The organism is Streptosporangium sp. NPDC020145 (assembly GCF_040631275.1).
Classification (GTDB): Bacteria; Actinomycetota; Actinomycetes; order Streptosporangiales; family Streptosporangiaceae; genus Streptosporangium.
In genome coordinates, this window is the sequence record NZ_JBEXZT010000008.1 from 114,825 (window position 1) to 338,770 (window position 223,946).

The following is a 223,946-nucleotide window of genomic DNA, read 5'->3' on the forward strand; positions in this document are numbered from 1 at the left end:
CCCTGCCCTCGGGCAGCTTCCTCGCCTTCAACGACAGCGTCGACACCAACGCGGAGAACTTCGCGGCCACGCAGCAGTACAACGACAGCGGCGCGGCCCCCTACCACCTGCGCAGCCCGGAGGAACTCGCCGGCTTCTTCGACGGCCTCGACCTCCTGGAACCCGGTGTCGTCCCGATCACACACTGGCGGCCCGAGGTGCCTCTCCTCGACCCGGTCGCCGACGTGGACGCGCTGGGCGGCGTCGCCCGTAAGAGGTAGGTCTCCACCACACCTCGCGCGGACCGCGCCGTGACGGTCCGCGGTGGCCTCTCCCGGACACACGGTGACCACCCCCGCCCCCGTACGGGATCTCCCGCGCGGGACGGTGGACGGTCGCCGTGCTCCGGTTTTCCCGAGACCGGCGCGCCGCGGTCCGACGTCGGCGACCGTCGCCAGAAAGTGACTGAACATGAACATCGAGACCGTGAAGGACCGGCCCGACGGCCGGACCACGGACGACTCCCCCGCAGGGAGCGGACCCACCGTCCTGCGGATGCTGCTGGGCGTCCGGCTCCGCAGGCTGCGGGAGGTCAGCAACATCAGCCTTGAGGAGGCGGGCGAGACGATCCGGGCCTCGCGCTCCAAGATCAGCCGCCTGGAGCTGGGACGCACCGGCTTCAAGCAGCGCGACGTGGCGGACCTTCTCACCCTCTACGGCCTCACCGACGAGGCGGAACGAGCCACGCTGCTGGCGATGGCCAAACAGGCCAGCCGGCGCGGTTGGTGGCACCCCTACAGCGATCTGGTGCCGAGCTGGTTCGACGCCTATCTCGGTCTGGAACAGGCCGCCGACGTCATCCGCGGTTACGAGGTCCAGCTCATCCCCGAGCTGCTGCAGACCGAGGACTACGCCCGCGCCGCCATCCGGCTCGCCCACCAGGACGCCACGAGCGCCGAGTGCGAACGCCGGGTCGAGCTGCGCATGAGGCGGCAGCGGATCCTGCACCGGCCCAACGCCCCGAGGCTGTGGACCGTCATCGACGAGGCGGCGCTACGCCGTCCGGTCGGCGGCACGGCGGTGATGCGCGCCCAGCTGGAACACCTGGTCGCCGTCACCGGGCTCAACCACGTCACCGTCCAGGTCCTGCCGTTCAGCGCGGGCGGCCACGCCGCGTGCGGCGGGCCCGTCACCATCCTGCGCATGCCCGAGCAGCAGCTTCCCGACGTCGTCTATCTCAGGCAGCTCATCGGGGCCGCCTGCCCCGACAGGCCGAGTGACGTGCAACGCTTCTGGCACGTCATGAACCAGCTGGTCGTCCAGGCGGAACCGGCGCTCATGACGCGGGACATTCTTCACCGCTTCATCGAGGAGCTCCCCGGACGCTGACCCCGGACCCGATCCGGTACGGCTCCCCGAGGCCGTACCGGATCGTAGGGGTTCAGGCCGCCATCGCCATCTTCCGCAGCCTGGCCAGGGCGTCGCGCTCGATGCGGCGGGCGCGGTCACGGCCGATGCCGTAGCGCTCACCGACCTCGGTCAGCGTGTGCTCACGGCCGTCGATCAGGCCGTAGCGCCAGCGGAGCATCTCACGGGTCTGTCCCTCAAGGCCGGTCAGCCACTCCTCAAGGCGCTCGCGCTCCAGGATGTCCATGGCCTGCTGCTCGGGGTCGGCCCACGTCTCGTCGGCGATCATGTCGCCGAGTTCGGTCTCGTCCTCGTCGCCCACGCCGAGCTGCAGGGAGACCGGGTCGGAGGCCCAGCGGCGCAGCTCGCGCACCCTCTCGATCGGCAGTTCGAGCACCTCGGCCAGGTCGGCGTCCGTCGGCTCCTGGTCGAACTCGGCCAGCATGTCGCGCCTGACACGCATCAGCCTGGTCATCTGCTCGCCCGCGTGGGTCGGCAGCCGTACCGGCCTGGCCTGCTCGTGGATCGCCCTGCCGACGGACTGGCGGATCCACCACGTCGCGTACGTCGAGAACTTGTAACCGCGCCGGTAGTCGAACTTCTCAACCGCCCTGACCAGACCCAGGTTCCCCTCCTGGACCAGATCGATCAACGGCATTCCACGCCCTGAGTACTTGCGCGCCACCGCCACCACAAGACGTAGGTTGGCCTGAATGAACTCATCCTTGGCCCGCTGCCCGGAAACAGCCAGTCTTTCGAGCTCCTCGTCGGCGGCGTCCGCGATACGCGGTTCCCGCAACCCGCCGTCGAGCAGTTGCTCGGCGAAGAGACCGGCCTCGATCCGCTTGGCGAGCTCGACCTCCTCCTCCGCCGTGAGCAGGGGGACCCTTCCGATCTCAGCCAGGTATGTCCCAAGCAGGTCTCGATCAGAGACGTGCTGATCCTGCGTCCGATTCCCCGTCGGCCTTGCCATCAGATGGCACCTCGTTCCGCCTGCTTATGGCAGGCCCGCGCGCTCAATCGAGACCCCGGGCGCGCGAACATGCCGCTTGCCTCAACAACGCCCGGACCAGGGCAAAGATTCCCCAAAAAAGTACGCCGAGAGAACGGTTTTGGATTTCCTCCTCAAGGAGGATGTCTCAGGACACAGCGCCATGAGGTCCCCCGGTTCCCCGCCCGGAAGGGCTCAAACCACGCCGCGCACCTCGGCGATCACCGCGGCGAGCGCGGCGCCCACGTCTCCCAGGACGTGCCTGCCCTCCTCGACCACCCGGCGGCCCCCTGAGACCACGGAGTGGACGTCCGCGGCCGTCGCGGCGAAGACCGTGATCTCCACGGCGTCCTCCTGGCAGGCCCCCGCGGTGCGGACCGAGTCCAGGCGCACCGAGACCAGGTCCGCCCAGGCCCCCGGCACGAGCATGCCCGCCTCGGGGAATCCCAGCGAGGCGTGCCCCGCGGCGGTCGCGGTCTGGAGCAGCTCGGCGGCCGTCCAGTGGCCGCGCCGTTCGGTGACGAGCCGCTCGCTCAGCTCGACGCCGCGCGCCTCCTCGAACAGGTCGATCACCGCCTGGCTGTCCGAGCCGAGCGTGACGGGCGACCCCGCGTCGAACAGCGCCCTGACGGGGCCGAGACCGTCGGCCAGGTCCCGTTCGGTCGTCGGGCACGCGCAGACGTGGGCGCGTGACTGCCCGAGCAGCGCGACGTCCACCTCGGACAGATGTACGGCGTGCACGGCCGTGGTGCGGGGTCCCAGGACGTCGTGCTCGGCCAGGAGCTGGACGGGGCTGGCGGTGTAGGCCTCGACGCACGCGGCGTTCTCCTCGCGCCGCTCGGACACGTGGACGTGCAGCGGGACCGCGTGGTGGTGGGAGAAGGCGCCGACCACGGGCATCTGCTCGGCGGGCACCGCGCGCACCGAGTGGAGCGCTGCCCCGACCTCGACGTCGTGTTCCCCTCGGTAGGCCCCCAGCAGTTCCTCCGCCCGGACCGCCCACCGCTCCGAGTCGCCGTCCCCGAAGCGGAGCTGGGCGCCCGTCAGCGGAACGCCGATGCCACCGGCCAGGTAACAGGTGTCCAGCAGCGCGATGCGCAGTCCCGCCCGTCGCGCCGCCTCGACGAGCGCGTGCCCCATCGCGTTCGGATCGCCGTACGGCCCGCCGCCCGGTGAGTGGTGGAGGTAGTGGAACTCCCCCACACAGGTGATCCCGGCCAGCGCCATCTCCGCGAAGACGGCCGTGGCGAGCCTGTGGTGGGAGTCGGGGTCCAGGGTCGCGGCGACGCCGTACATCCGCTCACGCCAGGTCCAGAAGTTGCCCTTCTCCCGCTGTGTCAGCCCGCGCAGCGCCCGGTGGAAGGCGTGGGAGTGCGCGTTGGCCAGCCCCGGCAGGGTCAGCCCGGCCAGCCGTACGGCCCCGGCGGGAGGGACGGCGACGCCGGAGGCAACCTCGGAGATCCGTGAGCCCGTGACCGTGACGAGCACCCCCGAGGCGACCTCGCCCGGCGGCAGCCAGGCCAGCTCACACCAGTAGGCCGTCTCCGGCACGGACGCTCCCCGCCCGGGCGTCTGGGGCGCTCCTGGCGAGGACGGGAAGGAGTCTCCCCGCGCTGCGGCGAACACCCTCCATTATGTGAACAGGGTCGTTCACGGGCGCCCCGCACGGCTCACATGAAGGGCAAAAGGGTCGTCCAAGACACCGCTCAGTTGACCGGGCCCGCGCTGGGACGGACGGTGATCTCGGTGACGTGGGCGTCCGGGGTGGCGCTCACCGCGGTGAGCACGACCCGCGCGACCGACTCGGGCGTCAGATATCTGTCCGGCTCGTAGGCCGCGCCCTCCTGCTCGCGAACCCCGCGCTGCATGTCGGTGTCGATCCGCCCGGGATAGACGGAGGTGACCCGCAGGGCGGGCTCCTCAAGGCGGAGCGCGTCGGCGAAGGCCCGCAGCGCGAACTTGCTGGCGGCGTAGGGGCCCCAGTCCGGGTTGGCCCGCAGGCCCGCCCCGGAGTTGATCAGCACGACCCGCCCCTGGGCCGCGCGCAGAGCGGGCAGCAGCAGCCGGGTCAGTTCGGCGACCGCGACCACGTTGAGGTCCAGGGTGCGCCGCCAGACCTCGGCGGGCGTCGTGGCGATCCGTCCCAGGATCGCCACCCCGGCGCTGTGCACCAGCACGTCGAGCCGGTCGATCCCGGCGACGTCGGCCTCGGTGACCGAGGTCAGCTCGACCGGCCAGGGGCGCGAGCCCGGCAGTTCCGCGGACAGCGCGGCGAGCGCCGCGGTGTCCCGGCCGCCGAGCAGCAGGTCGTGGGTGGGGGCCAGGGCGCGCGCGACCGCGGCGCCGACCCCCCGCGAGGCTCCGGTCACCAGTGCCAGGGGACGTTCGGACATGTGGATCACCCTACTCGGGGCGGAAGGTGTCCGGCCCGGGACGCTCCAGGGTGAGCGCGTAGACGTCGTGCGGGTAGTCGTGGCCCGTCGGCCGGACCCTGACCTCCTGCTCGTCGGCCTCCAGGATGACGCACCGGTGCCATCTGCCCTCCTGCAGGAACAGCCACGGCTCGCCCAGCACGGAAAGGCCCGAGCGGTGGACCTCCTCGGCCGCCTCCTCGTCCGGGCGGGGCTCCCCCAGCGGATAGCCGAACACGGTCAGCGGCTGCCAGGCGTCCCCCACCGGCCGCAGGTAACCCAGAAGGGCGCCGTCGTCGTCACGTCTGATCTCTCTCACGCCCGGCACCGTAGCCCACGATTGACATCGTATTCAAACTTGAATAAAAAATTGCACATGTCCTCCACTCGTGTTCTACTGCTCGGCGTACTGCTCGACGGCCCTCTCCACGGTTACGAGGTGCGGCGCCGCCTCGAACTCATGGGCACCCAGCACTGGGCCAACGTGGCCTACGGCTCGATCTACCACGGACTCGCCAAGATGGCCGACGAAGGCCTCCTTGAGCGGGTCGAGGAGGGAAAGGGAGGCAAGACCGTCTATGGGATCACCGAGATCGGCCGTGCGGAGTTCGCCCGGCACCTGATGAGCCACTGGTGGGAGATCAAGCCGATCGTGGACCCGTTCCAGGTCGCTCTCACCTTCATGGACCGGCTCTCACCCGCCGACCTGACCTCGGCGATGGAGGCCAGGGCCGCGCAGCTGCGCTTCTCGATCTCCATGACCGAGCGCGCGATCGGCGGCAAGCAGGCCTTCGGCGCCCCCCGGCACATCGACGAGTGCCTGCGGCTCAACATCCTGCAGCTCCAGGCCCAGCTCACCTGGCTCGAAGAGGCCATGGAGAAGGTTCGCGACGGGAAGCTGCCGTGAAAAGGGGTTGAGCCTCACACCGCGAGAGGGTCCAGCCTTTCCCGGGAGGTCGCGCGAGCGCCTCCCCACCCCCAGTCACCCCCGGACATCCGGCGGAACGGAGTGTAATGATCATCGAAGCGCGCGGACTGCGCAAGACCTTCACCAGGCGCGGGCGAGGCGGGAGCGAGCAGGTCGAGGCCGTCAGAGGCATCGACCTGTCGGTCTCCGAAGGCGAGATCTTCGCCGCCCTCGGCCCCAACGGAGCGGGCAAGACCACCACGGTCAGGATGCTCGCCACCTTCACCGCCCCGACCGCGGGAACGGCCACCGTGGCCGGATACGACGTGGTACGGCAGGCGGCCAAGGTCAGGGAGCGGATCGGGTACGTGGGCCAGACGGGCGGGATGGACGACAACGCCCCCGGCCTCGACAGCCTCCTGCTGGCCGCGCGCCTGGCGGGCCACTCCCGCAGGCAGGCGGCCGTCCGGGCCGACGAGCTGCTCGCGGCCTTCAGCCTGACCGAGATCGCCCGGCGCCCCCTCAAGACGCTGTCCGGCGGCCAGAAGCGGCGCTTCGCGCTGGCGGTCGGCCTGGTGAACCGGCCGCCGCTGGTCTTCCTCGACGAGCCGACGACCGGCCTCGACCCGCAGAACCGCGCCAACCTGTGGCAGGAGGTGCGCGCCCTGCGCGACCAGGGCACCAGCGTGCTGCTGACCACCCACTACCTGGACGAGGCCGACGCGCTGTGCGACCGGCTCGTCATCATCGACAACGGCCAGATCGTGGCCGAGGGCACCCCGCAGGGACTCAAGCGGGAGATCTCCGGGGACGTCGTCACCCTCAGGGTCGACGACCGGGCCGCGGCGCTGCCGCTGCTGGCCGCGCAGCCGTACATCAAGGAGACCCAGGAGCGGGACGACGCGCTGCTGGCCTACCTCGACGACGGCGAGCGCAACCTGACGTCACTGCTGCGCGCCCTTGAGGCCGGTGGGCTGGCCATCCGGTCCATCTCCCTCGACCGGGCCACGCTGGACGACGTCTTCCTGCGGCACACGGGGCGTTCCCTGCGTGACGCCGCCTGACGACCACCCCCACCGTCGAAACGTTAGGACCCCCCATGTTCCGGCACACCGCACTGTTCTTCGGCCACGAGCTGCGCGCCATCCTGCGCAATCCGGCCTGGGTGCTGATCGGCATCATGCAGCCCGTGCTCTACCTGCTGTTGTTCGCCCCGCTGCTGACCAAGACCACCCGGGGCGGAACGATGGGTGAGGCGCTGCGGATGTTCACCCCCGGCGCGATGATGATGATCGCGCTGTTCGGCTCGCTCTTCACCGGCTTCGCCATGATCAACGAGACCCGCAACGGCGTGCTCGAACGGCTGGCGGTCAGCCAGGCCTGGCGGCCCGCGATCATCCTCGGCCGGGTCGTCAAGGACATGCTCGTGCTCGCCTGCCAGGCGCTGCTGGTGATGGGCGTCGCCGTGCTCATGGGCCTGCGGCTGAGCCCGGCGGCGGCCCTGCTGATGCTGCTGCTCATGGCCACCACCGGCCTGTTCGCCGCCAGTCTCTCCTACGGCCTGGCGCTGGCCATCCGCGACGAGAACGGCCTGTCGCAGATCGTGCAGTTCTTCGCCCTTCCGCTGACCCTGCTGGCCGGGATGCTGCTGCCGGTCTCCCTCGGCCCGCAGTGGATGCAGACCGTCGCGAGGTTCAACCCGCTCTACTACGCGGTCGAGGCCGGGCGCTCGCTGTTCGCCGAGCGCCTGACCGACACCACGATCCCGGTGGCCTTCGCCGTCTTCCTCGTGCTCGGCGCCCTGACCCTCACCTGGTCCGTGCGTTCCCTGCGGAAGCTGGCGGGCTAGCCGTACCCGGCCGGTTCCCGGTGAAGACCCCGGCCCTGTCGATCATCCGCTCGTACTCCTCAAGCCGGGCCTGCGTCCGCAGCGGCGCCGCGTCCGCCATGGCCTCGACCAGCACCATGGCCAGGGCGAGCGGCGCCGTGTGCGCGTCGAACACCAGGCGTTCACCGACCGGGGCGTCCAGGATCACGTCCGCCTCGAACGGCACGTCGCGCCTGTCGGTGATCACCGCGGTCCGCAGGCCCAGCTCCCTGGCCCCGCGCAGGGCCCGTACGGCCTCGGCCGGATAGCGGGGAAGCACCACGGCGACCAGCCAGGCGGCCCCCGCCCTGCGCGCGGCGTCCAGGCCGTCGGCCAGCTCGGAGCCGCCGTGGGTCAGCAGGCGGACGTCGGGGTGGATCCTGCGGGCGAAGTAGGCGAACGTGGTGGCCAGCCCGCTCGAAACCCGCAGCCCGAGAACGGGCAGCGGCTCGCACCCGGCCAGCGCGGCGCCCAGTTCGGCGATGACCGAGGGGTCGGCCAGCCGGTCGCGCACACTCCGCAGGTTCTCGATCTCCGCGTCGATCGCGGTCTGCAGGTCGTTGGCCCGCGACAGGGGCCGCTCGCTCACCACGAACGGCCGCAGCGCCTGCCTCAGCTCGGGATAGCCGGCGAAGCCGAGCGACGTGGCGAACCTGGTCACCGAGGGCTGGCTCACCCCGGCCCGTTCCGCCAGCTCCACGCTGGACAGGAAGACGGCCTCGGCCAGGTGGTCGTTGAGATAGCGCGCGATCCGCCGCTGCACGGGCGAGAGCCTCCGGCCCTCAAGAAGTCGATCGAGTCCTTCCCCCACGTCCCCTCCAACCGCTCGCCCCTCCACCGGCATTCCATCTCCCTCCCGTCCCGGTGTCGTTCATACACCTCACGGAAAGGTGGACATGACGGCGGAGGCGCCATGGCAGGGGTGAACCCATAAAAAAGGGGGCGTCCCAGGCCGCACGCCGGGACGCCCCATCCTTTCCACCACCGCCACATCGGCCTGTGCCCCGCCCTGTCCCGCACGAACCGGACCGGAGGCCGAACCCGGTGAGCGTCCCGAGGGGCGCTCCTGAGCGAAGAAGAGGCTTCGCACAGGGCGGATGCCCGGTTTCCTCCGGCGCCAACCGACGGAGGAGACCGGCGCCCGAACCATCGCCCTCTCCACCACGTAAATTTGCGGGAGCCGTACGAAACCCGGGAGATCAGTTCGACTCCGGCGGCCGTCTCCCTCAGGTCGGCAGCAGGAACTGGGTCGCGGCCAGCTCGCGGTAGAGGTCGTCGTCGTCGAGCAGCTCCCCGTGGGTGCCGACCGCCCGTACGACCCCGCCCTCCATGACCACGATCCGGTCGGCGCTGGTCACCGTGGACAGGCGGTGGGCGATCACCAGCACGGTCGTCTCCTTCGCCACCTCGGCGATCACCTCGCGCAGCCGCATCTCGTTGACCGCGTCGAGCTGGGAGGTCGCCTCGTCGAGCAGGAGCACCCTGGGCCTGCGCAGCAGGGCCCTGGCGATGGCGACCCGCTGACGCTCCCCACCGGAGAGCATGATCCCGCGATGGCCGACCTGGGTCTCCAGGCCCTCGGGGAGCCGGGCGACCAGGTCGTCGAGCCTGGTCAGCGCGAGCACCCGCCGGACGTCGGTCTCGTCGACCCCGGGGGCGGCGAAGACGAGGTTCTCCCGCAGCGTGCCGTCCAGCACGGGCGCGTCCTGCTCGACGTAGCCGAGGACGGCCCGCAGCTCGGGCAGCGGCCAGTCCCGCACGTCACGGCCGTCGACGGTGATCGTCCCCGACTGCTGCTCGTAGAAGCGCTCCAGCAGGGCGAAGACCGTGGACTTGCCCGCCCCCGACGGGCCGACCAGGGCGGTCAGGCCGCGCGCCGGGATCTCGAAGGAGACGCCGCCGTGCACGACCGGCCGGTCCTCGCCGTAGCGGAAGACCACGTCCCGGAAGCCCACCCCGGCGGGAGTCGTGCCGGAGACGCCCGCCGGGGTCCCGATCTCCTCCGCGGGGAGTTCCTCGATCTCCCTGATCCGCCTGACCGCGGCCAGGCCGTTCTGCATCTGGGTGAAACCGTGCACGAGCTGGCCGATCGGGGAGACCAGGTAGAAGAGGTAGAGCAGGAAGGCGACCAGCGAGGAGACCGCGAGCGCACCCGAGGCGACCCGCGCGCCGCCGACGCCGAGCACCGCGACGAAGGCGAGCTGGGCGGCCACCCAGGTGGAGATGCCCGCGATCGAGGTCCACCAGGCGACGGCGACCCCCCTGTCACGCGCCTCGCGGGCCGCGGCATCCACGGTGGCGATCTCGCGTTCCTCCGCGCCGCTGGCCTTGACCGTGCGGAAGGCCTGCAGCACCCGGTCCAGCACCGCGCCCATCTCGCCGACCGCGACCTGCGCCTGGGTGGAGGCGCGCCGGATGCGCGGCATGACCAGGCCGACCAGCGAGCCGACCACGGCCAGGACCACCAGGGTGACCACCAGCAGCAGCCCGTCCATGACCGCCATCATCACGATGGCGCCGACCAGCATGAACAGCGCGCTGACCATCTCGACGACGCCCTCGGTGAACACCGCGCGCAGCAGTGTGGTGTCCGAGGTCACCCGGGACAGCAGGTCGCCCGGTTTGAGACGGTCGACCTCGGAGACCCGCAACCTGAGGATGCGTCCGACCAGGCCCCGCCTGGCGGCGAAGACCACTCCCTCCCCCATGCGTTCGAGCACGTATCTGCCCAGCGCGCCGACGACCGCGCCCACGACGACCGCGACCGTCAGGCCGAGCACCGGCCCGGCCAGGGACCGGTTCGCGCCGAAGGCGTCGATGACCGTCTTGGCGAGCAGGGGCATGGCCAGGCCGGCGAGCGAGCCGACCAGGCTGAGCGCGCCGCCGAGCAGCAGGGCGGAACGGTGTGGCCTGATGTAGGCGAACAGCGGGCGCCACGACGCGGTCTCTGACAATTCCCGTCTCCTTTGAGATGACATGACCGGCCCCCGACCGACGTGCTTCATATCTACTGCGCACACGCCCCTTTCGAGCGGCACGGCCGGTTTCGTAGACGAAAGTCGATTCCGTCAACATAGGTTGACGCGATCGGCATGTCAACCATGGTTGACGCAAGAGAAGCGGGACACCCGGGGAGGGATGCCCTCTTCGGTCTCCCCAAGGGAAAAATCCATGAATTTTCTGCTCTTTCCGCCGTGCCACCGCGCGAAAAAGCCATCCGGAGCCGGAAGCATTCCAGCGGCGACCAGGCGGCCACCGGTGCCCCGGGGCACTCCCCGGGGCACCGCAGGCCGCCGACGCCGAGATCGAACGTTCGCCGGCACGACGGAGCCCCGTCCGCGTCCGTGAGCCTCGGGAGGTTGCATGACATCGGCACAGGTCCCACCGCCCGCGGGCCGGTACGGCGCGCGGGAACGGCGTCGTGGAGGGCTCCTGTTCGTCCTCTCCTGCCTGGCGGTCGCGATGTTCCCCGCCTTCGCCCCGCCCGCCGCCGCGCATCCGCTGGGGGACCTCACCGTCAACCACTACGACGGCCTGCGGATCACCCCGGACCGGATCGAGAACACGGCGGTCGTCGACAGCGCCGAGCTGCCCACCCTCCAGGCCGTGACCGAGATGGACACCGACGGCTCGGGCAGGGTCTCCGCCGCCGAACTGGCGGCCTACGGCGCCGCCCGCTGCGCCGCGCTCGCCGGGGCACAGCGGCTGACCGTCAACGGCTCCCCCGTCGCCTGGCGTGTCGCCGGGAGCGGCCTGCGGTACGCCCGGGGGCAGGGCGGCCTGCGGACCAGCCGCCTGACGTGCGACCTGACCGCCGACGTCCGCGCCCGGGGGACGGTCGACTTCAGCGACGACTACCTGCCCGACCGGACCGGCTGGCGGGAGATCACCGCGGTCGCCTCCGGCGGTCTGCGCCTGAGCCGGTCCTCCGTTCCCGGGACGAGTGTCAGCGGACGGCTGCGGTCCTACCCGGACGACCTGCTGGCCGCCCCGCTCGACCAGCGGACCGCGCGGCTGAGCGTCACCCCGGAGACAGGTCCCTCGGCGGCCGTGCCGTCCCCGACGCCCGAGCCGTCCGACCTGTCCGGGCTGTCCGGCGGTCCGCTCGGCGGTGTGACGGCCTGGCTCGACCACACCTTCACCGGCCTGGTCGGCACCGACTCGCCGACCGCGCCGCTCGTGCTGCTCTCGGTGCTCATGGCCGTCGCGCTGGGCGCCGGGCACGCCCTCATCCCGGGGCACGGCAAGACCATCATGGCCGCCTACCTGGCGGGCAGACGGGGACGCCCGCGTGACGCGCTGATCGTCGGCGCGACCGTCACCGTGACCCACACAGTCGGCGTCCTGGTGGCCGGTCTGCTGCTGACCTTCCTGTCCGCGCTCACCGGCGAGGCGGTGCTCGCCTGGCTCGGCCTGGTCAGCGGTCTGCTGATCACCCTGGTCGGGGCCGGGCTGCTGCGCTCCGCCTGGCATGCCCACCGCACCGGCGAGGCCCCCGCCCACGGTCACGGCCACACCCACGGCCGTACTCCCCTCGTTCCCCGGCGTTCCCCCGTCCGGGAGGTCCCCGGCGGCGCGGCCCACGGGTACGCGCCGGTCGCCGTCCTCGAACGGCGGGCCGAGGAGGACCTCCCCCGCGAGCCGACGCCCCGCTCCCGGCGCGGGCTGGTCGGCCTGGGCGTGGCCGGAGGGCTGGTGCCCAGCCCCTCGGCGCTCGTCGTCCTGCTGGGCGCGATCGGCCTCGGCCGCACATGGTTCGGGATCGCGCTGATCCTGGCGTACGGCCTCGGCATGGCGGGCACGCTCACCCTCACCGGGCTGCTGCTGGTCAAACTCGCCGGGCGTCTCGGCCGCCTGGCGGCCGGGGGAAACGGCGTGGCGAGCCGCCTGTCCTCGCTCCTGCCGATCGGCACCGCCGTGGCCGTCATGCTGCTCGGTCTCGGCCTGACCGTGCGGAGCCTCATCGGCGCCGCGTGAACGACCCCGGACCGCCTACTGGGTCTCCTCCTGCAGGCGCGCCCACAGCCCGGCGAGCGCGTCCACGTCACCGGAGCTCCTGAGGGAGTTGCCGCCCGCCCCGCGCCGGTTCCACAGGTGGAGCAGGAGGTCCTCCGGCTCGCCGTCGATCCGCGCGTCCGGCGTCGCCCCCTCCTTCGCCCACACCGCGCGGTCCGCGCGCAGCGTCAGCGCCCACTCCCGGTCCCCGCAGCCCAGCACGACCGTACGGCCGACGCCCTGCTCCCGTTCGGGCCTGCCGCCGAAGTCGTGGGTGATGAAACCGAGCAGCTCGTCGACGCCGTCGGCCGCCGGCTCGGGGTCGACCGGGGTCGGCCCCCCGTCGATCAACTCGGCGTCGATCCGGTGGACGACCGTCTCGTGGGCCATCCTGCGGTACCAGAAGCCGACCGTCCGGTCCGGCGGGAACCAGGTGTGGGAGGGCGCGCCCGGCCCGCGCATGACGAGCTGGTCGAGCAGCGTCTCACGCTGGGAGAGGAACCAGTCCCTGAGCGCGGCGTCGCCGGGCAGCGGCGCCCGCTCGGCCTTCTGCGGGTCACGCCCGAGCCGCATGCACAGGACCTTGTGGTCGTAGACCCCTCCGACGTGGTGGAGCAGGTCACGGCCGGTCCAGCCGGGGCACGACGGCACCCGGGCGTCCAGCCCCCGCTCCGCGGCCGCGAGCAGGAGATCACCGTCGGCGCGGATCAGGTCGAGATAGCGAGTGTGATCCATGGGCGGCATCATGCCGTACGGCCCCGACGGTCCTCTCCCTGTTTTCCGCTCGGCCGGTGGACGCCGCGCCCCGGTGTCACCGGGCGTCGAGCACCTCGCGAAGCAGCTTCCCGAACTCGGCGGGGTGGGTGCTGAGCCCCGTGTGCCCGCCGGGGAAGTGGACCAGCTCCGTGCCGAACCGCTCTGCCAGGAGGGCCGCGGGACGGTAGGGCAGTTCGCCGTGGGAGTCCGCCCCGGCCGCGAGCACGAGCCGGTCCGACAGGGCCCGCAGCCGGTCCACGTCCGGGACGTGGGCCATGAAGCTCGGGATGACACGCCCGATGAAGTAGGGGGCGTCGGCCATCGACCGTTCGACGCGCGCGGCCGCCCTGGGGGACAGCTCGGCGGCGGGCCGCGCGCCGGCGCTCTCCCCCGGGCGCCTGAGACCGGCCGCGAGCACGGTCGCCGCGGCCATCGGCCCCTCCCGGTCGAAGGCCTCCCGGACACGGGCGAGCATCGCGCGGTGCTCGGCGGCGTCCGGCAGCACCTCGGCCAGCGGCGGCTCGTGCGCCACGACACGTGCGATCCGCCCGGGGTGGGCGGTGAGCAGGTGCATCGCGACGATCGCCCCCGAGCTGCAGCCCGCCACGCTGACGGGCTCCCCGGGGGAGAGCAGGTCGATCAGCCCGAGGGCGTCCTCGGCGTGCTGTTCCACCCGCTGGGGCGCCGCCGGGTCGTCCAGCGGGCTGTTGGACAGGCCGCGCGGGTCGTAGGTGACGACCGTGCGGTCGGCGGCCAGGTCGTCGACGATCTCCTCGAAGGAGGCGGCGCCGCCGGTGCCGCCGGGGATCAGCAGCAGGAGCGGCCCGCGCCCCCGCACCTCGTAGTACAGCTCGGCGCCGTCCACACGCAGGCGTCCGGTGGTCGTCTCGGTCATGTCCTGTCTCCTTCACCGTGTGGTTCGTGCTCGGCGGGCCAGCGCTCCAGGAGGGTGTGCAGGGCGTCGAGGCAGCGTGACCACGACTCCTCGGCCGGGCGCGAGTGCGCGAACCCGCCCGCCGCCTCAAGGCTGATGAAGCCGTGCAGCATGCTGCGCAGCAGCCGTACCGCGTCGGTCAGGTCGGGCTCCCCGAGGGCGTAGGCGCGCAACATGCCGTAGGTCAGCTCGATCGCGCGCCGCGGCCCGCGCGCCGCGGCCAGGAGCTCGGGGTCGATCTCCGTGGGGATCTGCGTCGCCATGTAGCGGCCCGGATGTTCGCGGGCGTAGTCCCGGTAGGCGGTCGCGTACGCGACCAGCGCGTCCCTGCCCGCCAGCCCCGCGGTGGCCTCCGCGATGCGGACGCTCTTCTCGTCGGCCGCCAGCAGGGCGATCCGGCCGCGCAGGTCCTCAAGGCCGCGAACGTGCGCGTAGAGGCTGGCGTCCTTCACCCCGAGCCGTCGTGCCACCGCCGACATGGTCAGCCGGTCGAACCCGACCTCGTCGGCCAGTTCGGCACCGGCGAGCGTCACCCGATCCGTCGTCAACCCGGCCCGCGCCATACGCGCCCCCCTCTCCTAGAGTCCCTAGAATGTAACTAATCCCATTAGCTTCTGTCTAATGAGATTAGTTTCACCGGGCGCGCGACAGTACGGCACGGCGGTTCACCGAGGTCAGCGGCGTGGCCGCAGGCGGGAGGAGGGCAGGTCGTGACGGCCGGAGACGAACTCCTGGAAGGCGATCTTGACCTTGATGGCCGGGCGACGCCAGCGCTCCTCACGGCGCTGCGCCCTGGCCAGTTTCCAGGGCCTCGGCCTTCGGGAGCCCGGGGCGAAGAACCAGTGGGCCCAGGGGGAGCCGGGCCGGGCCAGCCGCAGCGCCCCGACGATCAGCAGCAGCGGGACGAACAGACCGACCATGCCCGTCCAGATCTTCCCCTTCAGCAGGGTGACCACGGCGAGCATGAGATTGAGCACGAGGAAGCCGACCGCCAGCCACGTCCCCTGCGGCGTGCCGTCCGGCCGCTCCCAGCCCAGCGGGCGCAGGCCGAGCAGGAGCAGACCGGTGACGGCGATCGCGATGAACACCGCGTCGACCGACGTGCGGCCCTCCTCCTCCCAGTAGACGTCGTGCAGGTGCAGGATCAGCGCGAACTCGTCCAGGATGAGGGCGGCGCCCACCCCGAAGACGGCCGCGGTCAGGGCATACCACCCCTGGGATACGCCGGAGACGAGCAGGCCGGAGACCCCGCCGAGCATCGTCAGCACCACGCCGAACACCACATGGTGGATGTGCATGTCGCCGACGCTGACGTTGCCGAACCAGCCGATCTTGGCGCGGATGAGCCGGACGTTGATGCGGGTGAAGACGAAGGCGACGATCAGCGCGACGAAGAAACAGAAGAGCGGTAGCCGTCCTGTTTCCACGATTCGATGTTGGAACAAATCCCCCACTGCACCTTCAGGTTATGCGAGAGCCGTCATGATCACGCCTAACCGGACACTCTGTCCCGACCCGGGGATTTCGCTCGGCCCTCGCCTACGGTTAGGCTGGCCGGGACACCGACGAGCCCGCGCGGGAGAGCGTCCTGACATCCAGGCCAGGACCCCTGAAGGAGCAAGCCCTCCCCGCAAACCTCTCAAGGCAAAGGACCGCGTGGGTAGGTGCCTCTGGAAAGCAGGCCGTACGGCCTCGCCGAAGGTGAAAGTCCGGCAAAAATCGGGCGAAGCTCTCAGGCATCCATGACAGAGGGGGAGGATGCTTCTCATCCGACCCCTGTCTGAGGTGCGAACATGTCCCGACCCACGCCGCTGCGCGGTGTTCACGAGGCCCTCGGCGCGACGCTGACCGACTTCGCGGGCTGGCTGATGCCGCTGCGCTACGGAAGCGAGTCCGCCGAGCACAACGCGGTCCGCCAGGCGGCCGGCCTGTTCGACCTCTCCCACATGGGAGAGATCTTCGTGACGGGCCCGCAGGCAGGCGAGGCCCTCGACTACGCGCTCGTCGGTCACATCTCCGCCCTTGAGCCGGGACGCGCCCGCTACACGATGATCGTCGATCCCCAGGGCGGCGTGCTCGACGACCTGATCGTCTACCGCCTGGCCGACCAGGAGTTCATGGTCGTCGCCAACGCCTCCAACTACCCCCGGGTCGCCGCCGAGCTGACCGAGCGCGCCGGGGCCTTCGAGGCCGCGGTCGAGGACCGCTCCGAGCAGTACGCGCTGGTCGCGGTACAGGGGCCGCGCTCCCGCGAGATCCTGGGCGGGCTCACCGACGCCGACCTCGACGGCCTGAAGTACTACGCGGGCCTTCCCGCGACCGTCGCCGGGCTCTCCGCCCTCGTCGCCCGCACCGGCTACACCGGCGAGGACGGCTTCGAGCTGTTCGTCGCCGCCGACGACGCCGAGCCGCTGTGGGCCGCGCTCACCAAGGCGGGCGAGCCGTACGGCCTGCTGCCCGCCGGGCTTTCGGCGCGTGACACCCTCCGTCTTGAGGCGGGGATGCCGCTGTACGGCAACGAGCTCTCCGCTGATCTCACCCCGTTCGACGCGGGGCTCGGCCGTGTGGTGAGGTTTGACAAACCAGGCGACTTCGTCGGCAGGGCCGCCCTTGAGCCGCTCAAGGACGTCCCCCCGGCCCGCCGCCTGGTGGGACTGATCGCGACCGGCCGCAGGGTGCCCCGCCACGGGTATCCGGTGGTCTCCGGCGACGGCGTCGTCGTCGGAGAGGTGACCAGCGGAGCGCCTTCCCAGACCCTGGGCAGGCCGATCGCCATGGCCTACGTGGACAACGGAACGTCCGCTGGACTGGCCGTGGACATCCGGGGCAGTCACGAGCCGGTCGAGGTCGTTGAGCTGCCTTTCTACAGGAGGAAAAAGTGAGTGACATTCCCGAGGAGCTGCACTACACCAAGGAGCACGAGTGGATCTCGGGCATAGACGACGGCCTGACCCTGACCGTCGGCATCACCGCCTACGCCGCCAACGCCCTCGGTGACGTGGTCTTCGTCCAGTTGCCCGAGGCCGGTTCCTCGCTCACCGCGGGTGAGGCGGTCGGCGAGGTCGAGTCGACCAAGTCGGTGAGCGACATCTTCGCGCCGGTCGGCGGTGAGGTCGTCGAGGTCAACGAGGCCGTCGTCGACGACCCCTCGCTGGTCAACAGTGACCCCTATGGCGACGGCTGGCTGTTCCGCGTCCGGCTTGAGGGTGACCCGGAGGACCTGCTGTCCCCCGAGGAGTACACGGCACTCACTTCGGGCGAATCCTGAAATATCTAATCTTGCGTCGTGATCACGCGCGTCCACCGGCGCGCGTGATCACGACCGCGGGACAGCGCAAAGGCAGGGCAGATCAATGGCGATCAGCGTCTTCGACCTCTTCAAGATCGGTATCGGCCCGTCCAGCTCGCACACCGGCGGCCCGATGGCCGCCGCCCACAGGTTCGCCAGAGGGCTCGACCACGACGGCCTGCTCGACAAGACCACCCGGGTCGAGGTCATCCTCTACGGCTCACTCGGCCTGACCGGCAAGGGCCACGGCAGCGACAAGGCCGTCCTTCTCGGCCTGACCGGCGACAAACCCGAACTCGTCGACGTCGACACCGTCGACGAACGGCTGGCCGCCATGCGCGCCTCGGGAACGATCCGGTTGTACGGCTCCCGCGAGATCCCGTTCGTGGTCGGTGAGCATCTCGTCTTCGAACGCAAGATCTCCCTGCCGCACCACCCGAACGGCATGCGGTTCACCGCCTTCGGGGAGACCGGCGACGTCCTGCGGGAGAAGGTCTACTACTCGGTCGGCGGCGGCTTCGTGGTCGACGAGAACGCCACCGGCGCCGACCGCATCAAACCGGACGACACCGTCCTGCCGTACCCCTTCACCACGGCGGCCGAACTGCTCGGCCACTGCACGGAGACGGGTCTTTCCGTCTCGGGGCTGATGCTGGAGAACGAGAAGGCCTTCGGCCTGTCCGAGCGGGAGATCCGCGACCGGCTGCTGAACCTGTGGCGCGTCATGAGCGAGTGCGTCGGGCGCGGCATCGCCAAGGAGGGCGTGCTGCCCGGCGGCCTGAAGGTCAGGCGCAGAGCCCACCAGCTCCACCGGAGGCTGCAGAGCGAGGCCGCGGAGAAGGACCCGCTGCACGCGATGGACTGGGTCTCGCTGTTCGCCCTCGCGGTGAACGAGGAGAACGCCGCGGGCGGGCGGGTCGTCACGGCACCGACGAACGGCGCGGCGGGCATCGTCCCGGCCGTGCTCACCTACTACGACCGGTTCGTCCCGAACTCCGACGACGACGGGGTGGTGCGCTTCCTGCTCACCGCGGGGGCGATCGGCGTGCTGTTCAAGGAGAACGCCTCCATCTCCGGCGCCGAGGTCGGCTGCCAGGGCGAGGTCGGCTCCGCCTGCTCGATGGCGGCGGCCGGGCTGACCGAGGCGCTCGGCGGCACCCCCGAGCAGGTGGAGAACGCCGCCGAGATCGGCATCGAGCACAACCTGGGGCTGACCTGCGACCCGATCGGCGGCCTGGTGCAGATCCCGTGCATCGAGCGCAACGCGGTGGCCTCGATCAAGGCCATCACCGCGGCCAGGATCGCGCTGCGCGGCGACGGCCGCCACTTCGTCTCCCTGGACAAGGCGATCAAGACGATGCGTGACACCGGCCGCGACATGCTCGACAAGTACAAGGAGACGAGCAGGGGCGGCCTGGCGGTGAACGTCATCGAATGCTGACCCGACCTCCCGGCAAACACGCCAAACTCCACGAACTTTGACATCTCACCCGGCCACTCGCCGTAGCGCCCCTATGCTGGGTGCCGCTGTCACCGAGAGTCGGGAGGACGTCGTGCCGACGAAGGTCTCACAGCCGGAGAAGACACGTCCGGGAGGCCGGGCCCGCCACCGCGCGTCCGCCCTCCCCGGCGACCACCGTGACCACAGCGGCTCCCCGGGCTCCCGTGGTTCCCGTGGCTCTCACTGGTTCTTCGCGCTGGCCCTGCTCGCCGGGATCGGGGTGCGCGCGCTGGCCGTGCTCGGTTACCGGCCCACGCTGTGGTTCTGGGCCGACTCCTTCGTCTACCTCGGCGCCGGACTCGACCCCCGGCCGATGGAGTCCCGCCCCTCCGGCTACTCCCTGCTGTTGTGGGCGCTGCGCCCGCTGTCCAGCGTCCAGGCGGTCGTGGTGATCCAGCACCTGCTCGGGCTCGCCACGGCGTTGTGCGTCTACCTTCTGCTGCGCCGCCGGGGAGGGCTGCCGGGGTGGGGGGCGACGCTGATCACGCTCCCCGTGCTGCTCGACGTCCACCAGGTCCAGCTCGAACACCTCGTCATGGCGGACCTGCCGATGGAGTTCCTCGTGGTCGCGGCGGTCACGCTGGTGATGTGGCGGCGGCGCCCACCTGCGTGGGCGGCGCTGCTCGCCGGGCTCCTGCTCGCGGCGGCGACCGTGACCAGGACGATCGGGCTGCCGCTGGCCCTCGTGGTACTGGTGTGCATGGTGATCGGACGGTCCGGATGGCGGGCGGTCACGGCCACCGCGCTGGCCTGCGCGATCGGCCTGGGCGGCTACGCGGCCTGGTTCGCCTCCGAGTACGGCAACTACGGCCTGACCAGGGGAAACGCCTTCCTCTGGGCGCGCACCATGACCTTCGCCGACTGCGCCAGGATCAAACCCGCCGGTCCCGAGGCCGCGCTGTGCCCGACCGTCCCCGTCGCCGAGCGCAAGGCCCCGCCCGTCTACATCTGGGACGCCTCCTCGCCCCTGAACAAGGTCAAGGGAACCTGGGCCGAGCGTGACAGGCTCGCGGGCGCCTTCGCGGCCCAGGCCATCAGGGCGCAGCCGCTCGACTTCCTCACCGCGGGCCTCACCGACGTGGCCCATGTCTTCGACTGGGAACGCAGGGTCTACCCGACCCCCGGCCCGCAGAGCGCCTACGTCTTCCCCGCCGTCGCCAGGCCCTTCCCCACCGGCGCCGCCTCCCAGGGCAGGACCGCCGAGGAGCTGACCGTCGCCTACCAGGGCGCCTCCGGCGAGACCCGTCTCGTCGAGCCGTACGCGGGCTGGCTGCGCCTCTACCAGGAGAACGGCTTCCTGCGCGGCCCGGTCCTCGCCGTGATCGTGCTGGTCGGGCTGGCCGGGGTGCTGCGCAACTGGCGGCGGCTCGGCGGGGTCGTGCTGCTGCCGTGGGCGGCGGGGGCCGTACTGCTGGCCCTGCCGCCCTTCATCGCGGCCTTCGACCACCGCTACGTGGTCCCGGCCGTCCCGTTCGCCTGCCTGGCCGCTGGACTCGCCTTCGCCGTACGGGACCGTGCCCCCGCCGCCCCCGCCGCCCCCGCCGCCCCGGAACCGGCGGCACCGGGACCGGCGGGGTCAGCGGCCCCGGACGTGCAGCCTGACCCAGGCGCCGAGGTTCTCGTCCCCTATCGTCCTGCGGACCTTGGAGACCGCGTCCTTGTTCAGCCGCGCGACGAGCCTGCCGACGTCGGTGGCCGGCCCGCAGGTGATCGCGACGCGCAGACGATCGTCCTTCGCGTGCCTGACGCCAACTCGGACGAGCCCTTCGATTTCTTTAACCGCGACCCCCAGCATGGCCGTACCGGTGGCGCTGCGGCGCCCCACCCGTCCCCAGCCCAGGGCGCGCAGCAGCCACCTGATCGACAGCAGCGCCAGCACCACCAGTAGCAACGCCACCAGCCATCCCAGCCACGCGTGCTGCTCCAGGTAGGAGGGCAGCCCCCGGCTCATGATCCGGTCGTCGCGTGGCTGGGAGGAGAGCTTTCCCTGCCCCCGCAGGCAGGCGTACATCCCCGCCCCGGTCAGCGTCACCCCCGTGAGGGCCAAGCCGATCCTGTTGTCCAGGTAGGCCCGCATCAGGCTCCCCTCCTGCACAGCCGTACGACGATCTCTCGCGCGCACATCGCGCCCAGGGCCGTCAGCCGGTCACCCACGACGATGCCCACCTGACGCAGCAGGTGGCCCGTCCGGTCGGCGTCGGTGAACACGGTGACCTCGATGTCACGCGAGCCGAGCCGTACCCGGGCCCGCCCGACCCCGTCGACCGACTCCGCCGCCGCCCGCAGCGTACGGCGAAGCCCCGCCCTGGTCAGGCCGATCACCATCCGGGAGTCCGCGGACTCCAGCGGCACCAACCGGGTCTTGCCCGGCAGCACGGCCAGGGCGAACAGCACGATCCCGGCCGCCGTCACCGCCAGCGCCACGGCGAAGACCGCGGGGTCGGACCACCTGGCCGCCCCGATCCCCTCGGCGACCCTGCGGTACGGCACCCGCCCCATCGGGGAGCCCATCGTCAGCCCCGCCGTCACACAGGCCGCGGCCGAGAGCGCCGCCGAGACCAGTACGGCGGCCACCAGGCCCGCCGGATTGCGCTCGGGCCGCAGCAGCCGTACCGATCTGCGCCGGACGGCGTGCAGGTGCTCCCCCGCCGTGGTTCCGCCCGTCCCCGCCATGATGTCCTGGAGAGTGCTCATCACCTGGACAGGTCTACGCGTCCCGGAGTCGTCACGCGGGGGTGAAGCGGCGACTTTCACGATCCCGGAGTCACCCTGGCCGGAGAATTTACCGCCGGCATCTCAACATGAACACTGCTCATATTAGTCGTTTTACGGCTATTCTGCGGGCATGGACGACCGTCAGCGCTACGACCGGGCGACAGCGCACCTGGATCCTCCGTTCGCCGTGCTGGACCTGGAAGCCCTGCGCTCGAACGCCTCCGCCATGGCCCGGCGGGCGGGCGGCAAACCGATCAGGGTCGCCAGCAAGTCCATCCGCTCCAGGCCCCTGCTCGAACGGATCCTCGCCATGGACGGCTTCGCCGGAATCATGGCCTTCACCCTGCCGGAGGCCCTCTGGCTGGTCTCGACCGGCCTGCGGGACGTGCTCGTCGCCTACCCCACCGCCGACAGGACCGCGCTGGCCGAGTTGGCCGCCGACCCCGTGGCGGCGCGGGAGATCACGCTGATGGTTGACAGCGCCGATCACCTGAACCTCGTGGACGCCGCGATCGGCGGCCTCCCCCATCGCCACGAGATCCGCATATGTCTCGACATCGATGCGGGGTTCGTGGCCTTCCGCGGCAGATTCAGGGCCGGAGCGCACCGCTCCCCGGTACGCAGGCCCGACCAGGCGGCCGACCTGGCGGCCACCATCGCCAAACGCCCCGGCTTCCGCCTGGTCGGCGTGATGGCCTACGAGGCCCAGATCGCCGGAGTCGGCGACGACCAGCCGGGCAACCCCGCCCTCACCCGGGCCGTCCGCCTCATGCAGGCCCGCTCCCGCCGCGAACTCCTCGTCCGCAGAGGCCGCGTCGTCCAGGCCGTCGCCCAGGTGGCCGACCTGGAGTTCGTCAACGGCGGAGGCACGGGCAGCATCGACCTGACCGCCAGGGAGAAGGCCGTCACCGAGGTCGCCGCGGGATCCGGCTTCTTCCACCCTCGCCTGTTCGACTTCTACCGCGGCTTCACCGGGCGCCCCGCCGCCATGTTCGCCCTGCCCGTCGTCCGCCGCCCCGCCCCCGGCGTCGTCACCGTCCTGGGCGGCGGCTACCACGCCTCAGGCCCCCCGGGACGGGACCGCCTCCCCCACCCCTACCTGCCCCACGGCCTGCGCTACGCCCCCGGTGAGGGCGCCGGCGAGGTCCAGACCCCGCTCCTCGGCCCCGCCACACACGACCTGAGAACCGGTGACCGCGTCTGGTTCCGGCACGCCAAGGCCGGCGAACTGTGCGAACGCTTCACCGCCCTGCACCTGATCGAGGGCGAGGAGGTCGTCGAGACCGTCCCCACCTACCGCGGCGAGGGCCGCACCTTCCTCTGACCCGGCCCGCCCGCCTCAACGGCGACGGCGCCGCCACAGCATGACCACCGCGGTGACCGCCAGCACGGCGCCCACGCCGATCAGCACCGGCGCCAGGCTCGGCTCCTCCTCGGCCCACAGGCCCTGCGGCTCGTCCCCCGGCTTGACCGGACGCGGCGTGACCCCGACCACGTCCCCCATCCTGTCTCCGACCGAGACCAGGAACTGCCTCGCGCTCGTCTCGGCCTTGGCGACGGTCCTGCGCGCGACGTTCTTCGGGCTCACCCGGTCGGCGATGGCGTCAACCGTCTTGGCCAACTCCGCACGGGTCCGCTCGATTCTCCGCTCAAGCTCCGCGGGATCGGTGTCCGCCATCGGATCTCCTCTCGTCACCCTTGACATTGATCAGTCTGTCAGGTCCGGTCCGCCCGCGGCACTTCGGGCAGGCCGGTAAGTTGACCCGGGAACGAGTCCACGGAGGAAACCCATGAAACTAGAGCCCGGCGACGCCGCCCCGGACTTCGCGCTCCCCGCCGCCGACGGCGGCACCGTCTCCCTCGACGCCTACCGCGGCAAACGTGTGATCCTCTACTTCTACCCCGCCGCGATGACCCCCGGGTGCACCAAGCAGGCCTGCGACTTCCGCGACAGCCTCGAATCCCTGGCCGCCGCGGGCTTCGCCGTACTCGGTGTGTCCAAGGACACCCCGGCCAAGCTCGCCAAGTTCGTCGAGCACGACGCCCTGACCTTCCCTCTACTGTCCGACCCCGGCCTGGAGGTCCACCAGGCCTACGGCGCCTACGGCGAGAAGACGATGTACGGCAGGACCACCGTGGGCGTGCTGCGCTCGACCTTCGTCATCGACGCGGACGGGAAGATCGAGAAGGCCCTCTACAACGTGAAGGCGACCGGTCACGTGGCCCGCCTCCGCCGCGAACTCGGCGTGGACTGATCCCCTTTTTTCGCCATTTAATGTGATTGGCGCATGCCCCAGGAATTGTCGGTCTCCTTCCGTAACCTCGGGGCATGCCGGCGAAGTACAAATACACCCCCGAAATGCTGGCCGAGGCCGCGGCCGCCTCTCTCAGCGTCACCGACGTCCTGCGCCGCCTCGGCATCACGATCGCGGGCGGAAACCACGCGCACATCAGCCGCCAACTGAAACGCCTCGGCATCGATACCTCACACTTCCGCGGCCGAGCGCATCACCGCGGACGGCGTTCCCCCAGACGCCTGCCTCCCGAGGAGGTCCTCCTGGTCCGTCCGCCCGGCTCCCTCAGGACCAAGCCCCCGATGCTCCGCCGCGCGCTCCAGGAAGCCGGGGTGCCCTACCGGTGCGGTGCCTGTAAGATCGGGGGCACCTGGGAGGGCGAGCCCCTCACGTTGCACGTCGACCATCTCAACGGCGACTGGCTCGACAACAGAATAAACAACTTGCGATTCCTCTGCCCGAACTGCCACTCTCAGACAGAGAACTTCGCGGGAAAAAACAAAGGGGCCGTAGCCCAACGGCAGGAGGCAGCGTCTTTAGGTGGCGCGCAGTATGGGTTCGAATCCCATCGGCCCCACAATAAAACGGAAAACGAAACGCAGGCGTTCATCCCGGTGACCGTCAGCGTCATCCTGGCCCCTCAGGACGCCGCCTTCGTCGAAGCCTACGTCACCCAGGGCAGGGCCCCCTCCCGATCCGCCGCCCTCCGCGAGGCCCTCCGCCTGCTCCGCGTCTCCGCCGACGGCCTCCCCTCACCAGTCGTTCCCTCCCAGAACGGCCGTGTGGAGATCGCCGATGTCGAGTCCTCCCCGGTGGAGGATCTTCCCTCCGGCCCCCAGGACACGGTAGCCGCACGCGCGCAGCCGTTCCCTGGACAGGCCGGGGGGTGAGAAGAGGGCCAGTCCTGTGGCGTCGGCGGAGACGGTGGCGATCGTCCTGTTCCCTTCTCTGAGTTCGACGCGGACCCCTGCCCCGTTGGGGACGCGGACGGCGGCGGCCGGGGAGCCGCCGAGGTCCGTGGTCCAGCCGACCGGCTGGGAGAGGTCTCCCGCCGGGCGGCCGAGGCGGTCTGTCGTCGTGCTTCCGTCAGGGGCGGTGTAGGTCGTCTGGACGGCGAGGAAGGTGGGGGTCTCGGGGCCGGAGACGGTGGCGATGAGGGCGTCCCGGCCGGCGCCGAGGGGGCCGCCCCACAGATAGCGGTAGGTCAGCCGCCAGGGCGGGGTGGCCAGGGCGCCGAGTCCCCACAGCAGTCCCTGAGCCTGTTCCCGGTCGACGTGGCCTTCGGCGGCCGCGGCTGCCCTGGTCAGGTTTGGGCGGAAGGCGGGGTCCTCGTGCTGGGATGTGGGCCAGCCGAGTGACACGGGTTCTCCGAAGCGTTCTCCCAGCCGGATCTTGATGGCGACGTGGCCGGGAGCGGCGTCGGGGACGGGGGTCAGGATCAGGCCGTCGTCCGTCCGGAGGGTGCGGGTGCGGGTGCGGCGTGTCGGGGTGCCGTCGGAGCGGTAGGTGACGGAGGGGGAGATCTTCACCGCGGTCGTCCGCGGGGGTCCGAGCACGATGAGGGTGTGGTCGGGGTCTGCGGAGATCCAGGCGATGCCGTCCCTGCCTGTCATGTTCGGGGGTTGCGGGTCGGCTCTCAGAGCCTCCACGGGGGTTCCCGCCGTGCCGTACAGGATGACCGTGCCGCCCATGGCGGGGTTCCTCGGGGAGACCGCCACGATGACGCGGTGTCCTGCCCTGTCCCCGGCGTAGAGGACGCGGGCGCCGGGGTCGCCGAGGCGGGTTCTGAGGGCTGTCAGAAGGGTGGGGTCGCCGGCGAGTTCTCCTCTGGCGGGCCAGTCCGGTCCTGTTCGCCGTGTCGTCAGGGCGGTGGTCACCCGGTCTCCGGGGTCGTGTGGTGTGGCGGGCCGTACGAGGACGAGGGTGAGCACGGTGGTCAGCGCGGTGGTCAGCGCGAGCGCGCCCGCGGCGGTGTTCCTGCGGCGGCGCCGGGCGCGGTGGATGCGCCGCAGGGTCGCGCCGTAGGGGTCGGGGTGTTCGGCGACGGTCCCTGCCTGGCGGGTGAGGCTGCTGCGCAGCGCCTGTTCCAGCGCTCGTTGTCCCGGTGGTGTGTTCATGGGGTCGTTGTCTCCCTCGGGGGCGTGGCCGTCTGCGGTTCGGGATCGCCGGTGATCCCGGGGTGGCCTCTGAGCCGTTCCAGGCCGCGTGAGGCCTGGCTTTTGACCGTGCCGAGGGAGCAGCCGAGTGTTCTGGCGACCTCGGCCTCCGGCAGGTCCTCGAAATAACGCAGGACGAGTACGGCGCGCATTCTGGGGGGAAGGGTCAGCATCGCCGTCCAGAGCGCGTCGCGGGTTTCGTAGCCGGTGTGCGGGTCCTGGACGGCTGTCTCCGGGACGGTGCCGGTGAGGTGTTCGGTGATCCGTCTTCGCCGCCACCAGGAGATGTTGAGGTTGGCGAGCACCCGGCGGGTGTAGAGCTCGGGGTCGTCGATCCTGTTCCAGCGTCTGTGGGTCCTGACCAGCGCGGTCTGGAGCAGGTCCTCGGCTCTGCCGTGGTCTCCGGTCAGCAGGTAGGCGGTGCGGAGCATGGCCTGCCAGCGTGAGGTGACGAAGTCGCGGAAGTGTTCCTCCGCGCTTTCCGCGCCTGTTTCCACGTTTCCCCTCCCGGCCCGCCCTCTTCTTTCTCAGATACCGGGCCGGTGGGAAAAGGTTGAGAGGGTTCCGTCAGTGAGGGGCCGGGAATGACGACGGGCCGCGCGATGCGTCCTCTTCATCGCGCGGCCCGGCATTGTTGTGATCCGCCATCACAAACAATCTCTCCCTTTACTCACCCCGGAGGGTGCTCCCGAAAACCATGGTGCCCGAAGGGGCGTAAGAGGGGTGTAAGGGCTTTGGAGGTGCGACCTGGGTCGTAGGCGCGGTTCCGCCCTGAGGGGGAAGGGCATTGATCTGCGTATACGTATCGTGGTGACGTGTTCGGCAGATTACTCGACTGGAGCCGTCGGCATCCCGGTGCCGTGGATGCTCTCTGGCTGGTGCCTTTCGCCGCGATCTCGGTGGCGAACGGGTGGTTCGTCGCGAGCCTGACGGGTTCGGGGGCGAGGAGTGTGCCGTGGCCGGGGGTCGTGACGGGGCCGTGGGCGATCCTGGTCTTCGGGCTGATGGTCTCGGTTCCGCTGTTGTGGCTGCGGCGGCATCCTCTCGGGGTCTTCGCGACCGTCTCGCTGGGGAGTTTCCTGCAGTGGCTCGCCGGGGTCGATCCGCTGGCGTTCAACGTGTCCGTGCTGATCGCCATGTACGCCGTGGCCGCGCGGCGCCTGTTGCGCTGGGCGGTCGCCGCGGGCCTGGTGGCGGAGCTGGGGCTGGCCCTTTCCTTCGGGCGGCTCGTGACATATCCGGATTTCGTGAGCTGGGCCAGCCTCTCCGTGTTCGTGGTGGCGATCTGGATCGCGGGCATCTACGCCAACACCCGCCGCCGTTATCTGCTGAGCCTTGAGGAGCGGGCCGTACGGGCCGAACATGAGCGTGACCAGCAGGTACGGCTGGCCGCCGCGGCCGAGCGGACCAGGATCGCCCGTGAGCTGCACGACGTGGTCGCGCACAACGTGAGTGTGATCATCGTTCAGGCGGACGGCGCGGGGTACGCGATCGACAACGATCCCGAGCAGGCCAGGGAGGCCATGCGGGCCATCTCGTACACGGGCAGGCAGGCGCTGGCCGAGATGCGCAGGATGGTCGGCGTGCTGCGCACCGACGGCGTGTCCGGGGCGGGTTCCGCCGAGAAGGGTTCCGCCGGGCAGGGCAGGGCCGAGGAGTACGCTCCGCAGCCGAGCCTGTCGCAGCTGGACGACCTGGTGGCCCAGGTGTGCGCCTCGGGGGTGCCTGTCGAGTTGCGGGTCACCGGCCCGGCCCAGGGTCTGCCCGAGGGGGAGCAGCTGACGGTCTACCGGATCGTCCAGGAGGCCCTGACCAACACGCTCAAGCACGGCGGCCCCGGCAGCAGCGCGGTGGTCGAGATGGAGTACGGTCCGCGTGAGCTGCTGGTCCGGGTGACCGACGACGGGCGGGGCGCGGCGGCGCCGCGAAGTGTGGACGGGCACGGCCTGGTCGGCATGCGGGAGCGGGCGGCGATGTTCGGCGGGAGCGTCGAGGCGGGTCCGCGCCCCGGTGGCGGGTTCCGGGTGACGGCGCGGTTGCCGATCGGCGAGATGGGCAGGAGCAGGGCCGCGTGAGGGGGGCCGGACGGAAGGGTGCCGGGGAGCGGTTTCCCGGTGGGAAGGTGGGTGGCCGGTGATTCGCGTGATGCTGGTGGACGACCAGGCGCTTCTGAGGGCCGGGTTCCGCATGGTGCTGAACGCCCAGCCGGACATCGAGGTCGTCGCCGAGGTGGGTGACGGGGCGGCGGCGGTCGAGGTGGCCGGAGGCGGCGGTGTCGACGTGGTGCTGATGGACGTGCGGATGCCGGTGATGGACGGCGTCGAGGCGACCCGTCTGATCCGCGCCGCCGAGGACGGGCCGCGGGTGCTGATCCTGACGACGTTCGATCTGGACGACTACGCGTTCGCGGCGTTGAAGGCGGGGGCCTCCGGGTTCCTGCTGAAGGACGTGCCGCCTTCCGACCTGGTCAGCGCCATCCATTCGGTGCACAGCGGGGACGCGGTCGTCGCGCCGAGCACGACCAGGCGGCTGCTGGAGCGCTTCGCCGTGCATCTCCCCTCTCCGGGTACGGCGGAGCCGACGGTGTTCGGCGGTCTGACGGCGCGGGAGCGGGAGGTGCTGGTGCTGGTCGCCCGTGGCCTGTCCAACGGGGAGATCGCCGAGCGGCTCGACCTGGCGGAGGCCACGGTCAAGACGCATCTGGGCAGGGTGCTGGCGAAACTGGGGTTGCGGGACCGGGCCCAGGTGGTGGTCTACGCCTACGAGTCCGGGCTTGTGACGCCGCATTCGACGGATTCGTGAGCCCTTCCCGGCAAGGTCTTTCACGGGCCGGCCCCGCGAGCCAGGCCCCCGGCTCGTCCGAATGGCCGATACGGGGACTACGTCACGGGTCGTAGCCGCCCGGGAACAAGCCTCCTTCGGCGGAGACCGACTCTGTCCCGCAGGCCGATGAACGGCCCTGTCCTGCGCCAATAGCGTTCTTCCAGTTCGCAAGACACGCTTTTGGCAAGGAGACAGAGACGTGACCATCACCGGAGAGGTCGGCGCGGGGCACGCGCGCAGGGACACGGCGGCGGCCGTGGTGGCCAGGGGCCTGACCAAGGTCTACGGCCAGGGAGACGCGGCCGTGGAGGCCCTCCGGGGAGTGGACGTCTCCTTCGCGACGGGCGCCTTCACCGCGATCATGGGGCCCTCCGGGTCCGGCAAGTCGACGCTGATGCACTGCCTGGCCGGTCTGGACACCGTCACCCACGGGCAGGTGCACATCGGCGAGGTCGAGCTGACGGGTCTCGACGACAAACGGCTGACGCTGCTGCGCCGCGAGCGGATCGGGTTCATCTTCCAGGCGTTCAACCTGCTGCCGACGCTGACCGCCGAGCAGAACATCAGGCTTCCGCTGGAGATCGCCGGAAGGCAGGCGGACCAGGTCCTGTTCGACCGGGTCGTGGAGACTGTCGGCCTGCGGGAGCGGCTCGGGCACAGGCCCAGCGAGCTGTCCGGCGGCCAGCAGCAGCGGGTGGCGGTCGCCCGCGCCCTGATCAGCAAGCCACAGGTCATCTTCGCCGACGAGCCGACCGGCAACCTGGACTCGCGCAGCGGCGCCGAGGTGCTGTCGTTCCTGCGCACGTCGGTGCGTGAGCTGAACCAGACGATCGTGATGGTCACCCACGACCCGGTCGCGGCGTCCTACGCCGACCGGGTGATCTTCCTGCGGGACGGCCTGCTGGTCAGTGAGCTGTTCCAGCCGACCCCGCAGAGCGTGCTGGACACGCTGATGAAGCTGGAGGCCTGAAGGTGCTCAGGACGACCTTCGCCGGGCTCAGGGCACGCAAGCTGCGGCTGCTGCTCACCTCGCTGGCCATCGCGCTCGGGGTCGGCTTCATCGCGGGCACGTTCGTGCTCACCGACACCATGCAGGCCGGTTTCACCCAGAAGTTCGGCGCGGCGGCCGACAAGATCGACGTCGCCGTGCTTCCCGCCCCCGACAAGGCGGACCTTTCCCAGGCCGTGCTGGAGAAGGTCCGCGCCGTCGGCGGTGTCGCCGAGGCCCAGGGTCTCGTACGGGGCACCTCCGCGCTGATCGGCAAGGACGGCAAGGCCGCCGGTGACTACCCGACCTCGGGGGTCTCCATCGTCCAGGGGCCGCTGAGCCGTACCTCCATCGTCAGCGGTTCGGCGCCGAGCACCGCGACGCAGGCCGTGCTCGACAAGAACACCGCCAAGACGCGGGGGTTCAAGGTCGGCGAAACCGTCGCGGTGCTCGACTCCAAGAACGTCAGTCACGAGTTCACGCTGGTCGGGCTGTTCGACGTCGGCCTCGACCAGGAGCTGGCCTACACCGGCGCGGTCGGCTTCGTCACCGAGACGGCCAGGGCGATGACCGGTGAGAAGGGCTACCGGGAGATCGACGTCGCGGCGGCCGAGGGGGTCTCCCAGGAGGACGCGCGCGCCGCGGTCGTCAAGGTCCTCGGGGCCGGCTACGAGGTGAAGACCGGCAAGCGGTACGCCGACGACATGGTCAAGGCCAACGGCGCCGACAGCCAGTTCCTCACGATGGGTCTGTTGCTGTTCGGCCTGGTGGCGATGTTCGTCGCGGCGCTGGTCATCTACAACACCTTCAACATCCTCGTCGCCCAGCGGACCCGGGAGATGGCGTTGCTGCGCTGCATCGGCGCGACGCGCGGGCAGGTGTTCGGCTCCGTCCTGCTGGAGTCGGCGGTGGTCGGCCTGATGTCGTCGCTGCTCGGCCTGCTGCTCGGGTACGGCATGGGCGCGGGGGCGATGGTGGTGCTGCGTACCTCCGGTGCCCCGCTGCCCGAGGCGACCGCGACCCTGACGCCGTTCACCGTGGCGCTGGCCGTGGCGGTCGGCATGGTCGTCACGGTCGGGGCGGCCCTGCTGCCCGCGCGTTCGGCGACGCGGGTCGCGCCGATCGCCGCGCTGCGCGCCCAGGTGGAGGAGCACACCTTCAGGGCGGGGGTCGTGCGGGTGATCGTGGCGGCGTTGTTCCTGGTCGCCGGGGTCGCGGTCACCGTGGTCGGGGTGACGATGGATCCCGGCCAGGCGGCGCTGTTCACCGTGATGGCGGGCGGCGCGCTGGTGTTCTTCGCGGTGCTGGTCCTCGGACCGGTGATCGTCAGGCCGCTGGGCGCCTTCGTGGGCTGGCTGCCGGGCAGGCTCTTCGGGGTGCCGGGCAGGCTCGCGCTGGACAACTCGGGGCGCAACCCGCGACGTTCCGCGACCACGACGGTGGCGCTGACCGTCGGCGTGACGCTGATGACGCTCATCTCGGTGCTCACCGGCACGCTGCGGCTGACCTACTCCCAGAAGCTCGACGAGCAGTTCCCCGTCGACTACATGGTCCAGGCCCAGGACCGCGAGTCGCGTCTGCCGCGTGACCTGGCGGAGAACCTGCGGACCAGGCCGGAGCTGACCTCGGTCGTCGCGATCCGCCAGACCGACGCCAAGGCCGGCGCCGAGGACTCCACCTACCGGGCGGGAACGTTCGCCGCCACCCGGGACTTCGCCCCGGCCTTCACCTCGGGGTCGGTCGGCGCGCTCAAGCCGGGGACCGTGGCGGTGGCGGGCTACGTGGCCAAGAACCTCAAGGTCGCGGTCGGCGACCGGCTTCCGCTGCGCACGAAGAAGGCGGGCCGGGTCGAGCTCACGGTCGTCGGGGTCTTCGACGCCGATCAGACGGGCCTGGCGGAGCTGACGGTTCCCTCGGCCGACTTCGACCGTTACTTCGGCGTGGTCGACGACAGCCGGATCCTGGTCAACGCCAAGGAGGGGGTCGCCCCCGACGTGACGCGCAAGGTGGTCGAGGCGGCGGCGCAGCCGTACCCGACGGCGAAGGTGGCCAGCTCCACGGAGGTCAGGAGCGGGTTCGACGAGGCGCTCGACATGAGCGTGATGATCATCACGGGGCTGCTCGGGCTGGCGGTGCTGATCTCGCTGCTGGGGATCGCCAACACGCTGTCCCTTTCGGTCCACGAGCGGACCAGGGAGTCGGCGCTGCTGCGGGCGCTGGGCCTGACCCGGTCCCAGCTGCGGGCGATGCTCTCGGTCGAGGCCCTGATCCTGGGGCTCATCGGGGCGCTGGTCGGGGTGGTGCTCGGTGTCGTGTTCGGCTGGGCCGCCGCACGGACCGCGACGACCGGCGTCGTGTTCACCGTTCCCGTGCCGCAGGTCCTGGCGTTCGTGGTGCTGTCCGGTCTGGCGGGCGTGCTCGCCGCCGTGCTGCCCGCCCGTAAGGCCGCCCGGGCCTCGGTCGTGGACGCCCTGGCCGCGGGCTGACCGGTGCCGGGGCGCCCCACGGGGTGCCCCGGCCCTTTCGCCCGGCTCATCCGGGGTACTGGTCGGCGATGGTCTCCGGGTTGAGGAGGGGCCTGATCGTGATCTCCCCGGTGGCCTTGTCGATCACGAGGCATCCGCCACCGACGGTGTCGGGCAGCACGCCGGGGTCCTCGGGTTCGGGCTCCTTGGCCCAGGCGACGTATCCCTCGGCGAAGTCGTAGATCCGGATCTCCACGGCGGCGTCGAGGCCTCTGACGCCGTTGAAGTACTCCTCCGCGACCGCCCTGGCCTGTTCGAGGTTCACAGCCCGCGTCCCTCCGCGTCGAGGATCACGCAGAACACCCCGGTCACGAACTTGTAGAGCGGCTCGTCCGCGAGCCTCCCGAGCTGTGCGTCGAGCCAGAGCACCTCTCCGGAGGCGTTCACCACGTTCCAGGCGTGGCTGCCGCCCCCGGGCCAGCGGTTGACGATGATCGCGGCGGATCCGTGGCCACCGGCCAGCAGCGCCGGCCCGATCGGGCCGTAGGCCTGTCTTCCCTGTCCGAGGTACTGGAAGCGCTGTCCGAGCCACCGTTCCGCGCGGGCCGCCCCGCCTTCCTCCCCGGTCAGCAGGGGTCTGCCGGCCCGGTCGTACTCCGGCCGTCTCGGCGCGGCGACGACCGGCGTCCCGTACCAGGTGGACAGCACCGACAGGGCGCAGTCCAGGGAGTTGGTCGCCCGGAACGGGTCGTCCGCCGCACCGGCCCCGTTGATCGCCTTGATCCACTCTCCCCGGGGGTCGGGGAAGCGCGTGGGCGTCCCCTCTTCGGTCACCGGCACCGAGCACAGCAGGTCCTCCTGGATCTGCGGGTCCGGCATCACCAGCCCGCCCACCGCGCCGTACGGCCTGCACCGGTCCAGCCTGATCGGCCGCCACGCGACCCGCTCCGGCTCCCTGGGCGGCGCCACGACGACCGAGGAACGCGGGTCGAGCTCGAAGTCCCGCCACCGCTGCCCGTCCGCGGTCACCACGGGGTTGTACGTCCTCGTTTGTAATACCGCGGTTGAAAACGCCTGTTCCACCGGTCCCCCTCGGCCTCGTTTCGGGCCGATGTTAGGGCGCTCGGCCGTACGGCACCGGCGAGTTGACCAGATCTGGAAGGAGCGTCCCCGGCTCAGGTGACCCGGACGTCCACGGTGTGCCAGCCGGTGGCGCCGTCGGGGCCCACGGGGGCGCGTTCTGCGGTCTGGGTGTAGCCGGTGGCGTCGGTCGCCCGTACCTCGATGGTGTGCTCGCCCGGGGTGGCGTCCCAGTCGTCGACCACCCACTGGCGCCAGGTGTCGGCGGTCGGCGCCTGGGCGAGTCTCGCCTGGCGCCACGGCCCCCGGTCGATCCTGACCTCGACCGCGTCGATCCCCTTGTGCTGCGCCCAGGCGACCCCCGCGATCACCGTACGGCCCGCGGGCAGGTCGGCCCCGTCCCTGGGCAGGTCGATGCGCGACTCGGTCTTGACGGGTCCCTTCGGCGCCCATCCCCTGGGGGTCCAGTAGGCCTCGTCCCGGTCGAAACGGGTGACCTTGATGTCGGTCACCCACTTGGTCGCCGAGACGTATCCGTACAGGCCGGGCACGACCTGGCGGACCGGGAAGCCGTGCGCGAAGGGCAGCGCCTCACCGTTCATCGCGAAGGCCAGCAGGGCGTCACGGCCGTCGAGGACGACGTCGACCGGGGTGCCGCAGGTCCAGCCGTCGGCCGAGGTGCTCAGCAGCATGTCCGCGTCCCGGTGCACGCCCGCGTCGCGCAGCAGCCCCGCCAGGTCGGCCCCCAGCCACCTGGCGTTGCCGACATAGGGGCCGCCGACGTCGTTGGAGACGCAGCACAACGTGACGTCCGCCTCGACCACGGGCCGTTTCAGCAGGTCGGCGAAGGTCAGTTCGACGGGCCTGTCCACCATGCCGTGGATCCTGAGGGTCCAGGAACGGGGGTCGACCTGCGGCAGCACGAGGGCGGTGTCCACCCGGTAGAAGTCCGCGTTCGGGGTGACGAACGGCGACAGTCCCTTGATCCTCAGGTCGGCCCCGGCCGGGATCGGGGGAAGCGGGGTCGCGGGCCCGGGCAGCCTCAGGGAGGCCCTGGCCGCGCTCACCGCGGAGCGTCCCGACGTCAGCGCCTGGCCGATCACGCCGCTCACTCCGGCGAGCGCGAGACCACCCGCCGCCCCGATGAGCAGTCCGCGCCGGTCGATCGCGGCGCCCTCCCCCGAGGTCGTGGGGGCCGGGCCCCGCAGGGCGCGTCCGGTCAGCAGGCGCAGGGTGACGATGCCCGCGACCACGCCCGCGAGCGTGGGCACGGCGTCCAGGACGCCCGCGTCCGGACGGGTCAGGGCGGCCGAGACGCCGACCACGCCGAAGGCCGCCAGCCCGGCGGTGCCGTACCTGAGGTCGCGCAGGGCCAGCGTCCCGATGGCCGCGGCGATCGCGGCGAGGACCACGAGGATGCCCGCGACCAGGACGTTCTTGTCGTTCTCCCCGAAGACGCGGATCGCGAACTCCTTCGCCCCCGCGGGGGCGAGGTCGACGGCGGCGTCGCCGACCGCGACGACGGGGAAGGCGGACGCCCTGACCAGCCCCGCGGCCGCCAGGGAGACCCCCAGCGCCGCCGCGCAGGAAACCAGGCCGATCAGCGGGCCCGCCCACCCGGGCGCACGTCTGTTGCTCTCCATGCCTGCGACGTTACGCCTGTCCGCGCGCCGGTCGCGGCGCGCGTCCTCAGCCGAGGAGCTCCGCGATGACGGGGGCCAGGGCGCGGAAGGCACGGCCCCGGTGGCTGATGGCGTTCTTCTCCTGGGCCGAGAGCTCGGCCGCCGTACGGCTCTCGCCCTCGGGCACGAAGATCGGGTCGTAGCCGAAGCCGTTGGCGCCGCGCGGGGCGTCGATGATCACCCCGTTCAGGGTGCCCTCGATGATGCGCTGCTCACCGGAGGGCAGCGCCAGAGCCGCCGCGCACGCGAAGTGGGCGCCCCGGTGCTCCTCCGGCACGTCGGACACCTGGGCGAGCAGCAGTTCCAGGTTCGCCCGGTCGTCGCCGTGCCTGCCCGCCCAGCGGGCGGAGAAGATGCCCGGCATGCCGTTCAGCGCGTCGACGCACAGGCCGGAGTCGTCGGCGATGGCGGGCAGGCCCGACTGCTCGGCGACGGCGCCCGCCTTCAGCAGGGCGTTCTCGGCGAAGGTCAGGCCGGTCTCCGCGACGTCACCGATCTCGGGGAACTCCTCAAGCCCGAGGATCTCGGCCGTGATCGAGGCGTCGGCCAGGATCCGGCGCAGCTCGGCGATCTTCCCGGCGTTCCTGGTCGCCAGGACCAGTTTGATCGAGGAGTTCACGCCAGCGCCTCGCGCTGCAGGCGGGTCAGCTCCACGCATCCGGCGGCGCCGAGGTCGAGCAGTTCGTCGAGGGCGGCCCTGTCGAACGGCTTGCCCTCGGCGGTGCCCTGGACCTCGACGAACTGGCCGCTTCCGGTCATCACCACGTTCATGTCGGTCTCGGCGGCGACGTCCTCGGTGTAGCAGAGGTCGAGCAGCGGCGTGGAGCCGACGACGCCGACCGAGACTGCGGCGACGGAGTCGATGAGGGGGTCGCCCGCGCACATCTTCCGCTCGCGCATCCACCGCACCGCGTCGGCGAGGGCCACGTAGGCGCCGGTGATCGCGGCCGTGCGGGTGCCGCCGTCGGCCTGGAGCACGTCGCAGTCGATCACGACGGAGTTCTCGCCGAGCACCTTGTAGTCGACGCAGGCCCGCAGGGAACGGCCGATGAGGCGGGAGATCTCGTGCGTCCTGCCGCCGATCCTGCCGCGCACCGACTCACGGTCGTTGCGGGTGTTGGTCGCCCTGGGCAGCATGGCGTACTCGGCGGTCACCCAACCCTGGCCGCTGCCCCTGCGCCAGCGGGGCACGTTGTCCTGCACGGAGGCGGCACACAGCACCCTGGTGCCGCCGAACTCGACGAGCACCGACCCCTCTGCGTGGGCGAGCCAGCCACGGGTGATGGTGACGGGGCGAAGCTGATCGGGAGAACGTCCATCTGCGCGAGCCATGGACCTCACCCTAGGGCCTTTCACGCCTCCAGGTCGTAGTGGGCACCGCTGCGGGCCAGTTCGATCCGGCCGGCGAACCCGCCCCGCGACGCCTCGTCGAGAACCCGTTCGGTGGCGTTCCAGGGGACCAGGTGGGTCAGCACCAGGGTGCCCGCGCCCGCCGCCGCCGCGTGTTCGGCGGCCTGGCGCCCGGTCAGGTGCAGGTCGGCGGGCAGGTCAGGGCCCTCGACGAAGGAGGCCTCGCACAGGAACACGTCCACCCCCGAGGCGAGTTTGACCAGTTCGGCCGACTCCCCGGTGTCCGCGGAGTAGGCCACGGAACGGCCGCCGTGGGAGACGCGGAAGCCGTAGGTCTCGACCGGGTGGTTCACCCTGGCGGCCGTCACCTCGAAGGGACCGACCCGGAAGACGCCGGGCGACAGCCGTACGAAGTCGAAGGCCGTCTCCAGGCCCGGCTCGGCGGGCATGCCGTAGGCGGCGGCCAGGCGGCGGGGCGCGTCCGCGGGGGCGTGGACCGGCACGCGGGGCAGCGGGCCGTGCGGGGAGTAGGTGCGCACCACGTGGTAGGAGCAGATGTCGAGGCAGTGGTCGGCGTGCAGGTGGGACAGGCAGATCGCGTCCACGTCGTAGAGGCCGATGTGCCGCTGGAGCGCGCCGAGTGAGCCGTTGCCGAAGTCCAGCAGCATGCGGAACCCCTCGGCCTCCAGCAGGTAGCAGGAGGCGGGGCTGTCAGGGCCCGGGAAACTCCCGGAGCATCCGATGATCGTCAGTTTCACGGCGGCCTCCTACTCGCTGTCTGTCACGTTACGTCGCGTGCCACCGGGGGCTCCCACCTCAGCGGGTCATCCGGTGGACCCGCTGGCCGTTTCCCCTGACGGGCCCGCCGTCCCCGGCGCCGTCACCGACCGTCGCGAGTTCGACCGCCTGGATCTCGGGGCCGAGGAAACGCTGGCCGAGCCTGGCGAACAGGTCGGTGTCCCCGGTGGTGGTGAACCTGTGCGCGGCGGGGCCGCCGGTCGCGGCCATGCCACGGTCGTGCAGGACGCGGTAGACGTCCTTGGCCGTCTCGTCCGCGCTGGAGACCAGCGTGACGCCGTTGCCCGCGACGTAGGAGATGGGGCCGGTGAGCAGCGGATAGTGGGTGCAGCCCAGGATCAAGGTGTCGCAGCCGTCGTGCAGCACGGGTTCGAGATACTCCCGGATGGCCTCGATGACCTCCTCGCTCGTCGTCTCCCCCCGTTCGACGAACTCCACCAGGCGGGGCGCGGCCACCCCGGTCAGCCTGACGTCCGGGGCGGCGGCGAAGGCGTCCTGGTAGGCCATCGACTCGATCGTGGCCCTGGTCCCGATCACCCCGACCCTGCCGTTCCTGGTCGCCTGTACGGCCCGGCGCGTCGCGGGCTGGATGACCTCGACGACCGGCACGTCGTAACGCTCGCGGGCGTCCCGCAGCACCGCCGCGCTCGCGCTGTTGCACGCGATCACCAGCATCTTGACGTCGTGCTCGACGAGGTGGTCCATCACCTCAAGGGCGTAGGCCCGCACCTGCGCGATGCTCTTCGGCCCGTACGGCTGGCGTGCGGTGTCCGCCACGTAGAGGAGTGACTCGCTCGGCAGCTGGTCGATGATCGCCCTGGCCACCGTCAGGCCGCCGACCCCGCTGTCGAAGATTCCAATGCTTGCTTGCGACACGGTTCCCAAGGTTAGGCGACCTGGGACGACCGCTCACGGTAAGAATCCTCACAACACGATCAATCATCGCGAAAAGATCAGCCGCGCCCCACCCTGGCGAGCTGCCGCGACTGGGCGACGAGACGTCCGGCCGAGTCCCAGACCTCGACCTCCTCGTCGAACCAGCCGTCACCGATCAGCCGTCCGCTGCCGAGCAGGGTGAGCCAGCCGGGGGCGGGCAGGGCGCGCAGGTGCCAGGTGAGGTCCACGGTCGGCGCCCAGCCGCGAGCGCCCGCGGAGAAGACCACCGGCGGCAGGCAGTCGACGGCCATCGCCAGCACGTAGGGATCGGGTTCCCTCCCCTCGGCCAGCCGGAAGTAGGCACGGGCCTCGGGACGCCCGGTGGGCCTGCCGTCGAGCCAGCCTGCGGTCGGCGGGTCGAAGGCCAGTTCCATCCGCTCGTTGAGCGTCATGCCCGAGCCGGGATCGGGGACGGGCGGCCTGAAGCACTCCTCGATGGGGGGCATGGTCGCCGAGGGACCGTCGCTCCAGTCGGGGGCGACGTCGTTCAGGGTGGCGGTCGTGACGAGGGTCTCGATCAGCGGGACGTCGTCCTGCAGGAGGGTCGCCCTGGTCATCGTGACGGTCCTGCCCGACTTGAGCGGTTCGAGCCGCACCCTGGCGGGGCCGGGCGGGGCGACGCGCAGGAACTGCGCGCTGGTGGTCACGGGGTGCTCGTGCGGGGAGGCGTCCACGACGGCGCGCAGCAGTACGGCCAGCAGGTAGCCCCCGTTGAGCGGTCCTCCGACGGCGTATCCGGGGTCCAGGTGCACGTCGTAGGTGGTCTCGTCCACCCGGACCGCCCGCGTCGCCTCATCGAACTTCGTCATCCACGCTCCCCGAACTATATTCTGGAAGGGTCACTCTATCGGGTTTGACCGGTATTCCTGGCTCCCCTTGGCATATGTCACCTTTTGGAAGAAGACGGGGTGTTTCCCGGGAAGATCAGCGATCTCCGGCGTGCGGGCGCGTTGGATGGAGCAATCGCGTGGTTAGTTCAATGCAAGCGGGTTGCTACCGATGTGCACTAACTTCTCGGTATCCGAGAGAAGTCCACATTGTGAGTGAGCATGTCTGCCAACAACCCCCCCGGCCAGCCGCCCTACCCGGGCCAGGAACCTGACAGGACGATCGCCTACCGGCCACAATCTCAGGGCTACCCCCAGGACGGCGGTTACCAGCAGCCCGGCTACGGCCAGCAGCACCAGGACCAGCAGGTCTACGGCCAGCAACAGGCGTACGGCCAGCAGCCCGGTTATGGCCAGCAGCCCGGCCACGGTCAGCAACCTGGCTACGGCCAGCAACCCGGCCACGGTCAGCAGGCGTACGGCCAGCAGGCGGGGTACGGCCAGCAGGCCCAGCCGGGTTATCCGCAGAACTACGGCCAGCAGCCCGGCTACGGCCAGCAGCCCACCTGGCAGCAGAACCCGGACTTCCTCGGCCCCGGGCAGCCGACCGCCCGGCCCGCCAAGAAGGGCAGGGGCTGGCTGATCGGGTTGATCGCCGCGCTGGTCGTCGCCCTCGTCGGCGGTGGCGGCGCCTTCGCGGTCAGCCTGCTGAGCGGCGGCGGCACCCAGCCCCACGACGTGCTGCCCGGTGACGCGATCGGCTACGTGCGCCTGGACCTCGACCCGGCCGCCAACCAGAAACTGGCGCTGTTCAGCATCGCCAGGAAGTTCGACGTCACCCGCTCCTCCTTCACCGGGGACGACCCGCGCAAGGCGCTGTTCGACCTGATCAAGGAGGACGGCGGCCTGGACAAGATCAACTACTCCACCGACGTCGAGCCCTGGCTCGGCAGCCGCATCGGCGTCGCCGTGCTCTCCCCGACCAAGGCGGGCGCGGAGCCGGGCGTGGTCGTGGCCGTGCAGGTCTCCGACCAGGACAAGGCGAAGGCCGGGCTCTCCAAGCTGATGGGCGGCGCGAAGTACGGCGTCGCCTTCCGCGAGGACTACGCGCTGCTCGCCCAGACCCAGGACCAGGCCGACCAGGCCGTCAGGGTCGCGCCGCTGTCCGACAACACCGCCTTCTCCGACGACCTGAACGCCCTGGGCGAGACCGGTGTCCTGTCCTTCTGGCTCCACGCCGGGAAGATCGCCGACTTCGCACCCGAGGTGGCCACCCGCAACCCCGAGGCGCTCGCGCAGGTCAAGAACCTCAGGGTCGCCGGCGCGCTGCGCTTCGACGGCGACTACGTCGAACTGGCCGGCGTCACCCGTGGCGCGCAGAACCTGGACATGGGCCAGCCCGAGACCTCCAGGATCAGCACGCTTCCCGCCTCGACCGCCGCCGCCCTGTCCATCTCCGGTCTCGGTGACGTCGTCGGCAAGCAGTGGGCCCAGATCCTGAAGTCCGCCGACCAGACGGGCGCCGGTCTTCAGCGGTTCGCCGACCAGGCCCAGCAGCAGTACGGCCTCGCCCTGCCCGCCGACCTGTCCACGCTGCTCGGCAAGAACCTGACCCTGGCCCTGGACTCCAGGGGCCTGGACGCCAACCAGCCGAAGTTCGGCGCCCGCGTCATCACCGACCCGGCCAAGGCCCAGGAGATCGTCGCCAAGATCGAGAAGGCCCTCGCCGACTCCGGCACCACGACCCCGCAACTGGCCAAGGCCCCCGGCGACGGCAGCTTCGTGCTGGCCAGCTCCCCCGAGTACGCCGCCGAACTGGCCAAGGACGGCGCCCTCGGCGACGACGAGGGCTTCAGGCTGGCGGTCCCCGACGCCGAGAAGGCGACCTTCGCCGCCTATGTCGACCTCGACAAGCTGGAGCACCTCTACCTGCAGAACCTCCAGGGCGAGGAGCGGGCCAGCCTTCAGGTCCTGAAGGCCGTGGGCATCAGCGGAACCCAGTCGGGCAGCGACTCGACCTTCTCCATGCGGCTGGTGTTCAACTGACCCTTCCCGAACCCACCGTCTGAGGGCGGGCGTCCCACCCGGGACGCCCGCCCTTTCGCGTTTCTCCCCGCCGTGGACCACGGCCCCGCACCCCTCGACGCGAACCCGCGAAGCCGGTGAACCGATCCCCCGTCTCCGACGTGTCATCGTCGTGAAGTCCCTGCCCGTGATCGTGATCGTCCTGGCCGTCGCCGGGTGCGCAACCGCCGTACTGGCCTCGCGGTCGGCCGCCGGGCCTCCTGCGGCCCCGCCGCCGTGCCCGCAGCGGTGGGGCGGCGAGGCCCCCGGCGGCTGGGTGCCCGGACCCTCCGGCGTCGCCGGGGCCGACGGGTCCCTCGTGCCCGGCGATCCGGTCTCGGCGCTGATCTGCGCCTACCCCGGGGACAACACCCACCCCGGCGGCACGCGGCTGGCCGGGTCCAGGTCCCTGACGGAAGGAGCCGTGGCGATGGCCCGCGACCTGGACTACCTTCCCGCCGCCGGGAAAACGCCCTTGGGGCCCTGCACGCTGATGGGCGGCCCGATGACCAACTACCTCGTCCGTTTCGTCTACGACGACGGGAAGGTCCTGTGGCTGGGCAGCGCCGAGGAGGTCAACTCCTGTGTGACGACCACCAACGGCGCCGTCGGCAGCCCCTCCTACATCGGGCCGGAGATCACCGCCGCCTACGAGAGCGGCACCTGGCGCCCCGTACGGCCCGCCGACCCCTGCCAGGGCCGGCCGACCGGCCGCAGGGGACAGAACGAACAGATGGTGCCCGAGGGAGCCGTCTCGGTCCTGGCCTGCGGACGGCCCCACAGGCCGGACGCTCCCCCCGTACGGCGGGAGCACGACGCCGAGACCGCCGAGGCCCTGGCCAGGGCCCTGAACTCCCTTGGGACCCGGCCCGGCGACAACACCTGCCACCGGATCCCGGGCCTGCGCGGGCGGCCCTTCCAGCTGCGCTTCCGCTATCCGGACGGCCCCGCCGCGATCGTCGACGTCATGCCGGACTGCGCCCCCATGGTGAACAACGGCCTGCTCCAGGCGGACGCCGACGACACCGTCCGCGAGCTCACAAAGGCGGCCTCGCCCTACGCCCGCTAGGGACCCCCATCCCGGAAGGCCTTCTCACGGCCTCCCGGGGGCCACGGGGAGAAATCAGGCCCAGAGCTGGCCTTCGAGGCGTTCCTCGGCCTCGTCCAGGGTGCCCTCGTAGGCGCCGGTCGACAGGTACTTCCAGCCGCCGTCGGCCACCACGAACACGATGTCGGCGCGCTCGCCCTCCTTGAGGGCCTTGGCCGCCATGCCGAGCGCCCCGTGCAGGGCGGCACCGGTCGAGACACCCGCGAAGATGCCCTCGGTGGACAGCAGCTCCCTGGTCCGCCGCAGCGCGTCTCCCGAGGAGACGGAGAAACGGGTGGTCAGGACGTCGGGGTCGTAGAGCTCGGGGATGAAGCCCTCGTCCACGTTGCGCAGGCCGTACACCAGCTCGCCGTAGCGCGGCTCGGCGGCCACGATCCGCACGCCGGGGACGCGCTCACGCAGGAAGCGGCCGACGCCCATCAGGGTGCCGGTCGTGCCCAGGCCCGCGACGAAGTGGGTGACGGACGGCAGGTCCTCCATGATCTCCGGCCCCGTCGTCTCGTAGTGCGAACGCCAGTTGGCCGGGTTTCCGTACTGGTAGAGCATCACCCAGTCGGGGTTCTCCGCCGCCATGCCCTTGGCGACCCGTACGGCCTCGTTCGAGCCACCGGCCGCCGGGGAGGAGACGATCTCCGCTCCCCACATCCGCAGCAGCTGACGGCGCTCCTCCGAGGTGTTCTCCGGCATCACGCAGATCAGCCGGTAGCCCTTGAGCCGGGCGGACATCGCCAGTGAGATGCCCGTGTTGCCGCTGGTGGGTTCGAGGATCGTGCAGCCGGGCCGCAGCAGCCCGTCCTTCTCGGCCTGCTCGATCATCCACAGCGCCGGGCGGTCCTTGATCGAGCCCGTCGGGTTGCGGTCTTCGAGCTTGGCCCAGATCCGCACGTCCTGTGAGGGGGAGAGTCGGGGCAGGCCGACCAGGGGGGTACGACCTACCGAGTCGATCAGTGAGTCAAAGCGCATGGTGTAGGGCTTCCGCCTCGTGTTAACAAACCAGAAACATCGGCGTGGGCCACCACCGAACCGGTGGTGGCCCATATGTCTCGCTAGCGGGAGCCGCCGGCCACGGCCGGAAGGACGGTGACCGTGTCGCCGTCGGCGACGGGGGTCTCCAGGCCGCCCAGGAAGCGGACGTCCTCGTCGTTGAGGTAGACGTTCACGAAACGGCGCAGCGCGCCCTTGTCGACCAGACGGTCCTTCAGCCCGGGGTGCCGGGAGTCCAGGTCGCCGATCAGCTCCTCCAGCGTCGCGCCCTTGGCGTCGACAGCCTTGGCACCCTCGGTGAAGGTGCGCAGGATGGTGGGAATGCGAACCTCGATGGCCATCGCGGGTCAGTCTCCTTGTGTCGTCGTGCTGTCGTCGGGGAGGCGTCCACCGGTTCGGAACACCGGTGGGCACGGGGGGATTCCGGAGTGAGGTCCGGAGCTGTCATCAGCGACAGTCGTAGACGACGACGGAGGGGGTGTGCGCGAACAGGAAGTTCTGCACGGGCGCGAGGCCCGCGTTCCCGGCCCACGCATCGGGACGTGAGAGCACGACGTCCTCCTGGCTCGGGTCGGCGGTCATCATGACCGCCAGTCTACCCAACGGGTTTTCCTCCCCCATTGCCGTGTCACCCCCGAGACGGCCGTCACGCTGGGACGATCTTGACCTCTTCCTCGGTCACCACGCCGTCGAGGATGCGGTAGGACCGGAACTCGACCTCCTCGCCCAGTTCCTCGCGGGTGGAGACCAGCACGTAGTGGGCGTTGGGCTCCGAGGCGTAGCTGATGTCGGTGCGTGAGGGGTAGGCCTCCGTCGAGGTGTGGGAGTGGTAGATGACCACCGGCTCCTCGTCGAGGTCGTCCATCTCGCGCCAGACGCGCAGCTGCTCCAGCGAGTCGAAGCGGTAGAAGGTCGGCGACCGTTCGGCGTTGACCATCGCGACGAACCGCTGCGGGGAGTCGGAGCCGATCGGTCCGGCGATCACGCCGCAGGCCTCGTCCGGGTGGTCGGCCCGTGCGTGCGCGATGATCCTGTCAACCAGTTCCCGGGAGATGGTGAGCATGCCTGGAAGTTACCAAAGGGCGTGAACCAGGGTCTCCTGGAGGTAGGTCAGCCAGTCGTACAGGACGAGGACCGGATAGCGGGGGTCGTCCTCGCTCATCCCGGCCAGCTCGTTGTGGGCCTCCTCGGTCACCTCAAGCCGGGTGCCGAGGACCAGCCGGACGTCGTTCAGGGCGCGCATCCAGGCCCGCGCCTGCTCCAGGGTGAGCTCGGCGTGACCGGTCTCCAGGCCGTCGAGCATGGTCTGCGCGTCGGCCCGCTTGCCCTCGCGCAGGGTGGTCTCGGTGTAGCGGCGGAAGTCGGCCGACTGTTCGGCGTCCTCGTAGGCGGAGGGGAAGAGCCTGGCGAGCACCGGGTCGTCGGGCTTCTCCGCGGGCCCGATGCCCAGCGCGCGCTCCAGCGGGTCGTCCCCCGTCTCACCCGGTTCGACCAGGTCCAGCGTGTGGGAGGCCAGCGATCTCAGGATGGAGACCTCGGCGTCGTCGAAGTTCGTGACGACGCCGCCCTCACGGCCACGGCTGAATCCCGAACTCACCGTTCGCTCACCACTTTCGTTCGTCCGCACGCCTCACACGCCGCGGCGCCCTCTGATGTCACCCTGATGTCACCGCCGCGTCGGGCGGGCCGCACTCACGAGTCCTGCTGCAGCGTGGCCCACAGCCCGTAGGAGTGCATGATCTGCACGTCGCGCTCCATCTCCTCGCGCGTGCCGCTCGACACCACGGCCCTGCCCTTGTGATGCACGTCCAGCATCAGTTTCTCCGCCTTCTCCTTCGAGTATCCGAAGACGGATTGGAAGACATAGGTGACATAGGACATCAGGTTGACCGGGTCGTTCCAGACGATCGTCAACCACGGCCGATCGGGCCGCACGTCGATCGACGGACGCTCGACCTCCATTGGAGCAGTGCTACCCACGTACCCCAGTCTGCCCTACCTCGGGCTTAGTCTTCGACTCGTGAGTACGAGCATGAGCAGCGCGCTGCTGACCGACCACTACGAGCTGACGATGCTGCAGGCGGCGTTGCGCGACGGGGTCGCCTTCCGGCGGGCGACGTTCGAGGTGTTCGCCAGGCATCTGCCCGAGGGACGGCGCTACGGGGTGGTGGCGGGCACCGGGCGCCTGGTCGACGCGCTGCGCGACTTCCGGTTCGGCGAGCGTGAACTGGCCTTCCTGCGGGAGAACCGGGTGGTCGACGAGCCCACGCTGGAGTTCCTGTCCGGCTACCGCTTCTCCGGCGACGTGTACGGCTACCGCGAGGGAGACTGCTACTTCCCCGGCTCCCCCATCCTGACCGTCGAGGGCACCTTCGCCGAGGCCGTGCTGCTGGAGACCGTGGTCCTGTCCATCCTCAACCACGACTGCGCCATCGCGGCCGCGGCCTCCCGCATGGTCCACGCCGCCGGGCCGAGGCCGATCATCGAGATGGGTTCGCGGCGCACCCACGAGATGGCCGCCGTGGCCGCCGCGCGGACCGCCTACCTGTGCGGGTTCGCCTCCTCCTCCAACCTGATGGCGGGCCACCTGTACGGTGTGCCGACCGCCGGGACGGCCGCCCACGCCTTCACGTTGCTCCACGACTCGGAGAAGGCGGCCTTCCGGGCCCAGATCGACTCCCTCGGCGCCGGGACCACGCTGCTGGTCGACACCTACGACGTGGCGGAGGCCGTACGGACCGGCGTCGAGCTCGCGGGACCCGACCTGGGGGCGGTCAGGCTCGACTCCGGTGACCTGGCCGAGGTCGCCTACGCGGTCCGCGCCCAGCTCGACGAGCTGGGCGCCCACAAGACCCGGATCATCGTCACCAGTGACCTGGACGAGTACACCATCGCCGCGCTCGCCGCCGCCCCCGTCGACGGCTACGGCGTCGGCACCTCGCTGGTCACCGGTTCCGGGGCGCCGACCGCGGCGCTGGTCTACAAGCTCGTCGCCAGGCAGGACGAGGAGGGGGTGATGCGCCCGGTGGCCAAGCGGTCGGTGGGCAAGCCGAGCCGGGGCGGTCGCAAGCACGCCTTCAGAAGGCTGGACGAGTCGGGTACGGCCGACGCCGAGCTGGTCACCGTCTCCGGCGAGCGGCCCGCCGGCAGCCGCCCGCTCCAGGTGGAGCTGGTGCGCGGCGGGGAGATCGTGGGCGCCGAGCCGCTGGAGGCCGCCCGTGAGCGGCACCGGCTGGCCGTCGCCGAACTGCCCGCCACGGCCCGTCAGCTGGCCAGGGGCTACGAGGCCGTCCCCACCGTCTTCGACGAGTGAGGACGGGTGAACCCGGCTGCCGGACACGGCCTCGGACGTGTTTGACTGACCCCATGGCAACAGCGCTGATCGTCGTCGACGTCCAGAACGACTTCTGCGAGGGGGGCAGTCTCGCGGTCGGCGGTGGCGCCGAGGTCGCCGCCGCCATCTCCAGGCACGCCGCCTCGCACGGCTACGACCACGTCGTGGCCACCCGTGACTTCCACGTCGATCCCGGCGACCACTTCTCCGCCTCCCCCGACTACGTGGACTCCTGGCCCGCCCACTGCGTGGCCGGGAGCCACGGCGCGCTGTTCCACCCCGCCTTCGACACCGCCGGGGTCGAGGAGGTCTTCAGCAAGGGCGCCGACGCCGCCGCCTACAGCGGTTTCGAGGGCAGCGCCCCGGACGGCACGAGCCTGGCCGAGTGGCTGGCGGCCCGCCGGGTGGACACGGTCGACGTCGTGGGCATCGCCACCGACCACTGTGTGCGCGCCACCGCCCTGGACGCGGTCCGCGAGGGGCTGGCCGTACGGGTGCTGCTCGACCTGACGGCGGGGGTCGCCAGGGGGACGACCGAGGCGGCCCTCGACCAGCTCAGGGCCGCGGGGGCCGTTCTCACCGGCGAGCCGGTGCTCCGTTCCTGACCGGCCTCCCGTATGCGGCCACAGGCGGGTCATCAAAGGTCAAAGGCCGCCGCCGCCCGGCACGGCAGGAGCTAGTTACGGAGAGTCGTATCCCATGACCTCCGGTGGTGATCCCACATGCTCCTGCTCGGCATCTCGTGGCTGGTCCTGGCTCCGCTCGGCCTGTGGCTGGTGATGCGGGGCCGCGGCTCGGCCCGGGTCGGAGGCGCTTTCGCGCTGGTCGGCCTTGAGGCGACCACGTTCTGGATCAGCGGTCCCACGCTGACCAGGCCGACGATCCCGCTCGAACAGCCCGCTGCCGTCTCCTCGGCCACACCCCGCCCCTCGGCGTCCCCGACGCCCACGGAGGCGTCCCCTGAGCCTGCGCGGCCCGCACGGAAAACGGCACGGGAGACATCAAAGGAGACGTCACGGAAAGTGCCGCGGAGGGCGTCCGGGCCCTGCCGGGCGCCGGTCAGCGCGAGCGCTGGACGGCCCACTGGCGGATCTTGTCGATCCGTTCTTGGACCTGTTCGGCGGTCGCCTGGGCGATAGCCGGGCCGCCGCAGGCCCGGCGCAGCTCGGCGTGGATGACGCCGTGGGGCTGGCCGGTGCGGTGGTTCCAGGCCCCGACCAGGGTGTTGAGCTCGCGGCGCAGGTTGGCGATGAGCTCGTGCGGGGCGACCTGCGTCTCCTTGGGCTCGGGGGCGGCGCGCTTGGCCTTCAGCTGGTCGGACTGCCGTTTGCTCAGCAGCGTGCGCACCTGGTCGGGCTCCAGCAGGCCGGGCAGTCCGATGAAGTCCTCCTCCTCGGGGGAGCCCGGCTCCGCGCCGGTGCCGAACTCGCCTCCGTCGAACAGGACCCGGTCGAAGGTGGCGACCGCCTCAAGCGTCTCGAAGGGCAGCTCGTCACCGACGACGTCGGGGTTGTCCTTCTTGCGCTGGGCGTCGTCGAGCAGGAAGTCGTCCAGGCCGTCCTCCGGCGGCTTGCGGTCGAGCACGTGGTCGCGCTCGGCCTCCATCTCCCCGGCCAGGCCCATCAGGGTCGGCACCGAGGGCAGGAAGACCGAGGCCGTCTCCCCGCGCTTGCGCGCCCGCACGAAACGGCCGACGGCCTGGGCGAAGAACAGCGGGGTCGAGGTGCTCGTGGCGTAGACCCCGACCGCCAGGCGCGGGATGTCGACGCCTTCGGAGACCATCCGGACCGCGACCAGCCAGCGGTCCTGTGAGGCCGAGAACTGCTTGATCTTCTTGGACGCGTCGGGGTCGTCGGAGAGCACGACCGTGGCGCCCTCCCCGGTGATCGTGCGGATGTGCCTGGCGTAGGCGCGGGCCGTCTCGTGGTCGGTGGCGATGACCAGGCCTCCGGCGTCGGGGACGCCTCTGCGCACCTCGGTCAGCCGCCGGTCGGCGGCGTGCAGCACCTGCCGGATCCAGTCGCCCTTGGGGTCGAGGGCGGCCTTCCAGGCCTGGCCGAGCTGGTCCTTGGTGAGCGGCGTGCCCAGCGTCGCGGCGATCTCGTCGCCCGCGCGGGTCCGCCAGCGCATCTCCCCCGCGTAGGCAAGGAAGATCACCGGCCGGACGACGCCGTCGGCCAGGGCCGGCCCGTAGCCGTATGAGTAGTCGGAGACGCTGCGCCGTACGCCCTCGCCGTCCTCGGCGTAGGTGACGAACGGGATCGGGTTGACGTCGGACCTGAACGGCGTGCCCGTCAGGGCCAGGCGCCGGGTCGCGGGCTCGAACGCCTCGCGCACCCCGTCGCCCCAGGACTTCGCGTCACCCGCGTGGTGGATCTCGTCGAAGATGACCAGGGTCTTGCGCGCCTCGGTCCTGGCGCGGTGCAGCGCCGGGTGCATCGAGATCTGGGCGTAGGTGACGGCGACCCCGACGTAGTCGCGTGAGGTCGCGCCCTGGCTGTTCTTGAACTCCGGGTCGATGGCGATGCCGACCCTGGAGGCGGCGTCGGCCCACTGTTGCTTGAGATGCTCGGTGGGTGTGACGATCGTCACAGCCCGGATGAGCCCGCGCGACAGCAGCTCACTGGCGATGCGCAGCGCGAAGGTCGTCTTGCCCGCGCCGGGCGTGGCGACCGCGAGGAAGTCGCGCGGCTCACGCCTGAGGTACAGGTCAAGCGCCTCCTGCTGCCACGCGCGCAGCTTCGGCGCGGTGCCCCAGGCGGCACGGTCCGGAAACGAGGGGGACAGGTGGGAGGCGGCGAAGGTGCTCACAGTGTCATCAGAGTAATCGCCGCAACCGTCAGGCGTGCCGATCGGGCGAGATCCTCGCCGATAACGCCCCCGCGTGCTAGGGCCCCTCCCATCCGGGTACGGCCCGCCCCACGGCCGCCGCCCGCCGCCCGCCACCAGGCCCTCACCGGCGCCGACGCCCGCTCCCCCACCCGCCGTCACGCCCTGACGCCTCCCCTGGGACCCCCGGGGGAACACCCGAGGCCCGTGGGGGGCCCTTGCGGGCCGGAGTAGGGGCTAACGGAGCCCGGAGATCACCTTGTCGATCGCACCGCGCAGGGCGGGATCGTCGGGCTGGGCGACACCGACCACGACGACCGGTTCGCCGCCCTTCCCGGTGAGCAGGACCAGCCTGAGGTAGGCGGGCCGGTTGACGACGTCGTGGTACTCCGCGCGCAGGGAACGGCTCCGTCCGGTCCGCCCGTTCACGGTGACCGCCCGGTCGTCGACGACCTTGACCTCGTCGCCGTGGAGCAGCAGCCTGCCGTACAGGTCGGCCAGACCGGCCGCGGTCTTGGCGGGGTCGTCTCCCGGCTCGGCGGGCCCGGTCATGACCGTCACCGCGCCGTCGCCGCCCGCGATGGAGGTGAACCCGGTGACCGGCGGCACCGCGCCGACCCGCCAGCCCGCGGGCAACGGGTACGTCACACCCGTGACGGGGTCGCTCACCACGGCGGGCCTGGTGGCGGCCTGGGCGTCCGAGGGGGCCTGCCACAGCAGCAGCGGGGGGAGCAGCACGGCGACGGCGAAGCCGACCGCGAGACCGGCCGCCGCCGCCACCGTCCCGAGGAGCAGGCGCCGCAGCCGCCCCGCCCTGCTGGGGGGAGGCGCCACGGGTGAGCCGTACCAGCGGGCCGAGGGCGGCAGCTCGTCCTGGGGGGAGTCGTCGTCGTTGAGCGGCCAGGGCCGGTGGGTCTCCCACACCGACTCCTCCGGCCAGATCCCCTCCCCCTCCCGCCGTGCCCTGCCCAGGCGCCGGGCACGTCCACGCCTCCAGAACGCCCAGGGCCCGGCGGTCCGCCCCCGGAACTCCTCCGAGGTCCATCCCCGCAGGTCTCCGTCGTCGGTCTCCTCGGACACCCAGCCGCCACGTCCGCCGTCGACCGGCACGAGCACCGGCGTGGGCACCGTCTCGCTGTCCGCCGTCTCCGGGGTCTCGGCCGGTCTCGGCGCCTCTGGGGGCTCCGCCTCGTCCCGGTCCCAGAGCGAGGCCCGGTGCTGGGCGGGACGCGGACGCCTGTCCGGTGGCCATGTCCCCGGCGTCCCCGGCGTCCTCGGCGCCCCCGGCGCCCCGGACTCCCCCGGCGTTCCGCCCGTCTCCGCCACCGGTGACCACACCAGGTGGCCCTCGTCCCGGCCGTCGCGTGCCTCCTGTGAGACGTCGGGCTCGTGCGGCTCGGCGGGGGGCTCAAAGGTGGGGGCGGCGTGAGCCCGGGTCTCCTGGGCCGCGTAGGGAGCGCTTCCACGACGCGTGCGACGCGGCGTGTCCTGTGGCACGCGGGACGCGCCGGAGGCGTCCTTCCCCTCGGGGCGCTCCGGCGGCCACGCCTGGCGAGGTCGTTCGTCCACGACGTCTGCCTTCCCGGTGGTCACGGTTCTACCGTCCTACCATGCCCGTCCTTACCCGGTCCGGCTATAGATGATCGTCGTCAGCGGGAAAACGACCGGCTCAGGCGGCTTCCCGCATGCGGCCCGCGACGGCCACCCCCAGCAGCCCGACCGCCGCCATCAGGACGGCGATCGTGGTGTAGCCGGTGGCGATGTCGTCGTGGCCGATCACGTTGATCAGCACTCCGCCGAAGCCGATCGTCAGGGCGCTGCCGAGGGTGTCGACGACCTGGAGGGCGGCGGAGTTCGCGCCCTGCTCGGCGTCGGGAGACTGGCGCATGGCGGTGACGTTGACGCTGGTCATGGCGATGCCCATGCCGAACCCGGCGAGCACCCAGGCGGGCACGGTGATCCAGCCGGTCACCCCGGGCACCAGCGCGAGCAGGGTGAGCAGGACGCCGGAGGTGACCGAGGCCGCGCCGAGCCGTACCAGGCGGGGGCGGTCGAACTCGCGCCTGGACTGCAGGTAGGAGCCGGTCGTCCAGCCGAGCGCGCCGATGGTGAGCGCCACCCCGCCCTCGATCACCGAGAAGCCGCGCACCTGGGTGAGCAGCAGCGGGATGAAGGAGTTGATCCCGAAGAAGGAGGCGGAGAGCACACCGCGCATCATCACCGTGGTCGACAGGCCCCGGCCGAACATGAGCGCCCGGCGCGGCAGCAGCCTGGGCAGGCCCGCGGCCAGCAGCGCCAGACCGGCCAGGGTGGCGGACCAGCCGACCCCCGGGTTCAGGTGCAGGAGGTCGACGCCGTACAGGAGCGCTCCGGCGCCCGCGGCGGTCGCCGAGGCCGCCAGGGTCATCGCCAGCGGCCTCGACCGCTCCCCGGAGGGCGCCGGAGCGACCCCCGCTTCCGTGTCCGGCCCGGCACCTGGTTCGGTTTCGGCCCCACGCGGGCGCAGCGCGGGCAGGAGCATCAGCAGGGCGGGGATCACCAGCGGCACGATGCCGTAGAAGACCCAGCGCCAGCCGAGCGTCGCGGCGACGAGCCCGCCGAGGCCGGGGCCGACCAGCGCGGGCAGCACCCAGGCGGCCGACAGGGCGGCGAAGACCTTGGGTCTGGCCTCGGGCACGTACACCCGCGCGATCATCACGTAGACCGCCACGATGACCGCCCCGCCGCCGAGGCCCTGCACGGCCCGTGCCGCGATGAACAACTCCTTCGACCCGGCGGCGCCCGCCATCGCCATGCCGGTCACGAACAGGCCGACCCCGAGCAGGAAGGGCCAGGCGTGCCCTCTGCGGTCGGACCAGAGCCCGGCGACGACGTTGGCGAAAAGGCCCGCGATGAGGAAGGCCGAGAAGCTCATGCCGTACAGGTCGAGCGCGTCGAGGTCCTCGGACACCGCGGGCATCACGGCACCGACGGACATGCCTTCGAAGGCGATCAGGGTGACGACGAGCAGGATCCCGAGGGAGGCCGTGCGGTATTCCGGACCGAAGATCCGGGGGGACTGGTATGGAGCGTAGAGGGTCTTCGGTACTGTCACCCGTTAAGGGTAGTGGCCGCCTCCCGACTGCGGTAAAGGGCCCATATTTCATGCATTCTGCCCGCTTGTCCGGTGGTGAACTCGGACATACAGCGATCCTGGGCGTAGTCCATGAAGTTGTGGATCGGGTCGGAACCGCCACCCTTGCAGGTGTCCTTGGCCGCCGGGCAGCCCTCGGTCGGCTGAGCCTCCGGCGGGGTGTCGTCGACCGCGTCTCCGGGCGACTCGCAGCCGTTCTCGAAGGTGTGCAGCAGGCCCAGCCAGTGGCCGATCTCGTGGACGGCGGTGAACCCCCGGTCGAAGTTCCGCAGCGACCCGCCGGGCAGCGTCCGCCAGTCGACGACCACACCGTCGAGTTGGGGCTCGTTGCGGTACCAGTGGGGGTAGGTCGAGTAGCCGAGCACGAGCTGGCCGAGCTGGGCGATGTAGAGGTTGAGGGTCTCCGGGCCACCCCGGCGCATCTGCTTGAGCGGCCGTTCGTAGGTGAGCGGACCGCGGAACCAGGCCGTGTTCTCTGTCCTGGTGATCCCGTCGAGCCGAAAGCGGACCCCGGTGTCCACGCCGCCGTAGCGGCCTCCGTAGGCGGAGTTGAGGGCGGCGATCTGCGCGCGCACCGCGTCGTCCTGCGCCCCGAGGACACCCTCGGTGACGACGTGCGCCCAGGTGGGGACGGTGATGGTGGCCGTCGGGACGCGTCGCGCCCTCGACCGGCGCAGCGCGAGGTCGGCGAGCATCTCGGCGACCTGCGCGGGCCGTGGGGCGTACGGTTCTGAGCCCCTGCCGGGGAGCGCTCCCCGCGCGCCCGCCGTACAGCCTCGTCCGCTCACGGCGGCCGCCGTGGCGGGGAGTCCGGGCAGGGCGCCCACGGTGAACAGGCACGCCGAGACGACGGCGATCGCACGCCGAGCCATGCACTCCCCCGAGATGTCACGTTCGCTGGCCGTCAACCGCCAGGCGGTGACATCCCGACCGTAGCCTCATCGGCGGCGATCACCCGTCAGCAACACTCATTCCTTGCCGCTGTCGTCCTCACCCTTCGGGAGTCCTTCGTAGATCTCCTTGCACTCGGGGCAGACCGGGAACTTCTGCGGGTCCCGGTTCGGCACCCAGACCTTGCCACAGATCGCGCGCACCGGGGTGCCGGTGAACGCGCTCTCCATGATCTTGTCTTTCTCGACGTAGTGGGCGAACCGCTCGTGGTCGCCGTCACCGAACGAGAGGTCGGGACGGATGTCGCTCTCAGGGAGAATTTTCGTGCTCACCCTGACGATTTTATGCCCGCGGGGCCGCGATCCCGGATCCGGCGCACGCCGTTTCTCCACCGACCCCGCCAGGGACGGGTACGGCTCCCGCCGGCAAGGGCGGGAGCCGTCGCAGGGGTCACCCCATGTGGATGGGGGCGTCCTCGCTCTTGCGGCCCGCCTTGACGAACAGCGCGAGCACGGCGGCCAGCACCGCGACGCCCGTGCTGACGGTGAAACCCAGGTGCATGCCGTCCAGGAAGGACAGGTGGGAGACCTTGCCGATGGCCTGCACGAGCGGCTCGGGCACGCCCGGCATCATCTGGGCGGTCGGCGCCCCGCCGAAGGTGGCGAGTTCCTGCAGCCCGTCCACCTGCTGCGGAGGCAGTGCGGGGAGCTTGGCCTGCGCCCAGTGGTCCTGGTAGACGCCGGCGACCCTGGCCGAGACGATCGCACCGAGGATGGCGGTGCCGAGCGCTCCGCCCACCTGCATGGCCGACTGCTGGACTCCGCCCGCGACGCCGCTGAGGTCCTCCGGGGCGTTGCCGACGATGATCTCGGTCGCGCCGACGAAGACCGGCGAGAGGCCGAAGGCGAGCAGGGCGAACGGGATGCCGCTGTCGATGAACGCCGCGTCGAGGCTGAGCCGGGACAGCAGGAACATCGCCAGCCCGGTGATCAGCATGCCGCCCGTGATCGTGATCTTGGTGCCGAACCTGCCGATGAGCACGGCGGCCAGCGGTGAGGCGACGATCATGCCCGCGCTCATCGGCAGCATCCGCAGACCCGACTCCAGGGGCGAGAGGCCGTGCACGCCCTGGAAGAAGAACGTGAGGAAGAACATCGCGCCGAACATGGAGAACGCGACCAGCATCATCAGGCCGGTGCCGATGGAGACCGAGGCGTTGGCGAAGAGGCTGAGCGGCAGGAGCGGCTCCGACGAGCGGGTCTGCCACCACAGGAACACCCCGCCGACCACCACGGCCGCGGCCAGGAAGCCGATCGTGCGCGCGTCGCCCCAGCCCCAGGTGGGAGCCTGGATGATCGCCCAGACCAGGGAGAACATCGCGACCGACAACAGCAGGACGCCCAGCCAGTCGACCCTGGACAGGGTCCGCGCCCGGCTCTCGGTCAGCACCCACAGGCCCATGGCCAGGGCGGCGATGCCCACGGGGACGTTGATGAAGAAGACCGACTGCCAGCTGACGTTCTCGACCAGCAGGCCGCCGACGATCGGGCCCGCGGCGCTGGACAGGCCGATGATGCCGCCCCAGGCACCCATCGCCGTCTTCAGCCGCTCGCCGGGGAAGGCGACCCGCAGCAGCGCGAGGGCGGCGGGCTGCAGCAGCGCGCCGAACAGGCCCTGGAGCACGCGCAGCCCGATCAGCATGCCGACCGAGGAGCTGAGGCCGATCGCGAGCGAGCTGAGCGCGAAGCCCGCGACGCCGATCAGGAAGATTCGCTTGTGTCCGAACAGGTCACCGAGCTTCCCCGCGGTGATCAGGAACACGGCGAGCGCGAGCAGGTAACCGCTGGTCACCCACTGCAGGTCGGACAGAGATGCCTTGAGGTCCTGGGCGATCACCGGGTTGGCGATGGAGACGACGGTGCCGTCCAGCATCACCATGATCACGCCGAGCGACACGGACAGAAGTGTGAGCCATGGGTGGCCCTGTCGCGCCGTGCCCAGGTCCGACGGTGGTGGTGCGGCCACCGTCTTGGCTTGTGCCATGGGAAGGGGTCCCCTCGTGAGTTCGCTTCGCCCCGCTTATGTCGATTGAGGCGTCAACACCCGGTAATTTATGACAGTCGCTGACAAGTGACAAATCCTTTGAAGAGGCAGCCCATGACTTATGGCAGACTGTGAACGATACGTTTCGGAGAGGTGACACGCATGGGTCAGCACGGCCTGCGCGAGCGCAAGAAGCACAGGACCAGGCTCGCGTTGATCGACGCCGCCCTTGACCTGTTCGCCGAGCAGGGCTACGAGGCAACGACCGTCGACCAGATCGCGGCCGCGGCGGACGTCTCGCCTCGCACGTTCTTCCGCTACTTCGCGACCAAGGAGGACGTCGCCCTCTCGCTGCCCCTCGACGGCCAGGAGGTCATGCTCGCCGAACTGGCCGCCCGCCCGTCCGAGGAGCCGCCGTTCACCGCCCTCGGTCACGCCATGCGCGCGGTCGTCGCCATGCTAGAGGAGTCAGATCCGACCGAGACGGCCAGGTTCCTCAAGGCGCGTGAGCTGATCGAGAGCACCCCCGCCCTCCTCGCCGGGAGCATGCACCGCCTGATGGGCAACGAGCGGCGGCTGATCGAGGAGGTCGCCAGGCGCGAGGGCGTCGGCGACGACGACCTGCTGACGCACTTCGCCGTCGCGCTGTTCGTCTCGGTGGCCAGGACGGGCTTCGAGCACTGCCGGGTGAACGACGTCTCCATCACCGGCTCCATCAGCGCGCGCCTCGACGCGGTGCTCGCGATGGCCGAGGAATCACTGCGTCCCGGCTGGGACCGACCGCCGACCCGCCCCGTTCCGCCCGGTCAGTTCATCGAGGGGTCGTCGGGGCAGGTCGCCACGTAGGCCAGTTCGTCGCGCTGACGACGGAGCACCGCCCGCCACAGCGATCCGGGGTCGTGGTGGAAGGTGTCGCCGGGTTCTGAGTCCACGACGTACCACGCCCCCTGGCCGATCTCGGCTTCGAGCTGCCCGGCCGACCACCCCGCGTAACCCGCGAAGATCCGCATCTGTGCGATCTCCCCGGCGAGGATCTCCGGAGGGGCGTCCAGGTCGACGGTCCCGATCCTGGAGACCGCGTCGGTTCCCGAGTGCAACCGCCGCCACCCCAGGGGCTCCTGCCCGCTCGGGACCGCGGCCAGGGCCAGGGCACTGTCGGTCTGCACCGGCCCTCCCTGGAAGAGCACCGACGGGCCGGTCACCATGGGGTCCCAGGTGGGCAGCACCTGCGTCACCGAGATGTCACTCGGCCGGTTGAGCACCACGCCGAGCGTGCCGCCGTCGAGGTCGTGCTCCAGGACGAGGACCACGCTCCGCCGGAAGTTGGGGTCGTCGAGCCGCGGCGTCGCCACCAGCAGGCCACCGACGTAGATCGCCTCCGCCATGTCTCCATCATGAAGGGTCAAAGGCGGATCTCGCTGCGCTACCCCCACTCCAGATCTTCCAGATATCACCCTGCGTTACGCAAAGCAGCTAAACGGGAACCCTCAGTACATACACCAATAAATGGGGGAGAAATGCGACAGGATGGCGAGGCGACGATCACCCCCGTGGCGTTCTTCGCGCTGGTCTTCCTCTTCGTCGCGGGCACCCTCCCCACACAAGGCACCGGCGAGCCGCACCGGACGGGGGCGCCTCTCACGGGGCACGGCGTCAGGGCGCCGAGCGCCGGACACCAGAGGGCACGACCGGGGCGCAGGACCCCGCGGTCCCTGTCCGTTCTCGGTGCGCCGCGTCCCTGGGAGACGGGCCCGCTCGCCGGAGTCGAACCCGCCGCCGGGCTGCCCTCCTGGGCCGCGACCGCCGCAGGCGTGACGCTCACCGGCGGTGCGCTGTGGTGGTACGGCGTGCTGTGGCCACGCCGTACCCCGTCACAGCCGATCGGCCCCGGACACCCGCCGGACGGCCGCCGCCGTCCCGGGCGCAGGCTCTGAGTGCTACGCCTCGGTCATGCCGGTGCGCGCCCTGCCACCCGCCGACTCGCGCACGGCGGCGGCGACGGCGCCCGCGACGTCGGCGTGGAACACGCTGGGAATGATGTAGTTGGGGCCGAGCTCCTCGGCGGTGACCACGGCCGCCAGCGCCCGAGCCGCCGCCAGCAGCATCTCCTGGCTCACCACGCTGGCCTGCGCGTCGAGCAGACCGCGGAAGACACCGGGGAAGGCCAGCACGTTGTTGATCTGGTTCGGGTAGTCCGAACGACCGGTGGCGACCACGGCCGCGTGCTCGCGGGCGTCGTCGGGCGAGACCTCGGGCTCGGGGTTGGCCAGCGCGAAGACCACCGCTCCGTCGGCCATCGTCGCGATGTCGTCGCCGGTGAGGATGCCGGGGGCGGAGACGCCGACGAACACGTCGGCCCCCTTGATCGCGCCCCGCAGGTCACCGGCGTAGCCCTCGGCGTTGGTGTGCTCGGCGATCCAGCGCAGCGAGTCGTCGAGGTCCTCCCTGCCGCTGTGCACCGCGCCCAGGTAGTCGCAGACGACCACGTTGCGGGCACCGGCCGCCAGCAGCAGGCGCAGCACCGCCGTACCGGCCGCCCCGGCGCCGGCCAGCGTGATGCGGACCTCGCCGAGCTCCTTGCCGACCACGCGCAGCGCGTTGGTGAGCGCGGCCAGCACGCAGATCGCGGTGCCGTGCTGGTCGTCGTGGAAGACCGGGATGTCCAGCAGCTCCCGCAGCCGCCGCTCGACCTCGAAGCAGCGCGGCGCGGAGATGTCCTCCAGGTTGATGCCGCCGAAGCCGGGGGCGATGACCTGGACGGTGCGGACGATCTCGTCGACGTCCTGGGTGTCGAGACAGATCGGCCAGGCGTCGATGTCGGCGAAGCGCTTGAAGAGAGCGGCCTTGCCCTCCATGACGGGCAGCGCGGCGGCGGGGCCGATGTTGCCCAGACCGAGCACCGCGGAGCCGTCGGTGACCACGGCGACGGTGTTCCGCTTGATGGTCAGCCGCCTGGCGTCCTCCGGGTTGCGCGCGATGGCCATGGAGACCCGGGCGACGCCGGGCGTGTAGGCCATGGACAGCTCGTCACGGTTGCGCAGCGGCACCTTGGAGCGCATCTCGATCTTGCCGCCGAGGTGCATGAGGAAGGTCCGGTCGGAGACCTTGTGGAGGACGACTCCCTCCACGGCGTCCAGCTTGTCGACGATGGCCTGGGCGTGGTCGGTGTCACGTGCGGCGCAGGTGACGTCGATGCGCAGGGTCTCGTGCCCGGCGGTGGTGACGTCGAGTGCGGTGACCACCCCTCCGGCTGACTCTACGGCGTGGGTGAGCTGGCTGACGGCCTTGCCCCCTGCGGGCACCTCAAGGCGCACGGTGATGGAGTAGGACACGCTCGGCACGGTCGCCACAGTCATTCGCTCCTTCGCGACAGGACTGGTTGGAGTCCCTCCATCGTGCCACCAACGGACCGGTGTCCGTACCGGGTCGCTCAGCTCAGAGCTGTCGATGCGGTCACAATCAGCTCCACGCACGTGTCGACCGGGATGCTCGTGCTGTCCAGCACGAGGTGGTAGAGGGTCGGGCAGGCCGCGTCCGCGCGGTAGAAGTGACGGACGTAGGCGGCCCGCGCCCGGTCGTTGTCCTCGATGATCCGGCGCGCCTGACGCTCGGTCACCCCGCTCAGGGTCGCCGTCTGGACGACCCTGCGGGTCAGCGGCGCGTCCAGCCGTACGTGCAGGGCGCCGGGGTGGTCGGCCAGCACGAGCGCGCCCGCCCTGCCGAGGAACACCCCGCCCTGCTCCCCGGCGATCTGTCTGATCACCCGTTCGGTGTGGGCGACGAAGTCCTCGGCGGGCAGCGGCATGACGCCGGGGATGTACATGTCGATGCCGCCGAAGCTCGCCGCGGGCAGCCGCATCGCCCCGGCCAGCAGCCGGGCCAGCCCGTGCTCGGCCCGGTCGTCGTGCGCCAGGACGTCCTCCAGGCTGCAGCCGAGCTCGACGGCGACCGTGCCGGGGATCGCCCGGTCGAGGAAGGGGACTCCGAGACGCCCGGCGACCGCCGGCCCGATAACGCTTCCGGCGGTGCCGTACGTCGCGGAGATGGTGACGACCCGCATGACCTGTTCATGCCCGGAAACCGGGGGCGTCCATACCCGTGGGCCGGCGCTTTTACGGGCGGACCCTTATCCGGGGCGTCCCGGCCCTCCCGGCGCGGGTGGCGGACACACACGCGGCGCCCGGGAGGCCTCGGACGGGTCAGAACAGGGCGCTGGCCAGGTTCCTGCGGGCCTTGCCCACGGAGGGGTCGTCCGCGGGAAGGGTCTCGAACAGGCTGAGCAGGCGGGTCCTGACCCGGTCTCGGTCGTCGCCCGAGGTGCGCCGCACGACCGCGACGAGCCGTTCGAAGGCCTGGTCCACGTCGCCGGAGAGCATCTCGAAGTCGGCGGCCAGGAGCTGGGCGTCGAGGTCGGCGGGGTCGGACAGGCGGCCCTGCACCTCGGCGGGGTCGACGTCCTGGGTACGCCGGATCAGGCCGAGACCCGCCAGGCCGATCTTGGCGTCCTCGTTGTTCGGGGAGCGCGCCAGCAGCCGCTCGTAGGCGGCGACCGCGGCGTCGAGGTCACCGGCGTCGATGGCCTGCTCGGCGGCGAGAACGTCCGGGTCGGTGGGAGGTTCGGCGGGCTGCTCCTGCGCCTGCCCGCCCTCGGGGACCGGGGGGAGATACTGCGCGAGGGCCTCAAGGAGCTGCGAGAGCCAGTCGCGCAGCTGCGCCTCCGTCGCGATGCCCGGGACGACGGCGACCGGCTGGCCCTGGAAGAGGGCGTAGAGCGCCGGCACGTTCTGCACCCGCAGTGCCTGGGCGATCTGCGGGCTGACCTCGACGTCCACTCTGGCCAGGGTCCACCGGCCCGCGTTCTCCGCGGCCAGTTTCTCCAGCAGCAGGCTGTACTCCCTGGCCTGTTCCGCCCTGGTCACCGTGAGCTCCAGCAGCACGAGGCTGTTCATGGAGCGTTCGACGACCTCCTGCGTGAAGTTGGTGTCGTCCACGTCGACGACCGGAGCCGGTACTCCGCCGGTCTCCTGGGCGGTGGCCTCCCGGCGCGCCTGCGCGTCGAGCGCCTGCTTGCGCGCGCCGAGATCGACGGCACCGTAGAGCGATCCTGCTCGTTTGAAGTCCGCTGGGCTCATACTCCAATCCTGCCGCATCCGGGCGGCTGCGCCGACTCGGCACCACGCCGGGACGCCTTCCGGAGGACAGGCCGGGGCCGGGCGGACGCGCCCACCGGACCCCCCGCGCCGTAGGGAGGCAGGTGGGCCGTCTCGCCCGGCCCTCGGGTCTTCGGGATCCTGCTAGAAGCGCGCGGGCTCGGTGTAGACGCCCCACACCTCGCGCAGCGCGTCGCAGATCTCGCCGAGGGTGGCCTCGGCGCGGACCGCGTCGAGCATGGACGGGATCAGGTTGCCCTCTCCCCTGGCCACCTCGACCATCGTGGCGAGCGCCCGCTCGACGGCCTGCCCGTCGCGGGCCGTCCTGCGCTCGGCGAGGACGCGGTTCTGCTCGCGCTCGACCTCGTGGCTGATCCTGAGGATCTCCAGCGGCTCGTCGATGGAGGCGGTGTGGCAGTTGACGCCGACGATCCGCTTCTCGCCCTTCTCCAGCTTGCGCTGGTAGTCGAAGGCCGCCTCGGCGATCTCGGACATGAACCAGCCGTCCTCGATGCCGCGCAGGATGCCGGACGTCATCGACCCGTCGGAGCCCATGTCCCGGACCTTGGCGAAGATCGCCTCCGCCTCGGCCTCGATCCTGTCGGTCAGCGCCTCCACGTACCAGGAGCCGCCGAGCGGGTCGGCCACGTTGACGACCTCGGTCTCCTCCATGATCACCTGCTGGGTGCGCAGCGCGATCTCGGCGGCCTTCTGCGAGGGCAGCGCCAGGACCTCGTCGAGGGCGTTGGTGTGCAGCGAGTTGGTGCCGCCGAGCACCGCGGCGAGCGCCTCGATCGCGGTGCGCACCACGTTGTTGTACGGCTGCTGCGCCGTCAGGGAGACACCGGCCGTCTGGGTGTGGAAGCGCAGCCACTGGGCCTTGTCGGTCTTGGCCCCGTAGACGTCGCGCAGCCACCGCGCCCAGATCCGCCTGGCGGCCCTGAACTTGGCGATCTCCTCGAAGAAGTCGATGTGCGCGTCGAAGAAGAACGACAGGCCCGGCGCGAAGACGTCCACGTCCAGCCCCCTGGACAGGCCGAGTTCGACGTAGCCGAACCCGTCGGCCAGGGTGAAGGCCAGCTCCTGCGCCGCCGTCGCCCCGGCCTCGCGGATGTGGTAACCGGACACGCTGAGCGGCTTGTAGGCCGGGATGTTCGTGGCGCAGAACTCCATCAGGTCGCCGATCAGCCGCAGGTGCGGCTCGGGGGCGAACAGCCACTCCTTCTGGGCGATGTACTCCTTGAAGATGTCGGTCTGCAGCGTCCCGTTGAGCCTGCCGACCGGCACCCCCTGGCGTTCCGCCGCGACGACGTACATGCAGAAGATCGGCACGGCGGGACCGCTGATCGTCATCGAGGTGGTGATGTCGCCGAGCGGGATGCCGTCGAAGAGCAGGTCCATGTCCAGCGCGGAGTCGATGGCGACGCCGCAGTGGCCGACCTCCCCGAGCGAGCGGGGGTCGTCGGAGTCGCGGCCCATCAGCGTCGGCATGTCGAAGGCGACGCTCAGCCCGCCGCCGCCCGCGCCGAGGATCATCTTGTAGCGCTCGTTGGTCTGCTTGGCGTTGCCGAACCCGGCGAACTGCCGGATGGTCCACGCCTTGCCCCGGTAGCCGGTGGGGTGCAGGCCTCGGGTGAAGGGGTACTCCCCCGGCCATCCGATCCGTTCGAAGCGCGGATCGTCCTCCTTGGGCCCGTATACGGGCGCGACGTCGAGGCCGGAGAGCGTCCGGAACTCGGAATCACGCTTGGCTGCCTTGTCGAAACGCGCCTGCCAGCGCGCCCTGCCAGCCTCGATCTCCTCGGCGTCCATGGCCAACTCCCTCTAACGCCCTTGTACGGCTCGGCTTCTCGTGACGGCTTGTGGCCTCGAAAAGATACTAGGACGTCCTACTAATTTTTGGCCAGCATACGAGAAAGCGACCGGCCCCGCGATCAGCCTTCGAAGTCCCCCGCGGCCACCCTGATGGTCCTGAGCAGGCCGAACATCTGGCCGAGCTCCGCCTCGCCGTACATGGTCATGCCGAAACCGGCCGCCATCAGGTCGTCCGTCGCCTCGCTCACGACCTCCCGGCCCCGGGTGGTGATCTCGGCCAGCACCCCGCGGCCGTCGCGGGGGTTGCGCATGCGGCGGACCAGCCCGGCGCGTTCGAGGCGGTCGACGGTGTTCGTGACACTCGTCGGGTGGACCATCAGCCGCTCGCCGATGCGCGACAGCGGCAGCGCGCCGGACTTGCTGAAGGTCAGCAGCACCAACGCCTCGTATCGAGCGAAGGTCAAGTCATACGGTTTGAGCAGCGTGTCCAGTTGCGCCAGCAGGATCTGGTGCGCTCTCATGATCGACGTGACGGCGGCCATGGCCGAGGACTGTCCGAAATGAACGCGCCACGTCTCCGCGGCACGCTCGATGGGGTCGAACGGCAGATTCAGCTGACCTGTAGCCACAGGGTTACGTTAGCGCGGCCTCGTCCCCGTCCGCCCGTGCCCACAGGGCGCTGAACCGATGGCTTCGCCAAGAACCCGGACGTCAAACGTCACGCTCGGTTATGGTTCCCACATCGAATGGTGAGGGCGCGGCCAAATGGTCGCGCACGCTCAGTCCGGATCTGCGGGGGACGCCGACCGGACCGGTGGCCGAGGGGAACGGTCATCGAACATTCACAGCACGGGGGGTGCTTGATGAACGACGACTCGACGGCGCTTGTACGCCGTATGACCTATGGCACGTGTCCGAGCACGGACGGCACGGCGTGGACCGCTTCCACGCACGGCGGTGCGTGAGCACAGGGGCGTTTCACGCGAGGAACTCCAGCAGAGCGCGTTGGTGGCTGTCGCCGTCCTGCTCGTGCTCGGCGTGGTCGCGGCGTGGAGCGTCCTCATACCCGGCGTCAGCGCGTGGGAGAACGTCATCGCCGCGGTGATCGGCTCGCTGCGGCTCACCGGGCCCGTGGCCGCCGCCTTCGCCGCCTGGGTCGCGGTGCGCAGGCGGCGCGGGGCCAGGCGGCGCCCGCAGAGCGCGTGGCAGGCCGTGCGCGCGCCACTGGCCATCGCGGTGGTGGTGGCCGCGCCCTTCACCGCGACCGCGTTGATCATGGCGGTCAGGACCGTGCTCACCGAGCAGGCGGGGCTGCTGCTGCCCAGCGGGCTGGTGATGGGGGTCGCGGGCCTGACGCTGTACGTCGCGCTCGGATGGGTGACCGGGTGGCTGCTGCCCTGGACGATCACCCCGGTGTTCGCCGGGCTCGGCTGCTACGGCCTGTTCACCTGGCTGGCCAGGGGGCAGACCTGGACCGACCGCCTCACCCCCGCCACGCGGGAGCCGTACGACGTGTTCCGCGGGCTGAGCTCGACGGCCTTCACCGACCAGTCGCTGTGGCTGCTCGGCGTCAGTACGGCGTTGCTGCTCGGCTGGGCGGCACTGGTGACACGTCAGGCGCTGGCGCTGGCCGGGGCGCTGCTCGCGGTGCTCGCCGCGGGCACGGGGATGGCCAGGCTGCTCAGCCAGCCCGCGACCGTCTCGGCCCAGCGGGTGGTCTACAGCTGCCAGGAGTGGCCGATCACGGTCTGCGTGCACCCGGGGATGCGCACGGGGCTGCCCGAACTCGGCTCCGCGTTCGTCAAGATCGCCTCACGTCTCGCGGGAACGCCCGGGGAGTTCTCCCGGCTTGAGCAGCGGCCCCGCAGCGACGCCGCGGCCCCCGCCTCCGGCGCCATCCCGATCCACGTGGACGACCTGTCGACCGGGTTCGCCGACGCGGCGGCCGACGAGTTCGTCGAGGGCCTGGCCCGGCAGTGCGACGGCAGCCCGGCGGCCGGATACCGCGACATCGTGATCGCCTGGCTGCGCGGAAAGCCGCTGCCCGGCGGGCCGCTGCCCGAGCACCAGTACGCCGCCGCCTGGTTCTCCGGGCTCACCGAGGCCCAGCGGCGCGAGTGGCTGCGGCTGAACTACGCCGACTTCGCGGCCTGCAGGCTGCGCGGCGACCTCTTCGGCGGGCAGGCCGTACAGGCGGCGCAGCCGTTCCAGACCGCCCGGCCCGCCCAGCCGTTCCGCCCCTTCCAGCCGGCCCAGCCGGTCCAGGACGGCGAGGCCTCGCCGCTCGTCCCACGGGAGCAACTCGCCGCCCCTGAGCAGCCGGGCCGGGTACGGCGCGCCGGACACTCGGGACGGATGACGGCTCCCCGGCGGCAGGTCGGGCAGGAGAACGGCATGAGCCGTCACGAGGAGTGTGCCGCCCGGGGCGCGGACGGGGGAACGAGACAGGCGCGTCCGGCCCACCACGAATGACATGATCGGCATAGGCTTCGGCACGGGAGCGTGGCCCGTCCGGGACCGCCCGATATGAGAGCGCCGATCCGGATGAGTCGTTCCACGCGGGAAGACGGCCCCTCCTCCGGCCGCCCGCGTGAGAACGCGGCCACCGAGGGAAGGAGACCGCCGTGAACGCCCCCTTGGAAGCGCCGCCGCAACCGGCGTCCGCGCCGCCCCCGCGCAGGGGCGCGCGCCTGCTCGCCGGGCTGCTCGTCACCGTCGTCCTGCTCGTCGTGGGCGCCCGTCTGGCCTGGTCGTGGCTGAACCCGTTCGGCGAGAACACCGTCGACCGCAGTCAGCCCGCGCTGCTCGAATCCATCCACAACCTCAGCCGTTTCGAGGCGGCCACCGGCAACTTCCAGGTCGTCGTGGACCTGGAGAAGGACGCCCCCTTCCTGCCCGACGCCATCAAGGGCAGCCGTACCCTCTTCGTCGGCGCGGGCGGGGTGGACGCCTACGTCGACTTCGGCGGCCTGGCCTCGGGCGCGCTGACCGTCTCCCCCGACCGCAGGCAGGTCACGGTACGGCTGCCGCACGCCCAGCTGGAGAAGCCCAACCTCGACAACAGGCGCTCCTACGTCTACGCCCAGGAGCGCGGTCTCTTCGACCGGGTCGAGGACTTCCTGTCCTCCTCCCCCGGCGACCAGCAGGAGCTCTACGTGCTGGCCGAGAAGAAGATCGCGGATGCGGCGCAGGCCAGTGACCTGCGCACCCGCGCCGACCAGAACACCAAGATCATGCTTCAGGGCATGCTCGGCGGGCTCGGCTTCGAGAAGGTCACCGTCGACTTCGCCGCCCAGCCCTGACGCCCGGCTCTGAGCCTCCCAGCCTTGAGCCGCCCGGCTCCGAACGGCCCGGCCCTGATCGGTGTTCCGGTCAGGGCCTTCGACCGGCCGGTGCCGGTCGGTCGATGCCGCTCAGTCGATGGCGCTCAGTCGATGGCGCTCAGTCGATGGCGGCCAGCAGTTCGTCGGCCGCGCGGTAGGGGTCGAGTCCCTCGTCGAGCACCCGGCGGGCCAGCGCGTCCAGACGCCGGTCTCCGTGCAGGTGCGCGAAGCGTGAGCGGAGGGTGGCCAGCGCGATCGCCTCGATCTCGTCCCTGGCCCTGGCCTGACGTCTGCGCCCGAGCTCGCCCGACTCCTCAAGGTGGGCCCAGTGCGCGTCGAGGGCGTCGACCACGTCCTGCGCCCCTTCGCCCCGGTAGGCGACGGTCGGCACGATCGGCGGCTTCCAGTCCCGTGCGACCAGGGCGATCATGTTGCGCAGTTCCCTGATGGCCGCCTGAGCGCCGTCACGGTCGGCCTTGTTGACCACGAACACGTCGGCGATCTCCAGGATGCCCGCCTTGGCCGCCTGCACGCCGTCCCCCATGCCCGGGGCGAGCAGCACGATGGTGGTGTCGGCCAGCGAGGCGATGTCCACCTCCGCCTGGCCGACCCCGACGGTCTCGACCAGGATGACCTCGCACCCGGCGGCCTCCAGGACGCGCAGCGCCTGGGGGGTCGCCCATGACAGACCGCCCAGATGCCCCCGGCTCGCCATCGAGCGGATGAACACCTCGGGGTCGGTCGCGTGGTCCTGCATCCGCACCCGGTCGCCGAGCAGGGCGCCGCCGGTGAACGGCGAGGACGGGTCGACGGCGAGCACGCCGACCCTTCTGCCCTGCTCGCGGAAGGCCCGCACCAGCATCCCGGTCGAGGTCGACTTGCCCACGCCGGGAGAACCGGTCAGCCCGATGATCCTGGCCCTGACCGGACGCTCCGCGCAGAGCCTGGCCATGATCTCTCTGAGCAGGGGCGAGCCGTTCTCCACCAGGGAGATCAACCTGGCGACCGCGCGAGGCTGCCCGGCCCGTGCCCGCGCGACCAGATCGGAGACGTCGGCCTGCGGGAGGTGCCCGTTCCCCGTGGTCGCGGGCCGCTCGCGGGTCACCGGTCCCGGGTCTCGCACCGTCACGCCGAGGGGACCCGGATGATCAGGGCGTCACCCTGGCCACCGCCGCCGCACAGTCCCGCCGCGCCGAGGCCACCGCCACGGCGCCTGAGCTCGTGGGCGAGGGCCAGCACGATGCGGGCTCCCGACGCCCCGATCGGGTGACCGACGGCGATGCCGCCGCCGTTGACGTTGATCTTGTCGAGCGGGACGCCGAGCTCCTTGGCCGACTGCAGGACGACCTGGGCGAAGGCCTCGTTGATCTCCAGCAGGTCGAGATCGTCGACGGAGAGCCCCTGCTTGTCCAGGGCGTGCCTGATGGCGTTGGCCGGCTGGGACTGCAGGGAGTTGTCCGGACCGGCGACGTTGCCGTGCGCGCCGATCTCGGCCAGCCATTCGAGCCCGAGCTCCTCGGCCTTGGCCTTGGACATCACGACGACCGCGCAGGCGCCGTCGGAGATCTGCGAGGCGGAGCCCGCAGTGATCGTGCCGTTCCTGCCGAAGGCGGGGCGCAACCGGGCCAGGGCCTCGACGGTGGTGTCGGCGCGCACGCCCTCGTCTGCGGCGAAGACCACCGGCTCGCCCTTGCGCTGCGGGATCGTCACCGGGACGATCTCGTCGTCGAGCACACCGTTCTTGATCGCCGCGGCGGCCAGCTCGTGCGAACGGGCGGAGAAGGCGTCCTGCTCCTCACGGGTCAGGCCGAGGCGCTCGTTGTGCCGCTCGGTCGACTCGCCCATGGACACCTGGTCGTAGGCGTCGGTGAGGCCGTCGTGCGCCATCGAGTCCACGATGCCCGCCTCGCCGTACTTCACCCCTCTGCGCAGGCCGGGCAGCAGGTGGGGGGCGTTCGACATGGACTCCATGCCGCCTGCGACCACGACGTCGAACTCGCCCGCCCTGATGAGCTGGTCGGCGAGGGCGATGGCGTCGAGGCCGGACAGGCAGACCTTGTTGATCGTCAGCGACGGCACGGTCATCGGGATTCCGGCCTTGACGGCGGCCTGGCGGGCGGGGATCTGCCCCGCTCCGGCCTGCAGGACCTGGCCCATGATCACGTACTGCACGGCCTCGGGAGCGACGCCTGAACGCTCCAACGCGGCCTTGATGGCGATGCCGCCGAGCTCGACGGCCGAAAGACCGGACAGCGAGCCGAGCAGCCGCCCGATGGGGGTACGAGCTCCGGCGACGATGACGGAACCAGACATAGCAGGGCCTCCCTGGCGGGGCTTGGGACGACTTTGCCACCATACCCATGGGTACCCGAGTAGCCGCCATGGAGGTTGGACATATGTTCATGCGGATCGATCATGTGGGAATCGCCTGCCACGACCTTGAGGAGAAGATCGCATTCTTCGAGCGGACCTTCGAGCTGACCGTGGTCGCCCGCGAGGTCAACGAGGAGCAGGGCGTCAAGGAGGCGATGCTGCACATCGCCGACGGCAACGGGGGCGGGTCGTACATCCAGCTCCTCGAACCGCTCGGCCCCGACACACCCGTCGGGAAGTTCCTCGCCAAGCGGGGTGAGGGGGTCCATCACGTGGCCTTCGGGGTCCCGGACGTCGCCGAGGCGATGCGGGAGATCGGCGACCGGGGCGTCAGGCTTCTCGACGAGGCTCCCCGGCACGGCACGATGGGTTCCTCCATCGCTTTCCTGCATCCCAAGGATGTCGGCGGAATGCTCACCGAACTCGTTCAGGCGCCAAAGCACTAAAGGCGCACCATGTCAAATGTAAGAAACGTTCGTACGTAACAAGTCGCGCAGAAAGCCAGAGGAGACCGACAACTCGGCGACTCCAGAGTACGCTGGCCTACCACCGGACGTGTGGATCCCCGCCACGGCTCCGCCTCGGATGTCCGACCAATCCCCCGTCCGGCCCGTGTAGCCGCCTCGACAACCCAGGATCGAGCCTCCATGCAGTCCGACATCGACGCCCAGCTCAACAATTTCTTCGAAGACGCCCCCGCTCGGGAATTCGACGTGGTGCTCCGAGGCTATGACCGGCACCAGGTCCACGACCATCTGAAGCAAGTCGACAACGAACTGCGCCAGACCAGGGAACAGCTCCAGGGCCTGCAACGAGAACTCGCCGACTCCCAGCGTCAGCTTCAGGAGCAGGAGCGTCCGACCTACTCGGGGCTGGGCGCCCGTATCGAACAGCTGCTGCGTCTGGCCGAGGAGCAGGCCACCGAGCTGGTCCAGGCCGCTCGTTCAGAGGCGAACGAGATCAAGGCCGCGTCCAAGGTCGAGGCCGCGGACCTGCGTGCCGCCGCGGAGAACGAGGCGGCGGAGAAGCGCGCCCTCGCCACCCGCGAGGCCGACGACATGCGCACCACCGCCGAGCGGGACGCCGACGAGATCCGTTCGACCGCTCGCCGTGAGGCCGACGAGCTGACCGCCACCACCGAGCGCGAGGTCGCCAAGCTCAGGGCGACCGCCGACCACGAGGTCGCGGAGAAGCGCGCGGACGCCGAGCGTGAGATCGCCAAGCTGCGCACCACCACCGAGCGCGAGGTCGCCCAGCTGCGCGCCTCGACCAAGCGCGAGCGCGACGAGATCCTGACCACCGCCAAGCGCCAGGCCGACGAGATGCGCGCCCAGGCCCAGCGGGTCCTTGAGGAGTCCGAGGCCAAGCGCGCCCAGGACGAGGCCGAGTTCGAGATCCAGCTCGCCTCCCGCCGCGAGGAGGCCGAGCGCCAGGAGGCCGAGCGCCACGCCACCGCGCAGGCCAACACCCAGAAGCTGGTCTCCGAGGCCGAGCAGCGCGCGGCGACCGCCGAGCAGCGCGCGACCAAGGCGACCCAGCAGGCCGAGCAGACCCGCCGCGAGGCCGACACCCACGCCAAGCAGCTGCTCGCCAACGCCCGCAAGAACGCCGACCAGCTCGTGGCGGACGCCAAGTCCAGCGCCGAGTCGATCGTCTCCGAGGCCAAGTCCGAGGCCGAGCGCAGCCGTACGGTCGCCCAGCGCCAGGTCGACGAGCTGACCCGCCAGCGCGACAGCATCACCAGCCACCTCGCGCAGCTGCGCCAGCTGCTCGGCGGCGCGCCGCTGCCCGCGGCCGACCCCGAGCCCGCGATCGCCGCGGCGCCGCCCAAGCCGGCCATCCCGGCCTCCAACGGCAGCGAGAAGCCGCTCGCGCCCGCCGCGAAGTCGCCCGCCAAGGACGACGACGCGGAGTGGTGGCAGGAGTAGCCCCCCGCCTGGCGAGGCGTCACGACGGCTACGCATGACGGCTACGAGAGAGCCTGGCGACCCTGAGGGTCGCTAGGCTCTCTTGTCACGTTCCCCGCCGTTCCCCCACCGCCAGGAGCACCAGTGTCCGAAGCGTCCCAGCCGCCCCAGGCGTCTCCGGCGCCTCAACCGCCCCAGGCGGCCGACGCCGCCCGGCCCGCCGTGCCGAAGGCCAGGCCCGAGTTCGCCGAGCCGTACGGCAAGCCGGGCAAACCGCTGACGAGGAACCCGTTCCTGATCGGGCTGACCGGGGGCCTGGGGATACTGACGGCCTGGGCGCTGGCCCAGGCGCTGATCACGGCGCGTAGCGTGATCGTACTGGTCGTCGTGGCGATGTTCCTCGCCGTCGGGCTCAACCCGGCGGTCGAGGCGTTGCAGCGGCGCAGAATGCCCCGCCGGGGGGCGATCTCGATCGTCTTCGGCGGGGTGATCCTGTTCTTCGTGCTGTTCGGTCTGGCGATCGTCCCGCCGGTGAGCCGGGAGGCGGCCTCCTTCGTCAGCGCGGTGCCCGGCTACGTCAGGGAGCTGCTGGCCAACCCCACGCTGAGGGCACTGGACAGCGACTACCAGATCCTCACCAGGATCGGCGACTACGTCACCAACGGCGGCCTGGCCCAGGCCGTGGCCGGCGGCCTGGTCGGTGCCGGCGCCGTGGTGTTCGACACGTTCTTCTCCGGCTTCACGCTGCTGGTGCTGACGCTGTACTTCCTCGGCTCGCTGCCCTCGATCAAGGACTACCTCTTCCGGCTCGTGCCGAGCAGCCGCAGGGAGCGGACCAGGGCGCTGGGCGACGAGATCCTCGACGGCATCGGCGGTTACGTGGCCGGGAACCTGCTGATCTCGGTGATCGCCGGGGTGACCACCTGGGTGTTCCTCGCGGTGCTGAACATGCCCTACGCGCTGGCCCTCGCCCTGGTCGTGGCGGTCGCGGACCTGATCCCGCTGGTCGGGGCGACGATCGGCGCCGTGCTGGTGACGCTGGTCGCGCTGCTGCAGTCCTGGACGCTCGGCGTGGCCTGCGGGGTCTTCTTCCTGATCTACCAGCAGATCGAGAACTATCTGATCTATCCGCGCGTCATGAAGCGCTCGGTCGACGTGGCCCCCGCGGTCACCGTGATCGCCGCGTTGTTCGGCGGCGCGCTGATGGGCATCGTCGGGGCGCTGCTGGCCATCCCGGTGGCCGCGGCGATCGCGTTGATCATTCGTGAGGTCGTGCTTCCCCGGCAAGCCCGGCTGTGAAGGCGGCCACGACGCCGTTGAACGCCTCTGGCTGTTCGAGCGCGCTCAGGTGCCCGGCCCGCTCGATCACGGCCAGCCGCCCGTCGGGTACGGCCTCGACCATCGCCCGCGCTTCGGCGACCGGGGTGGTCTCGTCCTCCTCCCCCACGATCACCAGGGCGGGGACCGTGAGCCCGCGCAGGGTGTCGAAGGAGTCGGGACGGCCCGCCATGGCCCGTTGCGCCCAGGCGACCGCCCCCGGCGGGGCCGACTCGATCAGGGCGCGCACCCGGCCGAAGACCATCGCCCTGCTGCGCGCGGTCGTCCTGCCGACCATCGCGGGCATGATCTCCCCGGCCAGGAAGGAGGAGCCCTCCGCGAGCACGGTCGTGGCGACGCGTTCGCGGTACGCCCTGGCCTCCTCGGTGTCGGCGCTCGCCTTGGTGTCGGCGAGCACCACTCCGAGCAGCCGGTCGGGGTGGCGCCTGCACATGGCCATCGTCACGTAGCCGCCCATGGACTGGCCGACGACGACGGCCCTGTCGATCTTCCGGTGGTCGAGCAGGCGCGCCACGTCGTCGGCCATCACGTCGACGGAGGGCTCCTGGTCACCGAGTGGGGAGCCGCCGAAGCCACGCAGGTCGGGGGTGATGACCTCGCAGGAGGAGGACAGTCCCTCCCGCTGGGTCAGCCACATGGCCGAGGAGAGCGGGAAGGCGTGCAGCAGGATGACCGGGAGTCCCTGCCCGGCTGATCGCGTGTACATGAGCACGCTGTCCACCGTAGCCCCGCCGTCCGTAATTCGCGGACCCTATCCCTCGCCGGGCACCTCGCCGAGCATCTCGTGGGGTACCTCGTGGGGCAGCGGATGGGCCGCCGAATTGACGCGCCGTACGATCTCGTTCAGGACGATCCGCACGTACGGCTCGCCGACCCACAGGTGTTTCGCGCCCTCGACCCCGACGACCTCGGCCTGCGGCACCCGCGCGAAGCGGGCCTTGGCCTCCTGCGGCCTCAGGTAGTCGTCGAACTCGGGGACCAGCGCCGTCAGCGGACGGCCGAAGGCCGCCCAGGCGTCGAGGTCGGCGTCGGTCGCCCGGCGCAGCGGCGGAGAGAGCAGGACGGCCCCCGTCACCAGCGGGTCGCGGCCCCATTTGAGCGTCAGCTCGGTGCCGAAGGACCAGCCGACCAGCCAGACGTTCGGCAGGTCGTGGAACTCGGCGTACTCCAGCGCCGCGGCGACGTCGAAGCGCTCCTCCTCGCCGTCGCCGAAGACCCCCTCCGAGGCACCGCGCTCGGAGGAGGTGCCGCGCGTGTTGAACCGCAGCACCGCCAGGTCCGCCAGCGCGGGCAGCCGGTTGGCGGCCTTGCGGTACAGGTGGCTGTCCATCATGCCGCCGTGCGTGGGCAGCGGGTGCAGGCAGACCAGCGTCGCGACCGGCGGCCTTCCCGGGGGAAGGGCCAGCTCTCCGACGAGCCTCAGCCCGTCGCCGGTGTGCAGCTCGATCGGCTCCCTGCGCGCGGGCAGCACCGTCGAGGACCTGATCTCCATGTCTGTTCCGTGTCTCCTCACCGGCGGCCGGAGTGCCGCCGTTTTTCCGTACCCGGCCCGGTGTTCGGCGCCGGGTCTCAGTATCGGCTCCGGCCTGGACCGCGCCGTATCCGGTTGCGCCAGCACGCGGTGTGCCAGTGCCTGCGTTCCTGCTCTCCGCCCCGCCAGGCGGGCCAGCTCACCAGGTGCGGAACGCCCGGCCTGAGTTCCTGGTCACAGCCGGGGCACCGGTAGACCTTGTCCGCGCCCGCGCCGGTGACCCGGCGCACGAACCAGTCGCCGTCCGGCCACTCCTCGACCTGGTCGACGCCGGGCACCGAGGAGCCGACGGGGCGTGCGGGGCTTCCCCGTCCGTCGCCCCGGTCGAAGGGGTCGATCCGGCGGGCTCTGCGGGGGCTCATGACAGGCCGCGAATGCTTCGCACGCCGGCCGTGACGAGCTGGTCGAGCAGCGGCGCGGGGGCGAAGGCCGGGTCGCGGTACTCGGCGTAGAGGGCGCGCAGTCCGTCGCGGACGGTTTCCAGGCCCAGCGCGTCGATCATCTCGAACGGCCCCGCCGGGTATCCGCAGCCGAGCCGCATGGCCGCGTCGATGTCCTCGATCCCTGCGTAGCCCGAGTCGTACATCCGCACGGCGTCGTTGAGGTACGGGTACAGCAGGGCGTCCACGACGAACTCGGCCCGGTCCTTGCAGTGCACCGGGACCCGGCCGACGATCTTGGTCAGGCCCTCGACGGCGCATGTCGCCTCCGGCGAGGTGAGCACGGTCGAGGCGACCTCGGCGAGTCTGTCCCCGACCAGGTGCAGGCCGACCAGGCGCCTGGGGTGCGGCAGCCGCGCGGCCAGTTCGATCACGGGGGTGTGCGACAGTGCGATGACCACGTCGGCGGTTTCCACCGCGCCCTCAAGCGTGTCCTCCGCCTCGCCCGCCGTCACCGTCTCCAGGGCGGTCGTCCTGAACCCGGCGTCGCCGAGCCTGGCCGCGAACTCGCGCGCGCCCTCACCGAGCACCGCGACGGAGCTGACCGTGGGCTTGCCCGACGCCGGAGGGGTGGCAACGGCCTGCCCGTCGTAGAAGCCCGCTCCCGTCTTACGGCCGAGCAGGCCCGCGGTGACCAGCTCCCGCAGGATCGGCGCGGGGGCGTGGCGGCGGTCGCGTGTCTCCTGGAACAGCACGCACATCACCTCGTAGGAGGTGTCCAGGCCGATCAGGTCGAGCAGCGCGAAGGGGCCCATCGGCACGCCGACGCCGAGTTTCATCGCGGCGTCGATGCCGTCGCGGGTGGCCAGGCCGTTCTCCAGCAGGACGGCGGCGTGGTTGAGGTAGGTCAGCAACAGCCGGTTGACCACGAATCCGGCGCGGTCGCCGACGCTCACCGGCGTCTTGCCGAGCCGCCGCGCCAGGGCGGCGATCTCCTCGGCCAGGCCATCCTCGGTGACCACCGTGTGGACCACCTCGACCAGCCTCATGACCGGCGCGGGGTTGAAGAAGTGCATGCCGACGACGCGCCCCGGCCTGCCGGTCGTGGCCGCGATCTCGGTGACGGAGAGGGAGGAGGTGTTGGTCGCGAGCACCGCGGACGGCTTGCAGATCCGGTCCAGGTCGGTGAACAGGGCCCGCTTGAAGTCCATGACCTCGGGGATGGCCTCGATGACGAGGTCGGCGTCCGCGAGGTCCTCCCGCGAGGTCGTCAGGGTGATCCGGCCGAGGATCTCGGCCCGCTCCGCCTCGCTCAGCCTGCCCTTGGCCAGGGCCCGTCCGGTCGAGTTCTCCAGGTTGTCCCGGCCTCGCCCGAGCGCGTCGGGATCGGCCTCGACGCCGATCACCCTGAGCCCCGCGCGGGCGAAGACCTCCGCGATCCCCGCCCCCATCGTGCCGAGCCCGACGACTCCGACCTTCTCAAAGCTCCGCGTCATGCCGCCAGTCTCCCAGAGCCCATCACCTCCCCCCAAAACCAACCCAGGTAATCAACCGGTATCAACCCCGACGCCTCTTCCCGGTACCGTCCGGCGAAATCAAAGCAGTCGGTGAACGGATGAAGCCCTGTCGTCCTCGACGACGGACCACGCTCTCGCCGGACGGCGAGGGCGGTTACCCACGGCCGCGGCTTGACGCCTCGGAATCCCGCGCCACCGGCCTCCCCGCCCGATAGACCGCGCGGACCCGCCGTACGTCGTCGATGTGGTGGACGGGATCGCCGTCGACGACGAGAAGGTCGGCGTCATAACCGGGAGCGACACGGCCTTTGCGGTGCCCGAGGCCGCAGGACTCGGCGGCGAGGGAGGTGACGGAGGCGAGCGCTTCGACATTGGTGGCGACCTGTGCGGCGAAGTAAACGAGATCGCCGGGAAGTACGTCATGAGGTTTGTGAGGGTTGATGCCCGCGTCGGTGCAGCAGACGACGCGCACGCCATGGCGTTGCATGTAGGCCTGGTTCTCCCAGTAGGGTTCGATGGTCTCCAGGACCTCGGGAGGCATCCCCTCACGGGGTTTGACGACCGTGCAGCCGACGAAGGTGCCGGCCGCGGCCATGGCGTCAACGGTCCGAGGGTCGAGCCGTACCCCTGACCGCGTCATGAACGTGCAGTGTTCGATGCCGTCGACTCCGGCTGCCACGGCGTCGGTGATTCCCGCCGCAGCGTGCGCGTGCGCGGTGACAGGCAGTCCCAGCCCGTGAGCGGTCCGGGTGACCGCCCGCAGATCCGCCAGACCGTACTGCGATCCCCCGGGGTTGGTCCCCTTGGTGGACATGCCCCCTGTTGCCATGATCTTGACGAGGTCGGTCCCGTGTTCGGCGCGGGAGGTGACGGCGGCGACCAGTTCCTCCGCCCCTTCGGCCTCTCCGCCGAGGTACCAGCAGTGTCCACGGTTACCGGTGATGGGAGGGCCGGCCGCGAGGATCTGAGGGCCCGGTTCCCCCGTGGCGTACTCCTCGCGCAACCGTAGCGAGAGATATCCACGGTCGCCGAGGTCGCGAAGGGTGGTGATGCCGGCGTGCAACGCCTGGGCGGCGTGTTCCCGCATTCGCGTCATGACGGTGGCGTCATCGTCGTGAAGCATCTGATGTTCGGTGTTGCCGTTCGGGTCGAACGCCAGGTGGGTGTGCGCGTCCACCAGCCCCGGCATGAGGGTCACGGCCCCCAGGTCCGCCAGCGCCACCCCTTCCGGCGGGGGAGCGCCGGTGAGGTCGACGTCAACGATCCGGCCGTCTTCGATCAGGACCATGACCGGACGCGGATGCGCGGTCTCTCCGTCGAACAGGCGCGCACCGCGGACAGCCAGTCGAGAATCTCTCACGAACGCACTCCCATTATGGTCATGAATAATTCTCCGTTTCGGAACTCCTTACCACCGGTGAAAAGACTGCGTTCGGTGGCGCAAGCACCGGTGGCACGATCCGTCCCAGGTGAATTCATCTCCCGGGGGCATCGGAAATCGTAGGTCACCGTGGCCCGAAGTCGATAACGACCGATCAGCCCGGCGGGTGAGAAACGGCGGCGAAAAGACCGTCGGCGCAGGTGAGGCGTATGATTCCGTCGCCTGAACGGTGTGGCGGGCAGGGGTTGTTCCGGGTCACCGAAACAATCAGCCTCGGGCCTTTCTTGTTTCTCCTCCTCGCGGGCACCGCCCGACCGATGCGGATGCGGCGTCCGTCCCCGTTGTTTCACCCCGGCCATGAGCGGATCGTGTTTCCTCAACCGTGGATCCCGACAGCTCAGAGGGCATACCGGAGCGCTCGACAAGGCGGCGGAACACATCCCGGAGGACGCCGAGCATCCGGAGTTCGACTCCTGAAGGAAAATCGCCGGGCGTGGGCTCCGGCGCCCCGCTCCGTGATCAGCCACCGAGCAGAGGGAACGGGAAGCGGCATCGACCGTGTCCGCACCGGAAGCCCGGTCCCGACACGGCTTGGCGAAAGACGGCGGCAGCGGGCACAACGCAACCTGATCGATTCCGATCACCGCCAAAACGACGGGGACAGGCGCCGGAGACGGTGCCAAAGCCCTTCGGCCAGGAAGGGATACACCGCCGATCACCTCACCTGCTCCGAGCCGCCCGCCGTTCCTCGGTCGCGGGCGGAACGGCAGGATCGGAAACGGGTCACGGAGCGAACCGGGCGAAGAACCTCCTCGTCCTGTCGTGGAACCGGCCTTCGTCGGCGGTGAAGCCCTATGGACCGCCTCATATCCGCGACGACGCGGGATATGAGGCGATCCGGAACCGGCGACGAGCGGCTGGGTCTAGGCTTGGGTGCCATGCGTCTGGTCATCGCGCGGTGCAGCGTGGATTACGTGGGAAAGCTCACCGCTCATCTTCCGATGGCGCCCAGGCTCATCCTGATCAAAGCCGACAGTTCGGTCTCCATCCATGCGGACGACCGGGCGTTCAAGCCGCTGAACTGGATGAACCCGCCCTGCAAGCTCCGTGAGGAGGAGGGCACCTGGACGGTCACGCACGGCAAGACCGGGGAGAAGCTCGTCCTGACGATGGAGGAGATCCTGCACGACTCCAGCCATGAGCTGGGGGTCGACCCCGGCCTGGTCAAGGACGGGGTCGAGGCCCACCTGCAGGAGCTGCTGGCCGAGCACATCACCACGCTGGGCGCGGGCTGGACACTGGTCCGCCGCGAGTACATGACGGCGATCGGCCCGGTGGACATCCTCTGCCGTGACCACACCGGCGCCTCGGTCGCCGTCGAGCTCAAGCGCCGGGCGAACATCGACGCCGTGGAACAGCTGACCCGCTATCTGGAGCTGATGAACCGCGACCCGCTGCTCGCGCCCGTCAGCGGGATCCTGGCCGCCCAGGCCATCGTGCCGCAGGCCAGGACCCTGGCCGAGGACCGCGGCATCCGCTGCGTGACCCTCGACTACGACGAGCTGCGCGGCATCGAGCGCACCGACACCCTGTTCTGAGACCACTGTCACGACGCCGCTGTCCTCCGTTCGGAGGACAGCGGCGTTCCACCGTTCGTGGGTGCCGCCGAAGCCGTACGAGGCGGACGCTTGAGGCATGGATACGGCGGTGAAGGTACGTGGCCTGACCAAACGGTACGGCGACGTGCAGGCGGTCGGGGGCATAGACCTCGACATCCACGCGGGCGAGGTGTTCGCGATCCTCGGCCCGAACGGCGCGGGCAAGTCGACCACGGTTGAGATCCTCGAAGGGCACCGGACCAGGGACGCGGGCGAGGTCAGCGTCCTGGGTGCCGACCCCGGCAGGCCGACCCGGGACTGGCGTTCCCGGATCGGGATCGTGTTGCAGACGGCCAACGACATGACAGAGGCGACGGTCGGGGAGACCGTACGGCACTTCGCCGGGTACTACCCGGCTCCGCGCGACCCGGACCAGGTCATCGAGCGGGTGGGCCTGACGGACAGCGCGGGCAAGCGCGTCCGGCAGCTCTCCGGAGGGCAGCGGCGACGGCTGGACGTGGCGCTCGGGGTGATCGGCGATCCTGAGCTGCTCTTCCTCGACGAGCCGACCACCGGGTTCGACCCGGAGGCCAGGCGGCGGTTCTGGGAGCTGATCCGGGACCTGGCGGGCCAGGGGACCACGATCGTGCTGACCACCCACTACCTGGACGAGGCCGAGGCGCTGGCCGGCCGGGTCGCCGTGGTCTCCGGCGGCCGGGTCGTCGCCGAGGGCGAGCCCGCGACGCTGGGCGGGCGGGCCAACGCCAAGGCCAGGGTGAGCTGGTCGGACGGGGGCGAGCGGCGCACGCTGGAGACGGACACCCCGACCGGGACCGTGCTCGAACTGACCCGGCGCTTCGACGGGGAGGTTCCCGAGCTCACCGTGACCAGGCCGACCCTGGAGGAGATCTACCTCGGGCTCGTCACCCCCTCCGAGGTGACCTCATGAGCCGGACGACCACCCATGTCCCCCTTTGGAGACCGTCCGCGGCACGACTGGGGCTGTCGCGGGCGGCCATCGAGACCCGGATGTTCCTCCGCGAACGGGACGCGGTCATCTTCGTCTTCTCCCTCCCGATCATCCTGCTGGCGATCTTCGGGGCGATCTTCAGCGGCACCCTTGAGGGAAGCGGCGTCAGCGTCGCCCAGCTGTACGTGTCGGGGCTGATCGGCTCGGCGGCGATGACGGGCTTCCAGAACCTCGGTATCGGCATCGCGATCGACCGTGACGACGGCACGCTCAAGCGGCTCGCGGGCACACCGCTGCCGCGTTCCTCCTACTTCGTCGGCAGGGCGTTGCAGACGCTGTTCCTGTCGCTGTGCCAGGTGGTGCTGCTGCTGGCCGTCGGGGTGCTGGCCTTCGGACTCGACCTGCCCATCCGGGTCTCGGCCTGGGTGACCTTCTCCTGGGTCTTCGTGCTCGGCGTGCTGTCCTCGGCGCTGCTGGGCGTGGCGGCCAGCAGCCTGCCCCGCTCGGGCCGGAGCGCGAGCGCGGTGATCTCAATGCCGTTCGTGGTGCTGCAGTTCGTCTCCGGGGTGTTCATCCCGGTCAGCCAGCTGCCCTCATGGCTGGTGAACATCGCCTCGGTGTTCCCGCTGAAGTGGATGTGCCAGGGCTTCCGCTCGGTCTTCATCGGTGACGCCGGGGCCACACTTGAGGTCGCCGGGTCCTACGAACTGGACCGGGTCGCCATGGTGCTGGGAGCCTGGGTCGTCGGAGGACTGGTGCTGTGCCTGCTGACGTTCCGGTGGAAGAGCCGCCGCGACGGATGACCCCTGAGGAACGGCCCCGTCCGGGCGGTGACCCGGCGGGGCCGAACACGTGGGAGTCGTCACCGGCCGTCTGGGAGATCCTGCTGGTCCCGGCGATTCTGCTGCCGGTCGTGCTCGTCGTCACCGGCGACATGACCGTGCCGGGGAAGGCGGTCGCGGCGGGCTGCCTGCTCACCGCCGAGGTGCCGGGATGACGCCCGCCCCCGGGGAACGGCACGCCTACCACCGCATGGACGGCTGGGAGCGGCTCTATCTTCTCGACCTCATCGTCTCCGTCGCCTTCGTCCTCCTCGACGACGCGCTCACCGTCGCCTGGAAGGCGGTCGTGCTGTGCCTGCTGGGCGGTTGCACGGCGGCCTACGTGTTCCTGGGCAGGCGCATCCCCGGGGGACCGTACGGCACGAACGGGCGCGCCTACGTGGTGCTGTCGATCGTGCTCTTCACCCCGGTCTCGGTGCTCTGCCCGCCGACCCGTTTCCTGCTGTTCGCCTTCGGGCCGCAGTACTACATCCTGCTGCCGAAGCGGCAGGCGATGCTCGCGACCGTGGCGCTGAACGTGGCCCCCGTGCTGTGCCTGCCCCTGTTGCCCTCCAGTGGGGAGGACCTGCTCGCGTTGTCCGTCATCGGGCTGCTCTCGCTGGCCTCGAACCTGGTCTTCGGGCCCTGGATCCAGGATGTCGTCGAGCAGAGCAAGGGACGCGCCCTCCTCATCGAGGAGCTGGAGAACAGCCGTGCCGAGGTGGCCAGGCTCTCGGCGGCGCAGGGGGCGGCGGCCGAGCGGGAACGGCTGGCCGGGGAGATCCACGACACCCTGGCCCAGGGCTTCACCAGCATCATCATGTTGCTGCAGCAGCCGGACGAGCGGCGGATCGGGCTGGCCGTGCGGACGGCGAGGGAGAACCTGGCCGAGGCCCGCGCGCTGATCGCCGCGCTCGGCCCGGCGCCGCTCGACGGCTCGACGCTGGAGGAGGCGCTGGGGCGGATGGTCTCCCGGTTCGGCGAGGAACTGGCCGTCACCGCCTCGTTCGGGGTGAGCGGCGAGTCGCAGCCGATGTGGACCGGGGCCGAGGTCGTCCTGCTGCGCGCGGCGCAGGAGGCGCTGGCGAACGTCCGCAGGCACGCCCGCGCCTCGGCCGTCACGGTGACGCTGGACCATCTTCCCTCCGCGGCCCGGCTGACCGTCCGCGACGACGGCGTGGGGCTCGGGCCCTCGGCCGCCGACGGGTACGGCCTGCGCGGCATGCGCGCGCGGGCCGAGCAGGTGGGAGGGTGTCTGTCGCTGACGGCCGCCGCCGGCGAAGGCACCGTCCTGGAGATCACCGTCCCCGTTTCCCCGGCGACGGTCAGACGAGGAGTTTGACGAGTGCTACGACTGATGATCGTCGATGACCACCCCGTGGTTCGTGAAGGCCTGCGGGGCATGCTTGAGGCGGCGCCGGAGATCACCGTGGTCGGGGAGGCCGCCTCCGGGGACGAGGCGGTGGCGCGGGCCGTGCAACTGCGACCCGAGGTGATCCTGATGGACCTGCGGATGCCGAACGGCGACGGGGTCAGCGCGACCTCGCGCATCCTGGCCGCCCTGCCGCGGAGCCGGGTGATCGTGCTGACCACCTACGAGACGGACCAGGACATTCTGCGGGCGGTCGAGGCCGGGGCGGCCGGTTACCTGCTGAAGGACACCTCGCGGGCCGACCTGCTGGCCGCGATCGCCTCCGCCGCGCGTGGGGAGACGGTGCTGTCGCCGTCCGTGGCGACCCGGCTGGTGACCAGGATGCGCGCCCCGGCGGCCGAGACCCTGTCGCCGCGCGAGGCCGAGGTGCTGGCGCTGGTGGCCGAGGGGCTCACCAACGCCGAGATCGGCCGGGCGCTGTTCATCAGCGAGACCACGGTGAAGACCCACCTGCTGCGGGTCTTCGGCAAGCTGGGGGTCTCCGACCGTACGGCCGCCGTCACCACCGCTTTGGACCGTGGGTTCCTCGTCCGCTGAGGCCCTTCACGGACGTGGGTGACTTGACTGCCCAGTCAGGCTCGTGACCTTCTTGCATGAAGTGTGCAAGCAACAGGACACTTACTCTTCCACAAAAAGGATCTTGCACCCATAATGGGGGATTCCGGGGGCCAGGATCATGAGGTGGAAGTGATAAAACGAGCATTTGTCAACCCCACGTCAAGGCGGGGTGCTTGACATGAACGGCCGGCCTTACCGGGGAATGTCAGCGGAGGAACGTCTCGCCGAACGACGGGAACGTTTGATCTGCGCGGCGTACACCCTCTATTCCGACCCCGGATTCCCAGAGACGACGATCGAGAGGCTGTGCGCCACGGCGCGCATCTCCAACCGCGCGTTCTACGAATGTTTCTCCGGGCGCACCGAACTCATGCGGGCACTGCACGAGAGGTGCGTCCAGGAGGCCGTCTCGGCGGTGGCGAAGGCCGTCGAGGAGGCTCCCGACACCCTGCTCGGCAGGGTCGAGGCGGGCATCACGGAGTACATCAACTTCGTCACCGAGGACAGAAGACGCGCCCGGATCATGCACCTGGAGGTGCGCAGGGCGGGCGACTGCCTCACCACCTCACGGCAGCAGGCCGTACGGGCCTTCGCGAGGATCGTCGCAGCCGGTGCCCTCGGTCCTCCGGACACGGTCGGGGTCAACCGGCACCTGCTCACGCTGGGCATGATCGGCGCCGTCCACGAACTGCTCATCGAGTGGGTGCTGGCCGAGGACCCGCCCCCGGTCTCCGACCTGGTCGGTACGGCCGTGCACATCTTCCACCGGTCGTTCGCGACATGACCGCCAGGTGAGCCCACCCGTCCCCCTCGCCCCGGTCGTCCCCGGGGCGTGGGGGGTCAGGCGACCGCGGCCATGGCCACCTCGACGATGAGCACCCGGTTGAGGCGGGTCACCGCCAGCACCCGCATGACCCGGACGGGCACCCCTCTCAGCACCAGGCGGCGCCCGGTCTCAAGCGCCCGGCGGTGCGTGCCGACCAGCACGCCCAGGCCGGTGGCGTCGATCATCTCAAGTCCGGAGAGATCGACGATCAGATCACCGTCACCGGAGTCGACCGCGCCGTGCAGTCGCGGGCGCACCACGGCGACGGTTCCCACGTCGAGGCGGTTGCCCACCACGACCACCTGCGCCCCGGGCTTTCCAACGGCGCGCATACCCCCTCCTCAGACCGATCTCGGCGCCACCTCGGTCGGCCGACCACGTGCACATCGGACCGTGTGAAAGCCCTGTCCCAGGACTGGGCTTTCTGCCGTCATGAGGAGCCCTTGCCCCCTTCTGGGAGAAAGATGCTGTTCATAACCAACCTTTTTCCTGCGCGACACGGATCGCGGTGATCCGGTTGGTCGCGCCGAGCTTGGTGATGGAGCTGGACAGGTAGTTGCGCACCGTCCCCTCGGTGAGGTGCAGTGAGGCCGCGATTTGGGCGACCGTCGCCCCCTGGGAGGCCAGGGACAGGGCGTCGCGCTCGCGTTCGGTGAGCGGGTTCTCCCCCGCCATCATCGCCGAGGCGGCCATCTCGGGGTCGAGATATCGGCCGCCCGCGTGGATCTTGCGGATCGCCGCCGCCAGTTCCTCGGCCGAGGCGTCCTTGGGGACGAACCCGCGCACCCCCGCGGCCAGCGCCCTCCTCAGGTAGCCCGGCCGCCCGAAGCTGGTCAGGATCAGCACGGCGTGACCGGGCAGTGTCTCGGCCACGCTCAGCCCGTCCATCCCCGGCATCTCGATGTCCAGCACCACCACGTCCGGGCTGTGATCCTGTACGGCCTGCGCCACCAGGTCGCCCCTGGACACCTCGGCGACCACCTCGATGTCCGGCTCCAGGCCGAGCAGCGTGGCGATCGCCCTGCGGATCAGGTGCGCGTCGTCTGCCAGCAGAACCCGGATCATCGTGCCCCCTCCAGCGGGATCGTGGCCCGCAACCTGAACTCCCCCGCGCCCTCGCCCGCGCCCGCGGTGAGGACCCCGCCCATCGCCGTCACCCGCTCCGACATGCCCGTCAGCCCGGTGCCGCCGCGCCCGCCCGGCCCGGTGGCGCCGTCGTTGGTCATCTCCAGCACCGCCGTACCCTCCCGCAGGGTGATCGCGATCCGGCAGCGGGTCGCCGAGCTGTGCCTGAGCACGTTGGTCGTGCCCTCCCTGATCACCCAGGCCAGCAGCGTGGCCGCCTCGTCGGGGACCCCCTCCTTCGGGAGTTCGAGGGAACAGCCGATGCCGCCCGCCTCAAGCACGGCCGTCATGCTGCGCAACTCGGCGTCGAAATCGACCGTGCGGTAGCCGCGCACCGCCGTACGGATCTCCTTGAGCGCCTCGCGTGCCAGCACGCGCACCTCGCCCATCTCCGCGGCGGCCCGCTCGGCGTCCACGGCCGACAACTTGGCGGCGACCTCGCTCTTGAGCGCGATCGCGGACAGGCTGTGCCCGACCAGGTCGTGCAGGTCACGGGAGAAGCGCAGCCGTTCCTCGGTCACCGCCAGCCTGGCCATGGCCTCCTTGCCCTCCTCGGCCGCTCTGACCACCTTCCAGAACCAGAGCTGGAAGCGGTTGGCCCACGGCATGAACATGGCCATCGCGAGGAAGGTCGCTATCGCGAGGGCGGAGGTGTTGTCGAGCCCGAGACGTCCGCTGGGCACGACGAGCACCGCGACGGCCGCCGCGCCGACGGACACGGCGATCGCCCCTCTCCTGTCCAGCAGCAGGGCCGCGCCCGAGGACCAGGCGACGGCCAGGAGCCCGAGGGACCACAGCTCACCGTGCAGGGACACCAACATGACCAGGACGAGCGCACCGGAGGCGATCATCTCGCGGGTCGCCCTGACCCCGGCGATCGAGGCTCTGACCATCTGCACGTACAGGATGCTGAAGGCGGCCGTCCCCGCCATATCGAAGATCGTCAGAGGGGCCAGGAGGTGCCGGCCCTGCGCGGTGAGCCTCACGAAGGTGCCGAGCCAGGCGAAGGCCACGCCGATCAGCAGCGTGCCGACGGTCGACCTGCGCAGCCGCTCGACACTCGTACGCCCGGGATGGCACCACAGCGACATCCGCAGCTTGCCGAGGACGGTCTTCCAGGACGGACGTCCGGGCTCTCCGGAGGACGCCGGCGAGGCGGGAGGCATGTCGCCTCCCGCCTCCCCTGTGTCACTTTTTGTCTGCATCTCGCGGTAGACGTTATCCGTGCCGGGGTTCCCACCGGAACAGCCATCCGGCCAACAGGGCCGTCACCGCGATCCAGACGACCAGGATTCCGAAGGAGGGCAGCGCCCCCGTCCACTGCTCCAGCACGCTCAGCGCCCTGCCGCTGCCGGAGTAGTGGTCGGAGCCGAGGAAGGCGCTGCGCATGATCTTCACGATCGGGGTGATCGGGAGCAGGCCGGAGATCGTCCCCAGCAGGCCGGGCAGCGCGTTCGTCGGGAAGGCGACCGGCGAGCCGATCATCAGGAGCAGGAGGATCGGGAGCACCGTGATCTGGGCCATCTCGGCGTTGGGGGTCAGGCCGGAGCAGGCGGCGGCCAGCAGCCCGAACACCGTCACCCCCAGGACCGCGGCCAGGAGCATCAACGGCACGTTGACCGGGGTCGCCCCCTCGGTGCGCTGGATCCAGATCCCCAGCAGGACGACCTGACCGAAGAAGAGAGCGAGCGCACCGAGGGCGCTTCCCGCCAGAACCGCCGCCGCAGAAGGCTGGCCCCCGCGCAGCCGCTTGAGCACCAGTTCCTCACGACGGGCCGTCAATGAGTTGACCAGGTTGACGAAGACCGCGAACCCCATCATCAGGCCCGGCATTCCGGTCAGCACGAAGAGCTTGGCGGACACCCCCTCGATGGTCGCGCCCCCCTGGGTCTGGGTGAACAGCCAGGCCATCAACAGCGGCATCAGCAGCACGGTGAACAGGACGGTGGTGTTCCTGAAGATCAGGGTCAGGTCGATCTTGGCCAGCCGTACGGCGTGCAGGGCGTCGGTTCTCATGGTCTGTCGTTGCCTTCCGGCCGTCGTGCGGCCTGTCGTCTCCCCGCGGATCGCTCCGCCGTCCACCCGGATGGTCTCCGGTCCTACGCCGTCTCCCCGAGGACCCGCATGAAGGCGTCCTCCAGGGTCCCCCGGCGTACGGTCAGCCGCTCCAGGACCTCGCCCCGGCTGTCGGCCCAGGCCAGCAGCGGTGAGAGGGCGGCGTGCGCGCGGGCCTGGACCTGGTCGCCGGTCAGCGTGTAGGCGACCTCGGTGCCGTCGCCCGTGTAGGTGAGCGCCGGGGCCGCGCCGTCCAGGAAGGGCAGCTCGTCGTAGGAGCGGGAGGCCCCGCCGAGCCGGAAGGAGATGGTGTCGCCGGAGCCCGCGACGACCTCCTCGACCGTCCCGTAGGTGTGGATCCGCCCCTCGTGCATGATCGCCAGGCGGCCCGCGAGGCGCTCGGCCTCCTCCAGGTAGTGCGTGGTGAGCAGCACACTCGTGCCGCATTCCCGCAGGTCCTCGATCACCCGCCACGTGGTACGGCGCGCCTCGGGGTCCATACCGGTGGTCGGCTCGTCGAGGAAGAGCAGCTCCGGGGCGGACAGTACGGCCAGCGCGAGGTCGAGCCTGCGCTTCTGACCACCGGAGAGCTGCTTGACCCTGGTCCTGGCCTTGTTCTCCAGGCCGACCAGCTCAAGCGCGCCCATGGTCTGCCGGTCGACGCCCTTCGTCCAGCCCGTGATGGACAGGCGTCCCGGCGTCCCGGTGCCGGACAGGGTCACGGGGCGTCCCGCGTCCTCGCTCAGCCCCTTCCACAGCCCGACGGTCTCGGCGACCGTGAGGTCCCCCAGGAAGCCACCCTCCTGCAGCATGATCCCGATACGGGGACGCAGGCTGCGGCGCTGCCTGATCGGGTCGAGGCCGAGGACCCTGACGCTCCCCTCGGTGGCGGGCGTGAAGCCCCCCAGGACCTCCATGGTGGTCGTCTTGCCCGCGCCGTTCGTGCCGAGCAGGGCGAAGATCTCGCCCCTGGCGACGGTGAAGGAGACGCCGCGCACCGCCTCGAAGTCACCGTACTTCTGCCGGAGCCCGCCGACCTCGATCACGTTTTCGAGGCCGACGGTTCCGATCTCCGCCGTGTCCGCGAGCTGTGGTGTTCTCATGGCGACAATCCTGCTGTTTCCGCCTTTCACCAGGTAGTCGCCGATATCACCACACCAGCAGAGAGATGTCAGCCGACGGAGCTGACAAATGTCATCCGGACCGGGGCGGCAGCGCCGGACGACGCCGGGACGGACGCCGCGAGAGGTCGGGAGCCTTCGCCGCAGGCCGCTCCTCAAGAGCGGCCAGCGCCAGCCGTACCGCCTCCTCGATCTGCGGGTCCCGGCCCCGCGCCCAGTCACCGGGGGTGATCTCCACCTCGACGTCGGGATCGACGCCGTAGTTCTCGACCCCCCAGCCGAGCTCGTCGAACCAGAAGGCGTACCTCGCCACGGTGATGTAGGTGCCGTCCACCAGGCGGTGGTCGCCCTCCGTGCCGATGACGCCGCCCCAGGTCCGGGTGCCGACCACGGGACCGAGCTTGTGGATCTTGAAGGCCGCCGTGACGATGTCGCCGTCCGACCCCGCGTTGTAGTCGGTGACCGCGACCAGCGGGCCACGCGGGGCGTCCTCGGGATAGGTGACCGGGTTCAGGCCCCTGGGCAGGTCCCAGGCGATGATCCGGCGGATCAGCTTCTCGATGATCAGCTCGGAGGTGTGGCCACCCCGGTTGCCACGCAGGTCGACCACCAGTGCCTCCCTGGTCATCTCCCTGCGCAGATCACGGTGGAACTGCGCCCAGCCCTCCGCGACCATGTCCGGGATGTGCAGATAACCGACCCTGCCTGCCCCCAGCTCACGGACGTGCGTCCTGCGCTCGGTGACCCAGTCCTGGTAACGCAGGCGCCGGTCGTCGCGCAACGGGGTGACGACGACCCTCCGCCCACCGCCCAGGGTCAGCTCGACCGGTTTGTCCGCCGCACCGATCAGCAGCGGCGCCGGGCCCTGCGGGGGCACCGGACGGCCGTCCACGGCCAGCAGCCTCTCCCCCGGCGTGATCCCCGCCCCCGGTACGGCCAGCGGCGAGCGGGCGTGCACGTCCGAGGACTCGCCGGGCAGTACCCGGTCTATCCGCCAGTGGCCCTCCTCGTCCCGGGACAGGTCGGCGCCGAGCAGACCCACCGGCTCGGAGACCCGGTGCCCCCACGGAGCCGCGTAGACGTAGCAGTGCGAGGTTCCCAGCTCCCCCATGACCTCCCACAGCAGGTCCGCGAAGTCGTCCTGGGTCGCCAGACGCTCGACCAGCGGCCGGTACTCGTCGAGCACGGCCTCCCACTCCACCTCCGCCAGGTCCTCGACCCAGAAGTCGGCCCTGACCCTGCGGCCCATCTCGGTGTAGGCGTGCCGCCACAGGGCGACCGGGTCGGCGGTGACGCGGATACGCGACAGGTCGACGGTCGTGTCCTCACCGTTCTTGCCCGTGACCGGCCTGACCGTGAGGGTCCCCTTGTCCGAGACGACGAGCTGGGTGCCGTCCCCGCTCACCGCGTACCAGTCGAGCTTGTCCACCACCTCCTCGCACTTGCGCTTGACCAGGTCGAAACGGTCGAGCGCGGCCCTGGGGGCATCACCGCCGACCTTGTCCCGGTCCTCACCCAGCTCACCCGCCAGCGGCTCACGCAGCCAGACGATGCCGTCCTTGACCGCGCTGAGCGCCGAGTAACGTCCCTCCGGCACCGGCACCTGCACCACCCTGGAGGCGATGCCGTCGAGATCGACGGTGAACGGGAGATCTCCGTCCTTGTCGTCCTCGGGATCCGTCAGGGGCCGCCCCTCCCCGCTCGGCGCGAACGGCGAAGGCGTCGCCGCGGCCAGCGGCACCAGGTACGGCCGGTAGCCGAACGGGAAGGACATGTCGAAGGAGTGCGCGTCGTAGACGGGGTCGAAGCCCCTGCGCGACAGGAACGCCAGATACCTCCCGGCGAAGGCGGGCGAGACGTCGACGAACCGCCCGTCGGTGACGTCGGTGACGACCCGGTCGGCCATCCTCGCCAGCCTGATCCGGCGCAGCGGGGTCGCGTCCGGGTGCGACCACGCCAGCCATGCGGAGTCCGGAGACCAGGTCAGCCCGCTGATCTCGCCGTTCGCCCTGGACAGCTCGACGACCTCCCCCGAGGCCACGTCGACCAGGAGCAGCCCGCCGTCCCTGGCCGCGACCGCGATCGTGTTCGCGTCGGGCGCCACGGCCAGGTCACCGACCTCGCCCAGCCGCCCGGCGGCGATCCTGCGGGTCTCCCCACCGCCGGCCGGGCCGATCTCCAGCCCCTGACGCTCCCCGTCGTCGAAGACCCACACCACCCGGTCCGCGCCCAGAAGCCGAGGCGTGCCGGCGGCCAGGCCCGTGCTGAGCTGCCGCGCGGGCCCGTCCCGGTGGGTGAGCCAGTGCACCGTCCCCTGGACCTCGACCGCGCTCGCCTGCCCCGTCGCGTCCACCGCCAGATCGTGCAACCGCCACCCCGGATTGACCTGGTACGGCTGCCGCCCCCTCGGCGGCGAACCGAGCGTCACGTCGAGTTTGCGCGAGGAGCCGTCGAGATCGTCGAGCAGGTAGACGTCCCCGGCGTTCTGGTAGACGATCCTGGTCCCGTCAGTGGTCGCGTGACGGGCGTAGAAGACGTCATGGTCGGTGTGGCGGCGCAGTCCGCTGCCGTCGAGCTCACAGGAGTAGAGGTTGCCGACGCCCTCGTGGTCGGAGAGGAAGACCAGCCGTCCCCCGACCAGCATCGGGTTGGCGAAGGTGCCTCTCACCTCCGGCAGGACCTGTTCGAACTCATCCGACAGGCCGCGCCGTACCCACAGGCGGCCCGCCGTACCGCCTCGGTAACGCTTCCAGACGGCGGGGTCGCGGGAGAGTGAGGCGGTGAGCAACGCGACCGTCGCCCCCGCCTCCCCCGATCCCCCGCCGTCCCCCGTGGCCGACAGATCGAAGACCGGCCCGTACGGCAGCCGCTCGACGTGGCCGTCGCCGAGCGCGTAGGCCCAGTTCCGCCAGACGAACGGCTCGCCGGTCGCGCTGATCGCGAGAATCCTGCCGTCCGGAGTCCAGCCGCGGGTGCGGGTCCTGGGGTCGTTCCAGTAGGTCAGCCTCTCCGCCGACCCGGACTCAAGGTCGGCGAGGTGCACCTCGGGGTGGCCGTCGCGGACACTCGTCCACGCGACCCTGGTCGCATCGGGAGAGAGCCGGGGATGCGAGGCCGGCGCCCTGTCCGAGGTCAGGCGCCAGGCCCTGCCGCCTTCGGCGGGAGCGGTCCAGACGTCGTCGTCGGCGACGAAGGTCAGAGTCTCCCGGGAGATGTGCGGGAAACGCAGGTAAAAACCGGAAACCATCGGTAAATCATATTGTCAGCTATCTAACTAATCAGGAGTAATTCTGCGCAAGATACGCTGAGTCTCATGACCCGAGCTGACAGAGACAACCCGGTGGTGCTCTCCAAGATCTACACGCGCACCGGCGACGACGGCACGACGGCACTCGGCGACATGAGCCGCACCCGCAAGACCGACTCCCGGCTCGCCGCCTACGCCGACGTAGAGGAGGCCAACGCCGCGATCGGTGTCGCCCTGGCCGTGGGCACCCTCGACGAGGACGTCACCACGGTCCTGACCCGGGTGCAGAACGAACTGTTCGACCTCGGCGCCGACCTGTCCACGCCGATCACCGAGAACCCCGAGTTCCCCCCGCTGCGCGTCGAAGCCTCCTACGTCGAGTGGCTCGAAGCCAGGTGCGACGAGTTCAACGAACGGCTCAGGCCACTGCGCAGCTTCATCCTGCCCGGCGGCACCCTCGCCGTGGCCCAGCTCCACGTCGCACGGACCGTGGCCCGGCGCGCGGAACGGACCGTCTGGGCGGCCCTTGAGGAGCACGACGACGTCAACCCGCTGACCGCGAAGTACCTCAACCGCCTCAGCGACCTGCTGTTCATCCTGTGCCGCGTCGCCGCCGGGGGCGATGAGATCCTGTGGAAGCCGGGGGGTACGCGCTAGCGCTTGCTCCGCCTGGCTGTGTCTCCTTGCTCCGCCTTCGGCGTCGCGGGCTGTGTCTCCTTGCTCCGCCTGACGGCGTCGCGGGCTTGGGCGCTCCGCGTCGGCGCTTTCCCTCGTCGCTGTGTCTCTTTGCGCCGCCTTCGGCGCCGCGGGGCTTGGGCGCCCCGAGTCGGCGCTTTCCCTCGTCACTCCGTCGCTGCGCTCCTGCGTTCCTCAGTCCAAGCACCGACGCGCCCAAGCCGACACTCCTCACACTTGGGGCCGGGAAAGCCAAGATCAAACCCTTCGGAAGCGGCGTCCCGGTGTCCGGGTGGAACTCTTCACGCTTGGGGTCGGGGCGTCCGGGAAGGCGGAATGAGAGAGAGTCGCCTCGCGCCTCCTGCTCCCGTGTGGGGGTGGTCGCCTGTGTCGTCGGCTGGGTGGGATCGGGGGCTCCCCGCGTAGGCGCGATGGGTGCCAAAAGTTCATTTTTCGTGTGTTGGTTGGTTGCCGTCATGGGATGGGGCGCTTCGCCGGAGGGCTTAAAGATCTTGGGTGAGACGGGTCATCGTGCCCGGGAATGAGCCTCCTGGAGGTTCACCGAAAGGCCAACGGCGGCCGAATCCGGAGCGGTTAAATCTGTTTGGAGCCGAAAGAGAAGGAGAAGGCGGACGGCTTTCTCACAATTGAGAAACAGGAGACCGGAGCCTACGGCAATGGCCTTCACCTGGCGGTTCCCCGAGAGGCCGCCCCACGGGCACGACCGCCGCGGACGGGCCGGCGGACACGTCTCCGGGTTTCCATGAACGGCACGAGCAGCCGACAAGTCGGGCTTTGACCTCGCCGTCGACCACCATCCCCGCGATGGCAAAATGTCATGGCTTGTCCCTTATAGGCGGGTGACACTTATCGCCGAATGGGCGGGGTCCGCCGACGCGAATCCCCATAGAACGCCCCGCCGTCCACGGACCGGCCGGAACGTTCCCACCACCCGGCTACCGGCCGGAACCGGCGACGGCCCGGCCGGACGGGTTCGAACCCACAGGCCGGTGCGACGCGCGACAGCGGAGATCCACCCGGTTCGAACGCCGGGCCCATCCCGACCGGGATCACCTCAATCCCCCACCGGCCAGGCCGGGCCCGGAGCGCGAATCCCGCACACGCGCCGTGACCCCGCCCCTTCCCCGTCCGGGCCGAGATCTCCGTTCCGGAGCCGGGTTCCATTCTCCGAGCGTTATGGCCGCCGCGCCGCCGTCCGCGCACGGACCGGGCGCAGCGCGCCAAGCCGGGGAGGCGATATGGGCCCCGACCTCCCGCCCCTTGGACGCGCCCCGTCGCACATGCGCAGCGTGGACGGGTGGCGACGGAGGGTTCCGAGGGTCGTTACTTACCGTTTGCCTTGACATACGAAAATGCTATGCCTTTACGAGGCTTGTCAATCTATCTGTTGCATGTCACCTTTAGTGCAGCCCTGGCCGGCCACGGGCTCCTGCTAGTCCCTTCCCCCCTTTGTGGGACTTGTGAGAGGAGTCATCCGTAGTGAGGTCCAAGACAAGGTTGGGGGGCGTCGCCGTACTGGCGGCAGCCGCCCTGGCCACATCCGCGCTCACGAGCGCGACCGGCGCGTACGCCCAGCCGAACGGCACCGGCCCTTCGGCCACCGCGAACTCCGATGGCGCCTACGCCCCGCCGGACGCCCAGAGCAGTGAGCGTGCGATCGCCACCGCGGACAGGGCGCTGGTGGCGCAGTCCCAGGCACTGCACAAGGCTCCGGAAGACAGCTTCGTCCGCGAGAAGACCGTCGTGGGCACCTTCGGCCTCCAGTACGTGCACTACAAGCGCAGCTACCGGGGCCTTCCCGTCTACGGCGGTGACGTGATCGTCGCCACCGACCGGACGGGCGAGCAGGCACGGGACGTCGTCTCCGGGCAGCAGGCCACGCTCAACCTGGACACCACCCCCGTCGTCAGCGCGGACGCGGCTGCGGCCACCGCCCGCGGCCAGCTCACCACCGTCGCGACCGCCTCCGCGCCGGTGCTCGTCGTCCACGCGGCGATCGAGACCCCGGCGCTGGCCTGGGAGGTCGGGGTAACCGGACGCTCGGACAACGCCGAGAGTGTTCTCCACGTGTACGTCGACGCGCGCACCGGCGCCGTCATCGACAAGGTGGACGAGGTCAAGGAGGGAACCGGCAACAGCTACTACAACGGCAACCCGGTCACCATCCAGACCTCGGGCTCGGGTGGCTCCTACTCCATGACCGACGGCACCAGGCCCGGCCTGAAGTGTGGCGGTCAGAGCGGCTCCGCCTACACCAAGAGCTCCGACTCCTGGGGCAACGGCTCCGGCACCAACCTTGAGACCGCCTGCGTCGACGCCCTCTACGCGGCCCAGAAGGAATGGGACCTGCTGAGGAACTGGCTCGGCCGCAACGGCTTCAACGGCAGCGGCGGCGCCTTCCCGGCTCGCGTCGGCCTCAACCAGGTCAACGCCTTCTGGAACGGCTCCTACACCAACTTCGGCCACAACCAGTCGAACAGCAGGCAGGCCACTCCGATCGACGTGGTCGCCCACGAGTACGGCCACGCCATCTTCCAGTTCTCCGGTTCCGGCGGCTCCGGCAGCGGTAACGAGACCGGCGGCCTGAACGAGTCCACCGGTGACATCTTCGGAGCCCTCACCGAGGCCTACGCCAACAACGCCTACGACCCGCCGGACTACACCGTCGGTGAGGAGGTCGACCTGGTCGGCAGCGGCCCGATCCGCTACATGTACAAGCCGAGCACCAACGGTGACCCCAACTGCTACAGCTCCTCCATCCCCAGCACCGAGGTGCACAAGGCCGCAGGCCCGCAGAACCACTGGTTCTACCTGCTCGCCGAGGGCACCAACCCCGGTGGCGGCAAGCCCGCGAGCCCGGTCTGCTCCGGCCCGTCGAGCCTGACCGGCATCGGCGTCCAGAAGGCCGGACGGATCTTCCAGGGCGGCCTCAACCTCAAGACCATCCCCTGGACGCACGGCAAGGCGCGCGTGGCGACCCTGAAGGCCGCCAAGTCCCTCTACACCTGCGCCGAGTTCAACGCGGTCAAGGCCGCCTGGAGCGCGATCAACGTCGGCGCGCAGAGTGGTGAGCCCACCTGCCCGTGACAGGCACCGGATGTGTGCGGTGGTGATCCCGCCGGCACGCGCGAGGCCCGTCGGCTCCCGTCATCGGGCAAACCCCCGGCACCCTCATCGGCGAATCGCCTCAGGGCGAAAGCCGCCGCCGGCTCGGTGACGGCGTGTGGACCCGGTTGGACGGCACCGTATGGGTGACAACCCGCACCGTCACTCATAGGACGTCGTCCCCGGGGCCGCGTTCTCCCCTGAGAACGCCGGATGGCCCGGACCACACCAGGTCCGGGCCATCTTCCATGCCGGGGTGGACCGCCCTCACCCAGGAGGGTCAGGCCACGTCGAGATGGGCGCTGGGCGGGGCGGACTCCAGCCAGGCGACGAAGCCGGTCAAGGCCCGGTACCCCATCGCGAGCTCGAACGCCACACGCTCGTTGCGGCACTCCAGCGCCGTCACACCTTCGATGAAGCCGTAGAACTCGTCCGACCCGATCCTGCGTCGTCCAGAAATGACAAGGCCGCGCCTCACGATCACGTGGCGCGGCCTTGGAAGCAGACCTATGAGCGGAATCCAGTTGAGGTGACCGTCGGCGTAGCGGGCCACACCGACCCGCCAGCCTCGTTCTCCCGACATCGGACGCAGGCAACACAGCACCGAACCCCGAGATCGGGTCAGGATCAGCACGCGGGAGGCGAGGAGGGCGGCCAGCAGCGCCACGACGATGAGTACGTCCAGCACCACCATGTCCCCGCCCCCAACAACCGATACCGCGCTCAGAAGCAGAATTTATCCGACTTCTTCGCCCGCCGCGCGCAACCTTGCCCTGGCGCGCTTGACCTCGATCGCGGCGTCGGCGTCCTCCTGGTTGGCATCGATGGATGCCTGGGCCCGCTGGAGGGCGTCCTTGGCGGCGGCGACGTCCACCTCGGAGCCGAGTTCGGCCAGCTCGGCCAGGATCGACACCTCGTTGTCCGCCACCGAGAGGAAGCCTCCGTGGACCGCGGCGACGAGGTCGGGCTCGCCACCGCCGCGCTTGACCGTCAGCACGCCGCCCTCAACGAGGACGCCGAGCACGGGCGCGTGCTTAGGCATGATACCGATCTCGCCGTCAATGGTCTTGGCAATCACCATGTCGGCCTCGCCCGACCAGATCTCACGCTCCGGCGAGACAACGCCTACTCGCAGCTTCGCCACTTTCCTGAGTTCCTTTCGAACCAGGCACCGGTACGGCCGGGCCGTACCGGTGCCGATGGCGACTAGCGGGCGAGTTCCTTGGCCTTGGCGATGGCCTGCTCGATGCCACCGACCATGAAGAACGCCTGCTCGGGCAGGTGGTCGTACTCACCGGCGCACAGACCCTTGAACGAGGCGATCGTCTCGTCCAGCGGCACGAACTCACCCGGCTGACCGGTGAACGCCTCGGCGGCGTACATCGGGTGCGACAGGAAGCGCTCGATACGGCGGGCCCGGTTGACGGTGACCTTGTCCTCTTCGGAGAGCTCGTCGATACCCAGGATCGCGATGATGTCCTGCAGTTCCTTGTACTTCTGCAGAATCCGCTTGGTCTCCTGGGCCACGCGGTAGTGCTCCTCGCCGAGGATCAGCGGGTCGAGGATCCGCGAGGTGGAGTCGAGCGGGTCCACCGCGGGGTAGATGCCCTTCTCCGAGATCGGCCGGGACAGAACGGTCTGCGCGTCGAGGTGCGCGAACGCGTTGTGCGGGGCCGGGTCGGTGATGTCGTCCGCGGGGACGTAGATCGCCTGCATCGAGGTGATCGAGTGACCGCGGGTCGAGGTGATGCGCTCCTGGAGAACACCCATCTCGTCGGCCAGGGTCGGCTGGTAACCCACCGCGGACGGCATACGGCCGAGCAGGGTGGAGACCTCGGAACCGGCCTGGGTGAACCGGAAGATGTTGTCGATGAACAGAAGCACGTCCTGCTTCTGCACGTCACGGAAGTACTCCGCCATGGTGAGGGCGGAGAGCGCGACGCGCAGACGGGTGCCCGGGGGCTCGTCCATCTGGCCGAAGACGAGGGCGGTGTCCTTGAGGACGTTCGCCTCCTCCATCTCCAGCCAGAGGTCGTTGCCCTCACGGGTGCGCTCGCCGACGCCCGCGAACACCGAGGTGCCCGAGAACTTCAGCGCGACTCGGCGGATCATCTCCTGGATCAGAACGGTCTTGCCGACACCGGCGCCACCGAACAGGCCGATCTTTCCACCCTTGACGTACGGGGTGAGCAGGTCGATGACCTTGATGCCGGTGGGCAGCATCTCGGTGCGCGACTCAAGGGAGTCGAAGGAGGGCGAGGGGCGGTGGATGCCCCAGCGCTCCTCGATCTTCAGCGACGCGGTCGGCACGTCCAGGGACTCGCCCAGGGTGCTCCACACGTGGCCCTTGACGACGTCGCCGACCGGCACGGAGATCGCGGCACCGGTGTCGGTCACCGGAGCGCCACGGGTCACACCGTCGGTGGGCTGCATGGAGATGGCGCGGACCAGGTTGTCACCCAGGTGCTGGGCGACCTCCAGGGTCAGGGTCTTGGTCTCCCCCGCGAGGAGGACGTCGACCTTCAGCGCGTTGTAGATATCGGGCATCGCCTCGACGGGGAACTCCACGTCGACGACGGGACCGGTGACCCGCGCGACGCGGCCCACGCCGGTCTCAACAGTCTGTGCAGTCATTTCACTCTTTCCCCGCTGCGGCGTCAGCCAGCGCGTTGGCGCCACCGACGATCTCGCTGATTTCCTGGGTGATCTCGGCCTGGCGAGCCTGGTTCATCTGCATGGTGAACACACGGATCAGCTCGTTGGCGTTGTCGGTCGCCGACTTCATGGCCCGGCGACGCGAGGCGTGCTCGGAGGCGGCCGACTGGAGCAGCGCGCTGAAGATACGCGATTCCACGTAACGCGGCAGCAGCGTGTCGAGCACGGCGCCCGCGGTGGGCTCGAACTCGAAGTACGGCAGCGGCGTCTCCGGCTTCGCGGTGGTCTCCTCGATCTCAAGCGGGAGAATCCGCCTGACCGCGACCTCCTGCGTGAGCATCGAGACGAACCCGGTCGAGACGATGTGGATCTCGTCCACCCCGTCCTGCGCCGAGAACGCCTCGATCAGCGTGTCCGCGATCTGCTTGGCGTGGGTGTAGGACGGGTTGTCGGAGAAGCCGTCCCACTTCCCGCCCATCTCGCGGCCGCGGAAGGTGTGCCAGGCGATGCCCTTACGACCGACCACGAAGGGAACCGGCGTGATGCCCTTGCCCTTCAGCAGCGTGCCGAGGGCCTCGGCCTCACGCAGGATGTTGGCGTTGAAGCCACCGCAGAACCCGCGGTCACTGGTGACGATGAGCACGGCCGCCTTGGCGGGCCGCTCCTTCGACACCGTCAGCGGGTGGTCGACGCTGCTGGTGTTGCTGACGACGCCCGTGACGGCGCGGGTGATCTCACGCTCGTACGGCACGGCCGCCTGCATACGCTGCTGCGCCTTGACGATGCGCGACGAGGCGATGAGCTCCTGGGCGCGGGTGATCTTCGCCGTGGACCTGACCGACTTGATCCGCCGCCGCAGCAGTCTTAGCTGGGCACCCATCGGCTACTTCTTCTCGGCAGAGCGGACGTGCTTGGTGATCTTCTCCTGGCCGACCTCGTCCGCGGACAGCGCGGCGACCGGCTCCTCGTTGACCAGCAGCTCGCCCGACGAGGTCTCGAAGGTCTTCTTGAACTCGGTGATGCCGTCCTTGAGGGCGGTCACCGTGTCGTCGGAGAGGTCCTTCGTCTCGCGGATGCTGTCGAAGACGCCCTTCTTCTCCCTGGCGACGTAGTCCAGGAACTCCGCCTCGAAGCGGCGGATGTCCTCGACGGGGACGTCGTCCAGCTCGCCCGTGGTGCCGGCCCAGACCGAGACGACCTGCTTCTCGATGGGGAAGGGGGCGTACTGCGGCTGCTTGAGCAGCTCGACCAGGCGCTGGCCGCGCTCCAGCTGGGCGCGGGAGGCCGCGTCCAGGTCAGAGGCGAAGGAGGCGAAGGCCTCCAGGTCACGGAACTGCGACAGCGAAAGACGCAGCGTGCCCGCGACCTTGCGCATCGCCTTGATCTGCGCGGAGCCACCGACTCGGGAGACGGAGACACCGACGTTGATGGCCGGACGCACACCCGAGTTGAACAGGTCGGTCTCAAGGAAGCACTGACCGTCGGTGATGGAGATGACGTTGGTCGGGATGAACGCCGAGACGTCGTTGCCCTTGGTCTCGATGATCGGCAGACCGGTCATCGAGCCCGCGCCCATCTCCTTCGACAGCTTCGCGCAGCGCTCCAGCAGACGGGAGTGCAAGTAGAAGACGTCGCCGGGGAAGGCCTCACGGCCCGGCGGGCGGCGCAGCAGCAGGGAGACGGCGCGGTAGGCGTCGGCCTGCTTGGTCAGGTCGTCGAAGACGATGAGGACGTGCTTGCCCTGGTACATCCAGTGCTGGCCGATGGCCGAGCCGGTGTAGGGGGCGAGGTACTTGTAACCGGCGGGGTCGGAGGCCGGGGCGGCGACGATGGTGGTGTACTCCATCGCGCCCGCCTCCTCAAGGCGGCCCTTGACCTGCGCGATCGTGGAGCCCTTCTGACCGACGGCGACGTAGACGCAGCGAACCTGCTTCTCGGGGTCGCCGGAGAGCCAGTTCTCCCGCTGGTTGAGGATGGTGTCCACGGCGATGGCGGTCTTGCCGGTGCCACGGTCACCGATGATCAGCTGACGCTGGCCGCGGCCGATCGGCGTCATGGCGTCAACCGCCTTGAGGCCGGTCTGCAGCGGCTCCTTGACCGGCTGGCGCTGAACGACCGACGGGGCCTGGAGCTCAAGGGCGCGCAGGCCCTCGGACTCGATGGCACCCTTGCCGTCCAGCGGAACACCCAGCGGGTCGACCACTCGGCCGAGGAAGGAGTCGCCGACCGGCACGGACAGGACCTCGCCCGTCCTGCGGACCGACTGGCCCTCCTCGATCTTGCTGAAGTCGCCCAGAACAACGACACCGATCTCCCGGACGTCCAGGTTCAGTGCCAGGCCGCGCGTACCGTCCTCGAACTCAAGCAGCTCGTTCGCCATCGCCGAGGGAAGGCCGGAGACATGGGCGATACCGTCGCCGCAGTCGACGACGGTCCCGATCTCCTCGCGCGCGGCGCCTTCCGGCTCGTACGCCTGGACGAAGCGCTCAAGCGCGTCCCGGATCTCGTCCGGCCGGATCGTAAGCTCCGCCATCTCTCTTCAGTCTCCCTATTCGCCTAGCCGGCCAACCGGCGGCGGACTTCTTCGATTCGTCCCGCGATCGTGGTGTCGATGAGGTCGTCCCCGATCCGCACCGAGAACCCTCCGAGCACTCGCGGGTCCACCTCGACGTTCAGGTGAACGTCGCGGCCGTACGAGGTGCGGAGCCACGTGGCGAGACGCCGCTTCTGCTCCTCGGAAAGCTCGACCGCGCTGCGCACCACCGCGACGAGGCGCTGCCTCTGGGCGGCGACCAGGCTGCCGAACTCGTCCAGCCCTCTGTCCAGGCTACGTCCTCGCGGATGCAGCACAAGCTGCGTGACCAGACGGAGCGTGGTGGGGGCGACCTTGCCGTCGAGCAGGGAGCCGAGCAGCTCCTGCTTGGCCTGTCCGGTGACGGCGGGGTCGGCCAGGACGCGCTGCAGGTCCAGGTTCGAGGCGACGATGCGCCCGAACCTGAACAGTTCGTCCTCGACGTCGTCGAGCTTGCTCTGTGCCTCGGCCTCGGCCGAGGCGGCGACGACGCCGAGCCGCTCAAGGGCGTCGGCCAGGTCTCCGGAGCCGGACCACCTGACGGAGACGGCCTGGATGACCGTCTCCAGGGCGGCACCGCTGACCTTGCCCTCCAGCAGAACCCGTACGGCCTGGGCCTTCTGGGACGCCGGGCGGGCCGGGTCGGACATATAGCGCCGGAGCCCGTGCTCACGGTCGAACAGGTCGGCGACCGCGAAAAGCTCGTCGGCCAGCGAGCCGAGGTCGGCGCTTCCCGCGACGGCGTTGAAGCGCTCTTCGACCTCGGCCAGCGAAGCCCTGCTCAGACCTCGCATCAGCGAACCGCCGCGCTGCTGCCGGCCTCAAGCTCCTCAAGGAACCGGTCGACGGTACGGCGCTGGCGCGCCTCGTCCTGGAGGGACTCACCGACGATACGACCGGCGAGGTCGACCGACAGGCGGCCGATCTCCGTGCGAAGCTGGGCGAACGCCTGCTGGCGGTCGGCCTCGATCTGGGCGTGCGCGGCCTCGATGAGACGACGGGCCTCGGCCTGTGCCTCCTCGCGGAGCTCGGCCTTGATCTGCGCGCCCTGCTCCCGGGCCTCTTCACGCAGGCGGGACGCCTCGTGACGAGCCTCGGCCAGCTGGTCGCGGTACTGCTTGAGGGCCCGCTGCGCCTCTTCCTGAGCGTCAGCGGCTCGCTTCAGGCCGCCCTCGATCGCGTCGACGCGCTCGGCCAGGGTCTTCTGGATACGGGGAACCAGGAGACGCCCGACGATGAAGAGGACGACCAGGAACGCGAACCCGCCGACGACCATCTCGGCCACGTTGGGCACAAGCGGATTGCTTGCTTCCTCTGCCGCTAGGAGATACATGGGTGCTGCCTTCCGTCAGAGCGGGGTGGTGTTTCTCAGGTCCGGAAGACGAACGCGAGCGCGATACCGATCAGCGCGAGCGCCTCGGCGAACACGAAGCCCAGGATCATGTTCTGGCGGATCAGGCCGTAGGCCTCGGGCTGGCGGGCGATGGCCTGCACACCCTGACCGAAGATGATGCCGATGCCGACACCGGGGCCGATCGCTGCGAGGCCGTAGCCGATGGAACCGAGGTTGCCGGTCACTTCGGCGAGCAGACCACTCATTGGTTGGTTTCCTTTTCTATCGACCAGTGGAGTGTCCACCGGGGTTCTCTGGCGGTGAGAGGGAAAAGTCTTAGTGCGCGGCGTGCAGGGCGTCGTTGATGAACATGGCGGTCAGCAACGCGAACACGTAGGCCTGCAGCGCCTGGATGAACAACTCGAAGGCCGTCAGCAGGAGCGTCATGACGACGCCGAGCACGCCGACCGGAGCCCCAAGCGGGGTCAGCTGGACGAACAGGAAGTGCCAGCCGACCTCGGAGAACAGGCCGATGATCAGGTGACCGGCCATCATGGTGGCGAACAACCGGATCGCGTGCGTGATGTGGCGCAGGAAGAACGTGGAGACGAGCTCGATCGGCGCGACCAGGAAGTAGATCCAGGTCGGCAGGCCGGGAGGGAACATCACGTTCGTGAAGAACTTGATGGGGCCCTGGTTCTTGATGCCCAGGTACATCACCAGCACCCACACCCCGATCGCGAGGACCGCGGGGTAACCGATGCGTGACATCACCGGGAACTGGATGAAGATGATGGAGCCGAACAGGTTCATGATCCACACGAAGAGGAACATGGTGAACAGCAGCGGCATCCACCGGTCGCTGTCCCTGCCGAGGTTCGGCCTGGCGATCTGCTCGCGGACGAACTCGTAGGCGAGTTCGCCGACGTTCTGCACGCCCCTGGGCACCAGCTTGGGCCGGGAGAAGGCGGCGAAGGCGAAGGCTATGACCAGCAATCCGCCGATGAAGGCGAGGAGAGCGGGCTTGTTGAACCAGGCCTGACCTTCGACGAGCGGCGGCCAGTCGAATATGCCGAGCCCCGGAGCATGGAACTCCTCGGAGGCGAGAGGCGTCAGCGCGGCGCTCACTCGGCGTTCCCTTCGTCGTGATGATTGGTCAAGAGGGTGTCATCCGGCTGCCGCGCCGTATGCAGGCCGGCCGGACGAGGAGGGTGAAGATGGTGAGGAGACCAGGGCTCGATGGCTCCGAAGGACGTTCCTCTACCTTCGTCTATCGCGATGTTTATCGCGCACGCGACAATAGCAGGCGGGGCTCTGACTAGTCATACCGGGCCAGCCTCCAGGGTTCTCTCTCCCGGGAGGGCCGACCGTGACCGGTCCCGCCTCGTCTGCCATGACGAGCTTAGGGGACGGGCTGTGAAGATCGCGACTTGTCATCGCTTGCTCCCGAACTGGCCGGGCACCGTCGCGTCGGGGTCGACGTAGAGGATCCGGAGTTTCAGGAAGCCGCGTGCCTCACCGGCCGTCCAGCAGATCGTGCACGCGATGACCGTCAGGGCGAAGGCCATCGGGCTCCACACGGTGGTGTCCTCGAAGGCGGTCAGCAGCACCACCAGCGCGAGGATCTTGGTGAAGAAGACGCCCATCGCGGCGGCCATCATCATCGTGGGCGAGATCCGGGCCGCGTAGACGACGGCCAGCAGGCCGATCGTGAAGAAGGCGCCGACCACGAGGACGCCTATGCCCGCTCCCAGTGCCCCCTTGCCGCCCGAGAGGACCGCGGAGACGACAACGGCGACCAGCCCCAGTAGCGCCGTGGGGATCGCGGCGGCTTTGAGAACTTGGAGATCGTTGGCCTGCATCGGTGCTCCAGGTACGGTTATCAAGCGAGCAATTGCTACGGCGCAGGATGCGTTCATGACGCCTGCCTGCTAGTGAAAGCTATCACAAGCTCTCGAAGGCCGCCTTTACCTGCCGTTTCAAGTAAACGATCAAGAAGTGTCCGGCGGCCGGACCCGGCACGACCCGGCGCCCTCCGGAACGACCGGCGCGCCTTCCACAGGAAAGCGGCATTCGGCCGCACCGGGCCGCCGGCACCCCTGACGGCTCACCCGACCCCTGCGGACCGGTGGATACAGGCCACCGACCCCGGCGAACGAGCATACCCTTTTCCGCTCCCGCGGTTCGCAATCGATTTCGCCGCACCATTCACCAGGGAAAAAGAACTGTTTTCCCTCAATGCCTCTCATGCGCCAAATCAAACGAATACGAACTCTGCCTGACCGGGATCGAACACGGCCTTCCGAGCCCGGAGTAAAGCGGCACCCGAATCAGGGATTCGTTATACGGAGTCATGACCTTACCCCGGATTTCACCGTGGACGTCGGCGGCGGCCCCTCAACGCCCCCGCGACGTACGGCACCGCCCACCTCTGATCAGCGATCTCTCCACGGAGCCCCCCACCCCCGTCATGAGGAGCGACTCACGCTCCCGGAGGGGGCCGTCCCGCCCGGACCGGACGACGGCACCGAAGAACGCATCCGAATTGCGGCTTTCATACCTCTCATCGACCCCACGCGGAGATCACTCCAGCAACAATTCAGACTTCGCATCGCATAGGACGACAATCCCATGCATCACCCTGCGGGGCGATCTCCCACCGAAGCACGATGAACTGACCGGCATTCATGAAGAAAGAGATCACTTCTCGGGGTTCGCTCTGTTTTTCCCCTACCGGGAATCCGTGTCCGATATCCCGCCACCGGACGTGTGCGGGAGGTCACCGCCGTTCCCGTCGCCGGGACGGCCGAGGCCCACGCCCGGCGTCCTCACAGGGGCATCACACGCCCGGGAAGGGGCACGGGGAGACACCGGCCCCAGCCGTACAGTGACGGATCACACACCGAACGACCTCAGGGCAGCGTCTCCGGGTTGGAGAAACCGGGTCCGGGGAGCGCCGACAGCACAGCCGTGTCCTCTCCCACACCGGGCACCTGAGGGGCGGGCGGATAGGCCACCGGTGCTCCCAGAGCGGCCATGGGGGCGCCGGGAGGGCCGGGGGGATACGGAGGTTGAGCGGGGAACGGCGGTGCCGGCTGGACGGAGGACGGCTCCGCGTCCGAACGCACGTGGCGGCCGCTCCCCGCGTTCCTGCGCGCGCGCCAGCTGGGCAGCGCCATCACCACCAGCACCACGACCGCCAGCAGGAAGGTCAGCAGGAACAGCACAAGCGGGAGGCCCTCAACGGCCATCGCCACGACGGTGAAGGCGAACAGGATCGTCCAGGCGTACATGATCAGCACCGTGCGCCGGTGCGAGTGGCCGATGTCCAGCAGCCGGTGGTGCAGGTGGCCCCGGTCGGGCGCGAAAGGCGACAGACCGTTCGAGGTGCGCCGGATCACCGCCATGATCAGGTCGAGCAGCGGAAGCACCAGGATGGCGACGGGCACGAGCAGCGGCAGGATGACCGGGAAGCGGTTGATGGTGGTCGAGTCGAGCGGCGTGATGGTGATCATCGTGGAGGACAGGACCAGCCCGAGCAGCATCGCCCCGGTGTCACCCATGAAGATCTTCGCCGGATGGAAGTTGTGCGGCAGGAAGCCCAGGCAGACACCGATCAGCACCGAGGCGATGACCGCCGTGACGTTGATGCTGGTGTTGCCGTAGTAACTGGACAGGACGACGGAGTAGACCCAGGTGGCCATCGCGGCGATGCCGACGATCCCGGCGGCGAGCCCGTCGAGCCCGTCGACGAAGTTCACCGCGTTGATCGCGACGACCACGACCAGGATGGTGATCAACGGGCGGAGCGTCGAATCGAGACCGAACGGCCCGCCCATGGCGTTGGGCAGCGGAAGCCACGGCAGGGTGACGTCGAAGGCCACCAGGACGCCCGCGGCGCCGATCTGCCCGGCCAGCTTGACCAGCGCGCTCATCCCCCACCAGTCGTCGAGGAAGCCGGTGAGCGTGATCAGGCCGCCCGCCGCGATCAGCGCGATCGCGGTGTTGCCGCCGGCGAAGGTCTCCTCCCCCAGCTTGCCTCCCGCGTACGGCAGGCTGCTCGCGATCAGCAGGCCGGCGACGAGTCCGCCGTACATGGCCAGGCCGCCGAGTCTGGGGGTCGGGACGGTGTGCACGTCACGGTCACGGACCTCCGGCATCGCGCCGATGCGGATGGCGAACACGCGGACCAGTGGGACCAGCAGGTACGTGGCCGCCGCCGCGACCAGTGCCATGAGTAGGTATTCGCGCACGGACCTAGTTTCTCTGATAGTCGGGCCATCTGTGACCGAAAACCGTGACAGAACGCCTCATAGTTCCCTGGCATATGTCTGGTGGGTGTGTGCCAGCTCCCTCGCCCGCTCTCTGGTCTCCGCCACGGCGGCCGGGTCCTTGACGACCCGCGCCACCATCGAGGCGATCTCCTTCATCTCCTCGGCTCCCATCCCCTGGGTGGTGACGCAGGGGGTGCCGACCCGGATTCCCGAGGTCACCGTGGGTGGTTCCGGATCGTAGGGGATCGCGTTGCGGTTGAGCGTGATGCCCGCGGAGGCGCACCGCTGTTCGGCGAGGGCTCCGGAGATCCCTGTGTCCCGCAGGTCGACCAGGGCGAGATGGCTGTCGGTGCCCCCGGAAACGGGCCGCATGCCCTCGGCGGCCAGTCCGTCGGCCAACGTCTGGGCGTTGGCGACCACCTGACGGGCGTACTCGGCGAACTCGGGACTGAGCGCCTCCCCGAAGGCGACGGCCTTGGCCGCGATCGCGTGCATGAGCGGGCCACCCTGGGTGAACGGGAAGACCGCACGGTCGATCCTGCCCGCCAGTTCCTCGGTGCACATGATCCCGCCGCCCCTCGGCCCGCGCAGCGCCTTGTGCGTGGTGAAGGTCACCACGTCCGCGTACGGCACGGCGGACGGCATGGCCCCTCCGGCCATCAGCCCCACGGTGTGCGCGATGTCGGCGAGCAGCCAGGCCCCGACCTCGTCCGCGATGCCCCTGAAGGCCGCGAAGTCGATCCGCCGCGGATAGGCCGTGGCACCACAGATGATCATCTTGGGCTGGTGCCGCAGCGCCAGTTCCCTGACCTCGTCGTAGTCGATCAGCTCGGTGTCCCTGCGCACGCCGTACGCCACGACACCGAACCAGCGGCCGGAGAAGTTGACCCGGGAGCCGTGGGTGAGGTGGCCGCCGTGCGGCAGCGCCATGGCCAGCACGGTGTCGCCCGGCTGGAGCAGCGCCGCGTAGGCCGCCAGGTTGGCAGAGGTGCCGGAGTGGGGTTGCACGTTGACGTGGTCCGCGCCGAACAGGCGTCTGGCCCGCTCGACCGCGAGGCGCTCGGCGCGGTCGACGACCTCGCACCCCGCGTAGTAACGCCTGCCGGGATAGCCCTCGGCGTACTTGTTGGTCAGCGTCGACCCGAGCGCGGCGAGCACGGCGGGCGAGGCGAAGTTCTCGCTGGCGATGAGCTGCACACCGTCCCGGACCCGTTCGAGCTCGTCGACGAGGACCTGCGCTATCTCGGGATCTTGTCTCTGCAGGAGGCCGAAGTCGGGCCCGTAGTACGGCTCAGCACCCATGGTTCACATCCCGGGGATGACGACTCACCCCACTGTATGCCTGTCCGCCGTCTACGCCCCACGCCAGGGGAGCGTTTCCCCGTGGGCGCAGGCCCGTGGGCGCCTCACGAGAAGGCGTGCGGTGCCCCCGCGTTGACGGGTATCCACCTGGGCGTGTCGGCCGCCTGATCACTGATGGAGGTCAGGATCGCCTGCCGGTAGAGGCCGAGCCGGGTGCGCCACTCGGCCATCTCCTCCACGTAGCGCCCGGAGACAGGGGCGTCCCAGACGTCCTTGCTCCTGGCCATCTGATAAGCCTTGTCCAGGCTTGAGGTCAGCGCGTCAAGCTCTGGCAGCACCTGCCGCCACATCATGACCAGCCGCTGGTAGTCGGGATTGAACTCCCAGGAGACGGCCATGTCCGGTGTGGGCAGTCCCGGGCTCCCGGAGACGGGCGGGGTCTCCCCCGGCTGCAACGGCTGTGGAGCGGGCGGATCGACGAACATCACAGACTCCTCACGTTCACTTCACCGCACCGGGACCGGACGGCGTGGACGGCCGTGACGGGTCCTCCCGCAGGACGGCCCCCCGCGAGTCACCCTGTCCGTCGCTCGTGGACTTCCACGTCCCTTCCTCCTCCCAGTCGTCGCCGTAGAACCCGTCGGCCCCTCCCTTGCCTCCGACCTCATCGGCTTCCTTGGCCCACTGTGCGAGCACCCCGTCCTTCGGGTCCGCGGAGTGGGCCACCGGGTGAACGGACCCGGTGTTGATGATCGTCTTGTGAGCGCCGTCGGAGGCCGGATGGGTACCCGCCGCGTGGGTGTTCACCGCGTACGTGCCCGTGGCATGGGTGCTCGTCCCATGGCTTCCGGCCGCGTGGGTGTTCGCGGTGGTCGTGTGGGTGCCTGCCTGCTCCGTCGTACCGCCGTCGTAGAAGGCGCCGACGGCCTGGGTGCCCGTGTTCTGGGGGGCGGGGTCGAGGGCCTGCTCGACGGTGTCGGGGATGGGCAGGGCCGGTTTGGCCGACGGCAACGCTTCATACGGATCCGCCTTGCCCGCCTGGTGGGAGTCGGCACCGCTGGGGCCGCTGTGCAGACCGGGGTTGCCGTCGTCTCCCTGCGGAAGGGAGCCCGTGTCTCCTGTCTGGAGGCCGGAGGCCTGCGGGGCCGTACCGCCCGGGTCCGGGTCGCCGTCCGCCGCGTCGAGAAGCGGGACGTCCTCTATGTGGTCGAGCAGCGTGTTGACCTGCTCCGCGGTGGGCGAGTCGAGGGGGATCTGCAGCACCTTCGCCCCGTCCACCTCCACGACCTTCGCCTTGCTTCCACCGACCTGGTCGACGTCGTCGGGATGGTCCTTCTGCGGGGTGTCGAGGATGTCGACCTTCCCGTCGCTTCTGGGCGAACGCTCGTCCCCCTTGGAACCGGCGTCGGGCTTGGCGTCCGAGGAGGAGTCGTCCCCGGCGTCCTCGTAGGACCCGTACGGGGAATCTCCGTCCCTGGGAGACCGCTCGTCGCCCTTGGAACCGGCGTCGGGCTTGGCGTCCGACGAGGAGTCATAGGAAGAGCCACTCTCTCCCGAAGACCGCTCGTCGCTCTCCGAACCGGCGTCCTCGTAGGACCCGTAGGGAGAGTCCCCGCCCCTGGGAGACCGCTCGTCACCCTTCGAACCGGCGTCGGGCTTGGCGTCCGACGAGGAATCACCCTCAGAGGACCCGTAGAAAGAGTCCTCCTCTCCGGAAGGCCGCTCGTCACCCTTCGAGCCAGCGTCCTCGTAGGACCCGTAGGGGGAATCCCCGTCCCTCGGAGACCGCTCGTCACCCTTGGAACCGGCATCGGGCTTGGCGTCGGGACCCGAATGGCCGCCTCTCGGCGAACGCTCGTCATCCTTGGAGGCGTTGTCCGGCTTCGTGTCGGAACGCTCGTCCCCCTTGGAACCCGCGTCGTGCTTGGTGTCGGGACCCGGATGCCCGTCCCTCGGAGACCGCTCGTCACCCTTGGAACCCGTGTCGTGCTTGGCATCCGGTTTCGCGTCAGGTTTGGCCTCGGGCTTGGTGTCGGGCTTGGTGTCGGGACCCGGATGCCCGTCCCTCGGAGACCGCTCATCACCCTTGGAACCCGCGTCGGGCTTGGCGTCGGAGTCCGTACGACCACCGGAAGAGGACGAATGCCCCTCTCTGGGGGAACGTTCGTCGCCCTTGGAGCCCGCGTCGGGCTTGGGGTCGGGTTTGGTGTCGGAACCCGAGTGTCCGTCCTTCGGTCCCGCGTCCGGCTTGTGCTTCTGGTCGTCGTCCGGCCGTACGGCGGGCTTGAGATCCTCCGCCTTGGGGGCGGCCGGCTTCGCGTGATCCTTCGCGTCGGCGCCCTTGGCGTCCGTCTCCTTGGAGGCCTCACCCCTGGCGTCCGCGACCCCGGACGTCTTCTCCTTGTGGTCTTCGGCCTTCTCGCCGCTCGACACCGGTTGTCCCGCCGGGGAGCCGCCCTCCTGCTTGACCCTCTTCTCCAGGAGTTCGACCCGGGAGGAGACGTCGCGGACCATGATGTCGCATGACTCCGCGACCTGGACGGGACGGTGCGTGGACTGCGCGGACAGCCCCGCGGCGCTCATCATGCGAGCGACCCGGCCCTCCGTCGTCCGCATGCGCTCCGCCGCCTGTCGGACCTCGGACAGCAGATCACGGACCAGCTTGGGGTCCATTCCGTCTAACTTGCCCATGGACGTCTCCCGGAAGTGTCGGCCACCTCAAGGTACCGGCGGGGCAGCCCGGCGTCACGATCATAATCAGACTGTATGGATCACGATATGGAGCGCGGATCCACCGTTCAGTCGCGGGAATCCGGCTTCCCACCGGCCTCCGGCTTCGCCTCGGCCCCGGCTTCGGGCTTCGCCTCCGGCGCCGGGTCTGGCTTGACCTCCGGCTTCGGTGCCGCGTCCGGCTCGGAGTCCGGCTCAGGGTCCCCGTCCGTGGCCACGTAGCCGACCACGCCGCGCAGCCGTCCCACCGGGATGGCGCCCCTGCGCAGCAGCCTGGGCACCGCCGTGGTCAGGTCGAGGATCGTGGAGGGGATGTTGTCCTCGGTCGGGCCGCCGTCGAGGTAGACCCCGACGGAGTCGCCCAGCTGCGCCTCGGCCTCGGCGGCCGTGGTCGCCGCGGGGGCTCCGGAGCGGTTGGCGCTGGAGACCGCGAGCGGACCGGTCTGCTTGAGGAGTTCGAGGGCCAGGGGGTGCTGCGGCATCCTGATGGCCACGGTGCCCTTGGTGTCGCCCAGGTCCCAGGAAAGGGACCGGTTGGCGCGGCAGATCAGCGTGAGCGGGCCGGGCCAGAAGGCGTCGATGAGGTCCTGGCCGTACGGGCCGAGGCTGTCCACCAGGGCCGTGGCCGCGCGCACGGTTCCGACCAGCACCGGCGGGGGCATGTCGCGCCCGCGCCCCTTCGCCTCCAGCAGCTTCGTGACGGCCGGCGGGATGAAGGCGTCAACCCCGACCCCGTAGACGGTGTCGGTCGGGAAGACTATGAGCTCGTACTTCGGGATGGCTATTACCGCGTCGGCCAGCCCCATAGCCCGCTGATCAGGGTCTGAGCAGTCATAACGTCGACTCACGGCAAACCATCCTATTCTTGCCTATTCTTGGCCGAAACGGGCGGTAACGAAGCGGTCCCTGCGGGTCAGGTCTTGGCGGCTACGCACATCACGCCAGCCGTTGTCCTCGGGGAAGAGCAGATATACCGCGGTTCCCTGCTCGTCGGCGTGCTCGACGGCGACGAACCCGCCGGGACGCAGCAGCCGCCTCGCGGTCCGCTCGACGGCCCTGACCTCGTCGAGGCCGTCGCTGCCCGAGCCGTACAGCGCGCGGCGCGGGTCGTAGTCACGCACCTCGGGATCCCTGGGGATCGCACCCGGCGGAATGTACGGCGGGTTGGAGATGACCAGGTCGACCTGACCGTTGAGTTCGGGCAGCGCGTCGGCCAGGTCTTCGGGGTGCAGGTGGACCCGGCCCTGGCCGTGTTCGAGGATGTTGCGCTTGGCCCAGCGGTAGGCGTCGGGATCGACCTCGACGGCGTGCACGATGGCCAGCGCGATCTCCTGCGCGATGGACAGCGCGATGGCGCCGGAGCCCGTGCCGAGGTCGACGACCACCGGCGAGGCGACGTCCATCTCCCGCAGCCGCTCGATCGCCCATCCCGCGACCACCTCGGTCTCCGGACGCGGGACGAACACCCCGGGCCCCACTTCAAGGGACAGGTAGCGGAAGTAGGCGCGGCCGGTGATGTGCTGGAGTGGCTCGCGGGCCTCACGCCGGGCGATGCCCTCCCAGAACAGCGCGTCGAAATCCGCGTCGGTCACGTTGTGCAGCTCGCTGCGCCGTACTCCGTGGACAAAGGCGGCGATCTCCTCGGCGTCCGTGCGCGGCGACGGCACACCTGCCTCGGCGAGCCGGGCGGTGGCGAGGGCGATCTCGTCCAGCAGAAAGGTCATGGGCGCGTTCTATGAGTGGTCTGCGAGCTTCTCCGCCATCTCGGCGTCGAGCAGGGACTGAATCACAGCCGTGAGGTCGCCGTCCAACACCTGGTCGAGGTTGTAAGCCTTGAAACCGACGCGGTGATCGGAGATGCGGTTCTCGGGGAAGTTGTAGGTGCGGATGCGCTCGGAGCGGTCGACGGTGCGGATCTGGGACTTGCGCTCGGCCATGGCGGCGGCGTTGGCCTCCTCCTCCGCGATGGCCTGGAGACGGGCACGCAGGATGCGCATGGCCGACTCCTTGTTCTGCAGCTGGCTCTTCTCGTTCTGGCAGGAGGCAACCACACCGGTCGGGATGTGCGTGATCCGTACGGCGGAGTCGGTGGTGTTGACGCTCTGGCCGCCGGGACCACTGGAACGGTAGACGTCGATCCTGAGGTCGTTCGGGTCGACCTGCACGTCGACCTCCTCGGCCTCCGGGTAGACGAGGACGCCCGCGGCGCTGGTGTGGATGCGCCCCTGCGACTCGGTCACCGGCACCCGCTGGACCCGGTGCACACCGCCCTCGAACTTCAGCTTCGACCACACGCCGTCGTCGCCCCTGGCCTTGACCGCCACGGTGACGTCCTTGTATCCGCCCAGGTCGGAATGGGTGGCGTCGATCAGCTCGGTCTTCCAGCCGACCCGCTCCGCGTACCTGAGGTACATCCGCAGGAGGTCTCCGGCGAACAGCGCCGACTCCTCACCGCCCTCGCCCGCCTTGATCTCCATGATGATGTCCTTGTCATCGTTGGGATCACGCGGGATCAGCAGGTGCCTGAGCTTCTCCTCAAGCTCGGGGACACGGGCCTCGAGCTCCTTGGCCTCCTCGGCGAACGCCTCGTCCTCCGAGGCCAGCTCCCTGGCCGTCTCCAGGTCGTTGTGGACCCCCTGGAGCTCACGGTAGGTGTTGATGATGGGAGTCAGCTCGGCGTAGCGCCTGCCGAACGTACGCGCCTGCGTGGGGTTGGCGTGCACGGTGGGATCGGCGAGCTTGAGTTCCAGCTCGGCGTACTCACTGAGCAGCTCGTCGAGATTCACCGTGCGTCCTCCTCGAAGTCCTGACGAAACCTGCCTCATCACCACGAACGCCGACCCGGGGTACTCCTCGCGGGCGAGGAGCGTTCCGGGCCGGCGTCGGGATGAGAGCTACTGGCCCGTGGTCTTCTTGCCGAAGCGCTTCTCGAAGCGCGCCACCCGGCCGCCGGTGTCCAGGATCTTCTGCTTGCCCGTGTAGAACGGGTGGCAGGCGGAGCACACGTCGGCGTGGATCACGCCGGACTTCGCGGTGCTGCGGGTGGTGAAGGTGTTACCACAGGTGCAGGTCACCTCGGTGGTGACGTACTCCGGGTGAATGTCGGGCTTCATGTCCTTCGGTTCCTCTCCAATGCGCGGTCGCCGGGTCGCCACTGTCTTTCGCCTGTTCGAGGCTTACGCGCTGTAGCACACCGAGGTGCGCGCGGGCGGGAACCGGAACCGCTGCGGTTCGGCTACCAGTGTGCCAGATGCTCCAACCATCCCAGGCCACGGGACATTCCCGGAGACCATGATCGGGTTCGTATGGACGGGTCCCATTCGTACCACTAGGCTCCGGTGCCCAAACCGTAACTTTTATCACTATCTTCACCCAAGTTGGGGGCCCAAAGATGAGGAACGGAATGCGGTTGCTTCTGGCCACCGCGACGGGGGCAGCCGTCTTCGCCAACGGTACGGTCACAGCCCTCGCCTCCCAGTCCGCCCAGTCCAGCGCCCGCGCGGACACCCGCTGCTCCGGCTCCGCCGAGTTCTCCAAGGTGGAGTGGACCGAGGCGTTCGTCCCCCTCAAGGACAACAACGACGTCACCGTCACGGCCACCCTCAAGAACCCCTTCAAGAAGGGCGCCGACGGGAAGTGGGCGAAGGACCAGGACAACAAGGCTGTACGGGACATCACCGCCCTCGGCGGGGAGATCGTCAAGGCCGGGGCGACCACCGGCGCGAAGGTTGAGCTCGACCTTCCCGCCACTCCCACCATCACCGCGGACAACGAGCAGTCGGCCACCCTCGGCGAGGCCAAGGTGACCGGTAAGTTCACCGTCACCAAGGACGACAAGGACGGCAAGTGGCTGCTCAAGCTCAACCCCGTCCGCGGTAGCGCGCAGCCGTGTGTCGAGGAGATCGCGGTCGGCCCGCAGCTCAAGCTCGCGGGTGCCTCGGTGACCGACCCGGTCGTCGTCACCACGAACGACGACACCAAGGTCGCCGTCAAGGCCACCGTCCTCGGCGGCGCCACCTCGGTCTCGGCCCACCTCTACAGCAACGACGGCAACGACTCCGTCGACCTCAACCTCGACAAGGGCAACTCCGCCAACTCGTGGTACCAGGACACCTGGTTCGACAGCGACTTCAACACCGGCTCCTGGACCCTCGACGTGACCGTCACGCGCGGCAACGAGAGCATCAAGTACGAGCGGGCCGACGTCTTCACCGTCCAGCTCAAGAAGGCCAAGAAGAAGAAGGCCAAGACCAAGGTCTCCTTCGACGTCAACGCGAACAAGGTCCGCAAGGGCAAGACGGTCCGCTTCTACGGCGCCGCCTACCGGGGCAGCTCGGCCTACTCCGGCAAGGGCGTCGAGCTCTACTACCGCAAGAAGGGCTCCACCAAGTGGGTGTTCTTCGCCATCGCCAAGGCCAACCGCAGCGGTAAGTACAGCAAGGTCGTCAAGCCCAAGGCCGACGCCTACTGGCGCGCCGTGGTCACCGGCAACAGCACCACCTCCGGGTCGACCTCCGGTTACGAGTTCGTGGACGTCCGCTGACCACGAGCCCCACGTCACCTGTACCGCTCGCGTCCCCAACCCCGGGCGCAAGCCGTACAGAGGACTGACCGGCCGACGAGGACCGGGAGCGCCCGGCGGCACGGACCGCCGGGCGCTTCGCCGTTCCCGGCCGGGAACACCTCACAACCCCAGATACGCCAGTACGGCCAGCACCCTGCGGTGGTCGCCGGGGGCGGGATCGAGGCCGAGCTTGGTGAAGATGCCGGAGACGTGCTTCTCGACGGCCCCCGCCGTGACCGCCAGCCGGACGGCTATCGCCGAGTTCGAGCGGCCCTGCGCCATCAGGGCCAGCACCTCGCGCTCCCGCCCGCTCAGGGAGCCCAGCGGACCGCCCGTGTGGTGGCGGTCGAGGAGCCGGTCGATCACCTCGGGGTCGAGGACCGTCCCTCCTGCCGCGACCCGGCGCACGGCGTCGAGGAAGTCGGTCACATCCGCTACCCGCTCCTTGAGCAGGTAGCCGAACGGTGCGGCTCCCCCACCGGCCAGTTCGGCCGCGTAACGCTCCTCGACGTACTGCGACAGCACCAGGACCGGCAGGGCCGGCTTCAGCGCACGGGCTTGGAGGGCCGCACGCAGTCCCTCGTCCCGATGGGTCGGCGGCATCCGCACGTCCACGATCGCCAGGTCGGGATCGTGCTCGGCGACCGCGGCCACCAGCGACGGGCCGTCGCCGACCGCCGCGACGGTCTCGATCCCGCCGTCATCGAGGAGCCTGGCCAGGCCCTCCCGGAGCAACACGGAGTCCTCGGCGATCACCACGCGCATGGTCCAAGTGTTCACCAGTCACAGGGGAGTTCGGCGCGGATCACGGTCGGGCCGCCCGGTGGGCTGTCCACCCCGAGGACGCCGTCAACGGTCGCCGCCCGGTCCGCCAGGCCCGCCAGCCCTCCTCCCGGACGGGCGAGCGCGCCGCCGGAACCGTTGTCGCGGACCTCGACGGACACCCGCCGGTCGCGCAGGCCGACCCGGACCGAGGCCTCGGTCGCCCCCGAATGCTTGGCCATGTTGGTCAGCGCCTCGGCCACCACGAAGTAGGCGACGCTCTCCACGGCCGCCGGAGGCCGTTCGGCCAGCTCCACCGAAACGGCGACCCGCACGGGTGCCCTGGCCGCCAGCGCGGACAGGGCGGCGTCGAGGCCCCGGTCGGTGAGGATCGCCGGGTGGATGCCCCGCGCCAGATCGCGCAGTTCGGCGATTGCGGCCTTGGCCCCCTCGTGGGCCTGGGCGAGCAGCCGCCTGGCGGTCTCCGGGTCGCTGTCCAGTTTGACCTGGGCGCGCCCCAGATCCATGGCCACCGACAGCAGCCGCTGCTGGGCGCCGTCGTGCAGGTCACGCTCGATCCTGCGCCGTTCGGCCTCGGCCGCGTCCGCCCCGCGCGCCCTGCTGGCGCGCAGCCGGGCCGATCCGGCGATCCTCTCCCCCGGGCCGAGCAGCGCCATGGCCAGCTGCCCGTGCAGCCGCGCCATCCCCCGCGTCGCGTACAGCGCCGCGACGAGCACCCCGAGCCCCGCCGGGACACACGCCAGCGCCCCGGCCGGGCCGTCGACCGTCAGCTCGCCGACGATCCGCACCTCCGTCACCCCGGACAGCACCAGCGGCGGCGTGACGAGCAGGGCGAGCGCGACGGCCCACAGGGCGGCCGAGACGACGAACTCCACCAGGCCGACCAGCGGTAACAGCAGCAGGTACAGCAGGTCCTTCCAGGTCGCGGGGTCGGCGAGCGCCCCTCCGCAGCGCAGCAGCGGGTTGCCGCCCCTACCCGGCCGGTAGGGGTCGGGGATCCTGACGCCGAAGGCCAGCCCGACGAGACGGCGTTCGAGCATCGCCGCGCCACGCCAGGCCACCATGGTCAGCGCGAGCAGCGGCGCCCCCACCCAGGCGACCGCCAGGGTCAGCGAGAACGGGATCACCGAGACCAGCACGGCGAAACAGACCAGGCCGTGGAACACGCTCCCCAGGAGGTACGGCAACGCCCGCCAGGTCATCGGGTCGACGAACATGCCCAGTGGACCGTTGGGACCCAGCGGGACGCGCAGTCTCAGCGGTGTCCGCGCCACGGGCGCCGTCCCGGCCGTCATGCGCGCCTCCCCACGCCCTGTCCGCTGTGCCCTGTAAGTGCCCTCGACGGGTCTTCCCGAGGTATGGATATCCCGGGGAGGCGGATCTCACAAGGGCCGGACAACGGCGAACGCCCCGGCCGTGAGGGCCGGGGCGTTCGCCGTACGGGACGGGTGGGTCAGTCGCGATCGGAGCTGACGGTCGTCGTCCTGACCTGGAGGAGGAACTCCGCGTTGGACTTGGTCTCCTTCATCTTCTCCAGGAGAAGCTCCAGAGCCTGCTGCATGTCCAGCGCGTGCAGCACACGCCGCAGCTTCCAGATGATCTGGAGCTCGTCCTTGCCCAGGAGGATCTCCTCCTTGCGGGTGCCGGACGCGTCGACGTCAACCGCGGGGAAGATGCGCTTGTCCGCGAGCTGACGGTTGAGCTTGAGCTCCAGGTTTCCTGTGCCCTTGAACTCCTCGAAGATGACCTCGTCCATCTTGGAGCCGGTCTCGACCAGCGCCGTGGCGAGGATCGTCAGCGAGCCGCCGTTCTCGATGTTGCGGGCGGCACCGAAGAAGCGCTTCGGCGGGTAGAGCGCGGTCGAGTCGACACCACCGGACAGGATGCGTCCCGAAGCCGGGGCCGCCAGGTTGTAGGCGCGGCCGAGGCGGGTGATGGAGTCGAGGAGCACGACGACGTCGTGACCCAGCTCGACCAGGCGCTTGGCCCGCTCGATGGCGAGTTCGGCGACCGTGGTGTGGTCCTCAGCGGGACGGTCGAAGGTCGAGTGGATGACCTCGCCCTTCACCGACCGCTGCATGTCGGTGACCTCTTCGGGACGCTCGTCGACCAGGACGACCATCAGGTGGCACTCGGGGTTGTTCCTGGTGATCGCGTTGGCGATGGCCTGCAGGACCATGGTCTTGCCCGCCTTGGGCGGGGAGACGATGAGACCGCGCTGGCCCTTGCCGATCGGGGCGACCAAGTCGATGATCCTGGTGGTCAGGATGTTCGGCTCGGTCTCCAGGCGCAGCCGCTCCTGCGGGTAGAGCGGGATGAGCTTGTTGAAGTCGGGCCGCTGCCGCGCCTGCTCCGGGTCCATGCCGTTGACGGTGTCGAGGCGGACGAGGGCGTTGAACTTCTCGCGGCGCTCGCCGTCGCGGGGCTGACGCACCGCGCCGGTGATGACGTCACCCTTGCGCAGGCCGTTGCGGCGGATCTGGGCGAGTGAGACGTAGACGTCGTTGGCGCCCGGCAGGTAGCCGCTGGTCCGCACGAAGGCGTAGTTGTCGAGGATGTCCAGGATGCCGGCGATCGGGATCAGGACGTCGTCGTCACCGACCACGGGCTCGTTGCCGTCGAAGCGGTCGCGCCCACGGCGGTTGCGCTCCCTGAACCGGCCGCGACGCCCGCGACGGTCGTCGTCGTCGCCCACACCGTGCTGGTCGTTGCGGTCCTGCGGGCCGCGGTTCTGCTGGTTCCTGTCGTTGCGGTCACCGCGGTCGTTCGACCGCTCGCCCCGGTCGTTACCGCGGTCGTTGCGGTCGTTCGACCGCTCCCCGCGGCTCTGGCCCGCGTCGGCGGCGCGCTGGTCGGGACGGCCCTCGCCGCGCTCACGCCTGTCGTTGCCGCGCTCGCCGCGCTCACCGCGGTCGCCGTTGCGGCGGCGGTCGCCGCGCTCACGGCGGCTCTCGCCGCGCTCGGGACGCGTCTCCGCCTGAACCGGCTCGGCCTGCTGCTCAACGACGGGAGCCGCGACGGGCTCGGCGGCGACGGGAGCGGGGGCCTGCTGGACGACGGGAGCGGGCTGCGCCTGCTCGGCGACCGGCTCCGCGGCCACCGGGGCGGCGGCGCGGGAACGTTCCCTCCGGCTGCGGGCCGGACGCTCGGCGACCGGCTCGGCCACGGGGGCCGCAGCGGCGGCGGGAGCGGGAGCCGCAGAGGCCTCCTTGGCCGCGACGGGAGCCGGGGCGCTCTCTGTGGCTACGCCCTGCTTCTCCTGGATCGCCGCGATGAGTTGGCTCTTGCGCATCCGCCCGGTCCCGCTGATGCCGAGGCCGGACGCGATGGCCTGCAGCTCAGGCAGCACCATGGCGGACAGGCCGGTGCCGGAGCGACGGCGCGGCTTGGCCGCGGCGCGGGTGGGGGTGTCGCCGGCCGTCGGCGATGCGCCGGCGGCGTCGGAGAGGAGTTCGGTGGTGTCGCTCACTAATGGGTCCTTCCCAGGGGTCGGGCGTGGCCATGATCAGCCAATCGTCCCGGTGGTGCGATCGACCCGGTGGGACAGACCGGGTCGGGTTGCACGTCGCGATCCTCGACGGCCCTTGGGGACCGCCGCCACTGTCGGGGAAGGGCACATCCATGCCGTCACCATCGAGATTCGCCGACGGTGGGGCTTGGAGGACACCCCCCGGATTGCTACCGGCAACCAGATGTCGAGGTAGTTCGAACGCGCATGTCCCCTCAAACGCCGCCTCTCGTTGCCCCAACCGAATGTGGAGCATTCGGAGGCGACGGATTCGGGGAGGCCACTGCGGCCCTCATGCCCCACGGTGTGGGAAATGAGACAGCGATGTGTGGCTGACAAGCACGCACCCAACAAGGGGGCACCTGGTGCGGCTACCAGCCTAACATCACCAGCGCACACAGCTATTCCCTGAAGGTCGAAGAGGTATCAGCGTGTCTCGGGAGAGACAACACGGGCACCGCGGGTTTCGACATCCAGTGGCTGGATGAGCCAATCCGTACCCACTTCCGGTGCGATCAAATCCTGCGTATCCACTGTGGAAAACGCAAGAATTGTGGGACCCGCTCCCGAGACCACGGCGGGGACCCCGATGCCGCGCAGACGTTGTACCAGATCCGCCGTACGCGGCATCGCAGGCGCGCGGTAGTCCTGGTGCAGCCGGTCCTCGGTCGCGGCGAGCAGCAGCTCCCGCTCGGGCCTGACGGTCAGCGCCGCCACGAGAAGCGCGGCCCGCCCCGCGTTCGCGGACGCGTCCGCGTGCGGCACGCTCTCAGGGAGGAGTCCCCGCGCGACCTCCGTCGAGAGGCGTTGTCGGGGAACGATGGCCACGGGCCGGATGTCGGCGTGCGGAACCAGTTTCAGCATATGCGGCGTGTTCGACCGGTCCGTCCAGGCGACGGTCAGGCCGCCCGCCAGGCAGGGGGCCACGTTGTCGGGGTGTCCCTCGATCTCGGTGGCCAGGGCGAAGACGTCGTCGTCGCCGAGCGAGGACGTGCCCGCGAGCGCCCTGGCGGCCAGGACGCCCGCGCAGATCGCCGCGGAGGAGGAGCCCAGGCCCCGGGCGTGCGGAATGCGGTTGAGACAGTTCAGCCGGATGCCGTGTGGCTGCGGCAGGCCCATCCGCTCGAAGGTCGTGCGCATCGTCCTGACGATGAGGTGCCCCTCACCCTGGTCCAGCTCGCCGGCGCCCTCTCCCGAGACGGCGATCTCCACCGTCCCGGTATGGGAACCGTCCGGGGTGAACAGGCTCGCCTCGACCTCGTCGTAGAGGCCGAGGGCGAGTCCCAGGGTGTCGAACCCGGGCCCGAGGTTGGCCGATGTCGCCGGGACCCGGACGGTGACCTTGGTGCGTTCGGTCATCGAGAATCTGGGGCGCGAGCCCCTGGCGTGGCCATGGGCGTGGAAGGCCCCTCCTCCTATCTGCCTGCTGTCCGCCTGACGCGGGACGGTCTGCCTGATGCTTCGGGAGTGCGCGCGAAGAGCCGCGGCGGCGGGGCCGCCGCGGCACGCGGGTCGGGGAGGTGCCCTGCGGACGGACGGTTCAGGCGAGTTCCAGCGCCTGGGCCGCGGCGTGGGCGTCGACCGAGATCGTCAGTGGGGTCGGCGCCCCGGAGATCGCCCAGTCGGGGTCCTTGAGGCCGTTGCCGGTGACCGTGCAGACGATCCGCTGGCCGGGGTCGACCAGGCCCTGGGAGTGGGCCTGCAGCAGGCCCGCGACGCTGGCGGCGGAGGCCAGCTCGACGAAGACGCCCTCCTCCTGGGCCAGCAGCTTGTAGGCGGCGGCGATCTGACGGTCGGTCACGGCCTGGATGACGCCGCCCGAGTCGTCACGGGCCGCCTCGGCCAGCTGCCAGGAGGCGGGGTTGCCGATGCGGATCGCGGTGGCGATCGTGTGCGGGTGGGGCACCGGGGCGCCGTTGACGATCGGCGCGGAGCCGCTGGCCTGGAAGCCGAACATGCGCGGGCTCCTGGTCGCGACGCCGTCCTTGGCGTACTCGGTGTAGCCCATCCAGTAGGCCGAGATGTTGCCCGCGTTGCCCACGGGGATGCAGTGGATGTCCGGGGCGTCGCCGAGGGCGTCCACGATCTCGAAGGCGGCGGTCTTCTGGCCCTGGAGCCGGAACGGGTTGACCGAGTTGACCAGCGCGATCGGGTAGCTCTCGGAGAGTTTCCTGGTCATGTCGAGACAGTCGTCGAAGGAGCCCTCGACCTGGATCAGCTTGGCCCCGTGGACGAGCGCCTGCGCCAGCTTGCCCATCGCGATCTTGCCGCGGGGCACGAGCACGGCGCAGGTCAGGCCCGCGCGGACGGCGTAGGCGGCGGCCGAGGCGCTGGTGTTGCCCGTCGAGGCGCAGATGACGGCCTTCGCGCCCTCCTCGACGGCCTTGCTGATGGCCATGGTCATGCCACGGTCCTTGAAGCTGCCGGTCGGGTTGGCCCCCTCGACCTTGAGGTAGACGTCGCAGCCGGTCAGCGCCGAGACCCGGTGCGCCGGAACGAGCGGTGTGCCGCCCTCCAGCAGCGTGACGACGGGCGTCGCCGTGGTCACCGGAAGTCGGTCACGGTACTCCTCGATGAGGCCACGCCACGCCCTGCTCATCATTGCTCCTCCCGCGCGTTCCCAGCACGCGCGTTCTACCTGCGGTGTTAGGCAGCAAGTCTACGGGTAATGGGATCTGAACCGGGATCTGCCGTCCACCAACTGGACACCTCAAGCGTCTCCCCAGGAAACGCTCAGGAAGCGTGGGTAGTGTCATCGGGTCCTGAGAAGCGGGAACGCAGACAAGGAGCGGCGGAACATGGCGGGCGGAGTGGCGACCAGACGGCCCCCGATCCGGCACAACGACTACTCCCCTCTCGATCCGCCGCCACTGGGCGACTGGGCTCCCTCCCTGTCGGTCAGCGTGGTCGTCCCCGCGTACGGCGGGCAGCACGCGCTCGACCTCACCCTCGCCTCCCTGGCCGCGCAGACCTATCCCGGTCACCTCATGGAGGTGATCGTGGTCGACGACGGCAGCGATCCACCGCTGCGCCTGCCGGACATCGCCCCCGAGGGCGCCAGGATCGTTTCCTCCGCCTCGGACGGCTGGGGCATCGCGCACGCGCTCAACACCGGTGCCGCCGTGGCCGAGGGGCGGATCATCCAGCGGCTCGACGCCGACATGGTCGTCTGGCCCGAGCACATCGAGGCGCTGGCCCGCTGGCACCACCTGAGCGACTACCTGGTCACCATCGGCGCCAAGAGGTTCGTCGAGGAGCCGCCCCCGGACCTCTCCCCCGAGGGGCTCTACGAGCACGCGCGCGCCGGCTCCCTCGGCGAGGTCCTCGACCTGTCGAACGCGCTGGCCAGTTCGACGGAGCAGACGATCTCCCGGACCGACGGCCTGCGCAGCAGCCGCAACCCCTACCACGTGTGCACGGGGCCGACGGTCTCGATGCGGCGGGAGACCTTCCACGCCGTGGGCGGGGTCGATCCCGGCGTGCTCAGGGGTGAGGACACCGAGTTCGCCTACCGGCTGGCCACCCACGGGGTGGTCTTCGTCCCGGACATGGCGGCCAGGGCCGCGCACCTGGGGCTTCCCGCGCAGCGGGTCGACCGGGACCGGACGGTCAGGGCCGTCGCCCCCTACCTGGCCCACCGGGTTCCGCTCCGCCGTGACCTGCGCAAGGACGGGGGCAGACGGTGGCTGGTGCCGTACGTGGAGGTGGTCCTCCATGTCGACGGGGACGAGAGGCAGGTGCGGGCCGCGGTGAGCGCCGCGCTTGAGGGTTCGGTCTCCGACGTCCGGGTCACCCTGGTCGCGCCCTGGTCGCGTCTGTCGCCCGGACGGCACTCGGTGCTCGGCGACCCGTCGTTCGAGCTTCGCGTGATGCGGGAGCACTTCGCCCACGACGAGCGGATCAGGCTGGCCGACGAGGTCGTCCCGACGCCGGGGCCGACGCCGTTCCGCTACACGGGGCCGGTCTCGGTCCCGCTCGGCAGGGAGACGCTGGAGCGGATGATCGCCGCGGTCCAGGAGGACCGGTCGGGCATGCTCGTCGTCGATCTCGGTGAGGACGGGTCGGCGACACTGGAACGGGCGGAGGCGCTGGGCAGGGCCAGGCTGCTCGGCGCGGACGACGTCGTCACCTCGATCAAGGCCACCCACGGGGTACGGCACGGCACGAAGGCGGAGTTCTGGCCCGCTCCCCGGCGTCAGGCACCCAGGCCGGCCCCGGCCAAGGCCGCCAAGCCCTGCGCGAACCAGTCCTCCGCCTCCAGGGCGACCCGGTCCCTGCGTTCCAGGCTGGGGGCGGCCTTCAGGGAACTGCGGGCCTGACGGCGGAGGTCTCGCCCTGCTCCTGCTGCGGGCGGGGAACGACGCGCCGCCGTACGACCAGGCCGAAGGCGACGACGAGCAGGCCCGCGACACCCGCGACAGCGAACGGCGCCGCGGGCCGCCAGGAGCTGAAGAGCGTCCCGCCGACCGTGGAGATGACGAGGATGCCCACGGCGCCGCAGAGCGTCTGCACGCCGTAGGCGGAGGCGCGCACCGCCGGGGGGACCTGCTGGGCCAGCAGCGGACCCGCGCTGACGATGGCGGCGATCTCGCCGAGGCCGATGAGCGCGGCCACGGCCATCATGCCCGAGCCGAGCGGGTCGTCGACCAGCAGCGTGGACAGGTAGGCGACGGCGGCCAGGGCCTGGGCGACCAGGACGGCGTCCTGGCGGCGCAGCCGGTCGCCGAGCCAGCCGAACAGCGGGGCCCCGAGGGTGGCGACCGTCTGCGCGGCACCGACCACGGCTCCGCCTCTGGCCACGGCCTCGACGGGGGACAGGCCGCCCTCCCTGACGCCGTGGACGACGACCCACAGCGGCAGGAACGCCGCGACGATGGACAGGTCGGCGCGGGCCACGAAGGAGGCCGCGTACGACAGCGCGACCCCGGGGTCGCGGGCGAGCGCGAACCCCTCCCTGACCAGGCGGACCAGCGGGATGCGCGCCGAGGCGGCGTCCACCCTGATCCTGGAGATGGTGACCCACATCAGCGCGGCGACGGCCAGGACGATCACGGCGACGATCAGGAACGAGTAGCGGGCCGCGTCGACCGTGGCCGCCCTGCCTCCGTCCCCGCCGAGGTTCCTCTCGATGATCGCGGGCAGGCGGACCAGGCCGAGGACGGCCACCATGGCGCCCAGCCCGCTGAACAGGCCGATCAGTCCGTATGACTTGCCGCGTGAGCGGTCGCGGACGTAGTCGATGGCGACCGTGGCGAGCATCCCGTTGAGGGCCGCCACACCCAGGGCGAAGACGACCCTGAGCGCGACGAGCGCGGTCACGTTGCCCGCGTAGGGGAACAGCAGGGTGGACAGGCCGCACAGCGCGAACCCGGTCACCACGACGGGCCGCCTGCCGAAGCGGTCGGCGAGCGCGCCGTACCAGGGGAGGCTGAGGATCATCGCGATCTCGGCGGCGGCGGCCAGCAGGGCGACCACCCTGCCCTGGTCGGCTCCCTGGCCGTCGAGCACACCGAGCAGCAGGAGCGGCTGGGCGGCGGGCAGGAATGTGATGATCATGGTCGCCGCGAACGCCATGATCATGGACGCCACCAGGTTGCCTGGGCTGATGCCGTCGGACAGGTGAAGCCCGGCGAAACGGCGCGGGGGAAGGGCGGCCATGCGGCGATCTTGCCAGCCGCCTGATCACTTCTCCAGCGTTACCGCTCGATATGATCACGACAATTCCGGAAATATTTCTACCGGGGAGCAGCACGTGACCGATCAGGCACTAAAAGGCATCAACACCCAGATACCTAACGTTGCACGCATGTACGACTACTATCTGGGCGGCAAGGACAACTTTCCCGCTGACCGGGAGGCGGCGGAACGGGCCCTGACGGTCGTCCCCGAGATCAGGCACAGCGCCAGGTCGAACCGCGCCTTCCTGCGCCGCACGGTCGACTTCGTCGCCAGGACGGGCATCGACCAGTTCCTCGACCTCGGAGCCGGGCTGCCCACCCAGAACAACGTCCACCAGGTCGCCCCCGGCGCCAAGGTCGTCTACGTCGACAACGACCCGACCGTGCTGGTCCACGGCAGGGCGATCCTCGGCAAGAACGAGAACGTGACCATCGTCGAGGGGGACATGCGCCGCCCCCGCGAGATCCTGGAGCACCCGGACGTCCGCGCGGCGATCGACTTCGACAGGCCGGTCGGTGTCCTGCTCCTGGCGATCATGCACTTCGTGCCCGACGAGGACGACCCCTGCGGGATCCTCGCGACGTTCCGCGAGGCCATGGCCCCCGGCAGCCACCTGGTCATGTCACACGTCGCCATCGACGCCAGGCCCGCGGCGGCCGACGGGGTCACCAAGGTCTACGACCGGGCCTCCTCACCGTTCGTGGCCAGGACCAGCAAGGAGATCGTCCGGCTGTTCGAGGGCTTCGACGTGGTCGAGCCCGGCATCGTCAACCTGCCCGAGTGGCGCCCCACCCCCGGGGACACCGTGCCGTACAAGGGGATCGGGTCCTACTTCCTGGGCGGGGTCGGAGTGGTCAACGGCGACGGGTGATCGCCCGCTTCACCGAGGACAGCAGACCGTACTGGACGACCTTCCTGGCCGCGGCCAGTTCCTTGCGCAGGGTGCCGACCTCGCGCCGCAGCTCGACGGCGCTCCTGCGCCAGCGGCCCGCCTCCTCGCGCCACCGGGTCACCTGGCCGCGCAACCGCTCGGCCTCCTTGGTGAGGCGGGCGATCTCGGCCTGTGCCTCCACCCTGGCCCGGTAGGCCCCCCTGCGCCCGGCCGGGGTCCTGGCCTCCCGCAGGAAGCCGTAGGTCTCCCCGTCCGCCCAGAAGGTGCCGAAGGTGTCCTGGACCGCGTCGTCGAGCGGCTCGCCGTCGGCGGCCACGATGGCCGCGCGGGCGAAGGCCGCGGTCCGCTCCAGCCTGGCGACGATGAGTCCCCGCTCCGCGTCTTCCGCCAGGAGCACACTGACCAGGCCGTATCCTCCGTCCGTCGCCAGGTCGAGCAGTCTGGCGAGGGTGTCCTCCCCCGGCGTCCATCCGGCGGGCAGCCGCAGCCGGTACGGCACCGCCCCCCACGACGACTCCCCCGGCCGTCCCGCCTGTCCCGGGGTCGACGAGGTGAACCGCACCCGGCCCTCGTGCGCGTAGTGGCCGAGGATCAGCGTCAGGTCGAGGTGGGGGTCGCGCAGCGGGGCACGTCCCTCGACGCCCGCGTGCTCCCAGGGGCCGGGGACGGTGACCGCGACGTCGGGCACGGTGCCCGCGAGCACGGCGTCCACACTCGCCCTGACCTCGTCGTAGCCGGGGTCGCCGTCGCTCTCGACGACCACCTCCAGGTAGGGCACCTTCCACTGCCGCGCCGGGTGGGAACGCAGCCAGCGGTAGGCCGGGATCCGGTCGGCGACGAAGGCGTGACTGACCCGGTCGATCGGCGCCTTGTCACGCATCCTCATGGTCGGCCCCAGGTGGAAGGCGCGGGCCAGCGGCTCGGGCACGAAGACCGCGCCCGCCTGGGCGAGCCGGTAGCCCATCTCGGTGTCCTGACCGAGGACGAGATCGGTGTCCATGGGGCCCGCCTCGGCCAGCAACGCGGCGTTGACCGAGGTCGCGCCGCCGACGTGCAGGCTGAAGGCCCGGCTGCGGCCGTCGGTCAGGCCCGAGGTGCGTTCGATGAGGTCGACCAGCCAGGCGTGCGGCTCGGCGGGCTCGAACAGCTCGGCCAGGTCCGGCGCCTCGGCCACCTCCCGCGCCGTGGGCAGCGGCGCGGGCGTGAAACGCAGCCGCCCCGTCACCACGAGGTACGGCGCCGCGTGGTGCCAGCGCATGTGCGCCTCGACGGCCTGCCGGTCCAGGACCACGTCCGAGTCGAGCCAGTGGACCACGTCGCCGGTCGCGGCCCGCAGCCCGGCGTTTCGCGCGTGCGCCCTGCCCGGGATCGGGCAGGCGACCAGCCGGGTGCCCGCGGGCCTCAGCTCGGGCAGGCGCAGCGGCGGGTCGCTGCCGTTGTCGACCACGATGACCTCGGTCAGGTCCTCGGGGTAGGTCTGGCCCGCGAGCCCGGCGAGCACCAGGTCGAGCTTGTCTTGGCCGCCGTAGGCCGGCACGACCACGCTGACCCGCAGCGACGGGGCCCAGGCCCCCGGCTCCGGCGGGGTGAGGCTGCGGTAGTCGTTGCCCACGACCCGCGCGATCACGAGGCCTCCAGGATCAGGCTCGGCGCGAAGCCGTACCACTGGTACGACGCGACACGCAGGAAGTGGGCCAGCGGCAGCCGCCAGGTGTGCTCGGCGCTCACCGAGCGTCGCAGCACGTAGCCGAGGCCGTGGGTGCGGTAGATCCGTGCCCCCTCGGCGTGTGCGGCCTTCAGGAAGGCCGCGTCGACCCCGCGCGGCAGGGCGGGGAAACCCCCGGTCCGCGTGAACAGGTCTCTGCCGCTCAGGATCGTGCCGCCCGCGACGTGGTCGGACCAGATCTCACTGGTGTAGTCGGTGCGGCGGACCGTGACGCCCAGGGGCTCCAGGTGGAAGAACTCGGCGGCGGTGCCCACGATGTCGGCGCCCGAGTACGCCCTGGCCAGCAGGAGGTCGGCCAGGTGCTCGGGACCGTACCAGTCGTCGTCGTCCCACTTGGCGACGTACTCTCCCGACGCTCCGGCCGCCGCCAGGTTGAGCACCTCGCCGAAGGGCACGGCCGCGGGCGCCTCGGTCACCCTGACCGGCAGACCGCTGTCCTCGACCGCGCGCCGTACCTCGGGGTGGTCGGCCGGGACGCCGTGCAGGCCGAGCAGGACCTCGGTCTCGACCCGGCGCTGGGCGGCGATCTGGGCGAGCGCCCCGCCGAGCAGGTGCGGGCGCATGGTGGACATCACGACGCTGACGGACGGGGTGCCCCGGGGAGGGACGCCCAGCAGGGACAGGCCGTGGCGGCGCAGCCGTACGCTGTGCTCCTCCCTGCGCAGGGCGGTCACCGAGTGCGGCGGCGGGTTCTCCTCCGGCTCTCCGGGGGTCCAGGCCGCCAGCAGGCGGGCCAGGCCGGGCTCGGCCCAGCCGGGCGAGGCGGCGGCGCGCAGCGGGACTCCGGCGGCGGCGAGCGCGGTGAGCGCGCCCGTGGGGACCTCCTGATCCGGCCAGCCGACGTTCAGGCCGAGCAGCGGCCTGAGCCTGTCGATCTCGGCGGCCTCCGGGCGCTCCCCGACTGGCTCACCCGCCGCGAGCCATCCGGAGCCGGACCACGTCAGCTCGGCCATCCCCTCCTTCGCCGTCCGCAGGAAGCCCGCCGGGGTCGCGGAAAGGGCCGGAACGGGCCCTGATGGGGGCGGGGACGTGGGCGGTGACGCGGAAAGAGCGGGGGAGGGCACCGACGCAGGATATCGAGGCCGGGAGATCACTTCCCAGCGCGTTCCAGGGTTGACACGGGCGCTCACCGACAGTCACTCACAGCATTCACCCAGGTCACAAAAACCTTGAGGTTTACCGTTTATCGCTATATCCACTCATGTGGAGTGGATAGCCTCGAACACTCCCCCCGACAGAACAGGCAACGAACGACAGAGCGGCACGGAAGGTAAGCGCGGATGTCCACGCCCCGAAAATTGACGCTACTGACGACGATCGCGGCCCCGCTGGTCGTCATCGCGCTGACCCTGCTCACGGTCCTCGGCGCCGTCCCGGTCGTGGGCGCCCTCGGGCTCGCCGCGGCCGTGGCCGTGCTGGCCGCCCAGGCGCTGACCCTCGTCACCCTGCGCAGGACCGACGGGAAGGCCCAGCGTGTCGACAACCGGGTCAAGCGGCAGGAGGCGGAGCTGGCCAAGGTCAGGACGGCCGTCGAACGGCTGGACGGACGGCTCGACGAGATCGTCTCCCTGCTCAGGCAGGAGAGCGGCAGGCACGAGGAGGACCTGCGGGCGATCCTGGTCTCCCTGGGCGAGGACCGGCTGACGGCCGTTCCCCGGCGCAGGGAGATGGAGGAGTTGGTCAGCGAACTGCTCCCCAAGCTCGCCGCGGCCGAGGCCAGGCCCTGGCGGGCCAGGCCGGAGGGCGCGGCGTGAGTGAGGCCCGAGAGCGCCGGGAGGCGGGTTCCGGTACGGCCGGCCCGTCCCTGGACGGAGAGGACGGCGCGCTCAGGACGGGCGGGGAGGACGGCACGGGACAGGTCGCCGTTCCCCCCGCCCGGAACACCGGAGGGGTTGCGAGGGTCAGGCACAACGACTACGGCTCGCTGACCCCGCCGGAACCCGGCCACTGGGAGCCCCGGCTCGGGGTGAGCGTGGTGATCGCCGCCTACGACTGCCAGGAGTCCCTCGACCGCACGCTCGCCTCCCTGGCCGCCCAGACCTACCCGGCCCATCTCACGGAGGTGGTCGTCGCCGACGACGGCAGTGAACCGCCGTTGCGGATCGACGGCCCCGCCCCGGCCGGAACCCGGATCGTCCGGGTGCCCGAGGGCCGCTGGGGACGCGGCTGGGCGCGCCAGACCGGTGCCGCCTCGGCGACCGGCGACGTCCTGCTCTGGGTGGACGCCGACGTGGTCCTCGACCGGGAGCACGTGGAGGCGCACATGCGCTGGCACCACCTGGCCCCGTACGCGGTCGTGCTCGGCGACATCCGCTTCACCCCCGAGCCGTCCGGGGACGCGCCGGGACCCGAAGAGGTCCTCGCGGCCGTACGGCGGGGGCGTGCCGAGGACCTCTTCCCCGTCTCCGCCCCGCACGCCTGGCGGGCCGAGCGGTTCGCCGAGACCCGGCGGCTGCGGGAGGCCGGTTCCCGGGCCCACCTGCTCCACTCGGGGGCGGCGACCTCGGTCCCGCTGGCGCTGCTGCGCGCCGCGGGAGGGGTGAACACCGCGCTGAACATGGGTGAGGACACCGACCTGGGCTTCCGGCTGGCACAGGCGGGGGCGGTCTTCGTCCCCGACCCGCGCGCCACGGCCTGGCACCTCGGCCCCTCGACGGTCATGACCAGGGAGAAGGAGGTGCACCGGCACAACTGGTCGGTGCTGCCCGACCTCATCCCCGACCTGCGCTGGCTGCGCGCCCACCCGCGCAGGACCTGGCTGGTGCCGTACGTGCGCGTCGTCGTGGACGCGGCCGGGGCCACCTACGAGGAGGTCAGGACGAGTGTGGACGCCGCGCTCGCGGGCACCCTCGCCGACGTCGCCGTCACCGTGACCGGACCGTGGTCGGCCCTGCCCCGGGGACGTCGTTCCTCCCTCGACGAGCCGCTGCTCGACCTTCGCCTGGTGCGCAACCTGTACGGCGGCGAGCCGCGCGTCTCCTTCGCCGAGACCGTCCCCGACGCGGCCCCCGCCCCCTTTCGCCTCACCTGCCCCGCCGGATGGGCCCTCGGCCCCGACACCCTCGCCAGGCTGGTCGAACACGCGGAGAGCGAGGGGTACGGCCTGCTGAGCGTGGTGCTCGACGAGCGGGAGAACGGGGTCACCGCGGCCAGGCTCGAACGCACCTCGGCCTTCGCCAGGGCGGCGCTCGTCGCCGGGGACGACCGGGACGACCTGGTGCACGAGATGTTCGGCTCCCTGTGGGTGGGCGGGGAGGAGTTCGGCTTCACCCCCGCGGACCGGTCCCAGCCCGTCGCCGGGGACACCGCCAGGTGGCGGGCGGAGGCGGCCAGGTGGCGGCGCGAGGCCGAACGCCTTGAGGACGAGGTGCGGAGCCTGCGCCGGGAGGCGCAGGAGGCGCGCGAGCGGGCCGAACAGGCCGGGGCCGAACGGCGGCGCGGCCCGATCGGCGAGATCATCGCGACCGTCCGGCACAGGAGGGCAGGCTGATGTCGTTCCTGACCGACCTGCTCGGCGGCCGGGACGCGCGGGGCCTGCTGGTCTGCCACGCCGGGTTCGACACCCTCGAAAACCTGGAGCCGTACCAGGTGACGGACCTCGACGGCGACCTCGGCGGGCTGCCCGGAGCCCAGGACGGCGTGACGGAGGTCCTCGTCGTCGCCAGGACGCCGACCGACGTCCGCAGGGCCGCGGCGCTGCAGTCCCTGCTCCCCTCGGCCTCACGGGTCACGGTCGCCGTCGAGGAGGCCCCGTACTGGTACACCGCGCCGGTGATCTCCCCCGTCCCCGCGCACCGCTGGCGGTCCCTGACCGAACTGCGGGTGCACCGTCCCGCGAAGGACGCCTGGGCGGTCGAGGCGAGGTTCGCCAAGCCCACGCCCGCGGGCCGTACGCTCGCCGCGACCGCCAGGGCGTTCGGCGGGCACGGGATGGACGCGGTCGCGGCCCCGGTGGCCGGGCTGGCGGGCCCCGGAGCCGCCCACTGGCGTCCCGGCGACCCCAACGCCGCCCCCGCCGAGGTGACGGGCCCGGTCCCCGAGCGGTTCGGTGCCGCGGGAGCCGACCTGGTCCTGCGCGTCACCGACGAGGAGCCGCCCTCCTGGGAGGGCGCGGAGACCCCGATCGACCGCCCCGCCGCCGCGCTGATGAGCTGGGAACGGCTCGGCCGTCCGGGAGGGGCGGGCATCCTGCGCAGCGGCCTGGGAGACCTGTCGGAGCCCAGGACCATCCCGCCGGTCGACGACCGTTCGGTCAACCCGACGGGCTTCGTCACCGTACCGTCGCTCGGCATGGCCGACCTGTCCGTCGAGTCGGGCCGCTGGGCGATCACCTGTGAGGGGCGCACGCTCACCGTCCTCGGCGCCTCCGGCTGCGTGACCGACGTGGACGTCACCAGGATCAGGCAGGTCAGAGGGGTGCGCGTGGACTGGCGGCGGGGCCACAGCGGGCCGGTCGCCGCGCTGCGGGTCGTCACCGGGCTCGCCGCGGCCGGGGTTCCGCTGGTCTGCGAGACCGTGCCCCCGTGGGCGGGCGCGCTCGGCCGGGACCTCGCCGAGTTGGTCACCTCCGCCGACGAGACCGCGCTCGCCGACGACCTGACACGTGAGGAGTACAGCGTACGGCTGCGCAGGCGGGCGCTGCGCGTCCACGGCGTACGGGCCCGCTGGGAGCAGCTCGGCGCTCCCGCCGTCCCCGTCCCCCTGGTCTCGGTGCTGCTGGCGACCCGGCGTCCCGAGATGGTGCGCTTCGCGTTCGAGCAGCTGTCCAGGCAGCGCGGCGCCGAGTTCGAGGTGATCCTCGCCCTGCACGGCATCCCCGCCGGACATCCGGACGTGGCGGAGGCGACGGCGTCCTTCGACCGGCCGCTCACCGTGTTCGAGGCGGACCGGGCGAGCGTGTTCGGCACGGTGCTCAACGAGGCCGCGGCCAGGGCGTCGGGGGCGTTCCTGCTGAAGATGGACGACGACGACTGGTACGGCCCCGACTTCGTCTCCGACCTGCTGCTGGCCCACTCCTACTCGGGGGCCGAGGTGGTCGGCATGGTGCCCGAGTTCGTCTACCTCGCCTCGATCGGGGTGACCGTCCACCGGGAACAGGTCACCGAGCAGATCACCAACTTCATCGCGGGAGGGACCATCCTCACCGAGCGTTCGGCCTTCCACGCGGTGGGGGGCTTCCGCCCGCTTCCCGGCACGATCGACGCCCAGTTCCAGCACGCCGTGCAGGGCGCGGGCGGGCGGATCTACCGCACCCAGGGGCTGGGATACGTGCTGCGGCGCGGCAACGCCGCGGGGCACACCTGGCGGGAGCCCATCGGCACGTTCCTGCGCAGGAACAAACGCCAGTGGCGCGGCTTCCGGCCGAGCGCGCTGATGGAGCTGCCCGTGGAGGCGGGATGACCGCGCGGATCCCCGGCAACGACTACGGGGTGCTGGAGCCGCCCGCGCCCGGCACGTGGCGGCCCCGCATGGCGGTGAGCGTGGTGATCCCCGCCAGGGGCGGGCAGGACAGGCTCGACCTCACCCTGGCCGCCCTGGCCGCCCAGACCTACCCCGCCCACCTGCTTGAGGTGGTCGTCGTGGACGACGGAAGCGTTCCCCCGCTCCGTGTCCCCGGGATCGCCCCGGAACGCACCAGGATCGTCCGCTCCCCCCAGGGCAGGCGGGGCATCGCGAGCGCCATGGAGACCGGTACGGCCGCCGCCGACGGCGAGGTGATCCACAGGATGGACGCCGACATCGTCCCCTACCACGACCACGTCGAGGCGCACATGCGCTGGCACCATCTGGCCGACTACCTGGTGGTGCTCGGGAGGCTGCGCTTCACCGCCGCGGCGGGCCCCCTCCCGGCCCCGGCCCAGGTCAGCGGGGTCGTCGCGGACGGCGGCGCCCACGGCCTCTTCGCGGAGGACCCCGAGCACGGGCACGACTGGATCGACGAGCTCGTCGCGGCCCATCGCGGCCTGCGCGACGCGCCAAGCCCCCTGCTGCACCGCGTCCACGTGGGGGCGACGGTCTCCTCACCCGCCGCCCTGCTGAAGGAGGCTGGCGGCCTGGACACCTCCCTGGTGCTCGGCGAGGACACCGAGCTGGGCTACCGGCTCACCCAGACCGGCGCGGTCTTCGTCCCCGACGCCGAGGCGGTGTGCTGGCACCTGGGCACCACGACGGCGATGCGCAGGCCCGCCGAGGTCAGACGGCACAACGGGCCGTTCATCGCCGACCGCGTGCCGTACCGGCGCAATCTGCGCTCCGACCCGGGCCGCCAGTGGCTGGTGCCGTACGTCGAGGTGGTCGTGGACGCGGCGGACGCCTCCTTCGAGGACGTCAGGGCGAGCGTGGACGGCGCGCTGGCGAGCACCCTGTCCGACGTGAGCGTGGTGCTGACCGGCCCGTGGGCCCTGCTCGACGCGCGTCCGCCCGGTGAGGAGGGCCGGACGCCGCTGGACGACCCGCTGCTCGACCTGAGGCTGGTGCGCGGGCAGTACGCGGGCGACGGCCGGGTGCGCCTGGCCGAGCGCGTCCCCGCGACCTCCTTTCCCGCTCCCTTCAGGCTCACCTGCCCGCCGGGGTGGGTGCCGGGGGCCGAGAGCCTGGCCATGTTGGTCGAGCAGGCCGACGGGGACGACGAGGGGCTGCTGCTCGTCGCGCTCGACGAGAACGAGACCGGCGTCGTCACCGCGCGTCTCGAACGGACCTCGGCCGTCGCCAGGGCGCTGCGCGTCGCGGCCGAGGGCGAGTCCCTGGACGACGTGATCGCCGACCTGTACGGAGCGACCTGGCTGGACGCCGAGACCTGGCGGTTCCGGCCCGCCTCACGCGCCTATCCGGCCTGGGCCTCGGCCCGCAACAGGGAGGCCGTGCGCTGGCGCGCGGAGGCGGAGAGACGCGGGCGGGAGGCCGAGCGCGCCAGGCAGCGGGTCGCCGCGCTCAAGGCCGAGCTGCGTGAACTGCGCGCCCAGGCGGCCAAGGGCGACCGCGCCGCCGCCCGGTGGAAGGAGAAGGCCGAGCAGCGCCGCCTCGAAGCCGTGGCCCTGCGCAGGGAACGGGACCGTTCCCTGCTGCGCCGCGCGGCCCGCAGGCTGCGGGGTCTCGCCGAGGGCGGCCGCTGACCCGCGCCTTCCCCTGCTTTCCCCTTGACACGCCTGGCTTTCCCCCTGGCATGCCCGGAACGGCGCCATGGTGACACCACCGCGGACTTGCCATGGCGCCATCGTGGCGTCATAGTGGCGTCATGGACCTGACGCCCTACGTCGATCACCTGCGCCGCGAGCTCACGGTCGTCGCGGAGACAGGCGGCGAGGAGGTGCGCGCCGCCGCCAGGCAGCTCACCTCCGCCCTTGAGTCGACCACCAGGCTCGTCCTGCTTGAGGCGCTGTCCACCGCCGCCGACGAGATCAGCCGCGACCTCGCCCCCGGCTCCGTCGAGGTACGGCTGCGCAGACGCGACCCCGACTTCGTGGTGACGCCTCCTCCGGCGGCCAGGCCGTTCGAGGAGGGCTTCGAGGCCGGGGCGCCCACCGCCCAGGGCCCCGCCCCCACCTCGCCCGAGGCGGAGGACGGCGGCACGACACGCCTGTCCCTGCGGGTCCCCGAGCACCTCAAGCCGCGCATCGAGGAGGCGGCGGGCAAGGAGGGGCTTTCGGTCAACGCCTGGCTGGTCCGCGCCGTCTCCGCCGCCCTGGAGGCCGGGGCCCGCCCCTCGCCGCCTCCCCGGGTCTCCCAGCGGGGCGAACGGCGCTACACCGGCTGGGTGCGGTAGCCGACCGTCAGGAAGAGAGCGCCATGCCCACCTTCGACACCCCGGAACCGATCTTCGTCGTCATCGACATCGGGGCGGGCCACATCCGGCTCAACGCCGCCGAACGCGCGGACACGGTCGTCGACGTGCAGCCCGCCGACGAGCACGGCGGCGCCGACATCAGGGCCGCCGAGCAGACCCGGGTCGAGTACGACCAGGGCAGGCTCCTGGTCAAGGCCCCCAAGACCAGGATCGGCTCGCTGCTCGGGTGGGACGGCTCGGTCAGGGTCGTCATCGACCTGCCCGAGGGCTCCCGCGTCGACGTCAGCGCCATGGCCGACCTCCACTGCGAGGGGCGGCTCGGCGAGTCCACGCTGCGCACGGTCTCCGGCGACATCTGGCTCGGCCAGACCGGCGAACTGCGGCTGAACACCGCCGACGGCGACATCACGGTGATCCGCTCCGTCGGGCGCACCGAGGTCACCACCTCCAACGGTGAGATCAGGATCGGCGAGATCGACGGCCCCGCGATGGTCAGGACCGCCAACGGCGGCATCACCATCGGCGAGGTCACCGGCGACCTGCGGCTGAACACGGCCTACGGCGACATCACCGTGGGCCGCGCGCTGGCCGGCGTCGACGCCAGGACGGTCTCCGGAGACATCCGCATCGGTGAGGCCGTACGCGGGTCGGTGGTCCTGGAGACCTCCTACGGCAAGCTGAAGGTCGGCATCCGGGAGGGAACCGCCGCCTGGCTCGACCTGAGCACGCCCTACGGCAGCGTGCGCAACACCCTGGAGGCCGTGGACGGCCCCTCCCCCTCTGACGAGACCGTCGAGGTGCGTGCCCGCACCCACTACGGCGACGTCGTGATCCACCGTTCCTGAAGTCCTGAAAGGCGAAACGAGGGACAGAATGCACAATTTCGCGATCTCGGCGTCCGGGCTGCGCGTGTCGTTCGGCGACAGGACCGTCCTGGACGGCGTCGACCTTGAGGTCCCCTCGGGGACGGTCTTCGCGCTGCTCGGCGCCGAGGGCTCGGGCAAGACCACGGTGATCCGCATCCTGTCCGGGGTGACCGGGGCCGACGAAGGCCTGGTGCGGATCACCGGGGAGCACGTGGGCCGCCGCTCCCCCCTGGACGACTCGCTCACCGGTGAGGACAACCTGCTCGCGGTCGCACGGCGGCGCGGGCTCGACCACGCCGAGGCCGCGCGGTGCGCCGCCGACCTGCTCGGCCGCCTCGGTCTCACAGAGGCCTCAGGAATACCGGTCGCCGCCTACTCCGGCGGCATGCGGCACCGGCTCGGCATCGCGACGGCCCTGGTCGGCTCCCCCGAGGTGGTCCTCCTCGACGAGCCGACCGGCGGGCTCGACCCGAGTGGCCGCCGTGCCGTACGGCGGGTCCTGCGCGATCTCGCCGCGGAGGGCGTCACGGTCTTCCTGACGACGCGGCACCCACGGGACGCGGGCGAGCTGGCCGACCGGGTCGCGGTCCTGTCCCAGGGCAGGATCGTCGCCGAGGGGACCCCGCGGGAGCTGGGGCGCCTGGCCTCCTGCGGCCACGCCCACCTGCGTTTCGCCGACGCCGAGGAGCTCGAATGGGCCGTGCGCGTCCTGGGCGGCGTGCCCGGCGACGACGAGGCGTTCACCCTGCGGGTCCCGAACGACGGCAGCGTCGGCTCCCTGCGTGCCCTTCTCGACAGGATCGACCACCAGTTGCTCGCCGTGGACGGGCTCTCGGTCCACGCCCCCGACCCCGACGACGTCTTCCTCACGCTCACCGCCCGCCCCGTGACGGGCTGACAGGCCCACCGTGACGGTCCACAGTACGGTCAGCCGCGGGCGCCGACCGCGTCCCGCAGCGTCATGACGACCGTGCCACGGCGTTCGCGGGCCGCCAGCCACGCCAGGAAGCCGTCCAGAACCTTCGGCGGCACCGAGTAGAGGCCGCAGTCGTCGCAGACCCGGTGGAACACCAGCGGAAGGACGCCGCCACCGGCCCGTTCCGCGTTGAGGACCAGCTGTCTCAGCTGCCGCAGCGAGGTGTCCTCACGGACGGAGCCCGGGGTGCGGATGCCGTACCGGTCCCGGGGGCGCCGGGGTTCGGTCTCCGGGCAGCCGGAGCAGCTCCACTGCCGCAGGCCGCCGACCGTGCGGGCGGCGTCGTAGCCGCATCCCCGCGCGACCTTCTTGGCCTGGGCGTCGACCGCGCCGAAGGGGTAGGCGAGGGTGACGGGACGCAGCCCCCAGGCGAGCAGCCTCCTGCGGTCGTCACAGATCTGCCCGCGCTGCTCGGCACGGGTCAGCTCGTCCAGCCGGACGTGGGTCAGGGTGTGGCCGCCGACCTCGTGCCCCGCCCGGGCCAGCGCGACGACCTGCTTGCGGGTCAGCTTGCCCGCGCGTCCGGCGGTCGCGGAGTTGACGTAGAACGTTCCCCGCATCCCTCTGCGCTCCAGCAGACGCGCCGCAGCCACGTGGGTGGCGTCCCCGTCGTCGAAGGTCAGCGAGACGACGGTCCTGACCTTCCCGGCGGTCTCGGCGGTCTCGGCTCTGGCGGGAAGTGCCCCGGCCAGTACGGCCAGCGCGACCGCCGGCGCGCCCAGCCGGTATGCGATCCTCACGACGGCCCGCCCTCCCCTACGACGCAGGCGCCCTCCCCGTCGCCGGGAAGGGCGCTCTTCGGCCTCGTCAGGAGGCGTCCTCACCCTCGACGCGCATGACGCTCACCACGTCACGGACGATGTCCATCTCCCGCAGGCCCTCGATGGTCGCCGAGAGGGCCGCGTCGCTGGCCCGGTGGGTGACCAGGACGAGCTGTGCGTCGTCGCCGTGCCCCTCCTGCCGGACGGTCTGGATGGAGACGTCCTGCTTGGCGAACATGTCGGCGACCCGGGCGAGGACACCCGGCTTGTCGGCGACGTCCAGGGAGACGTGGTAACGCGTGACGGTCTCGCCCATCGCGTGCGCGCCCAGGTCGGCGTAGGTGGACTCCTCCGGGCCCCTGGTCCCGGCCAGGCGGTTACGCCCGACGGCCACGAGGTCGCCGAGCACCGCGCTCGCGGTGGGGGCCCCACCGGCGCCCGCGCCGTAGAACATCAGCTGCCCCGCCGAACGCGCCTCGACGAAGACCGCGTTGTAGGCCTCGCGCACCCCGGCCAGCGGGTGCGTCCTGGGGATCATGGCCGGGTGCACCCGGACGCCGAAGGAACGCCCGTCGTCGGAACGGGAGCAGATCGCCAGCAACTTGATGACGTAGCCCATGGCCTTGGCGCTGGCCACGTCGGCCGCGGTGATCTCGGTGATGCCCTCGCGGTGCACGTCGGCGGCCGTCACCCGGCTGTGGAAGGCGATCCCGGCCAGGATGGCGGCCTTGGCCGCGGCGTCGAAGCCCTCCACGTCGGCCGTGGGGTCGGCCTCGGCGTAACCGAGCGCCTGGGCCTCCTCAAGCGCGTCGGAGAAGGAGGCGCCCGAGGAGTCCATCTTGTCGAGGATGTAGTTCGTCGTGCCGTTGACGATGCCCAGCACCCGGTGCACGTGGTCACCGGCGAGCGACTCGCGCAGCGGCCTGAGCAGCGGGATCGCACCCGCGACGGCCGCCTCGTAGTACAGGTCGGCGTTGTTGGCCTTGGCCGCGGCGTGGATGGTCGCGCCGTCCTCGGCCAGCAGGGCCTTGTTCGCCGAGACGACCGACTTGCCGCTGTTCATCGCGGCCAGGATGAGCGATCTGGCCGGTTCGATGCCGCCGATCACCTCGACCACGATGTCCACGTCGTCCCGGGTGACCAGGGCCTCGGCGTCGGTGGTGAACAGCGCGGGGTCCACGTCGGTGTCCCGCCTGCGGCCCATGCGCCGTACGGCGACGCCCGCCACCTCAAGCGGTGCCCCGATACGTGCGGCCAGGTCGTCGGCCTGCTCGTGCATCAGCCGGATCACCTGGGAACCGACGACGCCGCATCCGAGGAGGGCAACTTTCAGAGCCATACGGCCGCACTCCTCTTCTCGTTTCCGGATCGTTTCACGCTTGTCCCCTCAGGAGGTCGTCCTCGGTCTCGCGGCGGACGATCACGCGGGACTCCCCGTCCCTGACCGCGGCGACGGCGGGCTTGGGGAGGTAGTTGTAGTTGTTGGCGAGCGAGCGGCAGTAGGCGCCGGTGCCCGCGACGGCGATCAGGTCTCCGGTGGCCAGGTCTCCCGGCAGCCACAGGTCACGCACGACCATGTCACCGCTCTCGCAGTGCTTGCCGACCAGGCGGGAGAGCATCGGCTCGGCCGTGCTCTCGCGCGAGGCGAGCCGCGCGGTGTACTCCGCCCCGTAGAGCGCGGTGCGGATGTTGTCGCTCATGCCGCCGTCGACGCTGACGTAGGTCCGCAGCCCCTCGACGTCCTTGATCGTGCCGACCTCGTAGAGGGTCACGCCCGCCCGGCCCGCGATGGCGCGCCCCGGCTCGACGGTCAGCTTGGGGACGGGCAGCCCAGCGGTCTGGGCGACCTTGGTCACGATCTCCCGCAGGCCGTCGGCGATCTCCTTGACGTCGGGGGCGACGTCGCCCTCGACGTAGGGGATGCCGTAGCCGCCGCCGAGGTCGAGCTCGGGCAGGACGACGCCGTGCTCCTCCTTGATCTGCACCAGGAGTGTGGCCAGGCGGCGCGCGGCCACCTCGAACCCGGCGGTGTCGGTGATCTGGGACCCGATGTGGGAGTGCAGGCCGACCAGTTCGAGCTGGGGCAGGGCGAGGATGCGCCTGGCCGCCTCGGCCGCGGCTCCGCTGCTCAGCGAGAAGCCGAACTTCTGGTCGTCGTGCGCGGTGGCGATGAACTCGTGGGTGTGCGCCTCGACGCCGACGGTCACCCTGATCATGACCTGGGGGCGCCTGCCGTGCTTGTCGGCGAGGAAGCCGAGGCGGGCGATCTCCTCGAAGGAGTCGGCCACGATGTGCCCGACGCCGACCTCGACGGCCTTCTCCAGTTCGGCCGGGGACTTGTTGTTGCCGTGCATCGTGATCCGCTCGGGCGGGAAGCCGACGCTCAGCGCGACGGCCAGCTCACCGGCGCTGCACACGTCGAGGCCGAGGCCCTCCTGCATGATCCAGCGGGCGACCTCGCGGCACAGGAACGCCTTGCCCGCGTAGTGGACCTCGCCTCCGGCGAACGCCTCCCGGTAGTCGCGGCAGCGGGAGCGGAAGTCCTCCTCGTCCACCACGTAGAGCGGGCTGCCGTGCCGTGCCACCAGATCCCTGACGTCCGCGCCGCCGATCGTCACCGAACCGTCGACGCGGCCGGCCGTTCGCGGCCAGATCGTGGGGTCGAGCGTGTTCAGGTCGGCGGGTACGTGGGGAGGGCGGTCCTCGGGCAGCACTTCGGCGTGCCGGTCACCGGCGGGATGGGCGAATCGACTCACCCTATCGAGGCTATCGGACCCGGTGATCCCCATGGGACGCGTGCCCACGTATCGAGACGTGATCATCCTAAAAACCGCGTATTTTTCACGGTTTCTAGGGGTATAGGAGGATATTTTTGTGCTCGTGGACGGTTCCGCCGTCAGGACACCTGTCTGGCGGGGGCGACCCAGGTGTCACAGGAGGCCACCGTTCCCTGGCGTTCTCCCCGCTTTATCCAGGCGGCGTTGTGCGCCCAGGAGCCGTGCGTGCGCAGGATCGCCGCCGTCTCCTCGGCCTTCCCGGGCTCCACCTTCGTCCCGATGGCCGCCGTGTACGCCTTCCGCATGAATTCCAGCTCCTCCGGCAGCGCGGTGCGCAGCGTCACCGCGGCCAGGCAACTGGCCTGCAGTTCGGAGCGACGCACGATGTCATCATCGCGAGGCCGCGTCATCCACCTGTCGGTGATCGCGCCGATGAACTGCGCGTGATGGGCGTACTCGTGCGCGAGCGTGAACCAGGAGGTCGAATCCCCGTCCGTGATCATCACGTTGATCACGTTCTTCCCCGGGCAGTAGATCCCGCCCCACTCGAAGGCGAGCGACGCGCAGGCCGCCTCCTCCTGGGTGTGGACCAGACGCACCTCGGGTTTGACGTAGTCGACCCCCACCTTCGCCAGCGTGTCCGCCCACATGCGGTCGAGGCAGAGCGCCAGGGCCCGCAGCGCCGGTTCGGGCTCGGTGCCGAGCATCAGGGAGTCCCTCAGCGGCCCCGGCAGGTCGCACGAGGCGTCCATTGGACCGAGTCCCCGGTAGGACTTGTGGGAGACCCGCAACCACGCGGGCTTGGTCGGCGTGGGCGTTGGGGACGCCGTGGACGCCATGGGTACGGCCGCCGCCCGTACGGGCTCGGCCGGTTTCTCCAGGTTGTTGATGATGTAGACGGCACCGGCGACGATCACCAGGACGATGAGGACCACCGGCACCCACCCGACGATGCCCCGGCGCCGTAATCCGGTTCCCACCCGTCCCCCTTATGGTCTTCCTGAACTACCGGATTTATCACAATCTGTCGGGAACTGTCTCGCCGACTGCGGCCAACGCCTCGGTCAGCACCTCTCGTACGGCCTGCGCCAGCCGTACCCGGGCCGTGTGCAGCGCCGTGGGCTCCTCATCCCCGGCGGGCAACGCCGGGGCGTGCTCGAAGGCGTCGTGGTAGGCCAGGGCGAGCTGCTCGGCGTAGGCGGCCCAGCCGGGGTCACGGCTGCCGCGCCTGCCGTACAGCTCGGCGAGCAACCTGAGCACCGCCCTGTCCTGCCGCCCGTCCAGCAGCTCGGGCAGGAACGGACCCCCGACCCCCAGCTCGTCCGCCCAACGCTGTACGGCCGCCGCCCTGACGCAGGCGTATCTGACCGTGAACCCCGGGTTCCGCCACGTCCTGGGGAAGTCGGGCCACGGCGACCCCGTTCCCGGGGAGGGAGCCACCGCCCCGGCGGCCCCGATCTCGGTCAGCAGTTCCCCGGGGGCCGTGACCACGATCTCCAGGAAGCCGCCGGGCCGTACCCGGACCTCGGCGACCCCCGGCAGGGCCCGCACCCGCGCCGCCAGCGCCTCGGGCTCCTCCCGCCCTCGAAGCGCAGCCGCCGAGACGTACAGCGCCTCCTTCTCCCACGTCCCACGCGGGACCGGCGGCGTACCGAGGACCTCGTCCAGCTGACCCGGCGTCATGCACGGCAGCCTAGTAAGGCCGTGACTCGCGGGGGCCGCGCGGTGGCGTGTGGACTCCCGTACCGACGTCCGTCTCCCGGCCTGAGGCCGTGACGCGAAGGCACCGGGGAACGCGACCACCGCGGATTCGGTGACGGCCATGCGTGACCGGCGCCGCCTGTGACAGCGACCCGCATCACCAGGGGATCTCCTCTTTTTCGATGAGATGCCGTACACCGCGTCGCGTCCACGGCCCGCGAAACCAGGTTGAAAAAGCTCATCGTCGTCCGCACCCTGGAGCAGGACGCCCCGCGAGACACACAGGAAATGCGACAGGAGTCCAGATGAGCCGGCTTCCTTATATGGCGATCCTGGTTTTCGAGGTCATCGTGAAGGACGGCCGCACTCCTTCTGAGTACACCGAGGACTTCGTCGTCCTGTACGAGGAGTCGGACGAGAAGGCCCACGCGGCCGCCGAGGCGATGGGCCGCGAGGAGGAGACGTCGTACAGGAACCAGTACGGAGAGACCGTGGAATGGAAATTCCTCGGAACCGCGGACGTTCGGGCCGCCCTGTATGACGATCTGTCCTCGGAGACAAGTCTTTACACAAGAGGCTTCAGCGATATCTCACGTTACAGAGATCTCTTCTCCGTTTCTTTGCCGGACGACGGAAAAGAGGACCGGCGTCCTGGTTGAAATTCGCACGGTGACTGAAACGCAGAGCGCCGCCCGCTCCCATGCCCCCGGGCACGGGCGGCGCCCCGAGCTGATCAACCGTCACGCCCGGCAGCCTAAGGCCCCGAACGGCTCACGGCCGGACGACCACCCGGCGGAACGGCAGGACCAGCAGGAGCGCGGTCGCGACCAGGGCGCCGCTGACCCAGACGGGGCCCGTTCCTGCGGAGCCGGTTGCCAGGGTGGCCGCGGCGAGGGCCGGACCGGCGACGGCTCCGACGTTGAGGGCGGCCGTGGCGTAGGACCCCGCCATGGTGGGTGCCCCCGGAGCCTCGTGGAGCACACGTGCGATCAGCGTGCTCCCAAGGCCGAAGGAGAGCGCCCCCTGGACGAGGGCCAGGACCAGCAGGGCGGCCGGATGGACGGCGGTGAGTCCGAGGACGACCCAGCCGCAGAGCAGCGACGGCCCGGCGACCGCGACGACCAGGCCGGGCCTCCGGTCGGACAGCCTCCCGGCGACGGTGACTCCGATGAAGGAACCAAGGCCGAACAGCACCAGCACGACGGGGACCCACAGCGGGTCGAGCCCGGCGACACCGGTGACGATCGGGGCCAGGAAGGTGAAGGTGCCGAAGGTCGCGGCGTTGACCAGCGCGCCCAGCGACAGGACCAGCACCAGCCTGGGGCGCCGCAGCTCGGCGAGCTCTCGGCGCAGGTCGGGAACCGGTCCGTCGGGCCGCGCCGTACCCGGGGGGACGCCGAGCACCACACCGAGCGCCGAGGGCACGCACAGCGCCGCGACCACCCAGAAGGTGGCGCGCCAGCCGAGCAGCGTCCCCAGCAGGGCGCCTCCCGGGACCCCGGCAACGGTCGCGATCGTGACGCCGCCCAGCAGGACGGCCAGGGCCCGGCCCCTCCGGTCGGCGGGCACCATCCCGGTGGCCGTGGTGAGCGCGACCGCCAGGAAGCCCGCGTTGGCGAGCGCCGCGAGGAACCGGGTGACGAACAGGACCGTGAAATCGCCGGTGAGGGCACCGGCGACGTGCGTGACCAGGAACAGGCCGAGGAGGCCCAGCAGGCCGGCCCGCCGTGGCCGGCGGCGTGCGAGTCCCGCCGTGAGCGGGGCGCCCACCACCATCCCGGCGGCGAAGGCCGGGGTGAGCAGCCCCGCCGTCGCGACCGGGACACCGAGGTCGGCGGCGATGTCCGGCAGCAGACCGGCGAGCATGAATTCGGACGTGCCCATGGCGAAGATCGCCATGGAGAGCAGGTAGACGGGCAGAGGCATCGAGAGACCCCGGGGTGATGAGAGATCGGATGGGACGTCTCGTCACCGCGGTCAGCGGCCCGGCCGCTCCTGTCGCCACCGCCGTACGGCGGGACAGGGTCTTGAGTGGTTCAGGGGGCTGACGGGTGACCGAAAGCCCCCGTCCTGGATGCCTCAGGGCTCGACATGAAAGGCACGATACCCGAGCACACCGGTTCCATCCCCGCGAGAACCCGTCGGGCGCTCAACGACGTGTCGCCACCGAAGCCCCGTCGCCGTCAACGTGTACGGCGGTCACGGGGCGTGTCGAGCACCATGGACGGGTCGCCGAAGTCTGCAACGATCTTGAGCTGTACGTCACCCCAAGCGCGCCCGACGACTCAGAGTATTCGAACAGCCACGATCCCCTCTCGGGACGACGCCAGGCCGTACGGTTCAGGCCAGGGCGTGGGGCTCCGGGGGGCCGTAGTCGACGAGCTGGGCGGAGCCGAGGAGCCAGCGGTCACGGTCACGCATGCGGATGTAGCCGAAGCGGTCGGCGGAGAAGACCTTCACCCCGTCCGTACGGCACTGCCGCATCAGCACCTCGTCCCACCCCTCGGAGACGTCGGCGAACCCGATCCCGCGCAGTACGGCCCGGCGGGCCAGCAGGGTGGCTCCCGCGACCTCGGGCAGGTAGGAGTACTCGGCGGACGGCTGGCGCAACACCGTCGCGGCGACGTCACGCAGGTGGGCGTAGTAGGCGGCCTTGCCGACGATGTCGGCGGTGGTGAACAGGAAGGCGCGGGCCAGGTCGGTCAGGTAGTGCTCGCCGTACACGTCCTGGGCGTCCATGACCGCGACCAGGTCGCCCTGGCACAGGTCGAGGGCCCGGTTCAGCATGGTGCCCGTGGTCAGCTCGGGGTCGCCGGGACGGACCACGACCTCGACCCCGGTGGGCATGGCGTCGCGGGCCCGCTTCAGGGCGTCCTCGGCGTCGGAGAGCAGGACGAGCTGGATGACGCCCTTCTGCGGCACGACCTGGGCGAGGGTGTGGTCGAGGTCGCCCCTGTCGATCATGATCACCGAGATGTTCAGGGTGGCGCGCGCGCTGGGCAGGCCGACCACGCCGAGCAGGTCGTCCACCTTCTGGCTCATCGTGCCCGAGGCGTAGGCCTGGCGCAGCGCCGCGTGCGCCCTGCGGGCCTCGGCGCCGGTGTCGGGTGTGGCGCCGAGCGGGAGGGGCTCGGCGGGCTGCGCGGGCGCCGCCAAGGGCGAGGCGGCGATCGGCGTGCCGCAGGCGGCCAGCTCGGCCATCCGCCACGGGTCGGTGCCCGGCGGGCAGTCGACGGCCTTCGGCCAGCGGTAGGAGGTGAGCACGTCGGGATAGGACAGGTGTGCCGGGAGCAGCTCCTCCAGGGTCAGCACCCGGTCGAAGCGGTCTCCGGCCAGCGGCAGCGGGTTGTGCACGCGGGGCTGCACGGCGAAGGGCAGCAGCCCGAGTGAGGGGGTGCGACGGCCCGGTTCCGGCTCGCAGGAGGCCAGGGCCGCCCCCCATTCGCCCACGCTCCTGGGCAGCGCGGTGACGATGTGCTCGAACAGCGAGGCGGCGGCGGAGAAGGCGGCCACCTCGCCTCCGGTGTGCCAGAAGACGGTGCGGATGCCCCGTTCGGCGCACCAGGCCAGCAGCGCGCGCAGCCCCTCACCGGCCCCCGCGAGCTCCTCGGCCCAGGGGCCGGTGGTGACCGACTCGACCAGCAGCAGGTGCGGCACCTCTGCGGCCAGCACCCTGGCGAAGTCGCGCGGGGTGAAGCCGGTGCTCTGGCGCCACTCGTAGCGCAGCAGCGCCTCGGCGTGCGGCTCGGCCACGACGGCGACGGTCAGGTGCGGTCGGGTGTTCGGGCCCGTCGGCACGCGGAAGGGCTTGAGCTTGACCGAGGCGCCGCCGACCGTCCTGGTCGAGGTGGTCGCCTGGAAGGAGGCGCCGGGGACCGGCTTGCCGGTGGCCCGCTGCGGGATCGGCTGCCGTTTGGGCGCCGCGGGGCGCTTGGCGGGTTTCGCGGCTCCGCGCAGCCCGCGGGCCAGCCGTACCGGGTTGCTCTTGCCGGTCCTGATCGCGTCGCCGAGCCTGGACCAGCGGGCCACCTGCACCGAGGACAGCTTCCACTTGGCCACCTCGGCCTGGTAGCGCTGCTCGGCAAGGTCCTTGCGGAGCTTCTCCTCGGCCGCCTGGACCTTCTGGAGCCGTTCCTCGGCCTCCTCCAGCCGCTCCTGGAGACCTCGCAGCTCGGCCGTCGCGTCCTGTGCCTCGGCCAGCCTGGCCTCCGCCGCGGCGAGCAGCCTGGCCAGCTCAGCGGCCCGCTCTCCTTGGGCCATGGCCTCCCGCAACGCCAGCCGGGTGCTTTCCAATTGCTCGTCCGCCACGCCGTCCTCCGTTTTCTGAGCCGGGCAAAGGATACCCTTTGCTCAATCGCGACACAGAGGAGTCAGCACGGTGCAGTGGCCGACGTTCAATGTGAGGCCGTACGTCTGCGGCGGCATCGGTCACCTCGACGAGGCCGCCCTTGAGACGCTGCGGAGCGCGGGACCGCGGGTCAGGCCCGCTCTGCGGACGCCGGAGGCCGCGCTGTTCAGCTCGGCGCCGCTGCCGCCGTACCGGCGGGACGAGCGGACGTGGGCCTTCGCCTGGGGCGAGCGCAGACCGGTCGGGGCGGGGTCGTGGATCTCCGTGGCCGAGGAGTTCGAGACGCCCGGGCTGATGGACGACGGCGAGCGGATCGTCCTGCACGCGGGCGGGCTCGGGCTGGTCGACGTCTACTACGTCATGCGCGGGGACGCGGTCTACTTCTCCTCGCTGCTCGAACCGCTGCTGTCGCTGGCGCGCACGCCGTACGAGGTGAACTGGGACGCCTGGGCCTCGATCATCAAGCTGACCTTCCCGCTGCGGGACGACACCCCCTACGCCGAGGTCAGGCGGCTGGCCGGGGCCGGCGCGCTGGTCTTCGAGCGGGCCACGGGGCGGATCTCGACCCGCCGGGAGCTGCCCAGGTGGCTGCGGGAGGAGCCGCTGGACGCCGGGCACACGGCCGGGGAGATCCTGGAGATCCTGCACGACGTCTACAAGGAGTTCGACGGGCGGCCCCTGCTGGTGCCGGTCAGCGGCGGCTACGACTCGCGGCTGCTGTGCTCGGTGGCGGTGACCAGGGGCGCCGACGTCGAGTCGTGGACGACCAGCCCGGACGACGGCACCGACACCGACATCCCCTTCGCCCAGGCGATCACCCGTGAGCTGGGCGTACCGCACCGGGTGATCGAGCAGGACCCCGCCGCCTACCCCGGTGACGCGCTGGCGGTCGCGCGGCGCCTTGAGTTCCTCACCCCGCACCACGCCTGGTACTCCCCCTTCGCCAGGGAGGTGCACCGGGCGGGGCGCACCCTGGTCGACGGGCTCGCCGGAGGCCCGCTGCTGAAGAACTTCATGGTCAGCGGGGCCGCCCTGGAGGCCTCCTCGCAGGCCGAGCGCAAGGCCGCGCTGCTCGGTTCGCTGGCGCTGGGCACCCCGTCGGTGCCGTTCCTGGCCGAGGAGGCCGCGGACTGGATCGCCTCCTCGGTCGGGGCCGCGTTCACCCAGGCGACCTCGATGCTGAACGGCCACCGGGCGGAGCTGCCGCTGTCGGTCCTGCACACCAGGACGGCGCGGGGCATCGCCCGCTCCCCGGTCAACCTGGTCGGCCCCGAGGTCTCCTTCGTGGCGCCGTTCATGCACCCGGCCTTCTTCGACGCCGCGCTCTCGGTCGGCGTGGCCCGCAAGGCCCGGGGCGCCTTCTACCGGGAGCTGCTGCACGCGGCCAACCCCCGGGTCGCCGCCCTGCCCTCGACCAACGTGGTCAAGCAGCCGCTGCGCCGGGTGCCGCTGCGTTCGGCCGCCGCCCCCGCCAGGGAGTACGGCCACCGCATGCTGGGCCGGGTCGCGGAGCTGGTGCCCACCCTGCTGTCGGAGCAGCTGCACGCCGTGGTCGCCGAGGGGCCGGACGCCCTGGCCCGGTTCAACGGGTGGAACGACCGGTTCTGGGTGCGGAGCCTGGTGCTGTTCGGAGCGTGGCTGGGCGACTACGAGAACCGGCTGACCGAACTCACCCCACCCTGGTCTTGATCCTCTTTATGTAGATTTTACGGCTTCTTGTGTTTTTAAGGTAAAAATTCATGCCTTTTGATGGCATATCCAGGCGAGGGGATCGTCCGACCTTTACATGACTCTCGGTGAGCGTCCGAATCCACCGCCGGAGCGGGACGCGGGAGGGGACGGAAGCCGGTTTTCACCCTCGAAAACCCGGCGTGCAAGGGCATGCGGCGCCCCCGGCGAGGCCGTACCGAGCGCGGGTCGTCCACCGAGGTCAGGGCCCTGATCATCGCGTTCTTCACACCGAAGGACACTGGGTGAGCGGACGATTACGCGCCGACGACGCTAAGTTGACGGGATTCCGTGTCCCCTCGGGGAGAGGTACCTCTTTGGGAGGGCTTCGCAGCACTCACACGGCTGGTAGTCTTCGGCCCAGAAAGCGCCACAACGGATGGCACCGAACCACGAATTCGGTCCGCCGGGGGCATGGAGCACGTGGGGATGACGGCTCCTCCCAGCGCAGTCATCAAACATCATGAGCCGGACACTCCGGTGACTTCGTCCTGCCCTTTCTCACTGTGAGCGAGAACACGATGAATGCATCCCCCTGCCCGGATTCCGTGCCCGAGGATTTCGTCTCGGCCGATCCGCAGTGGTACAAGCGAGCGGTCTTCTACGAGGTGCTCGTCCGTGGGTTCAAGGACTCCAACGGCGACGGCACCGGGGACCTGCGTGGCTTGATCGAGAAACTGGACTACCTCCAGTGGCTCGGCGTGGACTGTTTGTGGCTGCTGCCTCTCTACGAGTCGCCGCTGCGCGACGGGGGCTATGACATCTCCGACTACATGAAGATCCTTCCGGACTTCGGGGACCTCGGAGACTTCATCCAGCTCATCGAGGAGGCGCACCGGCGCGGGCTGCGCATCATCACCGACCTGGTGATGAACCACACCAGTGACAAGCACCCCTGGTTCCAGGCCTCGCGCCACGACCCGGAGGGGCCCTACGGGGACTTCTACGTCTGGGCCGACGAGCCGACCGGCTACCCCGACGCGCCGATCATCTTCATCGGCGCCGAGGAGTCCAACTGGACCTACGACCCGGTCCGCAAGCAGTACTACTGGCACCGGTTCTTCCACCACCAGCCCGACCTGAACTACGACAACCCCGCGGTTCAGGAGGCCATGCTGGAGGTGCTGCGCTTCTGGCTCGACCTGGGCATCGACGGCTTCCGGCTGGACGCGGTGCCGTACCTGTTCGAGCGTGAGGGCACCACCTGTTCCGGGCTGCCGGAAACCCACGCCTACCTGAAGAAGGTCCGCGCCGAGGTCGACCGGCTCTTCCCCGACCGGGTGCTGCTGGCCGAGGCCAACGGCTGGCCGGAGGACGTCGTCGAGTACTTCGGCGACCCCTCGGTCGGCGGTGACGAGTGCCACATGGCCTTCCACTTCCCGCTCATGCCGCGCATCTTCATGGCCGTACGGCGCGGCAGCCGCGAGCCGATCTCCGAGATCATGTCCAGGACCCCGAAGCTCCCCGACACCGCGCAGTGGGGCATCTTCCTGCGCAACCACGACGAGCTCACCCTGGAGACGGTCACCGAGGAGGAGCGCGACTACATGCACGCCGAGTACGCCAAGGACCCGCGGATGCGGGCCTACCTCGGCATCCGGCGCCGCCTGGCCCCGCTCCTGGAGAACCACAGGGACCAGATCGAGCTGTTCACCGCGCTGCTGCTGTCGCTGCCCGGCTCCCCCGTCATGTACTACGGCGACGAGATCGGCATGGGCGACAACATCTGGCTTGAGGACCGTGACGCGGTCCGCACCCCGATGCAGTGGAGCCCCGACCGCAACGCGGGGTTCTCGACCGCCGACCCGGGACGGCTCTACCTGCCCGCCGTCATGGATCCGATCTACGGCTACCAGGCGGTCAACGTCGAGGCGCAGCAGAACAACCCCGCCTCCCTGCTGCACTTCACCAAGCGGATGCTGGAGATCCGCCGTAACCACCCGGTCTTCGGCACCGGCGTCTACAACGAGCTGTGGTCCAGCAACCCCGCGGTGCTGTCCTACGTTCGCGAGGACGGCGACGACGTCATGCTGTGCGTCAACAACCTGTCGAAGTACCCCCAGCCGGTCGAGCTTGATCTGCGTCGTTTCGAGGGCATGACGCCGGTCGAGGCCAGGGGCGGCGTGCCGTTCCCCGTCGTCGGGGAGCTCCCCTACCTGCTGACCCTGCCGGGCCACGGGTTCTACTGGTTCTCCCTGCAGGGGTGACCCCGCGTACCGACGCCCGCCGTCCGGTGATCCCGGGCGGCGGGCGTCGGCGTGTCAGCGGGCCGTGACGGGCACCCGGGCGCGGGCCGCTCTTCTCGCGGGGATCAGCGCGACGAGCAGCGCCGCCCCGATCGCGGCCAGCACCGCCAGGACCAGGGTGAGCGCGGAGGGCGTACGGCCGATGCCCGCCCCGACGCCGCTGCTGTGCCCCTGAAGGTCGATCAGGCCGCCGACGACCGAGACCCCGGCGGCGGTTCCCGTGACGACGCCCAGCACGACGAGCAGGCCGGTTCCGGTGACCAGGGTCGCGGCGACCTGCCTCGGGGTCAGGCCCATCGCCTTGAGGACCGCCAGGTCGAACGCGTGGTCGCGCAGGCCCAGGGCGCTGGCGGTCAGCAGGTTGGCCAGGCCGAGCAGCGCGAGCACGGCGATCAGCGCCACGATCACCCCGCGGATGACCGAGAGCCGCTCGGCGGGGTTGACCACCCGCCGCGCCTCCAGCGCCTCGCCCGAGGCCGCGAGCAGCCGTGCCCTGACCGTCGCCGGGTCGGCCCCTTCCCTCAGCACCAGGCTGTGGAACTGCGGTGGCACGGCGTCCTTCGCCGCCAGGCTGTCCAGCCCCAGGGAGAGCACCTCGCCGTCCTGCTCGGGCTCGATCACCCGGCCGACGATGTGCACGATCAGCGGTGTGCCGCCGACGGTCATCCTGACGCGGTCGCCGATGCGCACCCCCATCAGGTCGAGCAGCCCCTGCCCGGCCACGGCCTCGCCCCTTGCGGTGAACATCCGCCCCTCGACCACGGAGAAGGGGTACGGCTGCGCCGAGGTGCCGACGGCACGCACGAGCACGCTTCTGGTCTGCTCGGGTTCGAGGGCGGCGACCTCGCTGCCCGGATAGACGGCCGCGACGTCCGGGTCGGCCCTGGCCAGCCTGGCCACGTCCTCGGCCGGCAGCCGGTCCGAGCGGACGGTGAGGGCCGCGGCCTGGCCGACCCGCTCCGGGTGGCTCAGGAAGTCGTCCAGGGTGGCCCAGCAGCCGAGCCCGACCACGATCATCATCATCGGGACCGCGAGGCCGAAGATGCTCAGGAACGCGGGCGCCCGCCTGCTGAAGGCGTCCCGGGTGCCGAGCACCAGGGCGGGCGGCAGCCGTACGAGGAGGGCGAGTCTGGCCATGCGCGACAGGTGGCCCCGCAGCGGCGCGGCCGGGGCGGCGGGGATGGGCGCGGTACGGCCGCCGCGCCAGGCGGGCAGGGCCACCGCGACGAGGACGACCACGGCGGTGCCCGCGGTGATGGCCAGCAGCGGCATCGGGGAGAGCGGCAGGATCGGCACGCCCCGCAGCGCGAAGGAGGAGGCGAGCTGCCCGCAGACGAGCCCGGCGGCGATGCCGATCATGCCGAGGGCGCCGTGCTCGGCCATGAGCAGGCCGAAGATCTGGCCCCTGGTGTAGCCGAGGGACTTGAGGGTGGCCAGGTCGCGGATCTGGCCGAGCACTCGGCCGCCGGCGGCGTTGGCGATGGCCAGGGCGGCGGCGACCATGCCGACGCCGCCGAACAGCGCCAGCAGCAGGCCGAGCAGCCGGTTGTCCAGCTCCATCGAGGCGCGCACCTCGCGCCAGGTGGACATGCGCTGGATCTGCCCGCCCAGCAAGGTGACCGCGCCGTGCACGACCGGCAGGGTGTCCTCGCCGTCGGCGAGCCTGAGCCCGGTGACCATCTCGCTGCGGCCGGGCGCGGGCTCGATCTTGACGAGGGTCGTGCCGAGGGTCCAGGCGAGGCCGGGCGTCGTCTCCGGGTAGAAGCCCTGGTCGGCCGTGTCCGCCAGGCCGACCACGTTCAGCGGGTGCAGCGCGCCGTTGAGGGCCGTCACGGTGAACGAGGAGCCGACCCGCAGGCCGAGCGCCTCGGCGAAGGACCGTTCGACGACCACCCCGTCGTCGTCCCCCTGGCGCAGCCACCGTCCGGCGCGGACCAGCGGCACGGCCACGTCCGGCGGCCTGGCCTCCATCCCGCGCAGCGTGACCGGCGTCCGCCTGCCGTTCATGGTGAGCATCACCGGCGCCGCCCGGTACGGCCCGGCGACCCTGACCACCCCCTGGAGGCGTGCCAGCGCCGCCACCTGGGGGGCGTCCCTGGTGTGGATCCACACGTGGGCGCCCTTGGACTCGGTGAACAGGCCCCGCCAGGGGTTGGTCCCGTCCTCAAGGAGGGTCGCCGCGGTGATCAGGGCGGTGACGATCCCGGCGACGGCGAGCACGGTCAGCAGCGCCTGCCCCCGTCGTGCCCTCAGGTCGGCCCTGACCCATCTGGCCGAGGCCCGCAGGGTGCTCACGTGGCCGCTCCGCTCGGGGGTGTGTTCGGGAACAACGCGGGCTATCCCCGCAGCTCGACGACGTCGCCCGCCGTGCCCCTCGGGCGGCGGCGGGCGGTTCCCAGGGCTCCGTCGTCGACGATCTCGCCGTCGAGCAGGGTGATCACCCGGTCGGCCAGGCTGGCGACCCGGGCGTCGTGGGTGACCAGGACGATGGTCTGCCCGTCGCGGTGGACCTGGCCGAGCAGGCGCAGGACGTCACGGGTGTTGCGGCTGTCGAGGTTGCCGGTCGGCTCGTCGGCCAGCAGCAGGCTCGGCTTGTTGGCCAGCGCGCGGGCCAGCGCGACCCGCTGCTGCTCACCGCCGGCGAGCTGGGCGGGTGAGGCGTCGGCGCGGCCGGTCAGCCCGAGCTCGCCGAGCAGGTGCTCCCTGCGCTCCCTGGCGTCGCGGGCCGAGGCCCCGGCCAGCAGCGCGGGCAGCTCGACGTTGTCGGCCACGGTCATGTTGGCGACCAGGTTGAAGAACTGGAAGACGAAGCCGATCTTCCGGCGTCTGAGCAGCGCCCACGCGCTCTCGCTCATGGTGTCCGCCCGCTTGCCGTCCAGCCAGATCTCCCCGCTGGTGCGGGGGTCGAGGCCGCCGAGCATGTGCACCAGGGTCGACTTGCCCGAGCCGGAGGGGCCGGTGATCGCGACGAACTGTCCCGGCTCGACCACCAGGTCGACCCCGCGCACCGCGGGCACCGGCACGGCGCCGTTCTGGTAGATCTTGACCAGATTGACCGTACGGACGACCGGGGGGTGACTCACGAAAGGTCCTCCTGACATCGTTCGAGCCAGTCGAGGTCGGCCTGCAGATGCAGCATGGCCCCCTCGATCAGCAGGAGTGCGACGTAGTCCTCCCGGTCTGTCCGGTCGGCGAGTTCGTTGAGGTCGCGCATGAGCCCGAGATAGTGGCGGCGCTGGCGGTTGATCAGCGCCATCCGGTCGGCGATGCCGGTCATGGGGGCCAGGACGAGCTTCATGAAGAACTCGTCGCGGACCCTGGGGCCCTCGGTCGGCTCCTCCACCCACGCGTCCAGGGCGTCCCGGCCCGCGGCGGTCAGATAGTACACCTTCTTGTTCGGCCGGTTCGACTGCTCGACGTCCACGGCGCGGATCAGGCCGTCCTTCTCAAGGCGGCCGAGCGTGACGTAGATCTGCCCGATGTTCGGTGACGGGTAGGCCCGGCCGAAGATCTGCTCAAGCGCCTGTTTCAGCTCGTATCCGTGGGCAGGTTCCTTCGCGAGGAGCGCCAGCAGTGACTGTCTCACCCCCCACCTCCTCGACATGCTCGTTACCTGAGCGTTACGGGACTATCCGTTGACGTCCACATTAACGCTGTGCATAACATGCATGCATCTACCTAACATGTATGTAGCCGCCAGGAAACAGGGAGGCAATCGTGCGCCACCTCCTTCTCGTCACTCTCGTCGTCGTTCTGGTGACGGGGTGTTCGGGAGCGGTCGCGCGGGACGCCGACCGTTCCGGCGGCAGCGGTCCGTTCACCTTCGTGACGGGCCGTGACACCACCGGTTATCTGCGACCGCTGATCGACCGGTGGAACCAGACGCACCCGGCGGAGCAGGCGACGCTCCTTGAGCTTCCCGAGGCCGCCGACGAGCAACGCGCGCAGATGGTCGCCAACCTGCAGGCCAAGAGCGACCGCTACGACGTGCTCGGCCTGGACGTGGTCTGGACGGCGGAGTTCGCCGACGCCGGCTGGATCGTGCCGCTCGAACGCGGCATGTTCCCGCTGGACAGGTTCCTGCCGTCCGTCACGGACACCGCCGTCCACCGGGGCAAGCTCTGGGCCGTGCCGTACACCAGCAACGCCGGGCTGCTCTACTACCGCAAGGACCTGCTGGCCAAGGAGGGCTTCACTCCGCCCACGACCTGGGCGGAGCTGCGCAGGCAGGCCCGTGCGCTGCACGACAGGTACGGCATCGGCGGCTACGCCGGGCAGTTCCTCGCCTACGAGGGACTGACCGTCAACTTCGCCGAGGCCGTGCAGTCTGCGGGCGGGCAGATCCTCAACCGCGACGGCACCCAGGTCACGATGGACACCGCCAAGGCCACGACCGGGCTCGACTTCCTGGTCAACGGCCTTCGTGAGGGCTGGATCCCCCGCGAGTCCCTCTCCTACAAGGAGGAGGAGTCACGGCTGGCCTTCCAGGAGGGCCGCCTGGCCTTCTCCCGCAACTGGCCCCACGCCTACGGCCCGGCGACGACCTCGCCGATCGGCCGCAGGTTCGGGGTGACCCGGCTGCCCGGCCTCAACGGGCCCGGCTCCAGCTCGCTGGGCGGGATCAACCTCGCCATCAGCGCCTACTCCAAGCGGCAGAAGTCCGCCCTGGAGTTCATCCGCTACTTCACCGGGCTTGAGAACGAACGCCGGGTGCTCGCCGACGGGTCCTTCCCCCCCGTCTGGGCCGAGCTCTACGACGACCCCGCTCTGATCAAACGCTTCCCCTACCTGCCGGTGCTCAAGGACAGCCTGCTGTCCGCGCGGCCCAGGCCGACGAGCGCCAACTACAACCAGCTGAGCCTGGTGATCGCCAGTGCGGTCTCCAACGCGCTCACCCCGCCCTTCGACGAGGACAGCGGCGACGTCGTCACCTCGATGAAGGGTCAGCTCGACGAGATCATCCGGGCTCGATGACGGGGGTCACCCCTCCGTTCCGCGAGTCGTCATCCCTTCCCTTCCCCTTGTTTCTGTCTCTTTCCGTCTCTCTCCGTTCTCGGCGGACGCCCGTGGGCATCCCCACCGCGCGGCGTCCGCCGTACCTCACGCCTCACCTCACCACCCCAGGACCGGGGACAGGCGGTCCCCCCGCACCGATCGCCTGTCCCCCCATCTCCGTTCCGTCAGCACAGGAGGTTCGCCAGAATGCGTAAGACCATCGCCACGGTGACGTTGACGGGCCTGGCGCTCGCGCTCGCCGCGTGCGGCAGCCAGGACAACGCGTCCTCGACGCCCGCCCCGGGCGACAGCGCCCCGGCCTCCTCGGCCGCCGCGGGAGCCAAGACCCTGGACGGCGTGACCATTGAGGTCGCCGCCAAGTGGACGGGCCAGGAGCAGGAGAACTTCCAGCAGGTGCTCAAGGCGTTCGAGGCCAAGACCGGTGCCAAGGTCACCTACGCCTCGACCGGTGAGGACACCGGCGCCTACCTCGGCCCGCGCATCCAGGGCGGCAGCCCGCCGGACATCGCGATCCTGCCCCAGCCCGGCCTCGTCCAGCAGTACGCCAAGGAGAAGGCCCTCAAGCCGCTCACCGCCGAGGTCCAGAAGCAGATCGACGACAACTACACCCCGTACTGGAAGGAGCTCGGCTCCGCCGACGGCCAGGTCTACGGCGTGCTGGTCAAGGCCGCGCACAAGTCGCTCGTCTGGTACCGCGACCAGGCGTTCCAGGACGCGGGCGCCCAGCCCCCCGCCACCTGGGACGACCTCATCAAGACGGCCCAGACCGTCGCCGACTCCGGCACCGCCCCGTTCGCCCTCTGCGGCGCCTCCGGCTGGACGCTGACCGACCTGTTCGAGAACGTCTACCTCTCGACCGCCGGGCCGGACAACTACACCAAGCTCTCCAAGCACGAGATCCCGTGGACCGACGCGACCGTGACCACCGCGCTTGAGAAGATCGCGCAGATCGTCGGCAAGAAGGAGTTCCTGCTCGGCGGCCCCTCCGGCGCCCTGCAGACCGACTTCCCGACCTGCGCGACCCAGGTGTACGGCCAGGACAAGGCGGCGATGGTCATCGAGGCCGACTTCGTGGCCACCTCCGCCGAGCAGTCGGGCGCCAAGCTGGGCGAGGAGGCCAAGTACTTCCCCTTCCCCAAGGCCGGTGACACCGAGCCGGTCGTGCTCGGCGGCGACATCGCCGTGGCGCTGAAGGACTCCAAGGGGGGCATGGCCCTGCTCGAGTTCCTCGCCTCGAAGGAGGGCGGCGAGATCTGGGCCAAGCTGCCCGGCTACCTTTCGCCCAACCGCAACGTCTCGCCGGACAACTACCCGGCCGAGCTGACCAAGAAGCTCGCCCAGACGATCATCTCCGCCGGTGAGGCGGTCCGCTACGACATGTCCGACCTCGCGCCGAGCGCGTTCGGCGGCACCGAGGGCAAGGGCGAGTGGAAGCTCCTGCAGGACTTCGTCCGCGACCCCTCCGACGTCAAGGGGACCCAGACCAAGCTTGAGGACGAGGCCAAGAAGGCCTGGAAGTAGGGGGACCGGCCGTGACCAACCGGTTGGACGGCCCGCAGGGCCCGAGGGAGGGCGAGGGCGCCTCCCCCGGGCCCGGGCCCGGCCCCGCGACCCCGCAGGGCCAAGCGGACGATCCCCCGCCGTCCGCCACCGCGCCGGAGACGGCCGGGGCGACAGCGGAGGCCACGACGGCGGGAGCCGCGGCCCGGGGGTCTGCGGCTCCCGCTCCTCCCCCGAATCCCTCGAATCCCTCGGGCCGCCGGGGAAGGCTCGGTCCCTCCCCGACGCTGGCGCTGGTTTTCCTGCTGCCCGCCGCGGTCGTCCTCGGCGCGCTGGTGATCTACCCGATCGTCTACTCGATCTTCCGCAGCCTCTTCGACGCCACCGGGGACACCTTCGTCGGCGCCGGGAACTACGCCGCGATCTTCAGTGACTCCTCGACGCTGACCACGATCAGGAACAACCTGATCTGGGTCGTGTTCGCCCCCGCCATGGTCACCGCGATCGGCCTGATCTTCGCGGTGCTGACCGAGCGGATCCGCTGGGCCACCGCGTTCAAGCTGGTCGTCTTCATGCCGATGGCCGTCTCCCTGATGGCCTCCGGCGTCATCTTCAGGCTCGTCTACGAGCAGGACCCCGACCGGGGCGTGGCCAACGCCGTGATCGCCTCGGTCCAGGGGATCTTCGGCCCCTCCCACGGCTATCCCGACGCCAGGCCGAGGGAGAACGACGCGGCGCCGGTCGTCCCACGCGACGGCGCGGTCGTGACCAGGCAGACCGTCAAGCCGGGCCAGGCCGTACAGGTGCCGCTGGTGGGCGTCAAGCCCGCGACGCTCACCTCCGCCTCCGCGGCCAAGGCGGCGCAGCCGGTGCCCGGCGAGCTGACCGGCACCGTGTGGGTCGACTTCACCCAGGGCGGCGGCGGCACGCTCAACCAGGTCGACGGCACGGAGAAGGCGCTGGCCGGGGTGACGGTCGAGGCGGTGCGCGGCGACGCGGTCGCGGCGACGGCGACCACCGAGGCCGACGGGACCTTCCGCTTCGCCGGTCTGCCCCAGGGCGACTATCTCCTGCGGCTGCCGCCGTCGAACTTCCAGGAGCCCTTCAACGGCGTCTCCTGGCTCGGGCCGACCCTGATCACCCCGGCCATCATCGGGGCGTTCATCTGGGTGTGGGCCGGGTTCGCCATGGTGCTGATCGCGGCCGGGCTCGCGTCCATCCCGCGTGACGCGCTTGAGGCGGCCCGCATCGACGGGGCGACCGAGTGGCAGGTGTTCCGCAAGATCACCGTCCCGTTGCTCTCCCCCGTGCTGCTGGTCGTGTTCGTCACCATGATCATCAATACGCTCAAGGTCTTCGACCTGGTCTTCGTGATCGCCCCGGGCTCCGTGCAGCCGCAGGCGAACGTGATCGCGCTTGAGATGTGGCGGGTCTCCTTCGGCGGCGGAGGCAACCAGGGGCTGGGCAGCGCGCTGGCCATCTTCCTGCTGATCCTGGTCCTGCCGTTCATGATCATCAATATCCGCCGGTTCAGAAGGGACAACCAGTGACGACCCCCGCGCTGGGCGCGCCGAGTCGCGGCCCCCTCGGCAGGGCCGTCGACCGGATCGGCGGCGGCCTGCTCCAGGCCCTGATGGTGGTGATCGGCCTGTTCTGGCTGGTTCCCACACTCGGCCTGTTCGTGGTCTCGATCAGGAACGAGACCGCCAACAACTCCACCGGCTGGTGGACGGCCCTGACCAGGCCGGCCGAGCTGACCCTCAGGAACTACTCGGACCTGCTGGCGACCGGCTTCACCTCCTCGTTCTGGAACACCGTCCTCATCACCGTCCCGACGACCGTCCTGGTGATCGGCATCGCCGCCATGGCGGCCTACGCCTTCGCCTGGATGGAGTTCCGGGGCAGGGACACCCTGTTCCTGGTGGTGGTCGGCCTGCTGGTCGTACCGGTCCAGATCGCGCTGATCCCGATCGCGAAGCTGTACGGCACGCTCGGGATCTTCGGCTCCATCGCCGGGGTCGTGCTCTTCCACACGGCCTTCGGCCTGCCGTTCGCGATCTTCCTGCTGCGCAACTTCTTCGCGGGCATCCCGCGCTCGCTGCTAGAGGCGGCGCGGATGGACGGCGCGGGCGAGTGGAAGATCTTCTCGACCGTGGTGTTCCCGCTGGCCAAGCCCGCGGTGGCCTCGCTGGGGATCTTCCAGTTCCTCTGGGTGTGGAACGACCTGCTCGTCGCCCTGGTCTTCGCCGACACCGGCAACCAGCCGATGACCAAGGCCCTGCAGTCTCAGATGCGGCAGTTCGGCACCAATATCGACATCCTTGCCCCCGGCGCCTTTTTGTCGCTGATAATCCCGTTAATCCTGTTCTTCGCATTCCAGCGGTATTTCGTGCAGGGCATGATGGCGGGCTCCGTGAAATAACGACAGGGGCAGGTCAGGTACGGCTCGCGTGATTCGTCACGCGAGCCGTACCTGGTCGCAAAACTCGATAGGGTTTTCGGCATGGCCGCACGTCCTTTGAACGAAGTCGTGGAAGCCGGGTGGGCGCAGGCCCTGGAACCCGTCGCTGACAAGATCGCCGAGCTGGGTGACTTCCTCCGCCAGGAGGTCGCGGAAGGCAGGCAGTACCTTCCCGCGGGAGCCAACGTGCTCCGCGCCTTCCAGCAGCCCTTCGACCAGGTGAAGGTGCTGATCGTCGGGCAGGACCCCTACCCGACCCCGGGACACCCGATCGGCCTGAGCTTCTCGGTCGCCGCCGACGTGCGCCCGATCCCCGGCAGCCTCCGCAACATCTACAAGGAGCTGACCGAGGACCTCGGCCTGCCGATGCCGAGCAACGGCGACCTGACCCCCTGGACCGACCAGGGCGTCCTGCTGCTCAACAGGGTCCTCACCGTCATGCCCGGCAAGCCCGCCTCGCACCGCGGCAAGGGCTGGGAGGAGGTCACCGAGCAGGCCATCAAGGCCCTCGTCGCCCGCGACCAGCCCCTGGTCTCGATCCTGTGGGGCCGCGACGCCCGCTCGCTGCGCCCGATGCTCGGCTCGACCCCGGCCATCGAGTCGGCCCACCCGAGCCCGCTGTCGGCCCGCAGCGGCTTCTTCGGCTCCCGCCCCTTCAGCCGTGCCAACGACCTGCTGCAGCAGCAGGGCGCGGCACCGGTCGAATGGAAGCTGCCGTAGTCTGATCGTCCCTTGTCGGGGCACTAGGATTCCACCATGAGTGATGAATCGGGCACCGAACGCTATCTGCGTCTGACGATCGAGCTGACCGTTGAGGTGCAGGACCTCGCCGGGCTCCAGGAAGCCGCGCTGAAGGAGATCAACCACCCCGACGCCGACCTGGACGACGACGAGCGCAGGGAACAGGCGGAGATGGTCTCCGCCGACGAGACGGGGGCCACGGCCCTGCAGTGGCTCATCGAGCCGGACCACGTTCTGGGCCTGATCGAGCACGTGGAGCAGGTCGAGCCCCGCGAGGCCGTGCTGGGGGTCGAACCCTCAGACGGCCCCTCGGACGAGGAAGACGACCACGACCACCACGGCCACGACCACTGAGATCAGTCGTCGGCCTCGAAGCCGTCCCCGAAGGCCCAGAGCTGGCCCTCCAGATCGAAGGCCATGTAGATCCTGGTGCCCTCGGGGGTGGTCTCGGGCTCGACCACGATCTCGGCGCCCCGCGCCACGGCCTGCTCGTAGTGGGCCTCAAGATCCTCGACAACGACGAACACGCCCTGGCTGACCGCGGGCAGGTCGAGGGCGCTGCGCAGGTAGGGCTCGCCGGGCCGTACCGAGGCGAGCACGATCACCGCGTCCCCCAGAGTGAGCCGGGCGTACCCCACTCCCCCGTGAGAGCCGGGCACCGTGACCGACGGCCGGAAGCCGAAGACCTTGCCCAGCCATTCGATGGCGCCCGGGGCGTCCTGGTAACGAAGGAACGGAACCACACTGGGGTTCGACATGCGGCCCTCCACCGAGACGATGCGATGTCTTAAGCCCAGAGCTTGTCACCGTTGGCCGATCACGTCAGCATGTCCGCCACACCTTCCGTTCCGGCCGTCCGGTCCGTCCTCTCTCAGCCCGCGAGGAGTTCCTCCCTGCGGGCGATGAGCAGATCACGCTGACGCGCCAGCTCGGCGTGGTTGGTGGTCAGGGTCGCGACCGTCTCCTGCACCCATTGGGCGATCTCGGCGACCGCCTCGCCGGTGCGGGAGATCTTCTGGTGCTTGATCGCGTCCACGATGATGTTGTCGAAGAACATGTCGGCGAACCAGCGGGTGTCCACCTCGGGCATCTGGGGGTTGACGTGCACCCCGACGTCGGCCAGCTCCCTGGAGAAGACGTCCAGTGCCCGCTGCGCGTGCCAGGCCGCCTCGTCGGCGTTGCGCAGGTGGCCGTTCTCCACCATGTCGGCGAAGCCCCCGCCGCCGCTCAGCATGTCCCAGCGGGAGGCGCCCCGGGCGCTGCCGAGACTGTGCAGGACCTGGCCAACGGCCTGGACCGCGCCGACCCCCGCCTGGCGCGCCTCCTCGTGCTCGCGCAGCCCGGCGTCGGTGTCGGCGAGCCGCCGGGAGATGTCGGTGAGCTCCCTGCCCTTCGGGTCGCCCGACTCGACCAGCATGCGCTCCTTGCGTTCGAGCAGCGCCGCGTACTCCTCGCGCGCCGTGCCCACCTCGGCGAGGCCGCTCTCCACGGCCGCCATGTCCGTCTCCAGCCACCCCAGGCGGCCGCGCTGCCCGTCAAGGCGCTGCCGTACGGCCTGCGCCTCGGCCCGCTCCTTGGCGAGCCGCTCCTCCTTCGAACCGGCGAGCCCCGCCAGGAACGCCGTGAAGCCGCCCGCCTCCAGCCGGGAGACGTCCTTCTCCTCCTCGGCGAGCCGTTCCTCAAGTTCCGCGAGCAGCCGCCCGACCTCGTCGAGTTGCAGGGCCAGTCCCTGACGCTGGGCCGTCAGCCGCTCAAGACGCCGTACCCGCTCACGGGCCGCGCGCAGGTCGTCGTCGATGCCGTCGAAGATCATCACATCAGTGCGACGTACGGCACAGGCGAATTGTTCCGCTCCCGACATATCAACACTTGCGGTCAGGGCCGAAACACGGCCCGCGACCTCACTCCATGGCCACCAGGGGTGGCGGGTAGCCCTCGACCCCGCCGGGCAGGCGCCAGGGCCGGTGAACCGCCCCGTCCGGTACGGCCCGCAGCTCGGGCACGTGACGACGGACGTACTCCCCCGCCGGGTCGAACCGTCTCGCCTGCCTCAGCGGGTTGACGACCCGGTTGGGCCTGGTGTCGTTGCCCGTCCCCGCGACCCACTGCCAGTTGCCGTAGTTGTCGGGCACGTCCCCGTCGAGCAGCAGCGAGAAGAAGTGCTCCGCGCCCACCCTCCAGTCCACGCCCAGCCTCCTGACCAGGAAGGACGCGGTGACCATCCGGGCGCGGCCGTGCATCCAGCCCTCGGCGAGCAGCTGCCGCATGCCCGCGTCCACGATCGGCACACCGGTCCTGCCCTCCCGCCAGGCCCGCGCCGCCTCCTCGTCGTGGCGCCAACGGTGTCCGCGCGGCCGGTAGTCGTCCCGCGTGATGCCCGGGAAGGCCCGCGTGACCTGGTGGAAGAAGTCGCGCCAGCAGAGCTGCCTGACGAGGTCGTCACCGGGCCGCCGTGATTCGAGCTCAAGGGGCGACAGGCAGCCGAAACGCAGGTAGGGGCTGAGCCGTGAGGTACGGTCGCCCGCGAGGTCGTCGCGCCTGTCGGCGTAGTTCTCCGCGTCGTACCTGAGCCAGGTGTTCATCCGCTGCCTGGCGGCCCGCTCACCACCGGGGAAAGGCCCTTCGGGGCCGGGCTCGGGCAGGGTGCCGGCGTCGAGTCCCTCGGGCAGGACGACCTCGCGCGGGGCGTCCAGCAGCCGCCTGCGGCCGTGCTCCGCCCAGACCCGCCAGTAGGGCGTGAACACCCGATAGTGGTCACCGCCGCCGGAGGGCCGCAGGGCGCCGGGAGGCACGATCGTGACACCGGGGAAGGCCAGGAAGGCCGTCCGCGCGCGCTCGCACTCCTCGGCGAGCCTCCGCTGCCTGCGCGAGGCCAGGGCGCTGACGTCCTCGCTGACATGCACGGCCCGGGCACCGACCTGACGGGCCAGACGCATCGTCTCGGTGACGGTGTCGCCCCGGCGGACCACCAGGTCGCCCCCTCGTTCGCGCAGGGACCGGCGCAGGTCGGCCAGGCTCTCGGCGAGGAAGGCCGCCCTGCCGTACGGCCGGACGGCGGGGTCGAGCACGAACAGCGGTACCACCCGGCGCGCCCCGGCGCACGCCTCCGCCAGTGCCGGATGGTCATGGACCCGCAGGTCACGGGTGAAGAGGACGACGACGGTCTCGGTCACATGGGGACCTTCGTTCCCGCGCTCCGCGTGGTTGCATCCGGCCGGGGCCGGGTGTCCGAAGGGATCGTCAGGGGGACGAGACTGGCAGGCTGTAGACCGTACGGGAGGGGCCCGTGGATGGGGTGAGACGGTGACGGACGAGCAGGAGCCGGGATACGGCATCGGGGCCGTCGCCCGCAGACTCGGTGTGCCGGCCCCGACCCTGCGCACCTGGAACCTGCGCTACGGCGTCGGCCCGAGCCGCCGCAGCCCCGGTGGGCATCGCCGCTACGACTCCGCCGATCTGCGCCGCCTTGAGGAGATGAACCGGCTGATCAGGCAGGGGGTTCCGGCGGCCGACGCCGCCAGGCGGGTCCTGCGGCCCGGCGCCCTGCCCCTCCAGACGCCGGAGCCCGCGCCGGTCCCTGTCCCTGCCTCGGGTTTGGGCTCGGGCTCGGGCTCGGTCCCTGGCTCAGGTTCGGGCTCGGGTTCGGGTTCGGAAGGGGAGGCCGCGATCCCGACGGTGGCGATGCTGGCGCGGGCCGCGACCGCGCTGGACAGCGGGGGTGTCTCCGACTGGATCGACGCGGCGCTGGCCAGGCACGGCGTCGAGTGGACCTGGCACGCCCTGGTGCTGCCGGTCTTCGAGGCCATCTGCAGGCGGCAGGCGGAGACCGGCGCGGGCATCGAGATCGAGCACCTGTTCTCCGAACGGCTGCTCGGCGCGCTGACCCGGATAGGCCGTCCCCCCGCCCTGCCGGTCAACGACCGTCCCGTGCTGCTGGCCTGCGCGGAGAACGAGCTGCACAGCATGCCGGTCCACGCGCTGGCCGCCGCGCTGTCCCTGGAGGGCGTCCAGACGCGGGTGCTCGGCGCGCGGACGCCGTACCCGGCGCTGGGGGACGCGATGCGTCGTCTCGGCCCTGCGGTGGTCTTCGTCTGGTCCCAGATCCCCGAGACAGGGGATCCCGCGCCGCTCGCCTCGCTGCCTCCGCTGCGCCCGCCGAGCCGCCTCATCGTGGGCGGCGAGGGCTGGCGGGAGGGGTTGCCCGCCTCGGTTCTGCGGGTCTCCTCCTTCGCCGAGGCGCTCACCGGCGTCCACGCCGCACTGCGCTGACCTGCGCGAGTCGCTTGCCTTCATGCACACCGGAGAGTATGAATAAGTTTTGAGTAGCTTTTTTCGGCAAGGGGGGCACCATGACAGACACCCTGAACGTCCGGTTCGCCGAGGGTGACGACGCGGCCCTGGCCGAGTGCCTCCACACGCACGGCTCGCTCGTGCGCTCCTACCTGCGGCGCTTCGTCGCCTTCCAGGACGTCGAGGACCTCCAGCAGGTCGTGTTCACCGAGGTCTGGCGGTCACGGCACCGCTTCGACCCGGCCCGCAGCCTTCCCGCCTGGCTGCTCGGCATCGCGCACAACCGGGCGGTCGACCACCTGCGGGTGCGCACGTTGCGGACGGTCCCGCTCGACGCGGTCGCCGACCCCGCGGGTCAGGACGGCAGGGCCCACGGGGAGGCCCTGGCCGAACGCGACGAGGTACGGCGGGCGCTGGCCGAACTGCCCGCCCCGCAGCGTCAGGCCATCGAACTGGCCTACTACGGCGACCTCACCCAGCGGGAGATCGCCGAACGGCTGAGCGTTCCGCTCGGCACCGTCAAGGCCCGTACGGCCCGCGGCCTGCGCCGCCTTTCGGCCCTGCTCACCCCCATGGCGGCGTGACCGTCAGCGGGTCTCGGGCCAGCGGCCGGTGGCCTTGGCGGCCTCGATCGCGGCGTGGCCCGCCGGGCGCATCCGGCCCTCGGCCGTCAGCGCCTCGGCCTTGGCGACGTTGATCTCCGACCAGGGGCTGCGGCGGGCGCGCGGTGAGTAACGCTGCAGGTAGTAGTCGCCGTCGAACGCCCTGCGGTGGCTGTCGATCCAGCCGTGGCACAACGCCTCGTCGAGGGCCTCGTCCAGGGTGACGGTGGTGGCGTTGCCGTTCTTCTTGGCGATCATCAGCCAGACGTCGCGGGCGCTGTCGTGGTGCTCGGCCAGCCAGGCCTTCCAGGCGGCGGCGTCGTCCAGGATCAGGGCGTTCTCGGTCATCGTGGTCAGCCCTTCCGGCTCTCGAGGACGTTCATGTAGTGGTTGTTGATCATGATGCCGAGGATGTTGCCGAACGGGTCGCGGACCGAGGCGGTGACGAATCCGGGGCCGCGCTCGGTCGGCTTGTCGAACGGGACGGCCCCCATCTCCAGCAGCCGCTCCCAGGTCGCCTCCAGGTCGTCCACGGCCCAGTAGACGATCGCCCCGCCGCTCTCGGCGCTCCAGCCCTGCGGGGCGAAGCGCGCGTCGATGATTCCCAGCTCGTGCTGGTAGTCGCCCACCCGGAACTCCACGTAGACCGGATCGCCCTGCTCGGGCCGCTGGAAGTAGGCCTCCGTCCCGAGAAGCTCGGCGTACCAGTCACGGGCGGCGGCGACGTCGTGCGCGTAGAAGCTGATGGTGGTGAGTCCGCGAAGCATGTCCTGCTGCCTTCCGCTCGGTGGCTTGTGAGATCGATCCTGTCAGCCAAAGTGCTCACCGAATGAGCACTTTTACTGGCGATCCGAGTTCGGTCGGCGTCAAGGAGGACCCCGATGTCGCTCTCGCGGTAACGGCGCCGCCCGCTGGGGGTTCGCGCCGAGGGGCGCGGCCGGTCAACGCACCTCGACGAGGTGCGGAGCCTGTCAGCGGTGTCCGGGGCGACGGCCTTGGGGAAAGCACGGAGTTCGCCACCACCGGCCGGAATCCTTCGTCAAGAGCATGGAGAACGGTTCCTTCCGGCTCACGGAGTCGACGCCTGAGCGCACCCGACGTCACGGCAGTGAGCGGGTGAGCCACACCACCTCACCGCTGTCCTCCGTGGAAAGGTGGTCCCGCTCGAAGCCGAGCTTCTCCAGGACACGGAGGGAGGGCGTGTTCCACGACCCGACGGTCGACCAGAGCCGTCTCCGCCCGGTCGCCACCGCCGCGTCGAGCACCGCGCGGGCCGCCTCGGTGGCGTATCCACGCCCGTGCACGCGCTGGAACAGCTCATACGCGATCTCGGGCTCCTCGACGGTGCAGCGGCCGACGATCAGCCCGCAGTAACCGATGAAGTCGCCCTCCGCCCGGCGCCGGATCGGCAGCAGCGCGATCCCCGTCGTCGCCGTCGCGGTGAGCTGCTTCGCGATGATCGCCCGGACGTGCTCGACCGTGGGTGTCCCCTTGCCACGTTCGGCATGCAGGTCCCGAAGCTCATCGGCGTCCGACTCGGCCCACGGCCGCATCGTCAACCGCTCGGTCTCCAGATGAAACGCCATCGTCTCGTACCCGGTCATGGCCCAACTCTGCCTCCCGTGGCCACCGTACGGGCTGAGGGTCCGCGGCCGCGTGGGAGCCGGCGGTCACCCTGTTCTGAGTACGGCCAGCGATCTGGCGGGCAGGAGGAGGTCGGGGCCGGTCAGGGTGGTGGTCGGGTCGAGGGCCAGGAGGATGTGGCCGGGGCCGGTCGGCAGGGTGAGGGGGGTGGGGCCGAGGTTGGCCGCGATCCGCAGGGCGCCGCGCCGTACGAGAAGCCAGTCGTCGCCGTGGGAGACGGCGGTCCGGTCGAGCCGGGGGTCGGTCAGTTCGGGGTGGGCCCGGCGCAGCGCGATCAGGGCCCGGTACCAGTCGAGGTGGGCCCGGTGGGCGTCGTCGTCGAGTTCGCTCCAGTCGAGTTTGGAGCGCAGGAACGTCAGCTCCTCGCCGGGGTCGGGGGCCTTGTCCGCCCAGTCGTCGTAGCCGTGGCCGACGAACTCCCGGCGCCGCCGTTCCCCCTCGCCCTCGCGCAGCTGAGGCTCGACGTGGTCGGTGAAGAACAGGAACGGGGTGCGGGCCCCCCACTCCTCGCCCATGAACAGCATCGGGGTGAACGGGGAGGTCAGCAGCAGCCCGGCGGCCAGCCGCAGGGCCTCCGGCGGCATCCGGTCGCCCGTCGCGCGGTTGCCGATCTGGTCGTGGTTCTGCGCGCTGCAGACGAAGCGGTGGGCGGGCACGTGCCCGGCCGGGCGGCCGTGGGAGCGGCCCCTGAAGGAGGAGTAGGTGCCGTCGTGGTAGTAACCCGAGGTCAGCACCTTGGCCAACGTCGCCGTGACGCCACCGGTGGTGTCTCCGGCTGTGACCCCGGTGGCGTCTCCGCCCGTGCTTCCGCTGGTGTCTCCGGCCGTGACCCCGGCTACGGCCCTGGCTTCGGCCCCAGTCACGGCCCCGGCGGCACCGGCGAAGTCGGCGTAGTAGCCGTGCCGTTCCCCGGTGACCGCCACGTGCAGCGCGTGGTGGACGTCGTCGTTCCAGGCCGCGGCCAGGCCGTACCCTCCCGCCTCGCGGGGGGTCATCAGCCGGGGGTCGTTGAGGTCGGACTCGGCGATCAGCGTCAGCGGCCTGCCGACGGCCGTGGAGAGGGCCTCGACCTCGACGGCCATCTCCTCAAGCAGGTGCACGGCCCGGGAGTCGTGCAGGGCGTGCACGGCGTCCAGGCGCAGGCCGTCCACGTGGTAGTCGCGCAGCCACTGCAGGGCGTTGCCCACGAAGTAGCGGCGCACCTCGTCGGAGCCGGGGCCGTCCAGGTTGACCGCCTGCCCCCAGAAGGAGGCGGCCGAGGGGTTGAAGTAGGGGCCGAAGGGGGCCAGGAAGTTGCCCGAGGGCCCCAGGTGGTTGTGAACGACGTCCAGGATCACCCCGAGTCCCCGCCGGTGGCAGGCGTCGACGAAGCTCTTGAACCCGTCGGGGCCGCCGTAGTTCTCGGTCACGGCCCACAGGTCGACCCCGTCGTAGCCCCAGTTGCGCGTGCCGGGCACCGGGGGGACCGGCATGACCTCGACGAAGTCGACGCCGAGTTCGGCCAGGTGCGGGAGCCTGTCGATCGCCGCGTCGAAGGTCCCCTCCGGGGTGAAGGCCCCGACGTGCAGCTCGTAGATCACCGAACCGGGCAGGGCGCGCCCGCGCCACAGATCGTCGTTCCACGCGAACCTGTCGTGCTCGTAGACCCGGCTCGGCCCGAAGATCCCCTCCGGCTGCCTGCGTGACCTCGGGTCGGGCAGCCCGGGACCGCCGTCGAGGCTGAAGCGGTAGTCGGTGCCGTGGCCCGCGCCCGGCACCCGGGCAGACCACCAGCCGCCCGCGCCCAGGGCCATCGGGTGGCGCACTCCGTCGATCTCCACGTCCACCGAGGACGCCTGCGGCGCCCAGACCTCGAACACGGGCTACTCCCTCTCAAGAAGCGCGACCGGGAAGACGGAAAGCAGGTGGGCCAGCGGGACACGCCCGGTGTGGCGGGCGCCGGACAGCAGGTCGAGCCATCTGCCGTGCGGCAGGGTGATCGTCTCACCGCCCCAGCCGCCGCGCGCGGCCAGGCCGACCGGCAGCCGGGTCGCGACCGCCACCGCCCTGTCCCCCCGGGCGAAGGCGACGGCGTGCTCCCCCGTCTCGACCGGCAGGTACGGCAGCGCCGGGTCGAGGCGTTTGCGCAGCCGCAGCGCCTGGGTGGTGACCAGCAGCTTGTCCTCGTCCCACGAGCCGCTCCTGGGCCCGCTCCCGGTCACGGCCAGCAGCGCGCGACGGCGGGCGAAGTCGACCGGGCGGCGGTTGTCCGGATCGACCAGCGAGAAGTCGGTGATCTCGTTGCCCCAGTAGAGGTCGGGCACGCCGGGCAGCATGAGCTGCACGAGTTTCTGGCCGAGGGAGTTGGACCTGGCGTACGGCTCGATCATGGCGGTGAACTCGGCGACCGAGGGGCCGCACTCGTCGACGGCCCGCATGACGAAGTCACGGACGCCCCGCTCGTAGGCGGGGTCCGGGGCCGCCCACGAGATCGCCGTCTTGGCCTCGCGGGCCGCCTTGAGCAGGTAGTCGAAGAACCTGCCCGGCTCGATCGGCCAGGCGGCCATCAGGTTCTGCCAGGCGAGATAGTCGAGCGCCGGGTCGAAGGAGACCTTCGCCGACCACTCCCCCACCGCCCGCGCCCACTCCTGCGGCATCTCGGAGAGTACGGCCAGCCGCGCCCGCACGTCCTCGGAGCGTTTGGTGTCGTGGGTGGACAACGTCGTCATGGTCCCCGGGGACATCTCCCCGCAGAAGGCGTGGAAGTCCCCGACGTCTCCGCCGAACCGGTCGGGCTCGCCGCCGACCTCGTTCAGGCAGGCCAGCGGGTACCACCGATAGAGCGCGGTGTCCTCGACGCCCTTGGCCATCACGGGGCCGCAGGTCTGCTGGAAGCGGACGACGGCGTCGGCGGGGCCGTACAGGACCCTGTCCACGACCTCGGCGACCGGGGCGCCCTCGGGCAGCCTGGCGGCGGCGGCCCGCCCCGCCGCCTCGACGATCGCCACCGACCGCTCGGGGACCGGCTCACCCGGCACGGCGTAGGCCCGGTAGACCGGCATCGCGACGAGCAGTTCGGCCAGCGCCGTACGGTCGGAGCCGACGACCGCGTGCAGCCGGTCGAGTTCGGCGCCCAGGAACAGGTCGATGACCTCCCGTTTCGCACGGCCGACCACGGCGGCGTACTCGCGGGGCATGCCGGTGCGCTCGACGAACAGGTCGGTCAGCGGCTCCTGCCCTGCCGGGTCGACGAACAGGCCGGTGATCCGGTTGAGCACCTCGTAACCGGTCGTGCCGTCGCAGTCCCAGTCGGCGGGCAGCCGTTCCTCCCCCACCAGGATCTTCTCGGCGACCGTCCACACCCCGCAGGCCTCGCGGAGCCTGGCGAGGTAGCCGCGCGGGTCGGCCAGGCCGTCCGGGTGGTCGACCCGCAGCCCGTGGACGATCCCGTCGCGGACCAGCCCGACGATCACCTCGTGGGTGGCGTCGAAGACCTTCTCGTCCTCGACCCGCAGCCCGATCAGCGAGGAGACGTCGAAGAAGCGCCGGTAGCCGGGGCCGCGACGCCAGTCGACCAGCCGGTAGTGGGTGTCGGGCAGCGGGAACTCGTGGTCGTGGTAGCGCAGCACGGAGCCGTCGGCGTGCGGCTCGACCTCGTCGCCGAGGACCGGCATGTCCACCCGGCCGCCGCCGCCCGCCCAGTCGATGTCGAACCACCGCGCGTACGGCGAGGCCGGGCCGTCCCTGAGCACAGACCACAGCTGCCGGTTGCCCGACTCGGGGACCGGGACCGTCATGTGGTTGGGCACGATGTCGACCACGACGCCCAGGCCGTGCGCGGTCAGCCGCTCCGACAGCGCCCGCAGCCCCTCAAGGCCGCCGAACTCCTCCCTGATCCGGGAGTGGTCGGTCACGTCGTAGCCGTGGCGGGAGCGCGAGGTCGCCTGCAGGATCGGGGAGAGGTAGACGTGGCTCACCCCCAGGTCGCGCAGGTAGGGGGCCAGCTCGGCGACCTCGGCGAAGCCGAAGTCGGGGGTGAGCTGGAGCCGGTAGGTGGACAGCGGCGGTCCGAAGTCCCGCCCCGCGTTCTCCCTTCGCCCGTCAGACACGCCGCAACACCCGTACCGACCTGCCGGTCACCGGCACCTCCTCACCCGCTCTGCAGACCCTGGTGTCGACGATGATGGGCATCGCCGTGTCGATCTCCGTCACCCACATGTCGCCGTGGTCCTTGGGGATCGTGAACTCGATGACGTCGTGGTGGGCGTTGAACAGCAGCAGGAACGAGTCGTCGACGATCCGCCGTCCCCTGCGGTCCGGCTCGGTGATCGCGTCGCCGTTCAGGAAGACCGCCAGCGACTTGGCGTAGCCCACGTTCCAGTCGGCGTCGGTCATCCGTTCCCCCCTCGGGGTGAACCAGGCGATGTCGCTGAGGTTGTCGCCGGAGCCCCGTACCGGGCGGCCGTAGAAGAAGCGGCGCCTGCGGAAGACGGGGTGCCCGGCGCGGAGCCTGGCCAGGCGCCGGGTGAACTCCAGCAGCAGCCAGTTCTCCCTGACGTCGGACCAGTCGACCCAGCTCAGCTCGTTGTCCTGGCAGTAGACGTTGTTGTTGCCCAGCTGGGTACGGCCGAGCTCGTCACCGTGGGAGATCATCGGCACGCCCTGGGACAGGAACAGCGTCGTCAGGAAGTTGCGTTTCTGCTGCTCGCGCAGCGACTCGATCGCCAGCGAGGCGGGCCCCTCCGTGCCGCAGTTCCACGAACGGTTGTCGTCGGTGCCGTCCCGGTTGTCCTCGCCGTTGGCCTCGTTGTGCTTGCGGTCGTAGGAGACGAGGTCCTGCATGGTGAAGCCGTCGTGGCAGGTGACGAAGTTGATCGAGGCGGCGGGCCTGCGGCTGTCGTCCTGGTAGAGGTCGCTGGAGCCGGTCAGCCGGGAGGCGAACTCCGGCAGGGAGGCGGGCTCGCCGCGCCACAGGTCGCGGATCGTGTCGCGGTACATGCCGTTCCACTCGGTCCACCTGGCGGGGAAGTTGCCCACCTGGTAGCCGCCCGGGCCGACGTCCCAGGGTTCGGCGATCAGCTTGACCTGCGAGAGCACCGGGTCCTGCTGGACGAGGTCGAAGAAGGCGCTCAGCCGGTCGACCTCGTGCAGTTCCCTGGCCAGGGTGGCCGCCAGGTCGAACCTGAAGCCGTCCACGTGCATCTCGATGACCCAGTACCGCAGCGAGTCCATGATCATCTGGAGGACGTGCGGGGAGCGCATGAACAGGCTGTTGCCGGTCCCCGTCGTGTCCATGTAGTAGCGCCTGTCGTCGTCCACCAGCCGGTAGTAGCCGGGGTTGTCGATCCCCCGCATGCTCAGCGTCGGCCCCAGGTGGTTGCCCTCGGCGGTGTGGTTGTAGACCACGTCGAGGATGACCTCGATGTTCGCCTCGTGCAGCGCCTTGACCATGGCCTTGAACTCCAGCACCTGCCCGCCGCGCTGCCCGGTGCTCGAATAGGCGTTGTGCGGGGCGAAGAACCCGATGCTGTTGTAACCCCAGTAGTTCGTCAGGCCACGCTCGGCCAGGACGTGGTCGGTGACGAACTGGTGGACCGGCATCAGCTCGATCGCCGTGACGCCGAGGGAGGTCAGATGGTCGATGATCTCCGGGTGGCCGATGGCCGCGTAGGTGCCCCGGATCCGCTCGGGGATCTTCGGGTGGTTCACGGTCAGGCCCTTGACGTGCGCCTCGTAGATGACCGTGTCGTGGTACGGCGTCGCGGGCGGCCGGTCGTGTCCCCACCCGAAGAACGGGTTGATCACGATGGACCGGGGGACGAACGGGGCCGAGTCCGCGTCGTTGCGCAGGTCGGGGTCCCCGAAGCGGTAGCCGTACACGGCCTCGTCCCAGCGCATCTCCCCCTCGATGGCCTTGGCGTAGGGGTCGAGCAGCAGCTTGGCGGGGTTACAGCGCACGCCCCTGGCGGGGTCGTAGGGGCCGTGCACGCGGTAGCCGTACCGCTGGCCCGGGCCGACGCCCGGCAGGTAGCCGTGCCAGACGTAGCCCTCGCACTCGGTGAAGGGGACCCGCGTCTCGTTGTCCTCCTCGTCGAACAGGCACAGTTCGACCCGCTCGGCGACCTCGGTGAAGAGCGCGAAGTTTGTCCCCGCGCCGTCGTAGGTGGCCCCGAGGGGATAGGGGTCACCGGGCCAGATCTCGATCATCACACCGCCCTTCAGCGGTGGGAAGACATGCCCCATGTTTCCCCTGTCATGCGTGGCGGTGCCCCGGCGTGAGCCTCGGCGCGGCGAAACCGGCATGACATGGGAGTATTCCTGGCCCTCAGGCGGGAGGACAGGACCGCGCCCGGCGATTCGCGGCCCGTCGGCGGGCCCGCCCGCCTACCGGCCCGTCCTCGCCTCCCCCACCGGCTCGGCCAGCCTGTCCTCCAGGTCGCGCAGCGCGGGCTCGTGGCGGGTCAGCCGGGCGCGGGTGACCAGGTCACGCGCCGCCCCCAGGTGGTCGTGGGCGCCCCGGACGTCGCCGTCGAGCAGGGCCAGCCGCCCCAGGCACAGGTCCGTCACCGACCAGCCGAGCAGCCTGCCCGCGTTGGGGGCGAGCAGGCCGTACAGGACACGTCCTGCCGCCCGCTCGCCCAGCGCGGCGCAGGCCTCGCTGAGGGCGTCGGGGACGAACCGGTAGGCCAGGTCGGGTCCGGCGGCCGCGAAGCCGTCCTCGGCGAGGACCGCGAAGACGGCGCGTGCCCGCTCGGTCTCGCCCAGGTCGATCAGGGCCAGGCAGCGCAGGGCGAGCCAGGGCCGCTGCCCCGGGCGCAGGGCGAGCATCTCGTCGGCGACGGCGAGCGCCCCGGCCGCGTCCCCGTCCGCCCGCAGCGTCAGGAAGCGGAACACCCCGCGCCGCAGCCCGGCGTCGTCCCTGCCCAGCGCCCCCTCCGGGTAGGCGGCGGCGGACTCCTCGGCCGCGGTGAGGGCCGCCTCCGCGTGCCCGCACAGCCAGGCGTGCACGGCCCGCTGCCAGGCGGCCAGGCTCACCATCGAGGGGAGCCTGAGGCGTTCGGCCGTCTCGGTGAGCCAGGCCAGCAGTTCGGGGGCCCGTTCGGTCCTGCCCTGGGTGAGCAGCTCGACGTAGGCGGTCTCCCTGCCGACCCACTCGACGGCCAGGTCGCCGATGCGGTGGCCGATCTCGGTGATCTCGTCGATGACCGCCTGCCTGCGGTCGTGGTCGTGTTCGGTCCGGGACAGCAGCTCCTGGACGATCAACGTCCTGGCCAGCGTCCTGTCGTCACCGAGCCTGCGGGCCAGCCGTACGGCCTGCAGCGCGGTCCGCGTGCTCTCCTCGACGGGCCTGGTCGTCGCGCCGGTCAGCGCGGCGGCGGCCAGGAGCTGGGCCCGCCAGGGCGAGTCGGCGGCCAGCCCGGAGGCCAGGACCCGCTCGATCCGCTCGGTGAGCCGGTCGATGCCGGTCGTCTCCTCGTACATGGCCAGGGAGATCGGGTCGGTGAACCCCAGCACCGCCCTGGCCAGCCTGCTGTCGTCGCCGAGCCCCTCGGCGATCTCCGCCGCCGCCTCAAGGGAGGCGTGGGCCGCCACGCTCATCCCGGCGGCGCCCTGCGCCTCGGCCAGGTCGAGCAGCAGGTCGCAGCGGAGCGCGTCGTCGGACCTGGGCAGGGCGCCGACCAGCGCGATCGCCTGCTCCAGGTTCTCCACCGCGTCCTCGTGGGCGAACTGCGCCGTGGCCTGCGCCGCGGCGCGCCGGGTGTAGCCGATCGCCTTGCCGGTCGTGGCGGCGGTGAGCAGACTCTGCCGGTAGTGGTGGGCGATCTCGGTCAGGCGCGCCCCGCCACGGGCCTCCAGCACCTCGGCGATCCGGGCGTGCAGGCGCCTGCGGCGCAGCGGGGGCAGCGCCTCGCGCAGCACGTCGCGGACGATGTCGTGGACGAAGCGGCAGGCGGGTCCCCGCCCCTCGGTCAGCAGCCCCGCGCCGACGGCGGCGTCCACGATGTCGAGCACCCGCTCGACGGACAGCCCGGTCACCTGGGTCAGGACGTCGGCGACCACCTGATCGCCGAGCAGCGCCGCGGTGGTCAGCACCTCCTCCGTCTCCGGAGGCAGGCCCGTCATCCGGCCGCGCACGACGTCGGAGAGCGCCGCCGGGGTCTCCCCGAGCCGCAGGACCTCCCCCAGGAAGAACGGGTTGCCCGCGGTCAGCCTGCCCATCTCCCCGGCCAGCCCGGGGTCGGCGCCGGCCCGCCCGAGGTACTCGCCGATCTCCGCCTCGCCGAGCCCCCGCAGCGGGAGCCTGCGCACGTACGGCAGCCGCGCAAGGGCGGCCAGGGCGTGTTCGAGCGCGCCGCCGGGCCGTACCTCGGTGTCGCGGTAGGTGGCGACCACGGTCAGCTTGGGGCACAGCCGGGTCGAGGCGAGGAATTCGAGCAGCCGCAGCGAGGAGGCGTCGGCCCACTGGAGGTCGTCGAGGACGACCAGGACCCTGCCGTGCTCGTTGAACAGCTCGGCGAAGGCCTCGTAGAGCTCGAAGCGGTCGCCTCCCGAGGGACCGGCCTTGCCGCCCTGCCCGCCGGTCAGCTCCTGCGCGGCCTGCGTCCAGGGCCAGAAGGGCGGCGCTCCCGTGCCGTCCCAGCAACGGCCCCACACCACCCGGTTCCCCTCGGCCCGCGCGGTCCGCGCCGCCTGTTCGGCCAGGCTCGTCTTGCCGATGCCCGGCTCCCCGGCCAGCAGCACCACCCGGTACGGCCCGCCTGTGACCGCGGCGTCGAGCACCTCCGCCTCGGCGTCCCTGCCGATGAGCCGGATCTCCCGAGGGTCCTCCGCGGGCCGGGGCGGAGCCGGTGTGGCCTGGACGCGGGGGGTCAGGGACGGGTCCTGGGCGAGAATGCGCTGTTCCATCTCCCTTGAGCGGGGGTCGGGGTCGAGGCCCAGCTCGTCGGCCAGTGTGTCGCGTCCCCTGGCCAGCACGGCGAGCGCGTCGGCCTGCCGTCCCGCCTGGTAGAGGGCATGCGCGCCGAGCACGTGCAGGCGTTCCCTGAACGGGTTGTCGGCGACCAGCCGCGTCAGGGTGCCCGTCAGCTCCGCCCCCAGGCCGAGCGCGAGTTCGCACTCGGCGAGGTCCTCCTGCAGGGTCAGCCGCTGTTCGCCCAGGTGGGCGGCCTCCCGCGTGGCCCACGAGGCCTCGGCGAAGTCGGCCAGCGGCTCCCCGCGCCACTCGGCCAGTGCCAGCCGCAGCCGTCCCGCCGCGGCCTCGTGCTCGCCCGCGGCGGCCAGGCGCCTGCCCTCGGCCGCGTACCCCCGCACCCTGGTCAGGTCGAGGTCCCGTGCCGGGATGTCGAGGGCGTAGCCGCCCGGCTTGCTGACCAGGACCGTGGGCCGCGTGGCACGGCTCCTGCCGGGTTCGAGAGCCCGGCGGAGCTTGGAGACGTAGGCCTGGAGGGTGTTGAGCGCCCTGGGCGGCGGCTCGCCCTCCCAGAGCTCCTCCATCATCGTGGCCGCCCCGACGGGCCTGGGCGCGGCCAGCATGCACAGCGCCAGGACCGCACGCTGCTGGTGGGGACCGATGTCCAGCGGCGTCCCGTCACCGGTGATCACGCTGACCGGTCCCAGCACACGAAAGTCCATCAGGCACCTCGCTCACGAATTCGGCAGATGGTAACCCACCATGGACCCGGACCGTAAAGTCGTGGTCGTGCGAACGTCATCGCTCAGTTACTCTCCGGGGCGGGCTTCGCGGTAGGCTCGGCGTCCACACGAGTGGAGGACGCACGGAATGACCGGATTCAAGAAGTTCCTGATGAGGGGCAACCTCGTCGAGCTCGCCGTGGCCGTGGTCATCGGCGCGACGTTCAGCGGCCTGGTCCAGGCCCTGGTCAAGGACCTCATCACCCCGCTGATCGCGGCGGTCACCGGCGGCAACGAGCCGGACTTCTCCGACTACGTCTTCACGGTCAACGGCGCCAAGTTCATGTACGGCGACTTCGTCAACCAGCTGCTGAGCTTCCTGATCATCGCCTCGGTCGTCTACTGGCTGGTCGTGCTGCCGATGAGCAGGGTCGTCGCCTACTTCGACAGGAACAAGGAGTCGACGGAGAAGAAGTGCCCCGAGTGCCTCAGCGACATCCCCGTCGCGGCCAGGCGCTGCGCGTTCTGCACGGCGGTGCTGGAGGACTCCGGAGCCACGGCCGCCTCCTGAGCGCCCTCCCCGTCGTCCGCGAGACGATGGGGTCATGAGTTTCGAACTGGCCGTCTGGCACGAACCCGAGCCGATCACCGCCGAGCGCGCGGCCGAGGTCCTGCGGGCGCTGCGCGAGGGCGACACCCGGGCCGTACGGCCTCATCCCGGGGTGGCCGAGTTCACCGCCGCGTTCCCCGAGGCCGTGTCCTTCGGCGACTCCCCGGCTTACGCCCTGCTCACCGTGGACCTCGAACGCTCCGACGAGGTCGCGGGCGAGGCCTTCGCCCTGGCCCGTGAGTGCGGGCTCGTCTGTTACGACCCGCAACGCGGGCTGGTGCACAACCTGGCCCCGCTGGGCGCCTATCCCGGCATGCAGTTGCGCACCGGGGACGGCATGATCGTCGTCGATCCCGACCTGCGGCTCGTCGGGGACGCGGTCGCCACGATGTCGCCGCAGAACCCGTTCACGGCGCTGGTCGTCTTCGGTGAGCACTTCGTCCAGTCGTCTCCGGAGATCACCGGATACGAGCTGGAGTACAAGGACAGCGCGCGGGACGTGATGGTCCGCACGCACGTCCCGGAGATCGGCGCGGTGCGGGAGGCCTTCGTCGAGTACGCCGAGGGGGGCCGTTCCTTCCTGGAACGCCACGACTGGCGCCGGGTCTAGCGGCCGGGCGGGGCCGTACGGGGAGAGGGGCTGTGCACGGGCCGCCCCGGGGATGCGGGGGACGCCGGAAAACCGGCCACCGGCTCATCGTCCACCACCCTCACCAGCCTTTTCACGACATAGACGACGCCAGGCGGAAAAAGGCGACAACGCGGTGATGGCGGGGAAAAACAGTGATTTGTAAGCTGTGTCAGTAATATCGGTAAACCTCGGAGAATCCGAGAGGACACCGGCGGGAGCACCACGACCCAACCTTCCAGGAGCCCCCCGTGACCATCAAACGAGCCGCCTCGTACGCCCTGCTCGCCGCGCTGACCGTCACCTCCTCGGTCGCCACGGCCGCCCCGTCGAGCGCGGACACGGCCGGCCACGCCGCGTTCGCCCTGACCAGCGCCGCCTTCACCGAGGGCGGGACGATCCCGAAGGTCCACGAGTGCACCAGCGGCGGCAACGACCCGCGCCAGCACAACGAGTCCCCGCCGCTGACGTGGGCGGGCGCGCCCACCGCCGCGCGCAGCTACGCGCTCGTCATGCGCGACCTCGACAACAACAACCTCATCCACTGGGTCATCTACGACATCCCGGTGGGCGTGACCTCGCTCCCGCAGAACGTCGATCACGCCTACCGGCCCACGGTCCCCTCGGGGGCCAGGCAGGTCTACTACCGCGGCAGCGCCAGCCTGTACGGCTACCAGGGCCCCTGCTCGCCCAGGACCGTCAACACCTACGAGTTCGTGGTCTACGCGCTCAACAGGGCGAGCCTGACCGAGCTGACCACGAGTTCCTCGACGCAGACCGCGGCCAGGGTCATCGCCAACGCGTCGCTGGGGTCGGCCAGGCTGACCGGGGAGTCCTGAGCGCTCCGTCAGCAGCCGCAGTCGCAACCGCAGCCGTCGCCGCAGCACCCGTCGCCGCCACAGCAGTCACAGCAGCTTCCGCAGTCGCCGCAGTTCCCGCAGCAGTCGCAGCCGCTGGCGTCGCACCGCTCACCGCATGACTTGTACCGGTCCTCATCCCACGGGGGCCGGTACAGGCCACAGGTGCAGCAGGCCATCGCCGCGCACATCATCGACAGCAGGCCGCCGGGGTCGGGCTTGAGCCGCGGGTCGCGGGGCCGGTCGTGGTGCGGGGTCTTGGGGTCCTTGTGACCCGGTCTCCCCCGCTGCCCGGCCAGGGCGAAGGTCCGTTCGACGGAGCGGGCGGTCTCCCTGACCAGCAGCGCCCTGACCAGGGTCCGCCGTTCCAGGTCGAGTTCGGCGACCGCGAGGCGCAGCCCGAGCAGCGCGTCGTCGCAGTGGCGCCGGGCCTCGGCCAGGCCGGTCCCCGAGGCGATCAGCGGGTTGTAGGCGCCCCGGGCACGGTCCTCGGTCAGGTCCTCGACCGCGTCGAGCAGGTGGGCCAGGCGGCCGAAGTGGCGTCCCGCCTCCCGCAGCGCCTCCTGGTTGTGCGGTTTGCCGGTGAGCAGGGCGGTGTGCCCGAAGGCGGCGGCGACGGCCTCCTCGGTCGGGGCGGTCAGTTCGAGCAGCCGCAGCCCCGGCACGCCCTCCAGCCTGGTCTGCTCCGCCACCGCCCTGACCAGGACCTCGGGGTCGAAGCCGACCGCGACGGCCGTACCCGAGCCCGCCGCGGACCAGCGGGTGGCGACCCGGCCCGCGACGGCCGCGACCGGCCTGCGCGCGTAGGCGCCGTCCCCGTCCGCGACGTGGTCCCCGATCTTGCCCGCGGCCAGGATCAGCGAGACCGCCGCCGCGAGCCGTACCCCCTGCTGGGCCTCGACGACGTCGGCGCCCTTGAAGCCGCGCAGCGCGCACGCCGCGGCCCTGCGGTGCGGGGAGGAGGAGACGGCCTGGGCCTCGGTGAGCACCGAGACGAGCAGGCCGTCGTAGTTGGTGACCAGCCGGGAGAGGTGGCCGTGCTCGTCACGCAGAGCCAGGCAGAGCCCGCACAGGTGCGCCATCCACTCCTTGAACAACCCGTTGCACATCCCGTGGCGGCACGGGCGGACGATTCCGAACATCTGCTTCCCTCTGTCACACGGCCGCCGTCGCACGGCACGCGAGCCACCGCCCTACCCCCCCGGTGGACAGGCGCTCCGGCGATAAGGATGCCCCATTTGGCCGTCTTGTGGGGATATATCGCACTAGGCGCGGACAGTGTCGCCCATTCTCCGATAGGCGGCGCGACAGAGGGCCCCTACGCCCGCCTCCAGCAGCCTTCAGCGGCCCCAGCGCGCCCGATGTGATCCATCGAGACCCGGGGCCGTTCGGCGGCTCGTAGGGCGGCTCAGCCCCGGGTGTCGGCGAGCAGGGCCTTGAGCACGAGGTTCGGGTGGTCACGCAGCACGCCGCGCATGCGCCACTCGTCGCTGAACAGCGCGAGCAGCTCTCCGTCGATCGCCCGGGTGAGGACCTCGACACCCCGCTGACGGGCCAGGATGGGCGCGGACTCGGCGTCGGTGATCCTGGCCAGGCTGTAGTCGAGCCTGTCCATGACGATCTCGGTGTTGAACTCCCCCGCCAGGCGGTGCTTGACCACGTCGAACTGCATCGGGCCGACGGCGGCGAGCACCGGCGACTGGTCTCCTCTGATGTCGGAGCGCAGGACCTGGACGACGCCCTCGGCCTCCATCTGGTCGATGCCCTTGCGGAACTGCTTGGCCCTGCTCGAATCACGGCACCGGGCGGTCCAGAAGTGCTCGGGCGCGAAGCTGGGGATCTTGGGGAACTCCACGGGGACGCCGTCGTAGAGCGTGTCCCCCGGGCGCAGGGCGGTGGCGTTCACCAGGCCGACCACGTCGCCGGGGAAGGCCTCGTCGATGGTGGCGCGCTCCTGGCCGAAGACCGACTGGGCGTACTTGGTCGCGAAGGGACGGCCCGTCGCCGCGTGGGTCAGCACCATGCCGCGCTCGAAGCGCCCCGAGCAGACCCGGACGAAGGCGATCCGGTCGCGGTGCGAGGGGTCCATGTTGGCCTGCACCTTGAAGACCAGGCCGGAGAACGGCTTGTCGAGCGGGCGGGGGTCGTCCTTGACGTCAGGGCGGGGTGCCGGGGCCGGGGCGATGTCCACCATGGCGTCGAGCAGGCGGCCGACGCCGAAGTTGTTCAGCGCGGCGCCGAACAGCACCGGGGTCGACTCGTGGGCCTCGAAGGCCTTCTGGTCGTGGTCGGAGCCGATCGCCGACAGCAGGTCGGCCTCGTCCCTGGCCCGCTCCCAGTCCTCGCCGAGCTCGGCCGTGGCCAGCTCGGGGGTCAGCAGGGTCTCGATGGCCTTGGTCGCCCCACCGGGGGTCCGGGTGTAGCGGACCGCCTGCTCGGCGACGCGGTCGATCACCCCGTGGAAGAAGCCACCGGTGCCGATCGGCCAGGTGATCGGGGTCGGCCGCAGGCCGGTCTTCTCCTGGATCTCGTCGAGCAGCTCAAGGGCCTCCCTGCCGGGACGGTCCCACTTGTTGACGAACGTGATGACCGGGATGCGCCGGTGGCGGCAGACCTCGAACAGCTTCAGGGTCTGCGGCTCCATGCCCTTGGCCGCGTCGAGCAGCATGACCGCGCAGTCGACGGCGGCCAGCACCCGGTAGGTGTCCTCGGAGAAGTCGGCGTGGCCCGGGGTGTCGACCAGGTTGAACATGTGGCCGCGGTACTCGAACCGCAGGGCCGCCGAGGTGATGGAGATGCCCCTGGCCTTCTCCATGTCCATCCAGTCGGAGGTGACGCCACGCCTGCCGGCCTTGCCGTGCACGGCACCGGCCTCACTGATCGCCGAGGCGTGCAGCGCGAGCGCCTCCGTCATCGTGGACTTTCCCGCGTCGGGGTGGCTGATCACCGCGAACGTACGGCGCCGCCCCGCCTCCTGCGTGACCGCGGTCATTTCCTCAGCTCCTCGCCGTCCGGGGTGGTGGGGCTCCCGGCAACGTGTGCGGGGAGCCGAAACAGCTTACGCGCCACGGTGACCCCCAAAGGATGTGACGACACTTCCACAGGCCGCTTGCGCCACCATGGTGTTAAGTGGATTGTGGAACATCTCGGTTCGACCGTGCCGATTCCACCGCCCGAAAGCGACCCGCTCGTGCAACTCGACCTTCCAGTGGTGTGCAGATGATCACGCTCCGCTACGCAGCCGGTTCCGACGTCGGCCGTGTCCGCCAGGGCAACGAGGACGCCGGGTACGCCGGCGCCCGGCTGCTCGCCGTCGCCGACGGCATGGGCGGCCACGTGGGCGGGGAGGTCGCCAGTTCGGCGGCGATCGCCGCGGTCGCCTACCTGGACCACGAGTGTTCCGCCGACCTGGCGGCCGCGGCCGAGGCCGGGATACGCAGGGCCAACCAGCGCCTGCGCGAGCTCGTCGAGCAGGACCCGTCCCTCACCGGGATGGGCACGACGCTGACGATGATGCTCTGGGACGGCCCTCGGGTGGCCCTGGCCCACATCGGCGACTCCCGCGCCTACCTGCTGCGCAACGGCGACCTCTACCAGATCACCTACGACCACACCCTGGTGCAGACGCTGCTCGACGACGGCCGGATCACCCCGGAGGAGGCCGCCAGGCACCCGCACCGGTCGATCCTGCTGCAGGTCCTCGACGGCGGAGACAACGCCGACCCCGACCTGTCGCTGCGGGACGCCGAGGTCGGCGACCGCTACCTGCTGTGCTCGGACGGCCTGTCCGGGGTCGTCGAGGCCGAACGGCTGCGCCACGTGCTGGCCGAGGTCGACGACCTCTCCGAGGTGACGCGGCAGCTCATCGACCTGGCCTGCGAGGCGGGCGGCCCGGACAACATCACCTGTGTGGTGGCCGAGGTCGTCGAGGGACCCGGCTCCGAGGAACCGGTCGTCGTCGGCTCGGCGATTCCCTCCTGAGACCCCTCCTGACGGCCTTCCGAGGGTTCTGGTCGCGGCGCGGGGCAGGCGCTATCGTCGGTGCTCAGCGTTCCCGCAACGATCGTCACCCTCGAAGGGATGTCCGTCGTGTACAAGGAGTTCGCCATCGAGGCGATCGTGTGGCTCATCCCCGTCGTGATCCTCGTCGGGCTGGCCATCATGATCACGCGGCCCGCCTGAGGCCCCGAGGCCGGGGCGCGCAAGGCCCGCCGCCCCGGTTCTCACCCCTGCGACTACGCTGTTGGTGCCGATCAGCCTCCCACCGGGCCGGGCGGACACGTGTCAACCAGCGGGCGGTGCCGCCATCGCGGCCATCGTGCCGAGCGATCTCAGGGGATTAGGGAACAGTGAAGCTTCTCCACTCAGGGAAGGTCCGCGACGTCTACGAGGACCGGGGCGACATCATCCTGGTCGCCTCCGACCGGGTCTCGGTCTACGACGTGATCCTGCCCACGCCCATCCCCGACAAGGGAAGGATCCTCACCCAGCTCTCGCTGTGGTGGTTCGAGCAGCTCGCCGACGTCGTGCCCAACCACGTCATCTCCGCCACCGAGGTGCCCGACGAGTTCGAGGGCCGGGCCGTACGGTGCAGGCGGCTGGAGATGGTGCAGGTCGAGTGCATCGCCAGGGGTTACCTCACCGGCTCGGGCCTGAAGGAGTACCAGGCGACCGGCGCGGTCTCCGGGGTCGAGCTGCCGCCCGGCCTTGTCGAGGGTTCCAGGCTCCCCGAGCCGATCTTCACGCCGACCACGAAGGCGCCGCTCGGGCAGCACGACGAGTTCATCACCTTCGACGAGGTGGTGGCCCGGCAGGGCGCGGAGACCGCGCGGGAGCTGCGCCGGATCACCCTTGAGGTCTACCGGCGCGGCGCGGAGCTGGCACGCGAGCGCGGTGTGATCATCGCGGACACGAAGATCGAGCTCGGCCGGGACGCCGAGGGCACGCTGGTGCTCGGCGACGAGGTGCTCACCTCGGACTCCTCGCGGTTCTGGCCCGCCGACCAGTGGGAGCCGGGACGCCCGCAGTTCTCCTACGACAAGCAGTTCGTCCGCGACTGGGCGGCCAACAGCGGCTGGGACAAGAAGGGGCCCGCCCCCGAGGTGCCCGAGGAGGTCGTCGAGATCACCAGGGCCCGCTACATCGAGGCCTACGAGCGCATCACCGGCAGGACCTGGTAGTGCCAGGTCCGGTACGGCGGGCCGGCCTCCGATCCGCCCGCCGTACCGGTCACAGGGACAGTCTTCGCTCCGCCGCGGCGCCGACGACGAACCGGTTCGCGGAGGCGGGGTGGGCGCCGAAGTCGGCCACGACACAGGTGATGTTGTCGGGCCCGCCACCCCGGTTGGCCAGGTCGATGAGCCATCTGGCCGCCTCGTCGGGGTCGCCGATGTCGGTCAGCGTGTTGAACAGGGTCTCCGGGCCGACCACGGCGGTCAGGCCGTCCGAGCACAGCAGGTAGCGGTCGCCGACCTTGGCCTCGCGCAACGACAGGTCGAGTTCGCCGTCCCCGGTGCCCTCAAGGACCCGTAGCACCATGGAGCGGCGTGGGTGCTCGGCCGCCTGCTCCGGAGTGATCCGCCCGTCGTCGACCAGCGACTGGACCAGGGTGTGGTCGTGGGTGATCTGGTAGAGGGCGCCCTCGCGCAGCATGTAGGCGCGGGAGTCGCCGACGTGGGCCAGCGCGAAGGAGGCGCCGTCCCAGAGCATGGCGGTGAATGTGGTTCCCATCCCCCGCAGGGTGGGGTCCTGCTCGCTCCTCTCCCTCAGCGCGTGGTTGACGTCCCGCGCGGTGTTCTTGATGGTGGTCACCAGATCGACGCCACTCTGCGGGAGACTGTCGTCCAGTGCCGCCAGGGCCGTGACGGCCAGGGAGCTGGCGACCTCCCCGCCGGCGTGACCGCCCATGCCGTCCGCTATGGCCAGCAGGCGCGCGCTCGCGTAGCCCGAGTCCTCGTTCGCCTCACGGCGGACGCCGACATCCGAGCGGGCGGCATAGCGCAGTGCCGGTGCTTCGTTCAGTGCCATGAAGGCAGTAAATCATTGGTTGAAGCACTTCACAAGCAAAGCTGTTGTAGACCGCTGCGGCACAGTGAACTACTCTGGCCCAGTATGGAGGAGAGCCAGGAGATCACGGTGAACGCGGGCGACATCGCCCGGCTCGCCTCCGTCGGCCGTGCCGCGGTCAGCAACTGGCGCCGCCGCCACGACGACTTCCCCCAGCCGGTCGGCGGAACCACCTCCAGCCCGCTCTACTCCCTGCCCGAGATCGCCGCTTGGTTGCGCCGTAACGGCAAGACCTTCGAGGTCTCCCTCGGTGACCTGGTCTGGCAGCGGCTGCGCACCTCGGCCGACGACCTGCGCCTCGGCGACCTGGTCGGCGGCGCCGGGGCCTTCCTGCTGTTCCTGCACCGTGAGCCCCGGGCCTGGCGTGAGCAGGGCAGACGCGCTTTGTCCCGGATCGCCGAGGTGACCGCCGACCTGCCCGGCACCCCGGCACGCGTCAACGACCCCGCGCTGCTGCGCCTGGTCGCCGAGCTGGCCGCCGAGCTCGGGCCGCTGCCCGCCTTCGAGTTCCTCTGCGAGCGCTACGTCGAGGCCCACTCCCGCAGGCTCTCGGTCACCAGGGACGACGTCGCCGCGCTCATGCACCGGCTGGCCGTGCAGGACGGCGGAACGGTGCTGGACCCGGCCTGCGGGGTCGGGACCCTTCTGCTGCACGCGGAGAACGCCCTCGGCCAGGAGATCAACGAGACGAACGCGCTGCTCACCGCGGTCAGACTGCTGCTGCGGGGGACGAGGGCGCGGATCGTCGCGGGTGACTCGCTCCGCGAGGACGGCCTGTCGGACGAGCCCGCCGACGCCGTGGTCTGCGACCCGCCGTTCAACGAGCGCGCCTGGGGTTACGAGGAGCTCACCGGCGACCCCCGCTGGGAGTACGGCCTGCCGCCGCGCGGGGAGTCCGAGCTGGCCTGGGTGCAGCACTGCCTCGCCCGCGTACGGCCCGGCGGCCTGGTGGCGATCCTGATGCCCGCCGCCGCGGCGAGCCGCCGTCCCGGCAAGCGGATCAGGGGCAACCTGCTGCGCGCCGGGGCGCTGCGTGCGGTGGTCACGCTGGGCGCGGGCGGCCCCGACCTGTGGCTGCTGCGCCGTCCCGACGGGGAGAGGCCCCCCTCCCAGCTTCTGGTGGTCGACGCCAGTGAGAACCTGTCGGTCGTCGAACCCGCCTGGCGGGCCTACTGCGACGACCCAGAGGCCGAGATGACCGGCGAGAGCCGTACGGTGCGGATCATCGACCTGCTGGACGACGAGGTGGACCTCAGCCTGGCGCGCGTCCGCCCCCAGCAGGGCGGCCCCGACTTCCTGCGTGACTTCACCGGGGCGCTCGACCGCTTCAGGGGCACCTCGGCGAGGCTCTCCGGCGCGCCCTTCGCCCTCGAACCGCTCACCGAACGGCAGGACCTGCCGACGACCACCGTGGGCGAGCTGGTCAAGGCGGGCCTGATCACGATCCTGCAGGCCCCGCCGAAGATGTCCGTCGAGAAGGGCCCGCTGCCGGTGCTGACCGCGGAGGACGCCGCCCTGGGCACCGCCCCCTCCGGCAGGACGACCCCTGACCCGGCGCCGGTCATGGTCACGCCCGGAGACGTCGTGACGACCGTCATGGGCGCGGTGCGGGTGGTCACGCACGGCGGGGCCGCGCTCGGCCCGCAGCTCACGCTCTACCGGGTCGATCCCGGGCGGCTCGACGCGGACTTCCTCGCCGGTTTCCTCCGTTCGGCGGACGCGGCGCGAATCCATCCCAGCTCAAGCCGCCTCGACGTACGGCGGGCCAGGGTGCCGATGCTTCCCCTGGTTGAGCAGCGCCGTTACGGCGCCGCCTTCCGTGAGCTGTTCGCCCTTGAGGACAGATTGCGCGAGACGGCGGCGCTGGGGGAAACCTTGATCCGGTTAGGCTTTGACGGACTGGTCGACGGTCATCTGCGGCCGTGCGACCAAGGAGTGTGATGTTCCGCGGGCTTGGAGGACCGGATGGTCATCGGCGACCGGTACGTGCTCGACGACCTCCCGCTCGGCCAGGGCGGCATGAGCGCCGTCTACGCGGGGCACGACAGGCATCTCGACCGCAGGGTCGCCGTGAAGTTCCTGCGGCTCGTCACGGGGCCCGACGAGGAGATGAAGCGGCGCTTCCTGCGTGAGGCGCGCATCCTGGCCAGGCTGGAGCATCCCGGCGCGCCCGTCCTGTACGACTTCGGCACCTTCGACCACCGGTTGTTCCAGGTGATGCAGTTCATCGCGGGCGTCACCGTGGCCGACCTGCTCAGCGAGCACGGCCCGCTGCCGGTTCCCTGGGCCGCCACGATAGCCGCGCAGGCCTGCGCGGTGCTGGTCGCGGCCCACGCGCTGAGCATCTACCACCGCGACCTCAAGCCGACCAATCTGATGCTCTGCCCCGACGGCAGCGTCAAGGTGCTGGACTTCGGACTGGCCGTGCTCCGCGAGACCGGTTCGGCCCAGTTCACCCGGGTTGGGCAGATCCTCGGGACGCCCGCCTACATGGCCCCCGAGCAGATCCAGAGCGGGATCGTCGGGCCCCGCAGCGACCTGTACGCCCTGGGCTGTGTGATCCACGAGATGCTGACGGGCGAGCAGTTGTTCACCGGCCCGACGGAGTACGCCGTGTTCGAGCGCCAGGTGAAGGAGCGCCCGCCCCCCGTCGGCGGCGTCCCCGCCGAGCTGAACCGGCTGATCCAGGACCTGCTGGAGAAGGACCCCGAACGGCGCCCCCCAGGGGCCGACGTCCTCTACGAACGGCTGCAGCCCTTCGCCGTGAACCCGCCGATGCTTCCCGGCTTCCTCAACCCGCCCTCGGCGCCCAGCCCGGGGCGGATGTACGCCCGGATGGTCGGCCGCGTGCTGGCCTGACGTTCAGGGGGCCGCGTCGACCGGCCTGCGGCACACGTACGCGATCCCCGGCGGGATGTTCCGCCAGACGGGCCCGGTGATCAGCACCTCGTCGAAGACCGCGCGCAGCCGCCGGCGCAGCGCCCTCGCCCCGGCCAGCGGCAGCGCGTGCAGGTAGGTCACGGTCGTGAACGCCCCGCCCGGGGCGAGGGCCCCGCTGATCTGGCCGAGGATGCGCTCCTGCACGTCACCGGGGAAGAACGACCACGGCAGCGTGCTGACGACCGCGTCCACCCGCTCGACCCCCGCCTTGGCCAGCAGGGTGCCCAGGTCGGCGGCGTCGCCGTACAGGGTCTCCATCCACGGCCTGGTCCTGCGCAGGTGCGCGGCGAGGTCGGGGTCGATCTCGACGGCCAGGTGGCGGGAGCCGGGGGCCAGCCGCGCGTGGATGACCTCGCTGATCGGGCCGGTGCCGGGGCCGAGCTCGACCACGACCGACGCGTTCCCCGTGGGGACCACCGCGCTGAGCGCCCTGCCCAGGACGGGGGAACTCGGCGCGATCGCGCCGACGACGTGCTGTCTGCGCAGCGCGGCCGACATGAAGGCCCGCAGGTCCGGGCGTACGGCTGTCTGGTTCATGGCCCCCATGACACCGTCGCCGGGGTCGTGGACACAGGACGCCAAAGCCTAGTTTTCCGGGTATATCTGGCTATACCCCTATAAGTGGGGTTGCTCTCCTGGGGGCCTCCGCTCCGGGGACGTAGTGTCGTCGGATGCAGTCATCGGCGGCGTGGCGGGCCCTCACCCGGTGGGACCTGGTGCTGACCTCCTGGCCGTGGCGCTCGCTCGCCTACCTGGTCACCGGCGTGCTCGTCGGCGAGGTCGTCCTGGTGGTCTTCCTGCTGGGCCTGTTCACCGGGACCGTCCTGGCCGCGGTGCTGATCGGCGTGCCGCTGCTGCTCGTGCTCGCCCTCGGCGGCATACCCGTGGCCGCGCTCGAACGCCGCAGGCTGCGGATCATCGACCCGGACCCGGCCCCGACCCCGCACCGCGCCGCGGAGTCCTCGGGGGTCGTCGCGTGGCTGCGGTTGCGGCTGCGGGAACAGGCCACCTGGCGGGAGCTCGGCTACCTGGTCCTGATGGTCACGGTGCTGTGGCCGATCGAGCTGCTGGCGGTGACCTTCGGGCTGGGCATGCCCGCCACGATGGTCCTGACCCCCGCCCTGCGCTCGCAGACGGGAGACGTCAGGGTGCTGAGGTTCTGGCTGGTCGACAACGACCTGTCGGCGATGGCCGCGCTCGCCATCGGCTCGCTCTGGCTCCTGCTGGCCCTGTACCCGCTGACGCTGCTCGCCCTGGCCCACGGCGCGCTGGCCAGGGCGATGCTGTCGCCGAAGGAGATCGACGCGGGACGGCGGCTCGCCGAGATCACCCGGTCGAGGACCCGGCTGGTCGCGGCCTTCGAGTCGGAGCGGCGCCGGATCGAACGCGACCTGCACGACGGCGCGCAGCAACGGCTGGTCGCGCTGACCATGACGCTCGGCATGGCCAGGCTGACGGAGGGCGAGGAGACCGCCGAGCTGGTCGCACGGGCCCACGGCCAGGCGAAACTGGCCCTGGCCGAGATCCGCGACCTGATCAGGGGCATCCATCCGCAGATCCTCACCGACCGGGGCCTGCCCGCCGCCGTCGCCGACGTGGCCGACCGGTCGCCGATACCCGTCGACGTCTCGGTCACGCTGCCGCGCCTGCCCGAGGCCGTCGAGTCGGTCGCCTACTTCGTGGTCTCCGAGGCGCTGGCCAACGTGGCCAGGCACAGCGGCGCCGCCCACGCCCGGGTCGAGGGCCGTCTCGACGGCGGCCTCCTGGTGGTCGAGGTCGGCGACGACGGCACGGGCGGCGCCGACCCCGCCAGGGGCAGCGGCCTGGCCGGTCTGGCCGACCGCGTCTCCGTCGTCGACGGCAGGCTCATGCTCTCCAGCCCCGCCGGGGGCCCTACCCTGCTACGTGTGGAGATCCCTTGCGTACCGACCGACCCCTCGACATAGTCCTCGCCGAGGACGGCGTCCTGCTGCGTGAGGGGCTCGCCGGGCTGCTGACCCGCTTCGGGCACCGGGTGGTCGCCTCGGTCGGCGACGCCGACGGCCTCGTCGAGGCGGTACGGGCGCACACCCCTGACGTCGTGGTCACCGACGTGCGGATGCCACCCGGCTTCACCGACGAGGGACTGCGGGCCGCGGTCGCGCTGCGCGCCGCCGACCCCCGCCTGCCCGTCCTGGTGCTGAGCCAGTACGTCGAGCAGACCTACGCCAGCGAGCTGCTCGACTCCGGCGACGGGACCGGGGTCGGCTATCTCCTCAAGGACCGGGTCGGCGACGTCGAGGAGTTCGTGGACGCGCTGCACGGCGTCGCCTCCGGCGGCACGGTCGTCGACCCCGAGGTGGTCAGGCAGTTGCTGCGCCGCCGCCGTGACCCGCTCGGCAGGCTCTCCCCGCGTGAGCGGGAGGTGCTGGCCCTGATGGCGGAGGGCCGTTCCAACGCGGCCATCGCCAGGGGGCTGGTGATCTCCGAGGCCGCCGTCGGCAAGCACATCGGGAGCATCCTGACCAAGCTCGACCTGCCGCCCGCCGAGGACGACCACCGCAGAGTCCTGGCCGTGGTGACCTACCTGCGCGGCTGACCTCCATGGCCCGTGGACAAGCAGGCATATAAAGAATGAATTTTCCAGTTAAGGCCGGACTTTAAGGGTCATTGCCGCCTAAAAGGTCAATACAGCTGTTATGGACTCCAACACCGTACTGCTGGGAGTCGTGGTGGCCACCGCCCTGGCCTTCGACTTCACCAACGGATTCCACGACACGGCCAACGCGATGGCGACCTCCATCGCCACCGGCGCCCTGCGCCCCAAGATCGCCGTCGCGCTCTCGGCGATCCTCAACTTCCTCGGCGCCTTCCTCTCCCTGGCCGTCGCGGCGACCATCGCGACCGGCATCGTCGAGGCCGGAGCCATCACCCTCACCGTCGTCTTCGCCGGACTCGTGGGCGGTCTGGCCTGGAACCTCCTCACCTGGTACTTCGGCATCCCCTCCAGCTCCTCCCACGCGCTGATCGGCGGAGTCGTCGGGGCGACGCTGATCGCCGCGGGCCCCTCGGCCGTGAAGGCGGTCGGCATCGTCTCCAAGGTGCTGATCCCCGCCGTCCTGGCGCCGCTGGCCGCCATCCTGGTCGCGACCATCGGTACCTTCCTGGTCTACGTCATCACCAGGAACGTTCCCGACGACATCCGCGGCAGAGGGTTCAGGATCGGCCAGATCGGGTCGGCCTCACTCGTCTCGCTCGCCCACGGCACCAACGACGCCCAGAAGACCATGGGCATCATCACCCTCGCCCTGATCGCCAACGGCACCCTCGGCAAGGACGCGGGACCGCCGCTGTGGGTGATCGTCTGCAGTGCGAGCGCCATCGCCCTGGGCACCTACCTCGGCGGCTGGCGGATCATCCGTACCCTCGGCAAGGGGCTCACCGAGATCGAGACACCGCAGGGCTTCGCCGCGGAGGGGTCCTCGGCGGCGGTCATCTTCGCCTCCTCCCACTTCGGCTTCCCGCTGTCCACGACGCACGTGTGCGCCGGGTCGGTGATCGGCTCCGGCCTCGGCAAGCGGCTGGCCGAGGTGCGCTGGAACGTGGCCGGTCAGATGGCCACCGCGTGGCTGCTGACGCTGCCCGCCGCCGCCCTGGTCGGCGCCGTCGCGTGGAAGGGCGCCGACCTCATCGGCGGGGCGGGCGGGGTGACCGTCGTCTTCCTGCTCGCGCTGCTCGGCGGCCTCGGCCTCTACCTCGCCTCCCGCCGCAGCACGGTGAACGCCGCCAACGTCAACGACGAGTGGACCGGACGCACCCCCGCCCCGGTCAAGGAGGCCGTGTGATGAACGCCTACCTCGACCTCGACGCCCTGTGGCGGGTCCTGGTCGCCGCCCTGGCCGGTGGCGCGGGGCTCGTCGCGGTCTTCTCCGTCGCCCTGGCCGGTCTGGCCGCCGCCCGGCCCACCTCGGCCGGAGGCGGCGGACGTCCCCTCGGCTGGGTCGTCGCGGTGGCCGGTTTCCTGGTCGTCGTGAGCGGTGTCGCCCTCGGCATCTGGGTGATGCTGCACAAATGAGCCTCCCGTACGGCCCGGCCGCGCGGGCCGTACGGGAGAATGCCGTCCGTGGAGGGACGTTGGATCGAGGTCGCCGACCGGGTGCTGGTGCGGCGGCACAGTGAGCTCGACCTGTCCGTCGGGCTGGTCCTCGGCGACGGCGGCTGCCTGGTGGTCGACACGCGGGGCGACGCCCGGCAGGGCGCAGAACTGGCCGCCGAGGTACGGAGGATCACCCCGGATCCGTGGACGGTGGTGATCACCCACTCGCACTTCGACCACAGCTTCGGCACGGGCGCCTTCCTCGACTGCCCCGTCTGGGCGCACGAGGCCTGCCGTGGCGACCTGGTGGCGAACGGTTGCGCGGCCAGGGACACCTGGGCGCGGTGGTACCGCGACCAGGGGCGGGACGACGTCGCCGACGACATCGCGGGCACGGAGATCGCGCTGCCCGACCGCCTGGTGAGCTCGGGGGCCGAACTCGTCGCCGGAGGCAGGAGGGTCGTGCTGGCCCACTTCGGTCCCGGCCACTCCGGCAACGACCTCGTGGTCCACGTGCCGGACGCGGACGTGGTCTTCGCCGGTGACCTGGTGGAGAACGGCGCGCCGCCCGACTACGAGGACGCCGCTCCCCTGGCGTGGCCCGCCGCCCTCGACGGACTGCTCGGGCTGCCCGGGACCACGGCGGCGACGACGGTCGTTCCCGGCCACGGCGACCCGGTCGGGCGCGGGTTCGTCGTCGCCCAGCGCGCGGAGATCGCCGCCGTCGCCGACCTCTGCCGCCGGGTCGCCTCGGGCGAGCTGGACCGGGAGCACGCCGTACGGCTGTCGCCCTATCCGCGCGAGACGACCCTCACCGCCCTTGACCGTGTGTCATGAGGGCACGAAGCTGGGGGCCTCCCCGCTGAACTCGCTGTGCACGCGCTCACCGCGCACCCCCATGGCCAGCAGCCGCGCGGTCGTGTGGCGCACCATCTCCGGCGAGCCGCACACGTAGACGTCCCCGTCGGGGATGACCCGGTGGTATTCGAGGGCGTCGACCGCGGTGTGCCTCGGCCAGTGCTCGGGTTCGTCGGAGACGGCCTGGATGATCCGCAGACGCTTGTGCTGCGCCCGCAGGCGCCGCAGGTCGTGCATGTCGTAGGCCTCGGAGCTGTGCCGTACGCCGTGGAAGAGGTCGATGGAGGGGCGCTCCGGCGACCACGCCGACTCCTCGACGAGCGCCTTGAGCGGGGCGAGGCCGGTGCCGCCCGCCAGGAACACCAGGTGCGGGGTGCGCGCGTCGTTCAGCGAGAACGTCCCCCTCGGCGGGCCGATCAGGACGATGTCGCCGGGCTGGGTGTGCCGGACCAGCGCCGTGCTGACCCATCCGCCCGGCACGGCCCGCACGTGGAAGGACAGGCGGTTGTCGTGCCTGGGCGCGTTGGCGATCGAGTACGGCCGCCACACCTTGGGCCACTGCCCGGTCTGCAGGGTGGCGTACTGCCCCGCCCTGAAGGGGTAGGGCTGGTCGGGCTCGACGTTGATCACGGCGATGTCCCGGGTGCGCATCTCGTGCGAGACGACCGTACCGATCCAGGAGGGCGGCGCGTGGACGGCGTCCTGTTCCGCGGCCTGGATCATCACCTCGGCGACGTAACGGTAGGCGTTCATCCACGCCTCGTCGTAGGCGGGCAGCCAGGCGCCGTGGGCGTTGGCCCGCATCGCGGCCACCAGGCAGTGGCCCAGCGCGGGGTAGTGCTCGGGGCGCACGCCGTACTTGCGGTGGTCCCTGGCGAGCTGGCCGAGGTAGTCGTCGAGCGGCTCACCGTTCTCCAGGCTGAGCACCACCTGGGTCAGCGCCTTGAGCAGCCGGTCGCGCTGCACGTCCATCGCGGGCGGGAACATCTCTCTCACCTGCGGATACTCGGAGAAGAGCCTGCCGTAGAAGTGCATGGTGACCTTCTCGGCCACGGGGGCGACGAGCAGCCAGCTGTGGCGGATCAGCCCGATGTCGATCATCATGTCGTCACCCGGCCGGCTTCCCCGCCTTTTCCCTTTCCCTCTCGGCGGGCCACTCCCTCTCGGCGGGCAGCCCTCTGTCGACGGATCTCTCCCTTTCGACGGGCCGCTCCCCACGGCGGCCGACACCGAAGTGGTCCTCCCCCGCCGGTCTGCGCCGCGCTCCGTGCCGGCCTCCGCGTTCCTGCCTGGCCAGCAGCGGGATGTGCTTCGAGCAGTGGATGTAGGCCTCCTCGACCTCGATCCTGACCCAGCGCTCGGCCCTGCGGCCCGGGGCCGTCATGTCCTCGTCGGCCAGGCCGTGACGGCGGGCCGCGTCGTAGGCGGTGACGATGGTCGCCGAACCGTTGACGTGCAGCCCGACGAGTTCCTCGAAGAAGTCGACGAACAACAGGCTGAGGTGCGGATTCTCCATGATGTTGCCGAGGCTGGCGAGCACGCCGTTGCCGCGGAACTCCGGGTAGGCGAGCGTGGTCTCGTCGAGGACCCTGACGAATCCGGGAGGGCCGGCGCGGAAGGTCGTGTCGCAGTTTCCCGAGGCGTCGGCCGTACCCACGAAGACCATCTCCTGGCGGGCCACGAACTCCCTCATCCGCGGCGTCAGCCGGTCGGTGACCTGGCGTTCGTAGAACCTCTTCGCCCTGTCGCGGGTGGCGAACAGGAGCTGGAGCACGTGTTCCCCCCTCGAACCGGGGAGGTGGTCCCCGTCGTCCAGGCCGCCGCGCGGCGTGTACTGGTCCATCAACTCGACATCGCTCCCATCCATCGCGGACCCGTGGTCCGCGACGCGATCTGTGACATGGGCACGCGCCGGTCCTGCCTCCGGCGGGAGCCGCCGGAGGAGGTCTGTGCCCGCTCCGTGCCCGCTCCTTGCCCACACAGGCGTTGGAGCCTAGACCACAAATCGTGCATGTCTTGAATGTTTACGAAACTTTCCTTCGGCTGTCACATCGGCCACTTCAGCCACAGCCGTCCCCGGTACCCGATGCCCGTGCGACCAAACACGGCCTCGCCAACTTCTTGTGACGGCCCCGCCCCGAGCCCGGTCGTCACACGTGTTTCGCCGAAATTAACAAAAAACACAGGAGAGAAAAAACAAACAGCTTCTCGACTGCCGGTGACGACTCGGCTACTCTTACTCGCATGACGAAGCGACAGGCCCTGACGCGGCGGCGGCACGTCGATCTCGCCCGCGTCTCCAGCGCCATCTGTCGTCCCCAGTCCTGAGAGCCCTTCCCCCTCTCGCCCCCTCCCACCAGGCATTTCCCCCTTTCTCCGCCTGGCGTTCACGGCGTCGCCCCTCTTCCCAACCGCCTTCGGAATTCCCCTTCCAAGCGGTACGGCATCGCATGTGAATTCGCCATGCCAATTTCCCGACCCTCTTTTCTCGTCCGTCGTGAACGGTATTTCCCCATGCCGTGAACGACGACCACCCGGTTTTCTCCGTCATGCCCTCCCTCCATGTGCCGGGAGCCTTTCGATGTCCGCACCACCCTCCACAGAACCCGTGCGATTCGCCTACTGGGTGCCGAACGTCAGCGGCGGCCTGGTCACCAGCCGGATCGAACAACGCACCGACTGGAGCTACGAGTACAACCGTGACCTGGCCGTCCTCGCCGAGGAGAACGGCTTCGACTACGCCCTGAGCCAGGTCCGCTACATCGCCGGCTACGGCGCCGAGTACCAGCACGAGTCGACCGGATTCAGCCTGGCCCTGCTGCTGGCCACCCGGCGGCTGAAGGTCATCGCCGCGGTCCACCCCGGCCTGTGGCATCCGGGGGTGCTGGCCAAGTTCGGCGCGACCGCCGACCACCTCTCCGGCGGCCGGTTCGCGGTGAACGTCGTCAGCGGCTGGTTCAAGGGCGAGTTCACCGCCCTCGGCGAGCCGTGGCTCGAACACGACGAGCGTTACCGCCGCTCAGAGGAGTTCATCCGCGCCCTGCGCGCCATCTGGACCGAGGACCACGCCGAGCTGGCCGGGGACTTCTACCGGATCCGCGACTTCTCCCTCAAGCCGAAGCCGCTGAGTTCCGCGGGCCGTCCGCACCCGGAGATCTTCCAGGGCGGCAACTCCACCGCCGCCCGCGCCATGGCGGGCCGGGTCTCCGACTGGTACTTCAGCAACGGCAGGGACTTCGACGGCGTCGCCGAGCAGCTCGCGGACGTGCGCGCCGCCGCCGAGGGCGTGGGGCGCCGCCCGCCCCGCTTCGGTCTCAACGGCTTCCTCATCGCCCGCGACACCGAGGCCGAGGCCCGCGAGACCCTCAGGGAGATCGTCGCCAAGGCCGACACCGAGGCCGTGCGCGACTTCGGCGACGCCGTCAGGCAGGCGGGCCGTTCGACCGCCGACGGCAGGGGGATGTGGCAGGACTCGACCTTCGAGGACCTGGTCCAGTACAACGACGGGTTCCGCACCGGCCTGATCGGCACCCCCGAGCAGGTCGCCGAGCGCATCGTCGCCTACCGGCGGCTCGGCGTCGACCTCCTGCTGCTCGGCTTCCTGCACTACCACGAGGAGGTCGAGTACTTCGGCAGGCGGGTGCTGCCGCTCGTGCGCGAGCTGGAGTCCCGGCTGCCCGGGAAGGAGAGCGAGCCCGCCACGCTCGGCTCCTGACCGCACCACCAGCCCCCCGGAACAGCGAACCCACGACCGTCAGCCCGAACGAGAGGTCCGTCATGACCGCCGTCACTCCTTCCGCCTGGCAGACAGAGCCCTTCCCCGACAGCCCGCAGGGCTGGATCGACCGGGCCGCCGAGGTGGCCGCCGTGCTCTCGACCGACGCCGCCGCCCGTGACAAGGCCGCGGCGACGCCGTACGCCGAGGTCCGGTTGTTGAAGGACTCCGGGCTCGTCACCCTGCTCGGGCCCGTCGAGCACGGGGGCGGGGGCCAGAACTGGCCGACCGCCTACCGCGTCGTCCGTGAGATCTCCAAGGCGGACGGCTCCGTCGGCCAGCTGCTCGGCTACCACTACCTGTGGAACTGGGCGGCCAGGCTGGTCGGCACCCGTGAGCAGTGGGAGCACGTCGAGGCGGAGGCCGCGCGCAACCGGTGGTTCTTCGGCGGCGCGGTCAACCCACGCGACAACGACGTCGTCGTCACCGAGGACGGCGACGACCTGGTCTTCACCGGGCGCAAGTCCTTCTCGACGGGCAGCAAGGTCTCCGACGTGACCGTCCTGGAAGGGGTGCTCGACGGGACGCAGACGCACATCTTCGCGATCGTGCCCTCCGACAGCCCGGGGCTGACCTTCCACGACGACTGGGACAACATCGGCCAGCGGCTCACCGAGAGCGGCAGCGTCACCCTCGACGGCGTCCGGACCCCATGGGCCTCGGCGGCCGGTTTCGTGGACCGGGTGTTCCAGCCCCGCGTCTACAACACCCTCAACGTCCCGACGATCCAGCTCGTCTTCGTCAACCTCTACCTCGGCATAGCGGCGGGCGCCCTGGAGACGGCCGCGACATACACCAGGACCAGGTCCCGTTCCTGGCTGCACGGCGGACACGACAACGCGGTGGACGAGCCGTACGTCATCGACGCCTACGGCGAGCTGACCTCCAGGCTCTGGGCGGCCGAGGCGCTGGCCGACCGGATCGCCGAGGAGGGTGAGAGGCTGCACGGCGACCCGGACGCGGTGACCGAGGCGGCGCGCGGGGAGTTCGAGGTGCGGGTCGCGGCGGCCAAGGCCGTGGCGACCGAGGTCTCCCTTGAGGTGACCGGCCGGATCTTCGAGGTCACCGGCGCGCGGGCGACCACGAGCGCCGAGGGCCTGGACCGGTTCTGGCGCAACGTCCGCACCCACACCCTGCACGACCCGGTCGCCTACAAGCGCCGGGAGGTCGGGCGTTTCGTCCTGACGGGCGAGATTCCCGAGCCGACCTGGTACTCCTGACCCCTCCGCGCCGGTGACCGCGTGCCCGGTCGTGGCCGACACGGACGGCCACGACCGGGCACGCCCCGGTTCTCCCTGTACCGACCCCCTGGAGATCCCGCCGTGACCGCTCATGTGACCGCTCATGTGATCGCCGACGACGCCGAGGCGCTGGAGACGGCCGGGAGGCTGGCCGCCGAGTTCCGCGCGGGCGCCTCCGAGCGGGACTCGGCGAGGAAGCTCCCGCACGCCGAGGTGGAGCGGCTCTCGGCGAGCGGGCTGCTCGGCGTCACCGTTCCCGCCGACCACGGTGGCGCCGACATCCGCCACGAGACACTGGCCGAGGTCTTCCGGCTGCTGGCCTCCGGCGATCCGAGCCTGGCGCAGATCCCGCAGAGCCACTTCGTCTACGTCAACGTCCTGCGCCGCCAGGGCACCCCGGCGCAGCGGGAGTTCTTCTTCGCCGAGGTGCTGGCGGGACGCAGGTTCGGCAACGCCCAGTCGGAGGCGGGCACCAGGCACGTCCAGGACATCCGTACCAGGCTCGTCCCGGCGCCGGACGGCTCGTTCCTGCTCAGCGGCGTCAAGCACTACTCGACCGGGGCGCTGTTCGCGCACTGGATCCCGGTGCTCGCCCGTGCCGAGGACGACACGCTCCACGTCGCCTACGTGCCGCGCGAGGCGCGGGGGCTGACCGTCGTCGACGACTGGGACGGCATGGGCCAGCGCACCACGGCGAGCGGGACCGTCAAGCTCGACCGGGTCGAGGTGCCCGCGGACCGGGTGGTGCCGCACCACCTGACCTTCCAGGGGCCGCAGCTGCACGGCGCGGTCGCCCAGCTGCTGCACACCGCCATCGACGTGGGGATCGCCGCCGCGGCCCTGGCCGAGGCCGCCGAGTTCGTCCGCACCAGGAGCAGGCCCTGGTTCGAGAGCGGTCACGAGAGCGCGGCCGACGACCCGCTGCTCATCCAGCGCTTCGGTGAGCTGGGCGTTCAGCTGCGCGCGGCCGAGGCGCTGCTGGCGACGGCCGCCAGGACCGTGGACGCCGCGGGCACGCCGGGGGCCGGGCTCACCGAGGAAAGCGCGGCCGAGGCGTCCATCGCGGTGGCCGCCGCCAAGGCCTTCGCCGCGAGCGCCGCGGTCGACATCGGCGGCGCCCTGTTCGAGCTGGCCGGAACCCGCTCCGCGCTGGACGGCCTCAACCTGCACCGTTTCTGGCGGGACGCCAGGACCCACACCCTGCACGACCCGGCCAGGTGGAAGGTGCAGCACATCGGGCGTTACCTGCTCAACGGCACCCTGCCGCCCCGGCACGGCCTGCTCTGACCTTCTCCGGCGCGCCCTCTCTGGACCGTCCTCCGCGGTCGCGCGCCGTACGGGATCTTCGTGGCCCGTAATCCCCGGTGTCCGGATGGATATGTCCGGACATATAGAAAAACCGAGGGTTGACGGTGTATGTCAGCGCGAGTAGCTTCCCGAATTAAATAAGAAGGTTTCTTGTTTGTTGCTTCCCTGACGAGCGGATTCACCCGCCCGCCGGGAAGGTCACACGCGCGCGCGAACTATCTCGGGGGACACCTTTTTAGCTGCTTCGCCAGAGAGGAAGCACGATGTCCCGTCTCCGTTCATGGAGAGCAGTCGCCGTTGCGGTCATGTACGCGGCCGCAACGGCGGGAATGGCCGCGGTCGGTGCGCCCGCCGCGCACGCCGCGGCATCGCTGACCGCCAAGTTCTCCGCCTCCGACCGCGGTACCTGGTGGCAAGGAACGTACGAGGTGAAGAACGCCGGCGACTCGGCGGCGACCACCTGGACCCTCGAATTCGACCTCAACTCCGGCCAGTCCATCGGCAACTGGTGGAACGGCACGCCGACCATCAGCGGCAGCCACGTGACCGTCAAGCCCGGCAGCGGCAACGCCAACGTTCCCGCGGGCGGAAGCACGGGCGGCAACAGCTTCGGCTTCGTCGGCATGGGGCCGACCACCCCGCCGGCCAACTGCAAGATCAACGGCAACCCGTGTGAGGGCGGCCCGCCGCCGGACACCCCGCCGACCGCGCCGGGCAAGCCCGTCGCGACGCCGACGACCAACAGCGTCGCCCTGACCTGGGCCGCCTCGACCGACGACAAGGGCGTCGCGGGCTACGACGTCTACCAGGGCACCTCCAAGGTCACCTCGGTGGCGACCACCTCCGCGACGGTGAACGGCCTCACGCCCGACACCGAGTACACCTTCTCCGTCAAGGCGAAAGACACCGCGGGCCAGGAGTCGGCCTCCTCCCCCTCGACCACCGTCCGCACCCTCAAGGACGACACCCCCGACACCGAGGCGCCGACCACCCCCGGCACGCCGACCGTGAGCGGCAGGACGACCACCAGCATCACCCTGCAGTGGGGTGCCTCGACCGACAACAGGGGCGTCACCGCCTACGAGGTCTACAACGGTGACTCGTCGGCTTCCACTGTGACGGGGACGCCGCCGAACACGACCACCACGATCAACGGGCTGAGCGCCGACACCGAGTACACCTTCAAGGTCCGCGCCAAGGACGGAGCGGGCAACCAGTCCGGCTTCTCCGGGACCGTCACCGCCCGCACCGACAAGCCGGACACCGAGGCACCGACCACCCCCGGAACGCCGACCGTGACCGGCAAGACGAACACCAGCATCACCCTGCAGTGGGGCGCCTCGACCGACAACAAGGGCGTCGTCTCCTACGAGGTCTACAACGGCAACTCCTCCGCGACCGTCGTGACCGGGACCCCGCCGGGTACGACCGCGACCGTCAGCGGCCTGACCGAGGACACCGAGTACACCTTCAAGGTCCGGGCGAAGGACGCCGTCGGCAACCAGTCCGACTTCTCCGGAACGGTCACCGGCCGCACCGACAAGCTGCCCACCGACCAGTCGGCCTGCCGTCCCGACGGCCTCTACCAGTCTCCCGGCGTGACCGGCGTGCCGTACTGCACGGTCTACGACAACAACGGGCGCGAGAAGATGGGCGCCGACCACCCGCGCCGCGTGGTGGGCTACTTCACCAGCTGGCGTACCGGCAAGGACGGTTCCCCGTCCTACCTCGCCAAGGACATCCCCTGGGACAAGATCACCCACATCAACTACGCCTTCGCCCACATCGACGGGCAGGGCAAGGTCTCCGTGGGCTCCCCCAGCGCGAACAACCCCTCCATCGGCATGGAGTGGCCGGGCGTCGCCGGGGCCGAGATGGACCCGGCCTACTCCTACAAGGGCCACTTCAACCAGCTCAACAAGTTCAAGAAGCAGCACCCCAACGTCAAGACGATCCTGTCGATCGGCGGCTGGGCCGAGACCGGTGGCTACATCGACGACAACGGCGTCCGGCAGGCCTCCGGCGGCTTCTACACGATGGCCAGCTCGCAGTCGAGCATCAACACCTTCGCCGACTCGGCCGTGAAGTTCATGAAGGACTACGGCTTCGACGGTGTGGACATCGACTACGAGTACGCGACCTCCGCCCCCAACGCCGGTAACCCCGACGACTTCAGCTTCTCCAACCCGCGCCGGGCGACGCTGATGGCGGGCTACGTCAACCTGATGAAGACCCTGCGGCAGAAGCTGGACGCCGCCGCCGCGGCCGACGGCAAGTACTACCTGCTCACCGCGGCGACCACCGCCTCCGGCTGGATCCTGCGCGGCAGCGAGACCTACCAGGTCACCCCGTACCTCGACTACGCCAACATGATGACCTACGACCTGCACGGGGCGTGGAACCACTTCGTCGGCCCGCTGCAGGCCCTCTACGACGACGGCAGCGACGCCGAGATGAAGTACTGGAACGTCTACGGCACCTACAGCGGCATCGGCTACATGAACGGCGACTGGGCCTTCCACCACCTGCGAGGCGCGATGCAGGCGGGCCGGATCAACCTGGGCGTCGGCTACTACAGCCGGGGATGGCAGCGCGTCACCGGAGGCACGGACGGCCTCTGGGGCACCTCCGACCTGCCGGACCAGAACAACTGCCCCGAGGGCACCGGCGGCAAGATCGGTTCCAAGGTGCCGTGTGGTGACGGCGCCATCGGCATCGACAACCTCTGGCACGACCTGGACAAGGCGGGCAAGGAAGTCCCGGCCGGCGTCAACCCGGTCTGGCACTTCAAGAACCTGCAGGAGGGCAAGCAGGGCAGCTACATCACCCAGTACGGCCTCACCCCGGACACCGACCCGACCGACCGCATCTCGGGCACCTATGTCCGCAAGTACTCCTCCTCCATGGTCGCCCCGTGGCTGTGGAACAACGACAAGAAGGTCTACCTGTCCACCGAGGACGACCAGTCCATCCAGGCCAAGGCCGACTACGTGGCCAACAAGGGCATGGGCGGCATCATGATCTGGGAGCTGGCCGGCGACTACAAGTACTACCCCGAGCGTGACGGCGGCAAGGGCGAGTACTTCATCGGCGACACCCTCACCACCAAGATCTACAACACCTTCAAGACGGCCGCGCCGTACGGGAACCTGAAGGCCGGCACCAGGACGATGCCGACCGAGACCCTCAACGTCCAGGCCGAGCTGTACGGCTTCGCGGTCGGCGACGCCAACTACCCGATCTCCCCCAAGTTCAAGTTCACCAACAACTCGACGACCACGATCCCCGGCGGCGCCACGATCGAGTTCGACTACGGCACCTCCGCCCCGGCGACCATGACCCAGCAGACGGGCTGGACGCTCTCGGTGGTCTCGACCGGGCACACCGGGCCGAACGTCGGCGGCCTCAAGGGCGACTTCCATCGGATACGGCTGACCGTTCCGACCTGGGAGAGCATCGCCCCGGGGCAGTCGAAGGAGGTCCAGCTCAGATACGACCTGCCCATCGCGACGCCGTCCAACTTCGTCGTGACCTTCGGCGGGAAGTCCTACCGGATGGCCGCCGACAACCCACGGTGATCTCTCCGGTGATCTCCCGGTGATCCGGGAACCGCACCTTCGCTGACACGTTCCGCCCGGCCACACGGCCGGGCGGAATGTTTTTCCGCCCTTATCCAGCATTATCCAGATTGCTTACCTGTTGGGTCGGAAGCCAATAAGACCGCCCCACAACCCACATTGCATGCGCACTCAAAAACACGGTTCACGGTGATATTGACCGAGCTTTACAACATGAGTGGCAATCTGGTATTAGTTAAAATATTGTTCCGCCTGTTCATATCAGGGAGGACGTGTTGGCTGGGCGCCCAGGTGCAACGAAAGGCGCGACCCGGATCCAACCGAAAAGGAATTCCATCGGAGAAAAGAATCATCACAGGGGTTCCGACGACGCCTACGGAGGCGTCCAGGTGACCCCCGTCGGTCTTCGCATCCCAGCGGAGTTGCCCTACGAACTCTGGGAGAAGGCCGGTTTCCGGATTTCCGCGGTCGCCAACTCTTCCACATGGTGTCTCGGCGACTGGCTCGCCTACGGCCGGTCCCGCTACACCGACAGATACCGAAAAGCCATCGAGGCCATCGGCCTCGACTACCAGACACTTCGCAACTACGCCTGGGTCTCCAGGAGAGTCGACCTCTCCCGCAGACGCGACGGGCTGAGCTTCCAGCACCACGCGGAGGTGGCGTCGCTGCCTCCCGAGGAGCAGGACCACTGGCTCGACCAGGCGCAGCGGAACGGATGGACACGTAACCGGTTGAGGCGGAACCTCGCCGCCCTCCGTCAGGAGAAACCAGAGGCCGAAGGAAAGCGGGTCTCACTCGAACTCAGGCTGGGCGCCGACCGCATCGCCCGCTACCAGGAGGTCGCGGGCCAGTCGCAGACCAGCCTCGAATCCTGGATCGTCGAACAACTCGACACCGCGGCCGCCGCGTTTCTCGGCTGAACGAACCACCCGGGCGGACGACACCGTCCGTAAATCTCAACAGGGGGCGAACGGCCTTCCCCTCTCGTTTTCCGGCCCGGCGCTCCCGTCATGTCCACGGTCTCTCCAGGCCCGACCGAGCGCGAAAGGACATCGGAAATGAGATCAACGCCGGAAGGAACGACCGGCGAACTCGACTGGGAGGTCTCCGAGGGGAAACCGGTGTCCGCGTGGCTCACCGGCCCCGACGACATCGCCGGGACCTGTGACCGGCTGAGCGCCCTCCTGCCCGAGTTGCGCGCGGCCCTGGCCGAACACGGTGCCGTCCACCTCCGGGGCCTGCCGCTGAAGGGCGTCGAGGACTTCGCGAGGGTGCGGGACGTGCTCATCCCCAGGCACACGCCGTACCGGGAGAAGGCGACGCCGCGCAGCGACCTCGGCAGCGGGGTCTTCTCCTCGACCGACCTTCCCCCCTCGCAGCCGATCATGATGCACAACGAGAACAGCTACACCCTGACCTTCCCCGGGCTGCTGCTGTTCGCCTGCCTGACCGCGCCGGAGGAGGGCGGGGCCACGCCGGTCGCCGACTGCAGGAAGGTTCTGCGGAACGTCCCCGCGCCCCTGGCCGAGAAGGTCCGGGCCTCCGGCTGGCTGCTGAGACGCGGCTACTCCGAGCACATCTCGACCGACTGGCGCACCGCCTTCTCCGCACAGGACAGGGGCGACGTCGAGCGCTACTGCGCCGACAACCTCATCGGCCACCGGTGGCAGGACGACGGGAACCTGCGCACCAGCCAGCTGCGCCCCGGCGTCATCAGGCACCCGCGCAGCGGGGAGGAGGTCTGGTTCAACCACCTGGCCTTCTGGAACGAGTGGTCCCTGGACGAGGAGCTCAGGGAGGTCCTCGTGGCGGAGTTCGGGCGGGACGGCCTGCCGTTCAACACCGCCTTCGGCGACGGCGAACCCCTGACGCGGGACGACCTGGAGGACCTGCGGGCCGCCTACGAGGCGGCGACCGTACGCGAACGGTGGCGCCCCGGTGACCTGCTCATCGTCGACAACGTCCTGACGGCGCACGGCAGGGACCCCTTCCGCGGCGACCGCAGGATCGTGGTGGCGATGGGCGAGCCCGTCGACCTCCTCGACTGCGCGCCGACCGTCCAGCCCGCGGCCGGTCAGCTGTGAGCGGGCAGGAGCGGGACCTGCTGAGCCGTTTCTCCGCCACGGTCCGGCACGCGCCCGACCGGCCCGCGGTGCGCCACGGGGAGACCGTGCTCGACTTCGCCGAACTCGACGCCCGTACGGCCCGGCTCGCGGCGGCGCTGCGCGACCTGGGCGCCGGGCCGGGCCACCGGGTCGGGGTGAGCCTGCCCAGGGGCGCCGACCTGGTCGTGGCGCTGCTGGCGGTGTGGCGGGCGGGCGCGGCCTACGTCCCGCTCGACCCCGTCTACCCCGCCGACCGGCTCGCGTTCATGGCCGAGGACGCGGGGACGCGGATTCTGCTCCACACCGGTGAACGTCCCTCGTGGGCGGGTGAAGCGCGTTGCCTCACCCCGGATGCGACCTCGGGCAACGACGGGGCCTTGGACCCTCCGTCCGCCTCGGCCCCGGCGTACGTCATCCACACCTCGGGCTCGACCGGCAGGCCGAAGGGGGTCGAGGTGTCCCGGAGCTCCGTGGCCTCCATGGTCACCGCGCTCGAACGCTTCGGCGCCTACGCCGACCGTCCCCGGGTGGTCGCCTGGAACGCCAGCGTCTCCTTCGACGCCTCCGTGCAGCAGTGGGTCAGGGTGTGCCGGGGAGACACCCTGGTCGTGCTCGGCGAGCAGGACCGCACCGACCCGGCCCGGCTGCGCGCCCTGCTCGACGAGCACGCGGTGACCGACCTCGACCTGACCCCCTCACACTGGGAGACCCTGCGCGAGGAACTGCTCACCCCCCGCCCCGACGGACGTGTGCTGCGGCTGTTCCTCGGCGGCGAGGCCGTACCCGAACGGACCTGGCGGGAGATCGCCGGCTCGGAGCACGTGGAGGGGCTGAACCTGTACGGGCCAACGGAGTGCACGGTCAACGTCACCACCGCCTGGATCACCGGCGCCGGGCCGCACATCGGACGGCCGCTGTCCGGCTGCCACGTCCACGTGCTCGACGACGCCCTGCGCCCGGTGCCGCCCGGCGTGACCGGGGAGCTGTACGTCGCGGGCCCCCGCCTTGCCCTCGGTTACGTCGGCAGGCCCGCCCTCACCGCGGAGCGGTTCGTCGCCGACCCGTTCTCCGCGCCCGGCGCCCGGATGTACCGCACCGGCGACCTGGCCTCCCGCGCGGAGGACGGCACGCTGCGGTTCGCAGGGCGGGCCGACGGCCAGGTGAAGGTCCGCGGCTTCCGGATCGAGCCCGGCGAGATCGAGCACGCCCTCGGTGCCCACCCTGACGTGGCACGCGCCGTCGTCACGCTCCGCGGCGACCGGCTGGTGGCCCACGTGGTGCCCGTGGAAGGCCGCGAACCCTCCCCGGAACGGCTGCGGGAACACCTGGCCGCCGGGCTGCCGGAGTTCATGGTGCCCTCCGCCTTCGCTCTCGTCGAACGCCTCCCGCTCACCCCGAACGGCAAGCTCGACGTGGCCGCCCTCCCCGAGCCCGTGTGGGCCGCGGAACCCGGGGAAGCGCCGCGGGGCGAGTTCGAGGAGCTGATCGCGGGCGTGTGGGCGGAGGTCCTCGGCCGGGACGGGATCGGCCCCGACGACGACTTCTTCGCCCTCGGCGGCCACTCGCTGATGGCCATCCGGGTGGTCGCGCGGCTGCGCAGGAACCTCGGCGTCGTCGTGCCGACCCGGCAGGTGTACCGGCATCCGCGCCTGCGCGACCTGGCCGGCTACGTCGAGTCGCTGCACCGCAACGGCTGAGGACCACGAGAGAGGGAAAAGCGTGGACACCATCGTGGTGCGCCCCCGGCACCGGCCCGAGGCGGCGCGGGCGCTCGTCTGCCTGGGTTTCTGCGGCGGCGGCGCGGGCCCCTACCTGGGGTGGGCCGACGTCGTGCCGCAGGATGTGTCCCTGGCCGCGATCTGCTACCCCGGCAGGGAGGGCCGTTTCGCCGAGGCGTTCGCCACCGACTGGGACGAACTGGCCGAGGACGCGACCGCCGCCGTGCTCGCCGCCGCCGACCGGCCGTACGTCCTGTTCGGGCACAGCATGGGCGGCTGGATGGCCTTCGACGTCGCCTCCCGGCTCGAACGGCACGGCGGCAGGCCCCCCGAGGCGCTCGTCATCTCCTCGACGAACGCGCCGAGCGGCGGCCTGCGCCCCAGGGACATGTTCCCCGCCCAGGAGGAGACCGACGAGCAGTTGCTGCACTGGATGAGCGTCAACGGCCTGTTGCCCGCGCACGTGCTCGACGACCCTGACCTGAGCGAGATGGCGGTCGAACTGATGCGCGCCGACATCAAGGTCCGCGACTCCTTCCGTCACCGGGCCGGGACACGCGCCCGGGTTCCCCTGCAGGTGCTCACCGGCGCCGCCGACGACGTCATCGAGCCCGAGGCGACCGAAAGGTGGCGGGAGCTGGCCGAGAGCGCCTTCCGGCACGACAGGCTGCCCGGTGGCCACTTCTACACCCCGGACGTCTGGGCGAGGCTGCCCGCGTTCATGGCGCCGTTCGCCGGGGATCCGCCCGGGGTGTGAGCGGTCAGAGCAGGACGGTGCCCAGGGTCCGGGCGGCGGAGAGGTCGGCGCAGCCCGTCAGCAGCATGGCCTCACGCAGCTCGGCGCGCAGCAGGTCGAGCACCAGCCCGGCCCCCGCCTCGCCGTCCATCGCCAGCCCCCACAGCAGGGGACGGCCGAGCAGCACGCCGGCCGCGCCGTACGCCAGCGCGCGCAGCACGTCGGTGCCGCTCCTGATCCCGCTGTCGAACAGCACCTCGCACCGCCCGGCGACCGCCTCGACGACCCCCGGCAACGCCACGATGGACGGTACGGCCCCGGCCAGCTGACGACCGCCGTGGTTGGAGACGACCACGGCGCTCACCCCGGCCTCCACGGCCCGTACGGCGTCGCCCGGGTCGAGGACGCCCTTGAGCACGACGGGCAGGCCGGTGTGCCCGCGCAGCCAGGCCAGGTCGTCCCAGCCGAGCGTGTTCTCGAACATGATCCCGGTGTGGGAGGCGACGGCCGACTCGTGCGGCATGGGGACGTGCGCGGCCGACCCCGTCCCCTCGGGGAGGTTGGCGGCGACGACCGAGGCGGGCAGCGTGAACCCGTTGCGCATGTCGCGCGGTCGCCGCGCGGGCACCGGCACGTCCACGGTCAGCACCAGCGCCGTGCAGCCCGCCCGTTCCGCCCTGGCCAGCAGGTCGAGCACGAGCCCCCGGTCACGCAGCCAGTAGAGCTGGAACCAGAGTGTCCCGGCGACCGCCGCGATCTCCTCGATCGGGACGCTGCTCAGCGTGGCGGCCGTGAACGGGACGCCCGCCTTCCCGGCGGCGCGGGCCATGGCGAGCTCGCCGTCAGGATGGCACAGCCGCTGGTAGGCCATGGGGGCGACGGCGACCGGCATCGCCGCCGTGCCGTGCAGCAGCCGTCCCGCCGTGTCGGCCCCGTCCGCCGAGGTCAGCACCCTGGGCACCAGGCGCACCCGGTCGAGGCAGGCGCGGTTGGCCGCCTGGGCGGACTCGTCGCCGCCTCCCCCGGCGACGAAGTCCCGGATGTCCGGCGGCAGGAGATCTCCGGCGAGCCGTTCGACGTCCGCGACGCACACCGCCGCGTCCCCGGCGTTCACCGGGCCTGCCTGTTGCGCTGGATCTCCACCGCGGTGTAAAGGGCGTTGATGTTGCCGCTGCCGAAGGTACGCGCCCCGGCCCGTTCGATCACCTCGAAGAAGAGGGTGCCGCGCGGGTGGACGCTCCTGGAGAAGATCTGCAGCAGCTGGCCGTCCTGGTCCTGGTCGACGAGGATGCTCAGCGCGCGCAGCTCGCCGAGGGAGTGCCTGGCCAGCCGCAGCCGCTCCGGCACCAGGTCGTAGTAGGCGCCGGGGGTGCCCAGGAACTCGATGCCGTTCTCCCGCAGCGTGCCCACCGCCCTGACGATGTCGCCGGTGGTGAAGGCGACGTGCTGGATGCCCGCCCCACCGTGGTCCTTGACGAACTGGTCGATCTGGCCGGGGTCGCGTGACACGTCGGGTTCGATCAGGGTGAGCGTCACCGCGCCGGAACGGCTCTGCACCACCTTCGAGTCCATGGCCTGGCGTCCGACGACGATGCGCTGGGTGAACACCATCTCGAAGTCGAGGGCCGTCTCGTAGAACTCGACCGTGGGGTCGAGCTGCCCGGCCTCCAGGCAGACGGCGAAGTGGTCGACCGTGCCGAGCCCGGCGTGTCCCGCCGGGTGCCGTTCCCCGGTGGCCGGGAACAGTCCGGGCAGGACACGCGGGTCGGTCGTGGGCGGGCGCTGGACGAAGGTGTGCAGGACGTCCGCGAAGCCGACGATCGAGGCGGTGACCACCCCGTCCCGTACGGCCGGTGGTGTCACGGGCCGGGCGCCGCGCCGTACGGCCTCGGTGTAGGCCGCCTCGGCGTCGCAGGTGCGCAGGGCGATGTCGGAGACCCCGTCGCCGTGCCGTTCCACGTAGGCGGCGGCCGGGTGGTCGGCGTCGCCCGCCTGGGTCAGCACCAGCCTGATGTCCTGGCAGCCGAGGGCGACGGTGAGGGCGCCCCCGGTCTCGGGGGGTTCCTCGGATCGGGCGTAGACGGTGAAGCCGTAGCGGTCGACGAAGAGTCTGGTCGTCTCCGCCAGATCGGCGACGGAGAATCCGACGTGGTCGACGGACAGCTCCTCGAAAACTGTCATCTCTTGCCTCCCTATGGGGCCTCACAACGCCGGGCGACGAAGCGCGCCAGCCGGTCGAGGCCGATGGTGATCTCGCCGGGCGTCAGATGGCTGAACGACAGCCGGATCTGCGGTCGTGGCAGGCCGTCGCCGTAGAAGTGGTGCATGGGCGTCCACAGGACGCGGTGCTCGCGGGCCGAGTGTTCGAGCAGTTCGTCGTCGGCGGGGAACGGGACGTCGAGGACGACGAAGAAGCCGCCCTCCGGGGTGTTCCAGCTGACGCGGCTCTCCGGTGGGAAGCGTTCGCGCAGCCCGTCGAGCATGTGCCGGAGGTTGCCCTGGTAGACCCGGGTCTCCCTGGCGTTCGCCGCGCGCAGGCTGCACCCGTTGGCGAGCAGTTTGCCGCCGATGACGGCCTGGGCGATGGGTGAGGTGTTGACCGTCAGCATGCTCTTGATCTTCGCCAGCTGGTCGGCGAGCAGCCCGTTCCCGGCGCGCTGGTCGGCCACGACGTAGCCGACCCTGGCACCGGGGATGCCGGTCTTGGCGAACGAACCGAGGTAGACCACCCGCCCGCCGGGGTCGAGGGCCTTGAGCGTCGGCGCCCGCTCCTCCTCGCCGTGGAAGAGGCCGTACGGATTGTCCTCAAGGATCAGCAGGTCGAGCTCCCCTGCCAGGGCGAGCAGGCGCTCACGGGTGGCGTGGCCGAGGCTGACGCCGGAGGGGTTGGCGAAGTCGGCGACCACGTACAGCGCGCGCGGCCGCATCCCGTCGGCCCTGGCCCGACGGACGGCCGCGACGAGGTCGTCCAGGTCGATCCCCTCCGGGGAGCCGGCGACGGGCAGCAACGGCATGTCGGCCAGCGCCGCGGCGCCCGCCACCCCGACGTAGCACGGGAAGACGCTCAGCAGGGCGTCCCGCCCGTCGCGGCGCAGCGCCCGCACCGTGAGGTAGAGGGCCTCCTGGCAGCCAACCGTGACGACGATCGACTCGGGGTCGACGTCGATGCCCTCGTCCAGCAGGAGGTTCCTGGCCACGAGGTCGTGGATGACGCCCTTGGTGCGGCCGTACTGGAGCATGGTGCGCCTGACCAGGACCTCGTCCCCCAGCCGTTCCATCAGGTGGTCACGGTAGACGCGCAGGTAGCGGTGGACCTCCTCGATGTCGAAGAAGCCCTCGTAGGGCCGTCCCGCGGCGAAGGAGACCGCGTCGGGGAAGCGGCTGGAGACCTCGTTGAGGAAGTTCATCGACTCGATGACGGGAGAGCCGAGCGAGCCGTGCAGGCCGAGGAGGTCCAGGACGACCGTGTCGGCGAGGCCGGTGTCACGCGTCATGGGAGCCCGCCAGACCGCGGGGCCGCATGTCGGTCCAGTGCTCCTCCACGTAGGCGACGCAGTCGTCCCGGCGCGCGTCGTCGAGCCGCACCAGCCACCCGCCGGGTACGGCGGTGCCCGCGGGCCACAGTGAGTACTGGCCCTCGTCGTTGACCAGGACCTTGAACAGCCCCGTCTCCTCGTCGAACGGTCCGGGCATCTCAGCCTCCGCTTTCTCTCCCCGCCCCTCGCGGAGAGTCCGTCGTCATGTGGCCGTACCGGTGGGTCGCGCGGCGAGCATGAACCCCGCGCCGAGCACGGCGACCACCCCGCACAGCGCCCAGTGGCCGGCGGCGGTGTGCCCGTACAGGAAGCCGCCCGCGGCGGGGCCCGCCGTCTGGGCGACGGTCACCGCGACGCCCTCCGCGCCCTGGTAGCGCCCCCTGAGGTGGCCGGGCGCCAGCAGGCCCGGATAGGCCGTGGCCACCGGCGTGTAGACCATCTCGCCGAGCGTCCACAGCGCCACGGTCGCCACGAGCGCGGCCCGCTCGTCCGCGACCCCGGTCAGCGCGACCCCGGCGCCCAGCAGGACCACCCCGGCCGCGATCACGTACCGGGGCTGGCGGCGCTCGGTGAACCGGACGAGCGGCAGCTCGAACAGCACGATCAGCAGCGCGTTCACCCCGAGCAGCAGGCCGTAGAACTCGGTGCCGAGCCCCTGGTTCCTGACGTGCAGCGGGAGGGTCGCGATCGTCTGCGTGTAGACGTAGGTGGCGGCGGTCATCGACAGCAGGTACAGCACCATCGCCCGGTCGCGGAACACGGTCCGGTAGCCGCCGCGTGCCCCGGCGTCCTCGTGCTCGGGCGGGGCGGGCCTGGTCTCCGGCAGCAGCGTCAGCACCAGCAGCCCGAACAGCAGGCACGTCACCGCGTTGCCGACGAACAGGTAGGTGTAGGACAGCACGCTGAGCAGGCCGCCGACCACGCCGCCGACGGCCATCCCGAGGTTCATGGCCAGGCGCAGCAGGGAGACCGCGGCGATCAGGTCGCGGGCGGGCACGGTGTCGACGAGGATCGCGCCCGCCGCCGGGCGGTAGAGCTGCGCGAGGAATCCGACGGCCAGCGACAGCGCGACGATGACGCCGATGGTGTCGGCCAGCGGGACGAGCAGGGTGAAGACCGCGGTGCCGAACATCGAGGCGACGATCGTCCACCGTCTGCCGATCAGGTCCGCGATGCTTCCGCCGACCGCGTTGCCGAGGAAGCCGCCGAAGCCGACCGCGCCGAGCGCGAGCCCGGCCAGGAAGGCGGAGTACCCCCGGTGGGTGAGGTACAGGACCAGGAAGACGTTGAGGAAGGCGCCGAACTTGTTGACGAACATGCCCGCGCAGATGACCCAGGCCTCCCTGGGCAGGCCCATGATCCGCCGGGTGAGCGAGGTGGTGGTCGCGGTCATCGCGCGGAGCCACCGAGCGCGCGGAGCCCGTCCGTGCTTCCGTCCGTGCCTCCTTCGGTGCTCCCGTCCGTGCCCGCGTCTGTGTTCCCGCGTTGAGGGCCGTTCCGGTGGTCCGGGTCGGCGACGGCCTGGCGCAGCCTCGTGACGAACCCCTCGACCAGCCGCAGCGCGCTCTCCCGGTCGAACAGGTCGGTGGCGAACTCCGCGTAGCCGTCGAGCGCGCCGGGCGTGCCGTCCGCCTCCCGCCGGGCGATCAGGTCGAAGGTCAGGTCGAACCTGGCCGCCCCGGTCCTGGCCAGCGTCCACTCACCGCGCTCCGGCGTTCCGGGGGCCTGCGGATTCGTTCCGGGGGTCTCCGGCGTTTCGGGGGGCTCCGGAGTTCCGGGGGGCTCCGGCGTGAGGTCGAGGGCGAGGTCCGGGGCGTCGAGCAGGCCGAGCGTGACCTGGAAGACCGGGTGGCGGGACAGCCCGCGTGCCGGGTTGACCCGTTCGACCACCAGCTCGAAGGGGACGTCCTGGTTGGCCGAGGCGGGCAGCCAGCCGTCGCGCACCCGGCCGAGCAGCTCACGGAAGGTCGGGTCGCCCGAGGTGTCGGTCCGCAGCGCGACCATGTTGACGAAGAAGCCGACCAGCTCGTCGAGCGCCTCGGCCGTACGGCCCGCGGTCGGGCTGCCCACCACGATGTCGTGCCCGCAGCCCAGGTCGGTGAGCAGGTCCGCCAGCGCGGCGTGCAGCGTCATGAACAGCGTGGCCCGGCAGGAGCGCGCGAGGTCCTCAAGCCCCCGGCGCAGCTCGGCGGGGACGGTGAAGGCGACGGCGTCCCCCCGGTTGCCCGAGATCGGCGGCCGGGGCCGGTCCGGCGGCGGCGAGACCTCGTCGGGCAGGCCCGCGAGCCGCCGTTCCCAGTAGCGGAGCTGGGACGACAGCCTGCTGCCCGGGTCTCCGGCGTCGCCGAGCAGCTCACGGTGCCAGGCGGCGTAGTCGGCGTACTGCAGCGGCAGCGGGACGAACTCCGGGGCCGTACCCGCCAGCCTGGCCCGGTAGGCCAGGGACAGGTCGCGGCAGAGCGACGTCAGCGACCAGCCGTCGGCCGCGATGTGGTGCAGCACCAGCAGCAGTGTCGTCCCCCGCCCCTGGGACGGGCGCAGCAGCGCGCCGCGCAGCGGCAGGTCCTCGGTGATGTCGAACGGCCTGCGGACCTCGGCCGCGAGCAGCTCCTCCATCTCCGCCTCGGCGCAGACGGTGACCGTCAGCTCGGGGTCGCGCTCCCCGGGGTCCAGGACGCGCTGCCAGGGCCCCTCGTCGTCGTCATAGTCGTCGGGGAAGACCGTGCGCAGGCTCTCGTGCCTGGTGACGACGTCGGCCATGGCCAGGCGCAGCGCGTCGGCGTCCACCTCGTACGGCAGGCGGAAGACCAGCGGGATGTGGTAGCCGGGGTCGCCCTCCTCCTGGAGCTGGTCGACGAACCACAGCCTGCGCTGGGCGTGGGACAGCGCGATCCGCTCCGGGCGCGGCTTAGGAACGGGCGGAAGGCAGAGACCCGCGGCGCGGGCCGGTGAGGTGAGGAGGCGTGCGGCCAGCTCGGCGACCGTCGGCGCCTCGAAGACCTCCCCCGCCTCGACCCGGAGGCCGAGGGCGGCCTCGGCCCTGGCCGCCAGCCGGGTCGCCGCCAGCGAGTGGCCGCCCAGGTCGAAGAAACCGTCGTTCACCCCGACCCGTTCGACGCCGAGCACGTCGGCGAACAGGTGGCACAGCACCTTCTCCGTCTCCGACGCGGGCTCCGCGCCACCCGCCGCGCGCGCCGGGGCGGGCAGCGCCCGTATGTCGAGCTTGCCGTTGTTGTTCAGCGGCAGCTCCCCGAGCACGACCAGCGCCGAGGGCACCATGTACGGCGGCAGCCGTTCGCGCAGGTGGTCCAGCAGGACGTCCGCCCAGGCCTCCCCGGTCTCCCCGGCGTCTCCGGCGTCCCCTGCGGGGACGACGTAGGCGGTCAGGGTCGTGTCGCCGTGCCGGTCGGCGGTGGCGACGACGGCGGCCCGGGCCACGTCCTCCCTGCGGGAGAGCTGGTTCTCGATCTCGCCGAGCTCGATCCTGAAGCCACGGACCTTGACCTGGCCGTCGTGCCTGCCGACGAACTCCAGCAGGCCGTCGGGGCGGCGCCGTACGATGTCGCCGGTCCGGTACATCCGGGCGCCGTCACCCGCGAAGGGGTCGGCGACGAACTTCTGGGCGGTGAGGCCCGGTCTCGCCCAGTAGCCCCGGGCGACGCCCCGTCCGCCGAGGCACAGCTCACCCTCGGCGCCGTCGGGGACCGGGCGCAGGTGCTCGTCGAGGACGTGGACGGTGACGTCCCGCATGGGCGAGCCGATCGGCACCGGGCTCGGCACGGGTTCCTCGACCGGGTGGTAGGTGGCGAAGACCGTGGCCTCGGTCGGGCCGTAGACGTTGACGACGGAGCCCGGCCCCGAGGCGCGCAGGGTGCGCTCGACCGCCACCGGGGAGGCGGCCTCGCCGCCCATCCACACCTGGCAGCCCCCGGCGAAGGCGTCCGGGTGCTGCTCGGTGAGCACGTTGAAGAAGGAGGTGGTCATGAAGGTGCAGGTGACGGCCTCCTCCGCGATCGTCCGCGCCAGCGCGCGGGCCTCGACGGGGCCGGGCGGGGCGAGCACGACCGTGCCGCCGCGCAGCAGGGGGACCCACATCTGGAACACCGAGGCGTCGAACTCAAGCGGGGAGTGCAGCAGGACCCGTCCCTCAAGGCCGGTCCAGCAGGGGTCGGCGGCGAAGGCGACCAGGTCGCGGTGGCAGATCGCCACGCCCTTCGGCGTCCCCGTCGAACCCGAGGTGTAGACGACGTAGGCGAGCTGCCCGGGGACGACCTGTTTCCGGGCCGTTCGCGGGCCGGGTCCCGACAGGTCGAGATCCTCACCGACGACGGCCACCCGGGTGCCCGGCTCGCAGAAGCCCCGGACGAAGGCCGCGCGCTCCGCCGAGTCGGTGATCACGACGCGGATGCCGCACTCGGTGAGGATCAACCGCAGCCGGGCGGCCGGTGAGCGGGTGTCGAGCGGGACGTAGGCGGCGCCCGACTTCACCGTCCCGACGATCGCCGCGACCACGTCGGGGCCGCGTTCCATGAGGATGCCGATCCGCTGCTCGGAACGAATATCACAGCGTTCCAGAAAATCAACGAAAATGTCGGAGATCTCATCCAATCTGCGGTATGAGAGAACGGTCCCACCCTGCTTGACAGCGGGCCTGTCGCTGTTCTCCTGGACTTGTTCGGCGAAAGCGCCGACTATGGTGCGCGACTCGCCAGACACCGGAGAATCCCCCTTCTCTCACACGCCCGCCATTGAAACACGATGCCGCGCGTTCATGTCAACGCGCCGCCGGGGCGGGTCCGCGCGCCGCCACGATGTCCCGCCGGCGGGACATCGGCCCTCACCGGAGGCACTCGCTTGACGTCCACCGGCCATCTGGTTCAATCGGTCGAAAGTAACGTGGCAGATAACTCATACAAAAGCTATGCAGGATCACACGGGGAGTGATTTATCCATCCCTCGGCGTACGCATACCGGCCGCGAACACAAAGGGAAAAGGAACTGCATTGCTGAATGACATTCACGTTCACCGATTCCCCGGGGGAACCGTTTCCTCCGGGTTCGAGGAACTTCTTTCCGCGCGCAGAAAGCGCCTCTCCGAGGACCTCGCGCTCGGGCGTCTTCCGCACCGGAACTTCCCGGTGCTGGCCGTGCTCGCGCCCGTCATGACGCAGGCGGAGGGCGAGATCACCTACCCCGGCGACCCGATGTGCCTGTACGCGGCCCTCTCGGTCGCGGTGCGCAACGCCGTACGGGACGCCGGGCACTACAACGACCTGGCTCCGGGGTGGACCCGGTTTCCCGACCTCTCCTACCGCATGTCGGTCGGCGAGGACGGCTACCGGTCGTACACCGACTCGCCGAACACCGACGAGACCGTCTTCGACCCGCGCGTCTGGGACCGGGCGGCACGGGAACGCTGGATCGGCCTGCTGCGCGAGACCCGGCCGAGGATCGTGCTGATCAGCAGCGTCTCACCGGCCCACCGCTACGCCCTGGACATCGCGGGGCTTGCCAAGGCCGAGATACCCGGTGTCTATGTGATCCTGGGCGGGCGGCACGTCGACGAGACGACCACCTGCGTCCCCGGCGCCGACACGCTCATGATCGCGCCGAGCAGCACGCTCGCGGTCATGGACGACGGCAGGGTGCCGCACGTGGTCGACGCGACCGTCTCCGGCGAGGCCTACCACTCACTCGACCTGCTGATGCGCGCCGTCGCGCTCTCCGTCGACCTGGACACCGGGTGGGTCGCCCCTTCGGCCGTCCGCCCCCGCCTTGAGGACCTGCTGCGACGGGACGGCCCTGCCCCGGGGCGCTCCCTGATCACGCTGACCGGCCAGGACGCCGTGCACGCCTACCCCCAGGAAGGGCCCAGGCTCGACCTGACCACACTGCCCTCGCCGTACGAGGCGTTCGCGATCCGGTCCCGGTTCCCGATCTTCACCGACGGCGCGACCGGCGAGATCCAGCGGACCGCGCACGTGATGGTGTCCAACGCCTGCCCCTACCAGTGCAACTTCTGCTCGGAGACGGCCAAACTCGCGGGCGGCCTGAAGAAGTTCAGCCAGACACACGCCGGAGTCGAACGTGTGTGCGAATATGTGGGCTACGGCGCCGAGGCCCTGTTCTTCGACGACTCGGTCTTCTGGAGCGGCACCTTCCGGGACATCGCCGAGTTCTGCGCCGAGCTCGGCGGCGTCCGCCGCGCCGCCGCCGGGGAGCTGGACGAGGGCCTGCTGCGCTCGCTCGGCGGCGAGGACGGCCTGGCCCGCCTGCGCCGCCTGCAGTGGGGCGCGCAGCTGACCGTGGACGTGCTGGTCGGCCTGCACAGGCCCGAGGAGAGCGCGACGATCCTCGACCTGATGCGCGAGGCGGGATGCACCTACGTCTACATCGGCATCGAGAGCATGTCCACGCAGGTGATGGACCGCATCCACAAGAACCTCCGCCGCGTCGAGGGACGCGACTGGGCGCAGAAGGTGCGCGAGGCGACGTCACTGGTGAAGTCACACGGCCTGCGGGTCGGCACGTCCGTCCTGTTCGGCCTCGACGGGGAGACCCGCGCCAGCATCGACGAGACGATCACGGGGGTGAGCGAGCTGATCGACGAAAGGATCATCGACCTCGCCAGCCCGAACATCCTGACCTACCACCCGGCCACCCCGATCACCCGCATCCACGGCATGACCGACAAGCTCGACTACCACTCCCCGTGGGTCGACAACCGCAAGCCGTACATCTACTTCGAGGAGGCCTTTCCCGGCGTCGTGTCCGTCACACTGACGGAGGACGACCTCTGGTACATCCACAACGAGACGGAAAGACGCTGGGGCGCCATCCGTAACGACAGCGCGCCGGTGCCGCTCGAACAGGACCCCCGACAGGCTAGGTGACACATCGATGACCCTGGACGCCCTCGACCTCGCCACTCTCTCCCTGCGTGACGGGGAGAAATGGGCGTCCGCCCCGGCCGGGGTGCTGCCCGCGTGGGTCGCGGACATGGACTTCCCCATCTCGCCCGCCGTACGGCGCGCCCTGGTCGAGCGGATCGACACCGACCTCGGCTACCCCGCGTGGTACGACGAGTCGCGCGGCGGGCCGCTGGGAGAGGCGTTCGCCGGGCGCATGCTCGGCCGGTTCGGTTTCGCCGCCGACCCCACGCACGTCAGACTGTTCACCGACATCAACCAGGCGATGCAGGTCGCGCTGCACTTCGGCACCTCACCCGGTGACCCGGTCGCGCTGCACTCCCCGGTCTGTCCCCCGTTCACCGAGATGCTGACCAAGCTGGGCCGCCCGCCGAGGCCCGTGCCGATCCGCTGGCGCGCCGGTGACTGGGACCTCGACCTCGACCGGGTCTCCGAGGAGGTCAGCGGCCGTCACGGGATCCCGTGCCGCGCGCTGTTCCTGGTGAACCCGCACAACCCGACCGGACGTGTCTTCCGGCGCGACGAGCTTGAGGCCCTGGCCGCGCTCGCCGCCGAACACGACCTGCTGGTGATCTCCGACGAGGCCCACGCCGAGCTGGCCTACGACGGATACCGGCACATCCCGTTCGCCGCGGTCTCCGAGGAGGCCGCGGCGCGCACGGTGACGATCACCTCGGGCAGCAAGGCCTTCAACCTGGCCGGGGTCCGCTGCGCCGTCGCGCACATCGGCGCCAAGGAGGTCCGCGACGCCGTGGACGCGCACCGCGGCATCCTGTTCGGCCAGGTGAGCGCCCTCGGGGTGGACGCGCTCAGGGCCGCGTGGACCGAAGGGGACCCCTGGCTGAAGACCGTGCGGGACCTGCTGGCGCGCAACCGGCTGCGGGTCGCGGAACGGCTGCCCGAGGGAGTGGTCTACCGGCTTCCCGAGGCCACCTACCTCGCCTGGCTCGACTGCCGCGCCCTGGGCCTCGGCGACGACCCGTCGGCGTTCTTCCTCGAACGGGCCAGGGTCATGCTCTTCAGGGGTCCGGACTTCGGCCCGGAGGGCAGGGGGTTCGCCCGGCTGAACTTCGCCACCTCACCCGCGGTACTCGACGAGATGCTCGACCGGATGCGCGCCGCCGTACCCGGCTGACCGACCTGAGACGAGAAGGGCACCGATGCACGACACCCCCGGTACGGCGCGGCCCCACGACCTCGGCGCTCCGCGTGACTCCCGTGGCCCACAGGACTCTCACGGCTCTCGCGAACTCGACGAGCCTCGTGACGCCCATGGCTTCCATGATTCACATGTTCTCCACGGCCCGCGTGGCTCGCGCGGTCCTTGTGGTCCCCGTGGTCCCCGTGGTCCCCGGGAGGAGATCATGTGCGGGCTGTTCGCCGAGGTGCTGGGGGTGACGGACGTCGGTCCCGAAGACAACTTCTTCAGCCTGGGCGGGCAGTCGCTGCTGGCCACCCGGCTGGTCAAACGGGTCCGTACGGCGCTCGGCGCCTCGGTCGGTGTGCGCGCCCTCTTCCAGGCGCCGACACCGAGAGGGCTGCTCGGCCGTCTCGGCGGACGGGAACGGCCCGCCGTCACGGCGGTCTCCCCCCGCCCCATGACGGTGCCCGCCTCACCGGGGCAGCGGCGTCTGTGGTTCCTCGACCGGCTCGCGGGACCGAGCCCCACCTACAACATGCCGGTCGCCACCGTGGTCCACGGCACGCTCGACCCGGCGACGCTGGCCGCCGCACTGCGGGACGTCGCGCTCAGGCACGAGAGCCTGCGGACGGTCTTCGCCGAGGAGGGGGGCGAGCCCGTACAGCGGATCCTGCCCGAGCCCAGGACCGAGGTGGTGCTCACCGAGTGCCCGCCCGCCGAACGCGCGGCGGCGGTGGCCAGGGCGTGTGCCCACGTGTTCGACCTCACGACGGACTCGCCGCTGTACGCCGAGGTGATCAGGTCGGAGCCCGGCGAGTGCGTGCTCGTGCTGGTGCTGCACCACATCGCGGGCGACGGCTGGTCGATCGACCGGCTGGGGGCCGACCTGTCACACGCGTACGCGGCGCGGCTGACCGGGCAGGCACCCGGCTGGGAACCGCTACCGGTGCAGTACGCCGACTACGCCCTCTGGCAGCACGAAGCGCTCGCCGGGCAAGGCCCGAGTCGCAGGGTGGAGGGCGAGGCCGCCTCCCTCGTGGAGCAGGCCCCACGGCACCTGGCGGAGGGCGGAGTGCCTGACCGAGCCGTCTCCCGCCGGACGGAAGACGGCCCGCACCACTGGGTGGAGAGGCTGTACGGCCTGCCGGAGGAGCTGACACTGCCCACCGACCGGCCCCGCCCTCCCCGGGCCGACCACCGGTGCGGACGCGTGCTCGTCCCGATCGACGCCGAACTCGACCGAGGACTGCACGAACTCGCCCGGCGTCGTCACGCCACGGTCTTCATGGTGGTTCACGCCGCGCTGGCGGGTCTGCTGACCCGTCTCGGCGCGGGCACCGACATCCCGCTGGGCACGGTCGTCGCCGGACGCGGCGACGAGGCGCTCGACGACCTGATCGGATTCTTCGTCAACACCCTGGTGCTCCGCGTCGACACCTCGGGCGACCCGGCGTTCACCGAACTGCTCGACCGGGTCAGGGAGGCGGACCTGGCCGCCTACGCCGACCAGGACGTCCCGTTCGACCACGTCGTCGAGGCCCTCAACCCGAACCGCTCCCCCGCCCGTCACCCGCTGTTCCAGGTGGCGCTGTCCTGGGCCGACAGCGGCGTCCTCACCCTCGACCTGCCGGGAGCGCGCTGCCTGCCGGGCACCGCGGTCGCCCAGGGGGCCAAGTTCGACCTGGACTTCGCCTTCGAACGGCGGGGCCGGGACGTCGAGCTCACGATCACCTACGCGAGTGCCCTGTTCGACGAGCCGACGGTCGCCACGATGGCCGAACGGTTCGTCCGTGTCCTGCGTCAGATCGTCGCGGAGCCCGAGACCCGGCTGAGCGCCCTGGAGGTGCTGTCCTCCCGAGAACGCGAACTGATCCTGACCGGCTGGAACGACACCGCCGCGCCCCGCCGCACCGCCTCGGTCGTCGAGGTTTTCGGCGAACGCGCCACCGCGACCCCCGACGCGCCAGCCGTCGTCGCCGGCCGTACCCAGCTCACCTATGACGAACTGGACGAACGCGCGGGACGCCTGGCCGCGGCGCTGGTCACGGCCGGGGTCGGCACCGGCACGACGGTGCCGGTGCTGATGGAGCGTTCCGCGGGACTGGTCGTCGCATTGCTGGCCGTACTGCGGGCCGGGGCAGCCTACCTGCCGGTCCACACCGCCTATCCGGTGGCCAGGATGCGGGCCGTCGTCGAGGAGAGCGGCAGCCCGGTGCTGCTGACCGACCAGGTGTACGGCGCGCACGAACTCACCACGGGCTTGCGGACACTGACGGTGCACCCGGACGGCGGCCTCTCTCCTTTCCCCGCGAGCCTCTCGGAGAGCGGCCTTGACGAGGCACGGCCTGAGGACCTCGCCTACGTCATGTACACCTCCGGCTCGACCGGTGAACCGAAGGGCATCGGCGTGACCCACCAGGGCGTCGTGGACCTCGCCCTCGACCCGATGTGGGAGGTCGGCCCGCAGGACCGGGTGCTGTTCCACGCCCCGCACGCCTTCGACGCCTCCACCTACGAGATCTGGGTGCCGCTGCTCACCGGGGGCACCGTGGTCGTCGCGCCGCCCGGCGACCTCGACGCCCCGGTGCTCGAACGGCTGATCCGTGAGCACGGTGTGTCCCACGTGCACCTCACCGCAGGACTGTTCCGGGTCGTCGCCGAGGACCTCGCCGACTGTCTCACCGGTGTCCGCGAGGTTCTCACCGGCGGAGACGTCGTCTCTCCCCAGGCCGTGACCTCGGTGCTCGACGCCTGCCCCGAGACGACCGTGCGGACGCTGTACGGCCCCACCGAGATCACCCTGTGCGCCACCTGGTCGCGCTGGCGGGCCGGGGACGGGCCGGGGACGACCGTCCCCATCGGACGTCCGATGGCCAACACCCGCGCCTACGTGCTGGACGACGCCCTGCGCCCGGTGCCGCCTCACGTGCCGGGTGAGCTGTACCTCGCCGGGGCCGGGCTGGCCCGCGGATACGTCGGGCGTCCCGGTCTGACCTCGGCGCGGTTCGTCGCCTGCCCGTTCGGCGCGGCCGGAGAACGGATGTACCGCACCGGCGACGTCGTCCGCTGGGACGAGCAGGGGCGTCTGTTCTTCCTCGGACGTGCCGACGACCAGGTGAAGATCCGTGGCTTCCGCGTCGAACCCGGCGAGGTCGAGGCCGCGCTGGCGAGCGTCCCCGGCGTCAGACAGGCCGTGGTGGTCGTCAGGGAGGACGCCCCCGGCGAGAAACACCTGGTCGGCTACGTCGTGACCTCCCCCTCCGGCACGCCCCCGGGCCACGAACCGCAGGAGACCGCACCGGACGGCGTGCCGGCCGGGCCCCTGTCCGGGCAACGCAGCCCGACGGACACCACCCTGATCGACGCCGGTCTGGCCCCGGAACAACCGGGCACCGCACCCGAAGGCCAACCGCCCCGGCCGAACGCGGCCACGACCGGCACCGGAGGCCTGGGCGTGGCGGACGCCGAGTGGTGTCGTGAGCACGTGGCCGGGTTGCTGCCGGAATACATGGTGCCGTCCGCAGTGGTCGCGCTTGAGGCGTTCCCGGTGACCGCGAACGGGAAGCTGGACCGGCACGCCCTCCCGGCTCCCGTACGGCGGGCGTCGTCGGGCGGTTCCGCGGGCAACCCTCGTGAGGCGGTCCTGCGTGAACTGTTCGCCGAGGTGCTCGGGGTGCCCGAGGTCGGCGTGCGCGACAACTTCTTCGACCTGGGTGGACACTCCCTGCTCGCCGTCCGCCTCGTCAGCCGCGTCCGTTCCGTGCTCGGCGCCGAGGTCGGCGTCTCCGCGCTGTTCGCCGACCCGACCGTCACGGGACTCGCGGAACGCCTCGGCGAGGAGAGCGGTGCCGTACCCGCCGTCCTGTCCTACCGCCCCCGTGGTGAGCTGTGCCCGATCTTCCTGATCCCCGCGGCGAACGGACTCGGGTGGTGCTATTCGGCGCTGCCCAGGCACATCCCCCGGGGGCATCCGGTGCACGCCCTTCAGGACCCCCGCCTCGCCGTCGGACCGGTGCGCCCGATGTCGGTGCCCGAGCTGGCGGCCGTCTACGCCGAGCGGATGCGCGAGATCCGGCCTGCCGGGCCGTACGTCCTGGCGGGCTGGTCCTTCGGGGGTACGGTCGCCCAGCAGATCGCCGTCGATCTGGCCGCCACGGGTGAGCAGGTCGCGCTGCTCGTCCTGCTGGACGCCTATCCCGGTGACGTCAGAGGACGCGCGTCCCGCCGCGGATTCGGGGCGAGAACCCCGGACCAGGCCTTTGAGGGTTCTCACAAGGAGTCCCTCGCGAAGGCCTCTGATGAGGCCCCTGCCGAGGTCGTTGAAGAGACCCTTGAGGAGGAGGTCGTCCGTACCGCCCTCGACGGCGTCGCCGCACCCAGGGGCTCGCGACGGGAGGCACTGCGACAGGCGGGAAGCCCACTCGCCGCCCTGGACGAGGCCACAGTCGACGACCTGGTGTCGATCGCCGGGGAGAACACCCACGCGATGGCCGCACACTCCCCCGTGCCCTTCACCGGCCCCACCCTCTGCTTCGACGCCTCCCTCCAGGACATCCACGCCTCGGACACCTGGCGCCCCTTCCTGCCCGCCCTGACCGTCCACACCGTGACCTGCGACCACACCTCCATCGTCAAGCCCGAAGCCCTGTCCGAGATCTCCCCCATCCTGGCGAAACACCTGCCCGCCTCCGGGTGAGAGCCCGTCGCGCCCCGCTCGTCGAACGTGCTCGTGACCACTCCGGTCGGAGCGGACGGTCCAGGCGTACGGATCACGCGTTCGACGCGCCGCCGATCTCGCCGACCATGTGGGCCGTCTCGAACCTCGGGTCCGGGACGGCTCTCCCCACGGCGGTCTCCTCGTCGGACCGACGAAAGCGCTGGGCGTCCAGCGCGCTACGCGTCTCCGCCTGTCCAGGGGCTCCCACGCTGGTCATGTACCGTCCTCCTCCACCTCAGGGCCCCCACACCCGTCGTATACGAGCGCGCTGCGCATTCCTCGTTGTCCTCCTCGTCGCCCAAGGTCTCCGGTCAGCGGCCTGGCGGCGGGAACACAACCGCCGTGTGCCCTCCCGGTCCATGAGTCACTGGGCCGTGGCGTCCCAGGCCATCCGGTAGACGGTCATGGTCATCCCTCGCGGAACTCCCTGAGGAGTCCGGGAAGCCCGGTGACCGAATCGATCGTGTGGTCGGCTCCCCCGGCAAGGCCGTCCGCCCGCTGGTCGGCGTACTTGCCCGTGCGCACCTGGACGGTCCTCGCACCTGCGGCGTTCCCTCCGGCGACGTCGGTGGTCGCGTCGTCTCCGACGACCAGACACTCGGTGACCTCGACGCCGAGCGTCGCGGCGGCGAGGGCGAAGAAGTCGGTGGACGGCTTACCGAGCACACGGGCCTGGACACCCGCCGCGTACTCCAGCCCCGCCACGACCGCCCCGGTGTCCAGATGGTCGCCGTCCGCCCGCTTGAAATAGCGTCCGCGTTGCAGCGCCAGTAGCGCCGCGCCGGAGCGCAGAGCACGGAAGGCCCCGTCCAGCAGGGGGTAGCTCAACGTGTCCCGGCAGTCGCCCACCAGTACGTGGGTGAAGGGGGGCTCGTCGACGAGGCAGGGGAAGGACTCCCGCAGGGCCTGCGAGACCACCGCGTACACCCGGGCGTTTGGAGTGGCCGCCACCAGGGACTCGGCGGCCACCACCGGGGTGAACAACTCCTCCTGGCCGATCGGGAGACCGTAACCGGCCAGCCGGGCGAGAGTCCGCCCAGCGGGCTCGGAGTCGGTGTTGGTCAGGAACCGGAGCGCGAGCCCCTGTTCCCGTAGCTCGGTCAGGGCGGCGACGGCACCGGGAATCATCTCCCCGTTGGCGTAAAGCGTCCCTTCCAGGTCGAACAGGACGGCGCGCACCGGATACTGCGATCTCATCTCATCTCCATGGGGAGTTCGGGTCGCGCGGCCACCGCGTCCTTGAGGAAGGCCCTCCGGGAGGGGTGACCCCGTACTCACCTCGTGAGGTCTGGGTCCACAACTGGTGGGCGTCAATGAGAACGGGCGAGGCTCCGTAAGACTGGAGACCCGCCCGTTCCTGTGCTGTTTCCCCTTTTCAGCGAACAGATCGCCGATGAGGAGTTGGTGCCCCCTGCAAGATTCGAACTTGCGCTCCCGGCTCCGGAGGCCAGCCACCTTCAAGGCGCTGAACTGCGAGGACTGACTACACATGGTCCGATCGGTACGGCGACGGTACGCGACCACGCCTGAAAGCGTCTCACGAGCTCGCGTACGGCTGCGCGTGGGATGCACGCCCAAATGTTTTTGATCTTCCTGCCAGGGGTGCCACACCGGGTGCCACGGTCCGGGCTGGAGGGGTGCCACGGGGGTGCCAGCCCCCTGCCACAGGGGTGCCAGGAGGGTGCCACGCCAGGTGCCAGGGGGGTGCCACGAGGGGTGCCACGATGGTGTGGCACCCCTTTGACCTGTAACTCCCTCCCCCAACCCCCGCCCCTGGCACCCCCAGGGGTGCCACACGATCATGAACACCCCCTCAGGGAGACTCCCCAGGGACGCCATTCGGCCAGCGCCGCCGGGACCGTCAGGCGGCCGTCAGGGCAGGCGTCAGGCGGGCGTCAGAGCGCGTCAGAGGCTCTCGCGGGCGCGCGTTACCCGGGGAAACAGCGCCGGCCGCCAGACGGGCGTCAGGCGTCAGACACCCCCTGTTGCCGCTTCCCCGGCCCCGTTCGGAGGGGCGGGTGCGAGGGGGTTGGGCCGTTCTGTGTCACGGGGGTTGTCACGGGGAGGGGCTGGGGATGGGAGTTACAGGTCAGCGGGGGTGTGACACCGTGACACCGGTCGGCGTGACAGCCGTGACAGCCGCCCGTGACAACCCCCGTGACAAGATCACCGATGAGGCGGACGGCTCCCCGTACGCGCAGCCGCACGACCCCGGCCCCTGGCCGCCGCGCACGCCGCCCGCCGCCCGT

The 223,946-nt window shown here is 70.8% G+C and carries 194 protein-coding genes, 2 tRNA genes and 2 riboswitches (1 of these 198 only partly in view); of the genes, 82 read left to right on the plus strand and 114 right to left on the minus strand.

The annotated features are described in order from the left end of the window. Nucleotides 1-260, plus strand: partial view of an SAM-dependent methyltransferase gene (locus tag ABZ463_RS17295; RefSeq protein ID WP_352009565.1) — the 3' portion only. Its footprint begins 583 nt before the window's first position; only the last 260 of its 843 coding nucleotides appear in the window; the start codon falls outside the window, past its left edge; the stop codon is at nt 258-260. 190 nt (nt 261-450) lie between these two features. Further along, nucleotides 451-1,368 carry a helix-turn-helix transcriptional regulator gene (locus ABZ463_RS17300; protein ID WP_362776985.1) on the plus strand — a complete coding sequence of 306 codons (918 nt, stop codon included), beginning with the start codon at nt 451-453 and terminating at the stop codon, nt 1,366-1,368. Between the two features lie 52 nt (nt 1,369-1,420). On the opposite strand, the gene ABZ463_RS17305 is transcribed toward ABZ463_RS17300, so the two are convergent. The 4 genes from ABZ463_RS17305 to ABZ463_RS17320 form a co-directional block, all read right to left on the minus strand. Then, nucleotides 1,421-2,359, minus strand: a complete 939-nt coding sequence (locus ABZ463_RS17305; RefSeq protein WP_352009567.1) for a sigma-70 family RNA polymerase sigma factor — start codon at nt 2,357-2,359, stop codon at nt 1,421-1,423. Nucleotides 2,360-2,572: 213 nt separating this feature from the next. Continuing rightward, nucleotides 2,573-3,928 (minus strand): formimidoylglutamate deiminase, encoded by a 1,356-nt coding sequence (locus ABZ463_RS17310; protein WP_352009568.1) that lies wholly within the window; start codon nt 3,926-3,928, stop codon nt 2,573-2,575. 155 nt (nt 3,929-4,083) lie between these two features. After that, complete coding sequence (locus ABZ463_RS17315; RefSeq protein WP_362776988.1) at nt 4,084-4,770, minus strand: SDR family oxidoreductase; 687 nt, start codon at nt 4,768-4,770, stop codon at nt 4,084-4,086. A gap of 10 nt (nt 4,771-4,780) precedes the next feature. Then, nucleotides 4,781-5,107, minus strand: a complete 327-nt coding sequence (locus ABZ463_RS17320; protein WP_362776991.1) for a hypothetical protein — start codon at nt 5,105-5,107, stop codon at nt 4,781-4,783. A 57-nt stretch (nt 5,108-5,164) separates the two neighbouring features. Between ABZ463_RS17320 and ABZ463_RS17325 the strand changes: the two genes are divergently transcribed. The 3 genes from ABZ463_RS17325 to ABZ463_RS17335 all read left to right on the plus strand — a co-directional run bounded on the left by ABZ463_RS17325 (nt 5,165) and on the right by ABZ463_RS17335 (nt 7,544). Then, a complete protein-coding gene (locus ABZ463_RS17325) occupies nt 5,165-5,695 on the plus strand; it encodes a PadR family transcriptional regulator (protein WP_352009571.1) in 531 nt (176 codons plus the stop codon). A gap of 107 nt (nt 5,696-5,802) precedes the next feature. Then, nucleotides 5,803-6,759 carry an ATP-binding cassette domain-containing protein gene (locus tag ABZ463_RS17330; protein ID WP_352009572.1) on the plus strand — a complete coding sequence of 319 codons (957 nt, stop codon included), beginning with the start codon at nt 5,803-5,805 and terminating at the stop codon, nt 6,757-6,759. Between the two features lie 35 nt (nt 6,760-6,794). Next, nucleotides 6,795-7,544 (plus strand): ABC transporter permease, encoded by a 750-nt coding sequence (locus ABZ463_RS17335; protein WP_362776995.1) that lies wholly within the window; start codon nt 6,795-6,797, stop codon nt 7,542-7,544. Here the strand turns inward: ABZ463_RS17335 and ABZ463_RS17340 are convergent. After that, a complete protein-coding gene (locus tag ABZ463_RS17340; RefSeq protein WP_362776997.1) occupies nt 7,504-8,325 on the minus strand; it encodes a MurR/RpiR family transcriptional regulator in 822 nt (273 codons plus the stop codon). The genes ABZ463_RS17335 and ABZ463_RS17340 overlap by 41 nt on opposite strands. Nucleotides 8,326-8,788: 463 nt before the next feature. Then, a complete protein-coding gene (locus tag ABZ463_RS17345; protein WP_352009575.1) occupies nt 8,789-10,516 on the minus strand; it encodes an ABC transporter ATP-binding protein in 1,728 nt (575 codons plus the stop codon). Between the two features lie 409 nt (nt 10,517-10,925). Between ABZ463_RS17345 and ABZ463_RS17350 the strand changes: the two genes are divergently transcribed. After that, nucleotides 10,926-12,539 (plus strand): High-affinity nickel-transporter, encoded by a 1,614-nt coding sequence (locus tag ABZ463_RS17350; RefSeq protein ID WP_362776999.1) that lies wholly within the window; start codon nt 10,926-10,928, stop codon nt 12,537-12,539. Nucleotides 12,540-12,554: 15 nt separating this feature from the next. Here the strand turns inward: ABZ463_RS17350 and ABZ463_RS17355 are convergent, their stop codons facing one another. The 4 genes from ABZ463_RS17355 to ABZ463_RS17370 form a co-directional block, all read right to left on the minus strand. Continuing rightward, on the minus strand, nt 12,555-13,292 hold the full coding sequence (locus ABZ463_RS17355) for a maleylpyruvate isomerase family mycothiol-dependent enzyme (protein WP_352009577.1): 738 nt from the start codon (nt 13,290-13,292) through the stop codon (nt 12,555-12,557). A 76-nt stretch (nt 13,293-13,368) separates the two neighbouring features. Beyond that, nucleotides 13,369-14,208 carry an alpha/beta hydrolase gene (locus tag ABZ463_RS17360; RefSeq protein ID WP_362777002.1) on the minus strand — a complete coding sequence of 280 codons (840 nt, stop codon included), beginning with the start codon at nt 14,206-14,208 and terminating at the stop codon, nt 13,369-13,371. Beyond that, complete coding sequence (locus ABZ463_RS17365; RefSeq protein ID WP_362777005.1) at nt 14,205-14,810, minus strand: TetR/AcrR family transcriptional regulator; 606 nt, start codon at nt 14,808-14,810, stop codon at nt 14,205-14,207. The genes ABZ463_RS17360 and ABZ463_RS17365 overlap by 4 nt, the downstream gene beginning before the upstream one ends. A 111-nt stretch (nt 14,811-14,921) precedes the next feature. After that, nucleotides 14,922-15,674, minus strand: coding sequence for a hypothetical protein (locus ABZ463_RS17370; protein ID WP_352009580.1), 753 nt, complete (start codon nt 15,672-15,674; stop codon nt 14,922-14,924). 139 nt (nt 15,675-15,813) lie between these two features. After that, a riboswitch (glycine riboswitch) is annotated at nt 15,814-15,912 on the plus strand. Nucleotides 15,913-15,914: 2 nt separating this feature from the next. Further along, a riboswitch (glycine riboswitch) is annotated at nt 15,915-15,999 on the plus strand. A 41-nt stretch (nt 16,000-16,040) separates the two neighbouring features. On the opposite strand from ABZ463_RS17370, the gene gcvT reads away from it, so the two are divergent. The 4 genes from gcvT (at nt 16,041) to ABZ463_RS17390 (ending at nt 20,925) form a co-directional block, all read left to right on the plus strand. Beyond that, nucleotides 16,041-17,129 carry a glycine cleavage system aminomethyltransferase GcvT gene (gene gcvT, locus ABZ463_RS17375; RefSeq protein ID WP_352009581.1) on the plus strand — a complete coding sequence of 363 codons (1,089 nt, stop codon included), beginning with the start codon at nt 16,041-16,043 and terminating at the stop codon, nt 17,127-17,129. Further along, entirely contained in the window at nt 17,126-17,515 is a 390-nt protein-coding gene (gcvH, locus tag ABZ463_RS17380) for a glycine cleavage system protein GcvH (protein ID WP_352009582.1), read from the plus strand. The genes gcvT and gcvH overlap by 4 nt, the downstream gene beginning before the upstream one ends. An 85-nt stretch (nt 17,516-17,600) precedes the next feature. Beyond that, entirely contained in the window at nt 17,601-18,977 is a 1,377-nt protein-coding gene (locus ABZ463_RS17385; protein ID WP_352009583.1) for an L-serine ammonia-lyase, read from the plus strand. 112 nt (nt 18,978-19,089) lie between these two features. Further along, entirely contained in the window at nt 19,090-20,925 is a 1,836-nt protein-coding gene (locus ABZ463_RS17390; RefSeq protein WP_362777010.1) for a hypothetical protein, read from the plus strand. A gap of 188 nt (nt 20,926-21,113) precedes the next feature. On the opposite strand, the gene ABZ463_RS17395 is transcribed toward ABZ463_RS17390, so the two are convergent. Continuing rightward, nucleotides 21,114-21,731, minus strand: coding sequence for a DUF6286 domain-containing protein (locus ABZ463_RS17395; RefSeq protein WP_352009585.1), 618 nt, complete (start codon nt 21,729-21,731; stop codon nt 21,114-21,116). 151 nt (nt 21,732-21,882) lie between these two features. Here ABZ463_RS17395 and ABZ463_RS17400 point away from each other — a divergent pair, with 151 nt between their 5' ends. Then, nucleotides 21,883-23,076 (plus strand): amino acid deaminase/aldolase, encoded by a 1,194-nt coding sequence (locus ABZ463_RS17400; protein ID WP_362777012.1) that lies wholly within the window; start codon nt 21,883-21,885, stop codon nt 23,074-23,076. Between the two features lie 15 nt (nt 23,077-23,091). On the opposite strand, the gene ABZ463_RS17405 is transcribed toward ABZ463_RS17400, so the two are convergent. After that, the gene (locus tag ABZ463_RS17405; protein WP_362777015.1) at nt 23,092-23,430 is read right to left on the minus strand and encodes a DUF3618 domain-containing protein; all 339 of its coding nucleotides are present in this window, start codon (nt 23,428-23,430) and stop codon (nt 23,092-23,094) included. Between the two features lie 112 nt (nt 23,431-23,542). Here ABZ463_RS17405 and bcp point away from each other — a divergent pair, with 112 nt between their 5' ends. Together bcp and ABZ463_RS17415 are read left to right on the plus strand one after the other, a co-directional pair. Continuing rightward, nucleotides 23,543-24,007, plus strand: a complete 465-nt coding sequence (gene bcp / locus ABZ463_RS17410) for a thioredoxin-dependent thiol peroxidase (RefSeq protein ID WP_352009588.1) — start codon at nt 23,543-23,545, stop codon at nt 24,005-24,007. 542 nt (nt 24,008-24,549) lie between these two features. After that, a tRNA-Leu gene (locus tag ABZ463_RS17415) sits at nt 24,550-24,623 on the plus strand. Between the two features lie 175 nt (nt 24,624-24,798). Here ABZ463_RS17415 and ABZ463_RS17420 read toward each other — a convergent pair. Together ABZ463_RS17420 and ABZ463_RS17425 are read right to left on the minus strand one after the other, a co-directional pair. Continuing rightward, a complete protein-coding gene (locus ABZ463_RS17420) occupies nt 24,799-26,163 on the minus strand; it encodes a hypothetical protein (protein ID WP_362777020.1) in 1,365 nt (454 codons plus the stop codon). Next, complete coding sequence (locus ABZ463_RS17425; protein WP_362777022.1) at nt 26,160-26,699, minus strand: SigE family RNA polymerase sigma factor; 540 nt, start codon at nt 26,697-26,699, stop codon at nt 26,160-26,162. Before ABZ463_RS17425 ends, ABZ463_RS17420 begins: the two co-directional genes overlap by 4 nt. Before the next feature lie 318 nt (nt 26,700-27,017). On the opposite strand from ABZ463_RS17425, the gene ABZ463_RS17430 reads away from it, so the two are divergent. The 4 genes from ABZ463_RS17430 to ABZ463_RS17445 all read left to right on the plus strand — a co-directional run bounded on the left by ABZ463_RS17430 (nt 27,018) and on the right by ABZ463_RS17445 (nt 32,499). Beyond that, on the plus strand, nt 27,018-28,277 hold the full coding sequence (locus tag ABZ463_RS17430) for a sensor histidine kinase (protein ID WP_362777024.1): 1,260 nt from the start codon (nt 27,018-27,020) through the stop codon (nt 28,275-28,277). A gap of 58 nt (nt 28,278-28,335) precedes the next feature. Beyond that, a complete protein-coding gene (locus ABZ463_RS17435) occupies nt 28,336-29,004 on the plus strand; it encodes a response regulator transcription factor (protein WP_352009591.1) in 669 nt (222 codons plus the stop codon). Nucleotides 29,005-29,224: 220 nt separating this feature from the next. Next, a complete protein-coding gene (locus ABZ463_RS17440; protein WP_352009592.1) occupies nt 29,225-29,995 on the plus strand; it encodes an ABC transporter ATP-binding protein in 771 nt (256 codons plus the stop codon). Nucleotides 29,996-29,997: 2 nt separating this feature from the next. After that, nucleotides 29,998-32,499, plus strand: coding sequence for an FtsX-like permease family protein (locus ABZ463_RS17445; RefSeq protein ID WP_362777027.1), 2,502 nt, complete (start codon nt 29,998-30,000; stop codon nt 32,497-32,499). 46 nt (nt 32,500-32,545) lie between these two features. Here ABZ463_RS17445 and ABZ463_RS17450 read toward each other — a convergent pair whose 3' ends face one another. From ABZ463_RS17450 to ABZ463_RS17485, 8 genes are all read right to left on the minus strand, one after another. Beyond that, nucleotides 32,546-32,803 carry a hypothetical protein gene (locus ABZ463_RS17450; protein WP_352009594.1) on the minus strand — a complete coding sequence of 86 codons (258 nt, stop codon included), beginning with the start codon at nt 32,801-32,803 and terminating at the stop codon, nt 32,546-32,548. Continuing rightward, nucleotides 32,800-33,507 carry a toxin glutamine deamidase domain-containing protein gene (locus tag ABZ463_RS17455; protein WP_362777029.1) on the minus strand — a complete coding sequence of 236 codons (708 nt, stop codon included), beginning with the start codon at nt 33,505-33,507 and terminating at the stop codon, nt 32,800-32,802. The genes ABZ463_RS17450 and ABZ463_RS17455 overlap by 4 nt, the downstream gene beginning before the upstream one ends. Before the next feature lie 146 nt (nt 33,508-33,653). Continuing rightward, nucleotides 33,654-35,201 carry a molybdopterin-dependent oxidoreductase gene (locus tag ABZ463_RS17460; protein WP_362777032.1) on the minus strand — a complete coding sequence of 516 codons (1,548 nt, stop codon included), beginning with the start codon at nt 35,199-35,201 and terminating at the stop codon, nt 33,654-33,656. Between the two features lie 46 nt (nt 35,202-35,247). Beyond that, nucleotides 35,248-35,847 (minus strand): XTP/dITP diphosphatase, encoded by a 600-nt coding sequence (locus ABZ463_RS17465; RefSeq protein WP_352010157.1) that lies wholly within the window; start codon nt 35,845-35,847, stop codon nt 35,248-35,250. Nucleotides 35,848-35,855: 8 nt separating this feature from the next. Next, entirely contained in the window at nt 35,856-36,572 is a 717-nt protein-coding gene (gene rph / locus ABZ463_RS17470; RefSeq protein ID WP_352009597.1) for a ribonuclease PH, read from the minus strand. Nucleotides 36,573-36,592: 20 nt separating this feature from the next. Then, nucleotides 36,593-37,348 carry an MBL fold metallo-hydrolase gene (locus ABZ463_RS17475; RefSeq protein ID WP_352009598.1) on the minus strand — a complete coding sequence of 252 codons (756 nt, stop codon included), beginning with the start codon at nt 37,346-37,348 and terminating at the stop codon, nt 36,593-36,595. Between the two features lie 58 nt (nt 37,349-37,406). After that, nucleotides 37,407-38,264 carry a glutamate racemase gene (murI, locus tag ABZ463_RS17480; protein ID WP_352009599.1) on the minus strand — a complete coding sequence of 286 codons (858 nt, stop codon included), beginning with the start codon at nt 38,262-38,264 and terminating at the stop codon, nt 37,407-37,409. 77 nt (nt 38,265-38,341) lie between these two features. Beyond that, on the minus strand, nt 38,342-39,133 hold the full coding sequence (locus tag ABZ463_RS17485; RefSeq protein WP_352009600.1) for a thioesterase family protein: 792 nt from the start codon (nt 39,131-39,133) through the stop codon (nt 38,342-38,344). 240 nt (nt 39,134-39,373) lie between these two features. Between ABZ463_RS17485 and ABZ463_RS17490 the strand changes: the two genes are divergently transcribed. Together ABZ463_RS17490 and ABZ463_RS17495 are read left to right on the plus strand one after the other, a co-directional pair. Then, a complete protein-coding gene (locus ABZ463_RS17490) occupies nt 39,374-41,197 on the plus strand; it encodes a DUF3352 domain-containing protein (protein WP_362777038.1) in 1,824 nt (607 codons plus the stop codon). A 151-nt stretch (nt 41,198-41,348) separates the two neighbouring features. Further along, nucleotides 41,349-42,284, plus strand: coding sequence for a hypothetical protein (locus tag ABZ463_RS17495; RefSeq protein ID WP_362777040.1), 936 nt, complete (start codon nt 41,349-41,351; stop codon nt 42,282-42,284). A gap of 54 nt (nt 42,285-42,338) precedes the next feature. On the opposite strand, the gene ABZ463_RS17500 is transcribed toward ABZ463_RS17495, so the two are convergent. The 6 genes from ABZ463_RS17500 to clpS form a co-directional block, all read right to left on the minus strand. Further along, nucleotides 42,339-43,286, minus strand: a complete 948-nt coding sequence (locus ABZ463_RS17500; RefSeq protein WP_362777043.1) for a cysteine synthase — start codon at nt 43,284-43,286, stop codon at nt 42,339-42,341. 83 nt (nt 43,287-43,369) lie between these two features. Beyond that, entirely contained in the window at nt 43,370-43,648 is a 279-nt protein-coding gene (locus ABZ463_RS17505) for a MoaD/ThiS family protein (protein WP_352009604.1), read from the minus strand. 106 nt (nt 43,649-43,754) lie between these two features. Then, the gene (locus ABZ463_RS17510; RefSeq protein ID WP_352009605.1) at nt 43,755-43,892 is read right to left on the minus strand and encodes a hypothetical protein; all 138 of its coding nucleotides are present in this window, start codon (nt 43,890-43,892) and stop codon (nt 43,755-43,757) included. 61 nt (nt 43,893-43,953) lie between these two features. Continuing rightward, nucleotides 43,954-44,370, minus strand: coding sequence for a M67 family metallopeptidase (locus ABZ463_RS17515; protein WP_352009606.1), 417 nt, complete (start codon nt 44,368-44,370; stop codon nt 43,954-43,956). A 9-nt stretch (nt 44,371-44,379) separates the two neighbouring features. Then, complete coding sequence (locus ABZ463_RS17520; RefSeq protein WP_352009607.1) at nt 44,380-44,904, minus strand: DUF2017 domain-containing protein; 525 nt, start codon at nt 44,902-44,904, stop codon at nt 44,380-44,382. A 95-nt stretch (nt 44,905-44,999) separates the two neighbouring features. Next, a complete protein-coding gene (gene clpS, locus ABZ463_RS17525; protein WP_352009608.1) occupies nt 45,000-45,287 on the minus strand; it encodes an ATP-dependent Clp protease adapter ClpS in 288 nt (95 codons plus the stop codon). A gap of 52 nt (nt 45,288-45,339) precedes the next feature. Between clpS and ABZ463_RS17530 the strand changes: the two genes are divergently transcribed. Both ABZ463_RS17530 and ABZ463_RS17535 read left to right on the plus strand, forming a co-directional pair. Next, a complete protein-coding gene (locus ABZ463_RS17530) occupies nt 45,340-46,620 on the plus strand; it encodes a nicotinate phosphoribosyltransferase (protein ID WP_362777244.1) in 1,281 nt (426 codons plus the stop codon). 53 nt (nt 46,621-46,673) lie between these two features. After that, nucleotides 46,674-47,246, plus strand: coding sequence for an isochorismatase family protein (locus ABZ463_RS17535; protein ID WP_352009609.1), 573 nt, complete (start codon nt 46,674-46,676; stop codon nt 47,244-47,246). A 454-nt stretch (nt 47,247-47,700) separates the two neighbouring features. Here the strand turns inward: ABZ463_RS17535 and ABZ463_RS17540 are convergent, their stop codons facing one another. The 6 genes from ABZ463_RS17540 to ABZ463_RS17565 all read right to left on the minus strand — a co-directional run bounded on the left by ABZ463_RS17540 (nt 47,701) and on the right by ABZ463_RS17565 (nt 55,450). Continuing rightward, on the minus strand, nt 47,701-49,452 hold the full coding sequence (locus ABZ463_RS17540) for a DEAD/DEAH box helicase (RefSeq protein WP_352009611.1): 1,752 nt from the start codon (nt 49,450-49,452) through the stop codon (nt 47,701-47,703). Nucleotides 49,453-49,707: 255 nt separating this feature from the next. After that, nucleotides 49,708-51,063: a hypothetical protein gene (locus ABZ463_RS17545; protein ID WP_362777048.1), complete on the minus strand. Its 1,356-nt coding sequence runs from the start codon at nt 51,061-51,063 to the stop codon at nt 49,708-49,710. 76 nt (nt 51,064-51,139) lie between these two features. Then, on the minus strand, nt 51,140-52,564 hold the full coding sequence (locus ABZ463_RS17550) for an MFS transporter (RefSeq protein ID WP_352009613.1): 1,425 nt from the start codon (nt 52,562-52,564) through the stop codon (nt 51,140-51,142). Continuing rightward, complete coding sequence (locus ABZ463_RS17555; RefSeq protein ID WP_352009614.1) at nt 52,561-53,475, minus strand: zinc metalloprotease; 915 nt, start codon at nt 53,473-53,475, stop codon at nt 52,561-52,563. The genes ABZ463_RS17550 and ABZ463_RS17555 overlap by 4 nt, the downstream gene beginning before the upstream one ends. A gap of 96 nt (nt 53,476-53,571) precedes the next feature. Beyond that, the gene (locus ABZ463_RS17560) at nt 53,572-53,826 is read right to left on the minus strand and encodes a DUF3039 domain-containing protein (protein ID WP_352009615.1); all 255 of its coding nucleotides are present in this window, start codon (nt 53,824-53,826) and stop codon (nt 53,572-53,574) included. Nucleotides 53,827-53,944: 118 nt separating this feature from the next. Then, on the minus strand, nt 53,945-55,450 hold the full coding sequence (locus ABZ463_RS17565; protein ID WP_352009616.1) for an MFS transporter: 1,506 nt from the start codon (nt 55,448-55,450) through the stop codon (nt 53,945-53,947). Nucleotides 55,451-55,699: 249 nt separating this feature from the next. Here ABZ463_RS17565 and ABZ463_RS17570 point away from each other — a divergent pair, with 249 nt between their 5' ends. Then, entirely contained in the window at nt 55,700-56,383 is a 684-nt protein-coding gene (locus tag ABZ463_RS17570; RefSeq protein WP_362777053.1) for a TetR family transcriptional regulator, read from the plus strand. On the opposite strand, the gene ABZ463_RS17575 is transcribed toward ABZ463_RS17570, so the two are convergent. Beyond that, a complete protein-coding gene (locus tag ABZ463_RS17575; protein ID WP_352009618.1) occupies nt 56,344-56,922 on the minus strand; it encodes a YqgE/AlgH family protein in 579 nt (192 codons plus the stop codon). The two genes, ABZ463_RS17570 and ABZ463_RS17575, sit on opposite strands and share 40 nt — an antisense overlap. Before the next feature lie 132 nt (nt 56,923-57,054). On the opposite strand from ABZ463_RS17575, the gene ABZ463_RS17580 reads away from it, so the two are divergent. Then, on the plus strand, nt 57,055-57,471 hold the full coding sequence (locus tag ABZ463_RS17580; RefSeq protein WP_362777054.1) for a hypothetical protein: 417 nt from the start codon (nt 57,055-57,057) through the stop codon (nt 57,469-57,471). 3 nt (nt 57,472-57,474) lie between these two features. Here the strand turns inward: ABZ463_RS17580 and ABZ463_RS17585 are convergent, their stop codons facing one another. The 5 genes from ABZ463_RS17585 to ABZ463_RS17605 form a co-directional block, all read right to left on the minus strand. Then, nucleotides 57,475-58,887, minus strand: a complete 1,413-nt coding sequence (locus ABZ463_RS17585; protein ID WP_352010159.1) for an NAD-dependent malic enzyme — start codon at nt 58,885-58,887, stop codon at nt 57,475-57,477. 80 nt (nt 58,888-58,967) lie between these two features. Then, nucleotides 58,968-59,597, minus strand: a complete 630-nt coding sequence (locus tag ABZ463_RS17590; protein WP_352009620.1) for a cytidylate kinase-like family protein — start codon at nt 59,595-59,597, stop codon at nt 58,968-58,970. 139 nt (nt 59,598-59,736) lie between these two features. Further along, nucleotides 59,737-60,669, minus strand: a complete 933-nt coding sequence (locus ABZ463_RS17595; RefSeq protein ID WP_352009621.1) for a tetratricopeptide repeat protein — start codon at nt 60,667-60,669, stop codon at nt 59,737-59,739. Nucleotides 60,670-60,831: 162 nt separating this feature from the next. Continuing rightward, complete coding sequence (locus ABZ463_RS17600) at nt 60,832-62,499, minus strand: methylmalonyl-CoA mutase family protein (protein WP_352009622.1); 1,668 nt, start codon at nt 62,497-62,499, stop codon at nt 60,832-60,834. Between the two features lie 122 nt (nt 62,500-62,621). Next, on the minus strand, nt 62,622-63,131 hold the full coding sequence (locus tag ABZ463_RS17605; RefSeq protein ID WP_352009623.1) for a MarR family transcriptional regulator: 510 nt from the start codon (nt 63,129-63,131) through the stop codon (nt 62,622-62,624). 328 nt (nt 63,132-63,459) lie between these two features. Here ABZ463_RS17605 and ABZ463_RS17610 point away from each other — a divergent pair, with 328 nt between their 5' ends. Together ABZ463_RS17610 and ABZ463_RS17615 are read left to right on the plus strand one after the other, a co-directional pair. Then, nucleotides 63,460-64,974 (plus strand): hypothetical protein, encoded by a 1,515-nt coding sequence (locus ABZ463_RS17610; protein ID WP_352009624.1) that lies wholly within the window; start codon nt 63,460-63,462, stop codon nt 64,972-64,974. 152 nt (nt 64,975-65,126) lie between these two features. After that, nucleotides 65,127-65,804 carry a DUF4230 domain-containing protein gene (locus ABZ463_RS17615; protein ID WP_352009625.1) on the plus strand — a complete coding sequence of 226 codons (678 nt, stop codon included), beginning with the start codon at nt 65,127-65,129 and terminating at the stop codon, nt 65,802-65,804. 139 nt (nt 65,805-65,943) lie between these two features. Here the strand turns inward: ABZ463_RS17615 and meaB are convergent, their stop codons facing one another. Together meaB and ABZ463_RS17625 are read right to left on the minus strand one after the other, a co-directional pair. Then, nucleotides 65,944-66,867, minus strand: a complete 924-nt coding sequence (gene meaB, locus ABZ463_RS17620) for a methylmalonyl Co-A mutase-associated GTPase MeaB (protein WP_352010160.1) — start codon at nt 66,865-66,867, stop codon at nt 65,944-65,946. 83 nt (nt 66,868-66,950) lie between these two features. Beyond that, nucleotides 66,951-68,138, minus strand: a complete 1,188-nt coding sequence (locus ABZ463_RS17625; RefSeq protein ID WP_352009626.1) for an acetyl-CoA C-acetyltransferase — start codon at nt 68,136-68,138, stop codon at nt 66,951-66,953. Between the two features lie 83 nt (nt 68,139-68,221). On the opposite strand from ABZ463_RS17625, the gene mce reads away from it, so the two are divergent. The 3 genes from mce (at nt 68,222) to ABZ463_RS17640 (ending at nt 71,404) form a co-directional block, all read left to right on the plus strand. Further along, nucleotides 68,222-68,644 carry a methylmalonyl-CoA epimerase gene (mce, locus tag ABZ463_RS17630; protein WP_352010161.1) on the plus strand — a complete coding sequence of 141 codons (423 nt, stop codon included), beginning with the start codon at nt 68,222-68,224 and terminating at the stop codon, nt 68,642-68,644. Between the two features lie 201 nt (nt 68,645-68,845). Beyond that, the gene (locus ABZ463_RS17635; RefSeq protein ID WP_352009627.1) at nt 68,846-70,126 is read left to right on the plus strand and encodes a DivIVA domain-containing protein; all 1,281 of its coding nucleotides are present in this window, start codon (nt 68,846-68,848) and stop codon (nt 70,124-70,126) included. 123 nt (nt 70,127-70,249) lie between these two features. After that, on the plus strand, nt 70,250-71,404 hold the full coding sequence (locus tag ABZ463_RS17640; protein ID WP_352009628.1) for an AI-2E family transporter: 1,155 nt from the start codon (nt 70,250-70,252) through the stop codon (nt 71,402-71,404). Here the strand turns inward: ABZ463_RS17640 and ABZ463_RS17645 are convergent. The 5 genes from ABZ463_RS17645 to ABZ463_RS17665 all read right to left on the minus strand — a co-directional run bounded on the left by ABZ463_RS17645 (nt 71,364) and on the right by ABZ463_RS17665 (nt 76,231). Continuing rightward, on the minus strand, nt 71,364-72,149 hold the full coding sequence (locus ABZ463_RS17645) for an alpha/beta fold hydrolase (RefSeq protein WP_362777248.1): 786 nt from the start codon (nt 72,147-72,149) through the stop codon (nt 71,364-71,366). The genes ABZ463_RS17640 and ABZ463_RS17645 overlap by 41 nt on opposite strands. 45 nt (nt 72,150-72,194) lie before the next feature. Then, nucleotides 72,195-72,935 carry an alpha/beta hydrolase gene (locus tag ABZ463_RS17650; RefSeq protein ID WP_362777061.1) on the minus strand — a complete coding sequence of 247 codons (741 nt, stop codon included), beginning with the start codon at nt 72,933-72,935 and terminating at the stop codon, nt 72,195-72,197. Nucleotides 72,936-73,012: 77 nt separating this feature from the next. Continuing rightward, on the minus strand, nt 73,013-73,336 hold the full coding sequence (locus ABZ463_RS17655) for an ATP/GTP-binding protein (RefSeq protein ID WP_352009630.1): 324 nt from the start codon (nt 73,334-73,336) through the stop codon (nt 73,013-73,015). Continuing rightward, complete coding sequence (locus ABZ463_RS17660) at nt 73,333-74,850, minus strand: 3-hydroxyacyl-CoA dehydrogenase NAD-binding domain-containing protein (protein WP_362777064.1); 1,518 nt, start codon at nt 74,848-74,850, stop codon at nt 73,333-73,335. The genes ABZ463_RS17655 and ABZ463_RS17660 overlap by 4 nt, the downstream gene beginning before the upstream one ends. Before the next feature lie 175 nt (nt 74,851-75,025). Further along, nucleotides 75,026-76,231 (minus strand): amidohydrolase family protein, encoded by a 1,206-nt coding sequence (locus ABZ463_RS17665; RefSeq protein ID WP_362777067.1) that lies wholly within the window; start codon nt 76,229-76,231, stop codon nt 75,026-75,028. 959 nt (nt 76,232-77,190) lie between these two features. Here ABZ463_RS17665 and nucS point away from each other — a divergent pair. From nucS to ABZ463_RS17700, 7 genes are all read left to right on the plus strand, one after another. Beyond that, nucleotides 77,191-77,850, plus strand: a complete 660-nt coding sequence (gene nucS / locus ABZ463_RS17670) for an endonuclease NucS (RefSeq protein WP_352009633.1) — start codon at nt 77,191-77,193, stop codon at nt 77,848-77,850. 97 nt (nt 77,851-77,947) lie between these two features. Beyond that, entirely contained in the window at nt 77,948-78,799 is an 852-nt protein-coding gene (locus ABZ463_RS17675; RefSeq protein ID WP_352009634.1) for an ABC transporter ATP-binding protein, read from the plus strand. Beyond that, a complete protein-coding gene (locus tag ABZ463_RS17680) occupies nt 78,796-79,623 on the plus strand; it encodes an ABC transporter permease (protein WP_352009635.1) in 828 nt (275 codons plus the stop codon). Before ABZ463_RS17675 ends, ABZ463_RS17680 begins: the two co-directional genes overlap by 4 nt. Continuing rightward, the gene (locus tag ABZ463_RS17685; protein WP_362777070.1) at nt 79,620-79,817 is read left to right on the plus strand and encodes a hypothetical protein; all 198 of its coding nucleotides are present in this window, start codon (nt 79,620-79,622) and stop codon (nt 79,815-79,817) included. The genes ABZ463_RS17680 and ABZ463_RS17685 overlap by 4 nt, the downstream gene beginning before the upstream one ends. Then, a complete protein-coding gene (locus tag ABZ463_RS17690) occupies nt 79,814-80,983 on the plus strand; it encodes a sensor histidine kinase (RefSeq protein WP_362777072.1) in 1,170 nt (389 codons plus the stop codon). The genes ABZ463_RS17685 and ABZ463_RS17690 overlap by 4 nt, the downstream gene beginning before the upstream one ends. Nucleotides 80,984-80,986: 3 nt before the next feature. Continuing rightward, nucleotides 80,987-81,610, plus strand: coding sequence for a response regulator transcription factor (locus ABZ463_RS17695; protein ID WP_352009638.1), 624 nt, complete (start codon nt 80,987-80,989; stop codon nt 81,608-81,610). Nucleotides 81,611-81,809: 199 nt separating this feature from the next. Continuing rightward, complete coding sequence (locus ABZ463_RS17700; RefSeq protein WP_352009639.1) at nt 81,810-82,415, plus strand: TetR/AcrR family transcriptional regulator; 606 nt, start codon at nt 81,810-81,812, stop codon at nt 82,413-82,415. Between the two features lie 56 nt (nt 82,416-82,471). On the opposite strand, the gene ABZ463_RS17705 is transcribed toward ABZ463_RS17700, so the two are convergent. The 6 genes from ABZ463_RS17705 to ABZ463_RS17730 all read right to left on the minus strand — a co-directional run bounded on the left by ABZ463_RS17705 (nt 82,472) and on the right by ABZ463_RS17730 (nt 90,005). Continuing rightward, a complete protein-coding gene (locus ABZ463_RS17705; RefSeq protein ID WP_362777076.1) occupies nt 82,472-82,789 on the minus strand; it encodes an STAS domain-containing protein in 318 nt (105 codons plus the stop codon). A gap of 139 nt (nt 82,790-82,928) precedes the next feature. Beyond that, a complete protein-coding gene (locus ABZ463_RS17710) occupies nt 82,929-83,522 on the minus strand; it encodes a response regulator transcription factor (RefSeq protein WP_352009641.1) in 594 nt (197 codons plus the stop codon). After that, nucleotides 83,519-84,748 (minus strand): histidine kinase, encoded by a 1,230-nt coding sequence (locus ABZ463_RS17715; RefSeq protein ID WP_362777078.1) that lies wholly within the window; start codon nt 84,746-84,748, stop codon nt 83,519-83,521. Before ABZ463_RS17715 ends, ABZ463_RS17710 begins: the two co-directional genes overlap by 4 nt. A 52-nt stretch (nt 84,749-84,800) precedes the next feature. After that, a complete protein-coding gene (locus tag ABZ463_RS17720) occupies nt 84,801-85,598 on the minus strand; it encodes an ABC transporter permease (protein ID WP_352009643.1) in 798 nt (265 codons plus the stop codon). Nucleotides 85,599-85,681: 83 nt separating this feature from the next. Next, on the minus strand, nt 85,682-86,740 hold the full coding sequence (locus ABZ463_RS17725; protein WP_362777081.1) for an ABC transporter ATP-binding protein: 1,059 nt from the start codon (nt 86,738-86,740) through the stop codon (nt 85,682-85,684). A 91-nt stretch (nt 86,741-86,831) separates the two neighbouring features. Continuing rightward, the gene (locus ABZ463_RS17730; protein WP_352009645.1) at nt 86,832-90,005 is read right to left on the minus strand and encodes a S41 family peptidase; all 3,174 of its coding nucleotides are present in this window, start codon (nt 90,003-90,005) and stop codon (nt 86,832-86,834) included. 66 nt (nt 90,006-90,071) lie between these two features. On the opposite strand from ABZ463_RS17730, the gene ABZ463_RS17735 reads away from it, so the two are divergent. Together ABZ463_RS17735 and ABZ463_RS17740 are read left to right on the plus strand one after the other, a co-directional pair. After that, on the plus strand, nt 90,072-90,662 hold the full coding sequence (locus tag ABZ463_RS17735; RefSeq protein WP_362777085.1) for a cob(I)yrinic acid a,c-diamide adenosyltransferase: 591 nt from the start codon (nt 90,072-90,074) through the stop codon (nt 90,660-90,662). Nucleotides 90,663-92,180: 1,518 nt separating this feature from the next. Then, the gene (locus ABZ463_RS17740) at nt 92,181-93,788 is read left to right on the plus strand and encodes a M4 family metallopeptidase (protein ID WP_362777088.1); all 1,608 of its coding nucleotides are present in this window, start codon (nt 92,181-92,183) and stop codon (nt 93,786-93,788) included. A 298-nt stretch (nt 93,789-94,086) separates the two neighbouring features. On the opposite strand, the gene ABZ463_RS17745 is transcribed toward ABZ463_RS17740, so the two are convergent. The 18 genes from ABZ463_RS17745 to rpmE form a co-directional block, all read right to left on the minus strand. Further along, nucleotides 94,087-94,500, minus strand: coding sequence for a DUF2550 domain-containing protein (locus tag ABZ463_RS17745; protein WP_352009648.1), 414 nt, complete (start codon nt 94,498-94,500; stop codon nt 94,087-94,089). A gap of 42 nt (nt 94,501-94,542) precedes the next feature. After that, nucleotides 94,543-94,950: a F0F1 ATP synthase subunit epsilon gene (locus ABZ463_RS17750; RefSeq protein WP_352009649.1), complete on the minus strand. Its 408-nt coding sequence runs from the start codon at nt 94,948-94,950 to the stop codon at nt 94,543-94,545. Between the two features lie 62 nt (nt 94,951-95,012). Next, entirely contained in the window at nt 95,013-96,440 is a 1,428-nt protein-coding gene (gene atpD / locus ABZ463_RS17755) for a F0F1 ATP synthase subunit beta (RefSeq protein ID WP_352009650.1), read from the minus strand. A 1-nt stretch (nt 96,441) separates the two neighbouring features. Beyond that, entirely contained in the window at nt 96,442-97,341 is a 900-nt protein-coding gene (locus ABZ463_RS17760) for a F0F1 ATP synthase subunit gamma (RefSeq protein WP_352009651.1), read from the minus strand. A gap of 3 nt (nt 97,342-97,344) precedes the next feature. Next, a complete protein-coding gene (atpA, locus tag ABZ463_RS17765) occupies nt 97,345-98,994 on the minus strand; it encodes a F0F1 ATP synthase subunit alpha (RefSeq protein WP_352009652.1) in 1,650 nt (549 codons plus the stop codon). A gap of 23 nt (nt 98,995-99,017) precedes the next feature. Next, entirely contained in the window at nt 99,018-99,827 is an 810-nt protein-coding gene (locus ABZ463_RS17770; RefSeq protein ID WP_352009653.1) for a F0F1 ATP synthase subunit delta, read from the minus strand. Further along, nucleotides 99,827-100,366, minus strand: coding sequence for a F0F1 ATP synthase subunit B (locus ABZ463_RS17775; RefSeq protein ID WP_352009654.1), 540 nt, complete (start codon nt 100,364-100,366; stop codon nt 99,827-99,829). Before ABZ463_RS17775 ends, ABZ463_RS17770 begins: the two co-directional genes overlap by 1 nt. Nucleotides 100,367-100,401: 35 nt before the next feature. Then, on the minus strand, nt 100,402-100,632 hold the full coding sequence (atpE, locus tag ABZ463_RS17780; RefSeq protein WP_352009655.1) for an ATP synthase F0 subunit C: 231 nt from the start codon (nt 100,630-100,632) through the stop codon (nt 100,402-100,404). 70 nt (nt 100,633-100,702) lie between these two features. Beyond that, nucleotides 100,703-101,494, minus strand: coding sequence for a F0F1 ATP synthase subunit A (gene atpB, locus ABZ463_RS17785; RefSeq protein WP_352009656.1), 792 nt, complete (start codon nt 101,492-101,494; stop codon nt 100,703-100,705). A 305-nt stretch (nt 101,495-101,799) separates the two neighbouring features. Further along, the gene (locus ABZ463_RS17790; protein ID WP_352009657.1) at nt 101,800-102,228 is read right to left on the minus strand and encodes a hypothetical protein; all 429 of its coding nucleotides are present in this window, start codon (nt 102,226-102,228) and stop codon (nt 101,800-101,802) included. Between the two features lie 1,050 nt (nt 102,229-103,278). After that, on the minus strand, nt 103,279-104,619 hold the full coding sequence (locus tag ABZ463_RS17795) for an MraY family glycosyltransferase (protein WP_362777095.1): 1,341 nt from the start codon (nt 104,617-104,619) through the stop codon (nt 103,279-103,281). Nucleotides 104,620-104,676: 57 nt separating this feature from the next. Next, nucleotides 104,677-105,942 (minus strand): serine hydroxymethyltransferase, encoded by a 1,266-nt coding sequence (glyA, locus tag ABZ463_RS17800; RefSeq protein ID WP_362777097.1) that lies wholly within the window; start codon nt 105,940-105,942, stop codon nt 104,677-104,679. Between the two features lie 104 nt (nt 105,943-106,046). Next, a complete protein-coding gene (locus tag ABZ463_RS17805) occupies nt 106,047-106,427 on the minus strand; it encodes a hypothetical protein (RefSeq protein WP_352009660.1) in 381 nt (126 codons plus the stop codon). Nucleotides 106,428-106,443: 16 nt separating this feature from the next. Next, nucleotides 106,444-108,633 carry a hypothetical protein gene (locus tag ABZ463_RS17810; protein ID WP_362777101.1) on the minus strand — a complete coding sequence of 730 codons (2,190 nt, stop codon included), beginning with the start codon at nt 108,631-108,633 and terminating at the stop codon, nt 106,444-106,446. Between the two features lie 107 nt (nt 108,634-108,740). Further along, nucleotides 108,741-109,520: an L-threonylcarbamoyladenylate synthase gene (locus tag ABZ463_RS17815; RefSeq protein ID WP_352009662.1), complete on the minus strand. Its 780-nt coding sequence runs from the start codon at nt 109,518-109,520 to the stop codon at nt 108,741-108,743. 21 nt (nt 109,521-109,541) lie between these two features. Continuing rightward, entirely contained in the window at nt 109,542-110,396 is an 855-nt protein-coding gene (prmC, locus tag ABZ463_RS17820; protein WP_352009663.1) for a peptide chain release factor N(5)-glutamine methyltransferase, read from the minus strand. A gap of 9 nt (nt 110,397-110,405) precedes the next feature. Then, on the minus strand, nt 110,406-111,458 hold the full coding sequence (gene prfA, locus ABZ463_RS17825) for a peptide chain release factor 1 (protein ID WP_352009664.1): 1,053 nt from the start codon (nt 111,456-111,458) through the stop codon (nt 110,406-110,408). Between the two features lie 108 nt (nt 111,459-111,566). Further along, a complete protein-coding gene (gene rpmE, locus ABZ463_RS17830) occupies nt 111,567-111,785 on the minus strand; it encodes a 50S ribosomal protein L31 (RefSeq protein WP_352009665.1) in 219 nt (72 codons plus the stop codon). A 290-nt stretch (nt 111,786-112,075) separates the two neighbouring features. On the opposite strand from rpmE, the gene ABZ463_RS17835 reads away from it, so the two are divergent. Continuing rightward, complete coding sequence (locus ABZ463_RS17835) at nt 112,076-113,215, plus strand: hypothetical protein (protein WP_352009666.1); 1,140 nt, start codon at nt 112,076-112,078, stop codon at nt 113,213-113,215. Between the two features lie 141 nt (nt 113,216-113,356). On the opposite strand, the gene ABZ463_RS17840 is transcribed toward ABZ463_RS17835, so the two are convergent. The 5 genes from ABZ463_RS17840 to thrC all read right to left on the minus strand — a co-directional run bounded on the left by ABZ463_RS17840 (nt 113,357) and on the right by thrC (nt 120,126). Further along, on the minus strand, nt 113,357-114,001 hold the full coding sequence (locus ABZ463_RS17840; protein ID WP_352010163.1) for a response regulator transcription factor: 645 nt from the start codon (nt 113,999-114,001) through the stop codon (nt 113,357-113,359). 11 nt (nt 114,002-114,012) lie between these two features. Next, nucleotides 114,013-115,314: a sensor domain-containing protein gene (locus tag ABZ463_RS17845; RefSeq protein ID WP_362777106.1), complete on the minus strand. Its 1,302-nt coding sequence runs from the start codon at nt 115,312-115,314 to the stop codon at nt 114,013-114,015. A gap of 158 nt (nt 115,315-115,472) precedes the next feature. Further along, complete coding sequence (gene rho / locus ABZ463_RS17850; RefSeq protein WP_362777108.1) at nt 115,473-117,488, minus strand: transcription termination factor Rho; 2,016 nt, start codon at nt 117,486-117,488, stop codon at nt 115,473-115,475. Nucleotides 117,489-117,953: 465 nt separating this feature from the next. After that, a complete protein-coding gene (gene thrB / locus ABZ463_RS17855) occupies nt 117,954-118,886 on the minus strand; it encodes a homoserine kinase (protein ID WP_352009669.1) in 933 nt (310 codons plus the stop codon). A 181-nt stretch (nt 118,887-119,067) separates the two neighbouring features. After that, nucleotides 119,068-120,126 (minus strand): threonine synthase, encoded by a 1,059-nt coding sequence (gene thrC, locus ABZ463_RS17860; protein ID WP_352010164.1) that lies wholly within the window; start codon nt 120,124-120,126, stop codon nt 119,068-119,070. 199 nt (nt 120,127-120,325) lie between these two features. Between thrC and ABZ463_RS17865 the strand changes: the two genes are divergently transcribed. Continuing rightward, nucleotides 120,326-121,846, plus strand: a complete 1,521-nt coding sequence (locus ABZ463_RS17865; RefSeq protein WP_362777111.1) for a glycosyltransferase — start codon at nt 120,326-120,328, stop codon at nt 121,844-121,846. Here the strand turns inward: ABZ463_RS17865 and ABZ463_RS17870 are convergent. Continuing rightward, on the minus strand, nt 121,827-123,185 hold the full coding sequence (locus ABZ463_RS17870) for an MFS transporter (RefSeq protein WP_362777113.1): 1,359 nt from the start codon (nt 123,183-123,185) through the stop codon (nt 121,827-121,829). The genes ABZ463_RS17865 and ABZ463_RS17870 overlap by 20 nt on opposite strands. Before the next feature lie 94 nt (nt 123,186-123,279). On the opposite strand from ABZ463_RS17870, the gene ABZ463_RS17875 reads away from it, so the two are divergent. Next, on the plus strand, nt 123,280-124,077 hold the full coding sequence (locus tag ABZ463_RS17875) for an SAM-dependent methyltransferase (protein WP_362777115.1): 798 nt from the start codon (nt 123,280-123,282) through the stop codon (nt 124,075-124,077). Here ABZ463_RS17875 and ABZ463_RS17880 read toward each other — a convergent pair. Beyond that, on the minus strand, nt 124,061-125,725 hold the full coding sequence (locus tag ABZ463_RS17880) for a glycosyltransferase (RefSeq protein ID WP_362777118.1): 1,665 nt from the start codon (nt 125,723-125,725) through the stop codon (nt 124,061-124,063). The genes ABZ463_RS17875 and ABZ463_RS17880 overlap by 17 nt on opposite strands. Further along, a complete protein-coding gene (locus ABZ463_RS17885) occupies nt 125,722-126,777 on the minus strand; it encodes a glycosyltransferase (RefSeq protein WP_362777120.1) in 1,056 nt (351 codons plus the stop codon). Before ABZ463_RS17885 ends, ABZ463_RS17880 begins: the two co-directional genes overlap by 4 nt. A 345-nt stretch (nt 126,778-127,122) precedes the next feature. Between ABZ463_RS17885 and ABZ463_RS17890 the strand changes: the two genes are divergently transcribed. The 7 genes from ABZ463_RS17890 to ABZ463_RS17920 all read left to right on the plus strand — a co-directional run bounded on the left by ABZ463_RS17890 (nt 127,123) and on the right by ABZ463_RS17920 (nt 135,371). Continuing rightward, nucleotides 127,123-127,578, plus strand: a complete 456-nt coding sequence (locus ABZ463_RS17890) for a hypothetical protein (RefSeq protein ID WP_362777122.1) — start codon at nt 127,123-127,125, stop codon at nt 127,576-127,578. Continuing rightward, nucleotides 127,575-129,314: a glycosyltransferase family 2 protein gene (locus ABZ463_RS17895; protein ID WP_362777125.1), complete on the plus strand. Its 1,740-nt coding sequence runs from the start codon at nt 127,575-127,577 to the stop codon at nt 129,312-129,314. Before ABZ463_RS17890 ends, ABZ463_RS17895 begins: the two co-directional genes overlap by 4 nt. Beyond that, nucleotides 129,314-131,224, plus strand: coding sequence for a glycosyltransferase (locus ABZ463_RS17900; RefSeq protein ID WP_362777127.1), 1,911 nt, complete (start codon nt 129,314-129,316; stop codon nt 131,222-131,224). The genes ABZ463_RS17895 and ABZ463_RS17900 overlap by 1 nt, the downstream gene beginning before the upstream one ends. Next, nucleotides 131,221-132,936, plus strand: coding sequence for a glycosyltransferase (locus ABZ463_RS17905; RefSeq protein WP_362777129.1), 1,716 nt, complete (start codon nt 131,221-131,223; stop codon nt 132,934-132,936). Before ABZ463_RS17900 ends, ABZ463_RS17905 begins: the two co-directional genes overlap by 4 nt. A 122-nt stretch (nt 132,937-133,058) precedes the next feature. Then, nucleotides 133,059-133,586, plus strand: a complete 528-nt coding sequence (locus tag ABZ463_RS17910) for a toxin-antitoxin system HicB family antitoxin (protein ID WP_362777131.1) — start codon at nt 133,059-133,061, stop codon at nt 133,584-133,586. Nucleotides 133,587-133,609: 23 nt separating this feature from the next. After that, complete coding sequence (locus ABZ463_RS17915; protein WP_352009680.1) at nt 133,610-134,452, plus strand: DUF4097 family beta strand repeat-containing protein; 843 nt, start codon at nt 133,610-133,612, stop codon at nt 134,450-134,452. A gap of 28 nt (nt 134,453-134,480) precedes the next feature. Then, nucleotides 134,481-135,371, plus strand: a complete 891-nt coding sequence (locus ABZ463_RS17920) for an ABC transporter ATP-binding protein (RefSeq protein WP_352009681.1) — start codon at nt 134,481-134,483, stop codon at nt 135,369-135,371. 29 nt (nt 135,372-135,400) lie between these two features. On the opposite strand, the gene ABZ463_RS17925 is transcribed toward ABZ463_RS17920, so the two are convergent. From ABZ463_RS17925 to ABZ463_RS17945, 5 genes are all read right to left on the minus strand, one after another. After that, nucleotides 135,401-136,189 (minus strand): polysaccharide deacetylase family protein, encoded by a 789-nt coding sequence (locus tag ABZ463_RS17925; protein WP_352009682.1) that lies wholly within the window; start codon nt 136,187-136,189, stop codon nt 135,401-135,403. Nucleotides 136,190-136,256: 67 nt separating this feature from the next. Further along, entirely contained in the window at nt 136,257-137,549 is a 1,293-nt protein-coding gene (locus tag ABZ463_RS17930) for a homoserine dehydrogenase (RefSeq protein ID WP_352009683.1), read from the minus strand. Between the two features lie 34 nt (nt 137,550-137,583). Then, entirely contained in the window at nt 137,584-138,966 is a 1,383-nt protein-coding gene (gene lysA, locus ABZ463_RS17935) for a diaminopimelate decarboxylase (protein WP_362777136.1), read from the minus strand. A gap of 140 nt (nt 138,967-139,106) precedes the next feature. Then, entirely contained in the window at nt 139,107-139,967 is an 861-nt protein-coding gene (locus ABZ463_RS17940; RefSeq protein WP_362777138.1) for a neutral zinc metallopeptidase, read from the minus strand. Between the two features lie 37 nt (nt 139,968-140,004). Then, a complete protein-coding gene (locus ABZ463_RS17945; RefSeq protein WP_362777141.1) occupies nt 140,005-140,670 on the minus strand; it encodes a DALR anticodon-binding domain-containing protein in 666 nt (221 codons plus the stop codon). A 323-nt stretch (nt 140,671-140,993) separates the two neighbouring features. Here ABZ463_RS17945 and ABZ463_RS17950 point away from each other — a divergent pair, with 323 nt between their 5' ends. Further along, entirely contained in the window at nt 140,994-141,347 is a 354-nt protein-coding gene (locus ABZ463_RS17950) for a DUF4288 domain-containing protein (protein WP_362777144.1), read from the plus strand. Between the two features lie 112 nt (nt 141,348-141,459). Here ABZ463_RS17950 and ABZ463_RS17955 read toward each other — a convergent pair whose 3' ends face one another. Together ABZ463_RS17955 and ABZ463_RS17960 are read right to left on the minus strand one after the other, a co-directional pair. Continuing rightward, a complete protein-coding gene (locus ABZ463_RS17955) occupies nt 141,460-142,614 on the minus strand; it encodes a Cmx/CmrA family chloramphenicol efflux MFS transporter (RefSeq protein WP_362777147.1) in 1,155 nt (384 codons plus the stop codon). Nucleotides 142,615-143,028: 414 nt separating this feature from the next. After that, a complete protein-coding gene (locus ABZ463_RS17960) occupies nt 143,029-144,996 on the minus strand; it encodes a glycosyltransferase (protein ID WP_362777150.1) in 1,968 nt (655 codons plus the stop codon). A gap of 70 nt (nt 144,997-145,066) precedes the next feature. Here ABZ463_RS17960 and ABZ463_RS17965 point away from each other — a divergent pair, with 70 nt between their 5' ends. Both ABZ463_RS17965 and treS read left to right on the plus strand, forming a co-directional pair. Beyond that, a complete protein-coding gene (locus ABZ463_RS17965; RefSeq protein ID WP_362777152.1) occupies nt 145,067-146,725 on the plus strand; it encodes an asparagine synthetase B family protein in 1,659 nt (552 codons plus the stop codon). A 560-nt stretch (nt 146,726-147,285) separates the two neighbouring features. Then, nucleotides 147,286-148,971: a maltose alpha-D-glucosyltransferase gene (gene treS, locus ABZ463_RS17970; RefSeq protein WP_352009691.1), complete on the plus strand. Its 1,686-nt coding sequence runs from the start codon at nt 147,286-147,288 to the stop codon at nt 148,969-148,971. Nucleotides 148,972-149,025: 54 nt separating this feature from the next. Here the strand turns inward: treS and ABZ463_RS17975 are convergent, their stop codons facing one another. From ABZ463_RS17975 to ABZ463_RS17985, 3 genes are read right to left on the minus strand one after another with little or no spacing between them, the layout of a single operon-like run. Continuing rightward, nucleotides 149,026-151,305, minus strand: coding sequence for an FtsX-like permease family protein (locus ABZ463_RS17975; RefSeq protein WP_362777154.1), 2,280 nt, complete (start codon nt 151,303-151,305; stop codon nt 149,026-149,028). Nucleotides 151,306-151,346: 41 nt separating this feature from the next. After that, a complete protein-coding gene (locus ABZ463_RS17980; protein WP_352009693.1) occupies nt 151,347-152,093 on the minus strand; it encodes an ABC transporter ATP-binding protein in 747 nt (248 codons plus the stop codon). Next, entirely contained in the window at nt 152,090-152,596 is a 507-nt protein-coding gene (locus tag ABZ463_RS17985; protein ID WP_352009694.1) for a PadR family transcriptional regulator, read from the minus strand. The genes ABZ463_RS17980 and ABZ463_RS17985 overlap by 4 nt, the downstream gene beginning before the upstream one ends. 131 nt (nt 152,597-152,727) lie before the next feature. Between ABZ463_RS17985 and ABZ463_RS17990 the strand changes: the two genes are divergently transcribed. The 6 genes from ABZ463_RS17990 to ABZ463_RS18015 all read left to right on the plus strand — a co-directional run bounded on the left by ABZ463_RS17990 (nt 152,728) and on the right by ABZ463_RS18015 (nt 159,082). Beyond that, a complete protein-coding gene (locus tag ABZ463_RS17990; protein WP_352009695.1) occupies nt 152,728-153,984 on the plus strand; it encodes an ABC transporter substrate-binding protein in 1,257 nt (418 codons plus the stop codon). Between the two features lie 228 nt (nt 153,985-154,212). After that, complete coding sequence (locus ABZ463_RS17995) at nt 154,213-155,547, plus strand: ABC transporter substrate-binding protein (RefSeq protein WP_352009696.1); 1,335 nt, start codon at nt 154,213-154,215, stop codon at nt 155,545-155,547. Nucleotides 155,548-155,558: 11 nt separating this feature from the next. After that, nucleotides 155,559-157,076: a sugar ABC transporter permease gene (locus tag ABZ463_RS18000; protein ID WP_362777159.1), complete on the plus strand. Its 1,518-nt coding sequence runs from the start codon at nt 155,559-155,561 to the stop codon at nt 157,074-157,076. Then, complete coding sequence (locus ABZ463_RS18005; protein ID WP_352009698.1) at nt 157,073-157,948, plus strand: carbohydrate ABC transporter permease; 876 nt, start codon at nt 157,073-157,075, stop codon at nt 157,946-157,948. Before ABZ463_RS18000 ends, ABZ463_RS18005 begins: the two co-directional genes overlap by 4 nt. Before the next feature lie 81 nt (nt 157,949-158,029). After that, nucleotides 158,030-158,707 (plus strand): uracil-DNA glycosylase, encoded by a 678-nt coding sequence (locus tag ABZ463_RS18010; RefSeq protein WP_352009699.1) that lies wholly within the window; start codon nt 158,030-158,032, stop codon nt 158,705-158,707. Nucleotides 158,708-158,743: 36 nt separating this feature from the next. Further along, entirely contained in the window at nt 158,744-159,082 is a 339-nt protein-coding gene (locus ABZ463_RS18015) for a hypothetical protein (protein ID WP_352009700.1), read from the plus strand. 2 nt (nt 159,083-159,084) lie between these two features. Here the strand turns inward: ABZ463_RS18015 and ABZ463_RS18020 are convergent, their stop codons facing one another. The 3 genes from ABZ463_RS18020 to ABZ463_RS18030 all read right to left on the minus strand — a co-directional run bounded on the left by ABZ463_RS18020 (nt 159,085) and on the right by ABZ463_RS18030 (nt 161,901). After that, the gene (locus ABZ463_RS18020; protein WP_352009701.1) at nt 159,085-159,486 is read right to left on the minus strand and encodes a VOC family protein; all 402 of its coding nucleotides are present in this window, start codon (nt 159,484-159,486) and stop codon (nt 159,085-159,087) included. Nucleotides 159,487-159,599: 113 nt separating this feature from the next. Continuing rightward, complete coding sequence (locus ABZ463_RS18025) at nt 159,600-160,541, minus strand: hypothetical protein (RefSeq protein ID WP_352009702.1); 942 nt, start codon at nt 160,539-160,541, stop codon at nt 159,600-159,602. A gap of 88 nt (nt 160,542-160,629) precedes the next feature. After that, nucleotides 160,630-161,901 (minus strand): deoxyribodipyrimidine photo-lyase, encoded by a 1,272-nt coding sequence (locus tag ABZ463_RS18030; RefSeq protein WP_362777164.1) that lies wholly within the window; start codon nt 161,899-161,901, stop codon nt 160,630-160,632. Nucleotides 161,902-162,031: 130 nt separating this feature from the next. Here ABZ463_RS18030 and ABZ463_RS18035 point away from each other — a divergent pair, with 130 nt between their 5' ends. Together ABZ463_RS18035 and ABZ463_RS18040 are read left to right on the plus strand one after the other, a co-directional pair. Beyond that, the gene (locus ABZ463_RS18035) at nt 162,032-162,997 is read left to right on the plus strand and encodes a MerR family transcriptional regulator (RefSeq protein WP_362777166.1); all 966 of its coding nucleotides are present in this window, start codon (nt 162,032-162,034) and stop codon (nt 162,995-162,997) included. 80 nt (nt 162,998-163,077) lie between these two features. After that, entirely contained in the window at nt 163,078-163,602 is a 525-nt protein-coding gene (locus ABZ463_RS18040) for a sigma-70 family RNA polymerase sigma factor (protein WP_352009705.1), read from the plus strand. A gap of 3 nt (nt 163,603-163,605) precedes the next feature. On the opposite strand, the gene ABZ463_RS18045 is transcribed toward ABZ463_RS18040, so the two are convergent. The 7 genes from ABZ463_RS18045 to ABZ463_RS18075 all read right to left on the minus strand — a co-directional run bounded on the left by ABZ463_RS18045 (nt 163,606) and on the right by ABZ463_RS18075 (nt 174,876). Continuing rightward, on the minus strand, nt 163,606-163,968 hold the full coding sequence (locus tag ABZ463_RS18045; RefSeq protein WP_362777169.1) for a hypothetical protein: 363 nt from the start codon (nt 163,966-163,968) through the stop codon (nt 163,606-163,608). Nucleotides 163,969-163,973: 5 nt separating this feature from the next. After that, nucleotides 163,974-164,387 (minus strand): VOC family protein, encoded by a 414-nt coding sequence (locus tag ABZ463_RS18050; protein WP_362777171.1) that lies wholly within the window; start codon nt 164,385-164,387, stop codon nt 163,974-163,976. A gap of 333 nt (nt 164,388-164,720) precedes the next feature. After that, on the minus strand, nt 164,721-165,224 hold the full coding sequence (locus ABZ463_RS18055) for a GNAT family N-acetyltransferase (RefSeq protein WP_362777174.1): 504 nt from the start codon (nt 165,222-165,224) through the stop codon (nt 164,721-164,723). A gap of 66 nt (nt 165,225-165,290) precedes the next feature. Continuing rightward, nucleotides 165,291-167,123, minus strand: coding sequence for a malto-oligosyltrehalose trehalohydrolase (locus ABZ463_RS18060; protein WP_362777177.1), 1,833 nt, complete (start codon nt 167,121-167,123; stop codon nt 165,291-165,293). A 3-nt stretch (nt 167,124-167,126) separates the two neighbouring features. Further along, the gene (gene treY, locus ABZ463_RS18065; protein WP_362777179.1) at nt 167,127-169,352 is read right to left on the minus strand and encodes a malto-oligosyltrehalose synthase; all 2,226 of its coding nucleotides are present in this window, start codon (nt 169,350-169,352) and stop codon (nt 167,127-167,129) included. Beyond that, on the minus strand, nt 169,345-171,450 hold the full coding sequence (gene glgX / locus ABZ463_RS18070; RefSeq protein WP_352010166.1) for a glycogen debranching protein GlgX: 2,106 nt from the start codon (nt 171,448-171,450) through the stop codon (nt 169,345-169,347). Before glgX ends, treY begins: the two co-directional genes overlap by 8 nt. A 177-nt stretch (nt 171,451-171,627) precedes the next feature. Then, nucleotides 171,628-174,876, minus strand: a complete 3,249-nt coding sequence (locus ABZ463_RS18075; protein WP_362777183.1) for a BTAD domain-containing putative transcriptional regulator — start codon at nt 174,874-174,876, stop codon at nt 171,628-171,630. A gap of 148 nt (nt 174,877-175,024) precedes the next feature. Here ABZ463_RS18075 and mscL point away from each other — a divergent pair, with 148 nt between their 5' ends. The 3 genes from mscL to ABZ463_RS18090 all read left to right on the plus strand — a co-directional run bounded on the left by mscL (nt 175,025) and on the right by ABZ463_RS18090 (nt 176,953). Further along, entirely contained in the window at nt 175,025-175,447 is a 423-nt protein-coding gene (gene mscL, locus ABZ463_RS18080; protein ID WP_352009724.1) for a large conductance mechanosensitive channel protein MscL, read from the plus strand. Nucleotides 175,448-175,481: 34 nt separating this feature from the next. Next, nucleotides 175,482-176,096, plus strand: a complete 615-nt coding sequence (locus tag ABZ463_RS18085; protein WP_362777186.1) for a hypothetical protein — start codon at nt 175,482-175,484, stop codon at nt 176,094-176,096. Between the two features lie 269 nt (nt 176,097-176,365). Next, on the plus strand, nt 176,366-176,953 hold the full coding sequence (locus tag ABZ463_RS18090; RefSeq protein WP_352009726.1) for a YbhB/YbcL family Raf kinase inhibitor-like protein: 588 nt from the start codon (nt 176,366-176,368) through the stop codon (nt 176,951-176,953). Nucleotides 176,954-176,961: 8 nt separating this feature from the next. Here the strand turns inward: ABZ463_RS18090 and ABZ463_RS18095 are convergent, their stop codons facing one another. Beyond that, nucleotides 176,962-178,113: a DUF5685 family protein gene (locus ABZ463_RS18095; protein ID WP_362777190.1), complete on the minus strand. Its 1,152-nt coding sequence runs from the start codon at nt 178,111-178,113 to the stop codon at nt 176,962-176,964. Nucleotides 178,114-178,379: 266 nt separating this feature from the next. Then, nucleotides 178,380-179,963 (minus strand): peptide chain release factor 3, encoded by a 1,584-nt coding sequence (locus ABZ463_RS18100; RefSeq protein ID WP_352009728.1) that lies wholly within the window; start codon nt 179,961-179,963, stop codon nt 178,380-178,382. A gap of 227 nt (nt 179,964-180,190) precedes the next feature. On the opposite strand from ABZ463_RS18100, the gene ABZ463_RS18105 reads away from it, so the two are divergent. Then, nucleotides 180,191-180,952 (plus strand): protein phosphatase 2C domain-containing protein, encoded by a 762-nt coding sequence (locus ABZ463_RS18105; RefSeq protein WP_352009729.1) that lies wholly within the window; start codon nt 180,191-180,193, stop codon nt 180,950-180,952. A 368-nt stretch (nt 180,953-181,320) separates the two neighbouring features. Then, the gene (locus ABZ463_RS18110) at nt 181,321-182,151 is read left to right on the plus strand and encodes a phosphoribosylaminoimidazolesuccinocarboxamide synthase (RefSeq protein WP_362777195.1); all 831 of its coding nucleotides are present in this window, start codon (nt 181,321-181,323) and stop codon (nt 182,149-182,151) included. 49 nt (nt 182,152-182,200) lie between these two features. On the opposite strand, the gene ABZ463_RS18115 is transcribed toward ABZ463_RS18110, so the two are convergent. Further along, nucleotides 182,201-182,998: a protein phosphatase 2C domain-containing protein gene (locus tag ABZ463_RS18115; protein ID WP_352009731.1), complete on the minus strand. Its 798-nt coding sequence runs from the start codon at nt 182,996-182,998 to the stop codon at nt 182,201-182,203. Nucleotides 182,999-183,082: 84 nt separating this feature from the next. Between ABZ463_RS18115 and ABZ463_RS18120 the strand changes: the two genes are divergently transcribed. Then, nucleotides 183,083-184,978 (plus strand): N-6 DNA methylase, encoded by a 1,896-nt coding sequence (locus ABZ463_RS18120; protein WP_362777199.1) that lies wholly within the window; start codon nt 183,083-183,085, stop codon nt 184,976-184,978. Nucleotides 184,979-185,002: 24 nt separating this feature from the next. After that, entirely contained in the window at nt 185,003-185,896 is an 894-nt protein-coding gene (locus tag ABZ463_RS18125) for a serine/threonine-protein kinase (protein ID WP_352009733.1), read from the plus strand. A gap of 3 nt (nt 185,897-185,899) precedes the next feature. On the opposite strand, the gene ABZ463_RS18130 is transcribed toward ABZ463_RS18125, so the two are convergent. Then, complete coding sequence (locus tag ABZ463_RS18130) at nt 185,900-186,514, minus strand: NAD-binding protein (protein WP_352009734.1); 615 nt, start codon at nt 186,512-186,514, stop codon at nt 185,900-185,902. A 134-nt stretch (nt 186,515-186,648) separates the two neighbouring features. Here ABZ463_RS18130 and ABZ463_RS18135 point away from each other — a divergent pair, with 134 nt between their 5' ends. The 5 genes from ABZ463_RS18135 to ABZ463_RS18155 all read left to right on the plus strand — a co-directional run bounded on the left by ABZ463_RS18135 (nt 186,649) and on the right by ABZ463_RS18155 (nt 190,889). After that, a complete protein-coding gene (locus tag ABZ463_RS18135) occupies nt 186,649-187,923 on the plus strand; it encodes a sensor domain-containing protein (protein ID WP_352009735.1) in 1,275 nt (424 codons plus the stop codon). Further along, nucleotides 187,896-188,555: a response regulator transcription factor gene (locus ABZ463_RS18140; RefSeq protein WP_362777202.1), complete on the plus strand. Its 660-nt coding sequence runs from the start codon at nt 187,896-187,898 to the stop codon at nt 188,553-188,555. The genes ABZ463_RS18135 and ABZ463_RS18140 overlap by 28 nt, the downstream gene beginning before the upstream one ends. 100 nt (nt 188,556-188,655) lie before the next feature. After that, nucleotides 188,656-189,801 (plus strand): inorganic phosphate transporter, encoded by a 1,146-nt coding sequence (locus tag ABZ463_RS18145; RefSeq protein WP_352009737.1) that lies wholly within the window; start codon nt 188,656-188,658, stop codon nt 189,799-189,801. Next, the gene (locus tag ABZ463_RS18150) at nt 189,801-190,031 is read left to right on the plus strand and encodes a hypothetical protein (protein ID WP_362777205.1); all 231 of its coding nucleotides are present in this window, start codon (nt 189,801-189,803) and stop codon (nt 190,029-190,031) included. The genes ABZ463_RS18145 and ABZ463_RS18150 overlap by 1 nt, the downstream gene beginning before the upstream one ends. Nucleotides 190,032-190,070: 39 nt before the next feature. After that, the gene (locus ABZ463_RS18155; protein WP_362777207.1) at nt 190,071-190,889 is read left to right on the plus strand and encodes an MBL fold metallo-hydrolase; all 819 of its coding nucleotides are present in this window, start codon (nt 190,071-190,073) and stop codon (nt 190,887-190,889) included. Here the strand turns inward: ABZ463_RS18155 and ABZ463_RS18160 are convergent. Both ABZ463_RS18160 and ABZ463_RS18165 read right to left on the minus strand, forming a co-directional pair. Continuing rightward, nucleotides 190,884-192,014, minus strand: a complete 1,131-nt coding sequence (locus tag ABZ463_RS18160) for a globin domain-containing protein (protein ID WP_352009740.1) — start codon at nt 192,012-192,014, stop codon at nt 190,884-190,886. The two genes, ABZ463_RS18155 and ABZ463_RS18160, sit on opposite strands and share 6 nt — an antisense overlap. A 4-nt stretch (nt 192,015-192,018) precedes the next feature. Next, nucleotides 192,019-192,777 (minus strand): pyridoxamine 5'-phosphate oxidase family protein, encoded by a 759-nt coding sequence (locus tag ABZ463_RS18165; protein ID WP_352009741.1) that lies wholly within the window; start codon nt 192,775-192,777, stop codon nt 192,019-192,021. 377 nt (nt 192,778-193,154) lie between these two features. On the opposite strand from ABZ463_RS18165, the gene ABZ463_RS18170 reads away from it, so the two are divergent. The 9 genes from ABZ463_RS18170 (at nt 193,155) to ABZ463_RS18210 (ending at nt 205,395) form a co-directional block, all read left to right on the plus strand. Further along, complete coding sequence (locus ABZ463_RS18170) at nt 193,155-193,238, plus strand: putative leader peptide (protein ID WP_352001415.1); 84 nt, start codon at nt 193,155-193,157, stop codon at nt 193,236-193,238. A 253-nt stretch (nt 193,239-193,491) separates the two neighbouring features. Further along, on the plus strand, nt 193,492-194,625 hold the full coding sequence (gene sfnG / locus ABZ463_RS18175) for a dimethylsulfone monooxygenase SfnG (RefSeq protein ID WP_352009742.1): 1,134 nt from the start codon (nt 193,492-193,494) through the stop codon (nt 194,623-194,625). A gap of 62 nt (nt 194,626-194,687) precedes the next feature. Beyond that, the gene (locus ABZ463_RS18180; RefSeq protein ID WP_362777213.1) at nt 194,688-195,905 is read left to right on the plus strand and encodes an acyl-CoA dehydrogenase family protein; all 1,218 of its coding nucleotides are present in this window, start codon (nt 194,688-194,690) and stop codon (nt 195,903-195,905) included. Nucleotides 195,906-196,007: 102 nt separating this feature from the next. Then, on the plus strand, nt 196,008-197,213 hold the full coding sequence (locus tag ABZ463_RS18185) for an SfnB family sulfur acquisition oxidoreductase (protein ID WP_362777216.1): 1,206 nt from the start codon (nt 196,008-196,010) through the stop codon (nt 197,211-197,213). 326 nt (nt 197,214-197,539) lie between these two features. After that, a complete protein-coding gene (locus ABZ463_RS18190) occupies nt 197,540-200,812 on the plus strand; it encodes a glycosyl hydrolase family 18 protein (RefSeq protein ID WP_352009745.1) in 3,273 nt (1,090 codons plus the stop codon). A gap of 389 nt (nt 200,813-201,201) precedes the next feature. Beyond that, a complete protein-coding gene (locus ABZ463_RS18195) occupies nt 201,202-201,735 on the plus strand; it encodes an LmbU family transcriptional regulator (protein WP_352009746.1) in 534 nt (177 codons plus the stop codon). Between the two features lie 138 nt (nt 201,736-201,873). Continuing rightward, nucleotides 201,874-202,899, plus strand: a complete 1,026-nt coding sequence (locus ABZ463_RS18200; RefSeq protein ID WP_352009747.1) for a TauD/TfdA family dioxygenase — start codon at nt 201,874-201,876, stop codon at nt 202,897-202,899. Then, the gene (locus ABZ463_RS18205) at nt 202,896-204,617 is read left to right on the plus strand and encodes a non-ribosomal peptide synthetase (protein WP_362777220.1); all 1,722 of its coding nucleotides are present in this window, start codon (nt 202,896-202,898) and stop codon (nt 204,615-204,617) included. The genes ABZ463_RS18200 and ABZ463_RS18205 overlap by 4 nt, the downstream gene beginning before the upstream one ends. 22 nt (nt 204,618-204,639) lie before the next feature. After that, a complete protein-coding gene (locus ABZ463_RS18210) occupies nt 204,640-205,395 on the plus strand; it encodes an alpha/beta fold hydrolase (RefSeq protein WP_352009749.1) in 756 nt (251 codons plus the stop codon). Nucleotides 205,396-205,399: 4 nt separating this feature from the next. Here the strand turns inward: ABZ463_RS18210 and ABZ463_RS18215 are convergent, their stop codons facing one another. The 6 genes from ABZ463_RS18215 to ABZ463_RS18240 are packed head-to-tail and all read right to left on the minus strand — an operon-like array spanning nt 205,400 to nt 213,626. Beyond that, nucleotides 205,400-206,488 (minus strand): alpha-hydroxy acid oxidase, encoded by a 1,089-nt coding sequence (locus tag ABZ463_RS18215; RefSeq protein WP_362777222.1) that lies wholly within the window; start codon nt 206,486-206,488, stop codon nt 205,400-205,402. Next, a complete protein-coding gene (hppD, locus tag ABZ463_RS18220) occupies nt 206,485-207,555 on the minus strand; it encodes a 4-hydroxyphenylpyruvate dioxygenase (RefSeq protein ID WP_352009751.1) in 1,071 nt (356 codons plus the stop codon). Before hppD ends, ABZ463_RS18215 begins: the two co-directional genes overlap by 4 nt. Nucleotides 207,556-207,566: 11 nt before the next feature. Further along, complete coding sequence (locus ABZ463_RS18225; protein WP_362777225.1) at nt 207,567-208,868, minus strand: PLP-dependent aminotransferase family protein; 1,302 nt, start codon at nt 208,866-208,868, stop codon at nt 207,567-207,569. Further along, complete coding sequence (locus tag ABZ463_RS18230; protein ID WP_352009753.1) at nt 208,858-209,067, minus strand: MbtH family NRPS accessory protein; 210 nt, start codon at nt 209,065-209,067, stop codon at nt 208,858-208,860. Before ABZ463_RS18230 ends, ABZ463_RS18225 begins: the two co-directional genes overlap by 11 nt. A 45-nt stretch (nt 209,068-209,112) precedes the next feature. Continuing rightward, complete coding sequence (locus tag ABZ463_RS18235; protein ID WP_362777228.1) at nt 209,113-210,303, minus strand: MFS transporter; 1,191 nt, start codon at nt 210,301-210,303, stop codon at nt 209,113-209,115. Beyond that, complete coding sequence (locus ABZ463_RS18240; protein WP_362777230.1) at nt 210,300-213,626, minus strand: amino acid adenylation domain-containing protein; 3,327 nt, start codon at nt 213,624-213,626, stop codon at nt 210,300-210,302. The genes ABZ463_RS18235 and ABZ463_RS18240 overlap by 4 nt, the downstream gene beginning before the upstream one ends. Before the next feature lie 287 nt (nt 213,627-213,913). Between ABZ463_RS18240 and ABZ463_RS18245 the strand changes: the two genes are divergently transcribed. The 3 genes from ABZ463_RS18245 (at nt 213,914) to ABZ463_RS18255 (ending at nt 221,676) form a co-directional block, all read left to right on the plus strand. Further along, on the plus strand, nt 213,914-215,803 hold the full coding sequence (locus ABZ463_RS18245) for a radical SAM protein (protein ID WP_362777232.1): 1,890 nt from the start codon (nt 213,914-213,916) through the stop codon (nt 215,801-215,803). Between the two features lie 7 nt (nt 215,804-215,810). After that, complete coding sequence (locus ABZ463_RS18250; RefSeq protein WP_362777234.1) at nt 215,811-216,974, plus strand: aminotransferase class I/II-fold pyridoxal phosphate-dependent enzyme; 1,164 nt, start codon at nt 215,811-215,813, stop codon at nt 216,972-216,974. A 229-nt stretch (nt 216,975-217,203) separates the two neighbouring features. Then, on the plus strand, nt 217,204-221,676 hold the full coding sequence (locus ABZ463_RS18255; protein WP_362777236.1) for an amino acid adenylation domain-containing protein: 4,473 nt from the start codon (nt 217,204-217,206) through the stop codon (nt 221,674-221,676). 73 nt (nt 221,677-221,749) lie between these two features. Here ABZ463_RS18255 and ABZ463_RS18260 read toward each other — a convergent pair whose 3' ends face one another. The 3 genes from ABZ463_RS18260 to ABZ463_RS18270 form a co-directional block, all read right to left on the minus strand. Next, nucleotides 221,750-221,914, minus strand: a complete 165-nt coding sequence (locus ABZ463_RS18260) for a hypothetical protein (protein WP_362777238.1) — start codon at nt 221,912-221,914, stop codon at nt 221,750-221,752. Nucleotides 221,915-222,105: 191 nt separating this feature from the next. Continuing rightward, on the minus strand, nt 222,106-222,894 hold the full coding sequence (locus ABZ463_RS18265) for an HAD hydrolase-like protein (RefSeq protein WP_362777240.1): 789 nt from the start codon (nt 222,892-222,894) through the stop codon (nt 222,106-222,108). A 205-nt stretch (nt 222,895-223,099) separates the two neighbouring features. Continuing rightward, nucleotides 223,100-223,163, minus strand: a tRNA-Ser gene (locus ABZ463_RS18270). Nucleotides 223,164-223,946 lie beyond the last annotated feature (783 nt).

What these genes read in the sequence shown, in the direction of transcription:
- ABZ463_RS18230 (WP_352009753.1), bottom strand. Translation starts at nt 209,067, where the DNA reads ATGCCCGGACCGTTCGACGAGGAGACGGGGCTGTTCAAGGTCCTGGTC.
- ABZ463_RS17840 (WP_352010163.1), bottom strand. Translation starts at nt 114,001, where the DNA reads ATGCGCGTGGTGATCGCCGAGGACTCCGTGTTGCTCCGGGAGGGCCTG.
- ABZ463_RS17725 (WP_362777081.1), bottom strand. Translation starts at nt 86,740, where the DNA reads ATGAGAACACCACAGCTCGCGGACACGGCGGAGATCGGAACCGTCGGC.
- ABZ463_RS17535 (WP_352009609.1), top strand. Translation starts at nt 46,674, where the DNA reads ATGGCAACAGCGCTGATCGTCGTCGACGTCCAGAACGACTTCTGCGAG.
- ABZ463_RS17770 (WP_352009653.1), bottom strand. Translation starts at nt 99,827, where the DNA reads ATGCGAGGTCTGAGCAGGGCTTCGCTGGCCGAGGTCGAAGAGCGCTTC.
- ABZ463_RS17955 (WP_362777147.1), bottom strand. Translation starts at nt 142,614, where the DNA reads ATGCCTCTGCCCGTCTACCTGCTCTCCATGGCGATCTTCGCCATGGGC.
- ABZ463_RS17660 (WP_362777064.1), bottom strand. Translation starts at nt 74,850, where the DNA reads ATGACGCGGAGCTTTGAGAAGGTCGGAGTCGTCGGGCTCGGCACGATG.
- mscL (WP_352009724.1), top strand. Translation starts at nt 175,025, where the DNA reads ATGACCGGATTCAAGAAGTTCCTGATGAGGGGCAACCTCGTCGAGCTC.
- ABZ463_RS17805 (WP_352009660.1), bottom strand. Translation starts at nt 106,427, where the DNA reads ATGTTCGTCGATCCGCCCGCTCCACAGCCGTTGCAGCCGGGGGAGACC.
- ABZ463_RS18165 (WP_352009741.1), bottom strand. Translation starts at nt 192,777, where the DNA reads ATGGATGGGAGCGATGTCGAGTTGATGGACCAGTACACGCCGCGCGGC.
- ABZ463_RS17635 (WP_352009627.1), top strand. Translation starts at nt 68,846, where the DNA reads ATGCAGTCCGACATCGACGCCCAGCTCAACAATTTCTTCGAAGACGCC.
- ABZ463_RS18025 (WP_352009702.1), bottom strand. Translation starts at nt 160,541, where the DNA reads ATGATCTTCGACGGCATCGACGACGACCTGCGCGCGGCCCGTGAGCGG.
- ABZ463_RS17790 (WP_352009657.1), bottom strand. Translation starts at nt 102,228, where the DNA reads ATGCAGGCCAACGATCTCCAAGTTCTCAAAGCCGCCGCGATCCCCACG.
- ABZ463_RS18125 (WP_352009733.1), top strand. Translation starts at nt 185,003, where the DNA reads ATGGTCATCGGCGACCGGTACGTGCTCGACGACCTCCCGCTCGGCCAG.
- ABZ463_RS18255 (WP_362777236.1), top strand. Translation starts at nt 217,204, where the DNA reads ATGTGCGGGCTGTTCGCCGAGGTGCTGGGGGTGACGGACGTCGGTCCC.
- ABZ463_RS17315 (WP_362776988.1), bottom strand. Translation starts at nt 4,770, where the DNA reads ATGTCCGAACGTCCCCTGGCACTGGTGACCGGAGCCTCGCGGGGGGTC.
- ABZ463_RS17810 (WP_362777101.1), bottom strand. Translation starts at nt 108,633, where the DNA reads ATGGGCAAGTTAGACGGAATGGACCCCAAGCTGGTCCGTGATCTGCTG.
- ABZ463_RS18055 (WP_362777174.1), bottom strand. Translation starts at nt 165,224, where the DNA reads ATGACCGGGTACGAGACGATGGCGTTTCATCTGGAGACCGAGCGGTTG.
- ABZ463_RS18050 (WP_362777171.1), bottom strand. Translation starts at nt 164,387, where the DNA reads ATGCTTCGCGGACTCACCACCATCAGCTTCTACGCGCACGACGTCGCC.
- ABZ463_RS18100 (WP_352009728.1), bottom strand. Translation starts at nt 179,963, where the DNA reads ATGACCGCGGTCACGCAGGAGGCGGGGCGGCGCCGTACGTTCGCGGTG.
- ABZ463_RS17720 (WP_352009643.1), bottom strand. Translation starts at nt 85,598, where the DNA reads ATGAGAACCGACGCCCTGCACGCCGTACGGCTGGCCAAGATCGACCTG.
- ABZ463_RS17600 (WP_352009622.1), bottom strand. Translation starts at nt 62,499, where the DNA reads ATGGACGCCGAGGAGATCGAGGCTGGCAGGGCGCGCTGGCAGGCGCGT.
- ABZ463_RS18075 (WP_362777183.1), bottom strand. Translation starts at nt 174,876, where the DNA reads ATGGACTTTCGTGTGCTGGGACCGGTCAGCGTGATCACCGGTGACGGG.
- ABZ463_RS18180 (WP_362777213.1), top strand. Translation starts at nt 194,688, where the DNA reads ATGACCGCCGTCACTCCTTCCGCCTGGCAGACAGAGCCCTTCCCCGAC.
- ABZ463_RS17650 (WP_362777061.1), bottom strand. Translation starts at nt 72,935, where the DNA reads ATGGAGATCAGGTCCTCGACGGTGCTGCCCGCGCGCAGGGAGCCGATC.
- ABZ463_RS17570 (WP_362777053.1), top strand. Translation starts at nt 55,700, where the DNA reads ATGGGTCAGCACGGCCTGCGCGAGCGCAAGAAGCACAGGACCAGGCTC.
- ABZ463_RS17505 (WP_352009604.1), bottom strand. Translation starts at nt 43,648, where the DNA reads ATGGCCATCGAGGTTCGCATTCCCACCATCCTGCGCACCTTCACCGAG.
- atpD (WP_352009650.1), bottom strand. Translation starts at nt 96,440, where the DNA reads ATGACTGCACAGACTGTTGAGACCGGCGTGGGCCGCGTCGCGCGGGTC.
- ABZ463_RS17500 (WP_362777043.1), bottom strand. Translation starts at nt 43,286, where the DNA reads ATGCGCTTTGACTCACTGATCGACTCGGTAGGTCGTACCCCCCTGGTC.
- ABZ463_RS17405 (WP_362777015.1), bottom strand. Translation starts at nt 23,430, where the DNA reads ATGGCGGACACCGATCCCGCGGAGCTTGAGCGGAGAATCGAGCGGACC.
- ABZ463_RS17385 (WP_352009583.1), top strand. Translation starts at nt 17,601, where the DNA reads ATGGCGATCAGCGTCTTCGACCTCTTCAAGATCGGTATCGGCCCGTCC.
- ABZ463_RS18135 (WP_352009735.1), top strand. Translation starts at nt 186,649, where the DNA reads ATGCAGTCATCGGCGGCGTGGCGGGCCCTCACCCGGTGGGACCTGGTG.
- ABZ463_RS17845 (WP_362777106.1), bottom strand. Translation starts at nt 115,314, where the DNA reads ATGACGGCCGGGACGGCGCCCGTGGCGCGGACACCGCTGAGACTGCGC.
- ABZ463_RS17530 (WP_362777244.1), top strand. Translation starts at nt 45,340, where the DNA reads ATGAGCAGCGCGCTGCTGACCGACCACTACGAGCTGACGATGCTGCAG.
- ABZ463_RS17835 (WP_352009666.1), top strand. Translation starts at nt 112,076, where the DNA reads ATGCGGTTGCTTCTGGCCACCGCGACGGGGGCAGCCGTCTTCGCCAAC.
- ABZ463_RS17930 (WP_352009683.1), bottom strand. Translation starts at nt 137,549, where the DNA reads ATGGCTCTGAAAGTTGCCCTCCTCGGATGCGGCGTCGTCGGTTCCCAG.
- ABZ463_RS17675 (WP_352009634.1), top strand. Translation starts at nt 77,948, where the DNA reads ATGGATACGGCGGTGAAGGTACGTGGCCTGACCAAACGGTACGGCGAC.
- hppD (WP_352009751.1), bottom strand. Translation starts at nt 207,555, where the DNA reads ATGACAGTTTTCGAGGAGCTGTCCGTCGACCACGTCGGATTCTCCGTC.
- ABZ463_RS17900 (WP_362777127.1), top strand. Translation starts at nt 129,314, where the DNA reads ATGTCGTTCCTGACCGACCTGCTCGGCGGCCGGGACGCGCGGGGCCTG.
- ABZ463_RS17680 (WP_352009635.1), top strand. Translation starts at nt 78,796, where the DNA reads ATGAGCCGGACGACCACCCATGTCCCCCTTTGGAGACCGTCCGCGGCA.
- ABZ463_RS17510 (WP_352009605.1), bottom strand. Translation starts at nt 43,892, where the DNA reads ATGATGACCGCCGACCCGAGCCAGGAGGACGTCGTGCTCTCACGTCCC.
- ABZ463_RS17705 (WP_362777076.1), bottom strand. Translation starts at nt 82,789, where the DNA reads ATGCGCGCCGTTGGAAAGCCCGGGGCGCAGGTGGTCGTGGTGGGCAAC.
- ABZ463_RS17590 (WP_352009620.1), bottom strand. Translation starts at nt 59,597, where the DNA reads ATGCGGGTCGTCACCATCTCCGCGACGTACGGCACCGCCGGAAGCGTT.
- atpA (WP_352009652.1), bottom strand. Translation starts at nt 98,994, where the DNA reads ATGGCGGAGCTTACGATCCGGCCGGACGAGATCCGGGACGCGCTTGAG.
- ABZ463_RS17735 (WP_362777085.1), top strand. Translation starts at nt 90,072, where the DNA reads ATGACCCGAGCTGACAGAGACAACCCGGTGGTGCTCTCCAAGATCTAC.
- ABZ463_RS18045 (WP_362777169.1), bottom strand. Translation starts at nt 163,968, where the DNA reads ATGACCGAGAACGCCCTGATCCTGGACGACGCCGCCGCCTGGAAGGCC.
- ABZ463_RS18015 (WP_352009700.1), top strand. Translation starts at nt 158,744, where the DNA reads ATGAGTGATGAATCGGGCACCGAACGCTATCTGCGTCTGACGATCGAG.
- atpE (WP_352009655.1), bottom strand. Translation starts at nt 100,632, where the DNA reads ATGAGTGGTCTGCTCGCCGAAGTGACCGGCAACCTCGGTTCCATCGGC.
- ABZ463_RS17775 (WP_352009654.1), bottom strand. Translation starts at nt 100,366, where the DNA reads ATGTATCTCCTAGCGGCAGAGGAAGCAAGCAATCCGCTTGTGCCCAAC.
- ABZ463_RS18115 (WP_352009731.1), bottom strand. Translation starts at nt 182,998, where the DNA reads ATGGCACTGAACGAAGCACCGGCACTGCGCTATGCCGCCCGCTCGGAT.
- ABZ463_RS18225 (WP_362777225.1), bottom strand. Translation starts at nt 208,868, where the DNA reads ATGACGCGTGACACCGGCCTCGCCGACACGGTCGTCCTGGACCTCCTC.
- bcp (WP_352009588.1), top strand. Translation starts at nt 23,543, where the DNA reads ATGAAACTAGAGCCCGGCGACGCCGCCCCGGACTTCGCGCTCCCCGCC.
- ABZ463_RS17685 (WP_362777070.1), top strand. Translation starts at nt 79,620, where the DNA reads ATGACCCCTGAGGAACGGCCCCGTCCGGGCGGTGACCCGGCGGGGCCG.
- ABZ463_RS17335 (WP_362776995.1), top strand. Translation starts at nt 6,795, where the DNA reads ATGTTCCGGCACACCGCACTGTTCTTCGGCCACGAGCTGCGCGCCATC.
- ABZ463_RS17360 (WP_362777002.1), bottom strand. Translation starts at nt 14,208, where the DNA reads ATGACCGAGACGACCACCGGACGCCTGCGTGTGGACGGCGCCGAGCTG.
- ABZ463_RS18235 (WP_362777228.1), bottom strand. Translation starts at nt 210,303, where the DNA reads ATGACCGCGACCACCACCTCGCTCACCCGGCGGATCATGGGCCTGCCC.
- ABZ463_RS17580 (WP_362777054.1), top strand. Translation starts at nt 57,055, where the DNA reads ATGCGACAGGATGGCGAGGCGACGATCACCCCCGTGGCGTTCTTCGCG.
- ABZ463_RS17330 (WP_352009572.1), top strand. Translation starts at nt 5,803, where the DNA reads ATGATCATCGAAGCGCGCGGACTGCGCAAGACCTTCACCAGGCGCGGG.
- ABZ463_RS18265 (WP_362777240.1), bottom strand. Translation starts at nt 222,894, where the DNA reads ATGAGATCGCAGTATCCGGTGCGCGCCGTCCTGTTCGACCTGGAAGGG.
- ABZ463_RS18160 (WP_352009740.1), bottom strand. Translation starts at nt 192,014, where the DNA reads ATGATGATCGACATCGGGCTGATCCGCCACAGCTGGCTGCTCGTCGCC.
- ABZ463_RS17350 (WP_362776999.1), top strand. Translation starts at nt 10,926, where the DNA reads ATGACATCGGCACAGGTCCCACCGCCCGCGGGCCGGTACGGCGCGCGG.
- ABZ463_RS17305 (WP_352009567.1), bottom strand. Translation starts at nt 2,359, where the DNA reads ATGGCAAGGCCGACGGGGAATCGGACGCAGGATCAGCACGTCTCTGAT.
- ABZ463_RS17995 (WP_352009696.1), top strand. Translation starts at nt 154,213, where the DNA reads ATGCGTAAGACCATCGCCACGGTGACGTTGACGGGCCTGGCGCTCGCG.
- rpmE (WP_352009665.1), bottom strand. Translation starts at nt 111,785, where the DNA reads ATGAAGCCCGACATTCACCCGGAGTACGTCACCACCGAGGTGACCTGC.
- ABZ463_RS17715 (WP_362777078.1), bottom strand. Translation starts at nt 84,748, where the DNA reads ATGCCTCCCGCCTCGCCGGCGTCCTCCGGAGAGCCCGGACGTCCGTCC.
- ABZ463_RS17460 (WP_362777032.1), bottom strand. Translation starts at nt 35,201, where the DNA reads ATGGAGAGCAACAGACGTGCGCCCGGGTGGGCGGGCCCGCTGATCGGC.
- ABZ463_RS17365 (WP_362777005.1), bottom strand. Translation starts at nt 14,810, where the DNA reads ATGGCGCGGGCCGGGTTGACGACGGATCGGGTGACGCTCGCCGGTGCC.
- ABZ463_RS17945 (WP_362777141.1), bottom strand. Translation starts at nt 140,670, where the DNA reads ATGACGCCGGGTCAGCTGGACGAGGTCCTCGGTACGCCGCCGGTCCCG.
- ABZ463_RS17885 (WP_362777120.1), bottom strand. Translation starts at nt 126,777, where the DNA reads ATGGCCGAGCTGACGTGGTCCGGCTCCGGATGGCTCGCGGCGGGTGAG.
- sfnG (WP_352009742.1), top strand. Translation starts at nt 193,492, where the DNA reads ATGTCCGCACCACCCTCCACAGAACCCGTGCGATTCGCCTACTGGGTG.
- ABZ463_RS17865 (WP_362777111.1), top strand. Translation starts at nt 120,326, where the DNA reads ATGGCGGGCGGAGTGGCGACCAGACGGCCCCCGATCCGGCACAACGAC.
- ABZ463_RS18200 (WP_352009747.1), top strand. Translation starts at nt 201,874, where the DNA reads ATGAGATCAACGCCGGAAGGAACGACCGGCGAACTCGACTGGGAGGTC.
- thrC (WP_352010164.1), bottom strand. Translation starts at nt 120,126, where the DNA reads ATGAGCAGGGCGTGGCGTGGCCTCATCGAGGAGTACCGTGACCGACTT.
- ABZ463_RS18170 (WP_352001415.1), top strand. Translation starts at nt 193,155, where the DNA reads ATGACGAAGCGACAGGCCCTGACGCGGCGGCGGCACGTCGATCTCGCC.
- ABZ463_RS17905 (WP_362777129.1), top strand. Translation starts at nt 131,221, where the DNA reads ATGACCGCGCGGATCCCCGGCAACGACTACGGGGTGCTGGAGCCGCCC.
- glyA (WP_362777097.1), bottom strand. Translation starts at nt 105,942, where the DNA reads ATGGGTGCTGAGCCGTACTACGGGCCCGACTTCGGCCTCCTGCAGAGA.
- ABZ463_RS17485 (WP_352009600.1), bottom strand. Translation starts at nt 39,133, where the DNA reads ATGACGAAGTTCGATGAGGCGACGCGGGCGGTCCGGGTGGACGAGACC.
- ABZ463_RS18020 (WP_352009701.1), bottom strand. Translation starts at nt 159,486, where the DNA reads ATGTCGAACCCCAGTGTGGTTCCGTTCCTTCGTTACCAGGACGCCCCG.
- ABZ463_RS18095 (WP_362777190.1), bottom strand. Translation starts at nt 178,113, where the DNA reads ATGTTCGGAATCGTCCGCCCGTGCCGCCACGGGATGTGCAACGGGTTG.
- nucS (WP_352009633.1), top strand. Translation starts at nt 77,191, where the DNA reads ATGCGTCTGGTCATCGCGCGGTGCAGCGTGGATTACGTGGGAAAGCTC.
- ABZ463_RS17730 (WP_352009645.1), bottom strand. Translation starts at nt 90,005, where the DNA reads ATGGTTTCCGGTTTTTACCTGCGTTTCCCGCACATCTCCCGGGAGACT.
- ABZ463_RS18040 (WP_352009705.1), top strand. Translation starts at nt 163,078, where the DNA reads ATGACAGACACCCTGAACGTCCGGTTCGCCGAGGGTGACGACGCGGCC.
- ABZ463_RS17300 (WP_362776985.1), top strand. Translation starts at nt 451, where the DNA reads ATGAACATCGAGACCGTGAAGGACCGGCCCGACGGCCGGACCACGGAC.
- mce (WP_352010161.1), top strand. Translation starts at nt 68,222, where the DNA reads ATGTTCATGCGGATCGATCATGTGGGAATCGCCTGCCACGACCTTGAG.
- ABZ463_RS18105 (WP_352009729.1), top strand. Translation starts at nt 180,191, where the DNA reads ATGATCACGCTCCGCTACGCAGCCGGTTCCGACGTCGGCCGTGTCCGC.
- ABZ463_RS17690 (WP_362777072.1), top strand. Translation starts at nt 79,814, where the DNA reads ATGACGCCCGCCCCCGGGGAACGGCACGCCTACCACCGCATGGACGGC.
- ABZ463_RS17420 (WP_362777020.1), bottom strand. Translation starts at nt 26,163, where the DNA reads ATGAACACACCACCGGGACAACGAGCGCTGGAACAGGCGCTGCGCAGC.
- treS (WP_352009691.1), top strand. Translation starts at nt 147,286, where the DNA reads ATGAATGCATCCCCCTGCCCGGATTCCGTGCCCGAGGATTTCGTCTCG.
- gcvT (WP_352009581.1), top strand. Translation starts at nt 16,041, where the DNA reads ATGTCCCGACCCACGCCGCTGCGCGGTGTTCACGAGGCCCTCGGCGCG.
- rph (WP_352009597.1), bottom strand. Translation starts at nt 36,572, where the DNA reads ATGGCTCGCGCAGATGGACGTTCTCCCGATCAGCTTCGCCCCGTCACC.
- ABZ463_RS17710 (WP_352009641.1), bottom strand. Translation starts at nt 83,522, where the DNA reads ATGATCCGGGTTCTGCTGGCAGACGACGCGCACCTGATCCGCAGGGCG.
- ABZ463_RS17395 (WP_352009585.1), bottom strand. Translation starts at nt 21,731, where the DNA reads ATGAGCACTCTCCAGGACATCATGGCGGGGACGGGCGGAACCACGGCG.
- ABZ463_RS17595 (WP_352009621.1), bottom strand. Translation starts at nt 60,669, where the DNA reads ATGAGCCCAGCGGACTTCAAACGAGCAGGATCGCTCTACGGTGCCGTC.
- ABZ463_RS17645 (WP_362777248.1), bottom strand. Translation starts at nt 72,149, where the DNA reads ATGTACACGCGATCAGCCGGGCAGGGACTCCCGGTCATCCTGCTGCAC.
- ABZ463_RS18120 (WP_362777199.1), top strand. Translation starts at nt 183,083, where the DNA reads ATGGAGGAGAGCCAGGAGATCACGGTGAACGCGGGCGACATCGCCCGG.
- thrB (WP_352009669.1), bottom strand. Translation starts at nt 118,886, where the DNA reads ATGACCGAACGCACCAAGGTCACCGTCCGGGTCCCGGCGACATCGGCC.
- ABZ463_RS17950 (WP_362777144.1), top strand. Translation starts at nt 140,994, where the DNA reads ATGAGCCGGCTTCCTTATATGGCGATCCTGGTTTTCGAGGTCATCGTG.
- ABZ463_RS18130 (WP_352009734.1), bottom strand. Translation starts at nt 186,514, where the DNA reads ATGAACCAGACAGCCGTACGCCCGGACCTGCGGGCCTTCATGTCGGCC.
- ABZ463_RS18150 (WP_362777205.1), top strand. Translation starts at nt 189,801, where the DNA reads ATGAACGCCTACCTCGACCTCGACGCCCTGTGGCGGGTCCTGGTCGCC.
- ABZ463_RS18190 (WP_352009745.1), top strand. Translation starts at nt 197,540, where the DNA reads ATGTACGCGGCCGCAACGGCGGGAATGGCCGCGGTCGGTGCGCCCGCC.
- ABZ463_RS17625 (WP_352009626.1), bottom strand. Translation starts at nt 68,138, where the DNA reads ATGTCTGGTTCCGTCATCGTCGCCGGAGCTCGTACCCCCATCGGGCGG.
- ABZ463_RS18250 (WP_362777234.1), top strand. Translation starts at nt 215,811, where the DNA reads ATGACCCTGGACGCCCTCGACCTCGCCACTCTCTCCCTGCGTGACGGG.
- ABZ463_RS17515 (WP_352009606.1), bottom strand. Translation starts at nt 44,370, where the DNA reads ATGCTCACCATCTCCCGGGAACTGGTTGACAGGATCATCGCGCACGCA.
- ABZ463_RS17490 (WP_362777038.1), top strand. Translation starts at nt 39,374, where the DNA reads ATGTCTGCCAACAACCCCCCCGGCCAGCCGCCCTACCCGGGCCAGGAA.
- ABZ463_RS18145 (WP_352009737.1), top strand. Translation starts at nt 188,656, where the DNA reads ATGGACTCCAACACCGTACTGCTGGGAGTCGTGGTGGCCACCGCCCTG.
- ABZ463_RS17870 (WP_362777113.1), bottom strand. Translation starts at nt 123,185, where the DNA reads ATGGCCGCCCTTCCCCCGCGCCGTTTCGCCGGGCTTCACCTGTCCGAC.
- ABZ463_RS17920 (WP_352009681.1), top strand. Translation starts at nt 134,481, where the DNA reads ATGCACAATTTCGCGATCTCGGCGTCCGGGCTGCGCGTGTCGTTCGGC.
- ABZ463_RS17325 (WP_352009571.1), top strand. Translation starts at nt 5,165, where the DNA reads ATGTCCTCCACTCGTGTTCTACTGCTCGGCGTACTGCTCGACGGCCCT.
- ABZ463_RS17655 (WP_352009630.1), bottom strand. Translation starts at nt 73,336, where the DNA reads ATGAGCCCCCGCAGAGCCCGCCGGATCGACCCCTTCGACCGGGGCGAC.
- ABZ463_RS18085 (WP_362777186.1), top strand. Translation starts at nt 175,482, where the DNA reads ATGAGTTTCGAACTGGCCGTCTGGCACGAACCCGAGCCGATCACCGCC.
- ABZ463_RS17745 (WP_352009648.1), bottom strand. Translation starts at nt 94,500, where the DNA reads ATGGTGGTGCTGGACGTACTCATCGTCGTGGCGCTGCTGGCCGCCCTC.
- ABZ463_RS17700 (WP_352009639.1), top strand. Translation starts at nt 81,810, where the DNA reads ATGAACGGCCGGCCTTACCGGGGAATGTCAGCGGAGGAACGTCTCGCC.
- prmC (WP_352009663.1), bottom strand. Translation starts at nt 110,396, where the DNA reads ATGACCTTTCTGCTGGACGAGATCGCCCTCGCCACCGCCCGGCTCGCC.
- ABZ463_RS17555 (WP_352009614.1), bottom strand. Translation starts at nt 53,475, where the DNA reads ATGGCTCGGCGTGCGATCGCCGTCGTCTCGGCGTGCCTGTTCACCGTG.
- ABZ463_RS17355 (WP_352009577.1), bottom strand. Translation starts at nt 13,292, where the DNA reads ATGGATCACACTCGCTATCTCGACCTGATCCGCGCCGACGGTGATCTC.
- ABZ463_RS17400 (WP_362777012.1), top strand. Translation starts at nt 21,883, where the DNA reads ATGGACGACCGTCAGCGCTACGACCGGGCGACAGCGCACCTGGATCCT.
- ABZ463_RS17575 (WP_352009618.1), bottom strand. Translation starts at nt 56,922, where the DNA reads ATGGCGGAGGCGATCTACGTCGGTGGCCTGCTGGTGGCGACGCCGCGG.
- ABZ463_RS17915 (WP_352009680.1), top strand. Translation starts at nt 133,610, where the DNA reads ATGCCCACCTTCGACACCCCGGAACCGATCTTCGTCGTCATCGACATC.
- ABZ463_RS17760 (WP_352009651.1), bottom strand. Translation starts at nt 97,341, where the DNA reads ATGGGTGCCCAGCTAAGACTGCTGCGGCGGCGGATCAAGTCGGTCAGG.
- ABZ463_RS17910 (WP_362777131.1), top strand. Translation starts at nt 133,059, where the DNA reads ATGGACCTGACGCCCTACGTCGATCACCTGCGCCGCGAGCTCACGGTC.
- ABZ463_RS18155 (WP_362777207.1), top strand. Translation starts at nt 190,071, where the DNA reads ATGCCGTCCGTGGAGGGACGTTGGATCGAGGTCGCCGACCGGGTGCTG.
- ABZ463_RS18260 (WP_362777238.1), bottom strand. Translation starts at nt 221,914, where the DNA reads ATGACCAGCGTGGGAGCCCCTGGACAGGCGGAGACGCGTAGCGCGCTG.
- ABZ463_RS18010 (WP_352009699.1), top strand. Translation starts at nt 158,030, where the DNA reads ATGGCCGCACGTCCTTTGAACGAAGTCGTGGAAGCCGGGTGGGCGCAG.
- glgX (WP_352010166.1), bottom strand. Translation starts at nt 171,450, where the DNA reads ATGATCGAGATCTGGCCCGGTGACCCCTATCCCCTCGGGGCCACCTAC.